The sequence below is a fragment of the Desulfosporosinus acidiphilus SJ4 genome, assembly GCF_000255115.2.
Classification (GTDB): domain Bacteria; phylum Bacillota; class Desulfitobacteriia; order Desulfitobacteriales; family Desulfitobacteriaceae; genus Desulfosporosinus; species Desulfosporosinus acidiphilus.
This window is the reverse complement of record NC_018068.1, coordinates 403699-634384: the sequence shown is the minus strand read 5'-3', so window position 1 is coordinate 634384 and position 230686 is coordinate 403699. Positions and strand designations below refer to the sequence as shown.

At 43.3% G+C, this 230686-nt stretch carries 230 protein-coding genes, 2 tRNA genes, 2 riboswitches and 3 other annotated features (2 of these 237 running past the window's edge); of the genes, 63 read left to right on the top strand and 169 right to left on the bottom strand.

Annotated features, from left to right (window positions below; genetic code table 11):
* Positions 1-914: the 3' portion of a CAP domain-containing protein gene (locus tag DESACI_RS03070; RefSeq protein ID WP_014825705.1), read on the top strand. The gene continues 79 nt to the left of window position 1, outside the view; the window shows 914 of its 993 coding nt (coding positions 80-993); the start codon falls outside the window, past its left edge; the stop codon is at positions 912-914.
* A gap of 174 nt (positions 915-1088) precedes the next feature.
* Here DESACI_RS03070 and wecB read toward each other — a convergent pair whose 3' ends face one another.
* The 5 genes from wecB to DESACI_RS03045 are packed head-to-tail and all read right to left on the bottom strand — an operon-like array spanning position 1089 to position 5853.
* Positions 1089-2168, bottom strand: coding sequence for a non-hydrolyzing UDP-N-acetylglucosamine 2-epimerase (wecB, locus tag DESACI_RS03065; protein WP_041276233.1), 1080 nt, complete (start codon positions 2166-2168; stop codon positions 1089-1091).
* Between the two features lie 23 nt (positions 2169-2191).
* Positions 2192-3016 carry a YncE family protein gene (locus DESACI_RS03060; RefSeq protein WP_041275949.1) on the bottom strand — a complete coding sequence of 275 codons (825 nt, stop codon included), beginning with the start codon at positions 3014-3016 and terminating at the stop codon, positions 2192-2194.
* 17 nt (positions 3017-3033) lie between these two features.
* A complete protein-coding gene (locus tag DESACI_RS03055) occupies positions 3034-3738 on the bottom strand; it encodes a glycosyltransferase (RefSeq protein ID WP_014825702.1) in 705 nt (234 codons plus the stop codon).
* On the bottom strand, positions 3738-4658 hold the full coding sequence (locus DESACI_RS03050; RefSeq protein ID WP_014825701.1) for an NAD-dependent epimerase/dehydratase family protein: 921 nt from the start codon (positions 4656-4658) through the stop codon (positions 3738-3740). Before DESACI_RS03050 ends, DESACI_RS03055 begins: the two co-directional genes overlap by 1 nt.
* A 1-nt stretch (position 4659) precedes the next feature.
* Positions 4660-5853 carry a nucleotide sugar dehydrogenase gene (locus tag DESACI_RS03045; RefSeq protein WP_014825700.1) on the bottom strand — a complete coding sequence of 398 codons (1194 nt, stop codon included), beginning with the start codon at positions 5851-5853 and terminating at the stop codon, positions 4660-4662.
* A 240-nt stretch (positions 5854-6093) separates the two neighbouring features.
* Between DESACI_RS03045 and DESACI_RS03040 the strand changes: the two genes are divergently transcribed.
* Positions 6094-7089: a glycosyltransferase family 4 protein gene (locus DESACI_RS03040; protein ID WP_014825699.1), complete on the top strand. Its 996-nt coding sequence runs from the start codon at positions 6094-6096 to the stop codon at positions 7087-7089.
* Between the two features lie 41 nt (positions 7090-7130).
* Here DESACI_RS03040 and DESACI_RS03035 read toward each other — a convergent pair whose 3' ends face one another.
* Positions 7131-7739: a class I SAM-dependent methyltransferase gene (locus DESACI_RS03035; RefSeq protein WP_014825698.1), complete on the bottom strand. Its 609-nt coding sequence runs from the start codon at positions 7737-7739 to the stop codon at positions 7131-7133.
* Between the two features lie 140 nt (positions 7740-7879).
* Between DESACI_RS03035 and DESACI_RS03030 the strand changes: the two genes are divergently transcribed.
* Entirely contained in the window at positions 7880-8869 is a 990-nt protein-coding gene (locus DESACI_RS03030; RefSeq protein ID WP_014825697.1) for a glycosyltransferase family 4 protein, read from the top strand.
* A gap of 26 nt (positions 8870-8895) precedes the next feature.
* On the top strand, positions 8896-9537 hold the full coding sequence (locus DESACI_RS03025; protein ID WP_014825696.1) for a glycosyltransferase family 2 protein: 642 nt from the start codon (positions 8896-8898) through the stop codon (positions 9535-9537).
* 156 nt (positions 9538-9693) lie between these two features.
* On the opposite strand, the gene DESACI_RS03020 is transcribed toward DESACI_RS03025, so the two are convergent.
* The 12 genes from DESACI_RS03020 to DESACI_RS02965 all read right to left on the bottom strand — a co-directional run bounded on the left by DESACI_RS03020 (position 9694) and on the right by DESACI_RS02965 (position 24171).
* On the bottom strand, positions 9694-10224 hold the full coding sequence (locus DESACI_RS03020) for a class I SAM-dependent methyltransferase (RefSeq protein ID WP_014825695.1): 531 nt from the start codon (positions 10222-10224) through the stop codon (positions 9694-9696).
* Positions 10224-11330 (bottom strand): tetratricopeptide repeat-containing glycosyltransferase family 2 protein, encoded by a 1107-nt coding sequence (locus DESACI_RS03015; protein ID WP_014825694.1) that lies wholly within the window; start codon positions 11328-11330, stop codon positions 10224-10226. The genes DESACI_RS03020 and DESACI_RS03015 overlap by 1 nt, the downstream gene beginning before the upstream one ends.
* A 119-nt stretch (positions 11331-11449) precedes the next feature.
* Entirely contained in the window at positions 11450-13327 is a 1878-nt protein-coding gene (locus DESACI_RS03010) for a hypothetical protein (RefSeq protein WP_014825693.1), read from the bottom strand.
* 303 nt (positions 13328-13630) lie between these two features.
* Positions 13631-15298: a BclA C-terminal domain-containing protein gene (locus tag DESACI_RS03005; protein ID WP_014825692.1), complete on the bottom strand. Its 1668-nt coding sequence runs from the start codon at positions 15296-15298 to the stop codon at positions 13631-13633.
* A gap of 46 nt (positions 15299-15344) precedes the next feature.
* Positions 15345-15689 (bottom strand): hypothetical protein, encoded by a 345-nt coding sequence (locus tag DESACI_RS03000; RefSeq protein ID WP_014825691.1) that lies wholly within the window; start codon positions 15687-15689, stop codon positions 15345-15347.
* Positions 15690-15832: 143 nt separating this feature from the next.
* Positions 15833-16177: a hypothetical protein gene (locus tag DESACI_RS02995; protein WP_014825690.1), complete on the bottom strand. Its 345-nt coding sequence runs from the start codon at positions 16175-16177 to the stop codon at positions 15833-15835.
* A gap of 219 nt (positions 16178-16396) precedes the next feature.
* Positions 16397-19186: a glycosyltransferase family 2 protein gene (locus DESACI_RS02990; RefSeq protein ID WP_014825689.1), complete on the bottom strand. Its 2790-nt coding sequence runs from the start codon at positions 19184-19186 to the stop codon at positions 16397-16399.
* Complete coding sequence (locus DESACI_RS02985; RefSeq protein WP_014825688.1) at positions 19183-20244, bottom strand: polysaccharide biosynthesis protein; 1062 nt, start codon at positions 20242-20244, stop codon at positions 19183-19185. The genes DESACI_RS02990 and DESACI_RS02985 overlap by 4 nt, the downstream gene beginning before the upstream one ends.
* A 23-nt stretch (positions 20245-20267) precedes the next feature.
* On the bottom strand, positions 20268-21152 hold the full coding sequence (locus tag DESACI_RS02980) for a dTDP-4-dehydrorhamnose reductase family protein (RefSeq protein ID WP_014825687.1): 885 nt from the start codon (positions 21150-21152) through the stop codon (positions 20268-20270).
* Between the two features lie 16 nt (positions 21153-21168).
* The gene (locus DESACI_RS02975; RefSeq protein WP_014825686.1) at positions 21169-21861 is read right to left on the bottom strand and encodes a sugar phosphate nucleotidyltransferase; all 693 of its coding nucleotides are present in this window, start codon (positions 21859-21861) and stop codon (positions 21169-21171) included.
* Positions 21862-21878: 17 nt separating this feature from the next.
* Positions 21879-22865: an SDR family NAD(P)-dependent oxidoreductase gene (locus tag DESACI_RS02970; protein WP_041275948.1), complete on the bottom strand. Its 987-nt coding sequence runs from the start codon at positions 22863-22865 to the stop codon at positions 21879-21881.
* A 187-nt stretch (positions 22866-23052) separates the two neighbouring features.
* Complete coding sequence (locus tag DESACI_RS02965) at positions 23053-24171, bottom strand: glycosyltransferase family 4 protein (RefSeq protein WP_014825684.1); 1119 nt, start codon at positions 24169-24171, stop codon at positions 23053-23055.
* 346 nt (positions 24172-24517) lie between these two features.
* Here DESACI_RS02965 and DESACI_RS02960 point away from each other — a divergent pair, with 346 nt between their 5' ends.
* The 7 genes from DESACI_RS02960 to DESACI_RS02930 all read left to right on the top strand — a co-directional run bounded on the left by DESACI_RS02960 (position 24518) and on the right by DESACI_RS02930 (position 32802).
* The gene (locus tag DESACI_RS02960; protein ID WP_014825683.1) at positions 24518-25381 is read left to right on the top strand and encodes a response regulator; all 864 of its coding nucleotides are present in this window, start codon (positions 24518-24520) and stop codon (positions 25379-25381) included.
* Positions 25372-25842 carry a chemotaxis protein CheX gene (locus tag DESACI_RS02955; protein WP_014825682.1) on the top strand — a complete coding sequence of 157 codons (471 nt, stop codon included), beginning with the start codon at positions 25372-25374 and terminating at the stop codon, positions 25840-25842. Before DESACI_RS02960 ends, DESACI_RS02955 begins: the two co-directional genes overlap by 10 nt.
* 249 nt (positions 25843-26091) lie before the next feature.
* Positions 26092-27102: a glycosyltransferase family protein gene (locus DESACI_RS02950; RefSeq protein ID WP_014825681.1), complete on the top strand. Its 1011-nt coding sequence runs from the start codon at positions 26092-26094 to the stop codon at positions 27100-27102.
* Positions 27103-27185: 83 nt separating this feature from the next.
* On the top strand, positions 27186-28736 hold the full coding sequence (locus DESACI_RS02945; RefSeq protein WP_014825680.1) for a YncE family protein: 1551 nt from the start codon (positions 27186-27188) through the stop codon (positions 28734-28736).
* Positions 28737-28839: 103 nt separating this feature from the next.
* Complete coding sequence (locus DESACI_RS02940; RefSeq protein ID WP_014825679.1) at positions 28840-30579, top strand: hypothetical protein; 1740 nt, start codon at positions 28840-28842, stop codon at positions 30577-30579.
* 217 nt (positions 30580-30796) lie between these two features.
* Positions 30797-31747 (top strand): CgeB family protein, encoded by a 951-nt coding sequence (locus DESACI_RS02935; protein WP_014825677.1) that lies wholly within the window; start codon positions 30797-30799, stop codon positions 31745-31747.
* Between the two features lie 17 nt (positions 31748-31764).
* Positions 31765-32802 carry a glycosyltransferase family 4 protein gene (locus DESACI_RS02930; protein WP_014825676.1) on the top strand — a complete coding sequence of 346 codons (1038 nt, stop codon included), beginning with the start codon at positions 31765-31767 and terminating at the stop codon, positions 32800-32802.
* On the opposite strand, the gene DESACI_RS02925 is transcribed toward DESACI_RS02930, so the two are convergent.
* Together DESACI_RS02925 and DESACI_RS02920 are read right to left on the bottom strand one after the other, a co-directional pair.
* Complete coding sequence (locus DESACI_RS02925; RefSeq protein ID WP_014825675.1) at positions 32799-33020, bottom strand: hypothetical protein; 222 nt, start codon at positions 33018-33020, stop codon at positions 32799-32801. The genes DESACI_RS02930 and DESACI_RS02925 overlap by 4 nt on opposite strands.
* Positions 33021-33236: 216 nt before the next feature.
* A complete protein-coding gene (locus DESACI_RS02920) occupies positions 33237-34004 on the bottom strand; it encodes a DUF6385 domain-containing protein (RefSeq protein ID WP_014825674.1) in 768 nt (255 codons plus the stop codon).
* A gap of 140 nt (positions 34005-34144) precedes the next feature.
* Between DESACI_RS02920 and DESACI_RS02915 the strand changes: the two genes are divergently transcribed.
* From DESACI_RS02915 to DESACI_RS23395, 3 genes are read left to right on the top strand one after another with little or no spacing between them, the layout of a single operon-like run.
* Positions 34145-36133 (top strand): TPR domain-containing glycosyltransferase, encoded by a 1989-nt coding sequence (locus DESACI_RS02915; RefSeq protein WP_014825673.1) that lies wholly within the window; start codon positions 34145-34147, stop codon positions 36131-36133.
* Positions 36117-37901 carry a glycosyltransferase family 2 protein gene (locus tag DESACI_RS02910; RefSeq protein ID WP_014825672.1) on the top strand — a complete coding sequence of 595 codons (1785 nt, stop codon included), beginning with the start codon at positions 36117-36119 and terminating at the stop codon, positions 37899-37901. Before DESACI_RS02915 ends, DESACI_RS02910 begins: the two co-directional genes overlap by 17 nt.
* Positions 37882-40596 carry a glycosyltransferase family 2 protein gene (locus DESACI_RS23395; protein WP_014825671.1) on the top strand — a complete coding sequence of 905 codons (2715 nt, stop codon included), beginning with the start codon at positions 37882-37884 and terminating at the stop codon, positions 40594-40596. The genes DESACI_RS02910 and DESACI_RS23395 overlap by 20 nt, the downstream gene beginning before the upstream one ends.
* Here the strand turns inward: DESACI_RS23395 and DESACI_RS02900 are convergent.
* The 6 genes from DESACI_RS02900 to DESACI_RS02875 form a co-directional block, all read right to left on the bottom strand.
* Positions 40535-40849, bottom strand: coding sequence for a hypothetical protein (locus DESACI_RS02900; protein WP_014825670.1), 315 nt, complete (start codon positions 40847-40849; stop codon positions 40535-40537). The two genes, DESACI_RS23395 and DESACI_RS02900, sit on opposite strands and share 62 nt — an antisense overlap.
* An 81-nt stretch (positions 40850-40930) precedes the next feature.
* Positions 40931-41953 (bottom strand): DUF6385 domain-containing protein, encoded by a 1023-nt coding sequence (locus DESACI_RS02895; protein WP_014825669.1) that lies wholly within the window; start codon positions 41951-41953, stop codon positions 40931-40933.
* Between the two features lie 64 nt (positions 41954-42017).
* Positions 42018-43025, bottom strand: a complete 1008-nt coding sequence (locus DESACI_RS02890; RefSeq protein WP_014825668.1) for a DUF6385 domain-containing protein — start codon at positions 43023-43025, stop codon at positions 42018-42020.
* A 629-nt stretch (positions 43026-43654) separates the two neighbouring features.
* Positions 43655-44401 carry a UPF0280 family protein gene (locus tag DESACI_RS02885; protein ID WP_014825666.1) on the bottom strand — a complete coding sequence of 249 codons (747 nt, stop codon included), beginning with the start codon at positions 44399-44401 and terminating at the stop codon, positions 43655-43657.
* Entirely contained in the window at positions 44402-44803 is a 402-nt protein-coding gene (locus DESACI_RS02880; protein WP_014825665.1) for an NIL domain-containing protein, read from the bottom strand.
* A 2-nt stretch (positions 44804-44805) separates the two neighbouring features.
* Entirely contained in the window at positions 44806-46002 is a 1197-nt protein-coding gene (locus tag DESACI_RS02875) for a homocysteine biosynthesis protein (RefSeq protein ID WP_014825664.1), read from the bottom strand.
* A 177-nt stretch (positions 46003-46179) separates the two neighbouring features.
* A riboswitch (SAM riboswitch) is annotated at positions 46180-46307 on the bottom strand.
* A 197-nt stretch (positions 46308-46504) separates the two neighbouring features.
* On the opposite strand from DESACI_RS02875, the gene DESACI_RS25355 reads away from it, so the two are divergent.
* Positions 46505-46639: a hypothetical protein gene (locus DESACI_RS25355; RefSeq protein ID WP_014825663.1), complete on the top strand. Its 135-nt coding sequence runs from the start codon at positions 46505-46507 to the stop codon at positions 46637-46639.
* 519 nt (positions 46640-47158) lie between these two features.
* Positions 47159-47497: a P-II family nitrogen regulator gene (locus tag DESACI_RS02870; protein ID WP_014825662.1), complete on the top strand. Its 339-nt coding sequence runs from the start codon at positions 47159-47161 to the stop codon at positions 47495-47497.
* Positions 47498-47499: 2 nt separating this feature from the next.
* Here DESACI_RS02870 and DESACI_RS02865 read toward each other — a convergent pair whose 3' ends face one another.
* Complete coding sequence (locus DESACI_RS02865) at positions 47500-48759, bottom strand: ammonium transporter (protein ID WP_014825661.1); 1260 nt, start codon at positions 48757-48759, stop codon at positions 47500-47502.
* 373 nt (positions 48760-49132) lie between these two features.
* Positions 49133-49396: a hypothetical protein gene (locus DESACI_RS02860; RefSeq protein WP_148271259.1), complete on the bottom strand. Its 264-nt coding sequence runs from the start codon at positions 49394-49396 to the stop codon at positions 49133-49135.
* A 704-nt stretch (positions 49397-50100) separates the two neighbouring features.
* Here DESACI_RS02860 and DESACI_RS02855 point away from each other — a divergent pair.
* Positions 50101-50343: a hypothetical protein gene (locus DESACI_RS02855; RefSeq protein WP_014825659.1), complete on the top strand. Its 243-nt coding sequence runs from the start codon at positions 50101-50103 to the stop codon at positions 50341-50343.
* Between the two features lie 317 nt (positions 50344-50660).
* On the opposite strand, the gene DESACI_RS02850 is transcribed toward DESACI_RS02855, so the two are convergent.
* Positions 50661-52097 carry an MFS transporter gene (locus tag DESACI_RS02850; protein ID WP_014825658.1) on the bottom strand — a complete coding sequence of 479 codons (1437 nt, stop codon included), beginning with the start codon at positions 52095-52097 and terminating at the stop codon, positions 50661-50663.
* A gap of 212 nt (positions 52098-52309) precedes the next feature.
* On the opposite strand from DESACI_RS02850, the gene DESACI_RS02845 reads away from it, so the two are divergent.
* On the top strand, positions 52310-53185 hold the full coding sequence (locus tag DESACI_RS02845; RefSeq protein WP_014825657.1) for a LysR family transcriptional regulator: 876 nt from the start codon (positions 52310-52312) through the stop codon (positions 53183-53185).
* 20 nt (positions 53186-53205) lie between these two features.
* On the opposite strand, the gene DESACI_RS02840 is transcribed toward DESACI_RS02845, so the two are convergent.
* Positions 53206-54096, bottom strand: coding sequence for a LysR family transcriptional regulator (locus DESACI_RS02840; RefSeq protein WP_014825656.1), 891 nt, complete (start codon positions 54094-54096; stop codon positions 53206-53208).
* Positions 54097-54785: 689 nt separating this feature from the next.
* Here DESACI_RS02840 and DESACI_RS24410 point away from each other — a divergent pair.
* On the top strand, positions 54786-55058 hold the full coding sequence (locus tag DESACI_RS24410; RefSeq protein ID WP_158310141.1) for a hypothetical protein: 273 nt from the start codon (positions 54786-54788) through the stop codon (positions 55056-55058).
* A gap of 452 nt (positions 55059-55510) precedes the next feature.
* On the opposite strand, the gene DESACI_RS02835 is transcribed toward DESACI_RS24410, so the two are convergent.
* The 14 genes from DESACI_RS02835 to DESACI_RS25040 form a co-directional block, all read right to left on the bottom strand.
* Entirely contained in the window at positions 55511-55762 is a 252-nt protein-coding gene (locus DESACI_RS02835; RefSeq protein WP_014825654.1) for a CDGSH iron-sulfur domain-containing protein, read from the bottom strand.
* A 94-nt stretch (positions 55763-55856) separates the two neighbouring features.
* Complete coding sequence (locus DESACI_RS02830; protein WP_014825653.1) at positions 55857-56066, bottom strand: (2Fe-2S)-binding protein; 210 nt, start codon at positions 56064-56066, stop codon at positions 55857-55859.
* Positions 56067-56077: 11 nt separating this feature from the next.
* Positions 56078-56515, bottom strand: a complete 438-nt coding sequence (locus DESACI_RS02825; protein WP_014825652.1) for a DoxX family protein — start codon at positions 56513-56515, stop codon at positions 56078-56080.
* Positions 56516-56776: 261 nt separating this feature from the next.
* Complete coding sequence (locus DESACI_RS02820) at positions 56777-57094, bottom strand: dioxygenase family protein (RefSeq protein ID WP_242833116.1); 318 nt, start codon at positions 57092-57094, stop codon at positions 56777-56779.
* Positions 57095-57335: 241 nt separating this feature from the next.
* Entirely contained in the window at positions 57336-58559 is a 1224-nt protein-coding gene (locus tag DESACI_RS02815) for an ABC transporter permease (RefSeq protein ID WP_014825651.1), read from the bottom strand.
* 4 nt (positions 58560-58563) lie between these two features.
* Positions 58564-59151 (bottom strand): hypothetical protein, encoded by a 588-nt coding sequence (locus tag DESACI_RS02810; RefSeq protein WP_014825650.1) that lies wholly within the window; start codon positions 59149-59151, stop codon positions 58564-58566.
* A 22-nt stretch (positions 59152-59173) separates the two neighbouring features.
* Complete coding sequence (locus DESACI_RS02805) at positions 59174-59842, bottom strand: ABC transporter ATP-binding protein (RefSeq protein WP_014825649.1); 669 nt, start codon at positions 59840-59842, stop codon at positions 59174-59176.
* Positions 59835-61097: an ABC transporter permease gene (locus tag DESACI_RS02800; RefSeq protein WP_014825648.1), complete on the bottom strand. Its 1263-nt coding sequence runs from the start codon at positions 61095-61097 to the stop codon at positions 59835-59837. Before DESACI_RS02800 ends, DESACI_RS02805 begins: the two co-directional genes overlap by 8 nt.
* Positions 61098-61269: 172 nt before the next feature.
* Entirely contained in the window at positions 61270-62277 is a 1008-nt protein-coding gene (locus DESACI_RS22945) for a M56 family metallopeptidase (protein WP_014825647.1), read from the bottom strand.
* A complete protein-coding gene (locus tag DESACI_RS02790; RefSeq protein WP_049804026.1) occupies positions 62274-62696 on the bottom strand; it encodes a BlaI/MecI/CopY family transcriptional regulator in 423 nt (140 codons plus the stop codon). Before DESACI_RS02790 ends, DESACI_RS22945 begins: the two co-directional genes overlap by 4 nt.
* A gap of 183 nt (positions 62697-62879) precedes the next feature.
* Positions 62880-64208 (bottom strand): PTS transporter subunit EIIC, encoded by a 1329-nt coding sequence (locus tag DESACI_RS02785; RefSeq protein WP_014825645.1) that lies wholly within the window; start codon positions 64206-64208, stop codon positions 62880-62882.
* Positions 64209-64792: 584 nt separating this feature from the next.
* The gene (locus tag DESACI_RS02780) at positions 64793-65095 is read right to left on the bottom strand and encodes an MFS transporter (RefSeq protein WP_041275946.1); all 303 of its coding nucleotides are present in this window, start codon (positions 65093-65095) and stop codon (positions 64793-64795) included.
* Positions 65096-65247: 152 nt separating this feature from the next.
* Positions 65248-66441 (bottom strand): chromate efflux transporter, encoded by a 1194-nt coding sequence (gene chrA / locus DESACI_RS02775; RefSeq protein ID WP_014825644.1) that lies wholly within the window; start codon positions 66439-66441, stop codon positions 65248-65250.
* Positions 66442-66615: 174 nt separating this feature from the next.
* Positions 66616-67074, bottom strand: coding sequence for an ArsR/SmtB family transcription factor (locus tag DESACI_RS25040; RefSeq protein ID WP_014825643.1), 459 nt, complete (start codon positions 67072-67074; stop codon positions 66616-66618).
* Positions 67075-67392: 318 nt separating this feature from the next.
* Between DESACI_RS25040 and DESACI_RS02765 the strand changes: the two genes are divergently transcribed.
* From DESACI_RS02765 to DESACI_RS02750, 4 genes are all read left to right on the top strand, one after another.
* Positions 67393-67773, top strand: a complete 381-nt coding sequence (locus DESACI_RS02765; RefSeq protein ID WP_014825642.1) for a helix-turn-helix transcriptional regulator — start codon at positions 67393-67395, stop codon at positions 67771-67773.
* A gap of 21 nt (positions 67774-67794) precedes the next feature.
* Positions 67795-68613 (top strand): extracellular solute-binding protein, encoded by an 819-nt coding sequence (locus DESACI_RS02760; RefSeq protein ID WP_014825641.1) that lies wholly within the window; start codon positions 67795-67797, stop codon positions 68611-68613.
* A 297-nt stretch (positions 68614-68910) separates the two neighbouring features.
* Positions 68911-70173, top strand: a complete 1263-nt coding sequence (gene chrA, locus DESACI_RS02755) for a chromate efflux transporter (RefSeq protein ID WP_014825640.1) — start codon at positions 68911-68913, stop codon at positions 70171-70173.
* 82 nt (positions 70174-70255) lie between these two features.
* On the top strand, positions 70256-70513 hold the full coding sequence (locus tag DESACI_RS02750; RefSeq protein ID WP_014825639.1) for a hypothetical protein: 258 nt from the start codon (positions 70256-70258) through the stop codon (positions 70511-70513).
* Here DESACI_RS02750 and DESACI_RS25710 read toward each other — a convergent pair.
* From DESACI_RS25710 to DESACI_RS02735, 4 genes are all read right to left on the bottom strand, one after another.
* On the bottom strand, positions 70508-70582 hold the full coding sequence (locus DESACI_RS25710; RefSeq protein ID WP_427846746.1) for an SHOCT domain-containing protein: 75 nt from the start codon (positions 70580-70582) through the stop codon (positions 70508-70510). The genes DESACI_RS02750 and DESACI_RS25710 overlap by 6 nt on opposite strands.
* Positions 70583-70773: 191 nt before the next feature.
* A complete protein-coding gene (locus tag DESACI_RS02745) occupies positions 70774-71793 on the bottom strand; it encodes a HoxN/HupN/NixA family nickel/cobalt transporter (protein ID WP_014825638.1) in 1020 nt (339 codons plus the stop codon).
* A gap of 131 nt (positions 71794-71924) precedes the next feature.
* Positions 71925-72115: riboswitch (cobalamin riboswitch) on the bottom strand.
* Positions 72116-72247: 132 nt separating this feature from the next.
* Positions 72248-73387 carry a two-component system sensor histidine kinase NtrB gene (locus DESACI_RS02740; RefSeq protein WP_014825637.1) on the bottom strand — a complete coding sequence of 380 codons (1140 nt, stop codon included), beginning with the start codon at positions 73385-73387 and terminating at the stop codon, positions 72248-72250.
* Between the two features lie 30 nt (positions 73388-73417).
* The gene (locus tag DESACI_RS02735) at positions 73418-74767 is read right to left on the bottom strand and encodes a sigma-54-dependent transcriptional regulator (RefSeq protein WP_014825636.1); all 1350 of its coding nucleotides are present in this window, start codon (positions 74765-74767) and stop codon (positions 73418-73420) included.
* A 266-nt stretch (positions 74768-75033) separates the two neighbouring features.
* Here DESACI_RS02735 and DESACI_RS02730 point away from each other — a divergent pair, with 266 nt between their 5' ends.
* From DESACI_RS02730 to DESACI_RS25630, 6 genes are all read left to right on the top strand, one after another.
* On the top strand, positions 75034-75624 hold the full coding sequence (locus DESACI_RS02730) for a hypothetical protein (protein ID WP_014825635.1): 591 nt from the start codon (positions 75034-75036) through the stop codon (positions 75622-75624).
* Between the two features lie 18 nt (positions 75625-75642).
* Positions 75643-77019 (top strand): 4Fe-4S binding protein, encoded by a 1377-nt coding sequence (locus DESACI_RS02725; protein ID WP_014825634.1) that lies wholly within the window; start codon positions 75643-75645, stop codon positions 77017-77019.
* A gap of 226 nt (positions 77020-77245) precedes the next feature.
* Complete coding sequence (locus DESACI_RS02720; protein ID WP_014825633.1) at positions 77246-77857, top strand: tetratricopeptide repeat protein; 612 nt, start codon at positions 77246-77248, stop codon at positions 77855-77857.
* A 92-nt stretch (positions 77858-77949) separates the two neighbouring features.
* Positions 77950-78642 (top strand): response regulator transcription factor, encoded by a 693-nt coding sequence (locus tag DESACI_RS02715; RefSeq protein ID WP_014825632.1) that lies wholly within the window; start codon positions 77950-77952, stop codon positions 78640-78642.
* Between the two features lies 1 nt (position 78643).
* Positions 78644-79231 (top strand): hypothetical protein, encoded by a 588-nt coding sequence (locus DESACI_RS25035; RefSeq protein WP_014825631.1) that lies wholly within the window; start codon positions 78644-78646, stop codon positions 79229-79231.
* Positions 79216-79332, top strand: a complete 117-nt coding sequence (locus DESACI_RS25630) for an ATP-binding protein (RefSeq protein WP_345788489.1) — start codon at positions 79216-79218, stop codon at positions 79330-79332. Before DESACI_RS25035 ends, DESACI_RS25630 begins: the two co-directional genes overlap by 16 nt.
* Before the next feature lie 192 nt (positions 79333-79524).
* Here DESACI_RS25630 and DESACI_RS02705 read toward each other — a convergent pair whose 3' ends face one another.
* Positions 79525-80019, bottom strand: coding sequence for a hypothetical protein (locus DESACI_RS02705; RefSeq protein WP_014825630.1), 495 nt, complete (start codon positions 80017-80019; stop codon positions 79525-79527).
* Positions 80020-80246: 227 nt separating this feature from the next.
* Between DESACI_RS02705 and sigI the strand changes: the two genes are divergently transcribed.
* From sigI to DESACI_RS25350, 3 genes are all read left to right on the top strand, one after another.
* Positions 80247-80981, top strand: coding sequence for an RNA polymerase sigma-I factor (gene sigI / locus DESACI_RS02700; RefSeq protein ID WP_014825629.1), 735 nt, complete (start codon positions 80247-80249; stop codon positions 80979-80981).
* Positions 80981-81898, top strand: coding sequence for an anti-sigma-I factor RsgI family protein (locus tag DESACI_RS02695; RefSeq protein ID WP_014825628.1), 918 nt, complete (start codon positions 80981-80983; stop codon positions 81896-81898). Before sigI ends, DESACI_RS02695 begins: the two co-directional genes overlap by 1 nt.
* A 69-nt stretch (positions 81899-81967) precedes the next feature.
* On the top strand, positions 81968-82090 hold the full coding sequence (locus DESACI_RS25350) for a hypothetical protein (RefSeq protein ID WP_282434152.1): 123 nt from the start codon (positions 81968-81970) through the stop codon (positions 82088-82090).
* A 274-nt stretch (positions 82091-82364) separates the two neighbouring features.
* On the opposite strand, the gene DESACI_RS02690 is transcribed toward DESACI_RS25350, so the two are convergent.
* The 5 genes from DESACI_RS02690 to DESACI_RS02670 all read right to left on the bottom strand — a co-directional run bounded on the left by DESACI_RS02690 (position 82365) and on the right by DESACI_RS02670 (position 87835).
* A complete protein-coding gene (locus tag DESACI_RS02690) occupies positions 82365-83969 on the bottom strand; it encodes an IS1182 family transposase (RefSeq protein ID WP_014825273.1) in 1605 nt (534 codons plus the stop codon).
* A gap of 160 nt (positions 83970-84129) precedes the next feature.
* A complete protein-coding gene (locus tag DESACI_RS02685) occupies positions 84130-84573 on the bottom strand; it encodes a hypothetical protein (protein ID WP_014825627.1) in 444 nt (147 codons plus the stop codon).
* A gap of 543 nt (positions 84574-85116) precedes the next feature.
* Complete coding sequence (locus DESACI_RS02680) at positions 85117-85797, bottom strand: GGDEF domain-containing protein (RefSeq protein ID WP_014825626.1); 681 nt, start codon at positions 85795-85797, stop codon at positions 85117-85119.
* A 16-nt stretch (positions 85798-85813) separates the two neighbouring features.
* A complete protein-coding gene (locus tag DESACI_RS22940; protein ID WP_014825625.1) occupies positions 85814-87421 on the bottom strand; it encodes an HD domain-containing phosphohydrolase in 1608 nt (535 codons plus the stop codon).
* Positions 87422-87760: 339 nt separating this feature from the next.
* Positions 87761-87835: transfer RNA gene (locus tag DESACI_RS02670), tRNA-Thr, on the bottom strand.
* Positions 87836-88215: 380 nt separating this feature from the next.
* On the opposite strand from DESACI_RS02670, the gene DESACI_RS02665 reads away from it, so the two are divergent.
* The 4 genes from DESACI_RS02665 to murC all read left to right on the top strand — a co-directional run bounded on the left by DESACI_RS02665 (position 88216) and on the right by murC (position 92906).
* Positions 88216-89334, top strand: a complete 1119-nt coding sequence (locus DESACI_RS02665; protein ID WP_014825624.1) for a hydrogenase small subunit — start codon at positions 88216-88218, stop codon at positions 89332-89334.
* 62 nt (positions 89335-89396) lie between these two features.
* Entirely contained in the window at positions 89397-90743 is a 1347-nt protein-coding gene (locus DESACI_RS02660) for a nickel-dependent hydrogenase large subunit (RefSeq protein ID WP_049804025.1), read from the top strand.
* A 58-nt stretch (positions 90744-90801) separates the two neighbouring features.
* Positions 90802-91458, top strand: coding sequence for a cytochrome b/b6 domain-containing protein (locus DESACI_RS02655; protein ID WP_014825622.1), 657 nt, complete (start codon positions 90802-90804; stop codon positions 91456-91458).
* A 95-nt stretch (positions 91459-91553) separates the two neighbouring features.
* Positions 91554-92906, top strand: a complete 1353-nt coding sequence (murC, locus tag DESACI_RS02650) for a UDP-N-acetylmuramate--L-alanine ligase (protein WP_014825621.1) — start codon at positions 91554-91556, stop codon at positions 92904-92906.
* A gap of 409 nt (positions 92907-93315) precedes the next feature.
* Here the strand turns inward: murC and DESACI_RS02645 are convergent, their stop codons facing one another.
* The 6 genes from DESACI_RS02645 to argF form a co-directional block, all read right to left on the bottom strand.
* Positions 93316-93876: a 5' nucleotidase, NT5C type gene (locus tag DESACI_RS02645; protein WP_014825620.1), complete on the bottom strand. Its 561-nt coding sequence runs from the start codon at positions 93874-93876 to the stop codon at positions 93316-93318.
* Between the two features lies 1 nt (position 93877).
* On the bottom strand, positions 93878-94657 hold the full coding sequence (nadE, locus tag DESACI_RS02640; RefSeq protein ID WP_014825619.1) for an NAD(+) synthase: 780 nt from the start codon (positions 94655-94657) through the stop codon (positions 93878-93880).
* Positions 94658-96118 (bottom strand): nicotinate phosphoribosyltransferase, encoded by a 1461-nt coding sequence (locus DESACI_RS02635; protein ID WP_014825618.1) that lies wholly within the window; start codon positions 96116-96118, stop codon positions 94658-94660. It abuts the gene before it with no gap.
* Between the two features lie 501 nt (positions 96119-96619).
* Positions 96620-98005: an argininosuccinate lyase gene (gene argH, locus DESACI_RS02630; protein ID WP_041275945.1), complete on the bottom strand. Its 1386-nt coding sequence runs from the start codon at positions 98003-98005 to the stop codon at positions 96620-96622.
* 234 nt (positions 98006-98239) lie between these two features.
* Positions 98240-99448: an argininosuccinate synthase gene (locus tag DESACI_RS02625; protein ID WP_014825616.1), complete on the bottom strand. Its 1209-nt coding sequence runs from the start codon at positions 99446-99448 to the stop codon at positions 98240-98242.
* 171 nt (positions 99449-99619) lie between these two features.
* The gene (gene argF / locus DESACI_RS02620; protein WP_014825615.1) at positions 99620-100564 is read right to left on the bottom strand and encodes an ornithine carbamoyltransferase; all 945 of its coding nucleotides are present in this window, start codon (positions 100562-100564) and stop codon (positions 99620-99622) included.
* Between the two features lie 264 nt (positions 100565-100828).
* Here argF and DESACI_RS02615 point away from each other — a divergent pair, with 264 nt between their 5' ends.
* Entirely contained in the window at positions 100829-102013 is a 1185-nt protein-coding gene (locus DESACI_RS02615; protein WP_014825614.1) for a hypothetical protein, read from the top strand.
* Positions 102014-102461: 448 nt separating this feature from the next.
* On the opposite strand, the gene DESACI_RS24405 is transcribed toward DESACI_RS02615, so the two are convergent.
* The 9 genes from DESACI_RS24405 to cwlD form a co-directional block, all read right to left on the bottom strand.
* Complete coding sequence (locus tag DESACI_RS24405) at positions 102462-102614, bottom strand: hypothetical protein (protein ID WP_158310140.1); 153 nt, start codon at positions 102612-102614, stop codon at positions 102462-102464.
* A gap of 82 nt (positions 102615-102696) precedes the next feature.
* The gene (gene carB / locus DESACI_RS02605) at positions 102697-105891 is read right to left on the bottom strand and encodes a carbamoyl-phosphate synthase large subunit (protein ID WP_014825612.1); all 3195 of its coding nucleotides are present in this window, start codon (positions 105889-105891) and stop codon (positions 102697-102699) included.
* Complete coding sequence (carA, locus tag DESACI_RS02600) at positions 105881-106981, bottom strand: glutamine-hydrolyzing carbamoyl-phosphate synthase small subunit (RefSeq protein WP_014825611.1); 1101 nt, start codon at positions 106979-106981, stop codon at positions 105881-105883. Before carA ends, carB begins: the two co-directional genes overlap by 11 nt.
* Before the next feature lie 44 nt (positions 106982-107025).
* Positions 107026-108240 (bottom strand): acetylornithine transaminase, encoded by a 1215-nt coding sequence (locus tag DESACI_RS02595; protein ID WP_014825610.1) that lies wholly within the window; start codon positions 108238-108240, stop codon positions 107026-107028.
* 16 nt (positions 108241-108256) lie between these two features.
* Positions 108257-109150, bottom strand: a complete 894-nt coding sequence (argB, locus tag DESACI_RS02590; RefSeq protein ID WP_014825609.1) for an acetylglutamate kinase — start codon at positions 109148-109150, stop codon at positions 108257-108259.
* Between the two features lie 27 nt (positions 109151-109177).
* The gene (gene argJ, locus DESACI_RS02585) at positions 109178-110437 is read right to left on the bottom strand and encodes a bifunctional glutamate N-acetyltransferase/amino-acid acetyltransferase ArgJ (RefSeq protein WP_014825608.1); all 1260 of its coding nucleotides are present in this window, start codon (positions 110435-110437) and stop codon (positions 109178-109180) included.
* Between the two features lie 154 nt (positions 110438-110591).
* Entirely contained in the window at positions 110592-111617 is a 1026-nt protein-coding gene (gene argC / locus DESACI_RS02580; RefSeq protein ID WP_014825607.1) for an N-acetyl-gamma-glutamyl-phosphate reductase, read from the bottom strand.
* Between the two features lie 321 nt (positions 111618-111938).
* The gene (locus DESACI_RS02575; protein ID WP_014825606.1) at positions 111939-113105 is read right to left on the bottom strand and encodes a M20 family metallopeptidase; all 1167 of its coding nucleotides are present in this window, start codon (positions 113103-113105) and stop codon (positions 111939-111941) included.
* Between the two features lie 343 nt (positions 113106-113448).
* A complete protein-coding gene (gene cwlD, locus DESACI_RS02570) occupies positions 113449-114174 on the bottom strand; it encodes an N-acetylmuramoyl-L-alanine amidase CwlD (RefSeq protein ID WP_014825605.1) in 726 nt (241 codons plus the stop codon).
* 270 nt (positions 114175-114444) lie between these two features.
* On the opposite strand from cwlD, the gene DESACI_RS02565 reads away from it, so the two are divergent.
* Positions 114445-114645, top strand: a complete 201-nt coding sequence (locus DESACI_RS02565) for a hypothetical protein (protein WP_014825604.1) — start codon at positions 114445-114447, stop codon at positions 114643-114645.
* Between the two features lie 231 nt (positions 114646-114876).
* Here the strand turns inward: DESACI_RS02565 and rpsI are convergent, their stop codons facing one another.
* The 52 genes from rpsI to sigH form a co-directional block, all read right to left on the bottom strand.
* Positions 114877-115272 (bottom strand): 30S ribosomal protein S9, encoded by a 396-nt coding sequence (rpsI, locus tag DESACI_RS02560; protein ID WP_014825603.1) that lies wholly within the window; start codon positions 115270-115272, stop codon positions 114877-114879.
* Between the two features lie 24 nt (positions 115273-115296).
* Positions 115297-115728, bottom strand: coding sequence for a 50S ribosomal protein L13 (gene rplM, locus DESACI_RS02555; RefSeq protein WP_014825602.1), 432 nt, complete (start codon positions 115726-115728; stop codon positions 115297-115299).
* Between the two features lie 281 nt (positions 115729-116009).
* Positions 116010-116798: a tRNA pseudouridine(38-40) synthase TruA gene (truA, locus tag DESACI_RS02550; RefSeq protein ID WP_014825601.1), complete on the bottom strand. Its 789-nt coding sequence runs from the start codon at positions 116796-116798 to the stop codon at positions 116010-116012.
* 29 nt (positions 116799-116827) lie between these two features.
* Complete coding sequence (locus DESACI_RS02545; protein WP_041275944.1) at positions 116828-117592, bottom strand: energy-coupling factor transporter transmembrane component T family protein; 765 nt, start codon at positions 117590-117592, stop codon at positions 116828-116830.
* Positions 117593-117614: 22 nt separating this feature from the next.
* Entirely contained in the window at positions 117615-119063 is a 1449-nt protein-coding gene (locus tag DESACI_RS02540; protein WP_014825599.1) for an ABC transporter ATP-binding protein, read from the bottom strand.
* Between the two features lie 72 nt (positions 119064-119135).
* Entirely contained in the window at positions 119136-119474 is a 339-nt protein-coding gene (gene rplQ, locus DESACI_RS02535; RefSeq protein ID WP_014825598.1) for a 50S ribosomal protein L17, read from the bottom strand.
* Between the two features lie 25 nt (positions 119475-119499).
* Complete coding sequence (locus DESACI_RS02530; protein WP_014825597.1) at positions 119500-120447, bottom strand: DNA-directed RNA polymerase subunit alpha; 948 nt, start codon at positions 120445-120447, stop codon at positions 119500-119502.
* Positions 120448-120516: 69 nt separating this feature from the next.
* Positions 120517-121146, bottom strand: a complete 630-nt coding sequence (gene rpsD / locus DESACI_RS02525) for a 30S ribosomal protein S4 (RefSeq protein WP_014825596.1) — start codon at positions 121144-121146, stop codon at positions 120517-120519.
* A 13-nt stretch (positions 121147-121159) separates the two neighbouring features.
* Positions 121160-121549, bottom strand: coding sequence for a 30S ribosomal protein S11 (rpsK, locus tag DESACI_RS02520; protein ID WP_014825595.1), 390 nt, complete (start codon positions 121547-121549; stop codon positions 121160-121162).
* Positions 121550-121567: 18 nt separating this feature from the next.
* The gene (rpsM, locus tag DESACI_RS02515; protein WP_014825594.1) at positions 121568-121939 is read right to left on the bottom strand and encodes a 30S ribosomal protein S13; all 372 of its coding nucleotides are present in this window, start codon (positions 121937-121939) and stop codon (positions 121568-121570) included.
* A 94-nt stretch (positions 121940-122033) separates the two neighbouring features.
* Positions 122034-122147 (bottom strand): 50S ribosomal protein L36, encoded by a 114-nt coding sequence (rpmJ, locus tag DESACI_RS02510; RefSeq protein ID WP_014825593.1) that lies wholly within the window; start codon positions 122145-122147, stop codon positions 122034-122036.
* Positions 122148-122165: 18 nt separating this feature from the next.
* On the bottom strand, positions 122166-122384 hold the full coding sequence (infA, locus tag DESACI_RS02505) for a translation initiation factor IF-1 (RefSeq protein ID WP_014825592.1): 219 nt from the start codon (positions 122382-122384) through the stop codon (positions 122166-122168).
* Between the two features lie 39 nt (positions 122385-122423).
* Positions 122424-123170, bottom strand: coding sequence for a type I methionyl aminopeptidase (gene map / locus DESACI_RS02500; RefSeq protein ID WP_014825591.1), 747 nt, complete (start codon positions 123168-123170; stop codon positions 122424-122426).
* 6 nt (positions 123171-123176) lie between these two features.
* Positions 123177-123818, bottom strand: coding sequence for an adenylate kinase (locus DESACI_RS02495; RefSeq protein WP_014825590.1), 642 nt, complete (start codon positions 123816-123818; stop codon positions 123177-123179).
* A gap of 15 nt (positions 123819-123833) precedes the next feature.
* Positions 123834-125120: a preprotein translocase subunit SecY gene (secY, locus tag DESACI_RS02490; protein ID WP_014825589.1), complete on the bottom strand. Its 1287-nt coding sequence runs from the start codon at positions 125118-125120 to the stop codon at positions 123834-123836.
* 1 nt (position 125121) lies between these two features.
* A complete protein-coding gene (gene rplO / locus DESACI_RS02485; protein WP_014825588.1) occupies positions 125122-125562 on the bottom strand; it encodes a 50S ribosomal protein L15 in 441 nt (146 codons plus the stop codon).
* Positions 125563-125580: 18 nt separating this feature from the next.
* Positions 125581-125760, bottom strand: a complete 180-nt coding sequence (gene rpmD / locus DESACI_RS02480; RefSeq protein WP_014825587.1) for a 50S ribosomal protein L30 — start codon at positions 125758-125760, stop codon at positions 125581-125583.
* Between the two features lie 12 nt (positions 125761-125772).
* Entirely contained in the window at positions 125773-126273 is a 501-nt protein-coding gene (gene rpsE, locus DESACI_RS02475; RefSeq protein ID WP_014825586.1) for a 30S ribosomal protein S5, read from the bottom strand.
* 27 nt (positions 126274-126300) lie between these two features.
* Positions 126301-126669 (bottom strand): 50S ribosomal protein L18, encoded by a 369-nt coding sequence (gene rplR / locus DESACI_RS02470; protein WP_014825585.1) that lies wholly within the window; start codon positions 126667-126669, stop codon positions 126301-126303.
* A gap of 53 nt (positions 126670-126722) precedes the next feature.
* Entirely contained in the window at positions 126723-127280 is a 558-nt protein-coding gene (gene rplF / locus DESACI_RS02465) for a 50S ribosomal protein L6 (protein WP_014825584.1), read from the bottom strand.
* A gap of 23 nt (positions 127281-127303) precedes the next feature.
* Positions 127304-127702 (bottom strand): 30S ribosomal protein S8, encoded by a 399-nt coding sequence (gene rpsH / locus DESACI_RS02460; protein ID WP_014825583.1) that lies wholly within the window; start codon positions 127700-127702, stop codon positions 127304-127306.
* Between the two features lie 28 nt (positions 127703-127730).
* Entirely contained in the window at positions 127731-127916 is a 186-nt protein-coding gene (locus DESACI_RS23380) for a type Z 30S ribosomal protein S14 (protein WP_014825582.1), read from the bottom strand.
* A gap of 20 nt (positions 127917-127936) precedes the next feature.
* Positions 127937-128476 (bottom strand): 50S ribosomal protein L5, encoded by a 540-nt coding sequence (rplE, locus tag DESACI_RS02455; RefSeq protein WP_014825581.1) that lies wholly within the window; start codon positions 128474-128476, stop codon positions 127937-127939.
* Between the two features lie 20 nt (positions 128477-128496).
* A complete protein-coding gene (gene rplX / locus DESACI_RS02450; protein ID WP_049804023.1) occupies positions 128497-128865 on the bottom strand; it encodes a 50S ribosomal protein L24 in 369 nt (122 codons plus the stop codon).
* A 13-nt stretch (positions 128866-128878) separates the two neighbouring features.
* Positions 128879-129244, bottom strand: coding sequence for a 50S ribosomal protein L14 (rplN, locus tag DESACI_RS02445; RefSeq protein ID WP_014825579.1), 366 nt, complete (start codon positions 129242-129244; stop codon positions 128879-128881).
* A gap of 36 nt (positions 129245-129280) precedes the next feature.
* Entirely contained in the window at positions 129281-129541 is a 261-nt protein-coding gene (gene rpsQ, locus DESACI_RS02440; protein WP_014825578.1) for a 30S ribosomal protein S17, read from the bottom strand.
* Between the two features lie 23 nt (positions 129542-129564).
* On the bottom strand, positions 129565-129768 hold the full coding sequence (gene rpmC / locus DESACI_RS02435; protein WP_014825577.1) for a 50S ribosomal protein L29: 204 nt from the start codon (positions 129766-129768) through the stop codon (positions 129565-129567).
* Positions 129758-130195 carry a 50S ribosomal protein L16 gene (gene rplP, locus DESACI_RS02430; RefSeq protein WP_014825576.1) on the bottom strand — a complete coding sequence of 146 codons (438 nt, stop codon included), beginning with the start codon at positions 130193-130195 and terminating at the stop codon, positions 129758-129760. Before rplP ends, rpmC begins: the two co-directional genes overlap by 11 nt.
* Complete coding sequence (rpsC, locus tag DESACI_RS02425) at positions 130196-130858, bottom strand: 30S ribosomal protein S3 (protein ID WP_014825575.1); 663 nt, start codon at positions 130856-130858, stop codon at positions 130196-130198.
* 4 nt (positions 130859-130862) lie between these two features.
* Positions 130863-131204 (bottom strand): 50S ribosomal protein L22, encoded by a 342-nt coding sequence (gene rplV, locus DESACI_RS02420; RefSeq protein WP_014825574.1) that lies wholly within the window; start codon positions 131202-131204, stop codon positions 130863-130865.
* Between the two features lie 22 nt (positions 131205-131226).
* Positions 131227-131508: a 30S ribosomal protein S19 gene (gene rpsS / locus DESACI_RS02415; protein ID WP_014825573.1), complete on the bottom strand. Its 282-nt coding sequence runs from the start codon at positions 131506-131508 to the stop codon at positions 131227-131229.
* Between the two features lie 18 nt (positions 131509-131526).
* Entirely contained in the window at positions 131527-132354 is an 828-nt protein-coding gene (gene rplB, locus DESACI_RS02410) for a 50S ribosomal protein L2 (RefSeq protein WP_014825572.1), read from the bottom strand.
* A 30-nt stretch (positions 132355-132384) separates the two neighbouring features.
* The gene (locus DESACI_RS02405; protein ID WP_014825571.1) at positions 132385-132672 is read right to left on the bottom strand and encodes a 50S ribosomal protein L23; all 288 of its coding nucleotides are present in this window, start codon (positions 132670-132672) and stop codon (positions 132385-132387) included.
* A complete protein-coding gene (gene rplD, locus DESACI_RS02400; protein WP_014825570.1) occupies positions 132672-133295 on the bottom strand; it encodes a 50S ribosomal protein L4 in 624 nt (207 codons plus the stop codon). Before rplD ends, DESACI_RS02405 begins: the two co-directional genes overlap by 1 nt.
* 23 nt (positions 133296-133318) lie before the next feature.
* Positions 133319-133948, bottom strand: a complete 630-nt coding sequence (rplC, locus tag DESACI_RS02395) for a 50S ribosomal protein L3 (RefSeq protein WP_014825569.1) — start codon at positions 133946-133948, stop codon at positions 133319-133321.
* Between the two features lie 168 nt (positions 133949-134116).
* Positions 134117-134422, bottom strand: coding sequence for a 30S ribosomal protein S10 (gene rpsJ / locus DESACI_RS02390; protein ID WP_014825568.1), 306 nt, complete (start codon positions 134420-134422; stop codon positions 134117-134119).
* A 193-nt stretch (positions 134423-134615) separates the two neighbouring features.
* Positions 134616-135818, bottom strand: a complete 1203-nt coding sequence (tuf, locus tag DESACI_RS02385) for an elongation factor Tu (protein WP_014825567.1) — start codon at positions 135816-135818, stop codon at positions 134616-134618.
* Positions 135819-135928: 110 nt separating this feature from the next.
* Entirely contained in the window at positions 135929-138007 is a 2079-nt protein-coding gene (gene fusA, locus DESACI_RS02380) for an elongation factor G (RefSeq protein WP_014825566.1), read from the bottom strand.
* 39 nt (positions 138008-138046) lie between these two features.
* The gene (rpsG, locus tag DESACI_RS02375; RefSeq protein WP_014825565.1) at positions 138047-138517 is read right to left on the bottom strand and encodes a 30S ribosomal protein S7; all 471 of its coding nucleotides are present in this window, start codon (positions 138515-138517) and stop codon (positions 138047-138049) included.
* Between the two features lie 43 nt (positions 138518-138560).
* Complete coding sequence (gene rpsL / locus DESACI_RS02370) at positions 138561-138980, bottom strand: 30S ribosomal protein S12 (protein WP_014825564.1); 420 nt, start codon at positions 138978-138980, stop codon at positions 138561-138563.
* Between the two features lie 87 nt (positions 138981-139067).
* Entirely contained in the window at positions 139068-139319 is a 252-nt protein-coding gene (locus DESACI_RS02365) for a L7Ae/L30e/S12e/Gadd45 family ribosomal protein (RefSeq protein ID WP_041276219.1), read from the bottom strand.
* 69 nt (positions 139320-139388) lie between these two features.
* Positions 139389-142823, bottom strand: coding sequence for a DNA-directed RNA polymerase subunit beta' (gene rpoC / locus DESACI_RS02360; RefSeq protein WP_014825562.1), 3435 nt, complete (start codon positions 142821-142823; stop codon positions 139389-139391).
* 27 nt (positions 142824-142850) lie between these two features.
* Positions 142851-146225 (bottom strand): DNA-directed RNA polymerase subunit beta, encoded by a 3375-nt coding sequence (rpoB, locus tag DESACI_RS02355; RefSeq protein WP_014825561.1) that lies wholly within the window; start codon positions 146223-146225, stop codon positions 142851-142853.
* Positions 146226-146630: 405 nt separating this feature from the next.
* The gene (gene rplL, locus DESACI_RS02350; protein WP_014825560.1) at positions 146631-147014 is read right to left on the bottom strand and encodes a 50S ribosomal protein L7/L12; all 384 of its coding nucleotides are present in this window, start codon (positions 147012-147014) and stop codon (positions 146631-146633) included.
* A gap of 47 nt (positions 147015-147061) precedes the next feature.
* Entirely contained in the window at positions 147062-147589 is a 528-nt protein-coding gene (gene rplJ / locus DESACI_RS02345) for a 50S ribosomal protein L10 (protein WP_014825559.1), read from the bottom strand.
* A 24-nt stretch (positions 147590-147613) separates the two neighbouring features.
* Positions 147614-147745, bottom strand: a sequence feature (ribosomal protein L10 leader region).
* 39 nt (positions 147746-147784) lie between these two features.
* The gene (rplA, locus tag DESACI_RS02340) at positions 147785-148477 is read right to left on the bottom strand and encodes a 50S ribosomal protein L1 (protein WP_014825558.1); all 693 of its coding nucleotides are present in this window, start codon (positions 148475-148477) and stop codon (positions 147785-147787) included.
* Between the two features lie 50 nt (positions 148478-148527).
* Positions 148528-148956, bottom strand: a complete 429-nt coding sequence (rplK, locus tag DESACI_RS02335) for a 50S ribosomal protein L11 (protein WP_014825557.1) — start codon at positions 148954-148956, stop codon at positions 148528-148530.
* A 34-nt stretch (positions 148957-148990) separates the two neighbouring features.
* Entirely contained in the window at positions 148991-149518 is a 528-nt protein-coding gene (nusG, locus tag DESACI_RS02330; RefSeq protein WP_014825556.1) for a transcription termination/antitermination protein NusG, read from the bottom strand.
* Positions 149519-149560: 42 nt separating this feature from the next.
* Positions 149561-149782 (bottom strand): preprotein translocase subunit SecE, encoded by a 222-nt coding sequence (secE, locus tag DESACI_RS02325; RefSeq protein ID WP_014825555.1) that lies wholly within the window; start codon positions 149780-149782, stop codon positions 149561-149563.
* An 85-nt stretch (positions 149783-149867) separates the two neighbouring features.
* Entirely contained in the window at positions 149868-150017 is a 150-nt protein-coding gene (gene rpmG / locus DESACI_RS02320; protein WP_014825554.1) for a 50S ribosomal protein L33, read from the bottom strand.
* Positions 150018-150186: 169 nt separating this feature from the next.
* Positions 150187-150262: transfer RNA gene (locus tag DESACI_RS02315), tRNA-Thr, on the bottom strand.
* A gap of 98 nt (positions 150263-150360) precedes the next feature.
* Positions 150361-151011 carry an RNA polymerase sporulation sigma factor SigH gene (sigH, locus tag DESACI_RS02310; protein ID WP_014825553.1) on the bottom strand — a complete coding sequence of 217 codons (651 nt, stop codon included), beginning with the start codon at positions 151009-151011 and terminating at the stop codon, positions 150361-150363.
* 24 nt (positions 151012-151035) lie between these two features.
* Here sigH and DESACI_RS24680 point away from each other — a divergent pair, with 24 nt between their 5' ends.
* Complete coding sequence (locus tag DESACI_RS24680; protein ID WP_207643908.1) at positions 151036-151197, top strand: hypothetical protein; 162 nt, start codon at positions 151036-151038, stop codon at positions 151195-151197.
* A gap of 103 nt (positions 151198-151300) precedes the next feature.
* Here the strand turns inward: DESACI_RS24680 and rlmB are convergent, their stop codons facing one another.
* The 10 genes from rlmB to DESACI_RS02260 all read right to left on the bottom strand — a co-directional run bounded on the left by rlmB (position 151301) and on the right by DESACI_RS02260 (position 160221).
* Entirely contained in the window at positions 151301-152041 is a 741-nt protein-coding gene (gene rlmB / locus DESACI_RS02305; protein ID WP_041276218.1) for a 23S rRNA (guanosine(2251)-2'-O)-methyltransferase RlmB, read from the bottom strand.
* 5 nt (positions 152042-152046) lie between these two features.
* Positions 152047-152727 (bottom strand): FAD-dependent thymidylate synthase, encoded by a 681-nt coding sequence (gene thyX / locus DESACI_RS02300; protein ID WP_014825551.1) that lies wholly within the window; start codon positions 152725-152727, stop codon positions 152047-152049.
* A 204-nt stretch (positions 152728-152931) separates the two neighbouring features.
* Positions 152932-153351 carry a Mini-ribonuclease 3 gene (locus DESACI_RS02295; protein ID WP_014825550.1) on the bottom strand — a complete coding sequence of 140 codons (420 nt, stop codon included), beginning with the start codon at positions 153349-153351 and terminating at the stop codon, positions 152932-152934.
* 11 nt (positions 153352-153362) lie between these two features.
* A complete protein-coding gene (cysS, locus tag DESACI_RS02290) occupies positions 153363-154796 on the bottom strand; it encodes a cysteine--tRNA ligase (protein ID WP_014825549.1) in 1434 nt (477 codons plus the stop codon).
* Complete coding sequence (gene cysE / locus DESACI_RS02285; protein ID WP_014825548.1) at positions 154747-155442, bottom strand: serine O-acetyltransferase; 696 nt, start codon at positions 155440-155442, stop codon at positions 154747-154749. The genes cysS and cysE overlap by 50 nt, the downstream gene beginning before the upstream one ends.
* 74 nt (positions 155443-155516) lie before the next feature.
* Positions 155517-155731: a binding site (T-box leader), on the bottom strand.
* 79 nt (positions 155732-155810) lie between these two features.
* Positions 155811-157268: a glutamate--tRNA ligase gene (gene gltX, locus DESACI_RS02280; protein ID WP_014825547.1), complete on the bottom strand. Its 1458-nt coding sequence runs from the start codon at positions 157266-157268 to the stop codon at positions 155811-155813.
* 33 nt (positions 157269-157301) lie between these two features.
* Positions 157302-157787, bottom strand: a complete 486-nt coding sequence (gene ispF / locus DESACI_RS02275; protein WP_014825546.1) for a 2-C-methyl-D-erythritol 2,4-cyclodiphosphate synthase — start codon at positions 157785-157787, stop codon at positions 157302-157304.
* A 9-nt stretch (positions 157788-157796) separates the two neighbouring features.
* Positions 157797-158489 (bottom strand): 2-C-methyl-D-erythritol 4-phosphate cytidylyltransferase, encoded by a 693-nt coding sequence (gene ispD / locus DESACI_RS02270; protein ID WP_014825545.1) that lies wholly within the window; start codon positions 158487-158489, stop codon positions 157797-157799.
* A complete protein-coding gene (locus DESACI_RS02265) occupies positions 158482-159654 on the bottom strand; it encodes a PIN/TRAM domain-containing protein (RefSeq protein WP_014825544.1) in 1173 nt (390 codons plus the stop codon). Before DESACI_RS02265 ends, ispD begins: the two co-directional genes overlap by 8 nt.
* A 90-nt stretch (positions 159655-159744) precedes the next feature.
* Positions 159745-160221, bottom strand: a complete 477-nt coding sequence (locus tag DESACI_RS02260) for a CarD family transcriptional regulator (protein ID WP_014825543.1) — start codon at positions 160219-160221, stop codon at positions 159745-159747.
* Positions 160222-160400: 179 nt separating this feature from the next.
* On the opposite strand from DESACI_RS02260, the gene DESACI_RS02255 reads away from it, so the two are divergent.
* The 3 genes from DESACI_RS02255 to DESACI_RS24400 all read left to right on the top strand — a co-directional run bounded on the left by DESACI_RS02255 (position 160401) and on the right by DESACI_RS24400 (position 162024).
* Positions 160401-160793 (top strand): nucleoside triphosphate pyrophosphohydrolase family protein, encoded by a 393-nt coding sequence (locus DESACI_RS02255; protein WP_014825542.1) that lies wholly within the window; start codon positions 160401-160403, stop codon positions 160791-160793.
* Positions 160794-160944: 151 nt separating this feature from the next.
* Positions 160945-161697, top strand: a complete 753-nt coding sequence (gene sigK / locus DESACI_RS02250; RefSeq protein WP_014825541.1) for an RNA polymerase sporulation sigma factor SigK — start codon at positions 160945-160947, stop codon at positions 161695-161697.
* Positions 161698-161868: 171 nt separating this feature from the next.
* Entirely contained in the window at positions 161869-162024 is a 156-nt protein-coding gene (locus DESACI_RS24400; RefSeq protein WP_158310139.1) for a hypothetical protein, read from the top strand.
* A 112-nt stretch (positions 162025-162136) separates the two neighbouring features.
* Here DESACI_RS24400 and DESACI_RS25345 read toward each other — a convergent pair whose 3' ends face one another.
* Complete coding sequence (locus DESACI_RS25345) at positions 162137-162946, bottom strand: methyl-accepting chemotaxis protein (protein WP_014825540.1); 810 nt, start codon at positions 162944-162946, stop codon at positions 162137-162139.
* A 322-nt stretch (positions 162947-163268) separates the two neighbouring features.
* On the opposite strand from DESACI_RS25345, the gene DESACI_RS02240 reads away from it, so the two are divergent.
* From DESACI_RS02240 to DESACI_RS02215, 6 genes are read left to right on the top strand one after another with little or no spacing between them, the layout of a single operon-like run.
* Positions 163269-163475, top strand: a complete 207-nt coding sequence (locus tag DESACI_RS02240) for a DUF1657 domain-containing protein (protein ID WP_014825539.1) — start codon at positions 163269-163271, stop codon at positions 163473-163475.
* Between the two features lie 17 nt (positions 163476-163492).
* Positions 163493-164350 carry a DUF421 domain-containing protein gene (locus tag DESACI_RS02235; protein WP_014825538.1) on the top strand — a complete coding sequence of 286 codons (858 nt, stop codon included), beginning with the start codon at positions 163493-163495 and terminating at the stop codon, positions 164348-164350.
* A gap of 11 nt (positions 164351-164361) precedes the next feature.
* Entirely contained in the window at positions 164362-164841 is a 480-nt protein-coding gene (gene spoVAC, locus DESACI_RS02230; protein WP_014825537.1) for a stage V sporulation protein AC, read from the top strand.
* On the top strand, positions 164842-165846 hold the full coding sequence (gene spoVAD, locus DESACI_RS02225; RefSeq protein ID WP_014825536.1) for a stage V sporulation protein AD: 1005 nt from the start codon (positions 164842-164844) through the stop codon (positions 165844-165846).
* A 13-nt stretch (positions 165847-165859) separates the two neighbouring features.
* Positions 165860-166213, top strand: coding sequence for a stage V sporulation protein AE (gene spoVAE, locus DESACI_RS02220; protein ID WP_014825535.1), 354 nt, complete (start codon positions 165860-165862; stop codon positions 166211-166213).
* 54 nt (positions 166214-166267) lie between these two features.
* Positions 166268-166474: a DUF1657 domain-containing protein gene (locus DESACI_RS02215; protein ID WP_014825534.1), complete on the top strand. Its 207-nt coding sequence runs from the start codon at positions 166268-166270 to the stop codon at positions 166472-166474.
* A gap of 74 nt (positions 166475-166548) precedes the next feature.
* On the opposite strand, the gene DESACI_RS02210 is transcribed toward DESACI_RS02215, so the two are convergent.
* The 3 genes from DESACI_RS02210 to acs form a co-directional block, all read right to left on the bottom strand.
* Positions 166549-166941: a (deoxy)nucleoside triphosphate pyrophosphohydrolase gene (locus tag DESACI_RS02210; protein ID WP_014825533.1), complete on the bottom strand. Its 393-nt coding sequence runs from the start codon at positions 166939-166941 to the stop codon at positions 166549-166551.
* Between the two features lie 50 nt (positions 166942-166991).
* Positions 166992-168017, bottom strand: coding sequence for a threonine aldolase family protein (locus DESACI_RS02205; protein WP_014825532.1), 1026 nt, complete (start codon positions 168015-168017; stop codon positions 166992-166994).
* A gap of 557 nt (positions 168018-168574) precedes the next feature.
* Positions 168575-170884, bottom strand: coding sequence for an acetate--CoA ligase (acs, locus tag DESACI_RS02200; RefSeq protein ID WP_014825531.1), 2310 nt, complete (start codon positions 170882-170884; stop codon positions 168575-168577).
* 415 nt (positions 170885-171299) lie between these two features.
* Between acs and DESACI_RS02195 the strand changes: the two genes are divergently transcribed.
* A complete protein-coding gene (locus tag DESACI_RS02195; protein ID WP_014825530.1) occupies positions 171300-172241 on the top strand; it encodes a DUF4474 domain-containing protein in 942 nt (313 codons plus the stop codon).
* A gap of 84 nt (positions 172242-172325) precedes the next feature.
* Here DESACI_RS02195 and DESACI_RS02190 read toward each other — a convergent pair whose 3' ends face one another.
* The 3 genes from DESACI_RS02190 to DESACI_RS02180 form a co-directional block, all read right to left on the bottom strand.
* A complete protein-coding gene (locus DESACI_RS02190; protein WP_014825529.1) occupies positions 172326-173390 on the bottom strand; it encodes an HD-GYP domain-containing protein in 1065 nt (354 codons plus the stop codon).
* A gap of 81 nt (positions 173391-173471) precedes the next feature.
* On the bottom strand, positions 173472-173726 hold the full coding sequence (locus DESACI_RS02185; RefSeq protein ID WP_014825528.1) for a hypothetical protein: 255 nt from the start codon (positions 173724-173726) through the stop codon (positions 173472-173474).
* Positions 173727-173870: 144 nt separating this feature from the next.
* The gene (locus tag DESACI_RS02180; protein ID WP_049804099.1) at positions 173871-174545 is read right to left on the bottom strand and encodes an HDIG domain-containing metalloprotein; all 675 of its coding nucleotides are present in this window, start codon (positions 174543-174545) and stop codon (positions 173871-173873) included.
* A 374-nt stretch (positions 174546-174919) separates the two neighbouring features.
* On the opposite strand from DESACI_RS02180, the gene DESACI_RS02175 reads away from it, so the two are divergent.
* Both DESACI_RS02175 and DESACI_RS02170 read left to right on the top strand, forming a co-directional pair.
* Positions 174920-175846 (top strand): LysR family transcriptional regulator, encoded by a 927-nt coding sequence (locus tag DESACI_RS02175; RefSeq protein WP_014825525.1) that lies wholly within the window; start codon positions 174920-174922, stop codon positions 175844-175846.
* A gap of 53 nt (positions 175847-175899) precedes the next feature.
* A complete protein-coding gene (locus DESACI_RS02170; RefSeq protein ID WP_014825524.1) occupies positions 175900-176652 on the top strand; it encodes an alpha/beta fold hydrolase in 753 nt (250 codons plus the stop codon).
* Between the two features lie 93 nt (positions 176653-176745).
* Here DESACI_RS02170 and DESACI_RS02165 read toward each other — a convergent pair whose 3' ends face one another.
* Entirely contained in the window at positions 176746-176934 is a 189-nt protein-coding gene (locus DESACI_RS02165; RefSeq protein WP_014825523.1) for a 4Fe-4S binding protein, read from the bottom strand.
* 267 nt (positions 176935-177201) lie between these two features.
* Between DESACI_RS02165 and DESACI_RS02155 the strand changes: the two genes are divergently transcribed.
* Complete coding sequence (locus DESACI_RS02155) at positions 177202-177774, top strand: xanthine phosphoribosyltransferase (protein WP_014825521.1); 573 nt, start codon at positions 177202-177204, stop codon at positions 177772-177774.
* Positions 177775-177898: 124 nt separating this feature from the next.
* Here DESACI_RS02155 and DESACI_RS02150 read toward each other — a convergent pair whose 3' ends face one another.
* Together DESACI_RS02150 and DESACI_RS02145 are read right to left on the bottom strand one after the other, a co-directional pair.
* Positions 177899-178567 (bottom strand): hypothetical protein, encoded by a 669-nt coding sequence (locus tag DESACI_RS02150; RefSeq protein ID WP_014825520.1) that lies wholly within the window; start codon positions 178565-178567, stop codon positions 177899-177901.
* A gap of 224 nt (positions 178568-178791) precedes the next feature.
* Positions 178792-179415 carry a DUF3786 domain-containing protein gene (locus DESACI_RS02145; RefSeq protein WP_014825519.1) on the bottom strand — a complete coding sequence of 208 codons (624 nt, stop codon included), beginning with the start codon at positions 179413-179415 and terminating at the stop codon, positions 178792-178794.
* Between the two features lie 671 nt (positions 179416-180086).
* Here DESACI_RS02145 and DESACI_RS02140 point away from each other — a divergent pair.
* Both DESACI_RS02140 and DESACI_RS02135 read left to right on the top strand, forming a co-directional pair.
* Positions 180087-182069: a methyl-accepting chemotaxis protein gene (locus DESACI_RS02140; protein WP_014825518.1), complete on the top strand. Its 1983-nt coding sequence runs from the start codon at positions 180087-180089 to the stop codon at positions 182067-182069.
* A 242-nt stretch (positions 182070-182311) separates the two neighbouring features.
* Complete coding sequence (locus tag DESACI_RS02135; RefSeq protein ID WP_014825517.1) at positions 182312-183169, top strand: MBL fold metallo-hydrolase; 858 nt, start codon at positions 182312-182314, stop codon at positions 183167-183169.
* Between the two features lie 220 nt (positions 183170-183389).
* Here the strand turns inward: DESACI_RS02135 and DESACI_RS02130 are convergent, their stop codons facing one another.
* Positions 183390-185807: a cyclic nucleotide-binding domain-containing protein gene (locus tag DESACI_RS02130; protein WP_014825516.1), complete on the bottom strand. Its 2418-nt coding sequence runs from the start codon at positions 185805-185807 to the stop codon at positions 183390-183392.
* Positions 185808-186056: 249 nt separating this feature from the next.
* Here DESACI_RS02130 and tlp point away from each other — a divergent pair, with 249 nt between their 5' ends.
* Complete coding sequence (tlp, locus tag DESACI_RS02125; RefSeq protein WP_014825515.1) at positions 186057-186278, top strand: small acid-soluble spore protein Tlp; 222 nt, start codon at positions 186057-186059, stop codon at positions 186276-186278.
* Between the two features lie 182 nt (positions 186279-186460).
* Positions 186461-186634, top strand: a complete 174-nt coding sequence (locus DESACI_RS23375; RefSeq protein WP_014825514.1) for a CDIF630_02480 family spore surface protein — start codon at positions 186461-186463, stop codon at positions 186632-186634.
* 86 nt (positions 186635-186720) lie between these two features.
* On the opposite strand, the gene ileS is transcribed toward DESACI_RS23375, so the two are convergent.
* From ileS to DESACI_RS02040, 17 genes are all read right to left on the bottom strand, one after another.
* Positions 186721-189825: an isoleucine--tRNA ligase gene (ileS, locus tag DESACI_RS02120; RefSeq protein ID WP_014825513.1), complete on the bottom strand. Its 3105-nt coding sequence runs from the start codon at positions 189823-189825 to the stop codon at positions 186721-186723.
* Between the two features lie 79 nt (positions 189826-189904).
* Positions 189905-190136 (bottom strand) — a binding site (T-box leader).
* Between the two features lie 581 nt (positions 190137-190717).
* Complete coding sequence (gene nifJ / locus DESACI_RS02115; RefSeq protein ID WP_014825512.1) at positions 190718-194245, bottom strand: pyruvate:ferredoxin (flavodoxin) oxidoreductase; 3528 nt, start codon at positions 194243-194245, stop codon at positions 190718-190720.
* 108 nt (positions 194246-194353) lie between these two features.
* Positions 194354-197644, bottom strand: a complete 3291-nt coding sequence (locus DESACI_RS02110; protein WP_014825511.1) for a carboxyl transferase domain-containing protein — start codon at positions 197642-197644, stop codon at positions 194354-194356.
* 374 nt (positions 197645-198018) lie between these two features.
* Positions 198019-198828 (bottom strand): CoA-transferase subunit beta, encoded by an 810-nt coding sequence (locus DESACI_RS02105; RefSeq protein ID WP_014825510.1) that lies wholly within the window; start codon positions 198826-198828, stop codon positions 198019-198021.
* Entirely contained in the window at positions 198828-199802 is a 975-nt protein-coding gene (locus tag DESACI_RS02100) for a CoA transferase subunit A (protein ID WP_014825509.1), read from the bottom strand. The genes DESACI_RS02105 and DESACI_RS02100 overlap by 1 nt, the downstream gene beginning before the upstream one ends.
* Before the next feature lie 74 nt (positions 199803-199876).
* Positions 199877-201025: an acyl-CoA dehydrogenase gene (locus DESACI_RS02095; RefSeq protein WP_014825508.1), complete on the bottom strand. Its 1149-nt coding sequence runs from the start codon at positions 201023-201025 to the stop codon at positions 199877-199879.
* 47 nt (positions 201026-201072) lie between these two features.
* The gene (locus DESACI_RS02090; RefSeq protein WP_014825507.1) at positions 201073-202431 is read right to left on the bottom strand and encodes a thiolase family protein; all 1359 of its coding nucleotides are present in this window, start codon (positions 202429-202431) and stop codon (positions 201073-201075) included.
* A 313-nt stretch (positions 202432-202744) separates the two neighbouring features.
* Positions 202745-204829, bottom strand: coding sequence for a sigma 54-interacting transcriptional regulator (locus tag DESACI_RS02085; protein WP_014825506.1), 2085 nt, complete (start codon positions 204827-204829; stop codon positions 202745-202747).
* Between the two features lie 452 nt (positions 204830-205281).
* Positions 205282-205665: a desulfoferrodoxin gene (locus tag DESACI_RS02080; protein ID WP_014825505.1), complete on the bottom strand. Its 384-nt coding sequence runs from the start codon at positions 205663-205665 to the stop codon at positions 205282-205284.
* Between the two features lie 59 nt (positions 205666-205724).
* Positions 205725-205886, bottom strand: coding sequence for a rubredoxin (gene rd, locus DESACI_RS02075; RefSeq protein WP_014825504.1), 162 nt, complete (start codon positions 205884-205886; stop codon positions 205725-205727).
* 351 nt (positions 205887-206237) lie between these two features.
* Entirely contained in the window at positions 206238-207395 is a 1158-nt protein-coding gene (locus DESACI_RS02070) for a UxaA family hydrolase (RefSeq protein ID WP_014825503.1), read from the bottom strand.
* A 16-nt stretch (positions 207396-207411) separates the two neighbouring features.
* Positions 207412-207699: a UxaA family hydrolase gene (locus DESACI_RS02065; RefSeq protein WP_014825502.1), complete on the bottom strand. Its 288-nt coding sequence runs from the start codon at positions 207697-207699 to the stop codon at positions 207412-207414.
* Between the two features lie 254 nt (positions 207700-207953).
* Positions 207954-209888, bottom strand: coding sequence for a sigma-54-dependent Fis family transcriptional regulator (locus DESACI_RS02060; RefSeq protein WP_014825501.1), 1935 nt, complete (start codon positions 209886-209888; stop codon positions 207954-207956).
* A gap of 323 nt (positions 209889-210211) precedes the next feature.
* Complete coding sequence (locus tag DESACI_RS02055) at positions 210212-210997, bottom strand: GDSL-type esterase/lipase family protein (RefSeq protein WP_014825500.1); 786 nt, start codon at positions 210995-210997, stop codon at positions 210212-210214.
* Positions 210998-211042: 45 nt separating this feature from the next.
* Positions 211043-212167, bottom strand: a complete 1125-nt coding sequence (locus DESACI_RS02050; protein WP_041275938.1) for a DHHW family protein — start codon at positions 212165-212167, stop codon at positions 211043-211045.
* A 73-nt stretch (positions 212168-212240) separates the two neighbouring features.
* Positions 212241-213647, bottom strand: coding sequence for an MBOAT family O-acyltransferase (locus tag DESACI_RS02045; protein WP_014825498.1), 1407 nt, complete (start codon positions 213645-213647; stop codon positions 212241-212243).
* Between the two features lie 35 nt (positions 213648-213682).
* The gene (locus DESACI_RS02040; protein WP_014825497.1) at positions 213683-214165 is read right to left on the bottom strand and encodes a DUF4358 domain-containing protein; all 483 of its coding nucleotides are present in this window, start codon (positions 214163-214165) and stop codon (positions 213683-213685) included.
* A 277-nt stretch (positions 214166-214442) separates the two neighbouring features.
* Between DESACI_RS02040 and DESACI_RS22935 the strand changes: the two genes are divergently transcribed.
* Positions 214443-215345: a GDSL-type esterase/lipase family protein gene (locus tag DESACI_RS22935; RefSeq protein ID WP_014825496.1), complete on the top strand. Its 903-nt coding sequence runs from the start codon at positions 214443-214445 to the stop codon at positions 215343-215345.
* Positions 215346-215509: 164 nt separating this feature from the next.
* Here DESACI_RS22935 and DESACI_RS02030 read toward each other — a convergent pair whose 3' ends face one another.
* Positions 215510-216421 (bottom strand): SGNH/GDSL hydrolase family protein, encoded by a 912-nt coding sequence (locus DESACI_RS02030; protein WP_014825495.1) that lies wholly within the window; start codon positions 216419-216421, stop codon positions 215510-215512.
* 466 nt (positions 216422-216887) lie between these two features.
* Positions 216888-218018 (bottom strand): resuscitation-promoting factor, encoded by a 1131-nt coding sequence (locus DESACI_RS02025; RefSeq protein WP_148271254.1) that lies wholly within the window; start codon positions 218016-218018, stop codon positions 216888-216890.
* Positions 218019-218482: 464 nt separating this feature from the next.
* Here DESACI_RS02025 and iorA point away from each other — a divergent pair, with 464 nt between their 5' ends.
* The 5 genes from iorA (at position 218483) to DESACI_RS02000 (ending at position 223977) form a co-directional block, all read left to right on the top strand.
* The gene (gene iorA, locus DESACI_RS02020) at positions 218483-220285 is read left to right on the top strand and encodes an indolepyruvate ferredoxin oxidoreductase subunit alpha (RefSeq protein WP_014825493.1); all 1803 of its coding nucleotides are present in this window, start codon (positions 218483-218485) and stop codon (positions 220283-220285) included.
* On the top strand, positions 220282-220869 hold the full coding sequence (locus tag DESACI_RS02015; protein WP_014825492.1) for an indolepyruvate oxidoreductase subunit beta: 588 nt from the start codon (positions 220282-220284) through the stop codon (positions 220867-220869). The genes iorA and DESACI_RS02015 overlap by 4 nt, the downstream gene beginning before the upstream one ends.
* A 2-nt stretch (positions 220870-220871) precedes the next feature.
* The gene (locus DESACI_RS02010) at positions 220872-222104 is read left to right on the top strand and encodes a phenylacetate--CoA ligase family protein (RefSeq protein ID WP_014825491.1); all 1233 of its coding nucleotides are present in this window, start codon (positions 220872-220874) and stop codon (positions 222102-222104) included.
* 181 nt (positions 222105-222285) lie between these two features.
* Positions 222286-223410, top strand: a complete 1125-nt coding sequence (locus DESACI_RS02005) for an NAD(P)/FAD-dependent oxidoreductase (protein WP_014825490.1) — start codon at positions 222286-222288, stop codon at positions 223408-223410.
* A 162-nt stretch (positions 223411-223572) separates the two neighbouring features.
* Positions 223573-223977, top strand: a complete 405-nt coding sequence (locus tag DESACI_RS02000; RefSeq protein ID WP_014825489.1) for a GNAT family N-acetyltransferase — start codon at positions 223573-223575, stop codon at positions 223975-223977.
* A gap of 104 nt (positions 223978-224081) precedes the next feature.
* Here DESACI_RS02000 and DESACI_RS01995 read toward each other — a convergent pair whose 3' ends face one another.
* The 6 genes from DESACI_RS01995 to DESACI_RS24395 all read right to left on the bottom strand — a co-directional run bounded on the left by DESACI_RS01995 (position 224082) and on the right by DESACI_RS24395 (position 229478).
* Positions 224082-224609 (bottom strand): nitroreductase family protein, encoded by a 528-nt coding sequence (locus DESACI_RS01995; RefSeq protein ID WP_014825488.1) that lies wholly within the window; start codon positions 224607-224609, stop codon positions 224082-224084.
* Between the two features lie 192 nt (positions 224610-224801).
* Complete coding sequence (asrC, locus tag DESACI_RS01990; protein WP_014825487.1) at positions 224802-225788, bottom strand: sulfite reductase subunit C; 987 nt, start codon at positions 225786-225788, stop codon at positions 224802-224804.
* Between the two features lie 15 nt (positions 225789-225803).
* A complete protein-coding gene (gene asrB, locus DESACI_RS01985) occupies positions 225804-226625 on the bottom strand; it encodes an anaerobic sulfite reductase subunit AsrB (RefSeq protein WP_014825486.1) in 822 nt (273 codons plus the stop codon).
* On the bottom strand, positions 226618-227628 hold the full coding sequence (gene asrA / locus DESACI_RS01980; RefSeq protein ID WP_014825485.1) for an anaerobic sulfite reductase subunit AsrA: 1011 nt from the start codon (positions 227626-227628) through the stop codon (positions 226618-226620). The genes asrB and asrA overlap by 8 nt, the downstream gene beginning before the upstream one ends.
* 484 nt (positions 227629-228112) lie before the next feature.
* Complete coding sequence (locus DESACI_RS01975; protein WP_014825484.1) at positions 228113-229108, bottom strand: NADH:flavin oxidoreductase; 996 nt, start codon at positions 229106-229108, stop codon at positions 228113-228115.
* A 196-nt stretch (positions 229109-229304) separates the two neighbouring features.
* Positions 229305-229478, bottom strand: coding sequence for a hypothetical protein (locus DESACI_RS24395; protein WP_158310137.1), 174 nt, complete (start codon positions 229476-229478; stop codon positions 229305-229307).
* A gap of 134 nt (positions 229479-229612) precedes the next feature.
* Between DESACI_RS24395 and DESACI_RS01970 the strand changes: the two genes are divergently transcribed.
* On the top strand, positions 229613-229939 hold the full coding sequence (locus DESACI_RS01970; RefSeq protein ID WP_014825483.1) for a DnaJ family domain-containing protein: 327 nt from the start codon (positions 229613-229615) through the stop codon (positions 229937-229939).
* Positions 229940-230044: 105 nt separating this feature from the next.
* Here the strand turns inward: DESACI_RS01970 and DESACI_RS01965 are convergent, their stop codons facing one another.
* Complete coding sequence (locus tag DESACI_RS01965; protein WP_014825482.1) at positions 230045-230362, bottom strand: DUF1540 domain-containing protein; 318 nt, start codon at positions 230360-230362, stop codon at positions 230045-230047.
* A gap of 32 nt (positions 230363-230394) precedes the next feature.
* Positions 230395-230686, bottom strand: the 3' portion of a protein-coding gene (locus DESACI_RS01960) for an NADH peroxidase (RefSeq protein ID WP_014825481.1). It continues 257 nt past the right edge of the window; only the last 292 of its 549 coding nucleotides appear in the window; its start codon lies beyond the right edge, outside the window — the gene reads right to left on this strand; it ends in the stop codon at positions 230395-230397.

Here is a 230686-nt window from a genome sequence, read left to right as displayed (position 1 = left end):
CCCTTCTTATAGGTGGTTCACAGTCCTTACCTGGTTCTGCTTCGGGATCAGTAGTTACCCTTCGGTCGACAGCATCGGGAACGCCGCAAGTAGTTTCCGTTCCGACGACATCTGAAACTCAGCCGCCAACGACTGTCACTGCGACCCCATCGACTCCGAGTTCAGCGCCGACTGTCAACACCTCGCCGTCGATAAATTATTCCGGCAGTGTCGTTTCCTTAAAGAATATTTACCCCACAACGACAATTCCTTCAACTTCGGTGACTGTTCCAGGTTCACCGCAAGGAACTACTACAAGCAACTCAACACCTACCACCGTTCAATCTCAGCCGGTAACTGTGACCATAGGACAACCAAACCTAGGGGGAGGAAGCGTTGTTTCCTTAAAAAATATTAATCCGTCTTCCCCGGTTCCGGTAACATCGACACCAACACCTTCTAATCCATCCTCAAACCCATCACAATCGTCTTCCTCTTCAAGCACACCGACAACAGCTCCCACGACTCCGGCTATTCCCACGATTACTTCACTAACGCCTGACGAACAGCAGATGGTAGATATGATAAATCAGGAACGTGCTGCTGCCGGCGTTGCTCCCCTTAAAGTAGATTTCCGCTTAGTTTCTGTAGGACAAGCTAAGGCAAACGACATGAAAGCCAATAATTACTTCGCCCATACTTCTCCCACCTATGGCAGCCCCTGGGCCATGATGCAGGATGTCGGGTTAACTGTTGGCTGGGCAGGCGAAAACATTGCCGGAAATGACTCTGTTTCTGGAGCTATGGCGGCATTAATGCAAAGTCCGGCTCATAAAGCCAATATCCTTGACCCACGTTTTACTCACGTGGGCATAGGAATTGCTTACGGAAGTGCCTATGGTAATCTTTATGTTCAAGAATTTTTACAAGAATAAACTATTCAACTCGGTTTTACTCAAAAATCAACCATCATTCTTAAAATCTCCCCATTAAACAAAGCCCTGCATAACTAGTGGTTTAAATCACACTTATATGCAGGGTTTGTTTATAAAAACGTATAAATACCCATTATGCAACGGCCTCATTTTGTTTTCTTCAATCCTTACCCATCAACTTTCCCCAAACAGAATTTTTACGACTTTCCGGCTGACATTCCCTTCCTGATATTCTGCCGGAGATTCCCAATCCGCTTCCAGACTCAAAACCGTTTTTACGGCTCGTAAGACAGCATCTGGTTCACATCCTGCAATGAGATTGCTTCCTGACTCTACAGTTTCGGGACGTTCAGTGACATCACGCAAGGTTACATTAGGAATTTTAAAAAGGCAACACTCCTCCTGAACGGTTCCGCTGTCACTTAAGACACAATAGGCGTTTTGCTCTAAATGGACAAAATCAAACAATCCTAAGGGCTCAACGATTTGAATTCCTTGGCCGCCAAAAGATTGCCGATACTTCTCTAATTGGGAACGAGTCCGGGGATGAAGACTGCAAATTAAGGGTATCTCGTATTCCCTAACTAACCTTTGCAAAGCAGTAATCATCAGATTCAGCCGCCTCTCGTCATCTACATTTTCGGCACGATGCAGAGTCACAAGAAAATAGCCCTTGCTGCTGACGCTCATTGTCTTTAATGCTTGGCTGGCAGCGATCTTCTCAGCATAATAAGCCAGAACTTCTCCAATTGGATTTCCGGTAACATAAATTCTTTTTCCTTCGATGCCTTCCCTCAGCAAATTAGCCCGGCTTCTTTCCGTGTAAGGCAGCAAAATATCACTGCAATGATCAATCACTCGGCGATTAATTTCTTCAGGTACCCTGTCATCATAGCAACGGTTTCCCGCTTCCATATGAAAGACCGGAATCCGCAGACGTTTACCGATCATTGCTGTCAAAGCGCTGTTGGTATCGCCCAAAATAAGCAGGCGATTCGGTTTTTCCTTGAGCATGACTCTTTCACATTCACTGAGTATCTGACCAATTTGGCTCATCGGTGCAGAAGCTTGGCAATTTAGTAAATAATCAGGAGTACGCAGGTTAAGTTGAGCAAAAAATATATCATTAAGGGTTCGATCGAAATTTTGCCCGGTGTGCACAAGGATATGCTCACAGAGATTGTCCAGGATAGGTATAATCCTGCTCAAACGAATTATCTCCGGACGCGTACCTAGTATTGTCATGACCTTCATTCTTAAATCCCCTTCGGACATATTCAGCCTCCGACCTCTACAGTGGCAATAACTGTATTGGTATTACCGTTAATAACGGAGACTTTATTGCCTAGATTCGTAACGTAAATTCGATTCGTAGTCGGATTAACGGTTATCCCTTCCGGAGAAGCCCCGACCATGATGTTATCGATAACGACATTAGCTAAACCATCGATTACCGAGACATTATTGCTCCCCCGATTAGTAACATAGATTCGATTTGTAACCGGATTCACCCCAACACCGAGGGGATTCGAATTTACGGCAACCTTAGTAATAACAGTTTGACTTTCCCCGTCAATAACGGAGACATTGTTGCTCCAGAAATTAGCAACATAAATGCGATTTGTGAGAGGGTTCACTCCTATACCAAAGGGACCTAAGCCAACAGCAACATCCCCTTGCAAGGTATTTGTCCCCCCATCAATAATGGACACCTTATTGGAATTGGAGTTTGGAACATAAATATGCTCTTTAACTTCCATTGGGAATAACTGTTCCAAGTGTACCTGATAGACTTCAGTCAAATTTCCGGCAGGACTTTTTCCCCAGATTGAAATTCCCACCTCCTCTGAATTACAAAGAAACTGAAATTGAAAAGCATCAAACTCAGCATAATAGTTATTCGTTACCTCCCCGCCGGGAGGTAAGGTTAACACATCCAAAACATATTCCGTTTTTGTCTCTGTACTTGTCAAATAAAATCCATTAACACGAATCATGGTGCTCACTGAATCACGATTCGTGATTTTTACTGCAAGAGTGGAACTTGTTCTTTCGCCAGAGGCTTGCAAATTTTTGATAAATCCAGTTGATAATAAAGCCATCGTTCCATCCCCTTTGCTTAATTTAACCATTCCGGGAAAAGCTGCCTGGCACGTTCTCTGACAACTAAAGAACAAGCCTCATCTGGATTTTGACTCATATTGCCGCCGTGCCAGCGGTAGGCTAATAAATAATCGTTTAAAAAGCCGCAATTATAGGCACGCAAAAAACGAAACCATAGGTCATAATCGTGGGCCTGGGGCAAGTTTTCATCAAAATTGCCAATTTGCTTCAACGCAGAGCTTCTCATCATAACGGAAGAGCCATTGATAAAACATCCTTGAAAGAGGTTTTTCACCATCTCCTTTTTGTCAGGATAATAAGGTGAATTGACCTCGTATTGTACATGACCGTTGCCATCCATCACGATAAAGCTCGTGTAACTGAAGCCAAAACTCGGTTCACTCTCCATGAGAGCAACCTGTTTTGCAACTTTATCCCCTAAAAAAGCATCGTCGGCACTCAGCCAGCAAATGTATTTGCCGGTTGAGTGCAATAGCCCTAAGTTTAAGGTACTCGGAGTTCCTTTATTTTCTTTAAACAGATAGCGGATTTTAGGGAGGTACGGCTTCATAAGTTCTGACGTGCCATCTGTTGAACCATCATCAACAACTAAAACTTCCAGGTTGGGATAACTTTGCTGAAGGACACTTTCCAGGGCATAAGGCAAATACCTGGCGTGATTATAGGTGGGAATGACGACACTTACTTTCGGCGGCAGCATTAACGACCCTCCCGATATACCTTTTTCATCCATTCCACTGTAATCGGCAATCCTTCTTCCAAAGTCACTTTAGGGTCATGCCCCAAGTCTGCTTTCGCTTTGCTGATATCAGGGCGTTTGCTGACCGTATTGTGTTTGTCTTCCGGAAGATAATTGACGAGTTTGGGATCACCCTTCGTGTACTTAAGCACTAAATCACTGAGTTCATGAACGCTTCGATACTCTATTCCGCCAATGTTATAGACTTCTCCCGGCTTAAAGTTGGAAGTTACATTGGCAATGGTCGGAATCAGATCATCCACATACATAAAGACGCGGTGATATCCTTCAAAGACATCATAGGGGATACCCATTAAAGCCCGGTATATGAAAAGACAAATAACACTGCGGTAAGGATGATAATACTCTCCTGGTCCATAGGCATTGAACAAACGAAGTCGAACGATGGGAGATTGGTATTTCTTTTCGAAATTCAAAATTTGAACTTCATTGGCCCATTTTGTTAAGGCATAATCGTTATGCTGAATAATTGTCTTTTTCAAAGGTAAATCTTCGGTTAAGAGAGGTTCCGCTGCCTCACCATAGATTTCAGAAGAACTCGTGAATACTAATTTAAAGCCTTTTTTCAATTGCCATTCCAAGATATTGCGCGTGCCGATAACGTTTGTTTTCCACAAGGTGTCATAATAATGTTCTCCATTAATCCTTCCGAATTCAGCGGCTAAGTGAACTACATAATCATAGTTTTGCTCGAAAATCCGTTCCAATTGACGATATTCAGCAATGTCTGCCCTAAAATATCTCTCACCAGGATGGTGTTGTAAGTCAACTTCCCAAACTTCATGCCCTCGCTTTTTCATGGCTTCTACAAGTCGGGAACCTAAAGTTCCTTGGCTGCCCGTGATCAATACTTTGGCCATCTTATTTGCTCCTTTTTCCACTAATTCTTGTACCGATTAAGTTCTTTTGAATAAGATCGATAACCTTATCCTGAAAATTTGTCTTTTTTAATCTTCGGGAAAATGTTTTTTCATTAGGATCTAATTGGGTATTTGTTGTTTTGCTTAGATTTAAGGCTTTCTGTCGTTCAAGGATAATCCGATTGGGAGTTAATTGCCTGTTTTTATTGTTCGGTTCAGTCTGACAAGTGTTAAAACCGGCATCATGAAGTTCATTCGAGGAAAATAAGGGATCCTCCACCCAAACTGTATTTCCGGCAGCTTCCAGAGCCTTGATCAAATCACTGGCTCTGCTGTACTTTAGGTCTTTCACCCCTGCTTTGTAACTTACCCCCTTAACTAAGACTTCCTTTCCGGAGCCCACTTGCCGGACAATCTTATCCCGATAGTTCTGATCCGCCTTTTCGGCGCCTTCCAATAAGGGGGACGCACATACACTTTGCAGGAAACCTAAGTCTTTAGGCAAACATTCCCCGCCAATCCCCCAATCTGTCCCTAAAAGTTCGACGTTGCTTTTACTGTTCACCGCTCTTCTTAAATCTTCAAAATCCAGCGCTTGATCAACACAATAACTATAAATTTCTTCGGCAAAGGCTATATCGACATAGCGTTTAACATTTTCTATAACCTTAGACAACTCAGCAACTCGTATATCTGCCACTTCCATCAGTTCAGGCACTAAAGGTGAATAAAATTCGCGCCCCTTCTCCAGGCAGAGGCCGGTAAAAGCTCCCATGACTCTAGGGCTATCACAGACCGTTTTATCAACTCCAAACATGACCCTGTGAGGCACATGAATCAAAAAAATATCGGTTCCCAGTTGGAATCCTTTTTTCTCCAGAAAATCACGCACACGGCTCATAGTGCCCGGCGGTAAGGTCGACTCAACGGAAATCAGACAGCCTGGATGAATAATCATTTCTTCCAGGGCCGCAAACAGGTTTTCTGCCTGGCTGCCGGTTGATGGAGCCATTAACCAGACATCTATGCCAACCAAATCCCCATAATTGTCAGTAACTTCATAGCCTTGGCGCCTTAACTCCTGGACCCTTTTCCTGTTCACATCAACTCCGCTGACCTCTCCCGGGAATTTCTCACAGAGAAATGTGAAGAGATTAAAGCCGATATTGCCTAAACCAACGACACATATTTTCATTTTAGGTTCCATCCTCCCCATATCTCATCTCTATATGGTATGGAAGTCCACTTAATCTTGACACTGGGAAGGCGGTTTTTAACCCATTTCTTGCCACTTTGTCAAGGAATATATCATAGACTATAAAGAACCCGTTTTTTGAAAACTGACATGAACCGTGAATTTTGAAAGAAGACCTGTAAAGAATGATAAGACACCATTTTAAATTATTTCCTTCTGGAATGTATTAGGAGGTTTCATATGAAATTGGTGATTCCAGTTCTGAGTTTAGAAACCGGAGGAACACGCTATATTTATCAATTAGCCAATGAGCTGGCGGATAAAGGACACAATGTGGAAATCGTAGTCCCCGAAAACGCCTCCATTGCCTGGCCTCTGCGCACTCATATTACCCGGGTAAAGGAACTTACTCCGCAAGCCATACCTCCCGGAGATTTCCTGCTCCCTAATTTTTACCCCACCGTCTTTCCGGCTTGGAAATCCAAAAAAGGCCAAGTCGTTCGACTTAGCCTTGGTTATGAACCTATGTGGGTTCCGGAAGCAGAAAAAGCCCGAGAGTCCTACCTAATAGATGCTCCCATCATTTCTCTGTCTCAATGGCATCGGCAATTAATTCTCCAGGGGACCGGGCGAGACAGCACTGTTATACCCGGAGGAGTTGATACATCGGTTTTTCATCCTTGCCCCAAAAAATCCCTCTCCACAGAGCGCTTGACCATTGCCTATATCCTTCGTTCCAAGGAACATGGCTATACTTGGAAAGGCAGCGAAGAGTTTTGGGAAGCTTGCCGGCAAATAAAACACACTGTTCCTAACTTTGACATCCGGGTTGTCGCGACCGAAGGCGCAAATTACCCGGCGCCTGTTCCTTATGAAATCGTAAAAGCCCAAACGGACCGGGAAATGGCCCTTTTCTATGGTCAGGCGGACATTTTTGTTTCCACCTCCTATTTTGAATCCTTCTCCATGCCGCTGCTGGAAGCCATGGCCTGCCGAACTGCCATCGTTACTACAGATAACGGAGGTAACCGCGATTACGCAAAAAACGGGGAGAACTGTTTAATGGTTCCCCCCAGCGATATTGGCCAATTAACTCTTGCGTTATTACAGTTGCTGACACAGAAAAATGTACGGGATCAGCTTGCTCTAACCGGCCTGCAATTCGCCCAGCCCTGGACCTGGCGCCGCTCGGCAGATAAATTAGAGGCCTTACTGTTTAAGCTCAGCCATCCCTAGAGAAAGGGAACAGCTTTAAAATCTCTTGCCAAAATCTAATGTCACATTCCGCCTTCCGGTTCTGATTTTCTCGAGCTGCATTCCTTCCAAGCCAAGAGAGCGTCAATGGGGTCAGCCTTTTCGCCGTAAACCTCTAAAAAAGCCTTATTCTTCTGATCGTGGAACTTAGCAAAAATTATTATATTGTAGCCAAGCCTTTGAAAGTCCTCGACCTCCCAGCCTGAGCGATGCCGCTGGTAAGTTTCTCCCCCTAAACCATAATGATCAACGTCATTTTGTTGGAAAAACCCCCTTGGGGTAAAAATTATAACCCTTTGCGCAGCAATTTCCTCCACTTGCTGAAGGACGTCAAGTGCATCTTCCTTTTCAAAATGCTCAATCACATCAATGAGAGTCACACTATCAATAGAATTGGGCAGGAACAATTCTCTCATGCGTTCCGCTCTAAAGTTCAAGGTAACCAAGGGCTCATCGAACCTAGCCTTCTCTAAATAAGGTCGATGAGCATCCACACCTATTTTTATCGGGCAGCAAAACTGTTTCAGAGTCGTACCCAAGCCACATCCAATATCTAAAACCGTTCGGGAACCACAAAGAAGTTCATTAATTGATACGAGGAAATCTTTATGATTTACGACATTAACGGTCACTGGCTGAACATCCTTCCAATTGTTATTTTTACATCCTCTATTCCTACATCCTATTCAAATTGTCCAGTAAAGTGCCTTCAAGCACAAATCGCCCACTTGGACGCATAGTATGTAGTACCGAGCAAAAGGGAGGACAAACCATGAAAATTGTGTTTCCGGTTCTTAGTTTAGAAATGGGTGGGGGAGCACGTTTTATTTATCATTTAGCCAATGCCTTGCAGGATAAAGGGCATGATGTGGAAGTTGTTATGCCCCAAAAAGGAGCTCAAGTCTGGCCCCTGCGAACCAAATTAAGACGAGTAAATGAGCTGACTCCTTCCTCCATTCCTTCAGCAGATTTCATTCTGCCCAATTTCTATTTGACAGTTAAGCCTGCTTGGGAATCGCAAAAAGGACGGGTTGTGCGTCTTAGTCTTGGCTACGAGCCGCTCTGGGTACCCGATCCGGAAACAGCCAAGCAAACCTATCTGATCGGCGCTCCGATTATGTCCATATCTCAATGGCACCGTCAACTTCTTCTTAAGGAAACGGGCCTGGAAAGTACCGTCATTAACGCCGGTGTTGACACCTTAACCTTTCATCCTTATCCTAAGCGATCTACGGCAACCGGGCGCAAAAACATTTTTTATATAATGCGGGACCCTGCTTCCGGGTACACCTGGAAAGGAGGTCCGGAATTTCTAAAAGCAGTCAACGCATTAAAAAATCAGGTTGATTTTGACCTTACTGTTTCAATTCCTGAAAATGCCTATTTTGCATTCCCTGTTCCTTGCCAAATTAAAACCACGACCTCTGATCTTGAGATGGCCCAACTTTATGCTCAGGCCGACCTCTTTGTTTACACCTCTTATTTCGAGGCCTTTGGCTTGCCTCCCCTTGAAGCAATGGCCTGCGGAACTGCCGTGGTGACTACAGATTGCGGCGGAAACCGTGATTATGTTATAAATGGTGAAAACTGTTTGCTTGTTCCCCCCAGCGACTTCGAGCAGTTGAGTTCAGCGATTTACCGGCTTTTAAGAAGTGATGCCGAACGTCAAAGAATAGCTTCGGCAGGCCAGGCTTTTGCTCAAAGCTGGACCTGGCAGCGTACGGCAGATCAGGTCGAAGCTTTTTTACTAAGCCTAAAATAGAGTAATACTCTATAGGAGATAAGTTAATGAATTATGAAATAGTCATAATTTCCAACAGACTGCTCTTAAGCAGGGAAGCGCAATCATGCTTGGAAGGACTCAATAGTCGAATATTTAATGGCACTAATTATCCCTCATTTTCGAAAATTGTTAATGTCTCTATAACCTCGAGTAACTTTGAGACAATAATTATATGCAATGATAAAGCTCGGCCAACTCCTAAGGCCGTGGGGAAAATCCTAACAATGCTAGAAGATGGCTGGGGACTAGTTGCCCTTTATCGTTTTGGATTTTTTGGATTTAAAAAGGACTTAATAAGAAAGATCGGCTTTTTTGACGAGCGTTTTATCGGCGGAGGTTATGAGGATGTCGATTTCGCCAGAAGGCTAAAAGAAGCTAATATTGGTTATTATGAAAATGAGGAAATCGACTATATTTACCTGCCAACATCTTGGAACTATGAAAAATCAAGTTTTGCCAGAGATCAATATTTCAAAAAGTGGAAAGAAGAAGGTTATGTCATAACCAGAAGATTAGCCGAAGAAAAATATGACTATAACATTGGTCCCTACCAGGGCACAATATTTATTGAATTTGATAAATCAATTTTAATGCCCTATCAGGGCAATATTAAGGAAATCATAATGAAAACAGATTTAGAAGAATAATCTATAATCTTTCTTTTAGATTTATATAGGCCAAAAACCAGACTTAAATTATTCTTATAGTTAGTAAAGCCAATAAAGTGAAAGCAGACCTAAGTTACCCGCTTTCCACTTTATTGGCTCAATTAATTTAAAGAGTTCCGTTTTCAGAAATCTGCACTACAACCCTTCCTGCCAAGATAACTGAGCATGGCGTTTCCTGCAGATTGTCAAACCAGGTGAAACCGGGATCGTCATCAACTCAAAAGGACCAGTTTCCTTTAATAACTCTTCAATGGCCTGATAGGCGGTACCACACCATTCAGGCTGGATCAAGTATTCATTTCCGGGGTGGGTATCATGAAGCAGGATCAAACCATGGGGAGCCACAAAGGGAAGATAGTCCCGAAAATCTTGGATTACTGCTTCTTTAGAATGATCGGCATCAATGAAAAGCATATTTATCTGTAAAGGGTTTGCGGCAAGTTCTTTAGCATACTCCTGAGTAGTCCCGTTGAAAAACCGGGCTTTTACAGACGCTTCCATATAGCCGCCGGCATCCGAATTGATATCGACGCCAATCAGCTGTTCTGCGTAAGGGATAATTCGATTGAAAAGAGCACACCTACACAGACCGAGTTCCACATAAACCTTTGGCTGAACAACGGACGCCAGGTGAACAATAAAATCTTCATGCCAGTTTAAGTTCACTAAGATTCAACTCCTTTGCTCATTCCCAGGACACCTTCCAAATACTTTTTATTAAAAAGCACCTGAGGATTATCCGGACGAAATTTCCTTGCGATCTCATTATGCTTGTAGGCTAATTCCTGGTTACCCAAGCGGTCATAGCAAACGCACAACTGTAAATGCGGCAGCCATGTCCAGCAGGCTTCTATCCGGGGACCCCAGCTGTCAACGGGTTTTTCCAATTGAGTCGCCAGATTATACCAGAAAGCTCCTTGTTCATATTTCTTAGCCTCTAGAAAATAAAATCCTAAACGACAGCAAAACTCAGCTCTTGGAATCGCATATTCAAAGGATTTCATGAGGTACTCCAACTCTTTATCTTTCTGCCCTAACTTCTCAAAACATTCCGCGAGCTTCCCACAAGCAGAAAGGTTATCTTCAAGCCAACCTTGTCCTGTTTCCAAAAAGTCCTGATACACTTTAATGGCCCGTTTATAAAACTTATGATCAAAAAGCTCATTGCCATAGTAATATAAATCTCGGGGAGAAAACGACTCTCCTTCAGCCTTACGTTTCTCGTAGATTTTTAAATTACGATCGGAATCATTTCGTTCTATTCCTTTATGGGTTATACAAATATCAGAGTTCAAAATTGATCCGTAAACTTCCAGATACTCGTGCACAGCACCGATCCAGCGAAAATTCTTACTTCTTCTGACTAGCCTGTTTCGTCTTAAACTGAACGTAACTGCGCCGGATTGATCGAATGCCAAGAGGTAGGGCATATTAACGATATCTATAGATGTATCAAATTCCTTTTTCAGCTTTAGAAATTTTTCACGATCAGTATCAGCCAAAATATCATCGGCATCCAACCAAAGGATATAATCTTTAGTTGCTTGGCTAAATGCAAAATTACGCGCAGCCGCGAAATTATCAATCCAGGTAAAATCGGCTACCTCATCCGTATATCGACGTACAATTTCCTTCGTTTGGTCAGTAGAACCTGTATCTACAATTATAATTTCATCCGGAATTCCCTTTACGGAATCAAGGCACCGAGCAATAGTCTGCTCTTCGTTTCGGACGATCATGCATAAACTAATGGTAATGGTTTTATCCCCCATTCATCAGCACCTCAAAGTCATGATTTTAGGTCATACTCTATAATATTCGCTTTATGATCAAGTGGCAGCTTGACCAAACGCGACCTTTGGGGCCGCGTTTGGTTTTATTGATCTGAATTTTAAGGGGTAAACGTAATGATATTGAGATCAACACTGGAACCAGTAGTTCCCGAGGTAATATTTGTTGCCGTTGTTACGATAACTCTTACACTATACGTTGAACTAGCGCTAGTTGCCGGAACTACATCCACATAGGTGTTTGCAAGCGGGAATCTTTGGTTTCCAGATGTTGCAGAACTTCTGTTCAATATCCTCGTATTAACTAGTGTGCCATCTCTATACAAACGCGACTCGAATACAAAGGCCCAGTTCGCAGCTGTTACAAATTCAACTGCATAAGCATAATCAATTTTGAGTCGTTGGTTGGCTACAACGCTTTGCGTGACACTCGCAACGGTAACTTCAGTGTTTAAGGGCGGATAGACAGTAATTGGAGTAGTTGTGCCAGTGAAAGCTAGAGTTGGGGTTCCTGTGGCACCGGTGGCTCCAGTTGCTCCCGTTGCTCCTGTTGCTCCTGTTGTTCCGGCAGTTCCAGTTGCTCCCGTGGTTCCGGCGGCTCCTGTCGCTCCCGTTGCTCCTGTTTCTCCCGTCGCTCCGGCGATTCCTGTTGCTCCCGTGGTTCCAGCGGCTCCTGTCGCTCCCGTTGCTCCTGTTGCTCCCGTCGCTCCGGCGGTTCCCGTTGCTCCCGTAGTTCCAGCAGTTCCCGTTGCTCCCGTTGCTCCTGTTTCTCCCGTCGCTCCGGCCGTTCCCGTGGCTCCCGTAGTTCCAGCAGCTCCTGTTGCTCCTGTTGCTCCGGCGGTTCCCGTGGCTCCCGTAGTTCCAGCAGCTCCCGTGGCTCCTGTCGCTCCTGTTTCACCTGTCGCTCCAGCGGTTCCCGTGGCTCCTGTTGTTCCAGCAGCTCCTGTCGCTCCCGTTGCTCCTGTTTCCCCCGTTGCTCCGGCGGTTCCCGTCGCTCCCGTAGTTCCAGCAGTTCCCGTTGCTCCCGTTGCTCCTGTTTCTCCCGTCGCTCCCGTAGTTCCAGCGGCTCCTGTTGCTCCCGTTGCTCCTGTTTCCCCCGTTGCTCCGGCGGTTCCCGTGGCTCCCGTAGTTCCAGAAACTCCCGTTGCTCCTGTCGCTCCAGCGGTTCCCGTGGCTCCCGTAGTTCCAGCGGCTCCAGTTGCTCCTGTCGCTCCTGTTTCCCCCGTCGCTCCGGCGGTTCCCGTGGCTCCCGTAGTTCCAGCGGCTCCGGTTGCTCCTGTCGCTCCTGTTTCTCCCGTCACTCCGGCGGTTCCCGTAGCTCCCGTAGTTCCGGCGGTTCCGGTTGCTCCCGTGGCCCCTGTTTCTCCCGTCACTCCGGAGGTTCCCGTGGCTCCCGTAGTTCCGGCAGTTCCGGTTGCTCCTGTCGCTCCTGTTGCTCCTGTTGCTCCTGTCGCTCCGACGGTTCCCATGGCCCCCGTAGTTCCAGCAGTTCCGGTTGCTCCTGTCGCTCCTGTTTCACCCGTCGCTCCGACGGCTCCCGTGGTTCCCGTGGTTCCAGCAGTTCCTGTCGCTCCCGTTGCTCCTGTTTCACCTGTCGCTCCGACGGCTCCCGTTGCTCCAGTTATGCCCCCAAAACCTATCAGATCAAGTTCAGCGGGCAAAACACGATGTGCTGCCACTAAAGTACCTGAGGCACTCTTTCCCCAAGCCGAAATTTCCACGGCATCCGAGCTTGTATTAAACTGAAATTCAAAGGCATCAAACTGAGCATAGTAAAATCTAGTCGCAACCTCCCCAGGAACCAGCAAAAAATTTTCTTCAACGTATTGTGTCTTAACAGTTCCGGTGACAAAATAGCCGGATATTTGAACGTGGTTATTAATTGCATCATCATTTGTTATTCTTACAGTAAGTGATGCTGTTGGCCTTACTCCAAATACAGGTGTATTTTCTATCAATCCGGTAGTATATGAACCCATAAACTTTTCTCCTCGCATAATTATTTAAAGTAGTTAGCAAAAAAATCGTTGATTTGAACTCGGGTGCTAAATCTATTAACCTATTAGATTCTTTTGTATCGCGATATATTAAAAAATGCTCGCAAAAGGTTTCTTTATATAATATTTTTCTTGTCCTCCATTGGTTACAATTAAATTAAATATAGATATTTATCATTTAATAATTTTAAGAATTCATTTGATAAACAAATTAAAACAATGACTTGGCAAAAAGAATGCTGCACTACAATTCATACATAGTGCAGCTGGCCCTTGATATAGAAATTAATCTAATTTGTCAATGGTTAATTGTGCTCCAACTTCAGGTGCTGCTGTGAGTGTAAACGGAACAGCGGAATTGTTTACAAGCGTAATGACATCACCTGCTGCAAGGGTTAAAATAGCCTGCCCAGTTACCTGCCCAGTAGCCACCAACGCAGTAATTGGAGTAGATGCGTTGACCGTGCCATTCACTGCGATTGCAATTTCCGAGCCGACCCCAGCAGTTATACTTACACTGTAATCAATTTGATAATTACCGGCAAGTGTTACGGTTACCGGGGCAGTTCCCACAGCATGAGTTTCATTTACGAGTGGACCATTACTGCTAAACACGACCGGCGCTCCACCCGCAACTGTTTGTGCGACTGTATCCAGTGTATAAACATAACCGAATGCTGCTAAGCCCGCTCCTGTGGCACCCGTCGCTCCTGCAACTCCTGTTGCTCCTGCAACTCCTGTTGCTCCTGCGACTCCTGTAGCCCCCGTTGTTCCTGCGACTCCTGTAGCTCCTGTTGCTCCTGCGGCTCCCGTTGCTCCCGTTGCTCCTGCGGCTCCCGTTGCTCCCGTTGCTCCTGCGGCTCCCGTTGCTCCCGTTGCTCCTGCGACTCCTGTTGCTCCTGTTGCTCCTGCGACTCCTGTAGCCCCCGTCGCTCCTGCGACTCCTGTAGCTCCTGTTGCTCCTGCGGTTCCCGTTGCTCCCGTTGCTCCTGCGGCTCCCGTTGCTCCCGTTGCTCCTGCGGCTCCCGTTGCTCCCGTTGCTCCTGCGGCTCCCGTTGCTCCCGTTGCTCCTGCGGCTCCCGTTGCTCCCGTTGCTCCTGCGGCTCCCGTTGCTCCCGTTGCTCCTGCGGCTCCCGTTGCTCCTGCGGCTCCCGTTGCTCCCGTTGCTCCTGCGACTCCTGTTGCTCCCGTTGCCCCTGCGACTCCTGTAGCCCCCGTCGCTCCTGCGACTCCTGTAGCCCCCGTTGCCCCTGCGACTCCTGTTGCTCCTGTCGCTCCTGCGACTCCTGTGGCGCCTGTAGCTCCTGTGGCTCCTGCGACTCCTGTTGCTCCTGTCGCTCCTGCGACTCCTGTAGCTCCTGTGGCTCCTGCGACTCCCGTGGCTCCTGTAGCTCCTGCGACTCCTGTAGCTCCTGTAGCTCCTGTGGCCCCAGTGTCTCCCGTTGCTCCCGTAGCGCCTGTAGCTCCTGTGGCTCCTGCGACTCCTGTAGCTCCTGTAGCTCCTGTGGCCCCAGTGTCTCCCGTTGCTCCTGTCGCTCCCGTCGCCCCAGTGTCTCCCGTTGCTCCCGTCGCGCCCGTCGCTCCCGTCGTGCCTGAAATTCCCACAGGCCCAACAGGATTAAGTTCTGCGGGTACCAGTCTGTGCGCTGCAACCAATGCCCCTGTTGCATCTTTTCCCCAAACAGAAATCTCTACAGCATCGGAACTGGTTACGAATTCGAATTCAAATTCATCGAATTGCGCAAAGTAAACTCTCGTAACGACTTCGCCCGGTGCCAAAGCAAACACTTCCTGAACATACAGCGACTTTGTGCTTCCCGTCACGTAAAACCCTAAAATTTCTACGTTTGCAGCAGCCGTATTATCGTTTGTAACTTTCACAGTAACCGTCACCGTTGGTCTTACACCGGCAACCGGCGTATTTTCGATGACTCCAGTGGTCAATAAAGCCACTATCTCCATCTCCTTTCATCATTTTTATTTTGAATTTAAAACACGTTTAAAAAGGATTAACCTCCTGAGCAACCAATCTCTGTGCTGTCGTTAGGTTTCCTGCAGAATCTTTTCCCCAAACCGATACATTGACGGCTGAAGAACTTACGATAAACTGAAATTCAAAAGCATCAAATTGAACATTATAATTTCTTGAAGCTACGCCTCCTGCAGGCAGTGAAAACAGTTCTTGTACATACTGCACTTTTGTACTCCCGCTTTGGAAAAATCCCTCAATTTGAACTGATGCGCTTGTAATATCATCGTTTGATATCAATACTGAAAGCGTTGTACTTGGTCTAACGCCCGATACCGCAGTGTTATCTATCAAACCAGTCGTTAATGAAGCCATTCCCAGCACCTCCTTGTTTGCGGTACTTTATATTACGCAGCTTGTACACGATTTGTTACAGATCTCCTTAACATAGATCTTCACTGGATCTATAAGCATGACTCTGAGAAAAGTCTTTGAAAGTTACCATCTACCGATGGTCTTTAGATCGGATGCAATTCTGAAGAGATCATCGGCAAGACTGGTGTAGCCTTTCCGTTTGCCTCCACTCGCCTGATAGAAACATGGGTATCATAAGAACTTACAAATACCTGAAATTCGAAGTCATCATAAATGCTGTTAAAATTTCTTTGGTCTACAGTTCCGGAAGATATAACGAAGAATTCATCGACATACTTGAACTTTTGCTGTCCTTTATAAAAATAACCGTCAATTTGAACCGCAACTGTCGATGTATCCTCATTAGAAATCTCTACGTTAAGACTTACAGTCTTTTTCCCGACGCCATTCCAGGAATTATTAATTAATCCTGTTGTAAAATATGGCAAGCAATTCACCTCCAGGTTTAATAAGCTTCTTTATTATATTGGTTTTGTCCACTTAACGTTACAAATAAAGGTCTATTTTCATTAATATCCCATTTCAGAACTCAGACCTCAAGCAAGGTAACTTCGAAAGAAGAGTAAACCAGCGGTTATGAAAATAAACTCTTCTACCCAAAAAGAAGCGACTGCTAATTTAACTCAGCAGCCGACATCTCAACGCTTCTATAATTTCCCCCACTCTCTGCCCTCGTTCCTGATAATTTTACCTACCCTGGAAAAGTAGAGATTCTTGTTATAATCCCATTCCGGAGGACCTCCGCCTTCATAATAACCCTCTGCTCGCGGATGATACAAATGCACCGTTACCGCATCTGTCGGACAATATTTACAGCCATTCTGCAATAAACGATCGATCAAATCCCGATCATCATAGGCAATCCCGATAAAATCTTCATCGTAGCCTCCTATCTCGGTAAATTGACTGCGGTGCAAAGCCATCAAAAATGGCATCCTTGTATCTAACCCGATACAGCCGTCGAAAATTTCCGGTTCAAAGGTTCCGTTATTTCTGTCGACACTTGCCAACAAAGCACCCGTACGGTCATCTTTTCCCACAGGAATAGCTAATAGTTTCGGCTTATCTAAGATCGGCTTGATAAGCTTAGCTATGGTTTCATTGACATGAAACATTTCCGCACAGCACATAACCAAAATGTCCCCGGAAGCCTGCTTTACCCCAATATTTATCGCGAATCCGGGCACTCGCCAAACTGGAGCACTACCTACATTTCTTTGCCCGGTAAAAATATAGTTCAAATTAAGCTTTTCCTTGAACTCGTTGCAGATCTCTTCTGTTTCATCCTCTATACCGTCATTGACCACAATGGTTTCAAACTCATAAGGGATCGTCTGGAGGGATAAGGAATAAAGGCCCCACCTTAACAAATGAGTTCTCTGGAAGGTGGTAATTATGATGGATACCTTATGCTTCGGGGCTTTCCTTTGAGAGGTAACTTTCTTTATCATAAGTTCTTTAAAAATGGCCTGTAGTAACTGCTGCCACTTTTGTCTTGCATCAGTATCACAAGGAATGATTTCAAAGTCATATTCCGGATAGGCTAAGGCGGTTTGAATAGAATTCGTGACGAGTTTGTCGGCTCGCCGGAGGTTTTCCTCTTGCTGCTCATTGTCTATATCTAAGGATCTAACATTATCTTGCAGAAAGGCTATTGTATAACGTGTTTCATCAATGGTATTAATAAATGCCGCATTTTGCAGTATCACTTCGACTTCCGGATGATGTCGATAAATATAGTTTCGGGCCTTATCCGTGTAATTGCCCTTTATCCCGGCAATTTGCTGATGGACATTAACTGAAGCAGGCAAGGATTCTTGCAAAGTTGTCCAAAAAACTTTTTCCTCCATCGATCCTAAAGATAAATCATTGCAGACGGCAATTTTAATTTCCTTAGAAACTGCCTGCGTTGTTGCTAAACTATCAAGTTCTCCCCACTGAAAATGATAGGCGATGCTGTCAAAGGCTGTTTGATGCTTTATCCCCAAGGCCTGAAGTTTTAACATTAAAGCGGTATCCCCGGATAGGCAAGCTTCTCCCCTTCGAGCAATCACCGGCTGATTTAAATCACTGCCCAAAACAACCTGTCCTTCCGGATAGCCCCCGACACTTAGGAAATGTTCTTTACGGATTAAAAGGGGCATAAACAGCCCGCCGTCCATTAATTTGGATTCTGAAAGCCCTCGGGCAAATTCCAAAAACTCGTCCTCTCGATACGTGGAATAATCCCTGCCGCAGTCTCTTTCCACTCCGTACTGACCGCTGGGCAGCTTCCCGGACTCCACTAAGCGCGAAGCAACACAATTCTTTCCGTCATAAGCACGCCACAGATGATCAAACCAACCCGCTGAAAAAGCCATATCCGTATTGATAAAAATAATAAAATCTCCCTGGGCTTTGGCCGCAGCAAAATTGTAGGCACGATATACATTATTGACATACCATTCCTTTTGCTGCTCGGGAGTATTGGTAAAAACATAATGAGGAATGTAATGATCGGCTAAATAATTCAGCACGGACGCGTTGGCATCATTAGCCACAAAGTAAAATTCTTTATCACTCATATCGTTATACTTAAAGACCTGTTCATAAACAAATTTCAACCATTCCACGCTCTTATAAACCAAACAGACAATAGAAAATCTCGGTCGGAACACTTCTTCCCGATAGCTTTCCACATAGGCAAGAGATTCCTCAAAGGTCAAAGGCTGGGGCTCTGCGTCATCGACCCACAAACCTTCCGGAAAGAGTTCCTGAGGAACCCTTGCGGTTACAAGTTTCTCCTCGCTGATTAAGCGATCCAGCATATCATAGCCCCGTTGTCCGTGGGACTTATAAATAAGATACTTATAAGCCAGCCGCTGCTTAGAGGAAAAACCGTAATGCAAAACCTGGACGTCAAGAGTCCATTTTACGCTCCGGATCGTTGAAGGAAATAACGGTTGATGAAGTCCGGGTTTAGTGTCGTAAAAACGAATTCCGGGGACAACCCGCCAGAGGCGGCAAAACCAGCCTTGATCATACAAGCTGTCCATCCTTTGCCATGAATTACTGCGCCAGAGATTTATCTCATGCATATTGACAGCGTCGAACTGATTTTCATCACACTCTCTGCATAACTCTTGAAGTTTCTCCGCGGCATTGGCCGTCAGCACTTCATCCGCATCCAGCCACAAGATAAAATCCGGGTCAAGCTTTAGAGCCTCCTCCAAAAGAAGCTGCTTGTGGCTTCGCTCGTTCACAAAGTCATTCTTCGTGCCTCTGATTACATAGGGAGTTCGTTGAAGCAAATATTCGTAACTGCCATCTGTACTGCCGTCATCATAAACCACCAAATGACTCACTAAAGGCAGGACATAATTCACAAACCGTTCCAGGTTGTCCTTACAGAGTTCATTATAGATTTGGCATATACAAACGATGCTGTAGTTCTTCAACGTAAAAATTCTCCTTCATCTCGAAATTGTTCTATTAAAAGGTGTTGTTTTTTTAATAAAGCTGCCGTTTCTTCAAAGGTCATAAGAAAATCTCCGGAACTATACTCTTTTACTAAAGGCTGTTGGCCGGGTTCTGCCACAAACAGTTCAGGAAGCATCGGCTTAATGGCATAATAATCGCCCCGATCATAGGCCCTCCAAGCCTCTTCTTCGGAAATTAAAACTTCGTGCACTTTTTCTCCCGGGCGAATTCCTGTATAAGTTATGGGAATCTGGCGGTTTCCAATGAGGGCTTTCGCGACATCCTCAATCCGGGCTGCGGGAATTTTAGGAATATAGATTTCACCGGGTTTTGCCCCTGTCAGAGCTGCAATAATGGTATCGACAGCACTTTCTAAGGGTAATAAAAAGCGGGTCATTTCTTTCGTAGTAATCGTTAGAGGACCACCATGCTTGATCTGCTCATGAAATAAGGGAATCACCGAACCCCTGGAAGCCAAAACATTACCGTAACGTACGCAAATAAATCTCGTCTTGGGAATGAGCACATTGGCAGTGATAAACATTCTTTCCTGCATAGCTTTGGAAATTCCCATCGAGTTTACCGGCTTACAAGCTTTATCCGTTGAAACTCCAACAACTGTTTCTACTGGAAGATTGTTTTCGGCAATGCCGCGTATGATATTTTCCGCTCCGATGATATTCGTTCGCACAGCCTCAAAGGGAAAATACTCACATGACGGAACTTGTTTTAAAGCTGCCGCATTGATAACAATGTTGGCATCCTTTAATACCGAACAAACGGACGGATAATCCCGGATATCTCCGATACGAAACTCAATTAAGCGAGTGAAATTGTCATAAATAACTTCGTCCGTAACCTTCTGTTTATTCTGATACTCAACCCGCATGGCATGTTGCTTTGCTTCATCCCGGGAAAAAATAATAATTTTCTTCGGGGAACCAAGCTCCTTTTTCAACAGTCGGCGGGTCAGGACCTTACCCAGTGAACCCGTTCCCCCGGTAATGACGATGACTTTATCATCAAAAAGTTCCATGTTCATCCCCCTTGATAGACCTCTTAACGTATTTGATATGGGCCTTGCAAATAGTGGTGATGCATCTCACGGATCAGTTCTGCCCACCCGGGCGGATTATAACCCGTAAGAGCGCGGAATTTGGAAGAGTCTAATGATCGATCCAGCCGAATACTGTTATCCGGTTCAATATCAATCGTTTTCTTGTACTTTACGGCAATAAGTTTAAGCAGCTCATATTTTGAGATAGGACTGGTTGATACGTGATAAAGTCCGCTTAATTCCGGATTCGGGATTACGTAGTCACGGATAATCCTTGAAAATTCAACGGTGGGCAACCCGGAATAGACGACTTTTCTAAACCCCCGAACCTTTTCCTTCTGGCCCAAAAACCATTCAACCAGCCCGAAGTTACCTTTTAATTCATGGCCAATAATGGAGGTGCGAAGCGTAAGGCAATGAGGATAGGTAACTTCCCCAAGAAATTTAGTCCTCCCGTAAAGATCAGCGGCATTCGAAAAATCACGTTCATCATAATTCCCTTTTGACCCATCAAAAACACAATCTGAACTGATGTGAATAAAGCGCGCACCTGAGGCACTGCAAAGCCGGGCTAAGCGATGGGGTAACAGGGCGTTCACCGTTAGCGTCGTGATTGGATCTTGGGCTTCGGGAAGCTGTTTAATGATTCCAATACAATTCACAACGATATCGGGCTTAACCTCAGACAAAACCTTGACAATACAGTCTGTCTGCAGAATGTCTATACCGGAGTAGAGCTTCTTAATTTTGGCGATTGACAGCCAACCCGATAATTCCTTCGCTGAACGAACCGTGGCATAGACATCGAGACAGGGTGCTTCCGAAAGATAATTAAAGAGGGTATGCCCTAACATCCCTGTTGCGCCCAGGACCAATACTTTTTTCATACCCTTCTCTCGCTCCTTATAAAAACCTAACCGTGTCAAATTGTTCTTTGGCTTTTTCAAGATCCGCCATCGTCCCAATGTCAAACCAAAGGTCTTGACTCTCATAGCTCACAACCTTGGCTTGTTCAAGGAGAAGGCGCTGAACTAGGTCCGGCATATCAAATCGTTGATTTTCTGGAATCAAGGGAAGAATTCTCTTATTAACCACATAAATCCCCATGCTTGCCCAATAGTCCATCGATGGTTTTTCTGAATAAGAAATGATTTGACCATCCTTCGTTTCCAAGACCCCGAATGACGAACTAACAGACTTCTTATGCACCGCCACCGTCATATCAGCCTTTGTTGCTAAATGATGGTCATACAACCTCCTAAAGTCTAAGGTTGTCAATTCATCCCCATTGACAACCAAAAAATTGTCTTCTAAGTTATCAACCAATCTTAAAGGACCTGCCGTTCCTAAAGGGGTTGTTTCTAGTGAATAACGAATGGTTAAGTCGTAATAGCTTCCATCTTGAAAGTAAAGTTTCATAAGATCAGCAAGATAACCTAAGCACATGATGATTTCTTGAACACCTGCAAGTTTGAGTTGTTCCACAAGGATCTCTGCAATGGGTTTATCGCCAATCGGAAAAAGAGGTTTGGGCAAAATTCGGGAAAATGGATCTAACCGTATTCCACGACCGCCCGCCAATATAATGGTTTGCATTGTCTTCCCCCCTTCCCCTATATCTGGTATTTTCCTATTTGAAAACGGTTCAAATGACCGGAAATCCACTCCATCGTCTTAGTGATCCCTTCTTCCAAGGAAACACGAGGTTCCCACCCGAGAATTTCCTTAGCTAAGCGATTATCCGCCAGAAGACGGTTAACCTCACTGCGTTTCGGGCGAACCCTGGACTCATCGATGAAAATCTGGGCCTTGCTTCCCAAAGTCTTTATAATAACCTGAGCCAACTCTCCAATGGATATTTCTTTTCCCGAGCCAACGTTGATGACCTTACCAAGAGCAGCTTCCCTTTGTGAAGCTTTTAGAAACCCATCCACTGTATCTGTTACAAAAGTAAAATCGCGTAAAGTTTCTATATTGCCAAGTCGTATTTCCTGAGAGGCCACAGCCTGGGTAATCAGCGTTGGTATAACGGCCCTCGCTGATTGCCTCGGCCCGTAGCAATTAAAGGGCCTAACTGTCACAACAGGTAAGTCGTAGGCAGCATAAAAGCTTTCAGCCAACTTATCCGCCCCGATTTTACTGGCTGAATACGGAGACTGGCCTTGAAGAGGATGATTTTCGTCGATAGGAACGTAGCGCGCAGAACCATAGACTTCACTGGTTGAAGTATGAACAATTCGTTCCACGCCAAGATCCCTTGCGGCTGTAAGAACATTAAATGTTCCCATAACATTAGTTTCCACGACTTCCCGAGGATTTTTATAGGAATAAGGAATTCCCACTAAAGCACCTAAATGAAACACAGTATCGCACCCTTTTAGCGAGCGCTCAATAACATCAGCATCGCGCAAATCCCCGGCAACGATTTCGATTTCATCAAGAATCCTCGGCTCCAAATCCTCTAAGTTTCCACGACCATCACGGGAATTATAACGAATAAAAACACGGACTTTAGCCCCATTCCTGACTAAGTTTTCCGTGAGGTGACTGCCGATAAAGCCACCGGCTCCTGTGACCAAAACCCGCTTTCCCTCCAACACTTTTGACGTTTCTCCCTTCAACACTGATTGCTATATCCTATGTCAGGGTTCGTATATCTGACACACTTTGTACAATAAAGCAATCGGATTCCTGCAGGGATGCAGAAGGGAGCCCTTCGTTTAAGCAAAGGGCTCCTTTTTCCGAGTTTTAATCGTAGTAAATTTTGACCTTCTCGATAGGATTTTACTATTTCGCGAAATTTAAGAGCATCAGATATCGCGGAGCAAGCCGCTCCCATTCTAAACTTGCGGCTTTCTCATGGCCTCTGATGGCAAGACTTCTTAGGATTGCCGGATGGTCAATGGCTTTTCGCAAAGTATTGGCTAACTGTTTGATATTCCCTGGTTCAAAGGTTAAACCACAAGCATCGGTGACTAATTCTGCAAGTCCTCCTGCTCCGGAAGCAATCACCGGAACCCCGATGGCCATGCCCTCCAAGGCTACAAGCCCGAAAGCTTCACGCCGGCTGGGAACCACTAATCCTGCTGCCTGCCCCATCGAACGCCATACCTCTGAACTTGGCAGCCAACCCAAGAATTTGACTGATGCTCCAAGTTTTCTAGAATTGACAAGGCTTCTTAGTCGGGATTCATAGGAGCTGTCCGCCGCTTTTCCAATAATATTAAGCCGGACTTGCCGCCCGCTCTGCCTTACTAAATTTATAGCCAAAATTAAATCTTCGATCCCTTTATAATTCAGCAACCTGCCAACATAAAGAAACTCATTTGCTGTTTTTGGCTCCCAGCATTGAGGGGGCCGGGAAATGCCGAGGGATACGACTTCAGTTTTAGAGAGGTATCGAGGAAATCTATCCAGCAAATAGTTTCGTTCACTTTGGCTTATCACATGAATTCGCCGGCAGCGCAGCAAAAGATCCTCCTGAATATTAAATTGTGCTTGCAGCTCCGCCTCTGCTCTATCTCCCAATTCCTTGCGCAAAAAGGAATATACTGAATAAAGAATCGGTATTACGCCGCCGGAAAGGGTATAGGCTAGGGAGGTAAAATTAATGGCATGACAATGAATTAAGTCCCACCTTTGATTAAGTTCCGGGAATTCGTGAAGTACTGTTTCTGCCTTGATCATACCTAAGTTACCAAAATACTGACTGTTCCGAGGCAATCCTAAAACTTTCAACTGTAATCCACGCAGTTCCCATCTCGGCAGCGTCAGATCACTGCGCGGCACAATAACCGTTTGACCTACACCTAAGCGATTAAACAGGTGCAGAATACCACTGACTGCTGTACCTGCCCCACCAAAGCTCTCTTCCTCAAATTCGTTGGTCAAGGATAAGACATTCATTCAGATTACCTCCACACTTTCATTCTATGCGACAAGCATTAATGAGTGTAGAAGTTTTATTTAAATCTAACATAAAATTACATAATTATTTCAAAACATTTAGTAGCACAGAAATAAATTGTTATTTTATAAGTATGTATAAAAAACGGTTTAACTTTTTGTTATATTATCTAATTTTTGCCATTATTTACTAAGAACTGTTATTTTTAAATACAAATTAATCACTATTTAATAAATTATTCCGCTTAATTTAAAAGAGATATGCTATAATATGTCTTGTAAAGTGTCATAGAATAAGGTAGTTATTTCGTTGAAATAGTAAAAACATTTTGAGAGGAAAGTGTGTATGAGTGCTACAAAAGTTATGATCGTCGATGACTCGTTTTTTTCTCGAACACTTATAGCCGAAACTCTGCAGCTTGGAGGATGTGAAGTTGTCGGAGAGGCCGACTCCTTCGACTCTTTAATTGAAACATATAACGATTGCAAACCTGATATTGTTACCATGGACATTGTTATGCCTGGAACTGATGGTTTTGAATGCAGCAGATCCCTTCTGATGAATGATCCCTCGGCTAAAATAATACTTGTAAGTTCAATGAAAGATGAAGAAACGGAGGCGGAAGCTAAACGGATAGGTATCGCCGGATATGTTCAAAAGCCCGTCGATGGTGAATACCTTTTAAATGTCATTAAGAACATACTGTCACCGGATACTTTGTATGAACAACTTATTGAATTGGCCCCAGAGACGTTTAACGAAGCTATATCGCAAAATATCACGCGTATGGCTAAGACACCCGTATCCTTTGAGCCAATGGAAACATTTGATGTCAATTATGTCTCAAAAGGAATTACAACTGTTATCGGTATCATTGGACGATATTCCGGATCCATGATTTTGGATTTATCACTTGAAACTGCCGAACAAATTGTCGAAGCTCTTTTGCATCGACCCAGCAAAAATCGAGAAGAAGTGATAGCAATGGTAGCCGAACTTGCCAATATCATTGCCGGGGTGGCTTGCTCGATGCTGAATAAAAAGGACAAAACCTTTGGTTTACGTGTATCTCCTCCTAGTGTGTTTTTTAACAGTAGTTCTGAAATCGCCAGCCCAAATTTGAAAATGCAATCATCTCTTGCCCAAACGTCGTTTGGTCCAATCTTATTGGGAATTGGCTTTAAAAAAGGAGCGGCATCATGGATATAAATCTTATCAATCCACTAATCCTCTCATTTACTGAAGTACTTCCTCAGATTGGTTTTCAGTCTGTTGAACGCCGGGGTCTCTCCTTAATTGGCTCGACCTTAGATTATGATGGGGTACTTGTAAATATCTCTTTAGTAGGAGCCCTGAAGGGTGCTGTTTTAATCGGCATGAGCTTGGACTCAGCCAAGCAGTTTGCCTCAAAAATGATGATGGGTATGCCTGTAACAGACTTTGATTCTCTGGCACAAAGCGCAATCTCCGAAATGGGAAACATGGTATGTGCCAATACTTGTACCCAGTTTAGCAAGGTAGGAATCAATGGCCTTGATATCTCACCTCCGGTCCTGCTTATCGGTCACAATGGACAAGCTACCTTGCCGGTACCTCAAACAATCGCAGTTCAATTTGACGTCGATGGTATCCCGATTGATATCTATGTAGGTTTGATTGAAAGCAAATAGTTAATTACTCTTATTCCGGAGGAAAGCTACAATTAAATGTTGTACTTTTGATTAAACAGCAGGGGCTGATGCTCTGTAAACAATTTAGTTTGCAGAGCATCAGCCCCTAATTCTTTTCTAAAAGTTTTCGTTCCTGCCCTTTGTCTTCACTTAAATACGATACAAGCTTCCGATTCCCAATTAGGAATCACGAGCATATCCTAATTATTAAAGCAACATTTTATTAGACAGAGCTCGAGGAGGTAACTAATGCCAACCTTTATTTATCCTCCCTCAATCCCTTGGAATTGGATGTTTCAACGCCCGCAGCAGCTTCTTGCTCAGTTTTCGATGTCTGGCAATACTGTTCTTTATGAAGACTTAGGGAACTTCTCTCAGCCCAGAATTAGGAGTCTATCGCCTTACCTGCATCTCTGCCAAGGGATTTCCGCCACGAATATTTCTCATCCCCGTCCCCGCCTTCTATGGTTAACGGTTCCCTCACATATAAATTCTATTTCCCGCTATGATCCAGATCTGATTATATATGATGCAGTTGATGAACCTAAAGACGAGTTTGCCAGCTGGGCGCCGTACTATCCTTCAATTATTCAAAACGCAGATCTTATCTTCTGCAGCAGCCGAAGCATCTATGAATATTTTATTTCAAGACATCCGCGAGTTTATCTTGTACCCAACGGTGTCGATTATATCCATTTTTCGCCGCAGCCATCTCTGCGTCCCATTGACCTCCCGCAAGGGAAACCAATTATTGGCTACAGTGGAGCAATAGCCCCCTGGGTTGACTGGGAGTTATTAAAATTAGTGATCAAAGAGAATCCTGAATTTAACTTTGTATTTATCGGTGCCTTCTTTCAACTTCATCAATTTCCCTTAAACAACTATAAAAATGTTTTCTATTTGGGGTTGAAATCATATTTTGATCTTCCCGCTTATCTCCATCACTTCGATGTGGGTCTAATTCCCTTTCTGCAAACTGAGATGACAAAGGGGTGCAACCCCATCAAGCTTTTTGAATATTATGCCTCCGGCATCCAAGTGCTAGCTACACCACTTCAGGAATTGCTCGCCGTTCCAAAAATCAACTTAGAAAGTGATCCTCATCGCTTCTCTCTCCGCTTGCGTCATTTAGTGGCAGAAACAGATCCCAGCAAGGCGGAGCGTATGGCTTATGCTCAAGCCAATGACTGGACAGAGCGAAGCGGCAGAATCCTGCAGCAAATTTTAATCAGGAGCAATCGAAATCAAGAAAGTGTGTAACACCCTACAGGGCGATAGAATACAATACGTTGAAAGTCTCAGTCTAACTATTTCTCGATTCAAAAAAGGGGGGGAATACACACATGCTATTTGAAACCCATGCTTGGGTGACTCTCGACAACGCAGTCGCCATATATAACGTATACAGCGATGTGCTCGTCGCTACCATCCCTGTGGGCATTGCACCGGCTTTCCCACTGCGCACGCCGGATGGTACCAGAGTTTTAGTCCCTAACCAAGGGAGCAACACTGTCTCAATCTTATGCACATCGACGAATCGTGTTCTGGCAACTATTCCCGTAGGGCTTGCACCTACTGCCGTGGCCATTGACCCAACCAGCACCACAGCTTATGTGACAAACTCCGCAGCCGGAACTGTTTCCGTCATCAGTATTCCTACGGATACAGTAGTAGCGACTATTACCGTTGGTACAAACCCTGTGGATGTGGCCATTGCCCGTGACGGCAGCCGAGTCTATGTCAGCAATTCTGGAAGCAATTCAGTTTCCGTAATTAACCCTATTACGAACACCGTAATAGCTACAATCCCCGTTGGAACATCACCGAACGGTTTAGCACTCAGCTTAGATAATTCCAAACTCTTTGTTGTCAACAGCGGCGATAATACGGTCAGCGTCATCAACACCTCGAACAACACCTTAATCAGCACCATCCCTGTCGGCTTAAATCCCCAGAAAATCGCAGCCAACCCTGTAAACCCGATTTTCATGTATGTTACCAACTTCGGTTCAAACAGTGTAAGTGTCATCTCAACTGCCGGCCTTAACGTCGTTACCACGGTCCCTGTTGGTGTTAATCCTCTGGGTTTGGGTGTTACCGGAGACGGAACTCAAGTTTGGGTAGCCAATGAAGGGGACAGTTCTATCAGCATTATTAACACCACAACGAATACAATAGCAGCAGCGCTCCCCACATCGTTCCCTCCTCGCGGAGTTACCGTAGGAAGAGTGGGGTCAGCACTATCACCAAGTGAACCCATTGACCTGCTCGATCCCTATCAACTTGAAGAAATCACTGAATCGGTCTGCATCATCGTCGAAAAAGTTTATGCCAGCTGCATGCAAAGGGAATGTTTCCCGGCCTTTACTGTCACGTTACCAACAGGCGTACCTCCCTTTACCTTCGTCAGCATGACATTCGCCAACGGTGTTATTGTTCCTAGCAGCATTGTAATAACTCCTATCCCATCCCGCCCCAATTTCTCCAGAGTTCAATTTACGATTCAAATTCCTTACACCTTAACTCTGCGGGATTCAACAGGAGCTCTCTTTACACTCACAGGAAACCTCCCGGATATCAACAAGGACATTGTTATGTATTTCCCTCCGACACGACCGGAATTCGATTTCAATTTGCGGGTCGAAACGAGAACAGAAGTCTTAACGAGCCCCTTGTTTACAACAGCTTCAATCCAACTGGCTATCGGAAGTTTTGTCATAACCAAGGTAACAGGTGTAGTTCAGCTCCTCGTCCCGGCCTTTGGCTTCTGCCCAGAACCTCCGGTTTGTGAGGAATTCCCCGTTATTCCGGAAAATCCTTGCCTTAACTTCTTTGACACTACACTCACACCTTTCCCCAGTGATTTCTTCCCGCCGCAATTGGATAATTGCTAATCCTCTTAAATCTCATCTTATGAAATAATATGCCCTTCTAGTAAGAAAAGGGCCGTCTCAACGGCCTTTTCTTACATATTCAACAACCAAGGAAGTGATAACATTGGCTCAACTGAGCAAATCCAAATACATCCCTCATCTCCTGACCTATGAGAATGAATCTATGTATCTGCATATTACTCCTCAGGGATGTGCCCTTTTCAAACCGGAAAGTTCAGAGCCCTATTACCGCATCCAAGAGCCCCTGCTTTTAGCTGAAGGGATCATGACAGATATTAAAACGGTTCACCTTGTTGTTCTCAAAACGAACGGAGAACTGTGCTATACCCTAATTTCCGGATTTTCCAATCCTCAAACAACGCTTATCGCTAAATTAGATGTTCGTACGACAAAATACCGCCGGTTCCTGATTTTCCCTCAGGGAAAAATGGTACATATTTTCTATGCTTATTCCCATCAAGCAATTCGCGATCTTTGGCGTATTGAACATCGTTTTTGGAACGGTTCCACCTGGAACAGTGTCCATATGGGAGAAGTTGTTCATCCCCGTGAACCTCTTTATCACGTAAACCTTGATCAGCAAGGAAACCTCCATTTATTAACCATGACTTTTCAAGGAAGGCATTCTCTTCTTTTTACAAATCGTTTTAACGGAACATTTCATATCTGGGGATCTCCCACAGAAACACTGAAAATACCCGGTGAAGTCGTTGATATGACATCACTTATGACCACTGATAATGTCCAGCATCTCTTTTGGGTCGCAAAGGCTCCTAACGGCCATTATGAGATTCGCTGGGCCCAACAGACTAATGCCCTGGAATTAACAGGCAATTGGCAGCCCTCACCTGCACCCATTAAAACCTTCTCTCCTCCCTGGAGAAACTTGGGGGCCATCGAAATCAACGGAGTTCTTTGGCTTCTGGCCCATACCGGAAATGAAACGCTGCTGTTAAACGATGGTACCGGTTGGAAATCTGTCCTCACAAACAGTTTTTCACAACAGCCTCTTAAATGGATACACAACGGCCAACGGAATGTCCAGCAAACCTACTGGCTTGAAGACCAAGCAATACCCCGTACTCCTGCTTATTGCCATGAATTAGGCCTTAATCTGTGCCAAAGGCTCAGTCCCGATCAGGACACAACCTATATAACGCCGGTTAATCCGGCAGTGGTTCCTCCTCCTGTACCGGCTTTTCATCCCGAAACGATTTCTTTATCCTCAAATCCCTATCCCCTTCAAAGTCTGACAAGACAGGACCAAGTCGTTTCTTCACTGCCTATAGTTAAGGAAACGGAGGAACCCGAGATCACTCTAGAAATATTAAATGCCAGCCCAGAAGACATACCTTCCGTTGGATCAGAGGAATCCTCAATTCCTTCAGCCCTCGAACCAGCGACAGAAGAGTCGCCCTCTGCTCCTCCCTTGAAGGACAACTCAGAACTCGATCGTTTAATAGCCACAGTAGCCAACCTGGAACAAGAAAGTTCTAATCTAAATCTCGTTCTTCAAACTATGATGTCTAAGTTTGATCAAATCCTGGATGCTTTCGCCGAAAATACTCTCCGGGCCAAACAAGCGGAAAATCCCATACCCCCAATACCTGCAGAGCAATCCTCACCTGAGATTCCCCTGGAAGAACTTGAACCATTCATAGAAGCTATGGCTAATCTGGAAAAGGAAACTCAAACCATATCTCAAGTTCTCCAAACCATGCTCGTCAAACAAGAAGAAAGCGACTCTTCTCTGGAAACTTTGGGTCAACAAGTAAGTCAGCTCCAAGATGAGAAACGATCCGACCGATCAAAAGGAGGTTTCTGGAACAAATGGATAACTTAAATTTAAAGACAAATATTTCCGAAATCCTGTCTTTGTATCCTCAAACACTTACTGTTTTTCGCAAATTCGGTATTTCGGTCTCCGGCTGAGGAGCCAAAAGCATACTCAATATGAGCGTTGAGCAGGCTGCTCAACGATACCATCTCAATACTGCATCTCTGCTAAAATCTCTGGAGGTTGTCATTGAACATGGGCATCATCAATGGAGACACGATTGATGAAACTCTTGCTTTTAAACGATTCTCCCCTCTTAAACTATGGATTGACCTCAGGGTTTTCCTCAGAAGATGAGATCCGTTCCCTGCCCGTGCACCTGCCAAACTGGGAAACCCTTTTGGAGGAGCTGTTAAATCTCTGGAAACCCAACTATGCTTTCGCGGAAGGTGTATCTATCTCCACCGTGGCCAGAAAACTCTTCCCTTTGCTGCGCCGCCATTCCCTGCCCTTAATCTATTGGGCGATCGATGATCCGCCGGACTGGCGCCGCATGTCCCGCCCTTTAGCCCGGGGAGCCAGCCTCGTTCTCACCCCGGCTCAAGAATGTCTGCCTCTTTATCAACGGGAAAAAATCCGAGCCTCCTATTTCCATTTTGCCTGTAATCCCTCTTTTCACCGCCCCGTGCCGCCCTTACCTGAATACGAAAGTGATTTACTTTTGGCAGCCAATTATTATACATCCTACCCACACCGAAAAGTCGGTATTGAAACCATCCTAACACCCTTATTAGCAAGTAAATTGAATTTAAAAGTTTTTGGCAATGAGCAGTGGGTGGCCAATACCGACCGTTACACCTTGCCTCAAAATGTCTATCAAGGGTATCTGCCTTACACCCGTTTACCCTCAGCTTATTCCTCGGCCAAAATTGTTTTGGGCCTGCATTCAGTGATTAATTCTCCCACCATGATGAGCATGCGCACCTTCGAAGCCCTGGGATGTCGTGCCTTTTTTCTAACGCATTGGACTCCGGCCATTGAAGGACTTTTCAAAAACCACGTCCACTTAGTCTGGAGTCGCCATCCGGATGAAACTTTAGAACTTATTCAGTTTTATTTACAGCGAGACGATCTTCGAGAAAAAATTGCTCGTCAAGGTCAAGAAGAAGTCTACCAAAATCACACCTATCGTCACCGCATTGAGTCAATACGTGCGCTGCTCGAGAAGGGATAACTTAGGAGGAGTTTTTTTTGCGAGTCCTTTTTCAAGTCCGCCCGGATTTCCTGAAAAACCCTGCCGGAGATTCCGTTCAGATTGTATCCACCGGACAAGGGCTTAAAGCTCTGGGGGTAGAAGTTCATATTTCTACAGATCCCAATCTTGAATTAGAATCCTATGACCTTGTTCATATTTTCAACATCACCCGCATCAAGGAAAGTTATATGTACTTTTACAATGCTCAAAAACAAAAGAAAAAGATTGTCATTTCCCCTATTTATTGGTCACCTAATGCCTATTTAAAGCGAGAAGGAGCCAGCCCCAATGCCCTGGCGGCATGGAATCACATGCAGCCCATGCGGGGGCGTCTGGCAGCGGACGCAGATCTTCTGCTCCCTAACAGCCAACTGGAAATGGATGTCCTGCGCCGGGATTTTTCCAAAACAGCCTCTTATCGAGTCGTTCCCAATGGCTTTCCAGATTCATTCATAGGAGCAACTCCTGCTCGATTTCGGGAACAGTTCCCCAATCTGCCCGAAGAATTTGTTCTCTGTGCTGCGCGAATTGCTCCCAGAAAAAATCAGCATTGGCTGGCTGAAGTTTGTCAGGATCTCCATCTTCCGCTTATCCTGCTGGGACCTGTCAATGATCCTCAGTACTATCAACAAGTCACCGCTTTTTCCACCGTACACCATCTTGGAACTCTGCAAGGCTCCCTTCTCGCCTCGGCTTATGCGGCGGCTAAAGTCCACGCCTTGCCAAGCTGGTTCGAAACCCCGGGGTTATCGAGCTTAGAGGCCGGGGCCTGTGGTTCCGTCGTTATCTCGACAGATCAAGGAAGTCCTAAAGAATACTTCCAAGACATGGCCCTTTATGTGCGTCCGCTTGATAATTCCGGCCTGCGCAGGGCACTTGAACAATCCTTTGCTGCTTCGCCGCTCCCGCTCATGCAGCATATCCACAAACATTTTACCTGGTCGAAAGTGGCAGAAAAAACCCTAGCAGCTTACAGAACGATGATTGAAGATCATGAACCGAAACCTCCGGTTAGACCTAATGATGAAGCTTAATGGTTAAGCTGATGCCAAATGTTTTCGAGTTTGGTCTTCATATCGTTCTTCACACGTTCTGCCTGGACGCTGATATTAAGGAAATCCAAGACTCCGATCACAGATCCGCAATCTGAGCACTGGACAAAAAGTATTGCACGCGTGGTTCCTTCCAAATTATTAGCGTGGACAACCTCGAAATGAGTATTGCCGCATTTTAAGCATCGGGATTCCGCCATACTCACACCACCTTTCCTCTGTATTAAGGTATGCACAGTTAGTGAACTTGTTCAGCGAAAGCTGAACATCGGGTCTTCGGGGACTCCACCCCCCCACCGAAGCAGAGAACGGAGACCACTCCCACTTATAGAAGAAGTCTCACGATTGGATAAAATTACTCAAGGAGCCCATATTGTCAGGGCTCCTTGAGTTAACCGTTTTTTGCTGGTTGACTGCTACAAAATTCCTTGGAAGAAAATGTTCAAGGTTACAGCACTGGCTGCATTCACAGCACTATAGTACACCCGGGCATACTTAAGGAAAATTGAAGATACTAACGTGGTTAAGGAATTTTGGTTAATTGTCACCGGTCCTGCTTCAGTCAGCCAGTTGGTTCCGTCAGGACTGATCTGTAAATTGACAAGTGCTTGTGCGTTCGTTGCTAAGGATTCGTTGACCACACCGAAGGTCCATGTTCGCACGTCTAAGACATTGTAGGTTGTATCTCCACTCCCTGCAGTATCCGTGATATTGGCGTGAGTTGCGGAAACATCGGTTGTTGCACTGACAATGGCGAGTCCCGGTGAGGTTACGAGAATACCATTAACCGGCGGCGTAATGGATAGACCGCCAGTTGGCGGGGTAATGGCTAAACCGCTGGCTGGGGCTGTTACCGTTAAACCATTTGCCGGCGCCGTGATTGCCAGTCCTGTCGACGTGATCGACAAACCACCCGTCGGGGGAGTGATCGATAAACCACCCGTCGGCGGGGTAATGGCCAGACCGCTGGCTGGGGCTGTTACCGTTAAACCATTTGCTGGCGCTGTGATTGCCAGTCCTGTCGACGTGATCGACAAACCGTCGGTCGGGGGAGTGATCGCCAGCCCTGTGGACGTAATCGTCAGGTTACCCGATGAATCCGTGTTGAAGGCTGTGTTATTACTCCCGTAAATCTTAATCTTCACTTGGTCAGGGTTGTCTTGAAAAATTTTAAAGTTGGCCAAAGAATTCTCCCTTCCTTCCTTGTGCAATCCATTTTTTAACAGATTGCATACTATATGCTATTCCCATTTGTCCCGTAAAGTTTCACTTTTCGAGCGCATATAGTATTGCAGTGGAGAAAACTTAAAAAGGCAGAGAGATCATGGCCATAAAAATCAGTTTATGTATGATTGTAAAAAACGAAGCAGACAATTTAAACCGCTGCTTAAAGAGTGTATCCGATATTGTCGATGAAATCATCATTGTTGATACAGGTTCCACCGATTCAACCTGTGACATAGCTCAACAACATGGAGCAAAAGTTCACCATTTTCTTTGGAATGACAATTTTAGCGATGCTCGAAACTCCTCCTTAGATAGAGCTCAAGGGGATTGGGTACTTTTTCTGGACGCTGATGAAGAATTATCGCCTTCCAGCCGGGATCGTTTGACCCCATTACTTGAGTGCGAAGACATTGAAGGATATTTCGTGAAAATCATCAATTACCTGGGAAGGGAAGGGTGGACCGAAACCGTCCCCGATCTTGTTTTCCGGCTTTTTCGCAATAAGAAGGAGTATCGCTTTCGCGGAGCTATTCATGAACAAATAGCCGACGTTATTTTAGAGAAAAATACCCAGGCAAAGTATCAGATTGCCGAAGATTTTACAATTCTTCATTACGGCTATTCAGATCATTTGATCCAGGTTAAAGATAAAAAATACCGTAACATTTCGTTGATAGAAAAAGAACTTGCCAAACAACCGGCCAATCGTTTGCTGCAATTCCATTACGGCGTGGAGCTTTTTCGTGCTGAACGTTATACGGAAGCGTCCGAGATCTTCATCCAGGCTGCTGAAAATACTGACCCCCATACGATTTATTTCCCTAAGCTTTTACGCTACCTTGTGATCGCTCAACAGTCCTCCGGACAATTAAAGGAAGCTCTGAATACTGCGGAAATTGGTTTAAAGCTTTTCCCAAACTATGCTGACCTCTATTATTATAGCGGGCTCCTGCAGCGAGACCTTAAACATTATTCTCAAGCCCGGAATGCTTTTCTACAAGCTCTATCCATGCCGGAACAGCCTCCTCAATACGCTTCCTTTGGCGGGGTTAGAGGCTTTCGTTCGTATTACTGCCTGGCCCAAATTGCCGAATTGTTTTTAGATGAAGAAGAAGCACTTAAATACTATCTTTTAAGCCTTCGGGACAACCCCAATTTCACTCTTGCTCTGGAAAGCCTTGTCAGTATCTTGAAACCCGCTCAAGAACCGGACTATGCGGAGGAATGCCTTAAAAGAATTTGTGATTTTTGTACTCCTGAAGCAAACCGACTCATGGGAGAAATCTACTATAAACATGGAGCCTATGACCTTGCCTTAGACTATTTTGAAAAAGCCGCTGACGGCGTCCCGGTAATGTCGCAGCTTAAATTAAAAAGAGCAATTTGCCTCCTGCAGGCTCGAAGATACTTTGAAAGTTTAAGACTCCTGGAAGACTTTACTCCTGAAAGCCCCGACTATGCACTCGCTGTTTTAAATCGTTTGTTTTGCTATTGGCTTCAAGATATGCCTCACAAAGTTCGCTCCATATGGAAAGAACTCTATGCTCTGGGTTTAGAACAAAATACGGAAAATGTCCTCTCTTTGTTTTTAATGACACAGGATAAAACAAATCCTTCCGGGCAAATAAACCTGAATTCAGACGGCGTGCTGTTATTGCTGGATATTGTTCAGCGTCTCGTCAATTTACAAGAAATAGAGAGAGCCTTATTTTTCTTACAAACCATTACTTCGGAATGCTTATGTGAATATGCCCTGCAAATAGCCCAGATTTTTATGAACTATGGACAAGAAATTCAGGCCCTTCCTTTTTTAAATACAGCACTCGAACAAAAACCAACCTCCGAAATTCATTTTCAACGTGCAGAAATCTATTCCCATCTAGGTAAATTATTCGAAGCGGAACAGGATTACCAAGTCGCCCTGAAATTGGATCCCAACTCCCCCCGCCCTTACCTGCGACTTATTGATCTTTATACCGCTTCGCGGCAGAACATCCTGCAGGAAGCTTTGGCAAAATTCCCGGCCAATCAAACCTTCGTTAAGCTGGCAGAAGGAGGCTCTGATTATCATGAAGCCAAAGATTAGCCTAACGATGATCGTCAGAGATGAAGCTGCCTTTCTGGCTGAATGCCTGGAACATGTCCGCCATGAAGTTGACGAAATCATCATTGTCGACACAGGCTCGACGGATCAGACCTTAACCATTGCTCAGCGTTTTACCGACCAAATTTATACTTTTTCTTGGACTGGAGATTTCAGTGCTGCTCGCAACTTTGCGCTTCAACAGGCAGCAGGAGACTGGATCTTATCTCTGGATGCCGACGAAATTATCCAAGGTGAACCTGGCAGTCTTCGGATGCTTATTAGGGATGCAGGTGACAAAGAAGCATTTTTACTTCCTTTGCATAACCCGATTTCGAATTCCACCGGAGAATTTAATACGTTCTATGTCATAAGAATATTCAAAAATAATGATCTCTATCGTTACGTGGGAAAGATTCATGAACAAGTATCCATTCCCGACCCGGAAAAGGTTGGCCTTGCTCAAAGTCCATTGATAGAGCACAAACCTCTTCCTCTGCGCGTTCAGCATAAAAAGCGAAACCGCAATCTTCGCTTACTGCTCCAAGCATCAAAAGAAAACCCCCTGAATCCCTTTTTGCAGTATTATCTGGGAGTCGAATGGCTCATGCTCGGCAAAGGAAGCTATGCTCTTCCCCTTTTACAGAAAGCCTATCGCAGCCTCGGTGATGAAAATCTCCTTTTTCGTGCCCCGGCTTTGAAATATCTAATTCTTTGCTTGCGAGAGCTGGGTAAACCTGATGAAGCTTTTTGCCTCTGCCTTGAAGCAAGCCTCAGCTACCCCATCTACACAGATATCTTTTACTTCGGCGGAATTCTCCTGGAAGAGATGGGGGAATATCTTGCAGCCCTCAAATGGTTTAACCACGCACTCCTCTGCGGCAGTCCCCCGGCATTGTTTAGTCATCTTACAGGTTCGGAAAGTTTCTTAGCTCATTATCATCTTGGTTTTTGCTATGAAAAACTTGACAAAAAAGCTGAGGCTTTCAATGCCTATGTCACTGCTCTCGACACCAATCCCAAGTATCCCTACCCCCTCTATCCTCTCATTTTGATCCTGCTCAGTGAAAAAGGTCCGGCAAATTGTTATCAAATTCTAGCCCAAAAAGGATACCTGGCAAATCCGATCCTCTGCCTCACTGCGGCAAACTTATTCTATCTTTCCGGCCATGTTGAAGAAGCTTTCCTTTGTCTTGACTCTAACAGAGAATGCTTTCTTGAAGATAAACGTTTTCTCTTAGATTTAGGCAAGTACTGCATTTATTCCGGAAGGTTGAACATGGGGTTAAACCTATTACGTCAAATACCAAAGAACTCATCTTATTTTTCCTCAGCTCAAACTCTCTCCATCATTGCCTTAATCTTCCTCGGAAATTATCCGGAAGCAAAACTCTCCGCCATCCATCTCTGGCGAAACCCCTTAAACCGAGGTGAAGCATTCATTCTCCTTTCTATCATCCGTAATATTGTTCAAGATAACAAAGGTACTATTCAACCCGACCTGCCCAACATTCGTGAGCGAGAAACAATTCCCATGGCTACTGAACTCTATCAGGATTACCTCCGTTACCTGAATCACCCATCCTCTCGGAAATCCCCAAATCATTTTGTTCAGCGTTGGGGCGAAGCCCTGGAAACTCTTTTGAAGTCTTCTGAGAATGGTTTATCTTTTCTTCTTAGGGGATACGATCAAAGGCTGGAAAACCTCAAACAAAACTTTATAAAAATTTTCGGAAGCGAGTGGAGAGTCAATGAATATGTCAACTGTTAGTCTATGTATGATCGTAAAAAACGAAGCCGATTGCCTCCCCGCTTCCCTGAAAAGTGTCCAAGGTTTAGTGAACGAGATGATTGTGGTAGATACGGGAAGTAACGATAGAACACCCGATATAGCCCTTGCTTGGGGGGCAAAAGTGATTCCTTTTGCTTGGACCGGGGATTTCTCCGCCGCGAGAAATTTTTCCCTTGAGAATGCCTCTTCTGACTGGATTTTGGTTTTAGATGCTGATGAAGAACTTCAGACTGTGAACGTAGATTCTTTTTTCGAGCTTTTAAATAATCGGCAAGTGGAAGGCTATTTTCTAACCATTAAAAGCTATCTGGGGCCGTCACTGGGAGAATCGGAAGATCAAGCAGTGCGCTTATTTCGAAATAAACCGGAGTATCGATTTGAGGGAGCCATTCATGAACAAGTCACTCCGGCTATCCTAAGAAGAAAGGGAGGCACGGGCTTAACCTCTGCCAATCTTACAGTTCACCACTCGGGTTATCTTAAAGACCGTCTAAAATTAAAAAATAAGTTCGCCCGCAACTGCGAGATTATCCAAAACGAATTACTCAAAGACTCCGGAAACCCATTTCTTCTCTACTGTCTTGGACTGGAATACTACCAGCAAAACTCTATAGCGGCAGGACTAAATCACATGACGAAAGCCCTCGCCAACATGACTGGCCGTGAGGGATACTTTGAAGATGTGTTATTAAATGTGGCCCTTGGATATTTACAGTTAAGCGATGTAGTCAGCTTACGAAGTTTCGCAAACAAGGTACTCATCATGTACCCAGACCATGCGGATTTCCTCTTTCTTAGAGGAACGGCACACTTCTTGTTCAGGAACCACCCTGCGGCAAGATTAGACCTAGAACGCTGCCTCCAAATTGGCACTCTTAGACTTTTTACCCATGAGCAGGCAAAAAGTCTGCTCACAAATATCCTTCAAGCTTCTATGGATAGTCATCCTTTCGCTGAAACATCATATGAATTCCCTCTTCCTGCTAAAAACAATTGCATAATGTATGGTGATAACTACCCAAAGGAAAGGCAGGAACAAACAGCAATGAAACACCGGGTTCTGATTGCCAGCCCCGTCAAACAAAATGAAAAAATTCTCTCCGAATTTCTTGCTTCTTTGACTCAATTGAAGACAACAAATCTAGAAGTCCACTTTGCATTCATTGATGATCAAAATGACCACCAACTCCTGTCCCAATTTGCCCAAGATCAACCTAAGGTTCGAATTTATCCCGGTAACCTTAATGGGGATTATCTCCGCGATGAAACTACTCATCATTGGAGGGAGGACCTCATTTGGAAGGTTGCCTGTTATAAAGATCATTTTATTAAACTCGCCCTCGACGAAATGTTCGATTATCTTTTTCTCGTAGATTCTGATCTCTGGCTTAACCCTAATACCCTTGTTCATCTTCTTTCACTCAATAAAGATATTGTCTCCGAAGTTTTTTGGACTCGTTGGAACCCGGACTTAATTCCTCTGCCACAAGTATGGATTCGCGATCAATATACCCTCTATTCCTCGGGAAGAGATGAATCACTTACTGAAGAGGAAACAAATCTCCGAACACAGGACTTTATGCAAATGCTTTCCCGTCCCGGAACTTATAAAGTCGGAGGCCTGGGCGCTTGTACACTAATAAGCCGGCATGCTCTGGAACAAGGCGTATCGTTTCAGGAGATCTATAATTTGGGGCTGACCGGCGAAGATCGCCACTTCTGTATAAGAGCTGCAGCTTTGGGCCTTGAGCTCTTCGCTGACACTCATTACCCGCCGTTTCATATCTATCGGGAATCTGAACTGGAAAAATTACAAAACTACAAAGAAACTCTAGCAGAATTACAACAAGTTATCAGTCTCAACGAAATTCCGCCACTCCCTTCCCAACAAAAGCTTTCACAGTTGAATTCCCATCCGCAGGTTCATGTTGAAAAGGGAAAAATTACGCTGGCTATGCTGGTACGCAATGAATCCGACCGGTATCTTGAAAGAGTCCTTAAGCAAGCAACAGAGTATATCGACCAGGCAGTAATATTAGATGACGCCAGTGTAGACAATACTGTTCATCTCTGTCGGGAACTCCTTCGGGGAATTCCTTTAACTCTCCATTCTAACCACAAACCCATGTTTCATAACGAAATTTTTCTCCGCAAGCAACTCTGGGAAATGGCTCTGTCTTCCAATTCAGAGTGGATTGTCATTTTAGATGCTGATGAACTGTTTGAGGAAAATGCTCCAAGCCACTTGAGAGAATTGCTAAAGTACTCCCAAGATGTCGATTATTATAGCTTTCGTCTTTATGATCTATGGACTGAAACTCACTACCGTGATGACTCACTCTGGCAGGCTCACCATTGGTATCGTCCCTTTATTGTTCGCAATGTTCAAGGGTTTCAGGCAAAATGGCGGGAAACCCCCCAACACTGCGGAAGGTTTCCAGTTAATATTATTGAATTACGAAGCGCCGCCAGCCCTCTCCGAATCAAACATCTTGGCTGGATCAGACCGCAAGACCGTTTAGCTAAATACTACCGTTATAAAGAGCTTGATCCTGAGGGCACCTATGGAAAACTAGAACAATATCAATCAATTTTAGACCCGGCACCCAACCTTATACCTTGGGAGAAAGTCGATTTTTTCCCACCGTATGAAAAAAATCATGAGCAAAATTAGCACCCTTGCCAATGACCAAGCCGGTAATAATAAATCCTATGATTGGATTCGTTGTATTAACATTGATCAATAGTAAGGCGTTGATGTTACACTGAAAGGCAAGAACTAATCCGCAAGCTAAACTCAGAAGTTCTAAAGTTAAAGGTCTAAACTTATCCGGGAAAAATGGGATTGCATAAACGATATCCTTAAAGATTTCAACTATTTTTTCCACCACTACGGCCAAAATAAAAATTAAAGCTAAACCATCCATAGCCAAACACCCCTCTATATACGAGCCTCTCATGTAATCCAGTATATTTTGAGGGAGAACAATTCGTTCATGATAAACTTCCTAATTTTGGCTTTGAAACCAAATCATTAAAGAAATCATAGACCCGGGAATCTGTGCTTGATATGCCAGACGAATATAACGAAGGAAATAGTTAGGAGTAATCACAATAAGATCACCCGGCAAAACTTCTCTGTCCACATCATCTGCAGTCCAAATCACTCCATCAGGACTTATTTGGAGTTGAACGAGACTTTCTTCGATTCCCATATTATATATTGCATAAGAATAGACAGTTGCTTCAGAGACATCGTTCGTAACGGTCGAACCCATATCTCTGGAGCTTACCATCTCCACTCGTTGAAGAAATTTTCTTCCTGACACCGTTACCGGAAGTGAACCATCAGGTTTTGAGATAATAGGGGCACCTTCGCTGCTGAAAATTTTCACACCATCGCGAGAAGGCATCAGATTACGCAGCTCCGTTTTTATAGGTGTTCTTATATCAACGGGCAGGGGGGTCTTGTTAATAACATTCACCGATACCGGCGTTTGAATTTTCCCAAGAGAGTCGATATGGCGAACATACACTTGTCCTTTATCATCTAAGCGTAATTCTCGCTCAGGGTACAGCCTCCAGGCCTGAACCTCGTGAATTGTCAGACTTCCCGCTCCCAAAATCCCTACTTCAATCCTAAGGGCTGTGACCCCAACAGGCGTCGCAAAAACTCGCGTAAAAGATTCCGGCTCCGATTCCGGGCGCACAGCAAATTGGAGCTGACTTACGGCACCAAGGTAGATACGGATGTAACAAGGAATTCCGCTTGGTTCAGCCTGAAGAACAACTTTAAGTTCCCAGCGCTGACTTTCTCCCGCCGGGACTAAAACATCATTTCCTAAGCTAATCCCTGCTCTTGGCCCCGACGGATGAATGATCTCCACGGCCCTTGATCCCTGAGGAGAGCCAAGCCATTCCCACGTTGTAGCACTGTCTCCACCTGCTTGAACCCAGCCATCAGGAAAATCCGGACGGTTTTCTTGACCTAACAGGAAATGACTATTATAGACCTGATTCACTAAAGCCATTTCCGCCCCACCTTTTACGTAATAAACTAGTGAAATTCACTCCTTACATGCTATGTTTTTGCGTTTAATTTTGAGCTTGAACCCAAATTCTTAAGGTGGTTAAACCTTCCGCCTCACAGCTTACACGAGTATAGCGCAGGAATTCTTGGGGGGGAATCATAATCAAGGTTTCCGGTTCCACCCTTTCTCTCTTCCCCACCTTCAGCCAGTGTAGGCCATCGGGACTCAGCTCAACCTGCACATTGGCAGGCTGTGATCCCCTATTGTAAACAGCAAAAGAATACCGGGAAAGTGCTGAAACATCACGAATCGTTGAATATGAGATCGTCTGACCGACTTCTGCCTCTTCAATACTTTCTTGAAATCCATGGCCGCTGATTTCCGCTTGGACCCGGCCGGTACCGGTTGTCGCCAAAGGCACATGGCTGCTTCCATAGATTTGTACCCTGTCACGCTGTGAAGTTAAATTACGAATATCACTATCAACCCTCGCTTGAACATTAACGGGAATGTTTAAGGGAATTGGTGCCGCAAGCCGGACCGGTTTAAGAATCTCTCCAATTGAGTGGATATGATCCACCTGTTTTACCGGTTCAACTTTGTAGATTCCTCGATAATGTCTTGGGATCATGGGATAAGCAATTAATTTACTGATTATGAGCTGACCGGATCCGATAATTCCCGTCTCCAGACGCAGAGCTACAATCTTCGGATCGATATTAATAAAGTGCCTAAATTCAAACGTTTTTCCAGTTTTTGACCTTGAGTTAAAGCAAAACATCCATGGTAACGGCACATCTCCATTTGCAAATATGGGATAGAGCCGCACATAGGCCTTTACGTTCGGGTATTCGCTTTGATAAACTCCACATATAAACCAGCGTTTGTTGCCGCGAACCTCTAAACAATTATTTTCGGTTTGGATAATTCCCGCTCTATTGCTTCCCGAATTAGAAATCTCTAAGCAAAATTGATCCTGTGAATCCTGGTTAAAATTCCAATTGGATGCGAGATTTCCGCCAATAGGCAGCCAATTTTCCGGAAAATCCATGAGTTCTGACATCTTACTCATAACCAGCCCCCTGTCTTGGGCATTTTTATTCAATTTATCCTATCCTGCAATCATTATAATTAGCACTCGAGTTACCGTTAAAGATCAAAAAAAAAATGATTAATTATCTCCTTGACAAAACTAATTTCTATAATATTTGTAAGAAAAAGTCAGCCAAAAAATGGGCATTGATTCCTTTCGTATTTCGTGCTAAATTAGGGTTGTACAAAGGATCAAAAAGATGAAAGATAAAGATAATTGCGCAAAACTAAAACCTCCCGACGGGGAGGCCTTTTTTATGCCTATCAGAAAGTATAACCTTCTGTTAAAGACTGCAAGAAGAGTTAATAGGTGCGAGACAGTGTCTTCGTCTTCTAGCATAAGTCAAACCAAATCTGCCGCTTTCGCCAGAGGCTGCAAGACTGCTAATTTTTGCGAAGACAGTATCTTAGCGAAAGCTAAGGTTTCTTTATTTTCATTATATTTATGTCATATTTGCCATCCTGTTTTTATTCGTTAATACTTTTTTATTTGTTTATACTTTTTTAATACTTTTATCATTTTAATCATAGAGACTTTAGAATATAACTAATAACTCACTATATTGTTTACCTGATTGGTTTAATTATTTCGGTAAAACTTTAATCAATTTATACTTTCATGGGAACTATTTTCATAGTTCCCCAGGCAGCTAACTGATCTTTCTTGATAGCCAAACACCCGCTAATTCCTGGGATTTGAGAGGCAAAGTTGACGGCCTTTTCCAAATCCCGCTCCGATTGCACAAGATTACCACAAGCTGTTGCCACAGCATCGGCCAAAGCCACAGAGGATGAAAGAACGACTACGGCATCGGCTTTTCCGAAACTTAACGATGGCCCCACTTTGCCGGAGGACGTGCAAATCCCAAGAGGAGTTTGTTCCGGATGGACTTCAAGAGCTATCCGATTTGACAGGGGAGAGTCCCCGGCGAAGATTCCTACTTTGCGAAAACGAGTTGTTTTCATGAAAATATCCCCGCCGTTTTCGACAATAACATCCCGAGAACGTTTAGCTATTGCTTTGCCCACCCACTCTGCCACAGCCCCAGCTACAGCCGCCATAGGGCCAACCCCGGCCATTCGTCCGGCTTCTGCCATAGTTTTCACGATGGCCGGGGCATCTTCTGGTACTTCATAGGGAGTTAATGCTTTTAGAAATTCCGAATCCTGCTGAATATAAGTTTCTAGTGGTTTTCGGCAAGCTCTGATTGTTTCTTCGATCCATTCCACCAATTCTCGGGAAAATCGTTCTCTGCGCACTCCAATATCCAGATCAGTTTCTTGGACCGTGACTTGAAAATGCAGAAGATCATCTTGCCGGTGCCGCTGGCGGTATGTGCGTTCTGTAAAGTCCACTTAGAGATGAACCTCCATGGCCCGCATGGGACAAATTTTAGTGCAAAGCATGCAGACAATGCACTGATCTTCATCAAAATGAACTTCCATGGATGGGCGCTCTAGGTATAAGGCCCCTGTCGGGCAAAGTCCAGTACATGCTCCGCACATCACACACTTTTCTTCATTGCGGACAATTCCCTGCCTAAGATCTTCTACCGAAACCCCCAACCCACGTAAATAGGCCAGTCCTTCTTCACTTTGCTCTCCTGTGACCTCTAAAACCATGGTTCCCTCTTTTTGAGGATTAACATCTGCTTTGACAATATTAACGACTAAATCGAAATCTTTTACCAGACGGTAAACGATCGGCTTTACCGAAATATCAGTTCCGAAGCGCAAAACAATTCTTTTCGGAGCCATAATCATACCTCCTTTATACTGTGAGCCACAATCCCATCTGCCGGGGATGGAAGGGGTTTAACCGGCTCAGTCAATAAGAAATCGCCCTTGCGGATCCATTCTTTGAGAGTCGAGGCAATCTCTCTGGCTCTTGGCATGCTTGAGAGCGGTGACGTTTGAATTTCTTTTCCCTGAACCGTGATCTTACCGCTTTTCAAATCTGCATAACTGACGTAACCCAAGTTTCCGGGAGTAAACGAAGGATAAGCCTCTCCGTAGTCTACGACGGGTGCAAATAACTCTTCGTCCTTCGCAGCGGCATACCGAGCGATTTCTTCATTAAGTATGGGAATTGGTATCCCTATTCCAACGCTGAGAGTTGCACCATAACCCAGAAAACTAGTGCCCACCAGCCACTTTGGACTCATCTGCTTCAGGTCTCCGATGACAGCTAATGTGCCTCCGGCGCCACAAAGTTCTTTTCCGTCGACATTCGTAATCGATGGAAAATGCTGCGTACCGTTCCAGGCAACATAGCCCACTCCACCGCCGAGAAAAATCTTCGTCCCTACCCCAATGGTTTTAAAATGAGGATCTTTCAAAAGGGGGCTCAGTTCTCCTGAGGTGGAATAGTTTGCATTGCCTAAATGAGGTTTCAACATTCCCATGTAAGTGTAGATCGTCCGATCCGTTAAATTCACCGCACAGTTATAATTCTGATAAGCGTTGCGCGGATTGAAAAGGATAGCCTCATTGATCTCATCCAGAGTTATCATCGTCTCAATTGCCTTGCGAGGATAACAATTCGTTCCATAGGCTATAGCCTTAAGCTTAACCGGTTTGCGGGCCACCAAATCTTGAATAACATGACCGCCGCCATAGCGGAACTCACCCGGAAAATTATTGTTTAACGGGTCGTCCTCAGGCAATTCCGCAGCACCCAAATAGGCATCTACAGCTGCAATCCCAGCATAGGCAGATACTCCGTTCAACCAAACTTTCTGCATTTTCATCCGTGGCTTTGTATGTCCAAAACTTAAAAAAGCTCCCGACGAGCACATGGGCGCGAACGTCCCTGTTGTGACAACATCTACCTGACGGGTTGCCTCTGTAAGCCCTTTTTCATCCACCAGAGCTATAAGTTCCTCGGCAGTTACGACAACTGCTTTCCCCGCTTTGATCTTCGCGTTGATCTCTGCATATGTTTTCTCAATACTCATGAAACATCCCACCTCCAGATTTCATTCCCGCTTTATCCTTCCGTATTCCCAAAGAACTTCCCCTTCTAAATAGAGTAATCTAGAGCTAGGCCTGAAAAATTCGTTTCGAAAGCCCATTTATAGGCATCGAAAAGGCCTCTTCTAGTTCGAAGAGGCCAAATTTATTCATCGACACTCCTCTTATCTATCAGAAGAATTCACTCCTGCAAGAATTAGCACCATGCTTGCGCACACAATATTACTGAATGCAGCAAGCGGGTTGCCGGGCTTCATTGGGCTAGTCCCTCCACCACTCCGGATAAGAGCATACTTATTAAATTCACTACGCTGAGTCTAACATGTGTTACATACCATGTCAATATAATCTTTGTATAGTACTACAGAAGCCATTTCCAAATCTCTTAACCTTTTATCTTCCAATTTTCTTCTTTTAGTCATCTGATTTTCGTATAAATTTACGATTGGACTGGGAAACCTAAATGTATCAAGAGGAGGGATAACCATGGAGAAGCAGGATCAGCCCTCGACGAAAAAACGCCCCTTTCCGAAACGTGAAACACTTCCTGGCGGGCATTCACCAGACCAGGATGGGCGGACCGATTATGGAAAAGACAAAGAAACTACTTATCCTGAGTAGAGCTTATTCAAACCGCAAATCGTTCCGTACAATCAACACCTTTGGCTAACAGAAACTACGAAAAACCAGTTTTAAATCCTAGCGTAAAACTTTGAGATGAATTCCACGGTATCATTTAACTCCGTTAGGGAACTTTATCAATTAAAGGAGGGGTGATTTATGTCAAATAAAGCGGCAGATTCTGCACAAACCGGCAAGCCTGATCGAGGGAAAAATTCGCCATTTAAAAAGAAGACACCACAAAACCGGGTTTAAGACCCGGTTTTTCTTATAAATAGCAAATATTAAATTTTCAGCGTGAACCTATTATCGTAAATCACTGTTAACTGGTTGCCCAGGCTCAAAATGAACCTGTGTGCGCAACATTGCCCAGCCCTATTACATCTTGACTAGGATTTTATCTCGAATATCTTTCTGTTATAATAAAGAAGATTGTATCAAATTTTAAGATTAGTATTTCATATCTGAATTAGAATGTAAAAATTATCCCAAAAGAAACGATAAATAGGCGGTGTAACTATGAAAAAAATTGAGGCGATTATAAGACCCGAAAAACTAAACGATGTTAAAACAGCTCTTTCTGATCTTGGAATTAATGGAATGACCGTCTCCAATGTTTCAGGATTTGGAAATCAAAAAGGATATACCCAATTTTATCGTGGTCAAGAAATAGTATCTAAACTATTACCAAAAATAAAGCTTGAAGTTGTTGTAACTTCTGTTAAGGTTGATGAGGTCATCACTGCCCTTGTTGAATCTTCAAAAACAGGAAAATTTGGCGATGGCAAGATTTTTGTTTACGATGTTGCAGATGCCATCCGAATCAGAACCGGAGAACACGGTGAGACTGCGCTTTAAGCTTAAATATACACATTCTCATTAAGTTCAAAATCCGGATAAGCATTTTCCCTGTGCTGAGTTAAATCTAAGCCGTTGACCTGCTCATCATCTGTTGCTCTTAAAGGCGTGAACAAAGCAACTGCTTTCAAAATAACAAACGTCATGATGCTCGTAAATACGTACGTTGCAACAATGGCAAGAAGCTGGATTAACACCGGATGAATTCCCCCCCCATTGAACAAACCATTATGGCCCTGAGAATTAAGTCTTACATCTGCAAAAATCCCTGTGGCCAGTGTACCCCACGTGCCGCCAATCCCATGAATGCCAAAAACGTCGAGGGCATCATCGTAACCTAGCTTATCCTTAAGTACACTTACACCCAAGTAGCAAATTCCTCCAGCAATAAATCCAATGAGTAAAGAACTTCCGGAAGAAACAAACCCTGCTGCCGGCGTTATCGCCACTAAAGCAGCAATAATACCGCTGATGGCTCCAAATACAGTAATTTGCCGACGATGGAACCACTCTAGAAGCGCCCATCCGATCATTCCGGCTGCTCCAGCTATTTGGGTTGTAGTTAGAGCTAAAACAGCGAGTCCATTTGCTCCCATTGCGCCCCCGGCATTGAAACCAAACCAACCGAACCACAACAGTCCTCCTCCCAGGAGAACATTGGGCATATTATGAGGAATATTAAATTCGTATCCCACTCTCAAACGTTTTCCGATAACTAAAGCCGCTACTAAGCCTGACACTCCTGAGGCCATTTCTACAACGGTTCCGCCTGCGAAATCCATGACTCCAAGATTTCTCATCCAGCCGCCAACTCCCCACACCCAATGGGCTAGAGGGATATAAACGAAAGTGCTCCAAAAGAATATGAACAGGAGAAATGCCGGAAAACGCATTCTTTCTGCAGTTGCACCGCTTATAACTGCCGGAGTGATAATAGCAAACATTAGCTGAAACATAAAAAACAACAAATGAGGAATTGTAGCTGCATAATCCGGGTTAGGCGTGAGTCCGACATTTTTCAGTGCAAACCAGTTAAACCCTCCAATGATATGTCCATGGTCAGGACCAAAGGCCAGAGAGTATCCAAATATTACCCAAACTACTGTAACCAAACCTATTGCAGCAAAACTTTGCATCATAATTGAGAGGACATTTCGTTTTCTGACCATTCCTCCGTAAAACAACGCCAATCCCGGAGTCATTAAAAATACTAAGATCGTAGACAAAAATACAAACGCGATATCCCCGGAGTTTAAAGCCATTTTAGTTGACCTCCCGCCTTAAATGTCGTCGCTGCTTCCGTTATTTTGAAAATGCATATCTTCATCATCCGTGGTGCCATTTTGTACGATAAGGGGATCAAATAGTGTAAACATTCAGGAACCTTTTCGGCTCATAGAGTAGGAAGAAAAAGTATTTTCGCAAGAAAAAAGAGGCTCTAAAACAGCGTACTAAGTACGCCGTAGAGCCTCTTTGCTCCTTACAAACGAAAAAATCGTAGTTCAATTATAACTTTGTTCTTAATAAGTGTCTAGCCTTCTCGATACATAATATTGTATACAGTGATTCAAATCATTTGTTTCTGAGCAAGAGTATGACAATCTTCGATTCCTTAACAATTCTCTAGGATCGAATCTATCTCGTCATAAATTTACTAAGGAAATGATTCGCAACGTTAATTACTGCCATGGCTACTGTAGCTGCCCCGACTACAAACGTTACCCACCATCGACGACTGCTTAATTCCTGCTCCTTATAGGCTTCAAACTCTTTTCTGGTTACATAATTTTCTACCATAAGCAGATGTAAGCGGGCAACAGCATCTTTAACTTCCTTTACGTCACCTTTGATTTCCATGACAACTTCTTTGAGAGTCTGGATTTCCATATCCCCCATCATAACTCCTCCGTGCCTCGCTTTGAAACCTTAATGTTCTTCCAATACTATCCGCCTCTTAGTCCAGTTTATGCTTGGGTATCTTTAAGTGTTCACAGTTTGTCCTTATCCCAAGCCCGGTAAAGAAAACTTAGCTGGCGCTAAGCCTCCGGCGAAAGCGGCAGGTTAGTTGCACTTATGCTAGAAGACGAAGACACTGTCTTCGCACGAATTAGCTCTTCTTGCAGTATACAACCAAAGGTTATACTTTCTGATATTAAAAAAAAGCCCCTCTCTTGGAGGGGTATTAAAAGAAGGTGGAATAGATTTGAAAATACAACGCTTGCTAGTAGATAACTGAGGTATGTGATAATAATAAATCTTATCCAAGAATACGTCAAATTCATAATTCTCAACTTAATTATGACCTTTGGTTATAGTACGAGCTCTCTAAAAGTAGAAATCCCTCTGATGTTTGAGTATCATTTAATCATTAATGACAGGATTCTTAAAAAAGGCAAATATAAGACCACATGATAATAAGGAAATAATTAATCTCATAAGTTCACCTCTTTTTGTAGTTTATTTAAAATTATTTTTATGTTATATTAATAGTAATATTATATCAATTTTATTTCAAGACAATTCTAGCAGGTTTTTTTCCACTCATGTCGAATCAAAAACGTACTTAAGAACGGCTAAAACATTTTATAGGAGGCGAAATATCCATGAACTACCCAATTAATGGTGAAAGCTTATCCGATAAGATCGAGCAAAACGACAAGGGTAACCATGTTTACGTTTTCGACTGTTATAATATTCTCATTTGCCAATCCTATGGTGAAATTGGCTTGGGATGCAAAGCAGGCGGAGAGGCCCATACAAGATGTTCATTAGGTGAAAAGATGCAGATTAGAATACTCAATGACAGTAATCCTAATACAACATATAAGCTAAGAAAACCTATGTAGCTTCCACACACTCCTCCCGAAAATATTTTTTCATACTAGGTTTTGTACAATATCTAGTAACATAGTGAAACAAAACATCATAAAATTTAATGTGCTTAGCTAAGCCGGTCCTTGGACAACGTCTTAAATCTTATCAGGTTAGCCCTCATTCTTTGATGAGGGTCTTTTTTTCGCCCCATGCCCATTTGAAGGCACCTTTTAAAAAATAAATCAGTGCAGTAACATAGAAAAGCACCCTTTGGGTGCTTAACAGCAATTGAGAATATGCGGGCAATTTATTGTTACATTTGCCTTATAAAATGCGCTGTTTTTAGTCCTTAATTGTTCACTATTTCTTTATGATGCTTAAATAAAAGAGATAGCCCTAATAAAAATGCTGCCGCAAAAAAAATAATGAAGAAGTAAAAACCGGAGTCAATAGAATGAATCAAATCCCCCTTGACCTGTAAATTTGCGAAATCCGCCATCCCAACGATTGCTTTCGTGACAGTAGCAGGCGGAACATTGATCTCAATCACTAATATGGCAAGTGTTTGACTTAAGGCTCGCCCTAAATTATAAAGCGTATAAAACATCCCTGAGGCAGACCCCGCTTGATCTCGTGGTACTGCAGATAATACAGTTTTAGCTATAGATGGCCAGGCTATTCCATTAGATATCGACATAATCGCTAAAGGAACAATAATAGACGTCTTATTCAGCTGTTTCCCAAGGTGTCCCAGCGCAAACATCCCAAGGATTAAAAACACAAGACCTATTACCATCATACGTGTCGCACCGAAACGGTCAGCAAGCTTTCCCCCCAGAGGTCCCATAATGAGTTGTGGTAGTGATAACGCTGTCATTAATAAACTCGCTTCCATAACATCTAAATGCAGCGCTCCTTGCAGATAAATACTTAAAAGCAGTGTTATTGAAAAGTAGGCAATACAATAGCACAATGTAATTCCCAAACCTGTAGAATATTTAAAGTACTTAAACAGCCTTAAATTGAATAAAGGATGTCGAATTCGCATCTCTATAGCTAAAAATGCTCCCCACATAACAATAACGACTGCAAATAACTCGAAAACTGGAGTAGACGCCCATCCCCAGGATTGTCCCACCGAAAGGACCACCATTAAAGCAGTCAATCCCAGTCCAAACGTGAAGATACCTAGATAGTCCGTTTCTGTTTTCTTCAAAGTCTCTTTATCTTTTAATACTAGTGCAGCACCAATAACTCCAAACAAAGCAAACGGTACGGTTACGAAAAAAATTGAACGCCAGCCAAAGCTTCCGATTAATGCTCCTCCTGCTACAGGCCCGATTAATGCCCCAATTACCCAAGAGGTGGCATTGATGCCTATTGCTAATCCAAGCTGTTCCTCTGGGAAATTTTTCACAATGATGGGGGTGGCTGTCGCCAAGGCTAAGGCTGCTCCGGCTCCCTGAATCACCCTATACAAAATCAATCCAGTCTCAGACGAGGCAATTCCGCATAAAACAGTACCTATCGTAAAAATAGAAAACCCCAGAATAAATACTCTTTTGGTCCCAATAATATCAGCCCATCTCCCGGCCGGTAACAATAGAACCGTACTCGCGATGATGTATGAAGTTATAGATAACAACCCAACTTCGATTGACATATTAAGCCCTTGCATCAACTTCGGAAGCCCTATAATTACAATGGTAGAGTCAACATTCGTGATAAAAGAAACAAGAGTAACAACAAGTAAAATAAGCCATTTGTTTAAATTTGATTTTTGCATACAAATCTCTCCATTCCAGAAAGGTCTCTCTTCAACTCTTTCTTTTAAGATGAGATAAGTATATTAGAATTCTTATATCTCGTAAAACGATTATAAATGATTTCGGCATTCACTTAAAATGATATGAGAGGTTTGCAACGCTATAATCCATTATATATAATGATATAAAAATATATAGTATATCACTTAATTTGATAAAAGGAGTCTTCAAAATGGAGAGTGGTGATCTACGAGTATTCCGGGCGGTTGCTCAGGAAGGCAGTATAACGAAAGCGGCTCATAAACTAGGCTATGTACAGTCCAATGTTACAGCAAGAATTCAACAGTTAGAGGCGGAATTAAAAACTCCTTTGTTTTATAGACAGCATGGAATGATTCTGACTCCGGACGGTGAAAAGCTTCTTCCCCATGCTATAAAAATTTTGCAATTGCTTAACGAAGCCGAAAAAGAATTGACTGATTCTAATACCCCAACAGGACGTTTATCCATTGGTACAAGTTATTATATTTCTTCTCTAAAACTTCCTGAAATGCTCTCCCAATACCATAAAGAGTATCCTAATGTGGATTTATCCCTTATTACTTCTAATGTGGATGACCTGATCTATAAGATCCTTCAGTTTAAATTAGACGGCGCATTTGTTAAGGGAAGATCCATTCATCATGAAAATATCGCAGAAGAACTTGTATATGAGGAAAACCTTGTTCTCATTGCAAATCCAGCATACAGTGAATTAAAAACTATTTGCTGCAAACCGTTTCTGATGAATACTGCCGGTTGTCCAAACAGAAAAAGCTTGGAGAAGTGGCTCCAAGCTGAGGGAATATGCAATATTAGGTATATGGAATTCAATAATTTAGATTCTATTATTGAGGGTGTGGTTGCAGACTTAGGGGCTTCCTTTGTGCCTCATTCTTCCATCCGAACGTATGAAGAAAAAGGCTTACTGAAGTCATTCCCAGTTCCTCCACAGTATAGTACAGCAAAAATCTTCTTTATTAGGCATAAAGAAACTGTAATGACCAGTGCACTCGTAAAATTTATTGAAAAAGTAAAAGATATGACCTCTCGTGTTGCCAATGCTTAGAAAAAGCGCACCAAAACATCCTATAGCACCGGATCTAGTTGTGATCTGACAAAACTAATAAATTCCCTTGCCGCAAACTTCAGATAAGTATTTCTCTGCCAAATGAATGCCAAGTAACGAGGTATACCTGGCGGTGCCAAAGGAATAACCTTTATTCGGGAAGAATCCAAATTTTTGCATATACTATCCGGCAAAAAAGCAATTCCAAGGTTGTCTGCAACCATTTCACTTATAAAATCCCATTGAGAACTTTCATAAAGTACATTAGGATTAAAGCCTGCTTTCTGGCAGGCTTCCTTTATGTGATAGTAAAGCGCGAAGTTTTCCGGATAGAAAATAAACGTTTCCTCTTTCAACTCTTCTAAGCGAACCTCATTACTGCTTGCTAGGCGGTGTTTCGGATGGACCAGTAACTTCAGGTGCTCTTCGACAACTGGAAGACATTCAAAAATGTCTTCGCTAACGGGCAAAACGACGATTCCTAGATCAATATCACCTTGGGAGATAGCATGTTCCACTTCTCGTGCACCGTTTTCCAAAATCCGAATCGTTATTTGCGGATGAAGTTTCTGAAATTCTGCTATGATCCTTGAAATAAAGTTATAACCGATCATAGGGAGAAGGCCCATTCGTATATAACCTTTTCGTACTTGCCGTACATCGTCTAATTCCGCTTCAAGACTTTCCATGGATTGAACAATGTTTAGCGCATGCCTGTAGACAACCTCTCCTAAATCAGTGAGTTCAACTTTTTTAGTCGTCCGTTCCAATAAAGTGGCTCCCAATTCGTCTTCCATGCTTTTGATCATCTTACTAATAGTTGGCTGAGTAATATGAAGGGATTCTCCTGCCTTAGAAAAGCCTTTCTGTTTTACAACCTCAGCGAAATAAACTAATTGGCGAATATCCATAGGTATATCCTCCTGTTGGGTTTATGGTTTATATTTATAGACAAATGGAATCTTTTATATACTATATATGTATTTTAACGCATACTTTTGAGGCTGTACACTTACCTTCACGGTCATGGTCTGCAGTGGCCTTACTGCAGAAATAATAACTGGAAGTAACTCACTGAACCGGTGAGGATCAATTCCCCAGCTCCATTTATTCATTTTGGCAATAAATTATATTCTAACTATGTATTTTACTTATGCTAAAAGAAGATTTAAAATAAATATAGAAACCAGGAGATGATATATATAGTAATTCAAGGTATTACTGGCTAGGACTTACAAACTACATTGCCAAATATGTACCGTTTGGTATCTAACTTTAGATAATAGGAGGTGTCAATAATGAAAAAACAACTTTTAATGTACGTTATGGGTTGCCCTGTATATGTTGAAGTTAAGGAATCAGAAGAAACATTGGCCAATATTGCAGCAAAGTAAACATGCTCAATAAGAAACATTAAAATTCTGAGGTGCAAGAATGCCAAGCATCCTTAAACACATGCGGTCTTTAAGCCACACTTAAAGACCGCATGTGTTTTTTTCTTTAGTCGTAATTCAAATAAGCCGTGAAGAAGTTATGAATTTCTGCGACCCATTCTTCCCATTAACCCCATTGTGAAACTGACCACCGTGGAACAGGCACAATGCAGAAAACAATAACTTCAGGTAATGTTAGTACAATAACGAACGCTATGAATACCCCAGAAATTGAGGCCATCATGGGCGAACGACACGTTAACCAAATGGCCATACAGAAGGTGGAACTCTATAATGGGTCCTACCCAACATTTTATAGCCAAAATGGATGCTCACCTACGAAAAACGGAAACGAAAAACCCCGCAATCGCTTGCGGGGTCTACCCTTCCAGTGGAGCCGATGGTCGGAATCGAACCGACGGCCTGCTCATTACGAGTGAGTTGACTAGCATCCTAACTAGTTCTTCATTGTCCTGAAACGTCCTATTTTGAAGGGTTTTGTAGTTCTCAATTTACATTGTATACTAGCTTATACTGCAATTTTTGAGCTCGGTTGCAGTAACAGTTGCAGTATTCTATAAGTGTTTTTCAATGTTGAGTTTTATGGATTTTGTGAATTTAACTTATGGGAGTTCAGCGAAAGTCTGTTCCAAAGCACATATTAATTTATTAGCGCTATCCAAGTTTTCTTTTTTTGAATGCATCCCAGTTTAAGAATTAGATTAAGTTCGTATTTGCGAAACTTCGAACTCACACAAAAACACACGGTGTTTCTCAAAAAATCACCGTGTGTTTTTAACGTGGAAAGCCTGGGATAGAGCAATAAAATTTGACCTCATTCCCAGAAGATATTTCTAGAATAGGAGGTATGGATGCTTCTAAGGGGATTAAATCACTGCCAAAGCTTAAAGAGTTTATGTGTCCCATCACAATAAGGAGGATTTTTGGTTTGCTTGCAAGCACAGAGATAAGCAGTTTCATCTTTTTCTACCGTAAATGCCATCGGCGTAAAGGAAGTACCTTGATGTGCTCTGTTGCAGAACGGTTGGGTAAAACTTTTGCCACAAGTACACCAATAATAAGTTTCACCCTTTTTAAGATCTACAGGGACGGGAGATTTTTGAGTGATTACCGGTTTATCCATTATTCAATCTCCTTTTTCTATCTTCCTATAATACGGAATCAGTTCTTCGAACGTGAAAAGGCTCCTTTTGATCTATACCGTAAGAAATCTTTAATCATTTCAATAGTAATGCGACCAATGCTTTATTGCTTTCTACGCAATTTCCGCAACCGGTTCCGACCTTTGTTACGGTTTGAACCTCTTCAAAGGATTTGGCGCCATTCTTGACTGCATTTACGATTTCTTGGGCAGTGACTTTCATACAGCCGCATACTACTTGGCTTTGTTCTTTAGAAAATATTTTTGAAATGAGCGATTTTAACATTTTATCCTCCGTTATTTTAGTTTCTTTGAAATGGCATTATCAATTGAGAGTGATCCTGCACCCTTAATTAGCAAGAAGAGGGAAATCATGAACAGAGCAAAAACGTATTCAATGCCGGAATTAGTGGGGCCATTTAAGAAGAATCCATTAGCCCCATGGACTTTGGCTATGGCTACCAAATTGACAATGGCAAGCCCAAGTACAGCGGGACGAGTTAAAAAGCCAAGAATAATTGCGATCCCGCCAAAGAACTCGGTTAATATGGCTAAACCGCCTAATGCAGCGGGAATACCCAATGAAGAAAAGAAACCGATAGTGCCTGTCCACCCGTAACCGCCAAACCAACCCAGGAGTTTTTGAGCTCCATGAGCGAAAAAGATAATTCCCAACGCAAGACGCAAAATTAAGAAACTGTTGGACTCAACTGTAGCGAATATTTTATTTTTCATTTTTTAAGCTCCTTCAAAAATTAACATTTTTAAAGTTCAATAGGTGGCGCCAACCTACTTTCATATATTAAGACGGAAAGATTTTTAAAAGGATAGGGAAGTTATAAAAAAGTTTTGTTTAATTATTTATAGCTAGATGATGTTAGTCTTCTCGCTCAGTCATGATACTTGTATCATTAACGGATAAAATAAACCTCCTGCTACAGAAATTAATTCTTTAGCAAGAGGTGATTGGTTCATAGTCGTTAACCTATTCATTCCCTAAGCAGATAACTTGTTCAAGATCGACCATGTTCCATGATCAATGCCCCAGCTATTATCAATTTGCACATTTTCCCGAATCAAATCTTTTGTGAAATGGGCTAATTCCGGTGCCCCTTTTGGCCGGTAATCAACCTCATACAGTTCTCTAGGGAAACCGTACATGTCATGAACTATTTCCGGATGGGGATCATCATTGATGCGGGTTCCATCCGTCACCCAATGGCCGGATATCGCTAAAATTGCTTCGGGTTTCGGAATTTGTTTGGAAATCTCGACCCAATTCCGTGTAAACTGGTTATCCTCAATCGCGTTCATCGGGGAACCGTGCCCAACAAACACCTGTAATCATTGAGTTTTCCACCTAATGGATAATTTATTCTATTCCAGCCGTAGTTAATTTAAATGGACCCATATTCTCATAGCCATTACCTTGGGTTAAAGACTTGCGAAGGATCATCCGGGCCCTGTACAGTCGCCACTTCGCCAATTCAACCGAAATGTTAAGGATCTCTGCCACCTCTTTAGTAGAGCATCCAAAGCTTGGGTAAATTACTTATTACAAATGACGCCACGCTTCGGCAGGCTTAATTTCTACCACTTTTTGGGCTATAGTTACAGCTACTATCAAACCAACTAAGAGTGATGAACCTAAAGCACTCAGATAAAGAGAAGTAGAAAAAACAACAGGCAGTTGAATAGTATTTGTTGATGGAGCCATTCCGGGTAAAGGCGGGGCACTGCCTACAGGAGAAATATTAACCTGCCAATGACCTGCTAGTAAACTGCCTATAGCTGCTATACCAAGACCTAGTACAGACCCAATCAGCACCTGGGAGAAGAGTTCCAGCATTAAGGCGCGTTGGATATCACGCCGGGACCAGCCCAGAGCTTTCATGGTGCCGAATTCCCCAATTCTTTCCCAAGTGCTGGCAGCCAAGCTGCGGTGGACAAAAAGCACACTTAGCGCAATGACCAGCACAGCACCCGGCCAGGCCAGTTTATCTAAAAGGGCCAATATGCTGTCCGACATGGCCAGAGCAGAATCCGCCGAAGTAACGGTTACTTCCGGAAAGACTTGGTGAATCGTATCAATAGATTGCTTCCAACGGCTGGCATCCTTCAGCTCCACATAAACGGAGTTTACTGTTTCCGGTCCCACCCCGGCAAGTATCTGGGCGTCAGTAAGAGGAAGGTAAATGTTGGCCGCTGTCAACTGTGCGCCTTCTTTCATCTCACAAGTGCCGATCACATTAAACTTTTGCCCGGCGATTATTATCTGTGAACCTACTTTATAGCCAAAGAAACGGGCATAATGACTATCCAAAACGGCTACCCCTCTTTCACCCGAACCAAAGAAACGCCCCTCCTTTACCCACTCGCGGACTTTTGCCGGTCCGAGTGGTTGCGAATTAGGATCAAGACCTACAATCACCTTAAACCGTCCGGGATCAAAACTCCAAAGTTCGAGAACAGTTGCTGTTTGTTTGACCTCCGTCATCTGGGCTAACCGCTTAAGAACATCGGTTCCAATTGCCTGATTTGAAGCCGGAAGTATTACTCCCTGGGCTACCGGAACTGAAGCTTTTTCTTGTCCAGGCCTGGTTAGGGTAATATCTGTAGACGAAGTAGTGAACGGTACCATTACGGCCTCTTTATAGGCCAAGGTGATGCTAAAAAGGAGAATTACCAAGGCCACACCAAAAGATACACCCAAAGCATTTAGAAAAGTACGCCCTGGGCGCTTGGTAATTTCCCGCCATGCGTAAAGGGCGAGATTCATACCTTTACTTCCTCCCTGCTGCAGGACGCCGCACTACGCTGATAATAATTATGATTACAAGAAGGAGAATAATTGCGCCCATCAAATAGATTGGAAAAAGCGAGGATTGATTTCCTGTCGATGAATTGTCAGCCCCGGGAGACTGCCCGTTAGCAAAGGCTGCTGCTCCCGGAGGGATGGCCCCCGGATTCCAGGCCTCTGTCAAGGCGTTAGCCGGTGGGGAAACAGCTGTTTTTTGACCGGCAACATTGAGTTTGAGAACCTGCTCCAAATCCTGGCTGGTCCAGCCCTGTCCTTCAAAATCCCTAAAAACCACCGTCTTACCGTTGATATTTTGGGCGACAGAACCATCGATATAAAGTACCACAGGCAGGTGCCCCGATAAACCATTGTCTTTCATAAATTTATTACCGTCAGCTGTATTCTCAACATGAAAAACCAGTTGGACTTGGTCACCGAATTCCTGACAGACTTTCTGAATGGCATCTTTAGTAGGCTGCAAGGGCGGATGGTCAAAAAAGCCCAAGGCTTCAACTTTCACAGGGGCAGCTAGGGCAGCTGCCGGAAACATCAAGACAGACACAATAAACATTAAAAATACCATTCCAAAAAATTTATGTTTGTTCAACTAACTCACCATCTTTCATATAAATAACTTGCTCTGCTGCCTTAGCTAATTTATCATCGTGGGTAGCTACCAATAGGGCTGTACCGCGGGCTCGGCTTAAAGAAGCCAAAAGATTGACAATCTCCTGCCCGGTCGTGGAATCGAGATTGCCGGTCGGTTCATCGGCCAGAATAATCACGGGGTCGTTAACCAACGCTCTGGCAATGGCTATGCGTTGCCTTTCTCCACCGCTCATTTCACCTGGGCGGTGAGTTGCACGATGGGACATGCCAACCAACTCTAACGCTTTCGCAGCCTTTTGCCTCTTTTCTTTGTCAGGCAGAGTTACCGGAAAAAGAGGAAAAGCCGCATTTTCCAGAGCATTCAAGGTAGGAATTAAATTAAAAAACTGAAAGACTATACCGATTTTCTCACGACGCATTAGGGACAGATCATCCTCACTTAAGGATGTTAAACTACGTCCAGCGACGGATATTTCGCCGGATGATGGTCTTTCCAAGCCACTCAACATGGCTATAAAGGTACTCTTGCCGGAACCGGAAGGACCTAGGAGGGCAACAAACTGACCGCTTTGGAGCTTAAAATCGACGTGACGCACCACATCGAGGTTACCAAAAGTTTTGCCTACTCCTTTAGCCGCTATAATTTCAATCATAACGTAACACCTCCGCAGGTTTGATATTTGTTAAACGCCTGGCAAGCAGGAGAGTCGTTAAAAGGGTTAATCCTACCGCGAGGACCAAGGCGAATATAACTGAGGTTAAGGATAGATTGACAGCAAGGGGTACTTTGAGAAACTTTTCTGCGCTACTAGTTAAATAGAAATGTGGGTAAGGATCGAGTTCCCATGGCAGAGGAATTTCCACAATTTGTCCGCGTAGGAGTAAAGTAAAACCATAAGAAACAATCAAGCCCAGCACTCCGCCGCCCAGACCCAAAAGCAGGTTCTCACTCATTATCTGACCACGTACATTGGCCGCACTCCAGCCTACTGCCTTCATAATCGCGATATCGCGCTTACGTTCCATGATACTGCTAGCAGTAGTGCGCATGACCATAGCCCCTGTGGCTAAAACAGCGATCAAACTTCCCAACCTGGCGATCAGCTTGGCAGCCGCTGCGACTCCCCCCATCATACCCAAGAAACTCTGTGGTGTTGACACTGTGACTCCTGGCAGAGCCTTGCTGACAGCTCCTTGTACTAAAGCCAACCGTGCTGGATCAGCTTTAATAAACAGTACGTTAACGTCATTCTGCTGGAAATGACTAATCTCAGATGCTTTAGCGGCAATTTCCTGGGCGTCGGACAAGGAAATATAAACGTTAGTTGTACCGAGCAGTGTGGTGGAAGGTGTCGTGACTATCCCGATGACTGGAAAGTCTCTTCCGGAAATATGTAAAACATCTCCGAGTTTGATGCCTTTTGCACTAGCATAACTCTTATCCACCATAGCTTTATTATGATCCGAAGAAGTAAGATATCGACCGGCCTGGATGCCTCCTTTTAATTTGCCAGGACCGATGTTGCTGTCTGGTTCAATTCCCAATACCATCTTAAAATCACCGGCATTATCTTGACCTGAATCAAAAACCCACAAAAGCAGTGCCGAAGTTACTTGTTCAACGCCCGGAATATTCCGGATTTTTTCCGGCTCGCTAATGACGTTATTAGCACATGGGAGAACTGCTCCCTCAAATTTATTCGGAATCGGACCATTACTTTTTTGCACAGTTAAATCGGCTCCTAACTGTTGTAATGGAACTGAGGCTGCTTGATCATAAGCGTTTGCCAGGGCATTTACACAGAGTAAAAAAGTTATTCCGAGTGTTAAGCCTGCGAGCATTAACAGAGAACGGTTTTTTCGACCTAATATTTCTTTTAGGACATAATGGATTCTAACTCCTATCAAGTTCTGATTCCTCCTCTCCTACTTAGCAATATAGTACGTAGTATCTTAGTAGGTAATTTTAAAAAAAACAACATCCCCCCCTTAAATGTAATACATTGAGAGAACCAAAATGAATACCTCCAGGACTCTGGTCACCAGACATTCACTCTAACATATTCACGCGAACATTGATTTAATGAAACTGCCATAAGACGCAGGAAAAATGCTGGTTAAGCGGTAACAAAGCCCAATGGGCAAAGGCAATTTCCAATGTAAAAAGCAATCCCAGGAAAAACCAAATCCGTTTGGGCATCTCTTTTCTCGGCTCGTTAGTCTGATCAAGTAAGAGACGCACCCGCTCCCGTAAAGCTCCCCCGCTCGTTAATTCTATAGTGGATAATCCATAGGAAGTATATAATGGTCTTTGCTCTAGCATAAGCTTGGTCACTTTGACAAGACCTCCGGCAAGGGCAAATGGTTTTTTTGTCCAACGGGTGGCTAAAGCATCAGCGGCTTTTTCCCGTTCTTCTTTTAACCATTTCACCAGAGGATAGAGAAGAGGGTTATAGAACATCAAGCTTCGTAACAAAAATGTAACCATAGAGGCGATCTGATCCCGACGCACTAAATGAGCCAATTCGTGGGCTAAAACAGCTTGTAACTCGGAATCCGAAAGGGCCGACAATAACAATGGGGAAATAACCAAGAGGGGACGCCTTATACCGCTGACAAAGATTTGCACCCCCCTCTCCGGCGGCAGAATATAAACCTGTAGTTTCGCGATTCCGGTTTTTCTGACCAAGGGATCAAGATGAGCAAAAAGTTGTGGAGCATTTTCTACCGTCACTTCTCGGCATCCGGACAGCATACGGCGATACGCTAAATAGGAAATAAGTAATTGCAAAACAGCAACGATAAATGGTAAATAGCAAACAGTCACTAACCATTTAAACTCTGTGAACTGACCCCAGTGCAGGTTCTGAATGAGCATAAACGGCCCCCAATACAAACGGCTATCAGGGATAAAGGGCAAAAGCACCGGAACTAAAAGTGGCGCAGAATAAACAGCTGCTTGAAGTCGGGCTTCCTTAAAGCTAAAGACACGTACCATTACCCAAATTAGACCGAATGTAAAAATCGAATCTAATATCACTTGCCTAAAATATGGGTAAATCAGAAAAATCCCCAGATAGTGGTTCATTGACTGCTATCCCCTTTGCCCTTTTCCTTAAGTAATTGCTCCAATTGCCCTACGATATCAGAAAGTTCGTCTTTATGATGGAGGTTGGTGAGACAAGCTATAAACGGTTGCGCAAAATCGTTCAAAAGTCCATTTACAACCTCTTCTACCGCTAAACGGCTCAGTTCATCCCGGGTGTATACAGGAACATAAATGAAAGCTATACCACTTTGTCTGCGCTCTAGAAGTTTCTTCAAGTAAAGGTTTTTCATTGTGGTAAGAACAGTTGTATAAGCAAGAGGCCTTTTTTGGTTCAACTCATCGAATACCTCCCGCACACTCACTTCCTCTCTCCGCCAAACAATCTCCATGACTTGGGTCTCTAATTCCCCAAGAATTTTTTCAAAGCCTTTTTTATTGGGTCGAAAGGAAAAATTCATCCTATTCAACTCAGGTCACCTCCAATTCAAGTTTAATGATACATCGTCAACTTACTAAGGTCAATAGTAGGTTGTTGCGCAAAAACTTGTTCAAACGCATGCCTGAATATTTAGCTCAGTTCTTGAAGAATACCCATGAACTATGTCTTTTCTAGGAATAAATTTCATTAATGTACTTACCATTCATTCCCTAGGATCGTCAAAGCCCACAAACCAAGTAGCCAAGAACGAAGCGACATAGGCAACACAAATACCCAGGAGATAGTAAAAGGCACTCCCGTTTTTAATCAGGAAAGTAAGTAGCAATCCGGACACCCCCATGGCAATGGTAGATACATGGAAACTAGCCTGAACAGCACCACCGAAAGCAGCCCCGATGCAAGCTGTTACAAAGGGGCGTCCGAGAGGCAAAGTTACACCGTAGATAAGGGGTTCGCCAATGCCCAGAATTCCAACCGGTAAAGCGCCTTTGATGATGTTTTTAAGTCTCTGGTTTTTGGTCTTGACATATACCGCAAACGTTGCCCCTACCTGTCCTGCTCCTCCCATCGCCATGATAGGTTGTAAAGGATTCTGTCTAAACGTATTCAGAAATTCCATATTCACAGGATTTAAGCCATGATGCAACCCTGTTATGACCAACGGCACGTTTGTTCCCGCTAGGATGAAGCCCGCAATGGCACCGCCATTAGTTAAACTTTTAAAGGCGTAGACAATGCCATCAGACAAATAACCCGCAATGGGTTGCAGGAAAATATACGTGGCAAAGCCAGTGATCAACAAGGTTAATGCCGGAGTCGCAATAATATCTATAGCATTGGGAATTATTTTACGCAATTGTTTTTCAACCCAGCTCATAAACCAGGCAACCAGCAGTACCCCAATGATCCCACCCTGACCAGGAATTAAGGCAACCCCGGAAATCTTGATATTAGCTATCGCCGGGTTGATTAAGAGCACACCGGCCAAACCTCCCATGGCTGGAGTACCACCGAATTCCTTGGAGGCATTAATGCCGACAAAGATTGCAAGGTAAGCAAAAATGCCGTTACCAAGAGTTTTAAGGATATTGATGATTAGACTTTCTGGAGTTATCCCCATCTGTATAGCCACGTTGGTTAAACTCGTGATCATACCGGAAGCAACAATAGCAGGAATTAGAGGAATAAAAATGCTCGATAGTTTACGCAGAAACATTTCATATGGCGTCTGCCTATTATCGCTTATTATAGATTTGGGGTTTTGAACGTCAATCATTTGCATTCTGATGAGAGCAGTTATTTCCGCTGCAACTTTATTAGCCAAACCCGGACCCAAAATAACTTGCAATTGGTCGGAATCTTCAACCAATCTTATTACTTCCTTAATTTTCTTGAGACCCTCTTCATTTACTTGTCCGTTATTAACAACCGTCAAACTCAAACTGTTCATATTATACGTAACTGCTTTTATGTTTTCCTTGCCACCAAAGGCATTAAGAATTTTTTTCGACAACCCTCTCTCTTTAGACATACTTTCTCCTCCATTTTTCTAATGATAACCAAGAGGAATATCCTTCTAGACATTGTCGCTTGTTCAGAATGCCCTGCCTTTTATTAAATTAACTAAAGCCACTTAACATGAATAGAGCATTAATATTACGCCCTAACCTCTTTTCATGGAAATAGATTTAAAACTAGATCTAGAATTTTCTACTATATTAAGCTTGTTAGTACGTATTGGAATAGTTGGTAACCCTAAAAAAAATCATCTGTTAAAATCAGTTCTTTGTGCAGTTAAACAGTAAAGGGCACCCCATAGAATATCTCAGTTTTACTTATGGTAATATACCTTCCATCAAAGGCTTTAGAAAATAGCCTAAAAAACAAATATTTGTATTTAAAGCAAAACTAATCTAGAATCTGATTTTTCGGAGAGAAGCAGCCAACCTCATTCACCTTTATAACTCAATAGGTATTATGAAACTCTCGTTGAACATATTTATTAAACCATTTTATTTGTATTGGTATGAAGCTGTGAATTGGATAAATCTTTTTGATCGTGGCTCATGAATATATAAGTTGCAACCAACAATACCAGTAACCCTAGACAGTAAGTCAGGTAAAACCGGTTAAAGCCCGGTAAACGGTCAGATCCGAAAGGCTACTGGCGATGGTGCAAAGGGCAGTAGATACGACAAAGCAAAACATGGCTATGTTAATCACCTGGCGTTTACCGAACCGATCCGCCAGAGGACCGAACACCAATTGAAAGAGACCAAAGGGAATCATATAGGCAGTAATCAACACATCAGCTTGAATAGCAGCCACATTAAAGCTATTACTAATGGCTGGTAGGATAGGAGAAACCACCCAGTTATCTGCCATTACCGTGAAACCAGCTATGCCAAGAATTAGCAAAAATTTTGTTCCATTTTATCTGCCCTCCTATCTATCCACTTATTTGATTTTTAATGTTTTTTTGCTGAAGCAGTATAGCAATTTTCAGTACATGCAGACATTGTCAATCACCCCTTCTTAAATATTGGTTTGTGTAAAGCCCTTAATAATTCTTACAACCCAAACACCTTGGCAAGTAACAGAAATATACTTGTCCCCCCGAATACAACCCATAATACATCAATTTTAGTCAAGCGAAGCACTGCCAGAGCAGCAACGGACAGTACCGTTGTTGTATAATCAGTCAGACTGTTCCGGCCCATGCCGATTGCTACCACCACCATCAAGCCGACGAAGGATGCCACTAAACCCTTAAAGATTGCTTTGACCCAGGGATTGTCTTTAATCTTGGCATAGATGGGCATAACTGGAATAATCATTACGAAGCAATGATAAAAAATAGCTAAAGTGGCCACTATAGCTCCCAATACCCCAGCAACTTTATAGCCGATAAAAGTAGCTGTGATAAGAATAGGGCCTGGAGTAATCTGACCTAGAGCAATACCGGCCGTAAACTGATCCAGGTTAAGCCAGTGATGGACATTGACTACCTGCTGCTGAATCATGGGAATCATCGTGAATCCGTTACCGAAGACTAGAAATCCGATCCAGAAAAAGGCGTTTTCCAATTGTAAGAGCACTGGATACAAGGCAGATATACCGACAATACCTATGGCAACCGCCAATACAATGGCTATTTCACGCCAGTGAAAAACCCCCTCTGCTATTTCAGCTCTCTTTACCGACGGTTCCCTTTTCCATGGTGAGAATACAATAATACTTAGAAAGGCGGCCAAAAGGATAATCAAAAATACATTTTGATTAAAGCAAGCTATCGTCAGCGACACTACCGCCACAAACAATGTTTGCCAATCTTTAATCGCAGAACGGCCCAGGTCAACGATTGCGTTAACGATTAGTGCCACTACTATTGCTTCCAATCCACGGAAGGCTATCGCCACCAGTGGTAAATTACTGTAACTAAAATACAGGTATGACAACAAAATCATCAATGCCGTAGGGGGCAAAAGGAACCCCGTGAAACTCGCTACAGCACCCGCCAGACGCCTCAAGCGGTAGCCCATGAAGATTGTTAAGGTGACAAAAGTGGCACCGGGGATAAATTGGGCCAATGCTAGACCATTAAGGAATTCCTGTTCATTGAGCCACTGTTTACGCTTTACTATATTCTTTTTTGCTTCTGCCGCCATTGTTGGGCCGAAAGCTGTTAAACCCATCTTAAAAAAAGCCCAGAAAATTTCCTGCAAACTTATTTGCTTTTTCTGAGACTGAGAGAATGCAGTCACTTCTTTATGCCCCCTTAATTTATAAACCATACTTTATGAAGAATTCAAAAAAGCGCTTACCTTGATTGATTATGAGTTTTGAATCGTACAATAACCGATTAGTTTTATTTAAGTATGGAGAAAGGGAGCAGGATAATATCTTAAAATTATGCCTGCTCCCATGCTTGTATAATTCTATTTCTCTTTTTTCTCACTATCGCAAGAATGATTTTCATCACCGTGACATTCTTGTATTTGCTTTTTACTACAATCCCCTGGTTTTCCTTGTAGCTTTTCCGGATGCTCACATTTACATTTACACATATTTCTCCCTCCTAAATTATTATCTTTATTCATGGACTCCCGAAGGCAAATAAACTGCTTATTTACGGGTGGTATTGATAATACTTTAAGCTCATCTGCCATTTGGATAAGGATATTTTTTTCTACTACATAATGCGTCCAGTAACCACGTTTTTCCCCTCTTAAAAACCCTCCTCTCCTTAATACTTGAATGTGTTGGGAAACGGCGGCTTCCGATATGCCTAACGTCCTTGCCAGTGCCCCCACACAAAAATCATTTGATATTAACAATTGAATGATTTTGAATCGTGTATCATCCGCCAAAATTTTTAGTGTTTCCAAGAGTTCCATCTTATCAAACCGCCTAACCATTTAAGTAATAACTTAATTATATAAGGTAAATTTTAAAATACAACCGAATTTTCGGATCGCTTTAATTTTTAACACCTATTATTAGAGGTACAACCATACCATAAGAAATTGCCTAATTTATATTATCTAGGGCCAGTTACTAAACTAAGTCATGTTTCGTACTGCGGTTTTTAATGTGTTGAATCATCTCAGAAGTTTTTTCTTTTTTAGTTAGTAAAAGAAGGACTTTTTACAATAACGCAGAATACGTATGTATTAATACTATGTGCATGATGACAATAGTTGAGGTGAGTATATATGGATAGAGAGAAGGTAAATGAGCCTGAATTGTCACTATCTATGGAGCGTGTCATTCAAGCGGAATTACTTCTTCTTTTAAAACAAAAACCTTCTCACGGATATGAATTAATCCAACGCCTAAATGATAGTGAATTTAAGAGTGCAGAAGTTGACGCAGCTACAGTTTATAGAAATTTAAGACGTATGGACAAGGAGGGATTGATAAACTCTCAATGGGAAGTCGGTGAGACGGGGCCAGGCAGGAGACTTTATAAGCTGACATCTCAAGGGGAAGAGTCCTTAATTGTCTGGACGAAATACATTGTTCGACAAAAGACAAAGTTAGAGAATTTCTTAGAGACTTATCAACAATTTAACAATTCACACCCTGGACAATAAATATAGGTGGTGACGATAAAGATGGTTCAAAAGACTCTTAAAATAATCCATGCAGGTGCTTTGCAACATGTTATGGAAAAATGTCAAGAATATTTTTCACAATACAACCAAGGTCTTCGAATTGAGATGGAGGGAGTTGGTTCAAGAGAGGGCGCAAAACGACTACTCTCTGGAGAAAAATTTGACATCGTAGCACTAGCGGACCAAGCATTATTTACTGAATTACTTGTGCCCAATCTCATAAAAAATTACTTCGTTTTTGCTACTGACCAAATTGTTATTGGCTGTCATCACACTTCGATTGAAAACAAAGAAATTACTTCTGAAAATTGGGTCGATGTGCTACTAAAGCCCCAAGTTAATTTTGCTCGTTCCGACCATCGTCTAGACCCATGCGGTTATAGGACTCTTATGGTTTGGCAATTAGCTGAAAGATTCTATAATAGAGCCGGACTATACTCAACTATGGAAGCAGCATGTATCCCTTATACTATCTATCCTAAATCACTTGACCTTTCGAGGGCTTTACTAAAGGGCAAAGTTGACTACGCATTTCTTTATTCCTCAGAGGTTATACAATTAGGACTTCCGTATATTGTTCTACCACCGAAAATTAATCTATCGAATCCTGCCTATGCCAAATTTTATGACCAAGCTTCTGTAAGCCTCGAAAGTAAGATCCCAGGAACAAATATAATAATCCATGGTAGCCCTATAGAATTTGCTATTGGAATAGCAAAGGACAGTAGCCAACCCGACATTTCCCAATCGTTTGTTGATTTTCTTACGGGCCAGGAAGGTTCTTCGATTCTAGAAGAATGCGGTTTAATTCCTTGTTAATCATTGGATAAGTTGGTGCATGATAAGGAGGCTTAGGGCATGGGTTTAATCATTGACATTATAACTAAAAGTGATTACTCCGCTGAAAAAACAATCCAAGTCTGTAAAGGTCTCTGAGCTCGTAATAACAATTTTTCGCATGGCATTAATTGTTAGTTTCCTAGCCTTTCGATTAATTTAATGTGAATTGATTCACTTATTGAGAGAAAGAGGATAATGCCCACCCTATCTAATGAATTTTTACCCCACCTGACATTTGTTTAATTTGGGGATTTTGGGAATTAGGAGGCAGAGCCAATGGAAACAAAAATAGGAAATGAAATTAGTCGGTCACTGGAACAACCTAAAGTCGTGAGTCTATTTGAAATTGCAAAAACTTTTCTTCACATAGGGTTTGTATCTTATAGCCTAGCTGCTCTTGGAGAAGCCAAAAAAGCATTGGTCGATAAGAAACACTGGATGAGCGATGAGGAATATTTAAACGGTTTAGCCCTTTCTCAGCTTTTACCTGGAGCACCTACGGTTAACCTCAATACCTACATTGGATACTTTGTAAGGGGTTTTCCCGGCGCATTAGTGGCTAGTATCTTTTTTGTTATTCCATGTTTTCTGGCGATGGTCGTTCTTGCCCACCTCTACCTCAATTATAATAATTTACCTGTCGTATCCTCCTTATTTAAAGGCGTCGGCGCACTCGTTGTGGGGCTTGTCTTTAACACCATCATCGATTTATGGAAAAAAGGAGTAAACACTCTTCAGTTAACGATCCTAGCAGCTGCAGGTTTTTTTATGGTGTATTTTTTGAAGGTCAATATCATGGTTCTTCTTATCGTCGCCGGAATTGTTAGCCTGGCTTTTACTTTCTTGTCGTACAAGGTTTATGGTTGGAAATCGGTTATGGATAAAAAGTTCTGGGTTACTAAGAAGTCCTCTCAAAAAGAAACTTCCGCCCTAAAATTTAAGTTTAGTAAGAAAAAGTATGTAACTATGCTAATAATGCTTGGGGTATTAATAGTCATTAACTTTTTGATTAACTTTAGTAACCCGACCTTTCGGAGTCTTGGCAATACGTTATTTGGGATCGGCGGCCTAACCTTTGGAAGTGGCTACGCTATGCTGCCGTTCATTCAGAATACTATGGTTAATCAATTTCACTTTGTCACTGACAAGGAATTTGGGGTGGCCTTGGCTTTGAGCTTATTGACGCCGGGTCCGGTTACCGTGATTTCCGCCTTTATTGGCTATAAAGTGGCTGGCGTCTTCGGAGCTGCCCTAGCTATGGCGAATATGTATTTTCCGTCCTTTGCCGTTGTTAATATTATTTCCGATCTCTATAACCGCGCGGGTAAGATAGAACTATTCAAAATGGCGATCGGCGGAATTGTCGCTGCATTCATTGGAACGCTTTGGGCTGTCATCATTAAATTAACCGGCAGTTCCTTAGTTGATTTACCAACGATAGGGCTTGCTCTAGGAGCCTTTGGTGTACAGCGGTTTACGAAAATTGATACTTTATGGATTATTATTACTGGAGCAATTTTGTCGTGCATCATTTTCTAACGTCAACATTTAAAAGTGCGTCACTATTCCTATTCCTTGTTTCTATTCCCGAGAATCTTATGATATTGATGGGGGTTTTAGGATGATCAGCTCTGAAATTGTTTTGGTTACTAGCTATTGTAATGAAATAGAGATTCAAAACATTCTGCTATCGAAGAAAGGAATTACTGATTGTCATGTGCATAACCAACAAACTGTAATTAGTTATGATCCCCAAAAAGTACACTATGACAATATTTTGGAAACAGTTGCCAATGCTGGTTGCCGAATCATATGGTTCTGTGTGAACGACGATCTCAATAATTTAGTTACTGCAGCTTTCGAACGATTCCCCTTATAAAATATTCTTGTAAATCTGTTGAAACTCTTCTGAAGAAATTTCGCCTTTGGCATATCTCTCTTTCAGAATCGTTAAAGCAGTATTGTTTTTTCTCTTTGAATTGATTTCTCTTTTGAATGTCCCAAGAATCTATTTCACAATTTGCATACTGTTCCTTCAATTTCATAAAACTTGGGTTATCCTAGTCTAACCAGTCATCATCAATAAGCATTTTTAGGGGTTCATAGAAAAAACATTACACAATGGGAAAACAAAATATCTTATACAAAACTACTTTCTTTTTCACCAAGTCGGAACACTTTCCAGCCGATCAATGACACAGACCAAACCAATATGAACATTCCTGCAAGCATAAAACCCATCTTGTTAAAATCCAAGTTTTGTAGCCAGAGCCAAAACCCACTGTTAAGCCCGCTTTCTTGGGCAAACACCCGGCCGACTTCGATAATACCGATAACTCCTGCAGCCAAGATTGAAAGGCCCGTGATAGTTAGGTTATAATAAACTTTTCTCAAAGGTGAAGTAAGTACCCATTGATATGCGGTCGACATAAAGAAACCGTCCATGGTATCCATCATACTCATACCAGCAGTAAATAGAATAGGGAAAGATAAAACAGCGAACCAAGGTACACCACTCGCCGAGGCAGAGGCTGATGTTGCCAGGACCGCGATTTGTGTTGCCGTATCAAATCCAAGTCCAAACAAAAGCCCTATTAGGTAAATTTGCCAGTTCTTACTAACAAGGTTAAATAACCGATTTATTGAACGATTAATAAATCCTTTATCGGGCCGTTCTACACTTTCTGAAATGTACTTACCTCTCGCCATACTATTAAAAGTTTTTACAATATCCTTTAATATCATCAAATTTACAAGAGCTAGGATAAGCAGCAAAGAACCAGAAACTAAAGTGGCCACAACCCCGCCGACAGCTTGAAATTGCGGAAGTGCTTTTTGCGCCCACTTAACGGCAAAAATAGTTAATGTGCCCATAACAATAACTACAGTTGAATGTCCACAGGAAAAGAAGAAGCCTACACCTTTTGTTTTGCTCTTTCTTTGAACCAACGTGCGGGTCATATTATCAATCGCTGCGATATGATCTACATCAAAAGCATGACTTAGTCCAAAGGTATAGGAGATTACGGCCAAGCCTAGAAGTTGAGGATATTTAAAAACACCCGTGGAGAGAAGCAACACCCCTGTAATAAGTATCGCTAAGATTGCTGATCCATACTTAATCGCGTCGAAATGCCTCTGGGTGGAAATATTACTCATTATTAAAACCCCCATAAAAATTTAAATAAAATAACAAAAACCCTTTCACTATCTGAAAGGGTTCGTAAGAGTTCTAACCAGTATCAACAACTAAAGACACCGATATACACCTCCCTAACATCCCGTAGGTAGTTTAAACTTCGGAATAAGCAGGTCTCCTGGCTCAAGATCATTGTCAACTCACGTCTTCCCAAGTTTTATCCTAGTGACATTAAGTAAGTTAACTCCCCTTCACAGTGGCGGGCACCGCGTCAGTCTTCAACTGACTTCCCTTTTCAATCCTTTCCCTCAGGAAAAGATTACTTATCCCTCGATATTTAATTACTCATATTTTAGCATACGAAAAATAGGTTGTCGAGCTATTTCGACTTATTGTGATATTTTCACACATGCAAGATTTAAAGAGGCCTTAAACTTCAGAACGATTTGCTATGGGACGCCCTGAACATTTCAATCAGGGTCCTTCCTCACATCGAGGCAACAAAATTTCAACTCTTGTTCCCCGCCCATTTCGATTTGAAACGGATATCTTCCCGCCGTGTTGATCTAGGATACGATGTACCACCGACAAGCCTAATCCGGTTCCTTTCTCCTTTGTTGTAAAAAATGGGTCATATATGTAAGGCAAGACATCGGGCGAAATTCCTTGCCCTTCATCGCTAACGGCAAATCCTACAAAGTCTTTTGGTTGAATACCCTCCAGAAGAATCCTTCCGCCTTCTCCTTGGGCATCTATGGCATTAAGTAAGATATTTAAAATGACTTGTTTAATCTGGTCAGAGTCTGCTTCAACCTCGTAATCATCAACTTGTCCTCCTGTTTGAGATAATTCAATCTGGTGCTGCCGCAGAGCAGGCTGAATTAACGAAACTCCCTCCGCCAAGAGTTTTCCTAACTTAACCCTTCCACGCACCAATTCTTTAGGACGGGCAAAACTTAAGAACTCACTAACTAACCGATTTAAGCGTTCACACTCTTCTTGAAGCACACGACAATATTCTAAAACCTCTCTATCTTCTCTCTTATCCTGAGCCAAGAGCTGAATACTTACTTTCATGATCCCCAGTGGGTTGCGTATTTCATGAGCCAGTCCGGCACTCAGGTGCCCAAGCGCGATTAACCGTTCAGTTTGCCGGATCTCGCTTTGCAAGCGTTCACGTTCTAGGCTTTCATGTTTTAACTTTTCTACTAACTCCTTCTGAATTTGAAGTGCAAGTTGATGCTTACGTGTCGCTTTCCGTTCCTGTTCAATTAGAAAACCAGTTAACCAACCAATTCCATTAGTTAGGCCAATTTCCACCCATTGAGTTAGCATAGCTGATGAAGTCATTGTCATGGTTTGAAAAAAAGTCATAAACGGAAGAATCAGAACGGTTATCAATAACCCTGATAAAATCCCTCCTGCTAAACCAAAGCGCATAGCCGCATAAATCACAGGGAGATAGTAGGCAAATTGTAACATGATGTGATAATTCATGGTGTAATGGTAAGTTGTATAATGAATGACCGTTAAAATGACAATTACGATGCTAATGATCAGCAAATCAAAATAGACTCGATGACGATTTTTGAGATCGAGTTTATAGCTTGGCAATAAAAGCACTCCTCTCAGGTATCAGCTGTCCTAATGTGGGCTTATCCCGTATTTTTCCATACGGTACAAAAAGGCGTAACGGGAAAGTCCCAGCTTTTTGGCCGCCTGGCTTTGATTACCATCCGTTTGTTCCATTGCTTGACGTATAAAGGACTTTTCAATCTCTTCAAGGGATATACCCTCCGGCGGAAGAATAAAGGGATCCAAGGTCTTCTCTGATTGATTAGATGTATTTAAGGTTGGCACCCCATCAAGACCGATTGCAGCTCCAGGAGAAATAATAACCATTCGTTCAATGACATTTTCGAGTTCTCGTGCATTTCCCGGCCAGGTATAAGCCATGAGCTGAGCAAGAACTCCCGGTCCGAGAGTCTTGTTTTTCCCATAGGCACTGAGTTTGTCTAAGAAATGTTCAACAAGGACGGAGATATCCTCCCGGCGTTCTCTCAGAGGAGGAACGAATATTGGAAAGACGTTCAATCGATAATATAAATCTTCGCGAAACCGTCCTTCTTGAGCCTCTCTTAACAAGTCCCGATTCGTGGCGGCAATGATCCTCACATCAACTTGAATGGTTTTTTCACCCCCGACCCGTTCAAATGTCCGTTCCTGAAGTACTCGCAACAGCTTTGCTTGAACATTAAAAGACAGCTCACCGATCTCATCGAGAAAAAGCGTTCCGCCATCTGCTAATTCAAAACGTCCGATTCTGCGTGTATGGGCTCCGGTAAAAGCACCTTTCTCGTGTCCAAATAATTCACTTTCTAATAAAGTCTCAGTCAAAGCCGCACAATTGACTCGGATAAAAGGGCCATTAGCCCGCGAGCTTAAGGTATGAATAGCGTGGGCAACTAATTCTTTACCTGTACCGGACTCCCCTTGAATAAGAACCGTTGCCGGTGTTGGCGCAACCCGCTCCACAAGAAGTTTTAAAGTTTGCATTTTGTCACTGTTTCCAACCAATTGCCAGCGATTAGGCTGAACCTCCCCCTTCAGGTAGTCCACCTGCTCACGCAGACTTTCTACTTCTAAGGCCTTCTCAACAGTGATGAGTAGTTCATCAATCTCAAACGGTTTCATTAGATAGTCATGAGCCCCTGCCTTCATCGCCTCCACCGCTATTTCCGTACTGCCGTGCGCTGTCATCATGACAAATAATAAATCTGGATAATGTTCTTTCAATGTACGCAGCACACTTAACCCATCAGCCTTGGGCATCTTTAAATCAACAAGAACAAGATCCGGGCGTTCCGACAGTGCCCGTTCTATGGCTAATTGCCCATCTGCTACAGTTTCAACATCATATCCTGCTTTTGTTAAGGCTCGCTCTAAAACCCAGCGCATATTTACTTCATCATCGGCAACTAATATCCGTCGCACTATTTCATCCCCTTAGACCTGCACTTAGGATTGTTGTGGGAAAAGGCGCAGTAAACTGTGTCTTCTCCCACACTTTTTTGTACTTTCTTCTTTTAATTGATCTATATTTTACAAGTTAGTATGAATAGAATACTCGAAAATGCCAATACAAGTCGACAAAACTCCATAATCATAGTGCTATTACATCATAATTTGATATTAAGCGCAACTTGGCATGACTTTTGCATTGATAATTGCCGTCTCAATAAATTAGAGGAGCGTGTTTTATGAGTTATCCAAGAAAACCTATTTCGAAAATCCTTCTTACCTTATCATCCTTTTTACTCTTGACTTTTATGTTTGCAACCAATGCCTTCGCGGCATCTCAGCTTGAGCAAGACGCCGGCCCTTATCATGTCATTATGCAAATGAACCCGGAAACACCCATGGCTAACCAATCCGGAACCATGACCATCATCGTTAAGAATAAGGCAACAGGCCAACCCGTAACCGGAGCAAAAGTTACGATGAGCAATCCCACCATGATGGGCTCTAACTCCAATGATGGTGGAAACATGGCGGGTATGAATATGTCATCAAGCATGGATAGCCAAAGCGGAATGGTCATGCAAGAACAATCTTCCATGGGGTCAATGTCCATGGAGCCAGGTTCCTATATGATGCAAAACATGAACTTCAACCAACCTGGCCAATGGAACCAAGCAATTACTATTTCTTCGTCCCTAGGCCAAAGTACGGTCAATTTTCCAATAACGGTCGGAAAATCAGGACCTGATTATGTGCTTATTGGCAGTGTCGCCGGTGTTGTCGTCATTGCTGGAATTATCGCTGCTGCCTTAAAAGGAAGGAAAAAGTAAGAAAGTAGAGGCCTGGATATGTCTTCAACAAATTCCATCAACAAGCAACCGACTAAACAACCGACGAATCTTCTTAACGTTCGCTGGCTTAAACGGTTTCTAACGAGCTATTTTTACCCACGAATTTTCCAATGGATTACGGTGATCGTTTTTGCAGTGATTATGTTTGAGACCCTTGCAGGACCTACTGCCGTAGACAATAACTTTGGTTCTGCTGCAACCTGGGTTCTTTGGTGGCCGTTAATCCCTTTTTTCTTTTTCCTCCTGGGACGCTTCTGGTGCGGGATTTGCCCGTTTGCCTGGGTGAGTGATTTAACACAGAAGTTATTTGGAGCTAACCTTAAAGTTCCCAATTTCATTAAGAAAAATGGTCTTTGGATAATTGATATCACTTTTATTTTAATCACCTGGTCCGATCACATTTGGGGGATTGTGGAATCCCCGCGAGGGTCCGGAACTCTCTTATTGCTCATACTAGGCGGAGTTATGGTAAGTGCCTTGCTTTTTGAACGCCGTACTTGGTGCCGTTACCTCTGTTTTCTCGGTAGTTTGTCCGGCAACTATTCCCGGGCTGGTATGTTAGAACTGCGCGCTGATAAGAATGTTTGTAAAACCTGTAAAACGCGCGATTGTTACAAAGGTGGGGCTAACGCACCGGGGTGTCCGATGTTTGAATTTCCGATGGCTATGGAAAACAACGCCAATTGCAATCTTTGCGGAAGCTGCATCAAAAATTGCCCCCACGATTCAATTCGCTTAACCCCCCGTAAACCAACCAGTGAATTTTGGTCGATGACTCGCGCTCGTTTCGAAGAATCCTTCTTAGCCATTGTTATCGTGGGAATTGTTTTCGTCCAAAATGTCACCATGTTAGACTTTTACCCCGCTTTCCTCAAGTGGGTAGAAAAGACCTTAGGGATCGCTAATCAAGATGTTGCCTTCACACTGCTCTTTATTTTGGCCATGGCCACTCCTGTGTTACTTCTTTTCTCAGCAACAGCTCTTTCCAAACGTTTCACGGGTGAAACGCTGCGTAATGCCTTCGCCCGCTTCGGTTACGCCGTCATTCCTCTCGACCTTGCCTCTCATATGGCCCATAATTTATTCCACCTTCTGGCAGAAGGGAAAGCCACCTATTATACATTCATGGGACTCTTTGGGGTGCATCTTGAAGGTTCAACCTCATTCGTTCCGGACCCGATCATCCAAGTTATGCAGTATTTCTTAGTCATTGCCGGAACGCTTGGCTCCATGTACACTGCCTATCGAATCGCTAAAAAGAATTACGGCTTAGGCAAAGCTTTGTCCGTCTCAATGCCTTATCTTGTTGTCATCTTGCTCTTCGGTGTATTAAACTTCTTAACCTTTACTGTAAGGATGGCAATGCGGATGTAACTTATAATCTCAACGAATGGATTAGGGCGCACTCGAGCGAGTGCGCTCATCCATTCGTTACCCTTTTATACGTATGATTAATTAACTTGAACAAAGTGACATACTCCCACCACCTACGCTAACGCTTAGAGGTGGGAAACTTCTTGTCGCACGAGGTCAAATATAACTTAACGAATCCCAAAAAAAATATAGGGTACCTTCAAGAATTTAGGAAGGAGAATGCAGCATGCAGGGAAACGTAAATCAAAAATTCAAAACCATTGTTATTTTTATATTACTTGCCGTTTGTTTAATTGGAGCAGGAGCTTTTGGATACTTTTATAATTCGAATAACGCTGGCAGTTCCTCGATTTCATCGTCTTCAACGTCTAACAATAGTGTCTATCTCAATACCAAGAACCGAGTCAATACTTTAATCCAACAATTAAAAGCAAGCCCTAATGATATTGGGCTGCAGGAGGATTTAGGAAATTCCTACTATGATTTGGGAACCGCAGACCAGAAAAATGCCCCAAATGAAGCAAAAGATGAATTTACTCTGGCAGTCAAGAATTATCAAAACGTTCTTAAGAGCAAACAAGATATCAATGTCATGACCGATATGGCGACGGCTGCTTTCTATAGCGGGCAGCAGGACTTAGCGGAAAAAAGTTACCAAAAGGTCTTGACCATCAACCCAAACTTTTCTCCTGCTTTGTTTAATTACGGTATTTATCTGTATCAAATTAAGAAGGACAATTCGTCAGCCATTCGCATGTGGCAAACCGTCTTAAACCAAGATCCTAATAGCCCTTACTCCGAACAACTTAAAACCATGATCAGCCAAGTTAAAGGGTAATATAACTTCACAATGGCAGAATTACGTTTCATTTCTTTGTTATAATTACCTTGTACTAAATTTTGATTTGTGCCGAAGGAGTTTATGCTTTAATGAGAATTTTAATCGTTGATGATGAGAAGAAAATTACGTCAGTGCTTAAAGCCTACCTTCAACAGGAAGGATTTCAAGTCAGCACGGCTATAAATGGCATAATCGCTCTAACCATGTTTAAGGAAAATTCCTATGACCTTATTATCCTCGATTTGATGCTTCCCGGAATGTCTGGGACAGAAATATGTCGTGAAATCCGGAAACTATCCTCCGTTCCGATTATTATGCTCACGGCCAGAGTCGAAGAGGAAGACCGCATCCAGGGACTCAGGATTGGTGCCGATGATTACATTACAAAACCTTTTAGTCCTCGTGAAGTTGTTGCCCGGGTTCGGGCAGTCCTTCGCCGCGCGAACACCGAAACATCACCCTTGGCAGACGTAATCACGTATGACAATGGCCTTACCATTGATAACATTCAGCATGAAATTCGACTTCATGATCAAGATGTCTTATTAACACCCACTGAATTTAAAATCTTAGGCGCTCTCGCCAAGCACCCGGGACGAGTGTACTCTCGCGGCCAACTGGTGGAAATCGTCCAAGGACATGACTTTGAGGGTGATGACCGTGTCATTGATGCTCATATTAAAAAAATCCGCCAGAAAATTGAGGCCAAACCAAGCGATCCACAAATCGTCATGACGGTTTACGGCATAGGCTATAAATTCAATCCAAGCGCTGGAGGATAAGATGCGTAAAAAGTTATTTCTATCCACACTTATTATTACACTGATTACCTTAACTTTCTGCATACTAGCCGTTAATCTCGTCTTCCACCAACAGTTCAGCAATTATTTAGCCAAAACGAGTGAAACAGCTATTGAACAATTACCCACTCGTCTAAGCGCCCTCTATCAAAGCAAGGGAACTTGGGATTCTGTGTCATTCGATGAAATTAGCCAGTCTCTCCCGGTTGGAACAGCAGTCACTCTAACCGATCCAAACGGCAAACAGATTGCTTCGTTTAGTAACATGATGGGCGACATGATGCACGGTCAAGGCGGCATGAGCATGGGGATGAGTATGAGTATGTCCTCTTCAATCACTAATTGGAAAACAAAAACGTTAACGGTGTCGGGGCCTCAAGGAATTTTAGCTACTGCCAACGTTCAGTACCCTGGACCGATCCTCAATCCACAAGATATCCTCTTTCAGTCCTCGGTCTTGTACTCGTTACTATTCGCTGGAGGTCTGGCACTTGTGTTCGGGATTATCCTCAGTTTCTTCACAAGCCGTCGTCTCGCAGCACCGGAGGAACAGGAATTGGCCTTGCTTTAGTAAAACAAATTACAGACCTCCACCATGGGACAATTGCTGTAAAAAGCAATGTTGGACAAGAAGCTGAGTTTATTTTACAACTCCCTAGAAAGATTGATTAATTGTAACCATGGATAACTATATAAGAGTAAGTAAGCCATAGAGTTTAACCTTGCTAGGTTAGTTTTTTCTCTATGGCCTTACTATTATCTGTATACATTGGCTTATTTGAATTGCATCAAAACAAATTCAAATAAGCCTTGAAGGAGTTATGACTTCCATGAATTTTAGAAACATTCTTTGGAAAAACTATTTTACCGACCCATTCTTCCCATTGCCCCCATTGTGTTAACCCTAGAATTTAGGCTTGATGGCTGTACAACGCTCGAAGAATTCATTGGATTGAACCGGGGGGTTCCACCCATTCCTTGCATACTTTGTGGATTACCCGTTTGTCCATTCATTGAGGTACTCATCGGCATTGTTTGCATTTGATTATTTATGGGTATGTTCTGCCCCGAGCTAGCCACAGAGGCATTCATATGAGGCATAGTTATCTGATTTGCAGCCTGATATGACTGAGAAGACGGAGTCTGAGTTGTTTGAGCCTGTTGTGTTTGATCAGACTGTGCATTTGTTCTTGGCATTGGACCCATACCCGTGACATTATTAGGGTTCGTATAAGAAGACGCATTGGAAGGATGAGATGACGTGCTACTAGGGCTCCCCATGGTTGCTGCATTCACAATCCCCGCCACTCCAATGATTGAAGCCATAGATAATGTTGCGACGAATATTCTCTTTTTCATAATGCTGTTCAATCCTTTCTAGATCAAATATATTTTGAAACAAAATGTTTCTGAACCCAATTTTGATTTTGGTGTGAACTCTCACCTCCTGTTGACACCATAGTATTCGACAGCTTACTCGGTTATCGGGGGGTAGCTATGAATCATCTTTTAGGAATATTTTCTTCAAGTACCCCCTCAAATTTCTGATCTTTATACGAACTTTCTTCTAGGCGGAGGGGTTGAAATTGCAAGAATTATCAATTCAAAAGACTTTACAACTAGCCAAAAGCGGAGATGAGTTACTTAGAGAAGAATTCATAAAAAATCATAAACCATTTATTATGAAAATAAGCTCCAATCTATGTAAGCGCTATCTTACCTGGGGAGTTGACGATGAACTGAGCATCGCCTTAGTTGCCTTTAATGAAGCAATCGATAAATATGAGCCTGGTGAAGGTGCCTCGTTTTATGGGTTTTCTAAAACAGTTATGACGCGACGATTAATTGATCACTTCCGCAAAGAGTCAAAATATCAACTCCTCTCGCTTTCTCCTTCAGAATCAGACAGTAACGACTTTAAGAATTACGATTCAGAAGTATCCATGGAAATGTATCAAGAAACAGAACAAAACTATGATTTTGTGGAAACCGTTAAAAGTTATGTGTTGGCCCTAGCCGAATATGGAATAACCTTAGAAGATTTAGTTAAAGTCTCTCCTAAGCATCGTGATAGTAAAGCGACTCTCTATAAAGTTGCTCAAGAGCTTAGTGATCGGGACGATTTATTGCAATACCTAACTAAGAATAAATGTTTGCCTCTCAAAGAGTTAGAACTCCTGACCGGGATAAAACGCAAAGTGCTAGAGAGAGGGAGAAAATATATTATTGCTACGGTTTTAATCTTATCCGATCCCGATTTTATGTCGTTAAAAAGTTTTGCACAAACGGATCCAATAACGTCAAGAAAGGGGTTAGCGTAATGGAAAAGGTCAAAGGCATTGTTATGAACACCACTAAAAAGAAAACGATCCTTTACACAGAACGTGGTGACTATTTGGAAATCAGAACTCCGATCACCCCACCCCTTCTCGGACACGTTATTGAAATAGATTTGTCAGAACGTAACATTTCAAACCAAAGACTCCTTAAATTGGCTTCTATGGCTGCCATTCTGCTTCTCGCCTTGGGCCTTGGTGTATTTAACATAGTCTCAAACGCAAATACTGCAGTGGCTGCTGTTGTGATGGATATTAATAATAGTAAGGAACTATTCGTTAATCGTGATGCCAAAGTACTTAGGGTGATTGATTTAACTCAAGGATCTAAACCCTTAACTTCTGAGATTCAGCTTCAAGGAAAGGATATCTATACATCGGTTGACCTTTTAATCGATCAAGCGAATTCTCAAGAAACCTTAAAAGGAAGCAAAAACCTGGTTATGGCAAGCATTATATCCTTAGATAATCGTCAAGAAGATGTTATTGATCAAGCGAAACTGCGAGACTCAATTCGTCGTCATATGCTTGATAAAAACATCTCTGCTGATCTGATGGTAAGCCAGACCGATGAAGCGACTCAAAAAACAGCCCAAGACCTTGGCATGAGCGTCAATAATTATCTGGTGTATAAGCGCTTAATGGATAAGGGACTAGTAGCTAATACAAGCAGCACCAACCCCAATGACACCAACCATATGTTGAGCGAAGCTAATACTACATTACATTCTCTTTTTCCTCAGGAAAGTATGACAATAGCTCCTCAAAGCGGGACTCGTCAAGAAGAACCAAGTTCAATGGGTACTCCCATGTCTGGCGAAAAAATGCCTTCAACCCAAATGCCCATGCAAGGTGGATCTAGTAGTCAAAGTGGCTCAGGAACACAAGGTATGATGCGATAATATCAGAACCAAGCGCCTTTCACACAAACGTGAAAAGGCGCTTGATTGGGTACAGCTATAAACTAAGTAATGAGCAACGTTGAAGATCCCCTATATAATATTATTAATGGTGATGAAGATTATGATCTTGTGGTAGCTGTTGTTGCTGTTGTTCGGAAGGAGGTAACACGGCAGAGATTGCTTGAGGCATAGATGTAATTACAAGAATAACAGAAATAATCGAGGAAGGTTTATTGATTGAATCAAGAAAGTAGCCATGTTTGTAAATTGTGATTGAACTATGTAATAACCTTTGGAAAAGGAGGTGTCGCAAAACTACTTTTCTAAAGTAGCAAGCGATGCTCCCTTTTTCTTTTTCCCTTGAAAGATATTTATTGGTTTGATTGAAATGCTTAATCTCTACTTTCTTCTTAAATTTGAGTATAACAAAATAAGCCTTCAGGATTAGGCCGTTTTTCTCTCCTTTTTATGCGGTTTTTAGTGGATGAAGGGGTTTCCCAATTCGTTCATTTTGTATTTTAGAGTGAAGTTTATTCACGTTATACCCAAAACACAGCAGCATAAATTCAGTTTTCACACTGTTTTTGCCTCGTGTTAGAAAGCGGTTGAAGTTATAGTCATTTTTGAGGACCCCAAAGGCTCCTTCAACCTGTATGGACCGATTTACTCTTAGCAGTATTCCTTCTTTGGTTGTGATGTTTCTATACGAGATCTGGCGTTTGGCCACAAACGTTTTGGATACTTGCATTCGTCGATTGCCTTTAGCTTTTGTACAGCGACTTTTACACGGACAGTCACTGCAGTCTTCACATTCATAGACTGTTATTTCGGACTGGTAACCGGTTGCTGATGTTCGATGAGTGATTCCAACGGGTTTGAGTTGTTTTCCATTATGACACGTGTATTCATCGATTTCCGCATTGTAAGCCATGTTTTCTCGCTTACTAATATCTTTTTTGAAGCTCTTCTTTTTCCATTGTTCATAGGTCTGTGGCTTTATGTAGCAGGTCTGATGTTTTCCTTCGAGATAAAGATAGTTCTCTTCGCTCTCATAACCAGAGTCTGCGGTAACATTCTCATAATGCGCCTGTAGTTTTGATTCAAGCATATTTAAAAAAGGAATTAATGTGGCTATGTCGTTACGATCCTGGAAGATCCCAACCCCTGTTACATATTCGCTTTCCACGCCAATCTGGACATTGTAAGCCGGCTTTAACTGAGCATTGCGCATATGATCATCTTTCATATGCATGAACGTTGCATCAGGATCGGTCTTAGAGTAGCTATTTCTTCCTTCGAAGAATTGGTGATGTGCATTGTACTTTTCTTGCCGGGTATAGAATTCCTTCAGGCTTTCTATAAATTTCTGCAGCTTTGATTTCCGTTTTCCAATACCGTGAACAAATTCAATCTGCTCTTGCTGACATTTTTCTTCTAGGTAAGAGATAGCAGTCTTAAGATCCTTAAGTAACGTCTCTTTGGTTACGTTGAAGTCCTTTAAATAGGTCAAATTGATCTCCTCAAGACAAGACTGAATTTTCAAGAACATCTTTGCCTCATTTTTGTTAACGACTTTTTTCCAGACAAAGGTATAACGGTTAGCACTGGCTTCAATTTTTGTTCCATCGACAAAGAGGTTCTTAAACTCTACTTCACCAAGCTCATGTAAATGCTTTACCATTTGGAAAAAGAGGTCTTCTATGGCTTCCTTCAGATAGTCTTTTCGGAATCGAGCAATGGTGCTGTGGTCAGGTGCTTTGCATCCTGCCAATAACCACATGAAGTTAATGTCTCTTTTACAGGCGACTTCAATTTTTCGGCTGGAGTAAATGTTATTCATATAGGCATAGGTCAATACTTTAAACAGGATTTTGGGTTCGACTACCGGTTTTCTTCCAGTGGAAGAGTAGGCCTTATACAACGCTTCGTAATTTAATCCCTCCAAAATGTGGCTTAGTAGTCGAACGGAGTCATCCTCTGGTATTAACACGTTAAAATTAAATGGCAAAGCTAATTGATAGTGTCCACCTAATTCGTTATAATTCTTAGTGTGTAATTTGGTTTTTAGCATAACTTAAATTATACGCTAACTGCGAGTTCTTTGGGACCCGCAGTTTTCTATTTTTAGTAAGAAAAAGGGCCGTTGCTTGCGAACTATTTTAGTTCGTTTTGCAACGGCCCCTTTTTGTAGCATTCAAATACTTTAACCCATCATCATATAATCGCTTTAATCAGAAATTCATCATGGTACTTCCGGTATAGGCCCCCCCAATTCCGTTCATCATTGTATTACCCGAACTCGCAGCACGACTTCCACTCATCATATTCCCTTGAAATTGGCTCATGAATTGATTCATTTTGTTAAGGTTATCTTGTCCTATTTGAGTCTTTACGGCTGGGTCTGAATTCATGAGATCTTGCATTGACTTAACGTCTCCTGTTTGCATAGCTTTTTGCATTGCGGCTGAATTATGGAGATTTTGCATTGCTGATGAGTTCATTAATGCCTGGTGTTGGGCTGGGGTAAAGGTTTGCTGCATGAAATTTTGCATTTGACCAAACCAGCCATTTTCCTGTCCCTGAGTCGTTCCCGCCAAAGCCGGTAAAGCCATAAGCCCTACCGCCAATGTTGCAGTTCCTACGATTGCTGTAATTTTCTTAGTTAATTTTTTCATTGTAATTCCCCCTTATTTTTATTTGAATTTATTTAACTGCTTTCTATGTTCTTAGTGTAGCTTTTGGATACGACTATCTCATGAAAAAGTTGTGAATTTCCCATGAAGAAAGGGATGTAACGAAATTATAAGCTTCGCTACATCCCAACCATAATCCAAACCAATTTACCCAAAGCACTTGTTGTATTGTAGTTCTCTAAGGGAAAGATTTAATTAATTAGGATCTAGCCCTCTCTCCCTAAGCACAATCTCTATGGCTTTGCGAGTTCCGGAACCCTCCTCTCTTGTCACGAAGAGCTCGTTAATATCTGCCTCTTTACGTGATCAATGGCAATGCGTATGTAAATAATTGAAAAAACACAAGATCTCCTGGTCTTAGATTATTACGACTTACCGGTGAGCCTAGTTTGTATTGGTCGGCAGCAGTTCGTAAACAGATGGATAACTCAACTAATGAGTTTAGCTGTAACTTCTAAGCCCTAATTTTTGTATCGGTTCGCTGCCATCTTCAAGAAATCAGCATCAAAAAAGTGTTCATCACCATTAACTGGATATCGTGCAATTCTTTCCGCTTAGTTTAGCTTTTAGTAGAGCTTTATCCGAAACGGCAATAACCTCATGAATAGATCTTCCATCGTCCGGATAACTTGAAACACCCAAAGATACGGTTACCTGAGGAAACTCACCATTATCCAGTTGGCATATTTTAGATCTAATTTTTTCAGCCATTTTGATAGCGTTCGCCTTTTCACAATCTGATAAAAATAGGACTATTTCCTCCCCACCATATCGATAAACTCGATCCGTAGCACGAACACAAGTTTTAATTGTTTTTCCTACCTTTTTGAGTACCATATCCCCAATAGCATGACCAAAGTGATTGTTGAAATCCCTGAAATTATCAATATCGAGAAATATAAGAGAGTAAACCCCATAATTTATTACTTTATTTATATCTTGGTCAAATGCCCTACGGTTAAGAAGTCCTGTCATATTATCCATGAGAAGGCTAGACTTTAATTGATAGTTAAGCCTTTTAATTTTATCAAGTTGTTTGTCATAAATGAGAAAGATAATGAAATTTGTTAGTCCATACAAAATCCCCATTATTAGGCAATGCAAAAACAGATTATTAAATAGAGGCTTATCCATAAAATACAAAAGTATTATCGAATAAAATATTCCGGTCAAGATCATAGCAATTAACAACCCTAATTTTCTCATACGTCCTCTCTCCCTCTTAAGTAATCGCCAAAAGTTTCTCTTCACATTGCAGAAAGGCTTCTACGACTTCCGGGTCAAAATGCTGATTTTTATCGGCGACAATTCTTTCGACAGCTTCTTGATGAGAGAGTCCTTTCTTATAAGATCTCTTCGATCGAATTGCGTCATACGCATCACAGAGGGCAAAAATTCTAGCTTCCAAGGGTATCTCCTCACCCGCGAGTCCCTCCGGGTACCCTCTTCCATTAAATTTCTCATGGTGATAGGCGCAGATGTTCATACCCATTTCAATGAATGACTCTGTCAAATGATATTTTTCAATTGTCTCTCTAAGAAGATTTTGGCCTGTTCGTACGTGTTTTTTCATTTCCTGATACTCTGCGTCCGTCAATTTACCCTCTTTTAATAAAACAGCATCGGGAACCGCTACTTTACCAATATCATGCAATGCTGCCGCGTAATAAAGATTATCTAAAAAGTCATGAGTAATAACCTTGTTATACCTTTTGGTGGTACTTAATTGTCGAGCTATGATCATGGCGTAATCCCTGGATCGTTCTAAATGTTTCCCTGTCTCTGAATCACGCCCCTCCGCCAGGGTTGCAAGTGAAAAGACGATAGCCTTTTGTGTGTTAATCGTCTTTTTCACCACTGAAAAAGTGGTGAAGATACTCAATATGATTAAACTGAGAAAAACCACACATATAGCTCCGAACAGGTAAATGAATTTACCTAAAGTTACCTTTAACAAAGGTAATTGATGATATTCGGCAATAATAAATGGTTGGTCAGAAAAGACTTTTACCCAAGAATAATGGATCATTTCCAAATCAGTCACTGGATACCAACCCTTGTTACCTGTTAAATCATAACCTAGTCTTTGAACGTTAAGCAATCCAGTCTTCTGATCGAGGAAAATGTCAGCACCATAATCCGTTTGCAGAAACAACTGCGTGTTAGGTAAAACCTCAAATACGTTCATTAAATCGATATCGATGAACAAGACACCTTTCACAGAACGATCATCGTAGATAGGCATAGCAAGTGTCATTAATACCCGTTTTGTGGTGTTTGCCCCTTCTTTTACCGTCCCATAATAGATTGGAGAAAGTGTTTCCTGCCCTTTGTTCAAGGTAATCGCTTTTTCGAAAAGTTTCCTATGTAGTTCTTCATTGCTCATACCATCGGACCAAGTGGATTTTCGTTTCGTTGATCCTTCCACTTTTAACGTCTCAGCACCCGACAGATTTGTGACGGTCATTTGATATAATTTTTTGCTATCCGAAAAACTCGAGAGTAGTTTCTCTGCCCCACTTCGTTTTGAAGGATTGAAGTTCTCATTAAAGTAAGATTTCACATTTGGTAATGACAAAATAAAGTCTAAGTCTCTCCGAAAATCCAAAAAATATTCGCTGATATTCGTTTTGCCTGAAGCAACTTCGGCCATAGTTTTTTGACTTCTCCACTGCTCTTCCTCTTCATAGACCTGCCTCGTCCCAAAGTATAGCGATATTCCAAAGATAATTAGCAAAAGGAGAATAACTAAGAGATAGACCAAGTTTTGTCGGATTAACTTCCGTATTATAAATGAATCCTCTCCTGGCTGAGTTGAGAAACGTTTCATAGTGTTAATCCTTTCAGTTAACGTATATTACCAAAGGTTCCCATTGACAACCATAGTATAACTGTTAATTATGACTAAGTTATGAATTACTTATAAAAAAGTCTCAAAAAACTGGAATTTTATCTAAATTTAAAACACTAAAACATCTAAAATTCATTATTATTTCACAACAAATTCATACAAATTTGTAATTAGCTTCCCATCCTCTTATAATATGGGAAAGGCCAATGCTGAACCTAAAAATTTAGCTGAGAACCGGGTTGCAGTACTCGACTCTTATTTGCGCAAAAAAGCCTAAAGAAAAAACCCCGCAATCTCTTGCGGGGTCTACCTTTCCAGTGGAGCCGATGGTCGGAATCGAACCGACGACCTGCTCATTACGAGTGAGCTGCTCTACCTCTGAGCCACATCGGCATAAAAATGTTGAGTTAATTTCATTCTCATCAAGAGCAACTCATTTTTCCCAAAATTGAGCAACTCATTGCGACTTAGACAGTATAACACAAGTCGATTCGTTTGTTAAGGCTATATAAATATTTTTTAGTGATTCTCCTAATCCCCTAATTCTCCCAATTCCCCTAGTCTATTTAACTACAGAAAACCTAATTTCCGTTGTAGCAGAAGGTGCTTTATCGGTTGAATAAGGATCATCCCCACTGTTGCTGTAACAACTTGACTAAATAATAACTATTGGAATAGATGGATGATATGATAGATTGACAATTTAATTTTCATAGTATTGTACGTGTAAGCATTTCCTTTTTGGAAATAATACCCTCTCAGGGGGGTATGTCATGCTGGATCGTCGTGAGTTTATAAAACTAATCGTCAAGGGAGCTATTCTGGGTAACTTTTATAAACTTATTACCCCTCCCCTGGCTCAAGCAGTTACGGCAGGTGACGTTAAAAAGCTTCCGGTAGTAATGATTGAAACAGGTACTTGTACAGGAGACAGCATCTCCTTTGATAATATCTGGACCCCGACTTTTTCCGATATTCTTTCCAACATCCTTGATTGGCGCTACGATTGGAGCATGAATCAAGCTCAAGGGGATGCCGTTTACCAAGTTCTTCAAGATACGTATACCAAAATGCCTTACGAATACGTCCTTCTTGTCCAGGGAGCTATGATTCGCAGCGACGCCGGACATTACGACCATGTTGCCTACGAGCAGGGCAAACTCACCACCGGAATAGACCTGGTACGCCGCTTTGGCCTAAAAGCCAAATATGTCGTCGCTATAGGAAGTTGTGCTGCTTACGGGGGGCCGGTTTCCGGTTATCCCAATCCAACTCGGGCAACGGGAGTACAAAATATCCTTCCTGAGCGAAGAGTCATTAATGTCTCGGGCTGCCCTGCTCACCCGGATTGGATTATGGGTACCTTACTTCACCTAGCTCTTTATGGTGAGCCGGAGCTAGAAAAGTACGGAAGGCCAAAGATGTTTTACGGCGAAACTATTCATAATCGATGTCCGCGGAGATACTTTTATGACCAAGGAATTTTTGCCACAGAAATTGGTCAGAAAGAATGCCTTTATCGGGTGGGGTGTAAAGGACCGGTTACCTATGCCGATTGTCCGATTCGGCGCTGGAATGATCGCTATAATTGGCCCATTGGCTGCAATACTCCTTGTATCGGCTGTACGGAGCCGGGCTATCCTGATCTAATGTCCCCATTTACCGCTCACCTGCCTGATATTTCCCTGCCCGGCGGAACAAAGGTCACAACCGATTCTGTTGGCCTGGGAGTATTAGGCTTAACTACTGCAGCGATAGTTGGTCATGTTTCGGCTTCTCTTTATACGGGAAGAATACAAAGAAATATGCTGAAGTCCACTGTGCGGGGGAAACATCGATTTACCCTCAAAAAAGCAAAAACTTTTCATCGCTATCGTGTCAAAAAATCTTAATTAAGGAGTGACCGGTACTGAATAAAAAGGTCATTTTCCCTGTAACTCGCATTCACAATCCGATGTTGTTAGAGGCATGGTTAGACAATGGAGAAATCAAAGATGCCTTTATTTCCGATACCCTCTACAGAGGATTTGAACAAATTCTGATTGGCCGCTCCCCCATGGATATGCCTTATTACACTCAACGCATTTGTGGTATCTGTTCTTCCGCTCATGCCATTACAGCTGCCTTGGCCGTGGAGAAAGCCTTGGGAATGGAGGTTCCTCCTAATGGTATTTTAATCCGCAATCTAATCTTTGCCAGTGATATGATTCAGAATCATATTCGTCACCTATATTTATATGCATTGCCGGATTATTTTCGCGGTCCGGATCTTGCTCCGTTTATTCCCCATTCGGAATCCGACCTGCGTCTTTCCAAACAAGAAAATACCCTTCTCAGCGAGCATTATTTTAAAGCCTTGGAAATTTCTCGGGCCGCTCACGCCGCCTTTGCAGTATTTGGCGGAAAGGCTCCCCATGGTCACGGAATTGTACCGGGAGGGGCCAGTATGGAAGTTGACGCCGACAAGGTCAACCGCTATCGAGGGTATATTATAGAAATCTTAAGCTTTCTGGACGATACACTCCTCCCGGATGTCGACTTAATTATAAAGCGGTACCCGGACTATGTAGATATCGGCGCAGGAAATGGAAATTATATCTCTGTGGGGGGATTTCCAAATCCCGAGGGGGGTACGCTGTTTCCCCAAGGAGTCCTTATTCTGGATGAAAGGCAAAGCTTTTATGAGAAATATATTACCGAAGATGTAACCCACGCCTGGTATAAGCCTCATGGACCACTTCACCCTTCAGTAGAAGATACAATTCCCGATCATAGCCAGAACAAAGGATACACATGGGTGAAGTCTCCCCGTTATCGTGGTCAGCCGGTCGAAGTCGGCCCTTTAGCGCGAGCGATTATCAATAAAGAAAAGGTCATAGGGCATGGAGCTCTGGCAAGAATATGGGCACGGTCCCTCGAAATCAAGAAGATCGCTCTGGCAACGCTGGTGTGGCTGAATCGCCTCGAACCGGGGGCAGAAACCCTCAACTGCAAAATCAAACAAAACTCAGGAAGCAGTGTAGGTCTCCACGAAGCTATGCGTGGCTTTTTAGGCCATTGGCTTCAGGTTAAAAACGGTCGGGTAGAGCACTACCAGATCATTACTCCCTCGGCCTTTAATTTTGGTGCCAGAGACGAGTCAGGAACTCGCAGCGTAGGAGAATCATCCTTGCTGGGATTGAAGGTCCAATCAGAGGACCTTAAGGAGGCCGGCAGAGTCATCCGTTCTTTTGATCCCTGTTTTTCCTGCAGTGTTCATTTAATTGACGGCGAACATACTCGGACTTTAGGAATTAAATAAGGACTTTTTAGCGCAGCGACGAAATGGACGGCAACGATCAGGGGCATGGTAAAAAAACATGAAACATAAGAATAAATTGAGGAAAACTTTTTTCAAAGAACTGCAAAAGGGAAAGGTCAAGGGAGAAATTATTCTTTTTCAGCCTTTATTGGTAAGGATTTTTCATTGGGGATTTGCCGTCAGTCTGACCGGAATCCTGTTAAGTGGTTTAGAATTACATAAACCAGCCAAGTTTCTTGCGGTTTCCTATGGCGATATGTTTGAAATTCATGTAATATCAAGTTGGTTTGCCCTCGGATTTGTGGCTCTGCGTTGTACAGATGCAATTCTCCGGCAGGACCAATCTCTCATTCCTAAACTACGTGATTTCAAGGTATTCCCTAAACTTGTAGCATACTACCTATTCCTGCGTCCCGCTCCTCCTCTCAGTCGCAAATATAACAGCGGGCAAAGTCTTATTTACTTTTCCTGGCTCCCTCTTTTCCTGATTGCCAGCCTTCTCGGCTTATCTTCCTATTGGCATGGAGAGCATCTCATTTGGGTATGGAGATTAGTCGGTGGTTTTCAACGGCTAAGGTGGATAAAATTTTCCATCACCATTTACTTCTTGGCGACGATCTCACTGCACATATATCTTAGCATTACAGAGAATCTCAGCCATCTCCAGGCTATGGTTTCAGGGTATGAACGAAAGCCTCCGCCTAAAAGAAGCTAGAAATATTTTCCTTGAATATTTATGATACCTTTTTGTATAAGTTTGGGTATAATGAGAGATAGAGATAGAGTTATACATAGAAGGGACGATATGTTTTGGGATTGCATATTCATTTTGTTGGCATAAAGGGCACAGGTATGAGTGCTTTGGCTCAAATTAGCGCTCAAATCGAAGGTGCTACCATCTCAGGCTCAGATGTAGAAGAGAGTTTTTTCACAGATAGTGTTCTGAAGCGTGCTAAGATTCCTGTTCTGAGTTTTTCACCCAGTAATGTAGAAAAAGCTGACTTAGTTGTTGCTTCAGCCGCTTATACAAACCAACATCCGGAGATTGCCCGTGCGTTGGAATTAAATATACCAGTCTTAAGCTACCCTCAATATCTTGGGCGGTTGCTTTCTAAAAAACGAGGGATCTCCATCTCAGGAACTCACGGCAAGACCACAACCACTGCTATGATGGGACTTGTCATGCTCAACGCCGGTTTTGATCCGACAATTGTTGTCGGCAGCGATGTTCCCAGCATTGGCGGGAATGCTCATTCCGGAACGGGTGAATACTTTGTGGCGGAATCCTGTGAATACCGTCGTCACTTTCTTTACTATTCCCCGGAGCATCTTGTCATCACGAATATAGAATTTGATCACCCCGATTATTTTCAGGATCTTGACGACGTCATTTCTGCTTTTGCTGAACTTGCTCTGAAAGTTCCTGACCATGGTCACATTTACATATGGGCTGAGGACCCGAATTGTCAGGCTATTCGCAGTACTGCACCCATTACAACCTTTGGTCTCTCAGAATCTGCTGATGTTCGCGCAACGGAAATCCTCTTTCGCGATGAACAAAGTTCAATGAAAATCATGCTTAAAGGGCAATATGTGGGAAATTTGGATCTTCATGTGGCAGGTCGGCATAATATTCTCAATGCTTTGGCTACAATTGCAGTCTGCCACGAAATTGGCATCCCCATTCAGGAAATTCTCAGCAGCCTAAGCCAATTTAATGGGACAAAACGCCGCTTTGAGCATCTTGGCAGCAATACCAACGGAGCCCTTATCGTTGATGACTATGCTCATCATCCAACGGAAATCCGCACGACTCTAGAAGGCGCCCGCTTGTCCTTCCCGGATCGCCGAATCCGTGCCGTTTTTCAACCCCATACCTTTAGCCGCACAGAAAAACTCCTCCAGGAATTCTCACTGGCCTTTCAGAGCGCTGACGAAGTCGTCATTGCCGATATTTTTGCTTCGGCACGCGAGCAAGGACACGAAACTATCTCCGCCCTTACTCTGGCTGAGTTAATTAAGGAACAGGGAATTCAAGCACGCTATATTGGAACGTTGGACGATATTAAAGTATATCTTAATCAAACACTGGCTCCGGAGGATCTCGTTCTAACCTTAGGGGCTGGAGATATCTACAAAGTTGGTTTAGATATCGTCAGTTAAATTCGAACCAAATAGGTCACAGAAGTGCAAAGTCATCATTTCAAAGTACCCCCTAATAAAAAAAAACTTGGTGGGTGCTCAAAAACACATCTTCGCACGAATTAACCCTTCTTGCATCCTTTGGCGACAGCGACATCTTTAGTCGACTTATGCTAGAGGACGAAGGCACTGTCTTCGTACCTATTAACTCTTCTTACGGAATTTAATCGAAGGTTTACAAAAACGTTAATTTTGCTAAGGATATAAAAGTAGAGCAGAAACGAAAGCGCATTCAATCGTTATCTGCTCTACTTTTTATTTACCTATCTCTCCCCAAAAAACGGATAATCTTTCTTGATTTATAATGCCTTTGCAAAGGCAGGGAGTTCGATTAATAATCTGATTCTAATTAGGTTGCTCTATATCAGAACTAGCTGTTTAATTGCCGGATTCCTTCCACAATATCTTCCCAATTCCGGCATCGCTTGATTCCTTTGGGAAGCACTTCACAGTTTTGATTATAACTGGTTGTCAACAGAAAAACCGGAACTCCGATTGCTGCAATTTCCTCTGCATTCACATGATAGTCTTCAATAAAAACGTCGATATCCCATTCCTTGACTAGGTTTACTTTACTATTAAATCCTGAAAATAGAACGTGCTCATGAGGAATCTCACTCTTTGCCAGCCAGCGAACCGTGACATCTTTTTCTTCCGATGTTCGAGCAGTCACATAAATAATCTCATGACCTTCTTTGACCAGAGTTTCGATTCCTTCTTTTGCTCCCGGGACAATGTTTGGCATATACAGCAATCGTTCCGAATTACCAACAAAAAAATCGTTCATATCGGATCTAGGAACATCAAACACTTTGTGAATATCATAATCCGTAATAATCTTTATGTCTTTGCCGAAAAATCGATTTAATTCCTGCATCCAATAAGGGTAACTATCAGAAACAACACCGTCGATGTCAACTCCAATCCGCACGTCAATCTAACCTTTCAAGTTTGGGAAGTTCAAGGCTGGGAGGAAGATTTCGTTTATGTTCGCTTTGATGGTGCAGCTTTTCGATCCGTTCTTTAGCTTCTGCGGGAACTTCTTCCCCAAGTAAATAGCGATCGATCAAATCATACGTCAGACCCATTTCCGCTTCATCCGTCTGCCCGGGCCAGAGGCCGGCAGTAGGAACACGCATGGCTATTTTTTGCGGTAATCCCAACATCCATGCCCAAGCTCGTACCTCGGTCTTAGTCAGAGAGCTTATGGGCAAAAGGTCAACTCCTCCGTCCCCGTACTTAGTAAAATATCCGGTATAGCTTTCCGGAGCGTTGTCTGTCCCCACCACCAGATAATTCATGGCATTAGCTACAGCATAGAGTGTTGACATACGTAAACGGGCCTTTAAATTGCCCTGACTCATTGCTTCACCGACCATTTGACTGCCTTGTGATGACATAGGTAACCCCTGTTTAACTTGGTTAAAAATTAAAGTATGCGCCTCACTTAGGTCAATTTCCAAAGGTCTAAGCTCAAAACCCTCGGCAATCCAGAGGGCATCTTCCCGGTCTTCCGGGTTCGAGTGACTGGGCATAATCACTCCGATGCAGTTCTCCGGAAAGGCACGGACACAAAGACCGGTTACCACTGCTGAATCCACACCGCCTGAGATTCCAACGACTACTCCTTTTGCATTAGCCTCGGCAACGTTGCTTCTCAGCCATTCTACCGCTGTATTAATCCGACTGGCTAGTTCCTTCTCAGTCCACATTTATTCTACCTCCTGATTCTCATTTAACTTTATTTCATTATGAATCTTCAAAAGCAATTGTTGCTTTAAATCATACAGCTTTGATGATAAATCAACGATATATCTATGCGGGTTCGCTAAGCGTTTGACCTCATCCCAAAAAGAATCTAATTCCTGTCGTGAATATTGCTGTATTTCTAACAAGGAAGGCAAATCGTAAACCCTTTTTCCCTTTCTGAAGATCGGCTGTAAAAGCTCTCTCGTCCGAAAATTCGCCAGGGTCTTTCGTTTCCAAGTCTGTATCGGGTCAAAAATCGTCAGCGATTTGCGATCGCTGAAGACCTCATCCTCTAAAGCAATCACATCGGCCATCGCTTTCCCTGCCCGGTCATAAAAACGCACAATCTTTTTAATTCCAGGATTTGTGATCTTCGAGATATTTTCCGATACCTTCAGTCGAGGATGAAAGACCCCGTTCTCTCCCTCGGCAGCTAGTTTATACACACCGCCTAAGGAAGGGCTGTCCTTAGAGGTTATCAGATGAGTCCCCACTCCCCAGGCATCAATAGCGGCTCCCTGGGCACGGATGGAAAAAATAGTTTCTTCATCTAAATCATTGGAGCCGACAATAATTGCCTGGGTTAAACCTGCTTCATCTAGCATCCGGCGGGCTTCTTTAGACAAATACGTCAAATCTCCGCTGTCAATCCGTATCCCTTGAAAATGATGACCTTCGGCTTCGAGCTCCAATCCTACTTTAATGGCATTAGGGACACCCGAATCAAGGGCACTGTAGGTATCTACCAACAATAAACAATTATCCGGAAAGGTTCGAGCATAGGCGCGAAATGCCTCTAATTCAGAAGAGAAACATTGAATCCAGCTATGGGCCTGAGTACCCGATACTGGGATGGCATAGCGTTCTCCGGCTAAAACGTTCGATGTTGATTGGCACCCTCCGATAAAGGCAGCGCGTGCTCCTAAAACTCCTGCATCCGGGCCCTGAGCTCTGCGCAGGCCAAATTCCATCACGGGTCCCTTGCCAGCAGCAGACACTACTCTCGAAGCCTTTGTGGCAATGAGAGTTTCAAAATTAATTAAATTTAAAATGGCCGTTTCTAAAAGTTGTGCTTCAAAAATACGTCCCTTAACTCTTATGATGGGCTCATAGGGAAAAATAGGGGTACCTTCCTGAACGGCATCAACATCACCGGTAAATTTAAAATTACGCAGTTCTTCCAAAAAATCATTCTGAAAAATATGAAGCCCCTTAAGATAGGCTATGTCCTCTTCACGGAACTTTAGATTTTCGATGAAATCCACAACCTGTTCAAGTCCGGCGGCTAACGCATACCCTCCTTCAAAGGGCAGCGAACGGAAAAACACATCAAATACAGCTTCCTTATCGCGGCAGCCGTTGACATAATACCCTTGCATCATGGTTAACTGGTATAGATCTGTAAGCATTGTTAGATTTTCCATTTACTTTACCTCGCCACTCTCACCCATAAAATTATGACCGGGTTTCTTAAATCTAAGATATAATAGTCTGAAAAAATTCATGTGTGAGAATTTCTACCTTTGTGTTATCATTTCCTGCTTTCGCGCCGGAATAATTGTTTATCTCAGAGAAAACAAGGCTTATAGATTATGTTTGTCAATTTATATCGAAATTTCAAGATACTTATCCACTATTTTAGCTGATTTGTCCCCAGCCCCCTCCTACTTATCCACGATAATAATCCATCTATTTCGATATTATCCACAGAGTTATCCACACTATGCACAGTTTTTTGTCAGCAAGCGAAGTAATTAGACGGCAAAAACCAGAACTAATGCAAGATTCAAGTACATGATTAAACCCTATACCCGTATAATAATGCTATTCAACTAATCATTTACATAATTATCCAATATATTGGTAGTTATCCACAGCAACTCTATAGTTCTTTAAATCATCCATATTTATTTGGTTTCGAGGGGCTATCCCTCCAGCAAGTTTTTTAAGGCTTCCTGGCTTAAGCGGATTCCTTGCGCAACGGTTTCCGGAGAAGGTCCTCCTATCAGCTTACGAGCACGTACACAATGTTCAATGCCAATGGCGGCAAAAAGATCCTGGTCAAAGACAGGGGAAAGAGCTTTGTATTCACTAAGGGGCAGCTCTTCTAAACCTATTCCTTGTTTTGTACAGTGCAAAACAAGCCGTCCCACCAGCTCGTGCGCTTCCCGGAAAGGCAGACCTTTCTTAGCTAAGTAATCCGCCAAATCCGTGGCATTGGTAAAGCCGCCTTTGGCTCCCCAGGCCATGGCACCTTTATTAACTTGCATGGTCCTGAGCATCGGTTCTACAACAATCAGGCACTTTTGCAGCGTATCCACAGCATCAAAAACCTGTTCCTTATCCTCTTGCATATCTTTATTGTACGCCAGGGGCAGTCCCTTCATTACCGTCAGGAGAGCCATCAAATCCCCATATACGCGCCCGGTTTTTCCCCGGACTAATTCGGCAACATCGGGGTTTTTCTTTTGCGGCATAATACTTGAGCCGGTTGAGTAGCCATCATCCATGGAAATAAATTGAAATTCCCCGCTTGACCAAAGTACGAGTTCTTCACATAATCGACTAAGATGCATCATGATGATGGAAGCAGCCGCTAAAAATTCCAAGGCAAAATCCCGGTCACTGACGCCGTCTAAACTGTTTAAGGTTACATCTGAAAATCCCAATTCTCGAGCCACCTTCTCCCGATCAAGAGGAAACGTAGTCCCAGCCATGGCCCCTGAACCCAGCGGCGACACATTCAGCCGTTTTCTGGTATCGTTTAACCGACCAAGATCACGCAAAAACATCTGACTATAGGCCATCAGATGATGGGCTAAACTAATAGGCTGGGCTTTTTGCAGATGCGTATACCCGGGCATCCAGGTTTCCAGATGCTCGTCAGCAATCTTTAACAGAGTTTGAATCAAGTTTCCAAGGTAGGTCTTTGTCTGATCAATCTCTTCTCTTAAATAGAGTCTTAAATCTAAGGCCACTTGGTCGTTCCGGCTCCGTCCGGTATGTAACTTTTTGCCTACAAACCCGATTTTCTCAGTCAAGAGCTTTTCCACATTCATGTGAATATCTTCGGCACCAATCTCGAATTCCACGTTTCCGGCTTGTATATCCTTAAGAATTCCCTGAAGGCCTTCGATCAGCTGCAAGGCTTCATCTTCGCTGATAACTCCCACAGTACCCAGCATTCTGGCATGTGCTATGCTTCCTAAAATATCCTGTTTATATAAGCGCTGGTCAAAACGAATTGAGGAATGAAAATCCTCCACCAACGCATCCGTTGTTTTTTCAAAGCGTCCGCCCCAAAGTTTCACAGTCCATCTTCCTTCCCGAAGTAAATTAATACGTGGCGTCAGAGACACTTGGCCAATCCACTCTGCAGGAGTATACATAATGAGTTGCAGTATGGCAATAAGCTCATCCGCTTATTGTCATGGCCAGCGGCAACCCAGTTTCTTTTCGATAGCACAAGAAGGGGAGCCTTGCCCCCCTGTCACCCTTATTCTGAAACAGGCGCCGAAATATTCGACGCCTTGCCATTTTTTATTCTATTTTCGCAGTCCTGATTGTTTCTCCATCAAGGCTCTGACTTTTAATGGTAATCCAAAAAGATTGATAAAGCCGGCAGCATCTTTTTGATCATAGACTCCATCTTCTCCGAAGGTAGCATAAGCTTCGTTATAGAGTGAGTAGGGGGATTTTACCCCTGCCGATGAACAATTTCCTTTATACAATTTCACTCGCACGGTCCCTGTAACATTCTTCTGAGTCACATTTACAAAAGCATCGAGGGCTTCGCGCAGCGGCGAATACCAAACCCCATCATACACGATTTCAGCATATTTTAAAGCGACCTGTTCTTTATAATGAAGGGTGAGCCGATCCAGAGTCAGATGCTCTAAGGCCTTATGAGCCGTATAAAGAATCGTTCCGCCCGGGGTTTCATAGACCCCACGGGATTTCATGCCCACCAGACGGTTTTCCACCATGTCGACAATTCCAATTCCATTTTTGCCGCCTAATTCGTTGAGAGTTTCCAATAATTTAACAGGAGGTACCTTCTGCCCGTTTAAGGAGGTGGGGATCCCTTGTTCAAAACCTAGTTCCAGGTATGTTGCTTCATCTGGGGCATCTTCCGGGGCAACACCGAGCAGATAAAGATCTCTTTTAGGTTCATTCCAGGGATTCTCCAGGTCTCCGCCTTCATGGCTTAGATGCCATAAGTTGCGATCCATGCTGTAGGGACGATCTTTAGTGACCGGAACGGGAATTCCGCGAGCTTCTGCATAGTCAATACAGTCTTCACGAGATTTTAAGTTCCATAACCGCCAGGGTGCAATAATTTCCAAATCGGGATTTAAGGCTTTAACACTCAGTTCGAAACGAACTTGGTCGTTACCTTTGCCAGTGGCTCCGTGGGCTATGGCGACAGCGCCTTCTTTTTCAGCAATCTCAACTAAGCGGCGGGCAATGAGCGGACGAGCGAAGGATGTCCCCAGGAGATAGTCCCCTTCATAAACTGCTCCGGCTTTTAAGGTCTGAAAGATAAACTCCGTCACGAATTTTTCTCTGAGGTCTTCGATATATAATTTACTCGCTCCGCTTTTAATAGCCTTTTCCTGCAGAGGAGCTAACTCTTCTCCTTGGCCCAAATCTGCAACCATCGCAATAACTTCATATCCGTAGGTTTCCTTCAGCCAAGGAATAATAATAGATGTATCCAGACCGCCGGAATATGCCAAAACAACCTTTTTCATACTCTATTCTCCTTTTCCTTTAATGCATAAATTCAAATCCACCTAAAATTACGATTTAAGATCCTTTTGATCCAATTAACTGCAATTTGACTGATCGTTTAAAAAAGATAGAAGAAATTATCTTCTCCGAAATCATATCTAACCATAGTTTCTAAGTCAAGCTGTAGCCCTTTACATAACCAACGCCATAATTGCCTTTTGAGCATGCAAACGATTTTCGGCCTCGTCGAAGACAACGGAATGAGCACCCTCAATAACGTCGTCAGTAATTTCCTCTCCGCGATGAGCCGGTAAACAGTGCAGAACAATGGAGGACGGATGCGCAAGTTTTAAAGATTCATCATTGATCTGGTAACCTTGAAAAGCCTTCATGCGCTCATTTGCCTCTGCCTCCTGTCCCATACTTGCCCAAACATCCGTATATAGAACGTCGGCATCTTTCACTGCCTCTGAAGGATCATCAACGATTTCAACGCTGCCGCCATTCTCTTTGGCATCCTCCTGGGCTAAAGCTACCAAATCAGGATCAGGCTTATAGCCCTTGGGAGAGGCGATTACAACTTGCAGCCCCATTTTGGCGCCGCCAAACATTAAAGAATGAGCCATATTATTTCCATCTCCGACGTAAGCCAGTTTTAACCCGGCTAAACGTCCTTTATGTTCCTGAATCGTCATAAGATCCGCCAGCACTTGACAAGGATGAAGCATATCTGTAAGTCCATTAATAATGGGAATCGTCGCATAGTGGGCTAAGTCTAAAACTTCCTGATGACTGAAGGTTCGAATCATAATGCCATCCACCATGCGGGACAGTACCCGCGCTGTATCTGCGATGGTTTCTCCCCTGCCCAGTTGAATGTCCCGGCCGCTTAAAAATAATCCTTGACCGCCAAGTTGATATATCCCCACCTCAAATGAAACTCTAGTCCTTGTTGAAGACTTAGTGAAAATCATTCCCAAGGTCTTGCCCTGAAGAATTGGATGCGGCCGCCCGGCTTTCTGCTCTTCCTTAAGTTCATGGGCAACATCCAAAAAGCATTTTAATTCGTCCTGAGAAAAATCATGTAAGGAGATAAAATCCCGACCTTTAAATTGTGAACGATCCATTGTTATCATATCTCTTCCACCCCTTTGATGTGCATTATTATACTTAGTTATGCATAAAAATGCAATAGCTAAAATGTATAGTTTTTTTGCAGGATAAATAAATTAGTATAGCGAAGGATAACTAACCAACTTCTATCGACAATTATCTTGCCCGAATTTGTAAATTCGATAGACCTATAGTAAAAAGAAAAGAGGTGAAATTCCTAGTTTCATAACATTCTTTGTCAAAAAAGCAGTTGGGATTTTGAAGCATCCCTTGAAACTAGGATCATTATGGACTGGACAGAACGAATAAAACTAGCTTGGAAAATATTTAAACGAGAGGCTCTTCCTTTATATGCCTGGACCCTTATCTATATAGGAATTGGCGTTGTAGTTATGATAGCCCTGGTAATTGGGGCGGTTGCTCAATTAGGCTGGGCCTTTCCTCACCTTTCTCAATCCTTTGGAGGGTATTCGCCGGACATGCCTATTCCAGGGGTACCTCCCGCCTACGGTGACAGCCCTTTCGGTCCCTTTAACGGCTCATTTGGACGCCTTTCAATACTTCTTTCCCTCTTAAAAAATGTAGCTGGAACTCTCTTTTTGATGATTGTTATCGCTTGGTTGTTAGGAACAGCTTTTTATACCGGGCTCTACAATTTAACTGCCAAAGCTTATCAAGAACCTGTAACATTTAAGGACTTCAGCTATTCAGGTTTTTTCCGGCTTCTTGGTTGGCAAGGGATGCTCCTGCTGATTAAAATCTTTATAGTTCTAGTGGGAGTAATCGGAGCCATCATCTTGAGAAATTCTTACGGAGGGCTGATTGTTTTTCTCCTTGTTTACGCTCTGTTTCTAATCATAGTTGTCGTCTATGCTTTACCCTGGCTTGCCGTTTCAGGCATTTACTTATTGGCTCACCGGCAAAATAATTTCAGCAAAGCCCTTAGTGACAGTTGGAAATTCTTTCGGAACCACATGGGAATTCTTTGGGGATATATCGGCACAGTCGCATTAATAGAAATCGGCGTTCAAATTCTCAATCGCATTGTCTCAGGCCTTGGCGGATTGCTCTCTCTCATTGTGAGCCCCTTCATTGCGGTCCTGGCCATTGTCTGGGTATTATCCCTTGAAGATAAAGGTATCGCGGGAACTTCTCCTACCTTAACTCCAACAGACACCTATGTTCCTCCATCAGACTATACTCAGACAGAAGAACCCACCTCGGCTACCCCCGCAGACACGAACGTCTCCGATGGCATTCCCCTTCCCTCAACTACGCCTTTCCCTACCCCGGACAACACTATTTCTCTCCAAAAAACTGAGTCCCCTGCTCAGCCTGTTTCTGAGGCACCCTCTGAAGAAGTGCCTGAGCATCAACCCTCTGATACAAATGAGAGGCCAAACTTCTGCCCTTCCTGTGGGAAAGCGAATACAGGCACGGCCTATTGTCCCCAATGCGGTACAAAACTATAAGCAACTCCTGACTCCCAACGGTCCCCTTTCGCCGTCCTTGGCTTCGGGGACACTCGGCCGTCCATGGCCAGCGGTCCCCTTTCGCCGTCCTTGGCTTCGGGGACACTCGGCCAATCCACACTGCAGGAGTCTGCGTAATCAGTTGCAGTGTGGGGATAAGCTCGTCCGCTTATCGTCAGGCCAGCGGTTCACATCAGGTACTACTCTGAGGTTCGGCACGAAAATGTCCGGTGAACAATGTAGGCGAAGCTACCCAACCCGAGGACTTGACCTATTTTCATCATCTGCTGACGCAGCGGAAACGGCATGAAAGGCTACTCTGAAAAAACTACCCCGAACACCACAGACCCAAAAGAAAGGCGGCTTTGACCACATGAGTGAACCCATTTCATGGAGAGGCGATACAGCTCACAAAGCTTGCGTGGGGGAAGCGGAGCCGTGGTTCACATCAGGTATTACCCAGAGGTTCGGCGTAGCTCCCGCGCAAGCGAGTGAGCGAGCCTCGGAATGCTGGGTGAACGGTGTGGGCAAAGCCGCCCGACCCGAGGACGTGACCTATTTTATCATCTGATGGTTTATCTAAGCGGCATAGAAGTCTCATAGCGCAAAAACTCCTGCCTGAACAGAAACATCAGGCAGGAGTTTTAACTTCTATAAAATGTAGCAACCTTTTTACGCAATTTTTACGACAGGTACTCCTGCAGCGAAAGCACTTGAGGTATCGTCTGACTTCTGATCTCCTGCAAAGCACGCACCACTGCCTTCGCCGTATCCATTGACGAGAAGCAGGGCACACCATGTTCAACCGCCAAACGCCTTAACAAGTAACCTGTATGTTCCGGGGTTGTTCCCTTGGTGGGGGTACTCAGAATAAACGAGAACTCCCGCTGCCGAATGGCTTCCTGCAAAGCCTGACTTGATTCACTGACAGCATCAACCTTTACGCCGCAGAGAGCTAAAGCTTTCGCCGTATCACCGGTTCCTTTAACCCCAAAACCAAGCTGAGCCAGTTGTTGAGCAAGGGCAATTGCCTCAGGGCGGTCCTTTTCAGCAACAGCTACCAGAATATTCCCGTCCTTGGGAAGCGAAATGCGCGAGGCAGCAAACGCCTTAGCTAAAGCATGCCCAAACTGAGTATCCATCCCTAAAACTTCACCCGTGGATTTCATTTCCGGCCCCAGGGATGTTTCAACTTTTGTCAATTTCTCAAATGAAAAGACCGGAGCCTTTACCACCACGAAAGGCACCTCGGGAGCAAGGCCATGTTTATATCCCAGCTCCTGCAAGGTCTTGCCCAAGGCAACCTGAACAGCTAAATTTACCAGTGGAATTCCCGTTACCTTAGAAAGAATGGGTACCGTTCGGCTCGCCCGGGGATTTACTTCTAAGACAAAGACTTTGCCGCGAACAACGACAAATTGGATATTGATAAGTCCTCGTATCCCAATCCCTGAAGCCAGCCGGCAAGTGAAATCCTGAATCTGGTCAATCTCGGAAGGAGTCAGACTTTGCGGAGGATAAACCGCTAAACTATCCCCGGAATGGACACCGGCCCGCTCAATATGTTCCATAATTCCGGCAATCACGGTCGTTTCTCCGTCCGAAACGGCATCAACTTCAACTTCTTTGCCTTCTAAATAGCGGTCCACTAAAATGGGATGTTCCGGCGAGAGATAGATTGCCCGACGCAGATAGTCTTCCAGCTCTTCCAAGGTATATACCACTTGCATGGCTCGCCCGCCGATGACATAGGACGGGCGGACAATCACCGGAAATTCTAGTTCTTCAGCAATCCTTGGGGCCTGATCAAGCGAAATGACAGTCCGGCCTTCTGATTGGGGAATTCCTAAATGAGATAAAAGTTCGGCAAAGCGCTCCCGATCCTCTGCCAGATCAATGGAGTCCACGGGAGTACCAAAAATTTTAACACCGGCCCGTTCCAGCCGTCCCGCCAAATTAATGGCCGTTTGCCCGCCAAATTGAACCAGCACTCCATCTGCTCTCTCCTTCTGCAACACATGAAGCACGTCTTCTACGGTTAGTGGCTCAAAGTAAAGCTTATCTGCAGTATCAAAATCCGTAGAAACCGTCTCCGGATTGTTATTGACCATAATGGCTTCCACGCCGGCTTCCTGCAAGGCCATAAGGGCATGAACCGAGCAATAATCGAACTCTATCCCTTGCCCAATTCGAATGGGACCAGAACCTAAAACAACAATTTTAGGGCCCGAGGTCACTTCCCCTTCATCCTCTTCTTCATAGGCCGAATAATAGTACGGGGTTGCCGAAGCGAATTCAGCGGCACAAGTATCAACGGTCTTAAAGACAGGGATAATCCCGTATTTCATGCGCAATTCCCGCACGGCCTCTTCTACCCGTCCAGTCAGCTTAGCAACGGCCAAGTCCGAAAAACCTCGAACCTTCGCCAAACGCAGCAATTCAGGAGTTAGGGGTTCGCCCTGGAGACGACGCTCTAATAAGACAAGTTCTTTAATTTTAAACAAATAAAAGGGATCAATCTGGGTCAGCATTTGAACTTCGAGATTTGTCCAATCCCGACGAAAGGCTTCAGCAATAGCGAAAAATCGTTCGTGATCCGTGGAAGCCAGTTTGTCTTCAATTTCCATCTCTGTCCATCCGCCGGAAGCGGCAATCCGTAGTCCTACACTGCCTATTTCCAACGAGCGGGCGGCTTTTAAAAGAGCCCCTTCCAAAGTGCGTTCCATGGCCATGACTTCACCGGTTGCCTTCATTTGGGTCCCTAGACGATGGTCGGCAGCCGGGAATTTGTCAAAAGGCCAGCGCGGAAATTTTACCACGACATAATCTAAGGCAGGCTCAAAACAGGCACTTGTATGCCCGGTCACCGGATTCGTTAATTCCGGAAGAGTAAAACCAACCGAGAGCAGGGCAGCCATTTTAGCGATGGGGTAACCCGTGGCCTTTGAGGCAAGAGCACTGGAACGGCTAACCCGAGGATTGACTTCGATAACCACATATTCCCGGCTCACCGGATTCAGGGCAAACTGAACATTACATCCGCCATTGACTCCTAAAGCCCGGATAATTTTTAGGGAAGACGCCCGCAGCATCTGGTATTCAACATCACTCAAGGTTTGAGAAGGAGCCACGACGATACTGTCTCCCGTATGGATACCCACAGGATCAATATTTTCCATGTTACAAATTGTAATACAGTTATCCGCATCATCACGCATGACTTCATATTCAATTTCCTTCCAGCCCGCCACACTCCGCTCCAATAGGCACTGGCCGATAGGGCTTGCCTGCAGTCCCCGGTGCAATATTTCCGCGAGTTGTTTGGTATTCTTGGCAATCCCGCCTCCTGTGCCTCCTAAGGTATAGGCAGGCCGAATAATCAGAGGAAAGCCTTGCTTCTGGGCGAAATCCTCCCCTTCTTGGAGCGTTGTCACAATAACGCTCTCAGCGACAGGTTCGCTAAGAGCAAGCATCGTCTCTTTAAAAGCGTCGCGATCCTCAGCTTTATAAATTGTTTCAGCATTACAGCCAATCAGATCGACGCCGTATTTCTTCAGCACTCCGCTGCGCTCCAACTCCATGGCAAGATTAAGACCCGTTTGTCCTCCTAACGTTGGCAGCAAGGCATCAGGATTTTCTTTTTTAATAATTCTTTCGAGAGATTCCGGCAAAAGAGGTTCTATGTAAGTGAGATCAGCCATTTTGACATCAGTCATAATCGTGGCCGGATTACTGTTCACTAAAACCACTTCCAGGCCTACTTCCCGCAATGCTTTACAGGCTTGAGTCCCTGCATAATCAAATTCTGCGGCTTGCCCGATGACAATCGGCCCTGACCCAATAACGAGGACCTTTCTCCAGGCCGGATTAAGAGGCATGCTGAGCCCTCCATTCCTGCATCAATTGTGCAAACTCGTCAAACAAATACAATGATTCACTGGGCCCAGGTCCGGCCTCCGGATGATATTGTACGGAAAAAACGGGCAAATCCCGATGTCTAACCCCTTCAACGCTTTGATCGTTAAGATTGCGATGGGTTACGTACAGGGGGGTCTGACCTAAACTGTCCTCAGAAATTGCATAGCCGTGATTCTGGGAAGTAATCGTTACCCGTTTTGACTCCAACTCCTGGACAGGTTGGTTTCCCCCCCGGTGCCCAAACTTCATCTTGTAGGTATCTCCTCCTAAGGCCAAGGACAGAAGTTGATGACCAAGACATATTCCAAAAACGGGACGCTGCTCAATCAAATTACGAATGGTTTCGATCCCCTTTTGAACGCATTTAGGATCACCCGGACCGTTGGAAAGAAATATCCCATCGGGCTGCCGTTCTAAAATTTGCTTGGCTGAAGTGCTATAAGGAACAACCGTCAATTGAAAGCCTTGGGCCTGCATAGCCTGCAAAATATTTCTTTTGATGCCGAAATCCATCACCACGACATGAAACGACCCCTTATTCGTTTCGGCTGCGGGCAAGGTGTATATTTTCTTAGTACTGACCTCTGCCACCACGTTCTCTGGGACTTGGTAAGTTTTTAATTTAGAAATAAATTCGTCGAGGTGTTCCAAGTGAGTCGTTATCACCCCGCGCAAAACTCCATATTCGCGAATAATCCTCGTTAAGGCGCGGGTATCAATCCCTTTAATCCCCACAATGCCGGCCTGAGCCAAGGTTCTCGAGAGGTTTTTCTCCAGTTGCCAATGGTTAGGATTAAGGGCAGCCTCTTTGACGATAAATCCTTGAACTTGAATTTTTTCTGACTGATCATCTTGCTTGTTAATTCCATAATTTCCAATAAGGGGATAAGTCATGCAAACCATCTGGCCGGCATAGGATGGGTCTGTCAGGACCTCTTGGTAGCCTGTCATTCCCGTATTGAAGACTACTTCACCCCATGCCTCTCCGGAGGCTCCAAAAGATTCCCCTACAAATACTTTGCCTGTCTCAAGGACGAGTGCTGCCTTCATTTCATCCCTCCTCGGATCAAGAATACGGTATATCTGATTTCAAGTTACTTCCAAATCTCACAGAAGACTTCGTCTAATATTTTTAAGGCCTCATCGATTTCAGGCTTCTCTACGATCAGTGGAGGAAGAAACCGCAATGTCTTACCGCCTACACAGTTAATTAAGAGTCCCTTTTGGAGACAACGAGCCACAATTTCTGGACCGACCTTTGAAACGGGCCAGCCGATGATAAAACCTTCTCCTCGGACCGGATCTCCTGTTTGGTACTTCTGGGCCAGACCTTCCAATCCTCGGCGGAAATAGTTCGACCTCTCCTGCACACTTGAGAAAAATCCTTCTTGGAGCATAACATCCAGAACAGCGCAACCTACCGCCGTTGCTAAAGGATTTCCTCCAAAGGTTGAAGCATGGTCTCCCGGTTGAAAAGCATCGGCAACCATATCAGTAGCCAGCATTGCTCCGATGGGTACCCCACCTCCCAAAGCTTTAGCCAAGGTCATGATATCCGGAGTCACCCCGCTCCACTCATAGGCAAAAAGTTTTCCTGTTCTTCCCACTCCGCACTGTACTTCGTCAAAAATCAACAAGGCCCCATATTGATCACACAAATCCCGAGCGGCCTGCAAGAACTCCTGCGATGCAGGAATGACTCCCCCTTCACCCTGAATTGGTTCAATAAAGACCGCAGCCGTTTTTTCATTAACTTTAGCCTTTAAACCCTCAAAATCATTGAGAGCTGTATAACTCAAACCGGCAGGCAGAGGATCATACCCCTCCTGATATTTTGTTTGTCCGGTTAGTGTCAAGGTTGCTAGTGTACGACCGTGGAAGGAGTTTTCGAGAGAAACTACTTCGTATTTATCATCGCCGTATTTTTTCTTAGCATATTTGCGAGCTAATTTAAAGGCCGCTTCATTTGCTTCAGCGCCGCTGTTGCAAAAGAACACTTTATCAGCAAATGAGTTTTTAACGAGACGCTCCGCTAGAGCAATTTGATTGGGTATCCAATACAAATTCGACGTATGCAAAATTTCTTCGGCCTGATCTTGAATAGCCTGGACAATAGCCGGATGACTATGTCCCAGTGAATTGACAGCCAGTCCGGTTAAAAAATCCAAGTAACGTTTTCCTTCTATGTCCCAAACCCAGGCGCCTTTCCCTTTGACTATAGTCATAGGTAAGCGGCCGTAGGTGTTCATCACTACCTTTTTTCCATGCTCAATGACTTCTTCTGTTGTTAAACTTTCTAACCCTGTCATTATTTTTCCTCCTATCCTAAACAAACATTGTCCCAATGCCGCCGTCCGTAAATAATTCAAGAAGTATCGCATGACGTATACGACCATCAAGGATATGGACACTGCCCACGCCTTGTTCCAGAGCCGATAAAGCGCACTCGACCTTCGGCAGCATACCGCCTTTCAAAACACCCTGTTCTATCAAGTTATCCACTTCATCCCTATTAATGGTGGAGAGAAGTGAGGCAGGATCTGAGACATCGCGAAGAATACCACGCACATCCGTTAACAGCAGCATTTTATCTGCCTTTAGTGCTTCCGCGATTTTCCCCGCAGCCGTATCGGCATTGACATTGAAGGTTTCACCTTTTTCACCGCTGGCCACCGGAGAAACCACTGGAATATACCCTTGCTCCAACAAAGTATTTAAAATGCCCGGGGTCACTGTCTGAATCTCACCTACGAGACCTAAATCAATTTCTTCCATCGTTCCATCGCTATTGGGCATTTGGAGAGGTTTCTTTGTCGCTAATAATAACTGAGCATCTTTTCCTGACAAGCCGACACTCTTCCCGCCAAAACTATTCAGCATGGAAACCATCTCAGTGTTCAGCTTCCCAACTAAAACCATTTGAGCGATTTCCATGGTTTGAGCATCTGTTACCCGCAAACCTTGAACAAACTGACTCTCTATTCCCACCTTTTTTAACATGGCATTAATCTCCGGTCCGCCGCCATGAACTAAAACGGGACGTATTCCCACGGAATGCAAGAGCAAAATATCCAACATGACGGACTCTTTAAGTACAGGATCCACCATGGCATGACCGCCATATTTAATAACAACTGTCTTTCCTGCGAATTTTTGAATATAGGGCAGAGCTTCTACTAAAACTCCGGCTTTGCCAATCCCCTCTTCAATGGGTGTCATCTCAGCCGCCTCCTCTCTTTAGGTTCTTTAGGTTCTATAGCTTCCATTGATCGTGACATATTCATGAGTAAGGTCACAACCCCAGGCTGTAGCGCTTTCTTCTCCGTCATTGAGTGCTAATCTTATCTGCACTTCTTTTTGTTCTAAAATCTTTTTGGCTGTTTCTTCGGAAAAAGAAACTCCTTTTCCCCCTTGGGCTACAACCAAATCACCGAGAAAAATATCCACCCTGCTCGGGTTGAAGTCAGCTCCTGAATACCCTGCAGCCGTCAGAATTCTTCCCCAGTTAGCGTCCTCTCCAAACAAAGCCGCTTTAACCAAACTGGAGCCACAAATACTGCGGGCAATTTTCCGAGCATCTTCCCTTGTTTTAACCCCGGAAACAATTACTTCCATAAACTTACTGGCACCTTCCCCATCCCTGGCAATATCCTTAGCAAGCTGAATACATATTCCTTTAACCATGGACTCAAAGTGCACCATATCGTCACCGCTGGGAGTTACTCCGGAAGCACCATTGGCAAGAATGACTACCATATCGTTAGTACTCGTATCTCCATCCACTGTCACCATATTGAAACTCTCTTCGACAGCCTCCCTCAGAAATCGCTGCAAAACCGAAGATGGAACATCTGCATCTGTCGTCAGAAACCCTAACATCGTTCCCATATTCGGGTGAATCATCCCCGACCCCTTTGCCATGGCTCCAAATTTGATAACCCCTCCCTGGGAACAAGGAAGCTCATAGGCGTATTCCTTAACCACCGTGTCAGTGGTCATAATAGCTAGAGCCGCACGATGGGCTCCGTCATCAGGAGTATCCTGCTGTCCCTGCAGATCTTTCCCAACCTGACTTAACAGCTCCTCCCCTGCATTACTAATACCGGTTAAAACTCTTTCGATCGGCATTTCAACTCCGATCACGCCGGTGGAGGCCACAAGTACATCCTCTTTGGGAATTGATACAACCTTTGCCACTGCCTCTGCCATTGCTTCAGCGGACTTATCTCCAAAATCGCCTACGCAAGCATTGGCATTGCCGCTGTTAATGACAACTGCTTGAGCTATCCCATTGTCTAAATGACGCTGAGTTAAGTAAAGAGGGTGTGCCTTAACTAAATTCTTTGTATAGACTCCCGCGGCTTGTGCTTGAACTTTTGAATAAATTAAGGCTACGTCATATTTATCAGGATATTTTATTCCCGCCTGAACGCCTACAGCATAAAATCCTTTGGGAGCGGCGACCCCGCCGGCAAGCTGTTTCCATCCTTCGACTGTTTTTTCCATGTTATCAAACTCCTTCTATGACACCGCCATTAAACTGTTTGTGTCCAATGATAAATGTTCTTGTATTATCTAAAGTGAGACAAGAGAACCGTCTCTCTGTCTCGCCTCCTCAGAAGCAACCATAATCGAATATTCCTGAAGAAAATATTATCCCTTAAGGCCAGAGCGCCGTTCCGGTGAGTCCTTGATTTTCAGGACAACCCATGATCAGGTTCATATTTTGCACCGCCTGCCCCGCGGCGCCTTTCATTAGATTGTCGATGGTTGACACAATTACGGCATTGCCGGTTCTCTGATCTACGGTTAGCTGTAAAAAAGCATGATTGCTGCCGCTGGCATATTTCGTCTGGGGCCATGTTCCCTGAGGCAATAGGTGAACAAACTGTTCCGTCTCATAATGCCTTAACCAACAGCGGCGCAGATCTTCCTCGCTAACTCCTTCGTTAACCTTTGCATAGATGGTGATTAACATTCCTCTTGTCATGGGCACAAGGTGAGGGGTGAAATTAATGGTTAAGGGCCGGCCGGCTGCCCGTGAAAGTTCTTGCTCTATTTCCGGGGTGTGACGGTGACTCGCCACTCCATAAGCTTTGAAATTTTCGTTCACCTCTGAAAAGTGATTCCCTAAAGAAAGTCCCCGACCGGCACCTGAAACCCCTGATTTAGCATCTATGATCAACATCTCGGTCTGAAGAAGCTGAGCTTTCAGCAAAGGGACAAGGGCCAGCAATGTGGCAGTAGGATAACACCCCGGATTGGCAACTAAGGATTGTCCCACGATTTTCTCACGGTATAATTCCGGTAAACCGTATACTGCCTTAGACAGCAACTCCACGTCTGGATGTTTAAGTTTGTACCATTCCTCATAAACATCGGCTGAATTCAGACGAAAATCCGCTCCTAAGTCTATAACCTTCATATTGCGCTCGAGAAATGCTCTCGTTCTTGAAGCTGTCAAGCCATGAGGAAGAGCGCAAAATAGGACGTCAAGATCAGAAACCTCTTCATCATGCAAGAAACCTATATTTTGACCGCACCAATGGGGATAAACTTCCTCATACTCCTGACCTGCTACACTGGACGATGAAAGCACGAGCTCTTCTACTTCTTCATGACGACGCAAGAGTCGTACCAATTCTTGCCCTGCATATCCTGTGGCTCCTAGCACACCAACTCTCATGTCATTTCCTCCACTCTAGTTATCTTTTCATAATTATACATATCTACGTATAAAAATTCAATGCCCTTCATTAAAAAAGAGCCTGTCTCCATGAGCTCTCTTTTCCTCTTTTTCTTATTCTGACATTAAATCTTTTAACTTATGAAATATAACCCTAGTATCTTCACTTATTTATAATTCATTATTCCTCGAGTCAGAAAATCAATACAAGAAAACTAAGTTTACATTCAAGTCACATAAAAAAACAAGGCATAAGTCTATGCTTATGCCTCGTTACGTCAATCGCAAGTTGTCTACAAGAACATCATTAATTATTTAAACTCAACGGCTTGAACGAAATTCCTTCTTAATTTGTTGCAGAAGTTTCTTATCCCTTAACACGTCCGATCCGGTAAAAGCAAGGATTTGCATAGCTAGCATAAGAAGCTTTCCACCTTCAGAAGATAGAGCTGCCTTAGCAAACTCTTTTGTATGTGGGATTTCGGTTCCGCTTCCCAGAGCCAAGTAGGGATGTATCGCAGGAACAGCCCTGCTGACATTTCCCATGTCCACTGAACCCATAGCAGTTTGCGGCGGAGCAATATGCTGAATTCCCAACTCACGGAGATTTCTCGTAAAACAATCTGCTAAAGTTAAATTTGTATGCATTTCATCATAAGAAAACTCGAACTTTTTCCAAGTCATCTTGGCCGACACCATCGCTGCTGCTCCTTCTGCGCAGCGTATCACTTGCTCTCGCAAATCGTCAAGTTCTCTTCGCTTGCGAGCCCGGAGGTAAAAACGAGCTACAGCTCGATCAGGAATGATATTCGGAACTGTACCCCCTTCGGTAATAACTCCGTTAATCTTCATATCCTGAGGTATTTGCTTCTTTAAAGAATTGATCCCCACAAAGAAATTGATCACTGCATCGAGGGCATTAATTCCAAAATATGAAGCTGCTACTGCATGGGCTGCTCTGCCATGAAAGGTAAATTCCAAAGCATCCAAAGCCAAGCTGGAAATGACAGGAACATTTTGACTCCCCGGGTGAAACATTATGGCGGCATCAATACCTTTAAAAATTCCCTCTTCAACTAAAGTTACCTTTGCCCCACTGGTTTCTTCCGCCGGACTGCCAACAACAATGATCTCTCCCGGTAACTCTAAACTTTTACTTAGTACTACTGCCGCTCCGGCACTGGCTGCACCAATTAAATTATGTCCGCAGCCGTGGCCTACACCTGGAAGGGCATCATATTCTGCCAGAAAAGCGATCTTTGGCCCTGGAAGTGTGCTCTTATAATGGGCTAAAAAAGCAGTTTCTACTCCCGCGATCCCCGAAGTAACTTCAAACTTATGTTTCTTGAGAAAATTGCTTAACACCTCTGAAGCAAAATATTCTTTATATCCGAGTTCCGGGTTCTCCCCGATCTGACGAGCAAGTTCCCATACTTCGCTGTGCAGATGCTTTGCCTGATCTTTATAAAAAGCTTTTATGGCATCCATGCACATCCCATCTCTCTTCCATTTTTTGCAGTTTGGAATTCATTTTTTTCTTTACAAATGCTTCTATTTTGTTCTTGGGATCTAAAAGTTTCATGTTGAGCTTGAGCTTCTATCGGCTGTTGATCAAATTCCTTCTCTTTCTATATTTTACCCACAATCCTTTTATCTTGCAACGAATATTCTGATACTTGCCGAGATAACAGATACTTCAGTCTACATAACAGCCTTTTCTCAATTCTCATATTTCCAGTATAAAGTCGAAGGGAATATTAACTGCTAACGTTCATACGGAGTGAACTAGTTCCGCTAAAACTGAACCTCAGGGCTTCAGTGGGAGAACTCATTAATTCTTGACTGCTGGTTTGCTAAAGTAATCATCTAACCCTTGATAAATCGCCACTGCTAATTTCTCCTGATACTCCGGTTTTGTTAACAATTGTTCTTCAGAGGGATTCGATAAAAAACCTACTTCTACAGTTACTGCTGCTTGATGCGCCTTTTTCAGAACATAGATCTCGTTATTAGCTTTTATAACTCTTTTGCCGTTGGTTATTAAATTTAGTTTTTCTTGGATAGATTGTGCTAATAACTTCCCTTCAGGAGAATCGGAATTATAGAATATTTGTGCCCCAGTCAACTTTTCATTCGGAAAACTATTGGCGTGAATGCTGATATATACGTCGGCTTGAGCTTCCATTGCCAGTTTAATTCGCTGGCTTAAATCCTCTCGCTTCCGCTTTAATAGCCCTTGGGAAGTGCCTAAATCCTCGTCCTCATCGCGAACCATAATTGCCTTGGCACCGCTTTGCTGGATATGAGCTTGCAGACGCTTTGCTACTGCCAGGGTGATGTCCTTTTCCAGAACCTTGTTCTTTCCTACAGCTCCGGGATCGACACCACCATGACCCGCATCAATAACTACTACTTTATTACCCAAAACCCAGCTCCATATTTTTTGGTCACCGCTCTCCAATTTCCATGCCGCAGCGAGAATCAGACAAGCCAACACAACACCGCCTATGCTCAGGACCTTTCGAGATTGAAATGTAACAACTCTAATCCGTTTCATCTTTTCACCCTCCCCACTATTCGTCACTACAATATGGGAAGAGGGTGGAAAATATTCGCTTTGCTTGTACCCCAAAACCAAAAATACAGCGCAGTAGGGAAAGCCGTCCATCGCACTGGTGAGAATGGGAACCCCTATTATATAAGCCTTATGCCAAAATGATACATAATTTACACCTTTAATCTTCTTCTAGTGCTAAAGTCCTATAACTTTTGACCATTAGTCCTATTAGGTATATAATAAAGTAAGAACTTAAAGGGGAGCGAACATATGGCACTGCAATCATTTAGCTTTAATAAAGATGTTGGCGATTTCGAATGTTTTGTTGAATTTGATGAGGAAAACAACAACTTACAACCATGGCGAGCATCGAAGTACATAAACGATAAAGAGTTCGTATCCTATGGTGAAACTCCTGAGGTGGCTGCGTTGATGCTTTGCAGTCACATACAGCGGGACATCGCTGTCTAAATTCTGATATCTCCTCATAAGTCCGGCCGTCTTGTACGTGACCGGATTTTCTTCGTTTTATCCAATAACATCCCCTGACTTTTTAGGGAAAGATTCATCTATCTTTTCATTATCACAAAGGCTTGTGTCTATGCCTGGTAAACTTACGCTTAAAAACATCGACGAAAAGAATGTGTAAACCTAAAAAATCCCCGAACCACGCATGGTCGGGGATTTGACGTTTTCCGATAATTAACGTTTAGAGAACTGAGGAGCTTTACGAGCTTTCTTCAAGCCGTATTTACGACGTTCCTTCATTCTTGGGTCACGGGTCAAGAAACCAGCGCGTTTTAAACTTGGACGTAGACTTGCATCTGCTTTCAGCAATGCGCGGGCAATCCCGAGACGAATAGCTCCCGCTTGACCGGTAGTTCCGCCTCCGTGAGCAAGTGCGATAACATCATATTTGGAGAGGGTATCCGTTATATTAAAGGGTTGTTGTACAATCATTTCTAAAGTTTTCTTACCGAAGTATTCCGATACTTCCCGTTGATTAATAATAAATTTTCCTTCACCGGGAATAAGACGAACGCGTGCGATTGCGTTCTTACGACGTCCTGTTGCAGCATATTGTAATTGAGTTGCCATGTTTAATCTTCCTCCTTCCTAAACCTACTGTATTGTCCAGACTTCAGGTTGTTGAGCTTGATGGGGATGTGTTTCCCCCTTGTACACTTTCAGTTTGGTGTACATCTGGGCGCCCAACTTGTTATGAGGAAGCATTCCCTTGACAGCATGTTCCATAGCACGTTCAGGCATGGTTTTCATTAATTTTTTGTAGGGGATTTCTTTCAATCCACCGGGAAACCCAGAGTGACGACGATAAACTTTAGCATTTAATTTATTACCCGTAAGTAATAATTTCTCAGCATTAATAATGATAACGTGATCCCCGGTATCAACGTTCGGGGTAAAGGTCGGTTTATGTTTACCTCTCAGGAGACGTGCTGCTTCTGTAGCAATACGACCCAAGGGAATACCTGCGGCGTCAATGATATACCATTTGCGCTCTTGGTCCTGCGCCTTTGCAAAAAACGTGGTCATGACTTTCCCTCCAAAATTCAACAGATTTCCGTTTTTGCTTCACAATCATGGGGCTCAATCATGCTTGTGACACACCAAGGTTATGGGGCTCAATCACAACCATGGCATAAAAACTCATAATGATATTTTATTTTGATTTTCGTTCTTTGTCAAGTTCAATTTAGTTTTTACAGGTGTGTGCGTAATACGTCGCAGTGTGGCGATAAACTTGTCCACTTATTTTCATAGTCTGCAGATGCCTAAGAAATCTTCATATGAAAGAGAATACCGACGTTTAAAGATTAGATTAAAGGTTCAAGGTCAGGAAATATTTCAAAAGGACTTTCCACTGTATAATTTACATGGGTCAGAAACAAACCATGAGCAGGAGCAATCAACCGGGCTTGTCTCCGCTCTTGACTCTCGATAATTCCGGGAATTTCCCCGGGCATAATCCTCCCTCTGCCCACGTCTGCCAGTGTTCCTACAATAATTCGCACCATGTGGTATAAAAAACCGTCCCCAACGCAGGAAATACGAATCAAATCTTGATCCGCCCGGACAAGACAGCGATACAGTGTTCGTTCAAAGGTCTTGCTGTCCCCTCCGGCGGCAGCGAAGGTTTTAAAATTATGTCTTCCTTCCAGGAACTTTGCCGCCTCCCTCATAGATGAGATGTTAAGGGGAACAGGGATATGCCAGGAATAAAGCCGTGTAAAAACCTCCGGTATGCGCTGGTTGTCTATATGGTAGTCGTAGCGTTTCCATGTAGCAGACCAACGGGCATTAAAATCCCAGGGAACATCCTCCGCCAGCAGTATGCGAATATCTTTAGGCAGCAGACTGTTGAAGGCCTTGGGAATTTTATCTTCCGGTATTCTGGCTTCAGTCAGAAAGTTTACAACTTGGCCCGAGGCATGCACACCGGCATCAGTTCGTCCTGCCATAGCAATAGTTACTTTTTCTTCTACCAGCCGTTCCCAAACCTTTTCTAAGGTTCCTTGGATCGTGGGACCGGCTGTTTCGATCTGGCGCTGGAATCCATGATAATTTGTACCGTCATAGGCTACCTTGAGCCGTATGTTACGCATTTGTGTCACCAACCTCCGACTATTACCGTTTAGTGCCAGATTAAGAGCAGTAATCCCCACAAGGCCATGATAAATCCACACCAAAAGTCTATAACCGTTCTCTCATGAAACAAAAATGATTGAACGCTTCCTGAACCATAGCCGCGGGCTATCATATTTTCGCCAAGTTCTTCAGCCCGCTTAAGACTGATAAGGATTATTGGAACTATCATCTGCACGATTTCCCAGGATCGCCGCAGCCATGAGTCAGGCCAATTTCCCTTGATCAATCTCGCCTTCCAAATCAAAGACCCTTCTTCTAAAAGAAGCGGTATAAACCGCAAGGTCATGGTCAGTAAAAGAGCAAATTCTGCCGCCCTAGAGGAGAAACGGGTGAGGGGAGCAAAAAAGTAAATAATTCCAAGACCTTGTTCCATGGGTAACGTTACCGCCGCAAAAAGCCGGGTTAAGGTAAATACTAAAGCTATTCGCCAAAGCATGATCATAGCTTGTATTAATCCTGCCTGCGACCAATGCCCCTGCCAAAAAGAAGCTGATTCACTCCAGGTCCATCCTGCTGCAAAACAATAAAATAGCCCCAGCCATAGAAGAACCAAAGTCATCCCTCGAAACATCTTGAGAGGAGCATGATTAATCAACACTAAACCAATCAGCATGGCTGAAGTGAGAGCTAAACCCTGCCAATGAGTCAACGTCAAAAGCAGTGACAAAATTGCCAGTCCTCCCACTTTTAATCTGGGATCCAACCGATGCAGAATGCTGTCGCTATGCCAATAAAGCTCCTGATCCATCATACTCTCTCCCTCTCTCAGCAACTCAACAACGCACCCCGGAACGGACAAATTGGTCCCGAAAGTTTGTCCATTCTTCCGCGGAGCAATCAAGAGTTAATGCTCCATTCTCCACGAGCCAAATCCGATCGGCAGCTCCTAGCACATCCCGAAGATCATGGGTTACGAAAAGAATTGTAACGCCCCTAAGTGCAAATATGAGTGTCTGAATACTCACCTTGCTTTTGGCATCCAGGCCAAGCAGAGGTTCGTCCAGAAGAAGAATCTCCGGTACAGTTCGCATCGCTGCTGCAAGTGCGACTTTTTGTCGCTCTCCGCCGCTAAGTCGCTCAGGAGAACTCCAGGCTAATGATAATGAAATTTCATACCCTTCCAGGTATAAACCCTGCTCTTCGGTAAGGGAGTTAACCACAGAATTCTTTGTCTCACGAAATATTTCCTTGAACACACTGGTGCCGAGCAGATATTCCCCCGCTTCTTGCAGGACATAACCCACCTTTCGCCGCAATTCGTTGACATTACCTTTGCCCATTCCTTTTCCGAAGACGGATAGCCGCCCTTTTGCCGGCAGGATAAAACCAAAAACACTTTCTAAAATCGTAGTTTTTCCGGCGCCTGAGGAGCCCACGACGGCTATAAATTCGCCGGGTTTTATGTAGTTATTTATCCTCAAACGCGAATTATAATCGGCGTCTTCCCATTCTAAAACCGGTTTGCACGACTCATGCCCTGGTCTTGCCTGCAAAGAAGCCTGCTTTAGATGAACTGTTCTTTTGTCAAAAAGCGAAAGCTCTTCATAGTGGTACTTAAAAGCCTCTGCAGGGTTGCCCCAGTCTGCAATTGCTCCTTGGTTAAGGACCAGCAAACGATCCGCTTGCCTTGCCAACTCCGGATCATGGGTAATCCACAATTGTCCTGTTTTAAGCCGCATGTTTCTTAATAGTTCTAAAATTGTTTCCTGCGCCTTAGCGTCGAGCATGCTGAGGGCTTCATCTAAAATTAAAAAGGAAGGGTTTAGCGCTAAGATTGCGGCTATGACAAGCCGTTGGCGCTCTCCTCCGGATAATGTTGCGGGAGACTGATTCTCCTTGCCCTTGAGCCCTATCTGAACTGTTAATTCCTTAACTCTGTCACGTACCGTCTTTCGGTCTAAACCGAGGTTTATTTGACCAAAGCCCAACTCTTCGGCAACTGTGGCCCCAATGGTCTGTCGTCTGGGGTGCTGACCGACATAACCTATCTCCTGCCAACGCTTAAGCTTCTCCCACTGAAGATAGGTTCCGTTTTGCCGCATGCGGATCTCCCCACTCTCTGGCAAGAGCAATCCGGCAATCAGGCGAGCTAAGGTCGACTTACCGGCACCATTTATACCCATCAGAGCAATGACTTCCCCCTGCTGCCAGTCAAAGGTTACATCCTTAAGCAAGTTCACGTACCTAATATTATGAAGTTCAAGAATTTTTCCCGAGCTCATGAGACCACTCCCTGATATTAGCAAAGGCCGGGTGCTTAGCGTATAAGCAGCCCGGCCTCTAGCAACTCGCTTCTAGACGAGTTCAACGATAACCATTGTCGCAGCATCTCCCCGACGCATGCCGAGTTTCATAATGCGAGTATAGCCTCCCTGACGGTCAGCATATTTTGGCGCAATGGTATCAAATAATTTTTTAACAACATCCTCATCCATCAGATAAGACATCGTTAAGCGACGTGCTGCGAGATCGCCTTGCTTTCCAAGCGTAATCATCTTTTCAGCAATTGAACTAAGTTCCTTGGCGCGTGCTTCGGTCGTTTCAATACGTTCATGTCGTAATAGGGAAGTGACAATGTTGCGTAACATTGCTCCGCGATGACCTGAGTTTCTTCCCAACTTGCGGTAAGCCAATTACATTCCCTCCTTTTGCACCGAATTAGTCCTCAGATGGGCGGAACGATAAACCTAAATCTTTAAGCTTGAATTCCACTTCTTCCAAAGACTTACGACCAAGATTACGTACTTTTATCATGTCTTCTTCCGTCTTCTGAGTTAACTCTTCAACGGAGTTAATTCCTGCTCGTTTCAGGCAATTATAAGAACGGACAGACAAATCCAATTCCTCAATGGTCATTTCGAGGATTTTATCTTTGGCTTCTTCTTCTTTTTCTACCATGATTTCAACATTATTAAGTTTATCAGTAAGTCCCATGAAAAGGCGCAGGTGATCGCTCAAAATTTTGGCGGCAGAACTTGTAGCCTCTTCCGGAGAAATACTGCCATTAGACCATACTTCGAGAGTTAACTTATCATAGTCTGTGGTTTGCCCGACACGGGTATCCTCGACAGTATAGTTAACCTTGTAGATGGGGGCGAAGATCGAATCAATGGGTATAACCCCAATGACCTGATCCGGCTTCTTATTACGGTCTGCAGACACATAACCACGGCCACGTTCCACTGTCATCTCCATAAAGAGACGTCCATCATGATCTAATGTGGCAATCTTTAAGTCACGGTTTAGAATCTCAATATCCGGGTCTGTAATGATATCTCCTGCAGTCACAATCCCTTCATTCTGGGACTCTAAACGAATGACTTTGGGCTCATCGGTATAGCCTTTTAAAGCCAAGGACTTAAGATTAAGAATAATGTCCGTGACATCTTCTAAGACACCCGGAATCGTGGAAAACTCATGGAGTACCCCTTCGATTTTGACCGATGTAACCGCTGATCCTTCAAGAGAAGATAACAAGATCCGTCTTAGTGAGTTTCCTAAGGTGATCCCGTAGCCTCTTTCTAATGGCTCAACGACAAATTTTGCATAGGAGTCATCTTCAGAACGCTCGACACACTCGATTCTGGGCTTCTCGATTTCCAACATCGGAATGCACCTTCTTTCTCGAGAACTTGATATACAAACCATCCGACCCATAAGGGCAGAACGTCAACATTAACGGGAGTATTTCTCCACGATGAGGTGTTCTTGAATTGGAAGTTGAATATCTTCACGAGTAGGAAGCGCAACAACGGTTCCTGCAGCAGCGTTTGCATCCAAACTCAACCATCCCGGTACAGTACGTGTGCCTAAGTTTTCGAGAATTTGTTTCATTCTGGGTGAACTTTTGCTGCCTTCTTTAACTGCAATAACTTCCCCAACACGTACGGAATAGGAAGGTATATCGACTCGTCTTCCGTTCACTGTAAAGTGACCGTGGTTCACGAGTTGACGTGCTTCTGGACGCGATGTCGCAAAACCTAAATGGAATATAACATTATCCAAACGTCTTTCTAACAATACAAGCAAGTTCTCACCGGTTACCCCTTTGCGGCGGGCAGCCTCATCAAAATAGTGCTGGAATTGTTTTTCCATGACACCATACAAACGACGAGCTTTTTGTTTCTCACGCAGCTGAAGGCCATATTCGGTTGGCTTCTTGCCGCGGGCCTGGCCGTGTTGTCCAGGGGCGTAAGCACGACGGTCAATTGCACACTTTCCGGTATAGCAACGTTCTCCTTTAAGGAATAACTTCATACCTTCACGCCGACATAAGCGGCAGACTGGTCCAGTATATCTAGCCATGATTACACACCTCCTATACCCTTCTGCGTTTTGGTGGCCGACAGCCGTTATGCGGAATCGGTGTCACGTCTTTAATTAAATTAACTTCTAAGCCTGCAGCTTGCAGAGCACGAATGGCAGCCTCACGACCTGCTCCAGGTCCTTTTACATAGCATTCAACATCTTTTAAGCCATGTTCCATTGCTACTTTAGCACAGGTTTCAGCAGCCATTTGTGCTGCAAAGGGTGTGCTCTTACGGGAGCCTTTAAAGCCCAAAGAACCTGCACTTGACCAGGAGAGGGCATTTCCGCTCAAATCCGTAATGGTCACCATGGTATTGTTGAACGTGGATTTGATATGGGCAATTCCACTGTCAATATTCTTGCGTTCCCGGCGTTTTGTCCGGACAACTTTACGTGCCATCTCGGTTATCCCTCCTTATTATTTCTTACGTTTTGCTCCGACAGTTTTAGCCGGACCCTTGCGAGTACGGGCATTGGTTTTCGTGCGTTGTCCCCGTACAGGAAGCCCGCGACGATGACGCAAGCCACGATAACAGCCAATTTCCATCAGACGCTTGATATTGAGGGAAACTTCGCGACGCAAATCGCCTTCAATTTTATACTCTTTATCAATAACTTCCCGAAGCTTGCCGACTTCGTCCTCTGACAAGTCGCGCACTCGGACATCCGGGCTCACACCCGTTTTAGCGAGAATCTTGTGTGAAGTCGGGAGCCCAATGCCATAAATATAGGTTAAGGCAACCTCTATACGTTTCTCGCGCGGTAAGTCAACCCCAGCGATACGTGCCATCTATAATTTACACCTCCAACATTTCAGTTCTTACTCAAATTATAAAAATCGGTGCATCAGAGAACGCTCTGATCAGCCGCGCAACCGAAACTGTTTATCCTTGACGTTGCTTGTGTTTCGGGTTTTCGCAAATAACCATGATTTTGCCATGGCGGCGAATAACTTTACATTTTTCGCAAATTGGTTTGACAGAAGGCTTTACTTTCACTGTAATCCCTCCCTTGACTTACTTAAACCTATAGGTGATTCTGCCCCGTGATAGATCATAGGGGGAAAGTTCCACAGTGACTCTATCCCCGGGGAGAATCCTAATAAAGTTCATGCGTATTTTACCGGAGACATGTGCCAATACCTTGTGTCCATTGGGCAATTCAACGGAAAACATGGCATTTGGCAATGGCTCTAATACTTTACCTTCCACTTCTATAACGTCTTCTTTTGACATACTTAAATTCCCCTCCCCTGACAATCCTACGGTACACATCTAACTTCGAGTCAGAATTTCCAAGCCATTTTCCGTAAGCGCAACTGTGTGTTCGAAATGAGCCGACGGCTTCTTGTCTTTCGTAACCACAGTCCAGTGATCCTTCAGTGTCAGCACTTCATACGTACCCATGTTTACCATGGGTTCAATAGCCAAGGCCATACCTACCTCGAGTCGTGGTCCCCGGCCGGGCTTGCCAAAATTAGGGATCTGCGGGTCTTCATGCATGGCTCGGCCAATCCCGTGCCCTACATAATCACGCACAACCGAAAAACCATGTTTCTCTACGTGCGTCTGAACTGCGTGGGATACATCATAAAGACGATTTCCAACCTTTGCCTGGGCAATACCTAACATTAGTGACTCCTCTGTGACCTTAAGGAGTTTAAGGAGATCTTCAGTAACTTCCCCGATTGGCAAAGTTACGGCGGAATCTCCGAAGTATCCGTCAATGACCGCGCCGCAATCAATACTGATAATATCTCCAGATTCTAAACTCCTTAAACTTGGGAATCCATGAACCACTTGTTCATTAACTGAAGTACAGAGGGTTGCCGGAAACCCGTTATAGCCTTTAAACGCCGGAATTGCTCCTTGTGCTCGAATATAATCTTCTGCCATGCGATCCAGTTCAAGGGTCGTTATTCCCGGCTTTGCAGCATCCCGCATTAGAGCAAGAGTATCTGCCACAATTTTTCCTGCCTTACGCATCCGCTTAAACTGATTTGCATTTTTAAGCTCTATCATGGTTAATTAGCCCAAGGCCTTAAGAATATCCGCAAAGACCTTATCGATTGGCTGATCGCCATTGATGCGTTTCAACAGTCCTTGTTGTTGATAAAAATTAATCAAGGGTTCTGTTTGATCATTATAGACATTTAAGCGGTTTTTGGCAGTTTCCACTGTGTCGTCGGAGCGTTGATAAAGCTCTCCGCCGCATTGACCACAGACGCCTTCCTGTTGGGGAGGATTGAAAATCATATGATATGAAGCTCCGCATTTACGGCAAACACGGCGGCCGGTTAGACGCGGAATCAAGACGTCTTCTGCTACTTCGATATTAATAACGCCATCAAGCTTCATTCCAAGACGATCCAAGATCTCATTTAAAGCATTCCCTTGTGCTAGTGTACGCGGGAATCCATCAAGTAGGAACCCTTCAGCACAATCAGGTTGTGCTAAACGTTCTGCAACAATTCCAATGGTTACTTCATCAGGAACTAATCCACCGGCATCCATATAGGACTTCGCTTTCAAACCTAAAGCTGTTCCGTCTTTAATAGCTGCACGGAACATATCACCTGTGGAAATGTGTGGGAAGTGGAATTTCTCCACCAGTGGACCTGCTTGAGTACCTTTACCTGCACCTGGACCGCCCATTAATATTATTTTCATCTCTCTCTTCCTCCTTTACTTCATAAACCCTTGATAATGCCTTGACATAAGTTGGGATTCGATCTGTTTCATCGTTTCAAGCGCAACCCCAACTACGATCAGAAGGGAAGTACCACCAAAATAGATGTTTTTAAGACCTGTCAGTCCCATGACTATTGTCGGTAGGATTGCTATCAATGCTAGGAATATGCCGCCTGCCAGCGTAATCCGGCTTAAGATCTTGGAGAGATACTCAGCCGTAGGGCGCCCAGGACGAAGGCCAGGGATAAATCCTCCATACTTCTTCAAGTTGTCTGCTACATCCGCTGGATTAAAGGTAACAGCCGTGTAGAAGTAAGTAAAGAATATTATGAGCACACCGTAGACCAACAAGTAAGGGATCGATTGAACCGTCCCATTCATGCTGAACCAAGTGTTGACAAATCTCGCAAATCCAGAAGTAGGCATCCATGTTGCAATGGTCTGCGGAAACGCGAGCAAGGAAATCGCAAAAATGACCGGAATAACACCGGCTTGATTAACCTTCAAAGGGATATGGCTGCTTTGTCCACCGTAGACACGGCGTCCAACAACTCTCTTGGCATACTGAACTGAGACCCTTCGTGTACCTTCCTGAACATAGATAACTCCTGCGATAATAAATACCACAATGACTGCTAAGCCGAGAAGGCTGAAGATATTGATCTCATGAACCGTAAACAAGCTGTATAAATATCCGAGGGCACTTGGAACCCGTGAAACGATACCTGCAAAAATAATCAGTGAGATACCATTTCCAACTCCGTTTTCAGTAATTGCTTCACCAAGCCACATTAAAAATGCCGTTCCGGCAGTCAGAACGAGGGCTACTAAAAGGTAAACCGCCCACTTCCATGCGGAGCTGGGAACCATTAAGGCAGTACGGATCCCAAAGGTAAGACCAAAAGCTTGAATAAACCCTAAAGCAACTGTTCCATAACGCGTATATTGCGTTATCTTTTTGCGGCCATATTCTCCTTCTTTAGAGAGTCTCTCTAAAGAAGGGATGACAATCGTCAGCAGCTGAAGAATGATGGAAGCTGTTACGTAAGGTGTAATACTCAAAGCAAATACCGTAAGCCGTTTGAAGGAACCTCCTGAGAGCGTGTCCATAAAATCGAACATGCCCCCAGTTCCAAGCATATTCTTCAAAACTTCATGATTTACAAAAGGAATGGGAATATGTGCTCCGATACGGAAGATCAGGAACATAAGAAGGGTGTAACCGATTTTCTTCCTGAGATCCGCTACATTCCACGCATTCTTCAGGGAATCGAAAATCATCCTATTCCACCTCTACTTTTCCACCAGCTGCAACAATTTTTTCTACCGCAGCCGGGCTGACTTTGTCAATTTTGACGGTCAGAGCTTTGGTCAATTCCCCCGTTGCTAAAATCTTGACACCATCTTTTACGGCCTTAATCAGACCGCTCTCTAAGAGGCTTTCAAGGGTGATTTCCGTCCCGTTTTCAAATCGTTCTAAATCCCGAACATTCAGGGCTACGATTTCTTTTCTGGATCTATTGGAAAATCCTCGTTTCGGCATTCTGCGATAGAGTGGATTTTGTCCGCCTTCAAAACCGGGACGGACACCTCCACCTGCTCGGGAATTTTGCCCTTTATGCCCTTTGCCGGCGGTTTTGCCGTTTCCCGATCCAATGCCGCGGCCAAGACGTTTCGGGGCATGAGTTGAACCTTCAGCAGGCTTGAGATCATGCAGTTTCATGCTCGCCCACACCTCCTTCTATTGAACTTGTTCGACTGTAACTAAATGCATGCATTTATGAATCATCCCTAAAATGCTCGGGGAGTCTTCATGAACGGCACTAGAGCCTACCTTACCTAAGCCAAGTGCTTGCAGTACTTTATGCTGTGCCTTAGAATATCCGATCGGACTTTTCGTCAGCGTCACTTTAATTTTCATGACCAACCCTCCTTAACCTAGAATTTCTTCTACGTTTTTACCTCGGAGTTTGGCAATCTCATCCGGACGCTTAAGAGATTTTAACGCAGCCATTGTCGCATTGACCATATTATGCGCGTTTGCCGAACCCAAAGACTTTGCTAAGATATCATGCACTCCTGCTGCTTCAAGAACCGCACGAACAGCACCTCCGGCAATGACACCAGTTCCTTTGGAAGCAGGTTTCAATAAAACTTGTCCTGCGCCAAAGATCCCAATAATTGGATGAGTAATGGTTGTTCCGTGCATAGGAACGGAATGGAGGTTCTTCTTCGCATCTTCGACGCCCTTACGAATAGCCTCCGGAACTTCACTGGCTTTACCCAGTCCTGCTCCAACACGTCCATGACCATCACCGACAACAACGAGAGCACTGAAACTAAAACGGCGTCCGCCCTTTACAACTTTAGCAACACGGGCTATATGAACAACCCTCTCGTTCAATTCCGACTTGTTTGCTTCGAATTTCGCCAACTTGATTTTTCCCTCCTTTACCCTAGCTTAAAAGCTGAGTCCAGCTTCACGTGCTGATTCTGCTAATGCAGAAATTCGGCCATGATAGATATTTCCGCCACGATCGAAAACAACCTGCGTAATTCCTTTATCAAGAGCCTTTTTAGCAATTAATTCGCCGACTTTTTGTGCCCCGGCAGTATTACCGCCGGACAGATTTGCTGCTTTAAATTCCGAGTCAAGAGAAGAAGCCGCAGCCAAAGTGACGCCAAGCTCATCATTGATGATTTGCGCGTAGATATGATTCAAGCTTCGGAAAACCGCTAAACGCGGACGATCAGCCATCCCGATAATAGTTTTCCGGATACTCTTATGCTTTTTCAAACGTAGAGCCTTTCGGTCAATGCGCTTAATCAAAGGGAACACACTCCTTTCGAACTGCAAGAGATTTTGCCCTTGCTATTTAATGATTATTTCTTAGCGCCGCCCTTTTTACCACCGGTCTTACCAACTTTACGGCGAACAACCTCGTTCTCATACTTGATACCTTTACCTTTGTAGGGCTCAGGTTCTCTTTCTGAGCGGACAACAGCTGCAAAAGCTCCAACGAGCTCCTTATCCATACCTTTAATTAAGATCTTATTAGGAGCCGGGACTTCAAAATCGATGCCTTCAAAAGGAACTAGCTCTACAGGATGGGATTTACCAACCGTTAAAACGAGTTTATTACCTTGCTTGGCAGCACGGTATCCGACACCGACCATATCCAGTCCTTTGGTGAACCCATTCGTCACACCTTCTACCATGTTGGCAATCAGAGTGCGAGTCAATCCATGTAAGGAACGGCTCAAGGGTTCATCATCGGCTCGAGTGACAGTGATCTCTGAATTTTCTACTGTGACCGTCATTAATGAATGAATTTGTCTGCTCAGGGTACCCTTAGGACCCTTAACAGTGACGAAGTTATCCTCTATCTTGAAGTCGACACCACTGGGAATTCCAATGGGACGCTTGCCAATTCTGGACATTCACTGCACCTCCCGCTGCAAAATTACCAAATATAGGAGATTACTTCTCCTCCTAGACCCTCTTTGCGGGCCTTTCTGTCCGTCATAATCCCCTTGGAAGTTGAAATAATTGCAACTCCGAGGCCTCCGAGGACTTTGGGCACTTCATCCTTCTTTGCGTAGACACGCAAGCCCGGACGGCTAATCCGTTTCAGTCCTGTGATAACGCGTTCGCGATTGGGACCATATTTCAAATACATCCGAATGACACCTTGTTTGTCGTCCGCAATATATTCTACGTCTTTAATATAACCTTCAGCTTTAAGCAGTTCCGCAAGCTCTCTTTTGATACGTGATGATGGTACCTCAACTTTATCATGGTAAACCATTCCGGCGTTGCGGATACGTGTTAGAAAATCTGCGATCGGATCTGACATTGACACTTCAGTCGTCCCCCTTCCTTACATAGTATTACCAACTGGCCTTCGTAACTCCAGGAAGTTCACCTTTGTGAGCCAACTCCCGGAAGCAAACCCGGCATATACCAAACTTCCGAATATAAGCATGGGGACGTCCACAAAGCTTACAACGGTTATGCGAACGTACGGCGAACTTTTGTCCACGATTTTGGCGAACAATCATCGATGTTTTAGCCACGCTCTTGAACCTCCCTTTCTCTAATCACGATACGGCATTCCGAATCCGCGAAGCAATTCCCGTGCTTCTTCGTCCGTCTTTGCCGTTGTTACGAAAACTACATCCATACCGCGAAGCTTGTCGATCTTGTCGTACTCGATTTCCGGGAAGATCAATTGCTCCTTGATCCCTAAAGTGTAGTTTCCCCGTCCATCAAACGCTTTACCTGAGATGCCGCGGAAGTCGCGAACCCGAGGCAAAGCCACACTTAAGAGGCGATCCATGAATTCATACATTCTCTCACCGCGAAGCGTTACCTTACATCCGATGGGCATTCCTTCGCGGAGTTTAAATGCTGAAATAGATTTTTTTGCTCTGGTCACAATGGGTTTTTGACCGGTGATAATCATAAGATCTCCAACCGCGGAATCAATGGCTTTGGAGTTCTGAACAGCCTCACCCACACCCATGTTGACAACAATTTTAGCAAGCTTGGGGATTTCCATTACATTTTTATAAGCAAACTTCTGCTGCAGCGCAGGAGCTATTTCACTGACATATCTGTCTTTTAGACGAGCCACTGGGGTCCCTCCTTTCTCGATTAGTGTTTATCTGGGAGATTCACTCCGCAATGTTTGCAGACGCGAACTTTTCCGTTATCCGTCAACTTGACACTTACACGAGTTACGGAATTACACTCTTGGCAATATAACATAACATTCGAACTGGCCATCGGAGCTTCCTTAGAAACAATACCGCCTTGAGGCATCGCTTGAGAGGGCTTGGTGTGACGTTTAACAATATTAGCCTTTTCTACAACGACGCGACCCTTTTTGGGGATCACTTCGATTACTTTACCTTTTTTGCCGGCGTCTTTACCGCTGATGACCATGACGTAGTCGCCTTTTTTAACGTGCAGTTTATTGGGTTGTACTTTATGCTTAGTAGCAGCCACTTTCTTCACCTCCATCTGTCATGGGGTCTTAGATAACCTCCGGTGCCAGGGAAATAATTTTCATATAATTATCACGAAGTTCACGGGCAACTGGCCCAAAGATACGAGTTCCGCGAGGGCTCTTGTCATCTCTGATGATGACAGCAGCATTCTCGCTGAAGCGTATATAAGAACCGTCAGGACGTCGAATTTCCTTCTTTGTGCGAACAACAACTGCCTTAACGACGTCACCCTTTTTAACAACGCCCCCTGGCGTTGCCTGTTTAACAGAAGCCACAATAATATCTCCAATTGATGCATACCGACGCATTGAGCCCCCGAGCACACGAATACACATCAATTCTTTAGCACCAGAGTTGTCTCCAACCCGAAGCCTGGTTTGTACCTGGATCATTCCCTTTGACCCCCTTCCGAACTAAATATAACTAGTTTAGAGCGCTACAGCCCTTTCCAGAACTTTAACCATGCGCCAGCATTTATCCTTACTTAAACGGCGGGTTTCCATGATTGAAACAGTATCTCCGATATGAGCTTCGTTGTTCTCATCATGAGCTTTAAATTTCTTTGTGCGAGTAAATGTCTTTTTATATAAGGGATGGCTTTCAGTAATTTCAACAGACACAACAATGGTTTTGTCCATCTTATCGCTGACTACTTTGCCGATCCGAACTTTACGCTGGGCTCTTTCCACGCTATAAAGCCTCCTTTCTCAACTTAAGAACGTTCGATCTTTAACTCACGTTCACGCAAAATCGTTTTGCCGCGAGCAATACCTTTGCGGATTTCACGAATTCGCATTGGGTTATCAAGTTGACCCGTTGCCAATTGGAAACGCAAATTAAACAGTTCGGTTTTGTAATCGTCGATCTGCTTAACGACTTCGTCATTTGTCAGATCACGGAAATCCTTAGTTTTCATTTGCGTCACCTCCTAGTAAATCTGCACGGGAAGCGATCTTACATTTGATCGGAAGCTTATGCATTGCCAAGCGAAGAGCTTCGCGGGCGACTTCTTCTGCAACGCCGTCGAGTTCAAACATGACACGGCCGGGTTTCACAACGGCTACCCAATACTCAGGCGAGCCTTTTCCGCTGCCCATACGAGTTTCAGCCGGTTTTGCCGTAATTGGCTTATCAGGGAAAATTTTAATCCATACTTGACCGCCCCGTTTAATATAACGGGTCATGGCGATACGAGCGGCCTCGATTTGACGATTGGTTATCCAACCGCTTTCCAGGGCTACCAGACCATATTGGCCAAAGGTAATCGTAGTTCCACGAGTCGCTTTACCGGTCAAACGACCACGATGTTGTTTTCTATGTTTCACTCTGGTTGGGACTAACATTTAGTTTCCTCCTTCCACCTGAGCGACGACCTTCTTCGCTGGAAGAACCTCACCTTTATAAATCCAAACTTTGATACCAATTTTTCCATACGTGGTATTTGCTTCGGCAAACCCGTAGTCAATGTCTGCACGTAAGGTGTGAAGGGGTACTTTTCCTTCATGGTACCATTCAGTTCTGGCAATTTCGGCTCCAGCCAAACGACCGCTGCACTGAATTTTGATTCCCAAGGAACCCTGGCGCATAGTCCTGCCGACGGTTTGTTTCATAGCACGACGGAAGGAAACACGTTTCTCCAGTTGTTGGGCTATATTTTCCGCAACTAATTGCGCATCCAGCTCAGGCTTTTTAATTTCAACAATGTTAACTGCGACTTGTTTGCCCGTCATGGCTTCCAGTTGCTTACGCAGATTTTCTACTTCTGCGCCGCCGCGGCCAATGACAATTCCCGGCTTGGCTGCGTAAACTGATACCTTGATGCGGCTTGCCGCACGTTCGATCTCAACCTTAGGGCAACCGGCTTGTTTAAGTTTATTTTTTACAAATTCACGAATTTTCAAGTCCTCGTGAAGAAGTTCTACATAGTTTTTACCTGCATACCATCGGCTTTCCCAATCACGGATTATCCCGATGCGGAGGCCTTTGGGATTTACCTTTTGACCCACAGTTCTAGTCCTCCTTCTCTTCGCCAACAACCACGGTAATGTGACTCGTCCGTTTGCGGATTTGGTCTGCACGTCCCATAGCTCTAGGCTTAATGCGTTTTAAAGTTGGTCCTTCGTCCACACAAATTTGAGTAATGATAAGTTCATCTGTATTCATGTCAAAATTATGCTCTGCGTTAGCAACTGCTGATTTTAATACCTTTGTGACATCAGCACTTGATCCCTTAGCAGTAAATTGAAGAATGGCGAACGCATCACTGACCTTCTTGCCGCGGATCAAATTAACAACTTGGCGCACCTTACGAGGAGAGATACGTACGTATTTTGCCACTGCTTTTGCTTGCATGTGTCTTTAGCCTCCTCTCGAATTATCGTAGGCCGCTGGACTTTTCACTGCCAGCATGGCCCTTATAGGTGCGAGTCGGCGAGAACTCGCCAAGTTTATGCCCTACCATGTCTTCGGTAATATAGATAGGAACATGTTTCCGTCCATCGTGCACTGCTATAGTAAAACCAATCATTTGCGGGAAAATTGTTGAGCGTCTGGACCATGTCTTGATGACGCGCTTGTCACCGGATTCGTTCATCGCGTCAACACGTGCGAGGAGACGAGCTTCGACGAAAGGTCCTTTTTTTACAGATCTGCTCATTCATGGGCCTCCTTTCGACTACTTACTGCGCCGTTTCACAATAAAGCGATTCGACAAGTTCTTTTTCTTCCGAGTCTTGGCACCAAGGGCAGGTTTTCCCCAAGGTGTAACCGGATTACGTCCAATGGAGTTACGGCCTTCACCACCGCCATGGGGGTGATCGCAAGGATTCATAACTGATCCGCGAACGGTTGGGCGAATTCCCAGCCAACGGGATCGTCCGGCTTTACCAATGTTAATGTTTTCATGGTCTAAGTTTCCGACTTGACCGATAGTTGCGCGGCATTCAAGACGGATCATGCGCATTTCTCCCGAGGGAAGACGTAAGGTTGCATAAGCGCCTTCTTTAGCCATTAATTGAGCTGCAACTCCGGCGGTCCGGACCATTTGTGCTCCTTTGCCGGGTTTCATCTCAATGTTATGCAATAAAGTACCGACTGGTATATTTTTTAAAGGGAGAGTGTTTCCTACTTTAATATCTGCATCCGGTCCAGAAACGACCATTTGATCGACTTGTAGACCGTTAGGTGCTAAGATATAGGCTTTGAACCCATCTTTGTAGTAAAGCAAGGCAATATTTGCCGATCGGTTAGGATCATATTCAATACTGGCCACTCGTGCCGGGATACCATCTTTATTCCGTTTGAAATCAATCTGACGATACATTCTCTTGTGCCCGCCGCCTTTATGGCGAACGCTTAAATGACCTTCGCTGTTGCGGCCGGCCTTTTTGCGTAAAGGCTTTAACAAAGAACGTTCAGGCTCAGTTCTGGTGATTTCTTCAAACGTCGAAACAGTCATTTGACGACGACTGGCCGAGGTTGGTTTAAATGACTTCAGTGCCATTGGTTTCTTTCCTCCTTTGCTTCAAGCTGCTTACAGGCCTGCGAAGTTTTCAATTCTATCTCCAGCTTTAAGCGTAGCAATCGCTTTTTTCCGATTTGCGGTCTTACCGCTGTACTTGCCTACCCGTTTCATTTTCCCGCGAACATTGATGGTGTGAATGTCCACTACGGAAACCTTAAACATTTTTTCTACTGCGGCTTTGATTTCGATTTTATTAGCTGCTGGATTAACCCAGAAGGAGTATTTGTTTTCCTCAACAAGACCTACTGATTTTTCAGAGATAACCGGACTTTTGAGGACCTCACGTGCGTCGCGCATTACGCAAACACCTCCTCTGTTTTTGAGATCGCAGCCTTAGTCATGACAAGAACATCATGGTTGAGCAAGTCTACGACATTCATCCCAGCAACATCCATGGTGACTACACCCTCTATGTTACTAGCCGAACGGAAAACCGCTTCGTCAACCTCATCCGTGACAATCATTGCCTTCTTGCTGACTTGCAGAGCCTTGAGAAGTTTAACGATTTCACGTGTCTTAACCTCTTCCAATTTCAGAGCATCCAACACGATAAGCTGTTGTTCTATGACTTTCGAAGAAAGTGCTGAGTGTAAAGCCAGACGTCTAACTTTCTTCGGCAATTTAAATCCATACTTACGCGGTTTCGGTGCGAATACAACACCGCCGCCTCTCCAAACAGGGGAGCGTGAACTTCCGGAACGTGCACGGCCAGTTCCCTTTTGACGCCATGGTTTGCGTCCGCCTCCGCGTACTTCGCCGCGCAGCAGAGCTGATTGCGTTCCGTGCCGCAGAGAAGCTAATTGGGAAACAACGGCTGAATGAAGAACAGGAACATTGGGTGTAATTCCAAAGATATTATCACTTAGTTCAATTTCACCAACAGGTGCGCCTTGCATATTTACTACTTGAACTTTAGGCATTGCTTATTCCTCCTTTCTCAGTGCTACTTCGCCTTGACAGAAGGCTTCAGAATGAGCAATGATTTTTTCGCTCCCGGGACAGCCCCTTTGATCAAGATCAGGTTTTTATCTAAGTCAACTCGGATGACCTCCAAGTTTTGTACAGTTACACGCTCGCCGCCCATACGGCCTGGCAAAACACGGCCTTTGAAAACACGAGCCGGGCCTTTCGCGCCAAGGGAACCTGAGCGACGATGATATTTTGAACCGTGAGCCATTGGTCCGCGGCTGGCACCGTTGCGTTTAATCATACCTTCAAAGCCTTTGCCTCTTGAAGTACCAACGACATCCACGCGATCGCCGACTGTAAACAGGTCCGCATTGACTTCTTGACCAATTTCATAGCTGTCGATGTCTTCTACCCTGAATTCTCTGACATAACGCATAGGCTTCAAGTTTGCCTTTTGGAAATGTCCTTGGCGAGGCTTGTTGGTCAATCCTTCACGAAGTACAGAAAAACCCAGTTGAACAGCATTATATCCGTCTGTAGCAACTGTCTTCTTTTGTACCACAGGGCAAGGACCAGCTTCCACCACTGTGACCGGAATGACTTTTCCTTCGCTAGTGAAGACTTGGGTCATCCCTATTTTTTTACCTAGAATTCCTTTTGACACGAATGCCACCTCCTAGACACTTTGAAGTGCGCCGGATTACTCTGGTGCACGAGAGTGTCATCTTATTTATCTCATCGCAATTTTTCTACACGCTACCGGGCGTTTCTCGCGACAAGTACAACATATTATATCACAAGACTTATAATTAAGCTACAAAAAAATAAAGAATTAGAGCTTAATCTCAATATCAACCCCAGCGGGGAGATCTAAGCGCATTAAGGCATCCACAGTTTTTGACGTAGGCTCAAGGATATCAATGAGGCGCTTATGCGTCCGCATCTCAAATTGTTCCCTTGAATCCTTGTTAACATGAGGGGAACGCAAAATTGTGTAAATGTTCTTCTCAGTAGGGAGAGGAATCGGTCCACTGACTTGAGCTCCTGTCCTCTTTGCGGTTTCTACAATACGTTCTGCAGATTGATCCAAGGTTTTGTGATCAAAAGCCTTTAAGCGAATTCTGATTTTTTGGCTCATTTTAAATTCTACCTCCTTAAATTCCCGTTACACGGGTTGAGCGCAAAAATTCCCCAGGCAAGCGGAGTCACCTGCCTAGCAACCTTTTGCGCCATTCCAGATATCAGAGGTCAGATGGCATTCCTTCACCTGACCTTCACAATTAGAGAGGAAGAATCTCTTCCTCTCTAATTTAGTGTCTTTAAAAGACTAATTACTCGTTAATTTTGGCAACAATTCCTGAACCTACAGTTCTGCCGCCTTCACGGATAGCAAAACGAAGTCCTTCTTCCATAGCGATTGGAGTAATGAGTTCAACATCAATCGTTACACGGTCGCCGGGCATAACCATTTCAGTTCCTTCAGGAAGATCGATTACACCGGTAACATCGGTTGTACGGAAATAGAATTGAGGACGATAGTTGTTGAAGAAAGGAGTATGACGTCCGCCTTCTTCTTTGTTCAGGATGTAAACCTCTCCGGAAAACTTGGTGTGAGGTTTAATGGAGCCGGTTTTCGCTAAAACTTGACCGCGCTCAATATCTTTACGCTCAACACCACGGAGGAGTGCACCGATATTGTCTCCAGCTTGTGCTTGGTCTAAGAGTTTACGGAACATCTCAACGCCGGTTACAACAGTTTTACGAGCAGCGGTGCTTAATCCGACGATCTCAACTTCGTCTCCGACCTTCACTTGACCACGCTCAACACGACCGGTAGCAACGGTACCACGACCGGTAATGGTGAAAACATCCTCAACTGGCATCAAGAAAGGCTTATCGGTGTCACGTTCCGGAGTAGGAATGTAGGAATCAACTGCATCCATAAGGTTCCAGATTTTTCCGCACCACTCGCAATCGCGTTTTCCGCAGCCACATTGCAGTGCTTTAAGTCCAGATCCGGGAACGATGGGAATATTGTCGCCATCAAATTCATAAGAACTTAAGAGTTCACGAATTTCCATTTCTACGAGCTCTATAAGTTCGGCGTCATCAACCATGTCGGCTTTATTAAGCCAAACAACGATACTGGGAACACCAACTTGGCGAGCCAAGAGAATGTGTTCACGGGTTTGCGGCATAGGACCGTCAGCAGCAGATACAACGAGGATTGCGCCGTCCATTTGAGCAGCACCGGTGATCATGTTCTTGACATAGTCAGCGTGCCCTGGGCAGTCAACGTGTGCATAGTGACGGGTTTCGGTTTCGTACTCAACGTGAGCGGTAGAAATGGTAATACCACGTTCACGCTCTTCCGGAGCTTTGTCGATTTGGTCAAATGCTGTAGCTACAGCACCGCCGACTTTAGAAAGAACAACAGTGATTGCAGCTGTGGTCGTTGTTTTACCGTGGTCTACGTGTCCGATGGTTCCAACGTTAACATGTGGTTTTGTACGTTCGTATTTCGCTTTTCCCATGTTTTTCACTCCTTTTAAATATTTCAGGGTTTTTATAATTCAGCGAGGTACCGAAGTTCAAACCCTCTTCAAGCTTGAAAAGAATTTGAACCCCGGTCTTTAATCCTTGCTTACGCACCTTGACGTTTTGCTATAATGCCGTCAGCAATGGTCTTTGGAACATCTTCGTAATGGTCAAATTGCATCACGTATACTCCACGACCTTGGGTGGCTGACCGTAAATCTGTCGAATAACCAAACATTTCAGCGAGAGGAACAAAGCCGCGTACAACTTGGGAATTACCGCGAGCTTCCATTCCTTCAATACGTCCACGACGTGAGCTGATATCACCGATGACATCACCCATATATTCCTCAGGGACCGTTACTTCAACTTTCATAACAGGTTCCAAAATTACCGGGTCGGCTTTAGCGGTACCGGCTTTGAAAGCCATAGAGCCGGCAATCTTAAAGGCCATTTCTGAAGAGTCAACATCGTGATAGGAGCCGTCAACGACTGTAGCCCGTATATCGAGAGCAGGATATCCTGCGAGAATACCGTTTTGCATAGCTTCTTCGATACCATCGCCGATTGGGTTAATATATTCGCGAGGAATAACCCCACCAACAATTTTATTGACAAATTCAAAACCGGATCCTGGTTCCATAGGTTCAAATTCAACCCAGCAGTGTCCGTATTGACCACGGCCGCCTGACTGACGTACGAACTTTCCTTCAGCTTTAACCGCTTTGCGGATAGTTTCTTTATAGGCAACCTGAGGACGTCCTACGTCACATTGAACTTTAAATTCCCGCTGTAAACGGTCAACAATAATCTCCAGATGGAGTTCACCCATACCGGCGATAATTGTTTGCCCCGTCTCAACGTCTGTACGCATTCTGAACGTTGGGTCTTCTTCAGCCAAACGTGATAAGGCGCCGCCCATTTTCTCCTGGTCTGCTTTTGTCTTTGGCTCGATTGCAACATCGATAACCGGCTCAGGGAAGACCATTTTTTCAAGAATAATCGGCTGTTTCTCATCACAAAGTGTATCTCCAGTGGTCGTATCTTTCAGACCGACTGCTGCTGCTATATCGCCTGAGCGAACCTCCGGAATGTCTTCACGGTGGTTAGCGTGCATTTGGAGAATACGGCCGATCCGTTCCTTCTTACCTTTTGTTGAGTTGAATACATAAGAACCGGCGCTTAGTACCCCGGAATAGACCCGGAAGAAAGCCAGTTTCCCAACAAAGGGGTCTGCCATGATCTTAAAGGCCAAGGCGGAAAATGGTTCGGTGTCGGATGCAGTTCTATGATCATCTTCTCCGGTATCCGGATTAACACCTTTAATTGGAGGAACATCCAACGGAGATGGCATATAGTCAACAACAGCATCCAAGAGAGGTTGAACGCCTCTATTCTTAAAAGCTGAACCGCACAACACCGGAATAAACTTGTTGCCTATAACGCCGTTGCGAATACCCGCGCGGATTTCCTCTTCGGTTAATTCTTCACCTTCGAGATATTTCATCATGAGCTCTTCGCTGGTCTCGGCAACAGCCTCAACGAGCTTTTCTCGGTATTCATTCGCTAAATCCTGTAACTCTTCAGGGATCGCATTATGCTCTGCGGTTGTTCCTAAATCATCCGTGTAAATGATCGCTGTCATTGTTACCAGATCTACGACGCCTTTAAAGCTGTCTTCCACGCCAATAGGCACCTGAATCGGAACAGGCCTGGCACCCAATCGGTCAGAGATCATGGAAACACCACGGAAGAAGTCGGCTCCCATCCGGTCCATTTTATTAATATAAGCAATACGCGGAACCTTGTATTTATCCGCCTGACGCCAAACCGTTTCAGACTGGGGCTCAACTCCGCCTACGGAACAAAATACCGCTACAGCACCGTCGAGCACCCGCAGAGAACGTTCAACTTCTACAGTGAAGTCCACGTGCCCAGGTGTGTCAATAATGTTAATCCGATTGTTTCTCCATTGACAAGTTGTTGCCGCAGAAGTAATCGTAATACCGCGCTCTTGTTCTTGGACCATCCAGTCCATCGTTGCTGCGCCATCATGAACTTCACCAATTTTATGCACACGTCCTGTATAGAAAAGAATACGTTCTGTAACAGTTGTCTTCCCGGCGTCAATATGGGCCATGATTCCAATATTACGCGTATTTTCAAGTGAATTTTGTCTTGCCACTGCGATTCCCCCTTTCTGTCAAAATCAGTGTGCCACAAACTACCACTTGTAATGCGCAAAAGCTTTATTCGCTTCAGCCATTTTATGCATATCTTCCTTCTTTTTGACAGAGCCGCCTGTATTGTTAGCTGCATCGAGCAACTCAGCAGCAATTTTCTCTTGCATCGTTTTCTCGCCGCGCTTACGCGCCATAGCAACAAGCCAGCGGAGTGCGAGAGTCGAACGACGTTCTGCACGTACTTCGATAGGAACTTGATAGTTGGCTCCACCGACACGACGGGCCTTAACTTCCAAAACCGGCATTACGTTTTTCAGGGCATTATTAAAGACTTCCAGCGGATCTTTACCGGCTTTTTCCTGAATCATATCAAAGGCGCTGTAGCAAATAGCCTCAGCAGTCCCCTTCTTACCATCTAACATAATCTGATTGATAAACTTTGTTACTGTCTGGTTCTTATAAATCGGATCAGGCAGAACTTCCCGTTTAGCAATATATCCCTTACGTGGCATCAGTATCCCTCCTTTATAGCGTACTCAATCATCCTAAATCAAATTAGGCTTTTTTGGGACGTTTTGCTCCGTATTTCGAGCGGCCTTGGGCGCGTTTTTGCACAGCTGTTGTATCAAGGGCACCGCGAATTACGTGATACCGTACGCCAGGCAGATCTTTAACACGACCTCCGCGGAGAAGAACCACGGAGTGCTCTTGCAGGTTGTGACCAATACCGGGAATATATGCAGTAACTTCCAGTTGATTTGTCAAACGAACACGAGCAACCTTACGAAGCGCTGAGTTAGGCTTTTTAGGAGTTGTCGTATAAACCCTTGTGCACACCCCTCTCTTTTGCGAGGAACCGCCCGACGGGAATTGTTTACGTTTAAGAGAGTTATAGCCCCACTGTAAAGCTGGAGCTGTCGATTTTTTTCCAACTGAAGTACGACCTTTGCGAATGAGTTGGTTGATTGTCGGCATGTCTCCACCTCCTTTCTGATCAAATCAATATACAAGGAATTGCTTGCTTCAGCATTTAGCAAGCAATTCCAAAACCAGCACGATACATTAGTCTTCCAAGATCGCCGCCACCGCAGTACCCACTTCAATTCCGCAGGCATTGCCAAGTTCCTTCATGGTTGAGACTTCTATGCGTTCAACATTATGGGTCCTGCACCATTCAAGAATCGGACGTAAAACATGAGCTTCGGCATCTTTTGCTACATAAACACAACGAACCGTACCTTTTTCCAAGGCGCGTTGGGTTTGCTTTAAGCCGACGGTCTTATTTCTAGCTTGTTTAAAGGTTTCATCAAGCAGCAATATGCTTTCCTCCCTTAGTCACACACTATAGTAGTTTAGCATTTGCATTCAAACGTGTCAATAATTTCAAACCGGATTTGCATCGAAGGTTTTGATATTTCGATAGCGAGCCATGCCCGTTCCTGCAGGAATAAGCTTACCGATGATAACATTCTCTTTGAGACCTAAGAGGGGGTCCACTTTTCCTTTGATCGCTGCTTCGGTAAGGACTCGGGTTGTTTCTTGGAACGAAGCAGCAGACAGGAAGGAATCTGTGGCCAACGAGGCTTTGGTTATCCCCAGCAATACTGCGTGAGCGACAGCCGGTTCTCCTCCATTGGCAATTGCTTTGGCGTTCTCGTCCTGAAAATCAAAAATATCAATGAGACCGCCCGGCAGCAGGCTTGTGTCACCGGCATCATCAATTTTAACCTTGCGCAGCATCTGGCGAACCATAACCTCAATATGCTTATCGTTAATATCAACGCCCTGCAGGCGGTACACACGCTGAACCTCGCCTACGAGATAAACCTGAACCCCGCGCTGGCCTTTAACCTTCAGCATATCATGCGGATTAATACTTCCTTCTGTAAGTTCATCCCCTGCCTCAACCATCTGACCGTCTTTCACACTGAGACGAGACCCGTAAGGTATGGTATAGGTGATATGCTCATCGGAGTCAGTGGTGATCTCCACCTCTCGGCGTCCCTTAACTTCACTGATGGAAACTTTCCCTTTGACTTCTGATATAATCGCTTGCCCTTTAGGTTTACGGGCTTCGAACAATTCTTCGACCCGCGGAAGACCTTGTGTTATATCGTCTCCGGCTACACCGCCAGTATGGAATGTCCGCATCGTCAGCTGCGTACCTGGCTCACCGATGGATTGTGCTGCGATAATCCCCACAGCTTCACCCATTTCTACAGGCCGGCCGGTAGCCAAATTACGTCCATAACACTTTTTGCAAACTCCATAACGTGATGTACAGGCAAGAACAGATCGGATAACCACGGAATCAAACACAGCTGCAATCTCTTTTGCTTGTTCTTCCGTCATTTCCTTTTCCGGAGTAGCAAGAAGTTTTCCTGTTGTAGGATGATATAAATCTTCCAGAACAAAACGTCCTACCAGTCGTTCTTCCAAGGACTCGATGATTTCCGGGCCATCCTTGATATCTTCTACGATAATACCCGCGGATGTTCCACAGTCCTCTTCACGCACAATAACGTCTTGAGAAACATCGACTAAACGTCGGGTCAAATACCCTGAGTCAGCCGTTCTTAGAGCTGTATCAGCCAAACCTTTCCGGGCACCGTGGGAGGAGATGAAGTATTCCAAAACCGTCAGTCCCTCACGGAAATTAGCCTTAATCGGCAATTCAATAGTACGTCCGGACGGATCAGCCATAAGTCCCCGCATTCCGGCCAACTGACGGAGCTGTTGAATATTACCCCGTGCTCCCGAAGTTGCCATCATATAGACAGGATTGAACTGATTTAAGCTTTCCATCAAGGCATCGGTGACTGTCTTGGTGGCTTTAGCCCAAGTGTCGATAACTAAATTATAACGCTCTTCATCGGTAATTAAACCTCGGCGATACTGCAATTCTGTTTTAGCAACGGCCTGGTCAGCATTGGAGAGAATTTCTGTCTTCGCTTCGGGAACGGTGATGTCAGTCAAACCAACAGTCATCCCTGCACGTGTTGAGAATTTAAATCCTTGACTTTTCAGTCCATCAAGCAGCGAGGCGGTAGCTTCATATCCGGCAATACGATAAGTCTTAGCTACAATCTCACCGAGACCCTTTTTGCCGACAACCTCATTGAAATAGCCGATCTCTTTAGGTATTACAGAATTGAAGATCAAGCGACCGACTGTCGTCTCCAAAAGCCCATCGTCACGCCGAACTTTTATCTTCGCTTGTAAATGGACCTCACCTGTATCATAAGCTAAAACAGCTTCATTGAAATCTTTGAATATTTTACCTTCGCCGAAAGCCCCTGGTCGCTCCATCGTTAAGTAGTAGGAGCCTAAGACCATGTCTTGGGTAGGAGTTTGCACGGGACGGCCGTCCTTAGGATTCAGGATATTATGGGAGGCCAGCATCAACAAACGAGCTTCGGCTTGAGCTTCTGCCGACAAAGGAACGTGTACAGCCATTTGGTCCCCGTCAAAGTCAGCGTTATACGCCGTGCAGACGAGGGGATGAATCTGTAACGCACGGCCTTCAACCAAGATTGGTTCAAAAGCCTGGATTCCTAAACGGTGAAGGGTTGGAGCACGGTTTAACAGTACAGGATGATCGGTAATGACTTCCTCTAAAACATCCCAGACTTCAGGGCGTACGCGCTCAACCATTCGTTTAGCGCTTTTAATATTATGAGCGTGCCCTTCGTTTACGAGCTTTTTCATCACAAAGGGTTTAAAGAGTTCAAGAGCCATTTCCTTAGGAAGGCCGCATTGATGCAATTTAAGGTTTGGTCCGACAACAATAACGGAACGTCCCGAATAGTCTACGCGTTTTCCTAAAAGGTTTTGACGGAAACGTCCTTGTTTTCCTTTCAGCATGTCGCTTAGAGATTTCAGCGGGCGGTTCCCCGGTCCTGTTACCGGACGACCTCGACGGCCGTTGTCAATTAAGGCGTCAACAGCTTCTTGGAGCATCCGTTTCTCATTGCGCACAATAATATCAGGAGCTCCTAAATCTAAAAGTCGCTTTAAGCGATTATTGCGATTAATAACCCGTCGATATAGGTCGTTAAGATCAGAAGTTGCAAACCTGCCGCCGTCTAATTGAACCATAGGCCTCAGTTCAGGCGGGATAACCGGCACAACATCCATAATCATCCATTCCGGGCGATTTCCTGATTGCTTAAAGGCCTCGACTACTTCTAAACGACGAATAGCACGGATTTTCCGTTGCCCGGAAACTTCTTTCAGTTCGCCGCGCAGCTCGTCATTAAGTTTATCCAGATCCATTTCTGTGAGCAGGAGTTTAACTGCCTCAGCACCCATACTGGCCTGGAAACGATCTCCATACTTGTCTTTGTATTCACGATATTCTGTTTCCGTTAGAAGTTGCTTTTTCATCAGAGAAGTATCTCCGGGGTCTGTCACAATATAGGAAACAAAATAGAGGACCTTTTCCAGAGCACGGGGGGACATATCTAAAAGCAGACCCATCCTGCTGGGAATTCCTTTGAAATACCATATATGGGAAACTGGAGCGGCCAGGACAATATGTCCCATCCGCTCACGGCGCACCTTCGATCGAGTGACTTCAACTCCGCAGCGATCGCAAACAATACCCTTGTAACGTACCCGTTTATATTTTCCGCAGTGGCATTCCCAATCTCTGGTCGGGCCAAAGATCTTTTCACAAAACAATCCTTCCCGTTCCGGCTTTAAGGTCCGATAGTTAATGGTTTCAGGCTTCTTAACTTCTCCAAAGGACCAGTCACGAATCATATCCGGCGAAGCTAAGCCGATACGCATACGGTCGAAATTATTGACGTCTAGCAATCCTTATCGCTCCTTTCGTCCGGGGGACTATTTGAGATCGTCAAGATCCAAATCCTCTTCTTCAAGGACTTCTTCATTCAGATCATCAAGAGGGTCTTCTTCATCCACGGCTTCTTCTTCATCCTCATCTTCGGTTTCAACGAGACGGGGGCCGGTCGGCGCAATTTCCTCATGCAGATCAATACCAAGTTCTTTAGCCGTTTCCGCGATATCCTCATCCGTATCATGAATCTCAATTTCCTGATCATCAGAGGAAAGAACTCGTACATCTAATCCTAAACTCTGCATTTCTTTAATTAATACTTTAAAGGATTCAGGAATTCCCGGTTCAGGGATATTCTCACCTTTAACAATAGCTTCATAAGTCTTAACACGCCCGACAACATCGTCTGATTTGACAGTCAGGATTTCTTGGAGAGTATAGGATGCTCCATAGGCTTCCAGGGCCCAAACTTCCATCTCTCCAAAACGCTGCCCGCCGAACTGTGCCTTTCCACCTAAGGGTTGTTGAGTTACTAAGGAATACGGTCCGGTGGAACGAGCATGGATTTTGTCGTCAACCAAATGGTGGAGCTTCAGCACATACATATAGCCCACTGTAATCTTACTGTCAAAAGGAACTCCCGTACGCCCGTCATAGAGCATCGTCTTGCCGTCTTTAGGAAGTCCGGCCTTTTCCAAGGTTTCGAAAATATCTTCCTCACGTGCACCGTCAAAAACAGGAGTAGCAATGCGCAGACCCAGAGCTTTAGCAGCCCAGCCCAAATGTGTTTCCAGAACTTGCCCGATATTCATCCGTGAAGGAACACCCAGAGGATTCAAAACTACCTCGATTGGTGTACCATCCGGCATGAAGGGCATATCCTCCTGACGCATAATTCGGGAAATAACCCCTTTGTTTCCGTGCCGTCCTGCAACCTTATCACCCACGGAAATCTTACGTTTCTGAGCAATATACACCCGAACAAGTTGATTAACACCCGGTGACAGCTCATCTCCGTTTTCCCGGGTAAAGACTTTGACATCAACGATCTTCCCTGCTTCTCCATGGGGAACCCGCAAAGAAGTATCCCGAACCTCACGGGCCTTCTCGCCGAAAATTGCGCGCAGCAATCGTTCTTCTGCCGTCAGTTCCGTTTCCCCTTTCGGGGTTACTTTACCAACCAGGATATCCCCAGGGCGAACTTCTGCCCCGATGCGGATAATACCGCGCTCATCGAGATCCTTCAGGACATCTTCTCCGACATTGGGAATATCTCGAGTGATTTCTTCCGGTCCAAGTTTCGTATCCCGAGCATCGGATTCATATTCCTCAATATGAATGGATGTATAATAATCTTCCCGCACAAGCTTTTCATTAATCAGAATAGCATCTTCATAGTTATAACCTTCCCAAGTCATGAAGGCTACTAAGACATTTCGTCCCAAAGCAAGTTCGCCGTGGTCGGTAGATGGCCCGTCAGCAATAATCTGATTAGCCTCGACTTTATCACCCTTCTTGACAATAGGGCGCTGATTAATACAAGTTCCTTGGTTAGAGCGCAGATATTTGAGCAGCTTGTGACGTTCCGTAGTTCCGTCGTCGTGGAGAACTACAATGTCATCCGCAGTTGCCCGCTGCACAACCCCTGCTTGTTTTGTGATAGCACAAACTCCTGAATCTTTAGCCGTTTTGTACTCCATGCCCGTTCCCACATACGGAGAATCCGTACGTAATAGCGGAACTGCTTGACGCTGCATGTTTGAACCCATAAGTGCACGGTTTGCGTCATCATGCTCCAAGAAGGGAATCAGTGCCGTGGCTATCGAGACCATTTGTTTTGGCGATACGTCCATATAGTCCACTTGATTTGGCGATACATGCACGAAATCAGGGCCATGCCGCCCATCGATTTTATCTAAAAGGAAGTTTCCGTCTTCATCAAGAGGTGCATTCGCCTGGGCAACAACGTATTTTTCCTCTTCATCAGCCGTTAGATAATGGATTTCATCGAGAACACGGCCGTTCTCTTTATCCACTTTGCGATAGGGCGCTTCAATAAATCCATAAGGATTAATACGCCCAAAAGTACTTAATGAGCCAATTAAGCCGATGTTCGGCCCTTCAGGAGTCTCTACAGGACACATACGACCATAGTGGGAGTGGTGAACGTCACGAACCTCAAACCCTGCCCGTTCACGGCTTAATCCCCCAGGTCCCAAAGCGCTTAAACGCCGTTTATGCGTCAACTCTGCCAGAGGATTGGTCTGATCCATGAACTGTGACAATTGGCTGCTGCCAAAAAACTCCTTGATGGCTGCCACAACAGGACGAATGTTTATTAAAACCTGAGGCGTAATGACTTCAACATCCTGAATAGTCATCCGTTCACGAACGACGCGTTCCATTCTGGATAAGCCGATGCGAAATTGATTCTGGAGCAATTCTCCCACGGAACGCAAACGACGATTTCCTAAATGGTCAATGTCGTCTTTATACCCTTCCCCATCCATGAGGTCAAGCATGCGCTGAATGCTCGCCACGATATCCCCGCGAGTCAGATGACGGACTTCCATGGGTATATCCAGGCCTAATTTCTTATTGAGCTTATAACGGCCAACCTTCGCCAGATCATACCGCTTGGCATCAAAAAAGAGAGCTTCCAGCAGAGATCGGGCACTATCCACAGTAGGAGGTTCTCCCGGTCTCAATCGCTTATAGATTTCAACCAAAGCTTCTTCCGTAGACTCAGAGTTGTCTCTTTCCAGGGTCGCACGAATATATTCATTGTCATTAAACAGTTCTAAAATCTGACCGTTGCTGGAATACCCCAAAGCCCGAATCAGCACGGTTCCGGGCAGTTTGCGAGTCCGGTCAACCCTCACAAAAATATTATCATTAATATCCGATTCAAATTCTAGCCAGGCTCCACGGTTTGGTATCACCGTAGCCCCATAAAGTTTCTTACCACTCGGATCAATCTGTTCCGCATAGTATACGCCAGGCGAACGAACAAGCTGACTGACAATGACACGTTCAGCACCGTTGATAATAAAGGTACCCTTGTCTGTCATCAGAGGAAAATCACCCATAAAGACTTCTTGTTCTTTAACTTCACCGGTTTCTTTGTTGATAAGGCGTACTTTTACCCGCAGTGGAGCGGCAAAAGTCACATCGCGTTCTTTACACTCCTCAACCTGGTACTTTGGTTCTCCTAAGCTGTAATCGATAAATTCTAAAACGAGATTGCCGGTAAAGTCTTGAATGGGAGAGATATCGCGAAACATATCGCGCAGCCCCTCATCAAGAAACCAACGATAGGAGTTCTGCTGGATTTCAATTAGATTTGGCATGTCAAGGACTTCACGGATTCTGGAATAACTCCAGCGCTCCCGAACCCCTACCTTAACAGGATAGAACATTAACGCTTCACCCCTCAGTGCGCATTTCTCTCATTGAGGTCTAATATATTGACATAGACAGCCAAAAGCAAGGCCTTTTAATAAAACCTCGCTTAAACTATCTATGGTATTCCGCATCATCGTGACAATTCCAAACTACTTATCTCCTTATTATCCAATGCTTTCAAATTATGCCATAGCATGGAAGAATCAAGCAAATACCTTAATCTATGTATGGTAACATTTATAAATTATACCAAATCCATTATTCGGTGTCAAGAAAATCTTCAGGGAAGCGAATAATAAATAATGAAGATATGGCACTAATTATGGAAATGTCAGTTATATAACTGAAAATCATATTTATTTTAGTATAATAAAGAAGGCGCTCTCTTCTTAGAGAGCACCTTCTTATCATTCTCTAAACTATTTCACGTCGACAGTTGCGCCGGCTTCAGTCAATTTAGTTTTAATGGATTCAGCCTCATCCTTAGAGACTTTTTCTTTAACAGGCTTCGGAGCATTATCTACGAGATCTTTAGCTTCTTTCAGACCTAAGCCGGTTACTTCGCGGACAACTTTGATAACATTAATTTTGGAAGCGCCGCAATTGGTGAGAATAACGTCAAATTCAGTTTTCTCTTCAGCTGCTTCAGCACCACCGGCAGCTGCAGCTGCGCCAGGAGCTGCGACAGCCACAGGAGCAGCTGCACTGACACCAAATTCGGTTTCAAAAGCTTTGACGAGTTCAGAGAGTTCGAGGACAGTTAACCCTTTAACTGCTTCGAGAATTTCATTTACTTTAGACATTGTTTATTTCCTCCTTAAATTACACACATTTTAGATTTCAATAATTATTATTGAGCTTCTTTGAGCTTACGCACTTCTTCGAGAGCATAACCCATTTTGCGAATAGGTCCTTGAAGAACATTGGCCATACCAGCCAGAGGCGCTTGCATACCGCGCAGAACCATGGCCAGCAATACTTCTCGTGATGGCAGATCAGCAAGTTCTTTAACGCCTTCAGGTCCAATGACTTTGCCTTCTAAAACTCCGGCCTTAATGGCAAAGTTTTTAAGTTTATTTGCTTTGGCAAAATCCATTAAAATTTTAGCAGGAGCAACAGGATCTTTACTAAAAGCCAGGGCTGTAGGACCTTCTAAGTATGTCTCAAGGCCTTCAACTCCTACTTCTTGAGCAGCTCGGCGTACCAGAGTATTTTTGAGAACCTTATACTCTACACCGGCTTGACGAAGCTGAGTACGTAATTTAGTTACTTCAGCCACAGTCAGCCCGCGATAATCCGCCAAAACAACCCCTGTAGATTGTTGAAACTTTTCTTTAATCTCTGCGACAACCTGACTTTTTTCTTCGATATTGGGCATTTTGTGTACCTCCTTCCTATAGGGCAACTCAGCAAAAAACCTCCGCAGCTGCAGAGGTTAAGAATGCCAAGTAATATCAATCGGCACGTATTCCAACCTCGGCAGGAAATTAAGCACTAAGGCGCCTGCTTTCTACAGCGGATATTATATTCCTGATAAGTTTACCCTCATTGTAGGCTACTGTCAAGACAACTTTTAAAGAGCCTTTGCGGGGTTGATGCTTACGCCGGGTCCCATAGTCGAGCTCACTGTAATACTGCGGATGTACTGACCTTTGGCAGCGGCAGGTTTTGCTTTTTGAATGGTTTCCCCTAAAGTGCGGTAGTTCTCGAACAGTTGCTCAGCACTGAAAGAAGCTTTGCCTATAGGAGCGTGGATAATTCCAGCTTTTTCAGCACGATACTCAATCTTACCAGCTTTGATTTCTCTGATTGCACGAGTTACGTCCGGAGTTACGGTACCGGTCTTGGGGTTTGGCATTAAGCCTTTAGGTCCGAGTACCCGACCTAATTTACCGACCATTCCCATCATATCCGGAGTCGCCACGACAACATCAAATCCAAACCAACCTTGCTCAATCTTCGCGATCATGTCTTCGGCACCAACAAAATCAGCACCTGCTGCCTCAGCTTCCTTAGCCTTGTCACCCTTAGCAAAAACCAAAACAGAACGGGTTTTACCTGTTCCATGCGGGAGCACAATAGCACCACGAATTTGTTGGTCCGCATGACGAGTGTCAATTCCTAACTTGAAAGCAACTTCGATAGTTTCATCAAATTTTGCTTTGGCATTAGCCTTTACGATCGCGAATGCTTCAAGGGGTTCGTAATATCCTGTGCGATCAAAGGCTTTTACGGCCTCTTGATATCTTTTTCCAACCTTAGCCATTCTTTTTACCTCCTGTGGTTATGCGGGCCAAGCCCTCCCACAATTAATTGTTAACCTTCAACAACATCGATACCCATACTTCTGGCAGTACCTTCAACCATCCGCATAGCAGCTTCAACGCTTGCAGCATTCAGATCCTTCATCTTAATGTCCGCAATTTCGCGCACTTTTGATTTTGTAATCGTAGCAACCTTCTTACGATTTGGTTCAGAGGAACCCGAATTAATATTGGTCATCTTTTTGAGCAAAACAGATGCCGGCGGCGTTTTGGTTATAAAGGTAAAGGAACGATCTTCATAAACCGTAATTTCCACCGGAATAATGAGCCCAGCTTGATCCTTAGTACGCTCATTGTACTCTTTGCAGAAGGCCATAATATTGACACCATGTTGACCGAGAGCCGGACCAACCGGAGGTGCCGGTGTAGCTTTGCCTGCAGTGATTGCTAATTTAACGAGACCAATTACTTTCTTCGCCATTGTTTAACACCTCCTTGATAGAGTAATTCCTATTTTAGTCGAGTTTTTGTACCTGTCCGAAATCTAATTCCACAGGCGTCTCTCTTCCAAACATCGATACTTCCACACGCAGCTTGCCTTTATCCGGCAGTATTTCGCGAACTACGCCAACAAAGTCTTTAAACGGTCCGGCAATAACCTGGACAGTTTGATTAACCTCGAAATCAATTTTAGCCCGCAGATCATCCATTCCCATTTGTTGGAGAATCTGAATGACCTCCTGGTCAAGGAGCGGTATCGGCTTTGTTCCTGTCCCGACGAAGCCTGTAACTCCTGGTGTGTTGCGAACAACATACCAAGAATCATCCGTCATTTCCATTTCAACAAGAACATATCCCGGATAAACCTTGCGCTTTGTCACCTTTTCTTTCCCATTCTTGAACTCAACTTCATCTTCCATAGGAACAAGAACGCGAAAGATTTTCTCCTCCATATTCATGGATTCAACGCGCTTTTCGAGATTCATCTTGACTTTATTTTCGTAACCCGAGTACGTGTGAATAACAAACCAGTCTTTCGCCATTTCTCAGGGACCTCCTCAGACACTGCCGCGGAAACTTGCAGTTTAGGGCACTAGCTTGGTTAAGGCAATACTTAAACCGCCGTCCACAACCCACATGAGAATAGAAACAATCCCCACCGCAACAAAAACAACGCCCGTATAGGCCAATAATTGTTTGCGGCTCGGCCAGTGAACTTTTTTTAATTCGCTCAGAACTCCGCGGAAATACTCTTTGGTCTTATCTGCTTGTTTCTGAGTATTGGCTGGTTTTTTCAACGCGCCCATCACTTCACATCCTTAAACGACATAGGTGTCCTCGACATTGTGACAACGCTTCCAGGCGTACAGTTTAAAACGTCACAAAAAAAAATTACTTGGTTTCTTTATGGAGAGTATGGCTTTTGCAGAACTTACAATACTTTTGGACTTCCAAACGATCAGGATTATTTTTCTTATTTTTCATCGTAGCATAGTTACGGTGCTTGCAATCCGTACACGCTAAAATAATGCCAACACGCATTCACGAACACCTCCCAGACAAACAGTAAATCCCTGCATTTATTCCATTACTCAAGTACTTTATCACAAGTTGATTTCTCTGTCAAGAAAACGACGAGTGTGTCTAAAGAAAACTCGGCTAGCGACGAAATAAAAAAGACAGCAGTGCTGCCTTTAAGCTTCAAAATAAATGGAGCCAACGATGGGACTCGAACCCGCAACCTGCTGATTACAAATCAGCTGCTCTACCAATTGAGCTACGTTGGCATTTTGGTTATCAGAGTTTCCTCTGATTGACACTTTTATAAGTTAACATCTTTTGTCGAGAAATGCAAGTATTTATTTCACCAGGAATCTATGTAAAATTATCCATCCCGGCGTTCGAGATAGCGTTCAAGTTTCCTCTTCACTCTCTGTAACGCGTTATCGATTGATTTCACATGTCTTTTTAAATCAACAGCAATTTCCTGGTAAGATTTCCCTTCTAAATAAGACATCAGCACCTTCCATTCTAAGGAACTGAGGATCTCACCCATCTTCTCTTCAATGTCGTCAAATTCCTCACGGCTGATAATCAGTTCTTCCGGATCCGTAATACGAGTCCCTGAGATAACATCAAGAAGCGTCCGGTCGGAATCTTCGTCATATATCGGCTTATTGAGAGAGACATAGGAGTTTAGTGGAATGTGTTTCTGCCTTGTAGCTGTCTTAATGGCAGTGATAATCTGGCGGGTTATACATAACTCCGCAAATGCCCTGAACGATGAGAGTTTATCGCCGCGAAAGTCTCTTATGGCCTTATAGAGTCCAATCATTCCTTCTTGAATAATATCTTCGCGATCCGCTCCTATGAGAAAATAGGAACGAGCCTTTGCCCTAACGAAGTTCTTATATTTGTTGATCAGATACTCTAGTGCAGCAGCGTCGCCTTCCTTGGCAAGCTCAACCATCTCTTCATCTACGATAATGTCGATGATTTCGCACTCTGGTAGTTCTGGTTGGGCTTGAAAAGTCAAGTTGATCCCCCCTACAATGTCGTCATGAAGAAGACGCAATCTCGCCTAGCCCTTGTCCACGGGAACATTCTCATTATACCCGACCCTGAAGAAGAGCGTCAAGGCGAAGTTTTTGTTGTTCTGTCGCATGGGCCGGATTTGAGACACGATATTGGATGTTCGGAGTCAAATATTATAAGACAGTGACTTTATCCATTAGAAGTATCATAACCAGTGATGTCCAATCTTTCAAGTCTAATTTTTACATTCTTCAAATAAGTTGCTGTCATTCAGCTTTAGCCGAACGAGTTCACTTAGAATATCTTCGTTGCCTGAGAACCTCATAAAGCACGAGAGAGCCTGCAACGCTGGCGTTTAGGGACGTAACCTTACCATTCATAGGCAAACTGACAAGCTCATCACAATTCTCCCTCAGCAAGCGGCTGATCCCCCTGCCTTCACTGCCAATGACAATAACACGCGGGCCTGTGAGATCCGCCGAAAAAACATCCTGCCCCCCGGCTTCCGCACCAGACACCCAACATCCCTTCTTCTTCAATTCCTTAATCGTTTGGACCAAGTTGCTTACACGAGCCACCAGAACATGTTCAACCGCGCCGGCCGAAGTCTTAGCAACCGTTCCGGTTAACGAAACGCTGCGGCGTTTTGGGATGATCACCCCATGGGCCCCGACGGCATCAACCGTTCTTAGCAATGCCCCTAAATTGTGTGGGTCTTCAATTTCATCCAACATTAAGATAAATGGATCTTCCCGTCGTTGTTCCGCTAAAGCAAGTATATCCTCTACTTCAGCGTACTCTGTGGCGGCAACATAAGCCAAAATACCCTGGTGGCGCTCCCGCTGCGCTTGCCGGTCGAGAACCTCTCGTGTCACAAACTGATAGGGAATATTCCGTTCTTCCAAATGAGAGATGATTTCTTGATTTCTTAGATTTTTATTTTCCGAGAGCAAAAGAACTTTATTTACAGGTTTTCCGCTCTTCAGCAGCTCAATGACCGGATTTTTGCCATAAACGATTTCATCGTTCATATTATTCACGTCTTCTTTCCTTTGAGGGTTTGTAATCTTCCGCAGCTATAGGCGCCTTGATGACATACTCCCAATGTCACACAGGTTGGTCCTGCTTCACTGAATAGATTGGGAGCCACCTCACGTACTAAGTCCAGCATCCTCTCAGCTAAACCGCGAATCTCCCATTGAGCCCTCAAACAAGTACGGTGCTCAAAAAAGTTTAATAGAGAACGTGCGTTAAAGGTAGCCATCAGGGAGGTAGTGCAGGCATTAGGCAGAACGAAGCGAGCATCCTCTGCAGGCACCATAGACTGCAAGGCCTGGTATTCTTCTTGAAGGTAGGCCATAGCCTTCTCAAAACGCTCCATAGCCTCAGGTTTTCGTTGAACGCTGGGCGGTATGACATAATCGAAGCCATTTTCTTTTACATAGCGTTGCGAGCGTTGAGAGTAACTGGCAATTCTATGCCGCACTAATTGATGAGACAAGGCCCGGGACACTCCATCTATAGAAAACTGAAAACTCACATGTTCAAAGGGCGAAAGATGCCCCATATCACGCAGCTTACGAACAAAGTTGGCCACTTTCTCATCATCTAATCGTTCTAGAAGTTCCGGCACAGGATCTGCAGAATAGCACAAACGAGCAGCAGCAGCCACCACCTTTTCAGGATCTGGCGTATATTGAATTAGATCTACTCTCATTTCGACAGCCTCTTTCTTCTCTATTCATCCAATCATGAGACTCCCGCTTCTTAAGCGGGAGTGGTTCCCGTTCTCTGCTTCGGTGGGGGTAGAGTCTATCCATCAGCGCGATAGCATTTGTTATTGGCTAGGCGCTTTCTGCGAAACTGTCCACAGGACACTTTCGTCACCGAAGCCCCGATGTTCAGCTTTAGCTGTACGGGTTCACTCCTCCAGAAGGTTTTCCATTGAAGACTCTTCTGTTGGGCCTTCGCCCATAATTTCATCCACTCGGCTAAAGGCCCATTGCATACGCTGAACTTGTCCCGTTAGCTGCCAGTATCCAACTAAACTTTCGAAGGCCGTTGCATGGCGATATGTAACCACGTCAACATTTTTGGGATAACCTCCCTTGGCATTGCGTCCGCGCAAAACCACCTGATGCTCTACCTCGTCAAGTTCCGGCAGCAAAGCTTGTAAAACCCGTGCCTGGGTCCCCGCACGAACGTAACTAATGGCTTGTTTATGAAGGTCCTTAACTTTTTCATACCCTGACTCCAGCAAATGGGTTCGGACCCAAAGCTCGTAAACGGCATCCCCTAAATACGCCAGGGTTAAGGGGTTCATTTCTTGCCAACTGCGCATAAAGTCACCTTTCAAGCTTTAATTTTCCAACTCGCACCTTGGGGAGTATCTTCAATAACAATTCCCTCAGCCTTAAAGGCATCTCGAATAAAATCCGACATCTCCCAATCTTTCTTCTGCCGTGCTTTCGAACGAATCTTAAGAACGAGTTCCATTACCTTAGAGAGCATTTCCTCATTTTCCACCTGAACCTGTGCAGGATGCAGAAGATCAAATCCCAACACTTCCCCCAACTCGATGAGAGTTTTTTGAGCCGTTGCCAGTGCTTGCGAAGAAACGGGGTGTTCTTGAACATACCCATTCATCGTCTTGGCCAGTTCAAAAAGGGCCGCGTAGGCTAAAGCAGAATTAAAATCATCATCCATTGCCTTCTCAAAAGCTTCCCGCGCTTCTTGAGCAGCCTTTTTCAATCCTTCTTCGATCCTTTCATTCCTAACGGAGCCGGTTCTCTCCAAGGCCTGCTGAGCTAACCGAACACTCGTTTGTAAGCGTTCAAGCCCTTTTTGAGCCATGCCCAAATTCTCATCGTTAAAATCCAGCGGGCTTCGGTAATGTGTTCCCAGCAAGTAAAATCGAATGACTTCTCCGGAATTTTTAGCCAACAATTCCCGGGTAGTAAAGAAATTCCCCAAGGACTTAGACATCTTTTCCTGATTGATGGTCAGAAAGGCATTATGCATCCAATAATGAGCGAAGGTTTGTCCATTTAAATAACCTTCCGTTTGAGCAATCTCATTTTCATGATGGGGGAAAACCAAATCTCCTCCCCCGCCGTGAATATCAAAGCCCGCCCCTAAATATTTCAAAGACATGGCGGTGCATTCAATATGCCACCCGGGACGTCCCAAACCCCAAGGACTTTCCCAAGACGGTTCACCTGGTTTAGCCTTTTTCCAAAGAGCAAAATCCATGGGATGATGCTTTCGCTCATCCACCTCAATCCTTGCCCCAGCCTTCATATCTTCTAAGGTTCTGCCGGAGAGCTTCCCGTAGTTAGGAAAATGATCTACAGCAAAGTACACATCTCCATCGACGTCATAGGCGAGCCCCGTTTCAATCAATCCTTGGATAATCTCGATCATTTCAGGTATATGTTCAGTAGCCTTGGGATGAACCGTAGCCGGCAGAATGTTAAGAGCTTTAGCATCCTTGAAATATTCATCAATATACTTTTGAGCTAAGGCCAAAGGGTCCATTCCCTCAACATGACCACGTTGAATTATTTTGTCATCCACATCCGTAAAGTTTTGCACGTAGCGTACATCATACCCCTTATACATGAAGTAGCGCCGTATCATGTCAAAAACAACAAACATTCGAGCATTCCCGGCATGGAAGAAATTATAGGTTGTCGGTCCGCAGACATACATGGCAACCTTCCCGCTCTCTCGGGACTTAAACTCCTCTTTTTGTCGGGTCATGGTGTTGAATAATCTCAAAGACATTGCATCGACTCTCCTCTTCTTTTAAGCGTTGTTCCAGGTATTCTACCCTCTGCATTAAGCATCTCAGCATTTCATTGACCGGATCAGGCAGATCGTCATGCCGTAAATCGGGATCTTTAATAGGAACCCCACGATGAAGCACAATCCTGCCCGGTATACCCACGACCGTTGTGTCACTGGGAACGGATTTATTAACCACAGAACCCGCTCCTATTTTAACATTATCTCCAACTTTGAATGAACCTAAAATCTTGGCACCGGCCCCAATAACAACATTATCGCCAATGGTCGGATGCCGTTTACCTTTTTCTTTTCCGGTCCCCCCTAAGGTAACACCTTGATATAAAGTAACGTTGTCGCCAACTTCCGCAGTTTCACCGATGACTACACCGCTGCCATGGTCAATAAAAAAGCCTTGTCCAATTTTAGCCCCCGGATGAATCTCAATTCCTGTCAGAAACCTTGATAATTGGGAAATCATTCTCGGCAGGATCACAAATTTACGTTGATATAACCAATGGGCTAACCGATGAAAAAGTACTGCGTGAAAACCCGGATAGCAAACGATGACCTCCAGAATACTCTTAGCTGCAGGATCTCGTTCAAAAATAACGCGAATATCGCGTCTGATTTGGCCAAATATCATCGCCGGTAGACACCTCTTTCCTTTCCATCGTATTCGGACATCTTAAAATAGGGTACAAAAAAGCGGAATCTCCGTCCAGAGACGAAAAATTCCGCGGTTCCACTCTGATTAAACGACTAAAGTCGTTTCTACTCAAAACTTTAACGCAGTTACTACGGAAAGACATACTTCATTTTCTGCCCTTCTGCTCAGAGATGCACTTCCAAAAATTCCTCGCCGATGGCTTACACCTTTCCCATCCTCGCTGCTGACAATTCCTTTTTGTACTCTTTCTCTTCATCGCCAATTATTAATTAATGATCAATTATAGGATACATTCCTGCCCCTGTCAATAAAGCATATCGTCAATTATTTGGGGTCTTATCCTTTTATTGGACGGTATTTTTCAATTTACTAATTCCTACTTCTATTCTTCTCAGCGTTTCCCTTTTGCCCAGCAATTCAGCCAATTCGGCACCGCCTCCGGGACTTGATTCTTTACCGGAGAGAGCCGTTCTCAAAGGCCAAAGGACTTGTCCGTTTTTGACTCCCAATTGAGAAATGACCTTAGTCAGAGTTTCCTCAATTGCTTCCAGATCCCATGGTTCGAGAGAAGCCATCGCTTCACAAATAGCTTGCAAACTACTTAAAGAATTGACTGCATCCGTTTTCATTTTCTTATGCACAAATAAGCTAATATCATAGTCAGGAAGATTCTTTAAAAAATCAACTTTCTCAGGAATTTCATTAAGAATTTCAATTCTCTTTTGCAATAAGGCGCTGACCTTTTTTAATTCGATTTCAGCATCGGAGATACCTTTATAGTAAGGCAGGGCTAAATCATTAAATTCTTCCAGACCCAATCTCCGCAAATATTCGCCGTTCATCCACTTTAATTTATTGACATCGAAAATGGCCGGTGACTTGCTTAAACCGGCAATATTAAATATCTTTTCAAGGTCTTGAAGAGAAAAGAACTCCTCATTAGTCCCCGGATTCCAGCCCAACAAGACAATATAATTTACGATAGCTTCAGGCAGATAACCTTGGGAAACGAAGTCCTCAAAAGAGGCGTCTCCTTCACGCTTGCTCAGTTTCTTTTCAGCCGTCTTCATAATTGGCGGCAAATGAATATACTCCGGAATATCCCAGTCAAAGGACTTATAAAGTAAATTGTATTTCGGTGTTGACGAGAGGTATTCCGACCCTCTCACAACATGCGTTATCTCCATCAAATGATCATCCACAACATTGGCAAAATTATAGGTAGGAAGGCCATCGGATTTTAAGAGCACGCCTTCATCAAGTTCGGAATTTTCTACGGAAACCGTTCCATAGACAAGATCATGAAACTCTGTGGAACCTTCCGCAGGAATCCATTGACGCACTACATAGGATTCATGATTTCTAAACTTTTCGGAGACTTCTTGGGCACTTAAATTCTTACATTGACAATTATGTTTCGCCGGAACTGTAGTAGACTCGCTGTCATTGCCTAAGCTTTCCGTTCTTTCTTTAGAACAAAAGCAATAATAAGCACCTTTTAACTCAACGAGCTTATTGGCATATTCCTTGTAGATTGCTTTGCGTTGACTTTGAACGTAGGGCCCATAAGGTCCCCCAATATCCGGTCCTTCGTCATACCTCAACCCGACAATATTAAGCGTCTTTAATATAACTTCCACAGCCCCTTCAACAAAACGGGCCTGATCTGTATCTTCAACTCGCAGTAAAAATTTCCCTCCCTGGGATTTGGCAATTAAATATTCATAGATAGCAGTTCTTAAGTTGCCAATATGCATATAGCCCGTCGGGCTTGGGGCAAATCTTGTCCTAACTTCTTTCATACAAACCACCTTAAATATGTTCTAACTCTGTTTCTAGGCCTTATCTTTTTCTAACCCAACAATAGCCTGAGCCCCAATACCTTCACTGCGTCCTTCAAAGCCCAAATGTTCCGTAGTTGTTGCTTTTACTGACACACAACCGATCTCGATCTCCAAAGCCCGGGCAAGATTTGAGCGCATCTGAAGGATAAAGGGAGCAAGTTTCGGACGCTCTGCCACAATGATAGTGTCAATATTTCCAATACAATATCCTTGGCCTTTTATCAGTTGAGCAACCTGTTCCAATAAGAGAAGGCTGGAAATTCCGGCGTAACGGGGATCATGATCGGGAAAATGAGCTCCAATATCTCCTTGAGCCAAAGCCCCAAGCAGTGCATCCATAAGCGCATGAATTAACACATCCGCATCGGAATGTCCGAGCAATCCCCTTTCATAAGGGATTTCTACTCCCCCAAGAATCAAAGGTCTTCCCTCTACCAAGGCATGTACATCATACCCTATTCCAACTCTGATTTTCAACACCCCAATCTATTTTTCACGCATTGCTAAAATTCGTTCCGAAAGCCAGAGATCTTCCGGCGTTGTGACTTTGATATTTTCTAATGATCCTTCGATCATCTGAACAGGGTACCCTATCCATTCTAGCAAAGATGCATCGTCCGTGCCATAGTATCCTACTGAAGCCGCACGCATATGTGCTTCTTCTAATTTATTGCGTTCAAAAATCTGGGGTGTTTGGACAGCCCTTAAAAGTTCTCTTGGCAGTGTGTCTGTCACTATTCCGGAATTATTAACCTGTTTAATAGTGTCCTTAACCTGAATCCCCATGATGGCGGCCGAAAATCCTTCCGCCTCTTGGAGAAAGCGGTGAAAGTCTTTCAGCGTCAAAAGGGGCCTAGCCCCATCATGAACCACTACTCTTTGAATAGCGGGACTGAGGGCTAGCACCCCTGACCGAACGGAATCTTGACGTTGGGCACCACCTTGACAAACACTGACTACCTTATCCAGTTTATAGTGATCCACAAGTTCTTTGATCAAAGCAAGATCATTCTCCGCCCCAACAATCACTATTTCTGAGACGTAGTCGGACATTTGAAACACTCTGACTGCATGTATTAAAATCGGTTGTCCCTTTAGCTGCAGAAATTGTTTATTGCATCCGGCCCCCATCCGTTTGCCTTGACCGGCTGCAGGTATAACGATGCCTAAATTAGCCAATCGCATTCACCTCATCCGTCGGACGAAGACCCATCGACTTTTTTTCCAAAGAACTTTTAGGTTTCGCGAAAATCATGCGGCCGGCGGCTGTCTGGAGGACACTGGTGACCAAGACAGTGATATTTTGACCCATATAGCGGCGGCCGGTATCCACAACGATCATAGTACCATCATCCAGATAGGCCACACCTTGCCCGGGTTCTTTCCCTTCTTTCATCACTTGAACCAACATCTCTTCTCCCGGCAAAACAATAGGTTTAAGAGAATTCGCCAATTCGTTGATATTTAGAACCTTTACGCCTTGAAGTTCTGCCACCTTATTTAAATTGTAATCATTCGTTAAGAGCGGAGAATCCAGCACTTGACCTAAACGCACCAGTTTGCTGTCAACTTCGTTGATATCTTCGAAATCTTGCTCATGTATATGAACGTTAATGGCCGTTTCTTTGGAAATCTGATTTAGGATATCCAAACCCCGACGCCCACGATTTCGCTTCAATAGGTCTGAAGAATCAGCGATATGGCGAAGCTCCTCTAAGACAAAGCTGGGAATAAGCAAGGTTCCCTCAATAAACCCCGTTTTGACAATATCGGCGATTCTGCCGTCAATAATCACGCTGGTATCAAGAATCTTATAGTTGGGATGCTGTTCTTTACTCTCACCGTTCTCAGAAACCTGACCCACCTTAGATTCTTTTTGTTTATCTCCGCGATCACGAAATTTGGGAATAAAGTTAAGAAAACCTAAAACATCCTCTTTGCGTTTCATCCCTATCGTAAAGCCCAGATAGCCTAAAAAAAGGCTCAAAAGCACTGCCAGCAGGGGGCCAAAAAAGGGAATAATAATAAATGAATTACTAAATAAACTTGAAATAATAAGTCCGATAATTCCACCGATAGTCCCGCCCATCAGATCATGGGTTGGAACCTTGGTTAGGCGGGAATCCATCCAACGCATTAGTTTAAGAACAGAACGAATAATCATAGGAGCTACCAGAAAACCTAAACTAGCAAATAATAAAATCATCGTAACATAGGTCCAGACAGGAGAAAAACTCCATCGAAATGATTGTAAAACATCGAGACGCAATAGTAAGTAATCCACATAAAAACCTATGGCACCGAATAACAGGGTGATGATACCGCGAATCAGATTGCGAATCATCATTTCACCTCCTTTTATCATAGTTTGACTAAAATTCTTTCCAATTATACTGTCCATTCCATTTATTTTCAAGCAAAGGAAAAATAATCCTTAAGCTAGGGCTTTAGAGAGCCATTGTCTCACTGCATCTTCTTCAGATCCTTCCGTCAGAACAAGCTCACTGATCAAGATCTGGCAGGCATTTTCATACATCTTCTTTTCTCCGGTAGAAAGCCCTTTTTCGCTTTCCCTTTGAGCAAGACTGCGCACTACGTTGGCTACTTCAAAAATATTACCACTTTTAATCTTTTCCAGATTGGCACGATAGCGCCGATTCCAGGCTAGGGTATTTGCCGTATCTTTCGTTTTTAATACCTCTAACACGTCTTTAACCATGGTCGGAGAAATTACTTGCCGCAAACCTAAGTTTTCAACATTTTTTAAAGGTATAAATAACTTCATATTTCCCACAGGCAAATGCATGACATAATATTGGCTTTTTTCACCGAGAACTTCCCGTTCCTCAATGGATTCAATGATCCCTGCACCGTGCATAGGATAGACAACTTTATCACCAACATTAAACATTCAGCCACCCCCTTCTTATCATTATAACAAGTAACAATGTCCTGGTCAAAATTTTAAAATTATATCATACAAGTCTTCGGCCTGTCAATTTCCCTTTTCCTCCTCTTTAATTCCCGAAAATTGACAACGACCTAACCATCTCTGTATAATAGAAACGGCAGAAAGGAGTGAGGATACTGGTGGAACAACTCACTGACCAATTCCAAAATATAGTCAAATCTCTGTTAATACGACACCAAAGCATTTTGGATATCTTATCCAAAGGCCAAGAGACTTCAGCACGCGTTAACAGGGCCGTTGTAAAATCCGTGACAAATTGCGGTTGTCATTCAGTGAATGCGCACAAGAAGTCAATCCCCCCCGATGTAAGCCTTGCCGATTTAAAAGATCTCTTAGACAGCCAGCTCGAAGGGACACTCTGCGATAATTGCAGAGACATTATAGAAGCAGAACTAGGCAAACAACTATTTTACATAGCCGCCTTGGCTAATGCCTTAGATATCTCCCTTACAGAAGTCCTCAACCTGGAATGCAAGAAATTACAAACCTTAACTATCTTTAATTTGACCTAACTAACCCCTAAACATTCTAGCTCCTGCTCAGCAGGAGCTTTTATATTTTTGGTCTGGCAGCCATGCCATTAGATGTCCTGCTCGTAACACAGAAAATCACAGGATTCATTCCTTAAGCATATGATAACCTGATGTGAAAGGAGTGAAACCGATGTTTCTACAGGCCCTTCTCATGAGTTTTGCCCTCTCTGTCCTTAAAGGAGCCAGCCTACTCGTTTCTTACATTAATAATAATTCATTTCCTCACCCTCTTAATAAAGAAGAAGAATTACGCTACCTACAAATATTAGAAACAAATCGTACAAACCCTTCTCTTAATGACTCTGCTTTTCATAAAAGTATTGAGACTGCTCGAAATAAATTGATCGAGCATAATTTGCGTCTAGTCGCTCATGTCGTCAAAAAATATGAAGGGCCGGAAGAAAGAACCGAAGATTTATTTTCCATCGGGATTGTTGGCTTAGTTAAAGCTATTAACACGTTTAATCTTACAAAAGGAGCTAAATTAAGCACCTATGCTGCCCGCTGCATCAATAACGAAATTCTAATGCACTTCCGCATTCTCAAAAAACGCCGGGGCGAAATGTCTATCTATACTCCCATCGGCCAGGATAATAATGATGGAGAATTGAGTATTTTGGAAAGCCTTTCCGCTGAAAACACCCCCATACCTGAACAAATTGCCGAAGAAGAAGATCAGCGCCTCTTATTGGAAAATGTTAAAAAACTTCCTACTCTTGACCGACAAGTCCTTCATCTTAGATTTGGACTGTTGGAAGGAAACGAGCATTCACAGCAAGAAATTGCCGATATTCTCGGAATATCCCGTTCCTATGTCTCAAGGATTGAAAAACGTGCTATCCAAACCTTAACTCTGGAAATGAAAGATAGTCTCCCCCAATAATTGAATTAAGGAATTCAAATCCGGCGGCAAAACTTGTTTATGGTTTGCCGCCGGATTATTACATAATTACAAAACGAAACTACCATACTTTATTCATAGCAAGGTTTAAGTACTTTTTGTTAAACCTTAAAATCATCTTCAAATCAAAACTTTCTAAAGGAGGAAACTACATTGAGCCAAAATTGGAATAAAGCGTCCCGCCAAACCGTTAATAATGAAACCACTGCTCAAAATTCTAAAAGCTGTCCCTCTACCGATTCCAGCAGGAAAGACAGGGATACCTTAACCCCAACAAAAGACAAAAGCCCGGATGACTTGGATATTTAGGGGCTAGTGCACTCGACCAATCCAATCGCAGGGTTATGTGTGTAAGGAGTAATAAAAAACAAGGCGTTGTGCTCAGCCTTGTTTTTTATTCTAATGCTCAATAAGCGAATGATTATTTTTTTCCCATTTCCACCAGACTTTTAGCCATTCTCTCGATTCTCTCCAGGCTTTGAGCAATCTCCGCCACTTCACCGGCATGATTTTCGGTTACCGCCGTCAGCTGTTTAATAGCGTCAATGAGAAGCTGAACGGAAGATTGAACGACTTGAACATTATTGTCAATTGCTTTTGTAGATACATCTGTATCTGAAGCAAGTCTCCTAACCTCTTCCGATACAATAGCAAATCCCCGCCCATGTTCCCCTGCCCGTGAAGCTTCAATAGCAGCATTAAGCCCTAAGATGTTGCTCTGTTTGGAAATCTTCTTGATTTGCTGCGTCAATTCGTTGGTTCTGTTCATTTCGGTGCTTACATGCTCCGTCTCATTATCTATTCTCCGTATCGTTGCAGCAAGTTCTTCTGTGCCACCTGACAAGTTTTGAGCCGAAGAAGAAATTTTAACCACTGTTTCAAGTATTTCCTTCCCCGTGGAGAACAAGTTGTCATAAAGTTCGATGGAACAGGCAACGGCAAGACAACCGACTATTTCGGAATCTTCCATAATGGGCAAGGCGATACCGACAAAAGGAACCCCAAAAAGTTCTTTAGGGATACGCCGCACAACGCGCTTCCCACTTGTAAGAGCTTCTAAAACATTCGAGCCCGGTGTGGGAGGATTCCCTATCCTAGCCTTGGTATCAATTGTCTTCCCTGGATAATAAGCAACAATTTTCTCTGTATCAAAGAGTGTAACGGCAACATCATCATTGAATAACTGCTGAATCTCTGAGACGATAAGCTGGTACGCCTGGAATTTTGTCACTTCTATACCCCCGTATTTTAGAAGTCTTGTGAATCTAAGTAATTAGACTTAGTTACATTAATTCTCTTTGTATCTATCACTTCGACATAAACTCTCATAAACCTTTAAAATACGATACTTTCAGTTATTTTCCAGATTCATTACCAGATATTTGGATGGTTCATCCAATCGTAAGACTACCACTTTAATAAGTGAGTGTGGTCCCCGTTCTCTGCTTCGGGTATGAGTCTGTAATGAATTAAAGAACTGCCTTCACTTTCCAGTTTGTTCAAAGCATTAAAACGCAATGACGAGAGATAATAACTTGCGGGAGGTGATAATTATGACAGTTGCTTCTCAAGTAAAACAAACCCTGGCAAGCTTAAAAGGCGTTCAAGGCACATTGAGAACTTATACCATTCAGGCAAAAGATAAACATGCTCAATCCGTCTATAACAATTCTCTGGAAATCACCGATGTCATTATTAAAGATCTGGAAGATCGCTTAAAAATACTCGAATTCGAAGAACCACAATACAAAGGCAATTAACAAAGGCAGGAAATAATATGCAGGAAACACTTAATACTATTTTAAAATCTCTCGCATTATTCTGTATAGCCTGGTTAGCGATACGATTGATAGGAAAACGAAACATCACCAGAGTAAAACCTTTCAATTTCTTGAGCTATGTAATTTTAGCTGTCGTGGTCAGCTTAATGTCTCTAAACCTTATTACTTTAAGCTCAGGATTAGTCGTTTTGCTTACTTGGGTTATTCTGCCGCTGGCTCTCGATTATTTAGCGATTAAGAGCCAAGTAATTCATCAATTTATTAACGGTAAGGAAACTGTTTTAATAAAACATGGCAAAATCATGGAAGAAAATCTTCTTCAGCTCCGAATGACTGGGGAGGATCTATTGGCTGAACTTAGATCAAAGAACATTTTTAATCTTCCTGATGTTGAGTTTGCCGTTATGGAGTCCAATGGTGAGATCAACGTTTACTTAAAAGCAGATAAAAAACCGGTGACTGCCCATGATATTGGGCAAAAAGTAGCACCGCAAGCTGAACCTCAAACCGTTATTATGGACGGAAACATCCTCGTTGAACCTCTTTCTTCCTTGGGACTTAACCCAGAATGGCTAAAAACCGAACTGGATAAAATGGGAGTGGCTTTGGAGAATGTGTTTCTCTGTCAGGTTGATTCCTCAGGTGAACTTTTTCTGGATCTTTTCAACGATGCCGTGGAAATTCCTCAGCCAAAAGTCAAGGAATTGCTTTACGCCAACTTGGAGAAAATTCAAGCAGATCTCATGACTTTTTCCCTGCAAACAAATAATAAGAGTGCTAAAGGCATGTATATCCGTAACTCAGAGAAACTTGATCACCTTCTGAACAAAATACGTCCTTACTTACTACATTAAGAGGTGTTACCATGTCCGATAAAAAGAAGAAAAAGTTATCCCCCACTCAACAGGAATACCAAAAATTCGCTCAAGACAGAGAACCTAAACGACCCATCTTCCTAAACTGCATAAAGGCCTTTTTTGTTGGAGGACTGATTTGCGTCATCGCTCAGGCAATACAGATGTTTTTTGTGTCTTATTATCACTTTTCTCAGGAAAATGCCGGGAATCCCACCGGGGCGGTGATTATCATCATAACTGTCATCCTCACCGGTTTAGGAGTTTTTGATCACATTGCCCAGTGGGCAGGAGCTGGTACCATAATTCCCGTAACAGGTTTTGCCAATACCATTGCCTCTGCTTCAATAGAGCATCGAAGTGAAGGCTATGTTCTCGGCGTAGGCGGTAATATGTTTAAATTAGCCGGTCCTGTTATTGTTTATGGTGTGTTTTCTGCCTTCGTCGTGTCCTTGGTCGTTATAACGTTAAGAGCATTGGGTGTGATGTAAATGTTGCAAGGTCATCAGTCATGGCTTTTCGATTCAAAACCTGCCATTATCGCCTCGGCAGCAGTGGGCGGTCCTCGCGAAGCCCGTGGTGCATTGGCTGCAGATTTCGATCTTCTGCACGAAGATATCTGGCTGGGGCAGGACAGCTTTGAAAAGGCGGAGCGAAAGCTGCAGGAGCAGGCCTCAGAATTAGCCATAAAAAAAGCTTCTCTAAAAAAAGAAGATGTCCAATTTTTATTAAGCGGAGATTTAATCAACCAAACAGTGCCCAGCAGTTTCGCCGCTCGTACCCTTGGCGTTCCTTTCCTCGGCCTTTACGGGGCTTGCTCTACGTCGATGGAAGGTTTGGCCTTAGCTTCCCAGCTAATCGATAGTAAATTTGCCAAGAATGTTCTTGTTTGCACTTCAAGTCATAATGCCGCCTCCGAAAAGCAATATCGTTACCCAACAGAGTATGGGGCCCAAAAGCCGCCTACAGCTCAGTGGACCGTCACCGGCTCAGGAGCAGCCTTAGTCTCCGACCAAGGAGAAGGACCAAGAGTAACTTCTGCAACGATTGGCAGAGTTATTGATATGGGGCTATCCGACCCTTTTAATATGGGGGCAGCAATGGCTCCGGCAGCAGTGGATACCATTGAAGCACACTTTCGAGACTTAAGGCGGGACCCATCATACTACGATCTCATAGCTACCGGTGATTTGGGAAGAGTCGGGCATAGAATTGCCGGCGACTTATTAGTCAAACACGGTCTAGAGATACCGAAGGAGATTTTCACGGACTGCGGTATCTTAATATACAAAGAGGATCAGCCCGTTGTACTGGCAGGCGGAAGCGGCTGTGCCTGTGCAGCGACAACAACCTTCGGCCATTTCCTGAACCGAATGCGAAAGGGTGAATTAAGTAAAATCTTAGTAGTCGCCACGGGAGCCCTTTTATCACCCATGTCCTTTCAGCAAAAGGAAAGCATTCCCTGTGTTGCTCATGCTGTAAGTATTGAACTATAAGGAGCGCGGTATAATGGAAAAATTTCTCTGGGCTTTTTTGATTGGGGGCGGCATTTGTGTTATTGGGCAGCTTATCTTAGATGGGCTTAAACTCACTCCTGCCCATACCACATGTGCCTTAGTTGTTGTAGGGGCGGTACTCGGGGGACTTGGTCTATACGACCCCCTTATTAAATTTGCCGGGGCCGGGGCTTCTATCCCCATCAGCAGTTTTGGCAACTCCCTAGTTAAAGGAGCTTTGAAGGAATATTCAAGCGATGGGCCCATCGGAGTTCTTACAGGCATCTTCGAAGTGACAAGTGCCGGAATATCAGCAGCTATCATCTTCGGATTCTTAGGAGCGCTTATTTTCAGACCTAAAGGATAAACGGGTTTGAAGTCTCACCCCTTGCCGCAAATATTTAAAGGAGGTGATTGAAAGATGACGGTTGGAACACAAATGACACAAGCGATTGCCACTGTCCAAAGCGCAGCGGCTACTATGAAAACATTCGCTTTAGAAACACAAGATCAACAAGCCAAAAAAACCTTTGAGCAACTCGCCCAAACCTTTGATTCAGCCCTTGACGTTTTAAAAGGCAGAGAGCAATACATCCAGCAACAGGAACCCCAGTATAAACAATCGTAAGACGATTGTTGTCAGTTTAAGTAAGAAGAGGCCGCAGCTAACGAACTATGTCGTAAAGCAACGGCCTCTTTTAGTTATAATACTTTGACCCTTGATTTCAGTCTTTCTGCCAAGGGGATATCTGCCGGAGCAATATCAAAGTTATCTAATTCTTCGGGATCAACCCATTCAATCAGGCTATGGACTTTGAGGGTGAAAACACCCGAAAGCCACCGGCAAGTATAAGCAAGCAATTTAATAGTTCCGTTAGGATAATCATAAATACTTTCTCCAAAAAAGCCAAGGACGTCAACATCAACGTCAAATTCCTCCCGTATTTCTCGTATCAAACATTCTTCAGCAGTTTCTCCCGGTTCAATTTTCCCCCCGGGAAATTCCCATTTGCCTTCTAAATTCTCACCCGGAGCCCGTTGGGCGATTAGAACTTTACGATCCTTTAAGATAATTGCAGCACTTACTTCTTTCATAGTCTTCATTCCTTTGAATAACTCGTTTACTTCTTCCGACCAAGTCATTTTTAGAGCAGACACTTTAAGTCTTCAATAAAAGCCAGCACTTCATCCTCTTTTGTCGCCCAAGAAGTGACAAGTCGAACGGCCGAGTGGTTCGCATCGACCTTTGTCCATTCATAAAACGCATATTTCTTCAGAAGATCAGATATTATTTGATCGGGCAGGATGGGAAAAATCTGATTTGATGGTGAATGAACCAAAAACTTAAAACCAGCTTTAGTTAGTTCATCCCTGAGCAAATCAGCCATCCCATTAGCATGTCTGGCCATCTCAAAGTATAAATCATCTTTAAAAAGCTCAAAAAACTGAATTCCCAAGATCTTACCTTTGGCCAGCATCGCCCCTTTCTGCTTCATATGAAACCGAAAGTCTTCCTTGAGAGAATCACGACAAATCACGAGAGCCTCTCCCATAAGCGCTCCGTTCTTTGTTCCTCCAATATAAAAAGCATCCACAAGCGTTGCCAAATCAGACAGGGTTAAATCATTTTCCGACGAACACAAGGCCGAGCCCAATCTTGCTCCATCCATGTACAACAAGAGATTATGTTCTTGGCAGCACTTGTTAATCTGTTTTAATTCCTCCTTGGTATAAGTTGAACCAATTTCCGTTGGATTAGAAATGTAAACCAATTTAGGTTTTACCATATGTTCATCCGTATGAGAATCAAGCACCGTTTTGATATGTAACGTATCAAGCTTTCCATCTTTTACTTCAACCGAGATGATCTTATGTCCCGTTGCTTCAATGGCTCCGGTTTCATGGACTAAAATATGGCCTGTGCTGGCCGAAATGATTGCTTCATGGGGTCTTAAAAAGGCCGAGATCGCGGTTAGATTCGTTTGTGTCCCCCCCGAGAGCAGGTGAATATCAACATTATCGTTCCCAATCTTTCGCTTTATCAGCTCTATTGCCTTTTGAGTGTAGAGATCTTCTCCATAGCCCTCTGCTTGTTCAAAATTCGTTTCACTCAAGGCTTTTAATAGTCTTGGATGGGCACCTTCACTATAATCGTTTTTAAAACTATACATCACAAAAAACCCCTTTATTTATTTTGAATACAGCTATCAAAAAATTTGGCCAATCGACACTCAGAAGTCTACGTAGTGAACTCGTTCAGCTAAAGCTGAACATCGGGGCTTCGGTGACGAAAGTGTCCTGTGGACAGTTTCGCCGAAAGCGCCTAGCCAATAACAAATGCTATCGCGCTGATGGATAGACTCTACCCCCACCGAAGCAGAGACCGGGGACCACTCCCACTTCTTAAGTGGGAGTCTCACGATTAGATGAATTGCAGTATAGCGATAAGCTCCCCTGCTTATCGTTCTGACCAGCAGATACTTAATATCTTAACCCTCTGACATTGCAAATTCAACGAAATTCGCCTATCAAATTGCCCCATTCTTCTCAGACAGGGTTTATAGATGTTTACTCAATATCATTTATGAATCTGCAAATTAAAGATATTTATAACGCACCTCGTCGTTTTTAAAGGGAAATTTATGCTTAAATTAATGTAGGCTCGTTCTTTGTTATTAACAAAAAACGAGCCTATTATTACCAATCAAACCTTTTACCTAGTTGCTTCTTATCCCGCCGAACCACAGAAACAGATTTGACCTTCCTCTGACAAGTCATCTATAATATTTGCTTCATTGATAACCGCATGACTAAAATCCGGTTCACCATTGCCAAAGATTGCTTCACAAGCACTATTGTTATTGATCATGATGTTGGAAATAGCAAGAGCAACTTCTGCCGGTAAGTTTAGTCTTTCTATCCACTTGAAACAATAAAAGTTGGTAACCGGATGAGGTGAATTATCCTTAGGAGGAGTTGAAAACCAAATAGTATAACTATAGCCATCGTAAGACTCTTCTTTACAGTGATTAAAGATAGCTGTATCGGGAATTGATATCCTGTTTCCTAATCTCATGGATGCTTTCCGTGCTTCGCGGATTTTTTGAGCATCAATATTCTTCTTAAGGAAATTTACCACCGCTGCATCGGCAAGGGTCGTGGTATCCCCCATGGTCCGACCTTCTGCAATATCTTTGAGAAGTCGTCTCATAATCTTTCCGCTTCGAGTCTTAGGCAATTCAGCCGTTAAAAAAATGTCATCGGGCCGCGCAAGTGAACCTATTTTCAAAACGACATGAGCTTTCAATTCATGAATAAGGGAATCCTCAATTTCAATACCCTCTTTTATACTGACAAAAGCAAATACTGACTGGCCTTTAATTTCGTGAGTTTTCCCAACACAGGCAGCCTCGGCTACCGACGGATGATCAACTAAGGCACTTTCTACTTCCGCTGTCCCAATCCTATGCCCCGAAACGTTAATAACGTCATCAGCGCGCCCGATTATCCAGAAGTAGCCATCTTCATCCCACTTAGCTTCGTCTCCTGTGAAATAAACCCCTGGAATATCACTCCAATACGTATCAACATAACGTTTGTCGTTGCCATACACTGTTTTAAGCATTGCCGGCCAAGGATCACATATTACTAAATATCCGCCCTCACCTTTAGGCACGGGATTTCCTGAGGGGTCTACTATTTCAACACGAACCCCCGGAAACGGAACTGTACACGATCCTGGCTTAAGAGGAGTAATCCCGGGAACAGGGGTCATCATAATCATACCGGTTTCAGTTTGCCACCATGTGTCTACGATGGGGCAACGCTCTCCGCCTATATGTTTATAGTACCACATCCAGGCTTCCGGATTAATTGGTTCTCCAACAGACCCCAAAAGCCGCAAACTTGTAAGATCTCTGCTCGAAGGATATTGTTCTCCCCATTTCATAAACGTGCGAATCGCAGTCGGAGCGGTATATAAAATGCTAACTCTGTATTTTTCAATGATTTCCCAATAACGGTCCTTTTCAGGATAATCCGGTGCTCCTTCGTACATGACAACTGTTGCGCCATTTGACAAAGGACCATAAACCAAATAACTATGCCCTGTTATCCAGCCGACATCAGCAGTACACCAATAAACATCCTCTTCTTTAAGGTCAAATACCCATTCGTGGGTTGTGGAAACGCCTACTAAATAACCCCCGACTGTATGAACAACACCTTTAGGCTTTCCGGTTGTGCCACTAGTATAAAGGATAAAGAGCATGTCATCCGCTTCCATAGGTTCTGCCGGGCAAACGCTGGACACATTCTTTATGACCTCATGATACCAGCAATCCCTTTCAGATTGCATGTCCACAGGATGACTCGTCCGTTGAACGACAACAACTTTTTCCACACAGCTGACATCGCGCAACGCTTGATCTACGTTTTCTTTCAAAGGAATAATATTTCCACGGCGATAACTTCCGTCTGAAGTCACGACAACCTTTGCCTGAGCGTCAAGGACTCTATCTTTTAAAGCATCCGAACTAAAACCTCCAAAAACAACGCAGTGAGGAGCACCCAGTCGGGCGCAAGAGAGCATTGCAATGACTGCCTCTGGGATCATAGGCATATAAATTATGACGCGGTCTCCTTTTTCAACTCCAAAGGACTTAAGCACATTGGCAAACTGAGATACTTCGCGTTGCAGATCCTGATACGTTAAAACTCTTCGATCTCCCAATTCTCCTTCAAATATCAAGGCTGCTTTATTTCTGCGTGCGCCCTTAAGATGTCGGTCCAAGCAATTATAAGCTGCATTCAATTTTCCGCCAACATACCAATTGGCAAAAGGATGATTCCATTCTAAAACTTTGTCCCATGGTTTAAACCACTCCAGCCGTTTCCCCCGTTCGTCCCAAAAAGTCTCCCGCTCGTGGGCAAGTTCATAAATTTCTGGGTTTTGAATAACGGCTGTCGAGTGAAACTCTGAAGGAGGGAAAAACAACCGTTTTTCCTCCAGCAATCCCTCACGGCGTTTCTCTTCCATACATAACTCCTCCTGTCTTTATTTGTATATAATACACTAAATTATTTAGAATGTTAAGAATATTTAATTTATAGCTTAATAGTATGTTCCTATTTCTATCGGGTCTAATGGGTCTAACATCTACAATAAGAAACATCGGCAGCCTGCACCTGTGGCTCAAAAAGGCCAATTCGTGCTAAGACAGTGTCTTCGTGGACGTCAGCTAATTTTTTATAGTGACCCTTTATAAATCAAACGACTTGTAAAATAAAATTCTTATCAATTATGTGAATAGCAATATTTTATTATATAACAGCAAATAAATCAACATAATTATTTTATAACTGATTCGAATTATCCATCTATAAAACTTCTAAATTCCATGCACACTCTTATCCCCTAAGCACGTACAATATACAAAAGGGGGAGGACGATTATGCCTGAACTTTTAACAATTTCTAACAGTGGAACTTTCCCTTGGGAAAGCTATGATAAATTACGAAACTTATCCGATGAGACAGGTGATAAAACCCTCGATGAACTAATTGAGATTTCTGGTTATTCCTATGATCCTGTTCAAGACATTTTTTATTCGAATATGGATCCCTGGCAAAGAAAAATGGGTTATTGCCGACTGTTTGATGAAGCCGCCGCACCAATGGGGATGATCGTCGATTGTGAACCTATTTTCTTTAACTATAACGACAAACAATGGATGATAGGCTTTTGGAAAGGTCAATATGATTTAGTCTCGGGGGCGGAGATTGGAGTCTATACAAGAACACTTAATGGCAATCCCCTTCGAAATATTTTTGGTGCTTATTATCAAAGCGCCAACGATGATGAACTCTTACAAATGTCCTTTACTTTAAAGAAAAACGGAAAGGTGTTTTTCAGCAGGCAAGATAAGCATTGGTGGTTAACAGGTTTCAAATTGGGGGAATTCTCACAGCCGTCGGAATTATCCATGACCATAAAACTTACGTTAAATAATACCATCATGCGTGATGCTTTTATTGACGGTTTAAAAGCTGCCGGTTATTCTGATGAGGAATTCACCTATTTCGGAACAACTGTGGGCTTTAATTTTGATGTTCCTCATACTGCTCAGCCAATTACACGAGCAAAAACCCTGGAATGGATTATTCAATGGAAAAATGAACAACTGTGTAAAGAATTCCAAGAAATTACCGGTTCATCAACTACTGTACCGGAGAAAATCAAAGTTATTGAAGAATCAGCACCGGAACTATATAAAAAAGTCCTTAGAATGGGGAGGTTCAAGCCTTTATATAGTATGTATCAAGCAATTTTAACGGCAATTGTAGCTTTAATAGTAATAATTACAGGAGCGGTTTTTTCTAATATATTTTTGTAATAAATCATAAAAGGAATTCTCAAAATCAAAAAACAAAGGTCTTAGGGGCAAGGCCTTTGTTTTTTGATTTAGTCAGTTATAAATTTAATCAATGATATATTCTACAAATAATGTACGTTCAACCACAAGATTTCGTTCGACAACCCGTACTTGCTTAAGATTAACCTTTCCATCAAAAACGCGCACGATTGGCCGGGTAGGTAACCCCTTATTTTGTCCGACAACGACTCCCGTTTCTCCATTATTAAGCTTAACCGTATATCCAGTAGGATAGGCCGCAATATATTTAAGAAAAATAGTAATTAATTCATGGCGGAACCGAACCCCGGCGTTTGCCATCATTATTTCACAAGCCACATGGGGTAATACTCGAGGAATACCGGGAGAACCATGGATAAGACAATCATAGAAATCTGCGACAGCAATTATCTCCGCCAATTGGTGAATGGCCGAGCCCTTCAGTTGGCGCGGATAACCTTTGCCATTTGTCCATTCGTGGTGCTGATAGGCCATGTGGGCTGTAATGATACTGCTTTCGGGCCTTCTGCGAATCATTTCATAGCCTTGAATTGTATGAGTTTGGTAAAGTTCTTGTTCTTCCTTTGTCAAAGGACCTCTCTTGTTAACAATTTCTTTCGGCAGCCCAACAATTCCCACATCATGAAGCAGTGCACCCTGAGCAAGCTCATTAAGCTTCTCCACCGGCAAGCCGAGTCCTTTTCCTAAAACAGTAGCTAATACACAGACATTGACGGAATGAAAGTAAATTCGATTATCTAGTGTGCGCATATCGATGAGACTAATCATTATGTCCTTCTGAAAAAGAATATCCTGCACGATATTGCTCACTGATTCAATTATATCTATTTCCTCGTCTTTATTCTTTCCGCTTTGAATTACTTTACAAGATTTTTCAATAGCCTTTAAGGCGTCAAAGCGGTGCTGATCTGAGATAACATCTTCTATGACAATATCATCGGTAAATTCATCTTCAATATAGATACTATAAATTCCCATTTCCTTCAGGCGTTCAATATAGGGGCGTTTTAAAACCACACCTTTCCCAAGCAATATTTTGCCATAGGAGGTGTAAATCTCTTTTGCAAGAACATCGCCGTCATTAATACGTTCAACACTTACTTCTCTCACTTAGTTTCCTCTCTTCTCCAAAAGGGATATATTAACAGTAAGGTACAGTTATTGACTCATCAAATTGCAGAGAGGCGGCTCTTAACTCTTTCCAAGTTCTTGGTCTAACCGCTGTTCTATCTCCTCATCGGTTAAATCAAATTCACGAGTGTACTCTCTCGCTCTTTGTCTTTGGTCATAATAATATTGCCGACGCTGCTCCCTTTTCCCAAGAGAATCCTGCTTTCCACGTCCTAAATTTCGCAAACCCAAATAAATAAAATAGCTGAGCAGCGAAGTAACCACCAACATAACTATACTCTGCATTGGATCACCGAAACCAAAACCTATGATCAATTTGATCACCTCAACACCAGTCTATATCTATTTTACCACAGGTCATGGCATCAATATGAAAATAATATTTGAAGATAAGATTAACCCCCAAAAATATCAAAATTTTTAGGCAAAGTGACAATAACACATTAATCAATGCGTTTTTTAATCTCGTAGGGAATCATTTGAAAGGGCATCTTCAAGAAGATCCTTGGTAATTCCCGGAGTTAAATAATCCGTACACTTTTCTAAAAAAGCTAAAATGCCCTTTTCTTCTTCCAGCTTTTTATCTGAAGTCATCTTTCCTCTTCCCAGTCGATCACATAGCCCTAAAAGTGCTATTTCATGAATGGAGACCTCAGATGACATTTTGGCGATCTCGGCAAACGGCAAATTCTTTGTAACGAAGAGTATCTGCATATGCCATCTTACCAATTTAGAAACTTTGTAAATTAAATCCTGTTCATTGGTTAGTTCCCTAAGAAATTTAGCGGAAAGTCCCTCTCCCACTTTATCATGATCATAGGAAGTAATTCTCCCTTTTGTAACTCTGGTAGTAGGTGCCTTTCCCAAATCGTGGAGTAAGGCCGCCCACATAAATACATTTGGATTTTGGCTCAGATGCTTTCGTTCTGCTGCATTATCCAAAACCAACATTGTATGGTTCCAAACACTTCCTTCGGGATGATGCTTCGGTGATTGAGGAGTATTCTTTAAGGCACCTAACAAAGTATAGGGGTATCTTTCAGCAAATAGTCCTGTTTTGCTTAATTCATTGAAGTAATCTGAGGGCCTCTGGTCATTCGATAAATGTTTTTGAAATTCATTAAACATTTGCATCATAGTTTTCTCCGCTAATTTAATCTTTTTAATCATAAATTATCACTAAACTACTGATTTTCCAAGTAATTTGCCAATAATTTGTATCTTCATCTAACTCCCCCATATAAACCCAAGGTTCGGCTTTCACCAAATGAGATTCACTCGGGGTTGAGAAATCTGCAGGTAAAGAAAACTTCATTTTTAACATCTGACACATGAAGGTAGTATTTCCACGAGCAAGCTGAATTATTGTATAAGCTCCACAATTTAAGCTCTTATCGGGAAAACCAGGAGCGGAATTGTAATTTCTATGACATTGTTAAATGCTAGAAAAAGAAGTATTATTATATGAATCTGAATTATCCTTAAATCAATATTTCGAGGTGCAAACTATGTTCGACGATCCCTTAAAAACTTTCGTTACCGTAGTTGAACTCAAAAAGTTCTCTCATTCAGCCGAAGGGCTTTTTCTCTCTAACCCCGGTGTTCGTTCTCAAATTGAAAGTCTTGAACAAGAACTGGATACAAAATTCTTCAATAGTTCTTCCACTCACCTTGAACTTACACAAGAGGGCGAAATATATTACAAATATGCTAAACAAATTATAAATTTACAAGATAGAGCCAAAGAAGAAATCAAAAATTTATCCAATATGGTTTCAGGCAGTTTAAAAGTTGGGGGAAGCTATACCATCGGAGAATACATTTTACCCTTTGCTGTAACCGAATTTGCCGTCCATTACCCGGGAGTAGAAATAGAAACCTCAATTGCCAATACAGAAGAAATTATTCAAGCGGTCCGGAACAACCAATTGGACATTGCTCTTGTAGAGGGAGAGGTTAATCATACGGACATTCGAATTCATTCCATCATGGAGGATGAACTGATTCTAGTTGTTCCGAATCAACATCCTTTGGCGAAACTTCCTATTGCTACCTCAGAACATCTCCAAAACCAAGTGTGGATTCTCCGCGAAAGTGGTTCAGGAACCCGAGCCTTCAGCGACAAGCTTATTAAAGAATGGGGAATTAACGTTAGGAAAAGTTATATCTTCGGAAGTGGCCAAGCCGTTAAACAGGCAGTTACAGCCGGCTTGGGCATTGCCCTTGTCTCCCGTTGGATTGTCCGGAAAGAGCTGAATGCTAAAGAATTAAAATCTCTCAGAATCAAAGGGAAACGTCTCACTCGTTCCTTTTACTTAATTGAACCGAAGGAACATGAAACAAGTGAAGTGATGGAAGCCTTTACGGAGCAAATTCTCGGTCATGAACTAATTACATCATGGAGAAAATTAACCAGAAAGGGACTAGATTTTTAAAAAGCCCTTTCTAATGAGAAGTATTAAATCATTAGCATTTTAAGGAGGAATAGATGGCTTTCGTACTTAATAATAGCGTAAAAATCAATTATGAAGTTGAAGGGGACTCAAACCGCGATTGCCTTGTTCTTCAACATGGTTTTTTTGGCAGTATTTCAGATTGGTATGACTATGGATATGTAGACGCCCTTAAAACAAAGTATAAATTAATATTAATTGACGCAAGAGGGCATGGTAAAAGCGATAAACCTCATTGCTCTGAAGAATATTCCTTATATCTTCGTTCTCAAGATATAATCAGAATCCTTGATGCTCAAAAAATTGATCAATGCCATTACTTTGGCTATTCAATGGGAGGATGGATTTCCTTTGGATTAATGAAGTGGTTTAAATCCCGCTTCCAATCATTTATCCTTGATGCCATCCATCCTTGTGAAAATGATATGCTTTCCTTAAGAAACTCCGTCCTGACCCTTGAAGATTGGGTTCCTAAACACGATGTCTCTGCAGAGCATAAAAAGAGATTTTTATCGAACGACAAAGAGGCTTTATTGGCAGCCATCGAAGAAACAAGAACCGACAATACTGAACTCTTAAAAAATATTTCCGTTCCCTGCTTAATGTTAGCTGGAGAAAACGATGCAATTCATGAAAAGGTCAGAGAGAGCGCAAAACTATCCTCAAACATTGAGTTCATATCTATTCCCCACTCTGACCATTGGTTTTCTCTCTATAACAGCGACTTCATCATTCCGCAAATTGAACGATTTATTGCAAACATAACCGGAGCTCAATCCCCAGCTTAGATATACTTTGAAAAGGAGGTGTTGCAATTTGATCTTGCAACACCTCCTCTATTTTTCAGACCCGCCAATGCATTTTGGGCTTGCCGGAAACCCCTACTCTTCACTAACCTGTAAAGCCCCCATCGGACAGTAAATCACACATTTCCGACACTTGATACATTTTTCCTGATCAATTGTTGGAGCATTAAATCCGATTTGTCCAATTGCTCCTACCGGACAGACTCTAATTGAAGGACAAGGATGATTTTGTGGGCATCTGTTTTTGTTAATTGAGATATTCATAAAATACCTTCCTCGCAAATTAGTATTATCTTAGCGGCATTATTGGCTTTCAATATACCCCTAGCAGGTATAAGTATATTAATATCTGTCAGCTTTGTCAAACGAAATAGAATCCAATTTCCGTTCTTAAACGTAAGATCTGGAAAAAACTTTATTTGATTTTTTAGGCTAATCAAGTTATCCTTGTAATTATTACATTTCGTCTCTAACATTATAGCTCCTAACATATTAAGGAGTTTTTTTATATGAGGAGGGCGTATTACAAGGATGCAACTCTTAAAAGATAAAATCCGCAATGAAGCAAAAATAATTGACAACCGAATTATTAAAGTTGATAATTTTTTAAATCATCAACTGGATATTACCTTATTCAATGAAATCGGCAAGGAATTCAAACGTCGATTTGCCGGCAAAGAGATTACAAAAATTGTCACAATTGAAACTTCCGGTATTGCCATTGCCAGTATTGTTGCCCAGTACTTTGATAATGTACCCGTTGTGTTTGCCAAAAAGCATGCGGGCCTTAATATGAACCAGGATGTTTTTGAAGCAAAAGTATATTCATATACTAAGGAGCAAGAGTATTCCATAAAAATATCCAAAGAATTCTTACGTCCAAATGACAAGGTCTTAATTATTGATGATTTTCTGGCAAGCGGAAGTGCACTTATGGGCTTGATTAACTTACTGTCTCAGAGCAGTGTTGAGATTTCCGGAGCAGGTATTGTTATAGAAAAAACCTTTCAGGAAGGAAGAAAACGCATCCTGGAAAAAGGCATTCAATTAGAGTCGTTGGCCATTATTGACTCAATAAAAGATGGACAAGTTATTTTTAAATAAGTTATACGTTACGGTCAGATAAAAACGGACTTGAGCAAAAATAATAGAGATCACTTGCTGAAAGTGACCTCTATTATTTTTCTGCTTTTATTACGAACCTATTAGATAAATTCCATTTTTATTGCTACTGGCGTGCTTTAGCCAATAGCTGCAAGCGTTCAGCAGACTTGGCCTTTTCATATTCGTTCTTTTTCACCGCAACAATCGCGGTAGGCTGATGGTTGGCAACCAATTCGCTCTGCATTGCATTTAAAATACTGTAAAATTGGCTATCCACACTAGTCTCAAGCAACGTGCCTGCTTGAATATATTTTTCAGCCAGTACCGAGCGATTCAAAGTACCCGCCTTTTTCTCTTGTTTATACTCTTGCAGAGCAGCCGAATATAAAGTCTCCAAGCGACTCAGAGCAACATTCTGCAAGTAATTAAACTTAGGCGTATATTCATTAATGATCTCGTCTTGTGTCAGCCCTTTGACAGTAATAGTTTCGCTCCCGCTCCCAGCAATGGGGGCTGATGATTGGCTCCCTCCCTGCTCACTGCCCGTTTGCTGAGAGATATTTTCAGGAGTACCGCTTTGCCCTGCTTGATTGTCCTTACTTTTACCATCTTTTATATTACTGTCCGTTGCCTTAGGCAGATTGAATGAGTAAAAAAAATCGTTTCCAAACTGCTTTTTGAGCTGGTCCTGAATTTCCTGATTGGGTCTGAAATACTTGTTGTAGCCCCAAAACCCTCCTAGACCTATTAATAAGATCATCATCCCAGTAATCATCAGAATTTTCTTTTTCATATTTTCTCCTGCCAGATATTTTGATAATTATATGAACTCCTTTTGGGGTTAGGCGGCTTCGGTGATACTCTCCAACTGAGACCATCGTCACCGAAACCCCGAGGTTCAGGTTCAGGTTCAGCCTTAGCGAACGAGTTCACTAATTTGCCCAATCATATACTGTGATAATACCATAATATGGTTTTGTAGTATATATTATGCACATAATTTTACAGTTATAAGTGTTACAAAGAGGAAACCGATCGCCTGACTAATTTTTCCGAAATGTAACTGCCGAGACCTATAACACTCTCGATGTGCAGCAGTTCGTCAACCCCCGGTTCATATAAAATCGTGGCATTTCCACGAACTTCCTCGTCCCCTTCCCAAACGACCACACACATGGAAATCTCAGGAAACACCTGAAAGATCACGGCTGCGTCTCCCAAGTCTGCCTGTCTTCCTCCCATAGTGGCAGCAACTCTATATAATTCCTGAGATTGAACACCAAATGCCTTAACGAGCGGAATGATAGAATTCTTGTGAAAGGCAGGATAGAACAAAGCGCCGCCGTTGGGTATTTCTTTCAGGCTGATCCACTTATGGATAGATCTTTGGAGGGGTCTTGCATAAGCTAAATAATTTAGCATAATTATTGATCCCATAATGTCCAGGCTATGTCCATCACTTTTACGATAGATCTTTTCTGCAGGGCAGTCCAGAACATACTCTGAATTAAAAAAACTAACTTCGAACTGATGACATTGACTGTTGTAAGAGACCGCTCGGTTCTTTGTGATCTCCTCCGCTTGCTTTTCCTTTATATCCTGCCAGTATTTATCGTAGGCAATTCGATAATTCGTTTCCACTCTGACACCCCCTCACCTCTTAATTTCTTTTCACTTGCCCAGTTTATTTTGAAAAAATAGGCGTTCTGCTTAATACCATTTAGGATATTAGAGTAATTGTTATTCAGGTAATCAAACATATAAAAATACAATTCAATTGTAAACTTCATATTATATTTAAGCTAATAATTTCTTTCCCTTTTATTTGACAATTTTCATAAAATTGCGACATATATTAACCTCAATTTTTTAACATTATATTTTTTAATTTGTAATTTTAAAGCCATAATTAGGTTTTACATAATATTGTCGGAAGCCATTAATAATCTAATTACAAATTAAATTTTATCCTTTAATAAACTGACACTTTCCTTAAAACAATGTGGTTTTAGTTTATTAAGCGAAGCATATAAATCTGGGTCCAATGGCACTGTACTAGAATAATAAATTAGGTTAAAATGAAAGCGGCAAGCAAAATAAGGTCGAAAAATAGTAAAGGAGATTGGAATAAGTGGAAATAATTAACGTTTAACCGAAATTTTTACCTTTTATGTGTTGGTAAATAATATTTAAGATTTAACTGGAACTTATGCTTTTTATATTAAGTACACTACTTAACAATTCTTCCCTCAAATACGACCTTGTCTTGTTATGACTAAAGAAATGTCATTATGAATGGAGGAGGACGAACTGTGAAAGGATCCATGCAACGTAAATTAGTTGGCTTAATTCTAGCCTTATCTCTGCTGCCTACCTCAATTTTAGGTTTTTACAGTTATGAGAATGCAAATTCAGTTCTTACTTCTGAACTCAAGACTTCCACTTCTCAATCAGTAACTAAAGTGGAAGAAACAACAAACATGTTCATGAGAAGTATCGAACAAGATGTTAACCGATTAAGCAATGATCCCAGTGTTATTGCGCTGGCCTCAGGCAACAGCAGCGAAACTCAAGCCTTAGATGTATTTAAAAAATATAAACAATTTAACGTTGATGCATTAAATGTCTATTTTGGTTCAGCCGATAAGCGCATGTTTCTGTATCCTCCGACTCAACTCCCCAGCGGCTACGATCCCACAACCCGACCTTGGTACACTGAAGCTGCGAAGACAAAAGAAACTGTCTGGACCGATCCCTATGTGGATGTCGGAACTCACCAGTTAATCGTTACTGTCGCTAAATCTGTCTATGATCCTCAGACAAACTCTCTTCTGGGGGTTATGAGCATTGATATTTCTCTTAATTCGCTTACGCAAATCATCTCGCAAATGAAAATTGGCCAGCAAGGCTACATAATTTTGCTGGATAAAACTAATAAGATTATGGTGGACCCTGACAAGACTCAATTAGGTAAGGACGTTTCTATTCCTGAGCTTAAAAAAGGTTTAGAAAATCAAACTTCCGGAGTCATCGATTTCACAACAAATAATATTCGACATTTTGGAAGCTTTGACACCTTCAAAAAAACAGGCTGGAAATTTATAGGAGTTATGAATTACAGCGAAATCCAGGCTTCAACTTCCCAAATTCTCAGTCATACCGCTTTAGCCTCACTACTATTAGCTATTCTGGCTATCATTATTGGAATATTATTTGCCAAACGCTTCACCAAAGCATTGAATTTGTTAGTCGAAGATGCTCAAAAAATTGGAAATGGAGATTTTACGGTTCGCTGTAAACTAACTTCCAAGGATGAAATTGGAGTCTTATCGTCAACTCTTAACAGTATGGTCGAGGAACTTGGATCTCTAATGAAAAACATCCAAAACCTCTCCCTTCACGTCAGTAAATCCGCCCATGATTTAGCCGGCACAGCGGAACAAACGAGCAGTTCTGCTGAAGAAGTGTCCACAACCGTAAGCCAAATCGCCAGCGGAGCCTCCGATCAAGCAACTCAGGCTGAACAGGGATCTTTATTCGTAGAACAAGTATCTTCCAATTTTCAATCATTGGAAACCAGCAGCAATGATATGTTAAAAGCTTCCCAAGAAGCTGCTCAAGCTAACCAAAGAGGCATCGATTCGGTTAAAGAGCTCACATCGACTTCTGAAGCCAACAAAACTGCCATAGATAAAATTGAACATGTTATTTCTCTCCTAAATAATAAGGTGCAGGCTATTAGCACAATACTCCAAGCGATTACAGCGATTTCAGAACAAACAAACCTCCTGGCACTCAACGCCTCTATTGAAGCCGCACGTGCCGGAGAAGCAGGCCGAGGTTTTTCTGTCGTAGCCGAAGAAATACGTAAACTTGCCGAACAGTCCGCAGATTCAGCCAACGGTATCCGTCAAATTGTTGTAGACATTCAAAAGGAAAGCCAGCATACCGTGGGGGTTATGCAGGAGGTTCAAAATCAAACTTCAGCCCAAATGTCAGCTGTCTCAAATGTAGACTCTTCTTTTTCAGAGATTTCTACAGCCATCGATACGATCTATGAAATTATTCAACAAAACACAGATCACATGAAAGAAGCTTCAGAAAACAGCACCAAAGTTGTTGAAGTCTTGCAAAACATCTCAGCTGTTTCAGAGGAAACAGCAGCAGCTTCCGAAGAAGTAACTGCCTCAATGCAGCAAACTACAAGTGCAGTTGAGCACGTTGCTAAAACCGCAGAAGCTCTGGATAAAGTAGCAAAACAACTTACTGAAGAGATTCTTAGATTTAAAGTTTAATGCCCAGTTTCGATTAAATTGTTCCCTAATATCCAACATAGAATACCTCTTTATAGAAACGAGGCGCCTAGCCAATATTATGGTTAAGCACCTCGTTTTTTATCTCTTTGCGGCGAGAAGACTCCCCCCATAGCATTAAACCGTTAAGCGAAAACGATCCATGGAATTTAATTTCGACTCTTTGGCTAGAAGACTGCAAAACGATATAATAGAAATAATTATTTCGCTGGGAGATGACCATTATGATAATTCAAGAAATCGGCCAGAGAGGTGTCATTTTTACCTTTGATGACGAAATTTCCGTATATCTAATTAAAGGAGATCATTATCACGTTTTATGCGACACGCATCTAGGTCCCGCATCTATGAATGCAGTCAAAGACTATCTCCCCTATCGGTTAAGGCCCAAAGAACTTTTGGTCTTTAATTCTCATTCTGATTGGGATCATATCTGGGGAAATTGTGCTTTCGAGGATGCCCTGATCATCGGTCATGAAACCACAAGGACCCGCATGTTGGAGATCGGAAACTTTGAGTTGAACCGCCTAAAAAAATTCCATAACGGGAGAATTGAATTAAAGTATCCTAACCTTACATTCCAAGAAAAACTCACCTTAGCCGATGAAGGTATTGAATTTATCTATGCGCCAGGTCACACAATTGACTCATCCCTCTGTTTTGATCAAAGGGATTCTGTGCTTTTTGTCGGGGACCTGGTGGAGTTTCCTATTCCATACCTGGATTATTATGATCTCCATGCCTTTGTTCAAACCTTAGAGTACATTAGGAACTTCCCCGCTAGAACCAAGCTTTCGGCACATTCCGGCATTGTCGCAGATGACTTAATCGAGCGCAATCTCGCTTACATCGAGAAAATTCAACAGGGCCAATCCGTTCCGCGTGACATGATCGGCCCCTCAGTCGAAGTTCATCAGTATAATTTAAATAATCTTCTGCTTCTAAAATACGAACCTCTTATTCGCAAAAAGTTTGGCCCGAATTTTGACTATTCAGCTTATAAATCCAATTTTTCGGATTTAGGAACTATCCCTTCAGAGGATTTTAAAGCTAAACTCCAAAATTACCTGAAAAGACTATAAATATCATTCTTGTATGACTAACTCAGCTCCATTTTCAATCAAGAGAGCAGTTTCCTTATCTATTCCATATTTACGACTGTTAAATCTCAAAACTCATGCTTAATATTATAAAAATCTTAAACTACAAACTTAACATGTTAGATATTAAAGTATAACTTATATTATTAAAGTCATAAAATGTTAAAACCCTAAAATATTAACTAAATTATTAACAGATAAATCATTTAGCTTTAATGGTTACCGTTCGCTTTTCTTTCTTATGCAGCAATACAAGAGCAATGGTTATACCTGTTAAGGCTAAACCAAAGGCGGCAGCAATGCCATGGGTGATAAAAGTGACAGGAAGGTAAAAAGACTGTAATCCTGACTGCGTTTCATAACTCACCCCAAATAAAAGAGAACGAATGCCTGGGATCAGTGACACCTGATACATAATATGCCCGGCCAAAACAAGCGGAGTTAAGGCAAAGATTAGCTTGACGCGAAGTGAAGCCGCTTTTGTTTTAAAAGGCTTGGCAACCAACCAAGCAAGTGCCCCTCCCAACAAACCTGCTCCCCAATAACATAGACTAAACCATACTTTCCAATAAGAAGAAAACCAGAGTTTCGGGAACGTGACAAAATAATTCAGAGGAATCAAAATTCCCAACATGACCCCTATAAACACAACAAATCCCTGATTAACTCGAACTAAATGCCACACTTCACGGCCCGCGAGTCTTAAATTAACTTGAACTGACCCGTTCGGACAATTTCGAACGCAATTAAAGCAAAGTTTACAGCCCAAATTATTATCTAAATATGGTAAGTGCTGGGACATGGGACACCCTGAAGCCTTCTCACTCCCAACGTAACATTCAAAGCTTGTACACTTATTCAAGCAAACTGCGGCATCGGCTCGCACCTCTAGCATGGAGCCTATTGAAGCAGTTCCAATAAAGCCTCCCAAAGGGCAAAGATGTTTACACCAAGCATGACGGGGATAGAGAACGGCGGTAATAATTGCACAAAGTTGGATCGCTATAAGCAAGATTGCCGTGTAGACAGGATGAGAGCGCATGTCGCTGATCACTTCAAGCCAAAAAATCAGTAAAAACAAAAAGCTGACTAGAAGGTAATCATACTTAATGATAAATTCCGGAAGATTACGGTTCAGATGGACCTTCCTTTGAATGAACTCCATAAAGGTCGAAAACGGGCAAACAGTGCACCACAAACGCCCTAAAAAAGGAGAAACAAGAGCAAGCGCCGGCCACCACAACCCCCATACTAAGACGAAAATCTTAGTAGAAACCGCAACTTGAGGTGCGAAAAGCAACAATGCTATGAGAGCTATAAACAGAAACGCTGCTGCACGCCTTATCCAATTTAGAAAGGTCCCCTTTTTTATAAGACTGTTCAGCTTTCCCCAGGCTAAAAGGTTAATTGTATGACCGTTTTGTTCTGCCGTCGGGCCAAAAAAGATCTGTTCTAAGCCAATAACATCTTGATCCGCAATATAGAAGGCTCTCTCAATAACTTGAATTAGTTCTGTAACATTCCCTTGCTGGTAATGATGGGAGAGTAATAACTTAATTGCTTCCTGATTTAGAGTGGGAACATTTCGCTGACTTTTCTGAGCTAATTTTTCCAAGAACCCTTGGGCTAAAATAGGAATATCTCGTTTGTGTTTTCTCAGAGGAGGGATCTCATAAGTGTGAGCAAAGCATTCTTGAAGTTCCGGAATAATTATCTTCTCTGAATCAGGTTCTAAGTTTGAACTTCCTATAACAAAACATTTGTTGTTTTGTGCCTTTATCGCTCGGGCAAGCTTAAGCTGTGCATGAGGTGATATGAGGTTTATCGCCCGTATAAACAACGTTCCTCCCTCAGCGATGTCGAATAGGTTGGCATTCTGAACACTGGGAGAGTCTTCTTGACTGGCCGGCTCCAAAACTAAGTCCATCCACTGCTGCTCAAAACGTTGTCCTTCTACCACCACAAAAGGGGCTTCCGAACCGGAATGGCGTTGATGAACATACCAAGCCATCATCTGACGACCGGTTCCCCGCTCTCCGAAAAGCATGAGGTGCCCTTTAGGCTGAGCGAATTCCTCCAGTTTTCGTTCAACCTCGGCAGTTGTTCGCGCTCCCCCCCAAAGTCCGTAAAATTTCTCTTTATATTGGGTAAGCTGCAAAGCTGAACGTAAAATCTCTTTGTATTTAGTCTCCGATAAGATGAGATTGGCTTCATTCAGATTATTTGTCAATCTGCCAATAAACCTTTGATATAGTTTTGGCCAGCGCAAAAGCATTCGCGCAAAACCTTCAGAATTCATAACAAGAGCTTGACATTCTTCTTGACAGAGAACCGTAGTGGCAGCAGGCTTGCCGTCAAGCAAGGAGAATTCACCAAAGGAATCCCCGGAGCCAATAGATCTAACCCGCCGTTTGCGTTGTCCTTCCCTTCGGATCATGACATCCGCTTTTCCTTTGATCAGTATATAAAAAGAATGTTCTTCTTGCCCCTGTTTGATAATCTCAGAGCCCGCTTCAAAGCTCTCCCATTGAAAATCCAGAGCAAGCTCGGCTAATTCGGCAGGTGAGAGATCTGAAAGAAGTTCAATCTTAGCCAGACAATACACTTTATCTTCAATCATATGCCCTCCAAAATAATTAAGTATGAATGAATTTTTGAATATGCTTAATGTTCATAAAATATACTCCAAAATAATGATTCTGCCAATATAAATTTATTTCCATTCCCTTATTCAGAATAGTCTGTAAGGTAACTAAAAAGCAATATCTTATAAATCCCGCCCTTAATTTTTTATAGTCATTATTTTTGTATAAAACTAAGCCAATCAGTGAATTATAAAGAAGATTCTTGATGGAGACAGGAGGAAATTATGATGGCTAAACCTGATAATAGAGCTGATAACGATGTTCATTTGCAGGAACATATTAACCACACCTTAGCGAAACTGCATGCGGCAGAGGATTATCTTGACGAACACGCTGAGGAACTTTCTGCGAAAGACCGCGAAGATATTGAGGCCAAAAACGAGCGGCGAAAAGAAAGCATCAAAGCTTTTATTGCTGAAAAGAAAGACGAATCCCAGAAACAGTAATTATCTAAAAGTACGTTACTCTTTATCTAAAATGGCATCCTATCCTGTTTCAGGGAGTGGGTGCCATTCCTATTTTTATTCGATCTGCCAATCCTGATTAACTCATAAGAAATTATAAATAGAAACAAATGATTGATTAAAAACCGGGAATACTAAGTATGCAATTAAAGGAGGGTATTATCATGGCTGAAAATAAATCCAGGGAAAAATTCGCAGCTAATCCTATTGAAAGACATGATACGGCAGCCTGGCGGGGACATATTGAAAGTGTAAAACCTCAATCCAATGTTCCTATACCCAGCGAAGAATCTGTACAGAATGCCAAAGAATGGGTGGATACTAATTCTCTATCCTAAGCGGGCATCCATAATGAGCCAAAATAATAAACTCCGTACCACTTTTCAACAAAGCGATACGGAGTCCTATTTTTATAGGCAATTTATCAATTAGACACTTTTTCCAGCTTCATGCCTGTCTTATGACCATTAAGGTTTTGCTGCTCCAAGCCGGCATCCTGAGTTCGCTCGATAGAATTTGCTAAAGTTTCCTGTTTAATATAGTCTTCGAACAACTTGACGGCTTCCGCTATTTCCTCATCACCCTCGTAAACGATCGTGATTCGATCCATCATCTCATAACCATTGTTCTTTCTCATCTGCTGAACCTTGGAAACAAACTCCCTCGCATAACCTTCATTAATTAGCTCTTTTGTAAGCGTCGTTTCAAGGATTACGAATAAGTTGTCCTCCACAGTCATTGTGAAGCCTTCTTTGGCAGAAATCGAGGTGATTACATGATCCTTAACCAGATCTATGAGTTCTCCATCGACCTCAAGGGAGATGGTTTCCCCCGCTTCTAACTTAGGCACCACTGCAGAAGCGTCTAAGGCAGCTAATACTTTGCTTAAGGATTTTATCTTCGAACCGAAAATTGAGCCTGCTACTTTGAAATTAGGCTTGAGACTGAAGCTCATATACTGATTTAAATCCTTAGCAAACACAACTTCTTTAACATTTAGCTCCTCTTTGATTAAGGGAAGCATGTAGTCGATCAGCTGTTGATATTTGCCGTCAATTAAAATCTGTTGGATTGGCTGGCGCACTTTGATTCTCACTTGTTCTCTGGCCGCCCTGCCCAGCCCTACCAGTTTTCTCACCAAATCCATTCTCGTTTCCAGCTCGACATCTATCAGCTGCGCTTCAATAACAGGATAATCTGCCAGGTGAACTGACAGTTCATCGGTTAGCCGTTTATAAAGCTCCTCTGAAATATAAGGTGCAAAAGGTGCCACCAGTTTAGACAATCCCACCAGGATTTCATAGGTGGTATTATAGACAGCTTTCTTATCATCGGTTAGCTCGGTACTCCAGAAACGGCGGCGTGAACGTCGGATATACCAGTTAGAGAGGTCCTCGTTGACAAACTCCTGGATTTTTCTGACTGCCTTAGTAAGATCAAAGACATTGAGATCCGATTCAACTTCTTGAAGGAGACTGTTGTATTTCGATAAGAGCCATCGGTCAAGCTCGGGGCGATCCTTGTGTTCAATAAAGAAGGTTCGCGGATCAAGCTTATCCGTGTTGGCATACAGGGAGAAGAAAGCATAAACATTTCTGAGGGTACTGAAAAATTTACTTTGCACCTCCTTCAGCCCTTCGATATCAAATTTAGTTGGAGTCCAAGCCGGAGATACATAAAGTAAATACCATCTCAGAGCATCGGCTCCATATTGATCGAACAATTCGAAAGGATTAACAGTATTTCCTTTGGACTTGGACATTTTATGCCCGTCCTTATCTAAGATCAGATCGTTGACTAATACTCGTTTGTAGGGGGCAACTCCTTTTACAAAGGTGGAGATTACAAGCAAAGAATAAAACCATCCCCTCGTCTGGTCAATCCCTTCACAGATAAAATCAGCCGGGAAGACCTGGTCAAAGGTCTCGCTGTTTTCAAAAGGATAGTGCTGCTGGGCAAAAGGCATCGAACCGCTGTCAAACCAGCAATCGATTACATCCGTGACACGTGTCATGGTTGAACCGCACTTTTCGCATTTTAAGTGGATACCGTCAACAAAAGGACGATGCAACTCAACCGATTCATCCAGAGGCTCCAGAGATTTTTCTCTTAACTCTTGGCGGGAGCCAATCGATGTGGTATGCCCGCATTCGCATCGCCAGATGTTAAGCGGTGTTCCCCAGTATCTGCTGCGGGACAACGCCCAATCATTGACATTTTCCAGCCAGTTACCAAATCTTTTTTCTCCCACATAATCGGGATACCATTCCACACGGTTGTTATTTTCAACTAATTTGTCCTTAAATTTAGTGACTTCAATATACCAGCTTGGTTTTGCATAATACAGCAGCGGAGTATGGCATCTCCAACAATGGGGATAATTGTGTTCTACTTTTTCCTTTTTGTATAATTTCCCTTCTCCGTGCAGCCACTTGATAATCTCCAAATCGGCATCCATAACAAAGCTTCCTGCCCAGGGTGTGGTCACAAATTTTCCGGTTTCATTGACGGGTTGAAGCACCGGCAGATTATACCTGCGCCCTGTATTATAGTCATCTTCGCCGAAAGCCGGGGCGGTATGAACTATTCCGGTTCCATCTTCAGTAGTTACATAATCGCCCAAGGTAACAAAAAAGGCCTTCTTATCCGATTTAACAAAGGGCATCAACTGTTCATATTCTGCATACTCGAGATCTTTGCCGGGGATTTCGGCCAAAACTTCAAACTCTTCACCCAACACTTTGGCGGACAAGGTCTTAGAAACATAATAGACCTCATTATTTTGTCGGACCTTCAGGTAGATTTCCTGAGGATTTACCGTAAGGGCTACGTTTGAAGGCAGTGTCCAGGGCGTTGTCGTCCAAACTAAAAAGTATTCCTCGGCATCTTTTTTCTTAAATTTAACATAGACAGTATTGGTCTTTATCTCCTGATATCCCTGGGCGACTTCATGGGAAGCCAACCCTGTACCGCAGCGTGAACAATAGGGCAGAATTTTGTGTCCTTCATAAATTAAACCTTGCTTGAAAAATTGGTCGAGAATCCACCACACACTTTCAATATAGTTATTATCCAATGTCACGTAAGGATGATCCAAATCAATGGAATATCCCATACGTTTGGTCATATCCCGCCATTGTTTTTCATAACTAAACACAGATTCCCGGCACTTTTGATTAAATGCAGCGATACCATAATCTTCAATGTCCTGCTTGTTGGTAAGCTTAAGCTGCTTTTCAACTTCGATTTCTACAGGAAGTCCATGGGTATCCCACCCGGCTTTCCGCTTGACTTGGTAACCCTGCATAGACTTTAAGCGGCAAACCGAATCCTTAAGCGTTCTGGCTATAACGTGATGGATTCCCGGTTTACCGTTAGCTGTGGGAGGTCCTTCATAGAAGACAAAAGGTGTCTTGCCTTCCCTGTTTTGGATGCTTTTATCAAGAATCTCATGTTCGTCCCAAAAATCTGCTATTTCGCTTTCTTTTTGGGCTACCGGTTGGTCCGATAAAATTTTAAAATCAGCCATGGTCATCTTCCTTTCTCAATGAGTAAAATAATACCTTTAATAGAGGAGGCAGTAACAGCAAAAGTCCCTAAGTCTACAACTTAGGGACGAATTATCTCGCGGTACCACCCTTATTATTAATGGATTGCTCAAATAAACAATCCGTCAATCACTTAAAACATATAACGCATGTCAAACGGAGCAGCTTAATTGTTTTCAGCCACCCAACTCCAAGGTGATCTTCATAAAGAATCTTCGTCATAATCTTTCAGCCAGGGATTATGTCTCTAAAAACCAGATTCAATTACTACTGTCCTTTTCATCGTCGTTTTCTCATAATTTAACCAAAACCGTCACTGCTTAAACTTTACACCGAATTTTCAAGAAACACTCGGCCAATCCACACTGCAGGAGTATACGCAATAAGTTGCAGTGCGGCAATAAGCTCGTTCGCTTGTCGTCATGGCCAGCGGTCTCCTCCAGCCATCCCGATAGTCTCCAGTGGAGAGTATCGCACTTGTTTAGCTTCGGAGACGTTCTAAAAGCAGAACATAACTTCGAGTACATTCGGATGGACTGAACAAATCAGACGATATGCAGATGTGATTTAATAAAGTTTAACTAATATTTTGCTAAAAGTAAACCCTTTAGGGGTAATTCTTTAAGATTTTAATCATTCGCTTCTTTATTCTCTTTTCGCTTTAAGGTACATTTCTCAGGCACGATCCCATAATGCCAGCGCGCTGAAGGATGGACTCTCCCCCCCACCGAAATAGAGAGCAAGGACCATTCCCACTTATAAAAGCGGGAGCCTCACGATTGGATGAAAGGAGGCGCTGCATGGTTTGGGCAATGCCCCCTTTCTTAACCTTTTTACCTTAAAAACCTCTTACCTTAGTTTTCCACGCTATACTTAATACTGCATGTCGGCAAAACGTTTTAGAGTTTGATATTTATCTCGAGCGTGTCCTTCCGCTACATTGAACATCTCTTGGGCTACCTCAGGGAATACGGTCATGAGAGACGAGTATCTGATTTCACCTTTTAAGAAGTCTTGGAAAGAAGCCGTGGGTTCTTTGGAGTCAAGCATAAATGGATTCTTTCCTTGATCTTTAAGGCGGGGATCAAAACGCCAAAGATGCCAATAACCCGCTTCAACAGCTTTCTTTTCTTCGAAGATACTTGTTCCCATTCCCGATTTAATCCCATGGTTTATGCAAGAGGCATAGGCAATAATGATCGAGGGACCATGATAGCTTTCAGCTTCGGCAATCGCTTTAATCGTTTGATTCATATTCGCCCCCATAGCAATTTGCGCAACATAGACATAGCCGTAGGTGGTGGCAATGAGTCCTAAATCCTTCTTGCGGACCTTCTTGCCTGCCGCTGCAAATTTAGCAATGGCTGCCGTCTGGGTAGCCTTCGAGGATTGACCGCCGGTGTTGGAATAGACTTCCGTATCCATAACCAGGATGTTGATATCATCGCCACTGGCAATGACATGGTCAATTCCATTGTAGCCAATATCATAGGCAAAACCATCGCCGCCAAAAATCCAAACGGATGGCTTAATGAGATAGTCCTTTTTCTCTTTGATTTCGCAGAGCAGCGAATTCCCGGCAGCATCTTCATGATTCATGGCTTCAAGCAGGCGGTCAGAGGCTCGTTTTGATCCTTCCCCATCTTCCATATTATCAAGCCAGTCACGGAAGGCATCTTTAAGATTATCACTGAAAGAGCTCTCCAGACCTTGCCTCATCAGCTGCGCAAGCTTCGCTCGAACCTGTTTTGATCCTAAATACATGCCATAGCCAAACTCGGCATTATCTTCAAACAAGGGATTCATCCAGGCCGGTCCTCTGCCTTCAGCATTAACAGTAAATGGAATTGAAGGCGCACTGCCTCCCCAGATGGAAGAACAACCTGTAGCATTGGCGATAATCATGCGATCCCCAAACAACTGGGTTATCAGGCGAGCATAGGGGGTTTCGCCGCAGCCTGGGCATGCCCCGTGAAACTCAAGCAAGGGTCGGGCAAATTGACTTCCTTTTAAGGACTTGACATCCATGAGATGACGTTTTTCGGAAACGTTTTTAATGGCGTATTCCCAGTTTTCGGATTCCATTTCAATCTCATGGTCTGCCGGCTGCATCACAATGGCTTTACCCGGTGCGGGACAAATGTCGGCACAGTTGCCGCAGCCGGTACAATCCAACGGTGAAACTTGAATGCGGTAGTGGTACCCCTCCAACCCTTTCCCGATAGGTTTCTTAGTTTTAAATGTATCAGGAGCTTTCTCAAGTTCGGTATCATCCAAGAGGAAGGGCCGAATCGTTGCGTGAGGGCAAACATAGGAACACTGGTTGCATTGAATGCATTTATCAATTTGCCACTCCGGAATATAGACTGCAATTCCTCGTTTTTCATAGCGTGTGGTGCCTAAGGGGAAGGTTCCGTCCTCTACACCAACGAAAGAACTTGTGGGCAGATCGTCCCCTTCATGCCTAGCCATAGGCCTTTGCACCTTCTTAACGAACTCAGGTTCATCCTTAACAGGCATTTCCTCATCGGGAACTTCAGCCCAGGAAGCAGGAACCTCTACTTTATGTAAAGCTTCGATCCCCAGATCCACTGCCTTTTGATTCATCTCTACAATATTGGAACCCTTTTTGCCGTAGACTTTCTCAATGGAGTCTTTCAGATATTGAATGGCATCCTCCACAGGAATGACCTGGGCTAATTTAAAGAAGGCTGACTGCATCACCATGTTGATACGTCCGCCGAGTCCGATTTCCCCGGCTATGGCAATAGCATCAATGGTATAGAAATTGATATTATTTTTAGCAATATACCGTTTGAGTGCAGCCGGCAAATGATCCGCAATTTCTTCTGTCCTCCAGGGACAGTTTAAGACAAACGTTCCGCCTTTCTTTAACCCCTTAAGGATATCGTAGTGGTAAATAAAGGACCTATTATGACAAGCAATATAATCGGCATCAAAAACTAAATACGATGATTTGATAGGTTTCTTGCCGAAGCGCAAATGGGAAATCGTCGTGCCGCCGGATTTCTTGCTGTCATATTCAAAATAGCCTTGGACAAACAGATCGGTATTGTCTCCAATGATTTTAATGGCACTTTTATTAGCCCCCACCGTACCGTCAGAACCGAGTCCCCAGAACTTGCAGCGTATAGTACCTTCCGGCGAGGTGTCGATGGTCTCCTCGATAGGTAACGAGGTATTGCTCACATCATCAACAATACCAATGGTAAAACGATTTTTCGGCTGGGCTTTCTTCAAATTTTGATAAACGGCAAGAATTTGTGACGGGGTGGTATCTTTGGAACCCAGCCCATAACGCCCTCCCACGATGAGGGGTCTTGAAGTTTCATGATCGAAGACCTGAACAATATCAAGGTAGAGAGGTTCACCCGTGGAACCCGGCTCTTTCGTCCGATCAAGAACTGCAATTTTTTTAACGGATTTAGGCAAAACATCAAAGAAATATTTCTTGGAGAAAGGACGATATAGATGGACTTTGATAAGCCCGATCTTTTCCCCCCGTTGTGCCAAAAAGTCTATAGTTTCTTCAATGGTACTGCAGACAGAGCCCATGGCCACAATAATATGTTCAGCCTCCGGGTCACCGTAATACTGGAAGGGATGGTACTCCCGTCCGGTGACTTTTTTGATCTCTTTGAAGTAATCTTCAACAATATCCGGGACAGCTTCAAAGAAGGGATTAGAAACCTCTCGGCCCTGGAAATAGATATCAGGATTTTGGGCAGTACCTCTGAGAACAGGATGATTGGGATTTAAAGCCCGATCTCTGAATTCTTTGATCTTGTCGTAATCCACGAGCTTCCTGATCTCATCGTAACTTGTGGTTTCAATTTTTTGCACTTCATGGGAGGTTCTGAAACCATCAAAAAAGTGCAAAACCGGAACTCTCGACTTGATTGCTGCAAGATGAGCAACGAAACCCAAATCCATGGCTTCTTGAACGCTATTCGAACAGATCATCGTAAAACCGGTTTGCCTGGCAGCATTAATATCCTGGTGGTCGCCGAAAATCGATAAGGCATGGGTCGCCAGAGCCCTGGCGCTGACATGGAAAACAGCCGGCACGAGATTTCCGGCCATTTTATACATTTCAGGAATCATAAGGAGTAATCCTTGGGAAGCGGTGTAGGTGGTCGTCAGAGCCCCGGCCTGCAGGGAGCCGTGAGTTGCGGCGGCGGCGCCGGATTCTGATTGCATCTCAACAACTCTTACCGGTTGGTCAAATAAATTCTTCTTACCATGGGCCGCCCATTCGTCAACTCCCTCAGCCATCGGAGAAGAAGGTGTGATTGGGAAGATCGTTGCAACCTCAGTCAGAGCATACGATGCTTCTGCTGCGGCTTGGTTTGCGTCCATTGTTTTCATTTTCTTAGCCACACTGAGAGCCTCCTCTGAAAAAACTTTGAATCAGTCCAATTTAGTATTCGTCATTGGAAAACTCTCATACATGGTTTAAGGAAAAAACAGAAATTCGCCGAGTAAAAATTACCAAGTATCAATGAATCGCTCAGATTTCTTTTCTTTATAATTCAGCAATGCTGATTTTAACCCATTTATAACCCACCTGCGGGTATCTGCCGGATCGATGACCGAATCGATTTCCAGGTAAGAGGCCACATTAATTGCTTTCCCTTTTTCATAAGCCTCCTCTATAAAACGTTGATAGGCTTCCTCACGCAGCACCGGATCGGCAATGGATTCCAGTTCTTTTCTGTAGGCATGCTTAACGGCTCCTTCAAGCCCCATAGCTCCAAATTCCCCTGAGGGCCAGGCAGCCGTGAAAAAGGAATCTTGAAAACCCCCGGCCGACATAGCCATCGCTCCGAGTCCATATCCTTTGCGCAGAACAACCGTAAAAAAGGGCACAGTGAGATGGGACCCAATCATAAACATTCGGCTGACATGGCGGACCTGAGCCTTTGCTTCCATATCCGGCCCAACCATAAATCCCGGCGTATCAACTAGAGATAATACCGGAAGTCTATGGACATTACAAAGTTGTAAAAAACGAGCCGCTTTGTCTGCATCTTGAGCTTCAATAGCTCCCGAATCATGTTTCGGGTTATTGGCAAGCAGGCCAAAAGGTCTGCCTTCAATTCTGATAAGGGCAGTAATCATTCCCAAACCAAATCGCGGCCTCAATTCCAAGACAGATTCCCTATCTGCCAAGACCTCAATGATTTTCCTTATCTCATAAACCCTTAGCCTGTTTTCCGGGATAAGCCTGCGCAGCAAGCGTTGGTCCGCTGCCTCCCAATGAGTTGCAGTGCCTTGAAAGAAGCCGAGATACTTTTTCGCTGTCTCAACTGCTTCTTTTTCATCTGTCACCTCGATATCAACCACGCCGTTTTGGGTTTGTATATCCATAGGACCGATCTCCTGCGGTCTGACGATCCCGAGTCCCCCGCCCTCAATCATTGCCGGACCGCCCATACCAATGTTGGAGTTCTTAGTTGCAATAATGACATCGCAGCATCCGAGCAGAGCGGCATTGCCAGCGAAACAAAAGCCGGAAGCAATCCCGATGAGGGGAACTTTGCCACTCAAACCGGCAAATTGACTGAAGGTTGAAAGGTCGAGACCTGTTACCCCATTGGCATCCACATCTCCCGGTCTTCCTCCGCCCCCTTCGGCAAATAAAACCGTCGGCAGCCTCCATTCGTGTGCGATTTTGATCATTCGGTCCATCTTTTTATGATTCATCGCTCCCTGGGTACCGGCCATAACCATAAAATCATAAGCCATAATCAGGGAATGTGATCTTTCTGTTCCAAAGAGAGAACCATTAATTGACCCAAAACCTCCTACCAAACCATCACCGGGCGTTTTTCTGATAAGCTCCTCCAGCGGCCGTCGTTTACGCTGGGCGGCAACAGTTAAAGCCCCATATTCTATAAAACTTTCAGGATCGCAGAGGTCCTGGATATTTTCGCGGGCTGTGCGCTGTCCATTATTATGACGTTTAGCCACCTCTTCATTTCGATGACTATCTAATCCATAGGCGTGGCGAGCCAACACTTCAGCGAGATCAGGCCGAATCGCATCAAGATCTATCTCCTCATCCTTGACCTTAACCTCGCCAAGGATTTCCGCTTCTTCCAGATAGAGAATCACGTCCCCGGCTGCCAGCACATCATTAGGATTGATGCAGATCTTACGCACGTAACCACTTAACGGAGCTTTTACTTCATGTTCCATCTTCATGGCTTCGATAACGGCAACTGTCTGTCCTCTTCTCACAGGATCTCCGTTGAAAACAGCAATGCTGACAACGTTTCCCATCATCGGAGCTGAAATAGGCTGCGTTCCAGCGGGAATCTCCGGAATATTTTTTACCGAAGTCATACTGTCCGAGGCCGAAAGGTCTTCAAAGAAAGGAAATTCTAAAGGTTTTAAAGACGAAATCAATTCACAAGCATTTTCTTCAATAAACCTGGCAGAAAAATCGTTATTCACGACCTCAGACCGGCTCAAAAGTGTCAGCAAAAAGGGAATATTTGTCGCAACCCCTTCTATGCGAAACTCTTGAAGAATCCGGCGGGCTTTAATAATAACGTCTTCAAATCGTGAAGAGCGTGAAGTAACAATGAGCTTAGCTAATAAAGAATCAAACGCCGGATTGATGGCATAGCCGCTGTAACCATAACCATCGATCCGAATTCCCGGCCCGGCGGGCACTTCATAGACTCTGATTGTTCCGCCCATGGGCTGAGCGCTGCCCACGTCATCGATGGTTTCCGTGTTAATACGCAGCTGTATGGCATAACCCTTAGGGGAAACTTCATGCTCCTTCAAACCGATCTCTGACAAAGATTTCCCGCCCGCTATCTCGATCTGAGCTCTGACAAGATCAATACCGGTAACTTCTTCGGTCACGGTATGCTCAACTTGAAGTCGGGGATTTGCTTCCATGAAAACAAAGGATGCTTCATCTTGAACGCTTCTATCCACTAAAAACTCAAACGTACCAAGGTTGTTAAATCGAGTTTCCTGAGCCAAACGCAAAGCCGCTTCGATCATTTTCTCGCGGAGTTCAGGAGAAAGGGTCGGGCACGGCGCAATCTCCATAAGTTTCTGATTGCGGCGCTGCATAGTACAATCCCGCTCACCCAAATGAATTACTTGTTTACCATCCCCAATGATTTGAATCTCAATATGTTGTGGCTTATGTATCAGTTGCTCAGCATAAACTGCACCGGAACCAAACGCCTTCTTTGCTTCCAAACTGCAATAGGCGTAGGCATCCTCAAGATCGTCAAGGCTGTAAACGGCTCTCATTCCCCGTCCGCCTCCACCCAGGACCGCTTTAATCATAACAGCCCCTTCCGAGCCAAGAGACAAGAAAAAATCTCTGACTTCTTCCAAACTGGTTGCTCCAAGTGTACCTGCAAGCAGAGGAACATTGCACTTCTTAGCTAGAAAACGGGCCTCAACCTTATCACCAAATAATTTCAAGATGTCAGAACTGGGACCGATAAACGTTATCCCTTCTGTTTCACAGAAGCGGGCAAACGAGGCATTTTCACTTAGGAAGCCATATCCGGGGTGTATCGCATCACAGCCGGTTTTCTTGGCAATAGAAATTATTTGTCCTTGATCCAAATAGGCGGCGGCTCCGGTTCCTTTGAGTGCCCAACACTCATCAGCCCTGCGCTGGTGCAATGATTTTGCATCATCCTCTGAGAAGACAGCTAGAGTCTGCATATTGAGATCCGCAGCAGCTCGGGCTATGCGAATAGCTATCTCGCCTCTGTTAGCGATAAGTATTTTTTTCATTTCCGATTCTGCCTCTCTGTTTTTATATTTTGAAACGACAACTCTTAATTGCAAAAATTATGCCATGCCTTATTAAAATATGGCTTTATGCCAAGCCTTTAGGCGGGCAGCTGCCTAGTTGCAGTAATGCCGCTGAGCGGCATAGAGGTCAGATAATTGAAAAACAAGCAGTTAGCGACCGCCGACTGCTTGTTCGAATATCAATCCTTGTGTAATTTAAGTAACCAAAACGTCCTTTAATACAGTATATAAAGTAGACATCTTGTGCATTTTTCACACGATCCGACAGCTTCCTTAAAGGTCTATTTCCGGTTAACCAGAAAACTATTAATGACTCCACAGCTATAAAGAAAGGGTATGTGCCGGAAGGATCCTTATTTCATGATAATTCCTTCCGGATCTATTACGTTATACAGCAAATCCAGTTCTTCATAAGTAGGCGTCAGAGTTTCTCCCTGACAGCGAGAAATATTCAGATCGAAACTGCAGTTCTCACGACATTCCTCAGGTGTGAAACCGGGGTGAACTGTGTCAAGATACATTTCACCATTTTCATCAAAACGATAAACTCCCATGTCCGATATAACCGCAGCCGGCCCTCCGTTAAAAGCCGGGCCATAAACCTCCTGCTTAGGGACCCATTCTTTATCAGGCCAATGAGGGATTTTCCAACCGGGCGAAGTAATATAGCTTACTCTTTCTACAAAACGACGTTTCTGACCGAACTGAGGCATAATTAAAACACTTCTCTTGGCTAAGGAATGAATATCTGAATTTCCGCCGCTGCCGGTAAGTCTTTTGCCCGTAGGGCCGCCCATAAAAGTACAGTTAACGTTTCCGTAGCGATCAACCTCGGCTCCCCCCAGATAAGCCAAATCAACCTTCCCCGACTGGAGCTGCCCAAAAACGTCAGTCAAGCCATCAGCAACAGCGGCCTGATAGCTGCAGCGTGCATCAGCAACCGAGGTTGGCAAATCAATGGGCCTGCCGTCAATGGACCCCGATTCATAAATACATACGGCTGTGGGGGCTTGAGTATGCTGAGCTACCATAATGGCTAACATCGGCAGACCTGTTCCCGCAAAAACTATTTCACCATCTTGAACCTCCCGGGCGGCAGCACAGGCCAAGAGATCCATTGGCTTGAATTCACCGGGTTTGGAATATCCTTTTCGGCTTTCCATTATCTTGACCCCCTTTTCATTGTCGAGGAATAACCTAGCGCCGGATTGGCCCTGAGGGATTCCAATCGGTTAATTCCCAGCTTGGCAAGGTATTCCTGAAAGTCTTTAACTCCAAAGATCCATTTTTCGGCCCATTGGTCAAAGCCTTCTTGAGTTCGAGTCGCTTTGAAAAAGTCAGCAATAAATTCACCGTCTGGTTCATGAACACCATACAAACCCGTTGGGTGAGCACCCCAAGGCAATTCAACAATATAGTCAACAAAGTAACCCGGCAGCATGTTACGAGTCGGTTCTCGCCGCAAGTATTCCTCAGGAACAATTTGTTCAGTGATAATAATATTGTGTTTAGAAGCTTTAATAACTTCATGATCACTGAATTTCAGTCCCTCGACTCTTACAGTTCCTTCATCGCCGACCATCTGGACATGGGTAATGCACCAATCCGGGTTAGCGGCGGGAACAAGAACAATCTCCGAATCTGTGAAAGGCTCTTTATACAACACATATTTGTGCTTCCCGATATGGGGATTCGACCCATCCCGTAGTCCCGCTTTACCGAGATTATCATTCTCCGGATTCAGCATATCGCATCCCATGGCAGAATAGCTGGGCAAAAAAGGAAGACCTTTAGCCCCGGCAGTCAGTCTGTTTAAAACCTGGATATGTGACCAGTCTTCATATAAAATTTCGCCTTTTTCAATTTTACGGGCTAGATTGCTGCCAAATTTGCCATAGAGTTCGTGTCCGCACCAGCTCGATTCCCATATGCCTACACAGCCGGCGCCCACAAGCATATCATCATGTGTCCCGCCGTTGACCTCTACGAGATGAAGATTGCGTTTCTTCTGGCGAATCAGTTCATAAATAGCCGCCATAGGACGACGCCAGACTGTAAAGCCTCCGAAGGTCAACATATCCCCATCTTTAATCTGCTCTACTGCTTCTGTCAGACTAACAATTTTAGGCCTAGCCATGATGCAACCAACCTCCTTTTAAATCTTATCCCATTTAAGACCCCTCCACTTCTATAAGTGGAGATTACTCCTTATTAGAACCGGCCAATGACTTCGCGGCCAATAATCATGCGCTGAATCTGATTAGACCCTTCGTAGATTTGGGTGATCTTAGCATCTCTCATCATGCGTTCCACCGGAAACTCTGAACAATATCCATATCCGCCCATTAACTGCACACAATTTGTTGTTACTTCCATAGCAGTATCTGTGGCAAAAAATTTAGCCATTGAGGCTTCCTTATTGTGAGGCATTTTATTGTCCTTGAGCCAAGCAGCCCGGTAAATCAGCATCTGAGCAGCATCAATCTTTGTGGCCATTTCAGCGATCATGAACTGAACACCTTGATTCGCCGCCAGAGGTTTGCCAAATTGTTGTCTCTCTTTAATATAATTGGTGGTATATTCCAAAGCGCCTTCAGCAATTCCCAAGCCCTGAGCGCCAATGGTAATACGGCCGCCTGCCAGAAGTCCCATAGCTACCGCAAAACCATTGTTGATTTCGCCCAGAACATTTTCCTTTGGAACGTTCACGTTTTCAAAATTAAGCTCCACTGTTGGTGAACCATGCATCCCCATTTTTTCCACAGGTTTGCTGATAGTAAAGCCTGGGGTATCCTTTTCGATGATTAAGCAGGTAATACCTTTGCCGTTCGGCTGAGAGGGATCTGTTTTAACGAACGTGCAATACGTCGTTGCTTGTCCCCCGTTGGTGATGAATATTTTGCTGCCGTTAACTAAGAAATAGTCCCCCCTATCTTCAGCTCTGCATTTTAAGGAAGCGGCATCAGAACCGGCATTAGGCTCTGTCAAAGCGTATGCCCCAATAATCTCGCCCGTGGCCAGTCTTTTTAGATATTTTTCTTTTAATCGTTGGCTTCCATATAAGTAGATACTCATACATCCCAAACCGGTATGAACACTGGTTATAACTGCTGTCGAAGCACAGGCTTTGGCTAATTCCTCGACAATAATAGCAAAGTCGAGATAGGTACCGCCGCCTCCGCCCCATTCTTCCGGGATCGGAAACCCGGTCAATCCCAGCTCTCTCATCTGTTTCCAAGTTTCCATAGGAAACTCATGACTCTTATCGATTTTTTCCGCTAAGGGTGCCACTTGACTTCTGGCGAACTTTCTGACCATGTCTCTAACCATTAAGGTCTCGTCACTGAGTTGAAATTCCATCGAAAATCCACTCCCATCCTTTTATTTGGCTATCTTTATCTTGACGCTTAGTCAGCATCGACATGGATAAGCATGGCGTCACCCTGGGCATGGCCGGCACAGATCCCACAGACGCCATATCCTCCGCCCCGGCGCTTCAGTTCATAAGCCAAAGTCATCACGATTCTGGCACCCGTGGCACCGATGGGATGCCCATAGGCAATTGCCCCGCCATTAACATTAACCTTTTCAAACATCTGTTCCTTAGTCATCCCCAGAATACTTCTGGCGCTCACGAGAGCAACTGCTGCGAAAGCTTCATTGATTTCAATGAGTTTAACATCATCTAACGTCATCTTGTTTTGTTCCAATACCTTTTTAATTGAAAGACCGGGAACCGTGGCAATATCCTTCGTGGGCTGTGACACTTCAGCATAGTCCACGATGGTAAAGAGAGGCTTTATTCCCAATTCGTCGGCTTTAGAGCGACTCATAAGAAGGCACACGTCTCCGCCGTCATTGGTGCCGGGTGCATTGCCGGCAGTAACACTCCCGAGCTTTCTGGTCACGGCACTAACATGATTAAACACCGGTCCAAGCTTAGCTAAACCTTCCAGCGTGGAATTAGCCCGCGGCCCTTCATCCTTTTCCATAATTTCCAGACCCTTTTTGATGGCCACAGGAAAAACTTCAGCATCAAGTTTTCCTGCAGCCATAGCAGCTGAGGCCGCTAATTGAGAATGGAGCGCCCATTCATCCTGTTCTTCGCGGCTGTATCCGAATTCATCGGCTACTTCAGAACCGTGAATAGCCATATGCCTGTCATAGATAGAATCCCAAAGGCCGTCTTTGACCATTAAGTCTTCACAGGCCGCATTGAGCAAACCCATCTTTTTTCCCCGCCTCAGATCAGGAAGTGCATAAGGTATGTTACTCATGCTTTCCTGTCCGCCGGCTATCACGATCTGAGCTCTTCCCAGGGCAATCATCTGAGCTGCCAAATCGATGGTTTTTACCCCCGAGGAACAAACTTTATTGACCGTGATCGAGGGTACATGTTCAGGAAGTCCCGCTAAAAGAGCAGCCTGGCGGCTGGGAACCTGGCCGCAGCCGGCTTGAACTACGTGCCCCATAATGACATAATCAACGTCGCTGGGGGCAACCTTACCCTCAGTTCTGCGGATTACTTCTTTAATTGCTAAAGCTCCTAACTGAGCGGCATCATACTCAACCAAAGCTCCCAGCGATTTCCCGTAAGGAGTTCGGCAAGCTTCTACACATACCACCTCCCGCTGTTTGGCGTAGGTGTTGTCAATTTTCCGTCCCATTGTGGAATAATCAGGCTTTCTTTCGCCATAAGCACAGATTTTAGCGTCTTTGTAATAATTTTTTCTAATTATCTTTAGTCTTTGCACTTCTTTGGGCATCTTTCTTCCCCCTTATTGAATACTCCGTTGAACTTTCGTGGTTATAGCCCCTTGCAAATCCCCTAGTAGTTTAATATGTCTGAATCATAAGAATTATTTTGCAATTAATATGCCAGTGAAACCGTATGTCTTAATAATTTCGATTTCAGCTATTTTATCAGTCTAATGCCTTTGCTAATCGTGAACTTATGACTTTGAAGCCCCCCGATTTCTAAAAAAATTGTCCTGAAAGCCGACACATTTGTTCAAAGTGTGTCCGCTTTCAGGACGACAGGAGGACTCAAGGTTTATAATTTCTGAAGTCAAACTGACCTTAGAGGTTATACTTGTTAAGTTTATCGTAAAGCCTAGATCGGCTAAGATTAAGAATTTTTGCGGCTTTCGTCTTGTTTCCGCCAGCCTTCTCAAGGGCAACAATAATCATGTTTCGTTCTATATGAGCTATCTGATCTTGATGGCGAATCTCGCCAAGGCTTATCTGACTTTCAGCGGTATTGTTGCTGAGCAGGTGATTGGGCAAATGGGTTAAGCGAATTAAACCACTGCGTGTATAATTAACGGCTCTCTCGATAACATTTTCCAATTCTCGTATATTTCCTGGCCAAGAATAATTCAACAGAGTTGCCATAGCATCATCGGCAATGCCTTTTACATTTCCTTTGAGAATAGCATTAAATTTCGAGATGAAGTAATAGGTTAATGGTTTTATATCTTGCGTACGCTCCCGCAAGGGGGGCAGATGCAGATTAATAACATTCAGGCGATAAAAAAGATCTGCTCGGAACTCACCTTCAGAAATGGCTCTATTAAGATCTTTATTCGTAGCAGCAATAATTCGGACATTAACCTTAATGCTCTTAGTACTGCCTAAACGTTCAAATTCACGATCTTGCAGAACCCTAAGCAGCTTGGACTGTAAGCCAAGCGGCATGTCACCAATTTCATCTAAAAAAAGAGTACCCCCATCAGCCATCTCTAATCGTCCTTGCTTTCCGCCCTTGGCGGCCCCCGTAAATGCCCCCCTGACATAGCCAAACATTTCTGCTTCCATTAAGTTTTCTGGAATAGCTGCACAGTTTACTTTTATAAAAGGACCTTTCCAACGATCACCACAGGCATGTACGGCCTGAGCCACACCTTCTTTCCCTGTGCCGCTTTCCCCAGTAATTAACACAGTAGAGCTGCTTTCAGCAACGATCGTTATTTCCTCTTTCAGCTTTTTCATTTCACTGCTTTCAGCAACAATGTTGTCCATAATATCTTGGGCAGTTTTATTTTTCTGCAATTCTTCCTGAAAGAAAGTCACTTTGTTTTCTAATAATCTTATTTTATCGGCAAGCTCCTGGACTTCGGCAAGTTGAGGGAAAACCGCTTTTCCTACCGCACCCACAACCTCGCCTTCTCGGACAATGGGCAATCTGGAAACGATAATTGGCTTACCTTGAATTGTCATGACATCACTTGTTTCCGAAACACCGGAACCGGCTACTAAATGCAGCCTGCTGGTGGCCATAATTTCTGTGATATGTTTCCCGATAATTTCTTTAGAGGGCAATGCTAAAAAATCTGCCATAGCCTGATTAACTAAGGCAGTTTTGCCCTTTTCATCCACTACAATAATACCATCATGAATAATATTAAGAACTGTATCAAAGGTCTTATTCAACGCTTTAACAGTCTCTAATTCCCTAGCTGCCTGCTCCAAATCTGTGAGGTCCTGGAAGATCACAATTCCTCCGGCGATGCAGCCTCCAATGATTAAGGGAGTTATATTCACCACCATGGTAATATCTCCATGTTTATATTTCAACCCTATCTTAACTTCACCATTAATCAAGGCAGGAGTTAAGTCCAAATTCGGTAATAGCACATTGCATCCAGACCCAAGATATTTGTCAGACTTTAAGCCTAATATACGGCTGGCACCAATATTCAGGTGCGTCACCATGCCTTTGCTGTCAACGGCAATGACACCATTGTGCATAGAATCTAAAATGGCTTTAAGTTGGACATTCAGCAGTTCCGAATGTCTAAATAAAGTCATCACCATGTTCGCCTTGCATAAGAGACCCAGAACTTTACCTTCTTTGTCGACGACGGGAACAGAGCCCACAGGACTTACTTTTACAAAATCGGCTAACTCTTCGTCAGAGATATCGTCAGAAATGCTGATCACTTCTTTAATCAAGTATGGGTCAACAATATCTTGATGGTTTGCGCCGTCGAGGATTGCCTGGTAAAGGCTGCTTCTGCTGAATATACTCACAAGACTTCCTTTTCCATCTAACACGGGGATAATAGCAATTTTTAAATCCATGAAGATCTTCACAGCCTTGGCAATGGTATCGCCAAGGTTTAAATATGAAATTCGCTTATTTGTACCTTCCTGCAGGAGCATATTTGATCACTCCTTCAATCTTCTTCGATTCTTATTCTCCATAATAGAAATCAACCTACTGCGTTGAAACAAACAGGCTCCAAGTAATTGTCTTTATATTCTTACTATTCTCTGCCTTTTGGATATTCCCTGCACCCTCCGCCAATTATTAGAGTACTTATATCGTTACGTCAGAGTGAACTCGTTCAGCTAAAGCTGAACATCGGGGCTTCGGTGGGGGACTCTACCACCGAAGCAGAGACCGGGGACCACTCCCACTTACAAGAAGTGGGAGTCTCACGATTGGATAAATTGCAAACATAAGAACTCAACCTATCTCAAGTTTACTAACCATGAATGTATTTAAGTCATAGTTTCTCATAGTTTTGCCAGAGCACAAGGGGGGCCGTTGCTTGCAAACTATTTTAGTTCGCGAGCAACGGCCCCTTTCCTCAAGATTTAAGTCATATTAATTATTGAGCATTTTTCCATAAACCATGTATTGTACAATATTCTCGTACTTCCAAAACCTCTGAAGCATTGACATTGAACAGTGCTTCAGGTGCATCATTGGGCTTCAGTTCCGCTCTAAGTACCTGATCTTTTGTTAACACCTCAATAAAGCGAATAAAATGTTTTTCTTCCATCGGGTGAGCCACACTGCCTACCTTAACTTTAATCCCTCCGGCAGCCGGTTCAATCACGGGAATATGTTTCTCAGTACTGGCCTCGGTAACACCCGCTTCCATTTTCTCCATGGGCTGATGGCAGCACACTAAGGCCGATGCTCCCGGATTTACTACCTCAACAACATTTCCACAAATACTGCATTTGAATAGTTCTCGCAAATTTGTCATTCTTATCCCTCCATCACATTATTTTAACTTCTTTGTCAGGCTTTATTCAAAGTATTCCTTTAATCCGCGAGTTCAAATTGATCCTTAGCTACACCGCATGTGGGACAAACCCAATCATCCGGAATGTCTTCAAAAGCTGTGCCCGGTGCTATTCCCGAATCGGGATCTCCTAGAGCCGGATCGTAAACATAGCCGCAAACAGAACATTGATATTTTTTCATTACCTTTTCCCCCTAATATAATAGTTTTAAGTACTAATCACTGGTGATAAATTTTCGGTGAGGTTCAGATCTTTGTTCTGTTACTATTTTATAATTAAATTAATTATAAATCAATAATCAAATACGCTTTTTTACAAAATTTATTCCGATTATTTTCGACATTGATTTTAAAATTTTAGACTACGTCAACCAGGTGCCGCTTCGGAAGATGAATGCCTGATAGAGCATAGAAGGGTTCTCCACATTTAGAAAACCCTTCTTTAAACCGACATATTCAATTTAAATAAATCTTCAGCTCAGGTCTCAGGCCTGATATTCTAAATTCCTATCCTAAAGGCTCCCCTGGAAGTATTAGTAGGTCGGCGCAATTTTATAAATTCCAAACTCCTTGTGACCAAGACTTTCTGCCTTAGGCATATGTCCATTTGCAACTTCAACGACCATCTCGTAAATTCTTTTGCCAACCTGTTCAATTGTTTCTTCGCCGGAAATAATGGTTGAAGCATCGATATCCATATTGTCTTCCATCATTTTAAATGTTCGCTCATTTCCAGTGATTTTAATAACAGGAGCAATCGGACAACCTGTTGGGGTTCCCCGTCCGGTAGTGAAGATAACGACAGTAGCTCCGCCTGCGACCATTCCGGTAATTGACTCAATATCCTGACCGGGAGAATCCATAACATATAGACCCTTACCCTTAGGAACTTCGCCATAGGCCAAAACATCCTGAATAGGGGCATGTCCAGCTTTATGGATACAGCCTAAAGATTTTTCTTCAATGGAACTGATGCCGCCGGCAATATTTCCCGGTGTCGGTTGACCGCCGCGAATATCTACATTCAATAGCTTTGCTCTTTCTTCACAGTCACGGACATAACGGATTAATTTTTCCCCAATCTCCGGTGTTTTACAGCGACGGGCTAAAACGTGTTCGGCACCGATAAATTCTGTTGTCTCTGAAAGCATTGAAGTGCCACCCGCAGCAACAAGCAAATCTGAAGCAATTCCACAGGCCGGATTCGAAGCCAGACCGGAAGTGAAGTCAGAACCGCCGCACTCGATGGCCATAACAAGCTCACTGACATCTATCTTTTCAGGCTGCAGATGCGCAACTTTACGGGCAAGTTCACCGGCTTTGCGCAGACCTTCAGCTGTGGCTTTGAGAGTACCACCGACTTCTTGAATAACGACTACCTCTACAGGTTTTCCTGTAACCGCGATTTCCTCGGCAACGTCACGAATAGGCACTCCTTCACACCCAAGTCCTACAACCAAAACAGCCGCAACATTGGGGTTCTTCCCTAAACCGATAAGAGTGCGGACTGTTTGTTCATGATCAGCCCCAATTTGGCAGCAACCATGTTGATTGGGAAGAGCAACCGCACCGGGAACTTGTGCTGCGATATTTGCTGCCACCGTACCGGAACATACTGCGGTAGGAATGATAGCAATGTGATTGCGAATTCCTACTTTGCCATCCGGACGTCTATATCCTAAAATCTCCATGACCTATTCCTCCTCTTTACTTATCTCCTCGGCCCCGCAAACTTTCCATGTTATGAACATGAACATGTTGGCCCACTTTAATATCGGCGGTCGCGCCTCCTAGGCTTTCTCCGTATTTAATGACCTCTTCCCCTTTTTTGATTTCCCGAAGAGCAACTTTATGGCCAAGAGGGATATCTTGGAGAAGTATCACGGATTGCTCTTGGTCTCCTAAAAAATAATGAATTTCAGTACCCGAAGTGAAATCGTCCACTAGTGTAGCTACGTTGTCCTTAACATTAATTACAACAGCTTGTTTTTTCAAAGAAATTCACCTCCAAAAGATATATTTCTCTTATTCACGCAAAAATCATGCCAAGTCTTGAGAATTGTTAAAATAGCATTTCTATTAGCTAAACTCCATGATTTTTAGTATTACGAGCTGAAAATGTACTGCATAGACTTAAAAATTTTCTTCGTATAAAAGAACACCGTTTTATTATGAAACAATATATTTGTTGCATAATAAAACAGTGTTGTATATTCCTACAGAAATTGCTTATCTGAAAAAACTTCCCGTCAGCGTCTTTTTCGCCATAAGGTTGAGCGGTCAATTCCAAGACGTTTTGCTGCGCGGGAAAGGTTGTGGTTTTCTAGTTTGACCACTTTCTCGATGATACGTTTTTCTATATCATTTAAGCTTCCTTGAATGGACACGAGGTTATCTTCCTCATGGAATTCTCCCGTCTCTTCTGAACCCTCAGGGGGCTTAGAGGATGCCGAGACATTGGCAAGCTCAATTTTATTTTGAGTAATAAAAGGAATAGCCTTTAGGCTTTCAGGCAAAATCAAATTTGTTTCGGAAAGAACGATGAGTTTCTCCACGCAATTTCTCAGTTCCCGCACGTTTCCCGGCCAATGATAACTTTCAAAGGCCTGATAGACTTCTTCAGGGTACTTGAGCCGCGTCTTACCCAATTTGGGAGCAAGCTCACTCAAAAATTGATCCATCAAAAGTCTGATATCCCCTTTACGTTCTCGTAGAGGGGGAACCATTAATCCTAAAACATTTAAGCGATAAAATAAATCGGCCCGAAATTCATTCTTCTCTACAGCTTCATTCAGATTCCTATGGGTTGCAGAGATCAGCCGCACATCTACCGGAATTATCCGGTCACCCCCTACCCGCATGACTTCCTTTTCTTGGAGAATTCGCAGCAAACGAGCCTGAACATGAAGGGGCAATTCTCCAACCTCATCAAGAAAAAGAGTACCTTTATGGGCTAATTCAAACAGACCCTGCTTTCCTCCTTTGCGGGCACCGGTAAAAGCCCCCTCTTCATAACCAAATAGCTCACTTTCCAATAAATTCTCTGGCAGGGCGGCACAGTTTATGGCTACGAAGGGTCCTTTTTGGCGCAAGCTCACTTGATGAATTCCCTGGGCTATAATCTCCTTCCCCGTACCTGATTCCCCTTGGATTAGAATACTGCTGTCTGTAAAAGCGTATTTTCGGGCTTGGTCTAATGCTGAACGTACCGATTTGCAATTCCCTTTAAAGTCATCGAGGGACAGTTTGGCAATTAATCCTTTGTGATACAGCTTTCGGCGAATATTATATTCCGCTTGCTGAATTTCAAGGGTATTCTGCAAGGTCATAACAGTTCCGAGGTGAACTTCCCGAACAAGTATTGGATAAAGGTTTATAACTAAATCTTTACCATTCACTATGTCCGGATACCCCGTAATTTTTCGGACTTGGGGGCCTGCCAGCAATTGAGAGCGAAAGAGACCCTTCGCAGGTTTTCCCAAAATATCCGAAGAAAGCCCCAACATTTTCTGGGCCTCAGCATTTATGTTAACGATCGTCCCTTCTTTATCTATGGTTACGACACCTTCATGAACAGCATTGAGAATAACGGTACTGAGGGCTGTTTTGGCTCGTTCCTTTTCCAAGGCCTCAATAAGTTGCTCTGCTTGCATAATAGCTGCGGCAATTGATTCCGGTCCGGATTTTATGAGGTGGACTGGGCAGTTTAGAATCTCAGAATAGCGAACTGCGATGGTATCCCCAACAATTACTTTTGTTTGGGCGAATTCTTCGGTATTAACAGAGAGAAGCTCTTCATCTCCTTCACCCAGTTCACATATATGATAATTAAGACCAAGCATTTCAGCGACGGTTTGGCAGCCTTTAATTACAGAGGGAAAACCTATAATCCCGAAAGTTCCGTCTATTTCTCTTAAGGGGTTTAAGGCGCGCAAAATATCATAGCCGGTAACCTCAACTTCGATGACAGGAATAGTTACTGCTTGGCGAATTAAAGAAGCCGTTCCTCCACGGCTGATAATAACCTCAATCCCATCATTTAGAGCTTTTTGAGCTGCCGCTGCCCCATCACTCATATCTGCCACAATGACTCGACATGGTTTCTCCAAGAAGCTGACCGTTTTTCGGGCTTCTTCAGCGAGTTCCTCATATGGGGCAACAAATAAAATACGAGAATAGTCCATAAATCCTCCACGTACTTTCTTAAAGCACCTTTAAACACGAATCTTTGTAACTATTATATACTATATCCACTACCGGACCAATGAACCACAAGCGTAACAGCAGTATGTGTAATGAAATGCAGTGTGGCGATAAGCTCGCCCCTTATCGTCGCCGACGGCTGCCTTATTAATTGTTGGAAAATAATGAACAATCGAAGGTTCACTTTCTTATAGAGAAATAAAGGGTCAGATCAAAGAATACACTTTGAACTGACCCCTTTTTCATAAAATCAAACTTAAAGTTAAACCTTGGAATAAAACCAACGGGAACGTGCCACAGTCAATTAATTTTTAAGAAGGTTCTCTAAATAAGTTAACCACATTCTATAAAAATCGGATTTATAATGGATGCCGTCGTCTTCATATAAATTCTTATTACTATCATTTAGAATCGAAGCCAAATTAACATAATTCACATTTTCTTTGTTGGCCATATCGATTAGTCCAGCATTACATTCTTTTATATGGGCATTGTTAAGATGAGAATTCTTAACGAGATTTTCTAAAACCGGAAGAATAGATGTAACATAAATTTTGGAATTTGGCAGACTTGTTTTTAATTTTTCTACTAATTTAGTATACTCATCGACCAGTGTGCTGCTTGCTGTCCTGTCATCGGCCTCGTTTAACCCAATAAGAATAAAAACGCGCTGAGGTTTGAGTGCAATGATTTTATCTGCCTCATCAATCCCTTTTGTGATACTAAGCCCTTTATCTGCTATTACCCTGCTGTCATCCAGGAAATCATAAAATGATAATCCCTCAGATATGGAATCCCCAAGAAATGCATCGTTCTTAAAGAATTCCTTAAAATTTGAAGTTTGTGGCTGGGATGAAGCGGTTTGGGAAGCAGAAGATTGAGGCTGAGTTAAATCTGTTTGAGAATTGTTCGTTGCTGAATCTTTGGGCAATTCCGCAGTCCCGCTTTTTTCTGCTGAATTTGTAGCGGAAACCGAAGCCTGGGCTTTATTTGAGGCAGTAAAATTAAATATAACAACAGTTATTACTGCTATAAGACAAATTATAAGACCTAAAATAACCGGCCAGCGTTTAAATTTGCTAAAATCCACAGCATCTACCTCCAAACCAAGACAGTTCTTTGTCTAATGTTTATTTTAATAGGATGCATCATTATAGAAGGTATTAACGTTATATAAAATGAGCAGATCATTAATATTATTTGTTCTAACCAATTTACTCAAATCATCTTCGTAATACCTTGGATCAACAACATAGATTTCGCTGTAATGATCCATCAGAAAAGGTATTAAACTATTGGCATAGGAATCTTTAACTACCAACAACTTTTTCCCGCCAGGCACATGGGTCGTTATTTTAATGAGTCCGAAATTGCCGCCAAAAAAAACATTGTACTTATCTTTGGTCTGAAGGCTTTTCATGTCGTAGATGCTATCCGTAACCTTATTCAGATCCAGATAATCTACTGAATAGCTTTTTTCATGTTTAGGTATATACAGATCAATACTATCCGGTTTTAGAAATTGATAGCCGCTTTTAGACGATAAAGAACCCAGAAAATCATCAGTAACATCCTTAATATTGTAATAGCTTTCGTCATGGGCCTTAAAACCCATATACTTTGAAAGTTCATTATATGCGTAATAGGCACCTTTAGAAGTCCAATGGTGATCATTCCGATAAAAAATGTACTCGTTTTTTTTCGTAGTTAGGGTGTTCGATACATCGACGAAGGTTATGCTTTTATCCAGCAGTTCCTTGGTTTTCTTAATGGCAGCCGATTCACTGTCATTTGGAGCATAGGCAGGAAGATCATCCTTTAATATCTCGGCAGTCGTCGGTACCATCATTAAATACTTGTTTGCCAACGGAGCCTGTGCCGCAATCTGATTGATAGTATCAATTTTAGCCTTGAAATTTTGGTCGCTGGGCATAAGAAAGGACTGGATTAAGTAATTATTCTTGCTTAAAAACACGCCATTACTTTCGTTTTTAAGCAATATTCGTTCACAGTCAGTTTTAATACCAATCCACATATCTCTGATAAAAAATTGATCTTCAATGTACTTCTCATACTCTTTGGTAAATCGTCCATGAAAGAGATTATCGAAAGAAAAAGCAGGTCTCTGTTCTAAATCCCTATTTTCAGTTTCCGAAAACCGTTTAATCGGTGTGATCATATTTAAAAATACAAGCACAAGGATATACGTGCCCATTAAAATTCCCAGCAAATATTTATAAGATAAACTATATTTCTTCAAGACAATTCTTCTTTCTAATGAATTACATAAATCCAATTGCTTGTATACTCAGCTTTTTGATCGAATCGTTGAGTTAAAATCTGAAATATAAAAATGGGTTATAACTTTCATTAACTAAATAAGCTGTACACAAAAACATAATTAGCATGTAGGCAACAGGAATCGCAATTGTCCCGGTTATTTTCATTGTCATTTTAATCTTTGTCAGTAATTTATAAATAAGGGGAGTAGAACCAATGGCAAGGATAATCATTAAGATGGCATTAGTATAGAGATAATATAGTGCATGCCCATCAATCAGTTTATTTGTGCCCATGCCGAACATTGTTTTAATAAAACCTAACCCCTGAGTTAAATTGTCAAACTCAAAAAACACCCAGCCAACAATAACAACCAAAAGAGTATATACATGTCCGATCCAACTTGGCTTATTATTTAACCATCTTAAGAGGAAAAACTTCTCCATGACTACGAAGGTTCCAAAATACAAACCCCATACTATAAAGTTCCAGTTGGCGCCATGCCAAAAACCCGTTAAAAACCAGACAACAAATAAGTTTCTAAGCTGCTTCAGGCTCCCTTTTCTGTTTCCACCTAACGGAATGTATAAATATTCTCTAAACCAAGTACCAAGAGAGATATGCCATCTCCGCCAAAACTCTGTCACGTTTCGGGATATGTAGGGATAATTAAAGTTAATGTTTAATTCAAAGCCTAGCATTTTGGCAAGACCAATGGCCATATCAGAATATCCGCTGAAGTCAAAATAGATCTGAAAGGTAAAGGAAACAATCCCTATCCAAGCTGTAAGAACAGACATCTCCCCTATTGGAGTCGCTTTAACGCTGCTCCATAACACCCCAATATTATTGGCCAGTAAAACTTTCTTAGCTAGGCCGATAATAAATAACTCAAGCCCATCCAAAAACTGAAGTAGATTTTCTTTCCTATTATTAATCTGCTTCGATATATCAATATATCTTACAATGGGTCCCGCGACCAGTTGGGGGAACATAGTTACAAAGGTCGCATAAGCCAAAATTTTCTTTTGGGCAGGGACTTTCCCTAAATAAACATCAATAATATAGGACATTGATTGAAATGTATAAAAAGAAATCCCAAGAGGCAAGGGGAGACTTTTAGTGGTTAAGTTAAGATGAAACAACGCAGAAAAGTTGCTGACAAAAAAACCATAGTATTTAAAAAAACTTAACAAACCTAGATTTACTGTTAACGAAGCAATTAAGCCCAATCGTTTTCTGAACTTATGAGCAGAGTTTTTTTCGATAAGAAGTCCATTAGTGTAGTCAAATATGATCGCAAAAATCATAATTACTATATATATGGGTTCTCCCCAAGCATAGAATACCAAGCTTGCTAGAATCAAGATCATATTTCTCAGGGGCTTAGGAGCCACGTAATACAGTAAAAGCGTAATAGGCAAAAATTTAAATATAAAAAGCAAACTGCTAAAAACCAATCTGTGCACTCCCTAAACGAATAGATTATTTTTTCTTAATTCAAAACTTGATCGACGGCACTGGAAATTTTGTCGGCATCTTTAGATATTATCATAATTACAAAATTCCCTTTAGTTTTTACGATATTGTGTTGAATAAGATAGGTTTCATCCGGAAGATAACCGCCGAAGCTTTTTTGTTGTTTATCTATTCGTTTGGTAACTTGATCCTTAACACTCTGTATATCAGCAGAGTTCTTAACTTTAAAAATCGCTATTTCATCAGCTTTTATATTAGAAGGTGCCGTGAAAAGTGCAAAATCGGAAAGTTCATCACTGTTCATGCCGTATAACTTTTTCAAACCTGCTGCATCGGCAACTCGCATACTCGAAATATCAGAAGTTTGTTTGATTTTCTGGACTATGTCTGCCACAGACGGGTCTTTTGCCGCCACAGTTTGTGAAGAACCGCATCCTGCAATCGTTAAAAGACTAATAAACAACAGAACTAAAGAAATAAACCCAAACTTTTTCGCCATTTCCCTTTTTCCTCCGTTTTTCTAAATAAGTACTTAATTTTCTTTGAATTCTGTGGATTTATGTGAATAAACTCATAAGTATAGGCTATATGAATCCGAAATCCTTGTCAAGACGCAATTTGTTACAGTATTATTACAGGAACCTTACATTATATTTAAGATGAATTTACAGTTGTTTCCTTGATTTAAGAGTTTTGCAATAGTATATTTATTGTAATTATTATTTTTAAAATGTATAAGGCGAACCGTTCCGCTCCCGAAAGGAGGATATAACATAATGTATATATCTAATCCTGATTTAATGACTTCTTTATTAGAAAACAATCTGAATCAAAATTCTTCAAATAAGATAGAACTTAATGACGGACTCTCAAACGGATTAAATGTCTTTGAACAGTTTTTAAAGGATGAGCTTTTACATTCCGGAGATCCATTGGCTGCAAGTTCAGTTAGTCCTATACTATCGAACCAAGAGGGGACTACAAATAATATTTTTAGTGCCAATAATACCATACTGGCAAACATGCTGTTCAACAATATAATAACGCAAGCTCTCCTTCAAGGCGAAACATCTGCACAGTCGGTTGAGGATAAGACCCGGGTTGCCCAAATTTACTCGAAAAGTCAACCGATTGACTCCAGTCCTTCCTCAGGCAAGTATGAACAAACGTTTAACAACGATGTGTTTTTGGGAGATTCGATCACGAAGGGATTATCCGCCTACCGACTGTTAGATGACTCTAAGGTTTATGCTCAAGTGGGAATAGGCACAGATAAGGTTAAGCAAATGGTTGATTCAGCCGCCAAAGAAAATCCTAAAAGAGTATTTATTATGTGCGGAGTTAATGATGTCGGGAAATACACAAAAGCTCAGTTTTCTAAACATTATACTGATTTGATCAATACCGTTAAGGCCGAGTGCCCCAATGCCCAGATATATGTACAGGCTATCCTCCCGGTGCAAAGTAAAGCAACTCAAAAGAATCCTGCTTTAAATAATACTGCTATTAATGAATTCAATTCAGCCATCTTTCAAATAGCTCAAACCGAACATGTTGGATTTATCAATCCCTCTGCTCTAGTAAATTATAATCCGAGTTATTATGCAGCCGATGGGATTCATTACACTCCTTCTTTTTATACTTCTTGGCTGAACTTTCTTCAGAAGAATGCCGTATAGCTCTTCGGTCACCATGACCGGCAGCGGGTTCTGCCCTATAAATAAATCCTTCAATTATAAGTGATAATGCTAAAGCGGCATGAAGCTTGATAGAATAAAAAAGCCGTTGTTTGGGGAACATGATTCCACTAAGCAACGGCTTTTTATTGATTCCAAAACACGGTTTAGGCCAGTTGTTTTTCATTGGCTTTAATTACAGAGATCCATAAGGGATACAGCTCAGGTTTAAAGTGCAGTCCATCTGCAAGCAGCAGGCTTTTTGCATTAGCGATGCTTTGAGAAACATCTAAATATTTAACATTTTCATCAGCTGCCACCGTTTTTACAACTCTATTCATTTTTTCCGGTTCTAAATTCCTTTGTGGTTGTTCTGGAGTACTTTTCATGGGCATAACAGACTGCAGTATGATTTTGGCATCGGGAAACATCTTTTTGGAGTGTTCCACTAATTCCTTGTACCATTGTTTATAGGACTTTGCATCATAACCATAATCATTGGCCCCAAACATAAGGAAAACATAATCCACCGATCCGTTGCACCTGCTCTTGATTAAGTCGCTATTGTCTCCCAATAATCCAATACCTTCGTATACATGGGCACCAATTTTGGCATAGACGTGATCCTGTTTCACCGGGGTATTATGAGAATTCTTAAAGCCGAAGGTTATGGAATCACCTACAAAAATGGCGTTGGAAAAGTCAGCTTTGATTTTGCTGCTATGTTCCGGAGTGGGTGCAATAGTCTGTGCCTGTGTCTTCTTCTGTGTCTGTGTCCGACTTTGAGTTTGAGTTTGAGCCGGCAGAACGGTGGATCTATGTAGATCATTGTCTGATGCAGGATTAGAAACTTGTGCAGACGCAAGATTTTTTAGTGAGTTGTTACCATTAGGATTATTCGCCTTGCCAGCCCTAAATGGCAAGAAAAAGCCAAAAAACAACAAAAGCAATACGCCGATAATGATTGTGGATCTTGTTGATATATTGTATCTAAGCCAATCCATTAAGTAATTTAACGTTCTTAATCGTTTCAGTCGTTTATGCCTATTAAGACTTTTCAGGTTTTCCAAGCTTCCCATTGCATTCAACAACTCCTTTTTAGCTTGTACATACTGATTTGTTCCCTCAATGATTTCATGGTACTTATGTAATAATACCAATCAGGTAATTTGTTTACATATTTTACCATACGCAATTTACACGTACTAGCTTTTCTACATTATTACCGAGAGAGCTCCTAAATGTTTTGAGAACCTTTTTAAAAACAAAAAAAACTCTAGCTTCAAGCCAGAGTTTTAAGAATTAGCGATTAATAGAACCTTTTCGATCAATAGTTACTTTCGTCCCTAATTAAAAGGGACCTTTGCATAATGAGTATTTATACGTTTTTATAAATAAAACCCTGCATATAAGTGGATGATTTTAACCACTCTTTATGCAAGGTTTTGTTTAATGGGGGCGCTTATGCGTTTGCAACATCCCCACTCCTTCGATTTCTACAGCGGGGTAGAGTTACTTTCAGACTAAATTTAAGCCGCAGAGTTGTTAGAGTATATATACCTTCACGTATTTGACAGCCCATCTACGAGCTTCCGCAGAGGTGTCAAAGAAAACGTCAATCCAATTACCTCTTATGGCAGTACCGGTGTCTGCAGCGACAGCATAACCATAACCTTCAACAAAAACTTTTGTCCCATAGGGTATCACACTTGGATCTACCGCAATGGTACTATATCCTTCCGGATTTCTTACTGCCATTCGTCCGGAACTGGTATAAGTTCTGCCAACGCCACTAACGGCGTAATAGGCCGTTGCCTTAACTTGAATTACCTTTTTAAAATCCAGTTGTTCCCCGCCCCTTGATACAGGCATTGAGGGAAAGGTTCCAGCCACCATTATTTTATCCACCGGCTGTTTGATAAAATGTTCACCAATAATCTTACGCGAAATTTCCTTGCCATTTTCATAAATCACATCAAAAACTGTTTGTTTTTCTCCATTTTGTCCGTCTTGAATGGTTTTGAGATAAGTATTAGGCAAACTACTGTCAGGCCTTCTAATTGTATTAAAGGCCACCGTCTCAAGGGCAGATACACTCTTGTGCTCTACTCGAGCCACATCAATTTCTATCCCATCATGCAATTTAGTCGTTTTATCAGGTGTCACCTTGTCTTCCGAACCTAAGACAATCCCTTGCGCAGTCAAGAAGTCATTGACAGTATCCGCAGGAGAGTATTTGGTGGTCTCTTTCCCTGCAATATTTAATTTTACTGCCACAGCATGTTTGACGGTAATCGCCGAATTATTAGATACCTTCGAATCCAAGGGAGGAATAACTTTATCATATGGTGTTACCTTAACACCTTCACTTAATAACACTTGATTTACATTCGATCTATAAGTAATGACACTCTCCGGCTTACCATCAATAATAAGCGAAATTGTTTTTCTAGTTGAAAGTACGAAGCCTGCAGCAAGGACAATTGCGATTAAAGTTAATGTTAAGTAAATATTGGTTCTATTTTTCCCTTTATTTTTTACTAAACCTTTAATGTGTTCGACAAAATTCGAAGAACTGATACCTAAGTTAATTATAAATCTCACCTCATTGATAAATGATAACAAATGATGCACTGCGAAGTTGTCACTCTGATATTGGCTTATTTTATCACACAATTTGATCAAAGTAAATATTGCTAGTCCTTATCGCAGAACCGACCCTCTGAACACCTATTGACAAAGAAACCCGCACCATCTAAAATTACAGTAATTTCAAAATTAAATCCGTTGATCAGAAAAAGTAACTGATAACTATTGCAAAGCGAGCCGGCGTTTGGTGAGAGGTCCGGTGTAACGGAAATCAGCGAATGGTTCTGGGAGGAGCAGGGGGAAAGAGCATAAGCTTGACTATCCCGCGCCGTCTGTCCCGACGTTACAAGGGAAGGATATTAATACGTCGGCTTAAACGCCTACGTTGCGTATCTTTTGAAGAGAGACCAGCCTTTCAGCATAAGGTCGGTTTCTGAATTGGGTGGCACCGCGAGCTATATCGCCCCATATTGATGTGGGAGGTATAGCTTTTTTGTATTCTCAAAAACCTTTGGCTTTGAATATGGAGAAACTATCAGGGAGGTAAAGCAATGGCATTGGAGTTATTAATGGGGAATCAGGCTATTGCCCTGGGGGCAATTCGTTCCGGAGTCGGAGTCGTGACAGGATATCCAGGAACCCCTTCAACGGAAATTTTAGAAACAGTTGCTAAGAGAAATCCCGGAATCTATGTAGAATGGTCAGTCAACGAAAAATCAGCTCTAGAGGTTGCTGCCGGCGCTGCTTTTGCCGGACTGCGAACCATGGTTACCATGAAGCAAGTCGGTCTTAACGTTGCCTCTGACCCGCTGATGAGTCTGGCTTACCTTGGTGTCAAGGGAGGTATGGTAATTGTAGTCGCGGATGATCCCGGTCCTATTTCCTCTCAGACAGAACAGGATACCCGCCACTTTGGGATTTTTGCAAAATTACCTGTCTTTGACCCCTCTTCGCCGGAAGAAGCCTATCTGATGATTGGTGATGCCTTCGAATACTCGGAAAAATATAATACTCCGGTATTGTTCCGTCCTACTACCCGAGTGTGTCATGGCTATGCGGCAGTAAACCTCGAAGAAAAACGCTGCGAAGTAAGAACGGAAGGTTTTATTAAAGATCCTAAGTGGGCAATTTTCCCTCGTCTTTCCTATTTAAATCATTTGAAAATTGAAGAACGACACCCTCAGCTCAGCGAAGACTTTTCGTCATATCAGTTTAATACCGTTCGAGGAAGCGGAAAGAAAGGCATCGCCGCCGGAGGAATAAGTTATGCCTATACTTGCGAGGCATTAGCGCAATTAAACAAGGAGTGCAAACTATTCCGGGTTGCCACACCCCATCCCTTCCCTGAAAAACTTGCCTTAGAATTCCTGCAAGGTCTCGAGGAAGTTCTTGTGGTCGAAGAACTTGATCCAGTCATTGAAAAGGAATTGATCTATTTATGCGGCAAGTATCATTTGCCTGTCAAAATCAACGGTAAGTTGACTCAGCATATCCCCAAGGCCGGAGAAAATTCAGTGGAGTCGGTCACTGCGGCCGTGGGGGAATTTCTGAACGTACCCCCTACCATGGCTGCTTCCCTGGTCACTCCCCCGGAAAATATACCCGTCCTTCCCATCAGACCTCCCGTATTGTGTGCAGGCTGCCCCCACAGAGCATCTTTTTATGCAGTCAAACAAGCTATGAAAGGGCGAAAAGCGGTTTTCTCCGGCGACATCGGTTGTTACACTTTAGGGAATGCTAAACCCCTGGAAATGGTTGATACTTGTCTTTGCATGGGCGCTGGAATTACTATAGCTCAAGGACTTCACAGAGCGGAACCCGATACGGTTAATTTTGCTTTTATTGGTGACTCAACGTTTTTCCATACAGGAATACCCGGTGTCATTAATGCTGTTTACAATGAAACCGATATTGTCCTGATCATCTTAGATAACTCTACGACAGCGATGACCGGTCATCAGCCCCATCCCGGAACCGGAAAGACCATGATGGGAAATATCTCTGAAAAGATCAGTATTACCGAAGTACTAAAGGCGCTTGGCGTAAACTATCTCGTGACTATGGACCCTTTTGATCTCAAGGCATCCATTGCTGCCGTCAAAGAAGCATCATCTAATAAGGGAGTATCTGCTATTATATTCAAGTCTCCCTGTATTGCAGTAACAGAGCCGGCTCCTCTCTACACTGTTGATCCTGACAAGTGTACAGGCTGTAGGCTATGTATTAAAGAGTTGGGTTGTCCGGCCATTGTCAAAGAAAAAGACAAAGTGCATATCGAATCTTCCTTATGCTATGGCTGCTCAATATGTGCGCAAGTCTGTCCCTTTAAGGCGATCGGGGGTGCAAACGAATGATTAATTGTATTTTAGCCGGTGTCGGCGGTCAAGGTACGGTACTGGCATCGAAACTCATTGCCCAAGCGGCCATGAATAAGGGCAAAAACGTGCGTACGGCAGAAACCATCGGCATGGCCCAGCGTGGAGGTTGTGTTGTAAGTCATGTTCGCATTGGCGAAGAAATTCATTCTCCTTTGATTCCGCTCAAGTCCGCCGACATTATTATCGGCTTTGAACCTGCGGAGGCGGTAAGAAGTTTACCTTATTTAAAGGCAAAGGGAACAGTCATTGTCAGTCAAAAAGCAATCAAACCGGTCACAGACTCCCTCGCCAAAACAAATTATGATGGAAAGGAAATGCTTGACTATCTGGAACGTCACGTTGAACATCTGATTAGCATCGATGTCGAGCCGATTTTCACTGCCTGCGGCAGCACTAAAGTTCTAAATATTGCCCTTTTGGGGGCTGCTCTAGCTGCCGGTATCCTTGATATTTCTGCGGAAGAAATGGAAAAGACGATCGAGGAGAAAGTTCCCCAAAGATTTAGGGAAATGAATCTAAAAGCATTACGGGCAGGAGCTATAACTGCCTTAAAGGAGTAATTATGATGATGAGTGAAACCCAGTTCGAAGCCATTAAAAAAATGCTTGCTAAGCTTTCCCAAGTCGATGGGTTTTATAAGAAAAAATTTAAGGGTATTGACCTTGCGGCTATCCAGAGTCAAGAGGATTTTGAAAAGCTTCCTTTTACAGATAAAGGTGATTTAAGAGAGGCCTACCCTTTGGGACTTCAGGCAGTTCCCGACAGTGAAATCGTGCGCATTCACTCCTCTTCCGGTACAACAGGCACGCCGGTTATCATTCCTTATACAAAAAAGGATGTTGCAGATTGGGCTGAAATGTTCAAACGCTGCTATGAAACTGCCGGACTAACCAATTTAGACCGTGTCCATATTACCCCAGGGTATGGTTTGTGGACTGCCGGGATTGGCTTTCAAACCGGTGCCGAGTTGTTGGGGGCCATGGTTATTCCCATGGGACCAGGGAATACGGATAAACAAATTCAAATGATGAAAGATTTAAAAAGTACCGTTTTATGTGCCACGTCATCCTATGCTTTGCTTTTAGCGGAGGAAATTACGAAACGCAAAGTCAAAGATAAAATTTACCTTAGAAAGGGAATCATCGGTTCAGAGCGCTGGGGAGAAAAAATGCGCCGCCGTATAGCTAACGAGCTGGGAGTCCAACTCTATGATATCTATGGTTTAACCGAAATCTATGGGCCTGGCATCGCTATGAGCTGTGACCATGAATGCGGGATGCATTACTGGGATGATTATTTCTATTTCGAGATTATTAATCCAACCACCGGAGAGCCGGTTCCCTTTGGAGAAATCGGTGAGTTAGTCATTACTACTCTCAGCAAAGAGGGCGCTCCGCTTATACGCTACCGCACTCACGATTTGACCCGGTTTATAGCGGGGGACTGTGCCTGCGGCTTGAAATACCCAAGGATTGACACCCTGATCGGACGCACTGACGACATGATAAAAGTGAAGGGCACGAATATTTTTCCGGCCCAAATTGATGAAATGCTGCGGGAAGTTGAAGGAGCAAGCAGCGAATATCAGGTAATTATCGATCATTTAAATGGCAAAGATATTATGACCGTGTTCTTTGAAATTGAACAAGCCGCCGACAAACGTGTCATTGAACAGAATGTCAAGCATCACTGTAAAGCAAAAATCGGCATAACCATTGTGCCAAAGGCTGTTTCCATTGGAGAACTTCCCAGAAGCGAAAAGAAGTCCACTCGTATTTTCGATAATAGGTATTAATTCGATTTATGACCTACGAAAATATTACGCTTTCTGATTTAAAAATGATAATGGCCTACCGGCATTAATTATCGGTAGGCCATTGTGTTATTGCTTCTTTCGGCTTTTTAACAATACCTTGACTAACATCCAAACCTTCACACAACAAGGCGGAATCAATTATGAAAAGGGAACGATTACTATGGAACAAGTAGATATTGTCGTTATCGGAGCCGGAGTCGTCGGCTTAGCCATTGCTGCGGAACTGTCAAAACAATTCGTTGACCGTTCTTTTGTCTTGCTTGAGAGGCATAATAAATTCGGACAAGAAACTTCCAGCCGCAACAGCGAGGTCATCCATGCAGGAATTTATTATCCAACCGGAAGTCTTAAGGCAAATTTATGTGTTGCAGGGAATCAACGCCTTTATCGCTTTTGTCAGGAATGGAACATCCCCCATCAGCGTATCGGAAAGTTGATTATCGCCCGCAACGGACAGGAAATCCCGGTGTTAGCCTCCCTTCTGAAGCAAGGGCAAAAAAACGGGGTTAATGATCTGGAACTCCTGACAAAAGATGAGATTTCTAAATTAGAACCCCATATTCAGGCAGTTGCCGCCGTTTTGTCTCCATCCACCGGAATTATTGATTCTCACCAGCTAATGTTGAGACTTGAATGGTTAGCTCTTGAGCAAGGAGCTATGATAGCCTATCAGCATGACGTCCTGGGGATTGATCCCAAGGGCAATAGCTACGAGGTAACTTACCGCAACCCGGCAGGCCGGCTTGAAGCCATTCGCTGTCAGTGGCTTATCAACTGCGCCGGCTTACATTCCGATCTTATTGCTTCCTATTTAGGAATTGACATTGACAAGAGCGGTTATCGTCTCTACCCCTGTAAAGGAGAATATTTTAGTGTTTCCAATTCCAAGGCTGGACTGGTATCACACCTGATCTATCCGCCTCCCTTGAAAGAACTGAAGGGCTTGGGCATCCATGCCACCAAATCCTTGGATGGACGGCTGAGATTCGGCCCCAATGCCATCTATACCGAGACGTTAAACTATGATGTTGATGAGACACATGGCCAGGAATTTTATGACGCTGTAACAACTTACATGTCATTTTTAGACTCTGAGGATTTCCTCCCTGATATGGCAGGTATTCGGCCGAAAATTCAAGCCCCGGGTGATCCCTTCCGAGATTTCATTGTCTGTCATGAAGCCGAACGCGGCCTGGAAGGAGTCATAAATCTAATCGGCATAGAATCGCCCGGTTTAACCTCCTCACTGACTTTGGCTGAAATGGTAAAGAATATGATCTATTAAAGTTAAAGCGGGGATGTCATCCAGTGCAAAGGCTTAGATTTTCGCCTTTTCTGTACCGGCATGGCATCCCCTATTGTTTGCCTAAGTATGATAATCTTTGATAAAAGAAGGTAAATTATCCAATATCGCCGAATTCAATCTGAATTTGATTGGAGGGTTGATATGGAGATTACATATAAAACTACGAAAGATTTTACTGTTGAACAATTACAAGACTTGTTTCTTTCAGTTAAATGGAGTTCGGGAAATTATCCTGATAAGCTCCAAGTAGCGATGAAAAATTCACATTCAGTAGTTTCGGCATGGTATGGAGAAAAATTAGTTGGACTAATCAATTGTCTCTCTGATGGTGCGATGACTGCTTACTTTCATTATTTGTTAGTTAGACCAGAACACCAAAATCAAGGCATTGGTAAAGAATTGGTTAATTCAATGCTTAAGTCCTATGAGAAATACGCACGTAAGGTTTTAATTGCCTATGATACAGAAATAGGGTTTTATAAGAAATGTGGGTTTGATATTGGCGAAGCCTCAACGCCAATGTTCATTACTTATCTTACTACCTAAAGGATTTCTGATCATCTATGCCAGTTGAACTAGAAAATGGGGAGTTGTTCTGCAAACTATTGAAGTTCGCAAACAACTCCCCACTAACTTATTTTGCATATTAGCTACTTTACATAGTTAACGACATCCATGTTCCTCGTAACTGGAGCCTGAGAAGGATCGGCATCGTACCCTGCGATAAGGCAAGCGACGCTGCGGTATCCTTCCGGAATAGCCAACGCTTGCTTTACGGTTTTCCCTGCTTCACTCTCAATAAATCTTGTCGGAGAGAGGAGATAGCGCGAGCCAAGTCCTAAAGCTGTAGCAGCTAAGGCCATATTTTCTACAGCTGCAGCACAGTCTTGTTCAGCAAATGGTGAATCGATTGGAGCTGAGGTAATGATGAGTGTCGGAGCACCATATAATGGGTTATATTCAACCGGCGCAGACATTAATGTACGAATACCGTCATTTATTTGACGGAGTAATTCTGCATTTTGCACAACGGTGAAATGTCTGTTTTGAAAATTTCTACCCGTTGGGCCGGCTATGCCAGAAGAAATAATGGCTGTCATATCGCTTTCCTTAATTTGCTCAGCAGTATAGCTCATCGAGCCTTTCCTTTTCATAATAGTTTCAATGGTCTGGTTCATAGATATTTCCCCCTTAGGTCTGATTTCCATATGATCATTATATTCCTGCTGTTTAAGAAAGCAAGGACAATAAATAGACGAAAATATTGTGCTAATTTTGCTTCTAAATCAGGACTAATTTAAGTGCTAATTCTTGCGAAATCTTAGTTTGTACCTCAAAAAAGAACCCGTTGTCTAAAAAGAGGACCCTTATTAATCAAAAACACATTTTTTATCGTAAACGTATCCCGCAAAATCTAAATGATTGGCTGTTTTTGTTTTCGGACCCAGATCGACTCCCTTGAGCATCTCCTCTTTAAAAATAGGATAGCCTGTGCGATCCAAGATATAGCCTACGTGCTCTTTAGGAAGAGAACGGTCAATATACTTATCAATATAGTCATAAAGGTTGGCGCAAAGCTTCAAGACCGTTTCCCGTTCCGCCCATTCCAGGAAGGGAGCGGCTAAACGGGGATTCTTTTTCCCTGTTCTGCCCATAACGACGATCCGATAATATTGCCCGCCCCGAGTCCAGGCACTTGTCGGACATTTCAAAACGCATTCGCCGCAGCCAATGCAGCGGGAAGCATCCCGTTTAACTTTATAATTGACCATGGAAAGAGCTCCGGTAGAAACCTTGGCACAATTTTTAACGCAGGCTTGGCAGCCGATGCAGCGTTGGGCATCATATAAAGGTTCGACCTGCCCTATAATACCGATATCATGCATATGGACCTTTACGCAATCATTCGGGCAGCCGGTGACTGCGATTTTGACGTGAGGATTATTGGGGTAAATAATTTTCTCGATGTCTTTAGCTAAAGCAGTCGTATCAAAGACACCGTTGGTGCAGACCTGGTTGCCTATACAGGCTACTACATTACGAGTCCCTGCCGCAGGATACCCTTGAGCAGGCTGATCAAGACTTACACCAATATTAATTTCCAATTCCTCAAGGTATGGAGCCAGCAGGGCATTAATTTCTGTCATATTCTCAAAGGGAATACCGGGAATTTCAAAGCCTTGTCTCGTGGTGAGATGCACTGCCCCAGTCCCAAACTGTTCCGCTATCTCTTGGATTAAAGGAAGCAGCTTTACCGGCAGATGCCCTCCGGGTACTCTAAGGCGCAGGCAGGTTAAATCCCTGTCTTTCGTGATCCGCCAAGCATTTTTCATAACTTTTTTTGTATTGATGGTCATCTTTGATCCCCCCTATTAATCCAAGAGAGTTTGAGCTTTGGTAAAATTAAAAACCGGCCCTTCCAAACAGACATAAGTTTCATCAATCTTGCAGTGCCCGCATTTGCCAAGGCCGCAAGACATCTTGCGTTCAAAGGAAACCCAGATATTTTCTTTAGCCAAACCTCTGCACAGAAATTCTTGAGCGGTGAATTTCATCATCACCGGAGGCCCGACGATGATAACCCGCACATCCTCAAGTGAGGGAATCTGAACATCCGGAATCAGGCTGGTAATAAGGCCTGTTCTGCGGGTACAAGAATCAGCAATTACTTCAAGGTTTCCGAACTCATCTAGTTTGTCCACGGTGACCTCGACTCTAAAAGTTTGAGACCATTTTTCCAAATCGCTTTTGAACAAGACATCTGTGGGAGTTTTAAAACCGGTCAAAATCTCGCATCGTTTTAAAAGCTCCGGCTGAGCGTAAAAGTGGTTAATGACACTTTTGACCGGAGCAAGTCCAGTTCCCCCGGCAGCAATAATCAAATGTTTATCGTAAAAGGACTCAAGAGGAAAGCCATTTCCATAGGGACCTCGCAGGAAAAGATAATCTCCGGGAGCTAATTTATCAATCCCCTCAGTTACTTTGCCCACCCTGCGGATGGTCATTTCGATATAACCTTCCCCAAAGTCACTGATGGAAATCGGGCATTCTCCCACACCGGGAAGAGAGACTTCCATGAATTGACCCGAGACAGGCTCTGCTTGACACTCCAAACGGTATGTCCAATCCAGTTCCGTCTGTTGATATTTAGCGAGAATCCTGGCTTTAAAAGGTAAATAGTTGTTTTTAACCACGGCTTTCTGCCTCCTCTTTGCCCAAGCGGTGGATGCAGTTAGCTAAGGAGATATATTCCGGACAAGCATTGTCACAACGACCGCAGCCGACACACATAGGAACTCCAAATCTCTGTTTGAAATCTTTTATTTTGTGCATAACCTTAAAGCGCATCCGTTCTCCGTTATTACGGCGAAAACTGTGCCCCCCCGCCATATCTGTGAAGCCGTCAATATGGCAGCTGGCCCAAACCCGGCGCCGCTCTCCACATTTTGGATTATCTTCATAGAAAATGTCCTGCATTGTATAACAGCTGCAGCTCGGGCAAACCACCGTACATCGTCCGCAGGCAATACAGCGTGAACCATATTCTTCCCAGATAGGATTTGCTGCTGTCTTTTCCAGGTCTAAATTTTCCGGGACCTGAATCACCAGCTTATTACGTTCAACAAACTGGGGAGATACCTCAACGTTCTCGCCGTGGGAGGCGAACAGTCCCTCAATGTCCTCCTTGACATCACTTAGATAAAAGCCGTTTTCCAGCCGCAGGGAGGCGTTATAATTCTCAGTCTTATTCGCCCCCATACTGACACAAAAACAACTGTCAAAGCCTTCCTGACAGTCCATGACAATCAGCTTAAGTTTATTCCTCAGCCTCTCGTAATAATAATCCGGAGACGGGCCGTTTTCTAACATAATTTTGTCCAAACGCTCTACCGCCTGGATATCACAAGCACGCAGGAGAACAATAATACCTTTTTCATCAACCACAGATTCCGTAAACTCGTTTTCATTAAAATAGAAGAGTCTCTGAGTCATCGGATAGAAGGTTTCCTTAGGGGAATAATAGGATTTTTGGTTAAATACAACATCTTCAATGTTTGAAACTTCAGCATACCCAACCAAATCAGTATCGGAAAACTTCCCTTTGCCCTTTAACAAAGTCGGGGCATATACTCGGTGGTTTTTCCTAAGACTCTCGAGAAGTTGATTAAACGCCGCGGCAGTATACCTAAAGCCCAAATTCAACACTTCCTTTGGTTTCTTTTACGTACTATGGTTAAGTATAATCCTAAAAGTCCTTTGTGAGTGTGACTCCTATCACAAATAAAGATAAAAATTGATTTTAAATCGCAGTGTTATCTAGAAAAGACTTAGCAGGCGCTAAGCCTAAAGCAGCTAAGCTCTGCAACTATTCTAGAGGACGAAGACACTGTCGTAGCACATATTAGCCCATCTCGTATACAACCGGAGGTTATAGTTTCTATACACTCTGTTATGTAAATTTTCTATTCATCAGTGATACCGCTCAACGACATAGAGGTCATTCCCACTTTTTCTTCCCTAATCACTAAAGAAAGACGTTGTCACTCCACTATAGTAGCGAAATGATAACGCCTTTGGCTATTTTGCCCCATTTTTTGTTTTCCGAGTTAAGTTTTTCCACAACCCCTTGATTAAACGAGTTCGAGTTCGAACACAACTCAAATTTCATATGTCAATCTTTTTACTCAAGACTTTCCATAGCGTTTTTGGCCCAAGCAGAATCTTTGTAGATGGCCCTGCCAACCCCAATTAAATCAGCCTTTTTGTCCCTAAGGACAGCTTCCGCTTCACTCGCCTTTGTAATTCCCCCAGTAACAAGAACAGGAATGGATACTGCTTCTTTGACCGCAGCAGAATAAGGGGCAAAATATCCCGGTTCTTGAACCCCCGGAAGCGCAAATCTGCACATCCCCCCCGAGATATCCAACATATCTACCCCGGCCTGTTCAAAGGCAGCCGCAGCTTTTTGGCTGTCTTCAACAGTCAGTCCTCCTTCTCTGTAATCCGTAGCTCCCATGCGCAAAAGAATGGGAAAGTCGCCTGCCGCTTCGCGGATTGCGCTAATGATTTCCAAGTGGATTTTGATTCTGCCTGTTATATCCCCGCCATAGTCATCGGTTCTTTTGTTGGTCAGCGGCGAAAGGAATTGATTGAGGAGATAGCCATGGGCAGAATGGATCTCCACGCCGTCAAAACCTGCCTTCTTCACCCGAACAGCAGCGTCCCTGAAAGCACTTACAATTGACTTAATCCCGTTTTCATCCAGAGATGCAGGTACCACAGCATTTTCTTTGGAAGGATTACTCACCGCCGAAGGGCCAACGGGGTCCATACCGGTGACTTCTTTAACAGCAGCACTTCCGGCATGGTTTATTTGCATTACGGTTTTGCATCCATTTTTATGGATAAGGTCAGAAAGCCTTTTCAGGCTGTCCACTACGGAATCCTCGGCAACAGAAACTTGTTTTTCACTTGCCTTACCTTCACGCATAACATAACTATGTTCAATGATTACCAGAGAAAGATAACCACCCTTTGTCTTTTCATCATAATAGTCCAAGATACCCTGATTGATATTCCCGTCTGCTTCGGATTTTGCAGTAGCCATTGGCGGCATTACCAATCTATTTTTCAAGGGCAGTTTAGTGTTTTCTAAGGGTTGTTTTAAATAAGTCATTATGGACCCTCCTTATTCTTCCTGAAATTAAAATAATTCAACCTTCATCATTAGTTTAGATAAAGGCTAAATATTTTGTCAACCTTAATACTAGGCTTATCTCATAGTCTTATCTTATAAGCTTATCTCATCGAGCGCCCGTGTATTCTCAGCTTTTCAAAGGTCTATCATGCTGCTCAGCCGGCAATCGAAAACACTAACTTCTCCTAGTTAACCACTGGCGGACGGTCTCTCTCTCCATCCCGATAACCGCAGGTGAAGAGTATCGCACTAGTTTGACTTCAGAAGCACTCGGCCGATCCGCACTGCGAAAGTATGCGTAATGAGTTGCAGTGTGGCGATTAGCCCATTCGCTTATCATTTCGGCCATCGCTGCAGGGGATTCCGTTAGTACAAATGAACTTCGTTTTTCAACTCGCCGAAATTAGTTGTTAATAAAACTCTTCAAATCCTATATAATTAACGTAACGGATGGGTCACTTAATGGTAAGGAGTTGTCGCCTGATGTCCAGCATTTTCGATAAAATAGCGGAAGATAGGATTCAAGAGGCCTTCAGAAACGGTGAATTTGATAACCTCCCCTCCCAGGGCAAACCTATCAGTCTCGATTATTGGGCAAGCCTTCCCGTGGAAATCCGTGCCGGACTTATGGTTTTGAAAAATGCCGGATTTGTTCCTGAAGAAGTCCAGCTATTAAAGGATATTGAAGAATTGCGCGAGCGGCTTGTTTGCTGTGAAAGCCAAGAAGAAAAGCTGGCGATTCACAGAGAGATTGAAGAGAAACGGTTAAAATATAACTTGATAACAGAATATAAAAAGCGAAAAAAATAATCCCTTACAGCTTAATTTTATATTAAAAACCCCTGAAACCTGGATACAATTCAGGATTGCAGGGGTTTTTAGGAGTCTGTTTTTGAAGTTTCGGTTTATCGAAAATCACTTATTATCAAAACTAGAACATTGTGTTTCAGAATAGATATGAGCCTCATCACCTGCCACTTGGATAGAATCCAAATTACAAAGGTTGTTTTCATTATGATTACAGCTCACTGCATTGCAGGTAAGAGCATCACAGGGTCCTGAGGAATTCGTATTATTAGTTAAGCTGCTGTATTCATATTTATTTAAGAACGAACCGCATACCGTTCCTTTCTCAGTAGAAGCAGTGGCACCTCCGATATCAACTCTATTTGCATAACAAACACCGGTTTTATTATGTGAACAATTTGCCACACTACAATTGATATTTTGCACTACGACACACTCCTTTATCCTTTTCACCTATCTTATTTGCTAAAGTATCTATCAAGTAAGCCTTTGAAAGCTTTGCCGTGCCGGGCTTCGTCTTTACACATTTCATGAACCGTATCGTGGATAGCATCCAGATTATTTTGCTTAGCTATGGTGGCAAGTTTCTTTTTGCCTTCACAAGCACCATATTCGGCCTCAACTCGAGCTGATAAATTAGCTTTAGTATCAGCGACCACAACTTCACCTAAGAGTTCAGCAAACTTTGATGCATGCTCTGCTTCTTCCCAGGCAATTCTCTTATATGCTTCAGCAACCTCGGGGTAACCT

Excerpts from the sequence above, each read along its gene's own strand:
- wecB (WP_041276233.1), bottom strand. The coding sequence starts at position 2,168 with ATGAAGGTCATGACAATACTAGGTACGCGTCCGGAGATAATTCGTTTG.
- DESACI_RS03060 (WP_041275949.1), bottom strand. The coding sequence starts at position 3,016 with ATGGCTTTATTATCAACTGGATTTATCAAAAATTTGCAAGCCTCTGGC.
- DESACI_RS03055 (WP_014825702.1), bottom strand. The coding sequence starts at position 3,738 with ATGCTGCCGCCGAAAGTAAGTGTCGTCATTCCCACCTATAATCACGCC.
- DESACI_RS03050 (WP_014825701.1), bottom strand. The coding sequence starts at position 4,658 with ATGGCCAAAGTATTGATCACGGGCAGCCAAGGAACTTTAGGTTCCCGA.
- DESACI_RS03045 (WP_014825700.1), bottom strand. The coding sequence starts at position 5,853 with ATGAAAATATGTGTCGTTGGTTTAGGCAATATCGGCTTTAATCTCTTC.
- DESACI_RS03040 (WP_014825699.1), top strand. The coding sequence starts at position 6,094 with ATGAAATTGGTGATTCCAGTTCTGAGTTTAGAAACCGGAGGAACACGC.
- DESACI_RS03030 (WP_014825697.1), top strand. The coding sequence starts at position 7,880 with ATGAAAATTGTGTTTCCGGTTCTTAGTTTAGAAATGGGTGGGGGAGCA.
- DESACI_RS03025 (WP_014825696.1), top strand. The coding sequence starts at position 8,896 with ATGAATTATGAAATAGTCATAATTTCCAACAGACTGCTCTTAAGCAGG.
- DESACI_RS03015 (WP_014825694.1), bottom strand. The coding sequence starts at position 11,330 with ATGGGGGATAAAACCATTACCATTAGTTTATGCATGATCGTCCGAAAC.
- DESACI_RS03010 (WP_014825693.1), bottom strand. The coding sequence starts at position 13,327 with ATGGGTTCATATACTACCGGATTGATAGAAAATACACCTGTATTTGGA.
- DESACI_RS03000 (WP_014825691.1), bottom strand. The coding sequence starts at position 15,689 with ATGGCTTCATTAACGACTGGTTTGATAGATAACACTGCGGTATCGGGC.
- DESACI_RS02985 (WP_014825688.1), bottom strand. The coding sequence starts at position 20,244 with ATGGAACTTTTTGATGATAAAGTCATCGTCATTACCGGGGGAACGGGT.
- DESACI_RS02980 (WP_014825687.1), bottom strand. The coding sequence starts at position 21,152 with ATGAAAAAAGTATTGGTCCTGGGCGCAACAGGGATGTTAGGGCATACC.
- DESACI_RS02975 (WP_014825686.1), bottom strand. The coding sequence starts at position 21,861 with ATGCAAACCATTATATTGGCGGGCGGTCGTGGAATACGGTTAGATCCA.
- DESACI_RS02965 (WP_014825684.1), bottom strand. The coding sequence starts at position 24,171 with ATGAATGTCTTATCCTTGACCAACGAATTTGAGGAAGAGAGCTTTGGT.
- DESACI_RS02960 (WP_014825683.1), top strand. The coding sequence starts at position 24,518 with ATGAGTGCTACAAAAGTTATGATCGTCGATGACTCGTTTTTTTCTCGA.
- DESACI_RS02955 (WP_014825682.1), top strand. The coding sequence starts at position 25,372 with ATGGATATAAATCTTATCAATCCACTAATCCTCTCATTTACTGAAGTA.
- DESACI_RS02950 (WP_014825681.1), top strand. The coding sequence starts at position 26,092 with ATGCCAACCTTTATTTATCCTCCCTCAATCCCTTGGAATTGGATGTTT.
- DESACI_RS02945 (WP_014825680.1), top strand. The coding sequence starts at position 27,186 with ATGCTATTTGAAACCCATGCTTGGGTGACTCTCGACAACGCAGTCGCC.
- DESACI_RS02935 (WP_014825677.1), top strand. The coding sequence starts at position 30,797 with ATGAAACTCTTGCTTTTAAACGATTCTCCCCTCTTAAACTATGGATTG.
- DESACI_RS02925 (WP_014825675.1), bottom strand. The coding sequence starts at position 33,020 with ATGGCGGAATCCCGATGCTTAAAATGCGGCAATACTCATTTCGAGGTT.
- DESACI_RS02915 (WP_014825673.1), top strand. The coding sequence starts at position 34,145 with ATGGCCATAAAAATCAGTTTATGTATGATTGTAAAAAACGAAGCAGAC.
- DESACI_RS02910 (WP_014825672.1), top strand. The coding sequence starts at position 36,117 with ATGAAGCCAAAGATTAGCCTAACGATGATCGTCAGAGATGAAGCTGCC.
- DESACI_RS23395 (WP_014825671.1), top strand. The coding sequence starts at position 37,882 with ATGAATATGTCAACTGTTAGTCTATGTATGATCGTAAAAAACGAAGCC.
- DESACI_RS02900 (WP_014825670.1), bottom strand. The coding sequence starts at position 40,849 with ATGGATGGTTTAGCTTTAATTTTTATTTTGGCCGTAGTGGTGGAAAAA.
- DESACI_RS02895 (WP_014825669.1), bottom strand. The coding sequence starts at position 41,953 with ATGGCTTTAGTGAATCAGGTCTATAATAGTCATTTCCTGTTAGGTCAA.
- DESACI_RS02890 (WP_014825668.1), bottom strand. The coding sequence starts at position 43,025 with ATGAGTAAGATGTCAGAACTCATGGATTTTCCGGAAAATTGGCTGCCT.
- DESACI_RS02880 (WP_014825665.1), bottom strand. The coding sequence starts at position 44,803 with ATGGCTCCGAAAAGAATTGTTTTGCGCTTCGGAACTGATATTTCGGTA.
- DESACI_RS02875 (WP_014825664.1), bottom strand. The coding sequence starts at position 46,002 with ATGAGTATTGAGAAAACATATGCAGAGATCAACGCGAAGATCAAAGCG.
- DESACI_RS25355 (WP_014825663.1), top strand. The coding sequence starts at position 46,505 with ATGGAGAAGCAGGATCAGCCCTCGACGAAAAAACGCCCCTTTCCGAAA.
- DESACI_RS02870 (WP_014825662.1), top strand. The coding sequence starts at position 47,159 with ATGAAAAAAATTGAGGCGATTATAAGACCCGAAAAACTAAACGATGTT.
- DESACI_RS02865 (WP_014825661.1), bottom strand. The coding sequence starts at position 48,759 with ATGGCTTTAAACTCCGGGGATATCGCGTTTGTATTTTTGTCTACGATC.
- DESACI_RS02860 (WP_148271259.1), bottom strand. The coding sequence starts at position 49,396 with ATGATGGGGGATATGGAAATCCAGACTCTCAAAGAAGTTGTCATGGAA.
- DESACI_RS02855 (WP_014825659.1), top strand. The coding sequence starts at position 50,101 with ATGAACTACCCAATTAATGGTGAAAGCTTATCCGATAAGATCGAGCAA.
- DESACI_RS02850 (WP_014825658.1), bottom strand. The coding sequence starts at position 52,097 with ATGCAAAAATCAAATTTAAACAAATGGCTTATTTTACTTGTTGTTACT.
- DESACI_RS02845 (WP_014825657.1), top strand. The coding sequence starts at position 52,310 with ATGGAGAGTGGTGATCTACGAGTATTCCGGGCGGTTGCTCAGGAAGGC.
- DESACI_RS02840 (WP_014825656.1), bottom strand. The coding sequence starts at position 54,096 with ATGGATATTCGCCAATTAGTTTATTTCGCTGAGGTTGTAAAACAGAAA.
- DESACI_RS24410 (WP_158310141.1), top strand. The coding sequence starts at position 54,786 with ATGCAGAAAACAATAACTTCAGGTAATGTTAGTACAATAACGAACGCT.
- DESACI_RS02835 (WP_014825654.1), bottom strand. The coding sequence starts at position 55,762 with ATGGATAAACCGGTAATCACTCAAAAATCTCCCGTCCCTGTAGATCTT.
- DESACI_RS02830 (WP_014825653.1), bottom strand. The coding sequence starts at position 56,066 with ATGTTAAAATCGCTCATTTCAAAAATATTTTCTAAAGAACAAAGCCAA.
- DESACI_RS02825 (WP_014825652.1), bottom strand. The coding sequence starts at position 56,515 with ATGAAAAATAAAATATTCGCTACAGTTGAGTCCAACAGTTTCTTAATT.
- DESACI_RS02820 (WP_242833116.1), bottom strand. The coding sequence starts at position 57,094 with ATGAACGCGATTGAGGATAACCAGTTTACACGGAATTGGGTCGAGATT.
- DESACI_RS02815 (WP_014825651.1), bottom strand. The coding sequence starts at position 58,559 with ATGAATCTCGCCCTTTACGCATGGCGGGAAATTACCAAGCGCCCAGGG.
- DESACI_RS02810 (WP_014825650.1), bottom strand. The coding sequence starts at position 59,151 with ATGTTTATTGTGTCTGTCTTGATGTTTCCGGCAGCTGCCCTAGCTGCC.
- DESACI_RS02805 (WP_014825649.1), bottom strand. The coding sequence starts at position 59,842 with ATGATTGAAATTATAGCGGCTAAAGGAGTAGGCAAAACTTTTGGTAAC.
- DESACI_RS22945 (WP_014825647.1), bottom strand. The coding sequence starts at position 62,277 with ATGAACCACTATCTGGGGATTTTTCTGATTTACCCATATTTTAGGCAA.
- DESACI_RS02790 (WP_049804026.1), bottom strand. The coding sequence starts at position 62,696 with ATGAATTTTTCCTTTCGACCCAATAAAAAAGGCTTTGAAAAAATTCTT.
- DESACI_RS02785 (WP_014825645.1), bottom strand. The coding sequence starts at position 64,208 with ATGTCTAAAGAGAGAGGGTTGTCGAAAAAAATTCTTAATGCCTTTGGT.
- DESACI_RS25040 (WP_014825643.1), bottom strand. The coding sequence starts at position 67,074 with ATGGAACTCTTGGAAACACTAAAAATTTTGGCGGATGATACACGATTC.
- DESACI_RS02765 (WP_014825642.1), top strand. The coding sequence starts at position 67,393 with ATGGATAGAGAGAAGGTAAATGAGCCTGAATTGTCACTATCTATGGAG.
- DESACI_RS02760 (WP_014825641.1), top strand. The coding sequence starts at position 67,795 with ATGGTTCAAAAGACTCTTAAAATAATCCATGCAGGTGCTTTGCAACAT.
- chrA (WP_014825640.1), top strand. The coding sequence starts at position 68,911 with ATGGAAACAAAAATAGGAAATGAAATTAGTCGGTCACTGGAACAACCT.
- DESACI_RS02750 (WP_014825639.1), top strand. The coding sequence starts at position 70,256 with ATGATCAGCTCTGAAATTGTTTTGGTTACTAGCTATTGTAATGAAATA.
- DESACI_RS02745 (WP_014825638.1), bottom strand. The coding sequence starts at position 71,793 with ATGAGTAATATTTCCACCCAGAGGCATTTCGACGCGATTAAGTATGGA.
- DESACI_RS02730 (WP_014825635.1), top strand. The coding sequence starts at position 75,034 with ATGAGTTATCCAAGAAAACCTATTTCGAAAATCCTTCTTACCTTATCA.
- DESACI_RS02725 (WP_014825634.1), top strand. The coding sequence starts at position 75,643 with ATGTCTTCAACAAATTCCATCAACAAGCAACCGACTAAACAACCGACG.
- DESACI_RS02720 (WP_014825633.1), top strand. The coding sequence starts at position 77,246 with ATGCAGGGAAACGTAAATCAAAAATTCAAAACCATTGTTATTTTTATA.
- DESACI_RS02715 (WP_014825632.1), top strand. The coding sequence starts at position 77,950 with ATGAGAATTTTAATCGTTGATGATGAGAAGAAAATTACGTCAGTGCTT.
- DESACI_RS25035 (WP_014825631.1), top strand. The coding sequence starts at position 78,644 with ATGCGTAAAAAGTTATTTCTATCCACACTTATTATTACACTGATTACC.
- DESACI_RS02705 (WP_014825630.1), bottom strand. The coding sequence starts at position 80,019 with ATGAAAAAGAGAATATTCGTCGCAACATTATCTATGGCTTCAATCATT.
- DESACI_RS02695 (WP_014825628.1), top strand. The coding sequence starts at position 80,981 with ATGGAAAAGGTCAAAGGCATTGTTATGAACACCACTAAAAAGAAAACG.
- DESACI_RS25350 (WP_282434152.1), top strand. The coding sequence starts at position 81,968 with ATGAGCAACGTTGAAGATCCCCTATATAATATTATTAATGGTGATGAA.
- DESACI_RS02690 (WP_014825273.1), bottom strand. The coding sequence starts at position 83,969 with ATGCTAAAAACCAAATTACACACTAAGAATTATAACGAATTAGGTGGA.
- DESACI_RS02685 (WP_014825627.1), bottom strand. The coding sequence starts at position 84,573 with ATGAAAAAATTAACTAAGAAAATTACAGCAATCGTAGGAACTGCAACA.
- DESACI_RS02680 (WP_014825626.1), bottom strand. The coding sequence starts at position 85,797 with ATGAGAAAATTAGGGTTGTTAATTGCTATGATCTTGACCGGAATATTT.
- DESACI_RS22940 (WP_014825625.1), bottom strand. The coding sequence starts at position 87,421 with ATGAAACGTTTCTCAACTCAGCCAGGAGAGGATTCATTTATAATACGG.
- DESACI_RS02665 (WP_014825624.1), top strand. The coding sequence starts at position 88,216 with ATGCTGGATCGTCGTGAGTTTATAAAACTAATCGTCAAGGGAGCTATT.
- DESACI_RS02660 (WP_049804025.1), top strand. The coding sequence starts at position 89,397 with ATGTTGTTAGAGGCATGGTTAGACAATGGAGAAATCAAAGATGCCTTT.
- DESACI_RS02655 (WP_014825622.1), top strand. The coding sequence starts at position 90,802 with ATGAAACATAAGAATAAATTGAGGAAAACTTTTTTCAAAGAACTGCAA.
- nadE (WP_014825619.1), bottom strand. The coding sequence starts at position 94,657 with ATGTGGACTGAGAAGGAACTAGCCAGTCGGATTAATACAGCGGTAGAA.
- DESACI_RS02635 (WP_014825618.1), bottom strand. The coding sequence starts at position 96,118 with ATGGAAAATCTAACAATGCTTACAGATCTATACCAGTTAACCATGATG.
- DESACI_RS02625 (WP_014825616.1), bottom strand. The coding sequence starts at position 99,448 with ATGAAAAAGGTTGTTTTGGCATATTCCGGCGGTCTGGATACATCTATT.
- argF (WP_014825615.1), bottom strand. The coding sequence starts at position 100,564 with ATGATAACAATGGATCGTTCACAATTTAAAGGTCGGGATTTTATCTCC.
- DESACI_RS02615 (WP_014825614.1), top strand. The coding sequence starts at position 100,829 with ATGGACTGGACAGAACGAATAAAACTAGCTTGGAAAATATTTAAACGA.
- DESACI_RS24405 (WP_158310140.1), bottom strand. The coding sequence starts at position 102,614 with ATGAGACTTCTATGCCGCTTAGATAAACCATCAGATGATAAAATAGGT.
- carB (WP_014825612.1), bottom strand. The coding sequence starts at position 105,891 with ATGCCTCTTAATCCGGCCTGGAGAAAGGTCCTCGTTATTGGGTCAGGG.
- carA (WP_014825611.1), bottom strand. The coding sequence starts at position 106,981 with ATGAAGGCAGCACTCGTCCTTGAGACAGGCAAAGTATTTGTAGGGGAA.
- DESACI_RS02595 (WP_014825610.1), bottom strand. The coding sequence starts at position 108,240 with ATGACAGGGTTAGAAAGTTTAACAACAGAAGAAGTCATTGAGCATGGA.
- argB (WP_014825609.1), bottom strand. The coding sequence starts at position 109,150 with ATGACACCCATTGAAGAGGGGATTGGCAAAGCCGGAGTTTTAGTAGAA.
- argJ (WP_014825608.1), bottom strand. The coding sequence starts at position 110,437 with ATGGAAAAAACAGTCGAAGGATGGAAACAGCTTGCCGGCGGGGTCGCC.
- argC (WP_014825607.1), bottom strand. The coding sequence starts at position 111,617 with ATGAGAGTTGGTGTGCTAGGAGCCACAGGATATGCAGGGCAAGAATTG.
- DESACI_RS02575 (WP_014825606.1), bottom strand. The coding sequence starts at position 113,105 with ATGGATGCCATAAAAGCTTTTTATAAAGATCAGGCAAAGCATCTGCAC.
- cwlD (WP_014825605.1), bottom strand. The coding sequence starts at position 114,174 with ATGAAACGGATTAGAGTTGTTACATTTCAATCTCGAAAGGTCCTGAGC.
- DESACI_RS02565 (WP_014825604.1), top strand. The coding sequence starts at position 114,445 with ATGGCACTGCAATCATTTAGCTTTAATAAAGATGTTGGCGATTTCGAA.
- rpsI (WP_014825603.1), bottom strand. The coding sequence starts at position 115,272 with ATGGCAACTCAATTACAATATGCTGCAACAGGACGTCGTAAGAACGCA.
- rplM (WP_014825602.1), bottom strand. The coding sequence starts at position 115,728 with ATGACCACGTTTTTTGCAAAGGCGCAGGACCAAGAGCGCAAATGGTAT.
- truA (WP_014825601.1), bottom strand. The coding sequence starts at position 116,798 with ATGCGTAACATACGGCTCAAGGTAGCCTATGACGGTACAAATTATCAT.
- DESACI_RS02545 (WP_041275944.1), bottom strand. The coding sequence starts at position 117,592 with ATGATGGATCAGGAGCTTTATTGGCATAGCGACAGCATTCTGCATCGG.
- DESACI_RS02540 (WP_014825599.1), bottom strand. The coding sequence starts at position 119,063 with ATGAGCTCGGGAAAAATTCTTGAACTTCATAATATTAGGTACGTGAAC.
- DESACI_RS02530 (WP_014825597.1), bottom strand. The coding sequence starts at position 120,447 with ATGTTGGAAATCGAGAAGCCCAGAATCGAGTGTGTCGAGCGTTCTGAA.
- rpsD (WP_014825596.1), bottom strand. The coding sequence starts at position 121,146 with ATGGCTAGATATACTGGACCAGTCTGCCGCTTATGTCGGCGTGAAGGT.
- rpsK (WP_014825595.1), bottom strand. The coding sequence starts at position 121,549 with ATGGCACGTAAAGTTGTCCGGACAAAACGCCGGGAACGCAAGAATATT.
- rpsM (WP_014825594.1), bottom strand. The coding sequence starts at position 121,939 with ATGGCACGTATCGCTGGGGTTGACTTACCGCGCGAGAAACGTATAGAG.
- infA (WP_014825592.1), bottom strand. The coding sequence starts at position 122,384 with ATGTCAAAAGAAGACGTTATAGAAGTGGAAGGTAAAGTATTAGAGCCA.
- map (WP_014825591.1), bottom strand. The coding sequence starts at position 123,170 with ATGATAGAGCTTAAAAATGCAAATCAGTTTAAGCGGATGCGTAAGGCA.
- DESACI_RS02495 (WP_014825590.1), bottom strand. The coding sequence starts at position 123,818 with ATGAAAATAATATTAATGGGCGGTCCAGGTGCAGGTAAAGGTACTCAA.
- secY (WP_014825589.1), bottom strand. The coding sequence starts at position 125,120 with ATGATTTTCGATTCCCTGAAGAATGCGTGGAATGTAGCGGATCTCAGG.
- rplO (WP_014825588.1), bottom strand. The coding sequence starts at position 125,562 with ATGAAACTGCATGATCTCAAGCCTGCTGAAGGTTCAACTCATGCCCCG.
- rpmD (WP_014825587.1), bottom strand. The coding sequence starts at position 125,760 with ATGAAAATTAAAGTGACGCTGACGAAAAGTCCGATCGGATATTCTAAG.
- rplF (WP_014825584.1), bottom strand. The coding sequence starts at position 127,280 with ATGTCCAGAATTGGCAAGCGTCCCATTGGAATTCCCAGTGGTGTCGAC.
- rplX (WP_049804023.1), bottom strand. The coding sequence starts at position 128,865 with ATGGAGGTGAAGAAAGTGGCTGCTACTAAGCATAAAGTACAACCCAAT.
- rplN (WP_014825579.1), bottom strand. The coding sequence starts at position 129,244 with ATGATCCAGGTACAAACCAGGCTTCGGGTTGGAGACAACTCTGGTGCT.
- rpmC (WP_014825577.1), bottom strand. The coding sequence starts at position 129,768 with ATGAAAACTAAGGATTTCCGTGATCTGACAAATGACGAAGTCGTTAAG.
- rplP (WP_014825576.1), bottom strand. The coding sequence starts at position 130,195 with ATGTTAGTCCCAACCAGAGTGAAACATAGAAAACAACATCGTGGTCGT.
- rplV (WP_014825574.1), bottom strand. The coding sequence starts at position 131,204 with ATGCAAGCAAAAGCAGTGGCAAAATACGTACGTATCTCTCCTCGTAAG.
- rpsS (WP_014825573.1), bottom strand. The coding sequence starts at position 131,508 with ATGAGCAGATCTGTAAAAAAAGGACCTTTCGTCGAAGCTCGTCTCCTC.
- rplB (WP_014825572.1), bottom strand. The coding sequence starts at position 132,354 with ATGGCACTGAAGTCATTTAAACCAACCTCGGCCAGTCGTCGTCAAATG.
- DESACI_RS02405 (WP_014825571.1), bottom strand. The coding sequence starts at position 132,672 with ATGCGCGACGCACGTGAGGTCCTCAAAAGTCCGGTTATCTCTGAAAAA.
- rplD (WP_014825570.1), bottom strand. The coding sequence starts at position 133,295 with ATGCCTAAAGTTCAAGTAGTAAATATGCAAGGCGCACCTGTTGGTGAA.
- rpsJ (WP_014825568.1), bottom strand. The coding sequence starts at position 134,422 with ATGAGCCAAAAAATCAGAATTCGCTTAAAGGCTTTTGATCACAAAACC.
- tuf (WP_014825567.1), bottom strand. The coding sequence starts at position 135,818 with ATGGGAAAAGCGAAATACGAACGTACAAAACCACATGTTAACGTTGGA.
- rpsG (WP_014825565.1), bottom strand. The coding sequence starts at position 138,517 with ATGCCACGTAAGGGATATATTGCTAAACGGGAAGTTCTGCCTGATCCG.
- rpsL (WP_014825564.1), bottom strand. The coding sequence starts at position 138,980 with ATGCCGACAATCAACCAACTCATTCGCAAAGGTCGTACTTCAGTTGGA.
- rpoB (WP_014825561.1), bottom strand. The coding sequence starts at position 146,225 with ATGTTCTATCCTGTTAAGGTAGGGGTTCGGGAGCGCTGGAGTTATTCC.
- rplL (WP_014825560.1), bottom strand. The coding sequence starts at position 147,014 with ATGTCTAAAGTAAATGAAATTCTCGAAGCAGTTAAAGGGTTAACTGTC.
- rplJ (WP_014825559.1), bottom strand. The coding sequence starts at position 147,589 with ATGCCCAATATCGAAGAAAAAAGTCAGGTTGTCGCAGAGATTAAAGAA.
- rplA (WP_014825558.1), bottom strand. The coding sequence starts at position 148,477 with ATGGCTAAGGTTGGAAAAAGATATCAAGAGGCCGTAAAAGCCTTTGAT.
- rplK (WP_014825557.1), bottom strand. The coding sequence starts at position 148,956 with ATGGCGAAGAAAGTAATTGGTCTCGTTAAATTAGCAATCACTGCAGGC.
- nusG (WP_014825556.1), bottom strand. The coding sequence starts at position 149,518 with ATGGCGAAAGACTGGTTTGTTATTCACACGTACTCGGGTTACGAAAAT.
- secE (WP_014825555.1), bottom strand. The coding sequence starts at position 149,782 with ATGGGCGCGTTGAAAAAACCAGCCAATACTCAGAAACAAGCAGATAAG.
- rpmG (WP_014825554.1), bottom strand. The coding sequence starts at position 150,017 with ATGCGTGTTGGCATTATTTTAGCGTGTACGGATTGCAAGCACCGTAAC.
- DESACI_RS24680 (WP_207643908.1), top strand. The coding sequence starts at position 151,036 with ATGAAGAAGACGCAATCTCGCCTAGCCCTTGTCCACGGGAACATTCTC.
- rlmB (WP_041276218.1), bottom strand. The coding sequence starts at position 152,041 with ATGAACGATGAAATCGTTTATGGCAAAAATCCGGTCATTGAGCTGCTG.
- thyX (WP_014825551.1), bottom strand. The coding sequence starts at position 152,727 with ATGAGAGTAGATCTAATTCAATATACGCCAGATCCTGAAAAGGTGGTG.
- DESACI_RS02295 (WP_014825550.1), bottom strand. The coding sequence starts at position 153,351 with ATGCGCAGTTGGCAAGAAATGAACCCCTTAACCCTGGCGTATTTAGGG.
- cysS (WP_014825549.1), bottom strand. The coding sequence starts at position 154,796 with ATGTCTTTGAGATTATTCAACACCATGACCCGACAAAAAGAGGAGTTT.
- cysE (WP_014825548.1), bottom strand. The coding sequence starts at position 155,442 with ATGATATTTGGCCAAATCAGACGCGATATTCGCGTTATTTTTGAACGA.
- gltX (WP_014825547.1), bottom strand. The coding sequence starts at position 157,268 with ATGAAAGAAGTTAGGACAAGATTTGCCCCAAGCCCGACGGGCTATATG.
- DESACI_RS02265 (WP_014825544.1), bottom strand. The coding sequence starts at position 159,654 with ATGATTCGCAATCTGATTCGCGGTATCATCACCCTGTTATTCGGTGCC.
- DESACI_RS02260 (WP_014825543.1), bottom strand. The coding sequence starts at position 160,221 with ATGTTTAATGTTGGTGATAAAGTTGTCTATCCTATGCACGGTGCAGGG.
- sigK (WP_014825541.1), top strand. The coding sequence starts at position 160,945 with ATGTTTCTACAGGCCCTTCTCATGAGTTTTGCCCTCTCTGTCCTTAAA.
- DESACI_RS02240 (WP_014825539.1), top strand. The coding sequence starts at position 163,269 with ATGACAGTTGCTTCTCAAGTAAAACAAACCCTGGCAAGCTTAAAAGGC.
- DESACI_RS02235 (WP_014825538.1), top strand. The coding sequence starts at position 163,493 with ATGCAGGAAACACTTAATACTATTTTAAAATCTCTCGCATTATTCTGT.
- spoVAC (WP_014825537.1), top strand. The coding sequence starts at position 164,362 with ATGTCCGATAAAAAGAAGAAAAAGTTATCCCCCACTCAACAGGAATAC.
- spoVAD (WP_014825536.1), top strand. The coding sequence starts at position 164,842 with ATGTTGCAAGGTCATCAGTCATGGCTTTTCGATTCAAAACCTGCCATT.
- spoVAE (WP_014825535.1), top strand. The coding sequence starts at position 165,860 with ATGGAAAAATTTCTCTGGGCTTTTTTGATTGGGGGCGGCATTTGTGTT.
- DESACI_RS02215 (WP_014825534.1), top strand. The coding sequence starts at position 166,268 with ATGACGGTTGGAACACAAATGACACAAGCGATTGCCACTGTCCAAAGC.
- DESACI_RS02210 (WP_014825533.1), bottom strand. The coding sequence starts at position 166,941 with ATGAAAGAAGTAAGTGCTGCAATTATCTTAAAGGATCGTAAAGTTCTA.
- DESACI_RS02205 (WP_014825532.1), bottom strand. The coding sequence starts at position 168,017 with ATGTATAGTTTTAAAAACGATTATAGTGAAGGTGCCCATCCAAGACTA.
- acs (WP_014825531.1), bottom strand. The coding sequence starts at position 170,884 with ATGGAAGAGAAACGCCGTGAGGGATTGCTGGAGGAAAAACGGTTGTTT.
- DESACI_RS02195 (WP_014825530.1), top strand. The coding sequence starts at position 171,300 with ATGCCTGAACTTTTAACAATTTCTAACAGTGGAACTTTCCCTTGGGAA.
- DESACI_RS02180 (WP_049804099.1), bottom strand. The coding sequence starts at position 174,545 with ATGCAAATGTTTAATGAATTTCAAAAACATTTATCGAATGACCAGAGG.
- DESACI_RS02175 (WP_014825525.1), top strand. The coding sequence starts at position 174,920 with ATGTTCGACGATCCCTTAAAAACTTTCGTTACCGTAGTTGAACTCAAA.
- DESACI_RS02170 (WP_014825524.1), top strand. The coding sequence starts at position 175,900 with ATGGCTTTCGTACTTAATAATAGCGTAAAAATCAATTATGAAGTTGAA.
- DESACI_RS02165 (WP_014825523.1), bottom strand. The coding sequence starts at position 176,934 with ATGAATATCTCAATTAACAAAAACAGATGCCCACAAAATCATCCTTGT.
- DESACI_RS02155 (WP_014825521.1), top strand. The coding sequence starts at position 177,202 with ATGCAACTCTTAAAAGATAAAATCCGCAATGAAGCAAAAATAATTGAC.
- DESACI_RS02150 (WP_014825520.1), bottom strand. The coding sequence starts at position 178,567 with ATGAAAAAGAAAATTCTGATGATTACTGGGATGATGATCTTATTAATA.
- DESACI_RS02135 (WP_014825517.1), top strand. The coding sequence starts at position 182,312 with ATGATAATTCAAGAAATCGGCCAGAGAGGTGTCATTTTTACCTTTGAT.
- DESACI_RS02130 (WP_014825516.1), bottom strand. The coding sequence starts at position 185,807 with ATGATTGAAGATAAAGTGTATTGTCTGGCTAAGATTGAACTTCTTTCA.
- tlp (WP_014825515.1), top strand. The coding sequence starts at position 186,057 with ATGATGGCTAAACCTGATAATAGAGCTGATAACGATGTTCATTTGCAG.
- DESACI_RS23375 (WP_014825514.1), top strand. The coding sequence starts at position 186,461 with ATGGCTGAAAATAAATCCAGGGAAAAATTCGCAGCTAATCCTATTGAA.
- ileS (WP_014825513.1), bottom strand. The coding sequence starts at position 189,825 with ATGGCTGATTTTAAAATTTTATCGGACCAACCGGTAGCCCAAAAAGAA.
- DESACI_RS02110 (WP_014825511.1), bottom strand. The coding sequence starts at position 197,644 with ATGAAAAAAATACTTATCGCTAACAGAGGCGAGATAGCTATTCGCATA.
- DESACI_RS02105 (WP_014825510.1), bottom strand. The coding sequence starts at position 198,828 with ATGGAAAGCCGAAAAGGATATTCCAAACCCGGTGAATTCAAGCCAATG.
- DESACI_RS02100 (WP_014825509.1), bottom strand. The coding sequence starts at position 199,802 with ATGGCTAGGCCTAAAATTGTTAGTCTGACAGAAGCAGTAGAGCAGATT.
- DESACI_RS02095 (WP_014825508.1), bottom strand. The coding sequence starts at position 201,025 with ATGGAATTTCAACTCAGTGACGAGACCTTAATGGTTAGAGACATGGTC.
- DESACI_RS02090 (WP_014825507.1), bottom strand. The coding sequence starts at position 202,431 with ATGCCCAAAGAAGTGCAAAGACTAAAGATAATTAGAAAAAATTATTAC.
- DESACI_RS02085 (WP_014825506.1), bottom strand. The coding sequence starts at position 204,829 with ATGCTCCTGCAGGAAGGTACAAATAAGCGAATTTCATATTTAAACCTT.
- DESACI_RS02080 (WP_014825505.1), bottom strand. The coding sequence starts at position 205,665 with ATGACAAATTTGCGAGAACTATTCAAATGCAGTATTTGTGGAAATGTT.
- rd (WP_014825504.1), bottom strand. The coding sequence starts at position 205,886 with ATGAAAAAATATCAATGTTCTGTTTGCGGCTATGTTTACGATCCGGCT.
- DESACI_RS02070 (WP_014825503.1), bottom strand. The coding sequence starts at position 207,395 with ATGGAGATTTTAGGATATAGACGTCCGGATGGCAAAGTAGGAATTCGC.
- DESACI_RS02060 (WP_014825501.1), bottom strand. The coding sequence starts at position 209,888 with ATGGACTATTCTCGTATTTTATTTGTTGCCCCATATGAGGAACTCGCT.
- DESACI_RS02040 (WP_014825497.1), bottom strand. The coding sequence starts at position 214,165 with ATGGCGAAAAAGTTTGGGTTTATTTCTTTAGTTCTGTTGTTTATTAGT.
- DESACI_RS22935 (WP_014825496.1), top strand. The coding sequence starts at position 214,443 with ATGTATATATCTAATCCTGATTTAATGACTTCTTTATTAGAAAACAAT.
- DESACI_RS02030 (WP_014825495.1), bottom strand. The coding sequence starts at position 216,421 with ATGGGAAGCTTGGAAAACCTGAAAAGTCTTAATAGGCATAAACGACTG.
- iorA (WP_014825493.1), top strand. The coding sequence starts at position 218,483 with ATGGCATTGGAGTTATTAATGGGGAATCAGGCTATTGCCCTGGGGGCA.
- DESACI_RS02015 (WP_014825492.1), top strand. The coding sequence starts at position 220,282 with ATGATTAATTGTATTTTAGCCGGTGTCGGCGGTCAAGGTACGGTACTG.
- DESACI_RS02010 (WP_014825491.1), top strand. The coding sequence starts at position 220,872 with ATGATGATGAGTGAAACCCAGTTCGAAGCCATTAAAAAAATGCTTGCT.
- DESACI_RS02005 (WP_014825490.1), top strand. The coding sequence starts at position 222,286 with ATGGAACAAGTAGATATTGTCGTTATCGGAGCCGGAGTCGTCGGCTTA.
- DESACI_RS02000 (WP_014825489.1), top strand. The coding sequence starts at position 223,573 with ATGGAGATTACATATAAAACTACGAAAGATTTTACTGTTGAACAATTA.
- DESACI_RS01995 (WP_014825488.1), bottom strand. The coding sequence starts at position 224,609 with ATGAACCAGACCATTGAAACTATTATGAAAAGGAAAGGCTCGATGAGC.
- asrC (WP_014825487.1), bottom strand. The coding sequence starts at position 225,788 with ATGACCATCAATACAAAAAAAGTTATGAAAAATGCTTGGCGGATCACG.
- DESACI_RS01975 (WP_014825484.1), bottom strand. The coding sequence starts at position 229,108 with ATGACTTATTTAAAACAACCCTTAGAAAACACTAAACTGCCCTTGAAA.
- DESACI_RS24395 (WP_158310137.1), bottom strand. The coding sequence starts at position 229,478 with ATGGCCGAAATGATAAGCGAATGGGCTAATCGCCACACTGCAACTCAT.
- DESACI_RS01970 (WP_014825483.1), top strand. The coding sequence starts at position 229,613 with ATGTCCAGCATTTTCGATAAAATAGCGGAAGATAGGATTCAAGAGGCC.